This window comes from Pseudoalteromonas sp. T1lg122 (assembly GCF_002964825.1).
Lineage (GTDB): Bacteria > Pseudomonadota > Gammaproteobacteria > Enterobacterales > Alteromonadaceae > Pseudoalteromonas > Pseudoalteromonas gelatinilytica.
Genome location: NZ_PQCG01000001.1, coordinates 634,385 through 865,070 on the forward strand (window position 1 = coordinate 634,385; position 230,686 = coordinate 865,070).

General features: G+C 41.5%; 202 protein-coding genes, 5 pseudogenes and 1 riboswitch (2 of these 208 cut by a window edge). Of the genes and pseudogenes, 103 read left to right on the forward strand and 104 right to left on the reverse strand.

Translation table 11 applies throughout. The features are described 5' to 3' along the window. The 4 genes in view from icmH to C2M33_RS02895 are tightly spaced (at most 28 nt apart) and all read right to left on the reverse strand, a layout consistent with a single transcriptional unit that may run on beyond the window. Positions 1-434, reverse strand: partial view of a type IVB secretion system protein IcmH/DotU gene (gene icmH, locus C2M33_RS02880; protein WP_054554075.1) — the 5' portion only. It extends 289 nt beyond the left edge of the window; 434 of the gene's 723 nt are visible here — the first part of the coding sequence; its start codon is at positions 432-434; its stop codon lies off the left edge, out of view. An 11-nt stretch (positions 435-445) separates the two neighbouring features. Next, entirely contained in the window at positions 446-1,786 is a 1,341-nt protein-coding gene (tssK, locus tag C2M33_RS02885; protein ID WP_063704423.1) for a type VI secretion system baseplate subunit TssK, read from the reverse strand. Then, positions 1,786-2,253 carry a type VI secretion system lipoprotein TssJ gene (tssJ, locus tag C2M33_RS02890; RefSeq protein ID WP_082389302.1) on the reverse strand — a complete coding sequence of 156 codons (468 nt, stop codon included), beginning with the start codon at positions 2,251-2,253 and terminating at the stop codon, positions 1,786-1,788. Before tssJ ends, tssK begins: the two co-directional genes overlap by 1 nt. Before the next feature lie 28 nt (positions 2,254-2,281). Beyond that, a complete protein-coding gene (locus C2M33_RS02895) occupies positions 2,282-2,701 on the reverse strand; it encodes a hypothetical protein (protein ID WP_055197462.1) in 420 nt (139 codons plus the stop codon). 303 nt (positions 2,702-3,004) lie between these two features. Between C2M33_RS02895 and C2M33_RS02900 the strand changes: the two genes are divergently transcribed. The 6 genes from C2M33_RS02900 to C2M33_RS02925 all read left to right on the forward strand — a co-directional run bounded on the left by C2M33_RS02900 (position 3,005) and on the right by C2M33_RS02925 (position 10,417). Then, the gene (locus C2M33_RS02900) at positions 3,005-6,829 is read left to right on the forward strand and encodes a contractile injection system protein, VgrG/Pvc8 family (protein WP_105173653.1); all 3,825 of its coding nucleotides are present in this window, start codon (positions 3,005-3,007) and stop codon (positions 6,827-6,829) included. A gap of 99 nt (positions 6,830-6,928) precedes the next feature. Beyond that, positions 6,929-7,705 carry an immunity 49 family protein gene (locus tag C2M33_RS02905; protein ID WP_233999082.1) on the forward strand — a complete coding sequence of 259 codons (777 nt, stop codon included), beginning with the start codon at positions 6,929-6,931 and terminating at the stop codon, positions 7,703-7,705. A 175-nt stretch (positions 7,706-7,880) separates the two neighbouring features. Further along, positions 7,881-8,744, forward strand: a complete 864-nt coding sequence (locus C2M33_RS02910) for an immunity 49 family protein (RefSeq protein ID WP_105173655.1) — start codon at positions 7,881-7,883, stop codon at positions 8,742-8,744. 214 nt (positions 8,745-8,958) lie between these two features. Then, a complete protein-coding gene (locus tag C2M33_RS02915; RefSeq protein ID WP_105173656.1) occupies positions 8,959-9,486 on the forward strand; it encodes a hypothetical protein in 528 nt (175 codons plus the stop codon). A gap of 21 nt (positions 9,487-9,507) precedes the next feature. Then, positions 9,508-9,828, forward strand: a complete 321-nt coding sequence (locus tag C2M33_RS02920) for an immunity protein YezG family protein (RefSeq protein ID WP_105173657.1) — start codon at positions 9,508-9,510, stop codon at positions 9,826-9,828. 244 nt (positions 9,829-10,072) lie between these two features. Continuing rightward, the gene (locus C2M33_RS02925) at positions 10,073-10,417 is read left to right on the forward strand and encodes a PEGA domain-containing protein (RefSeq protein WP_055197357.1); all 345 of its coding nucleotides are present in this window, start codon (positions 10,073-10,075) and stop codon (positions 10,415-10,417) included. A gap of 50 nt (positions 10,418-10,467) precedes the next feature. Here the strand turns inward: C2M33_RS02925 and C2M33_RS02930 are convergent, their stop codons facing one another. Continuing rightward, entirely contained in the window at positions 10,468-10,827 is a 360-nt protein-coding gene (locus tag C2M33_RS02930) for a DUF1294 domain-containing protein (RefSeq protein WP_063704408.1), read from the reverse strand. Between the two features lie 52 nt (positions 10,828-10,879). On the opposite strand from C2M33_RS02930, the gene C2M33_RS02935 reads away from it, so the two are divergent. Continuing rightward, positions 10,880-11,404 carry a hypothetical protein gene (locus C2M33_RS02935; protein WP_063704405.1) on the forward strand — a complete coding sequence of 175 codons (525 nt, stop codon included), beginning with the start codon at positions 10,880-10,882 and terminating at the stop codon, positions 11,402-11,404. Between the two features lie 45 nt (positions 11,405-11,449). Here C2M33_RS02935 and C2M33_RS02940 read toward each other — a convergent pair whose 3' ends face one another. Continuing rightward, positions 11,450-12,967, reverse strand: coding sequence for a DUF3360 family protein (locus C2M33_RS02940; protein WP_105173658.1), 1,518 nt, complete (start codon positions 12,965-12,967; stop codon positions 11,450-11,452). A 400-nt stretch (positions 12,968-13,367) separates the two neighbouring features. On the opposite strand from C2M33_RS02940, the gene C2M33_RS02945 reads away from it, so the two are divergent. Continuing rightward, the gene (locus C2M33_RS02945) at positions 13,368-14,840 is read left to right on the forward strand and encodes a sensor domain-containing diguanylate cyclase (RefSeq protein ID WP_063704401.1); all 1,473 of its coding nucleotides are present in this window, start codon (positions 13,368-13,370) and stop codon (positions 14,838-14,840) included. 409 nt (positions 14,841-15,249) lie between these two features. Beyond that, positions 15,250-15,564, forward strand: coding sequence for a hypothetical protein (locus tag C2M33_RS02950; protein ID WP_105173659.1), 315 nt, complete (start codon positions 15,250-15,252; stop codon positions 15,562-15,564). A 340-nt stretch (positions 15,565-15,904) separates the two neighbouring features. Here C2M33_RS02950 and C2M33_RS02955 read toward each other — a convergent pair whose 3' ends face one another. Both C2M33_RS02955 and C2M33_RS02960 read right to left on the reverse strand, forming a co-directional pair. Beyond that, the gene (locus C2M33_RS02955) at positions 15,905-18,028 is read right to left on the reverse strand and encodes a methyl-accepting chemotaxis protein (protein WP_063704397.1); all 2,124 of its coding nucleotides are present in this window, start codon (positions 18,026-18,028) and stop codon (positions 15,905-15,907) included. Positions 18,029-18,145: 117 nt separating this feature from the next. Then, positions 18,146-19,150: an AraC family transcriptional regulator gene (locus C2M33_RS02960; RefSeq protein WP_105173660.1), complete on the reverse strand. Its 1,005-nt coding sequence runs from the start codon at positions 19,148-19,150 to the stop codon at positions 18,146-18,148. A gap of 116 nt (positions 19,151-19,266) precedes the next feature. Here C2M33_RS02960 and C2M33_RS02965 point away from each other — a divergent pair, with 116 nt between their 5' ends. Both C2M33_RS02965 and C2M33_RS02970 read left to right on the forward strand, forming a co-directional pair. After that, positions 19,267-20,700 (forward strand): coniferyl aldehyde dehydrogenase, encoded by a 1,434-nt coding sequence (locus C2M33_RS02965; protein WP_105173661.1) that lies wholly within the window; start codon positions 19,267-19,269, stop codon positions 20,698-20,700. A gap of 195 nt (positions 20,701-20,895) precedes the next feature. Next, positions 20,896-22,458 (forward strand): GMC family oxidoreductase, encoded by a 1,563-nt coding sequence (locus tag C2M33_RS02970; protein WP_233999083.1) that lies wholly within the window; start codon positions 20,896-20,898, stop codon positions 22,456-22,458. A gap of 27 nt (positions 22,459-22,485) precedes the next feature. Here the strand turns inward: C2M33_RS02970 and C2M33_RS02975 are convergent, their stop codons facing one another. Further along, complete coding sequence (locus tag C2M33_RS02975; protein WP_063704391.1) at positions 22,486-22,914, reverse strand: organic hydroperoxide resistance protein; 429 nt, start codon at positions 22,912-22,914, stop codon at positions 22,486-22,488. 123 nt (positions 22,915-23,037) lie between these two features. Here C2M33_RS02975 and C2M33_RS02980 point away from each other — a divergent pair, with 123 nt between their 5' ends. Both C2M33_RS02980 and C2M33_RS02985 read left to right on the forward strand, forming a co-directional pair. Continuing rightward, the gene (locus tag C2M33_RS02980) at positions 23,038-23,469 is read left to right on the forward strand and encodes a MarR family winged helix-turn-helix transcriptional regulator (RefSeq protein ID WP_105173662.1); all 432 of its coding nucleotides are present in this window, start codon (positions 23,038-23,040) and stop codon (positions 23,467-23,469) included. Positions 23,470-23,562: 93 nt separating this feature from the next. Continuing rightward, positions 23,563-24,576 (forward strand): zinc-binding alcohol dehydrogenase family protein, encoded by a 1,014-nt coding sequence (locus C2M33_RS02985; RefSeq protein WP_105173663.1) that lies wholly within the window; start codon positions 23,563-23,565, stop codon positions 24,574-24,576. Between the two features lie 204 nt (positions 24,577-24,780). On the opposite strand, the gene C2M33_RS02990 is transcribed toward C2M33_RS02985, so the two are convergent. Then, positions 24,781-25,185, reverse strand: a complete 405-nt coding sequence (locus C2M33_RS02990) for a hypothetical protein (protein ID WP_105173664.1) — start codon at positions 25,183-25,185, stop codon at positions 24,781-24,783. Between the two features lie 403 nt (positions 25,186-25,588). On the opposite strand from C2M33_RS02990, the gene C2M33_RS02995 reads away from it, so the two are divergent. From C2M33_RS02995 to C2M33_RS03010, 4 genes are all read left to right on the forward strand, one after another. After that, positions 25,589-25,819, forward strand: a complete 231-nt coding sequence (locus C2M33_RS02995) for a helix-turn-helix domain-containing protein (RefSeq protein ID WP_054562555.1) — start codon at positions 25,589-25,591, stop codon at positions 25,817-25,819. A gap of 48 nt (positions 25,820-25,867) precedes the next feature. Beyond that, positions 25,868-27,211: an N-succinylarginine dihydrolase gene (gene astB / locus C2M33_RS03000; RefSeq protein ID WP_105173665.1), complete on the forward strand. Its 1,344-nt coding sequence runs from the start codon at positions 25,868-25,870 to the stop codon at positions 27,209-27,211. 3 nt (positions 27,212-27,214) lie between these two features. Then, a complete protein-coding gene (locus tag C2M33_RS03005; RefSeq protein ID WP_063704383.1) occupies positions 27,215-27,724 on the forward strand; it encodes a GNAT family N-acetyltransferase in 510 nt (169 codons plus the stop codon). Between the two features lie 98 nt (positions 27,725-27,822). Beyond that, on the forward strand, positions 27,823-29,511 hold the full coding sequence (locus C2M33_RS03010) for a methyl-accepting chemotaxis protein (RefSeq protein WP_105173666.1): 1,689 nt from the start codon (positions 27,823-27,825) through the stop codon (positions 29,509-29,511). A gap of 37 nt (positions 29,512-29,548) precedes the next feature. On the opposite strand, the gene C2M33_RS03015 is transcribed toward C2M33_RS03010, so the two are convergent. Further along, the gene (locus tag C2M33_RS03015; protein ID WP_105173667.1) at positions 29,549-29,989 is read right to left on the reverse strand and encodes a hypothetical protein; all 441 of its coding nucleotides are present in this window, start codon (positions 29,987-29,989) and stop codon (positions 29,549-29,551) included. Positions 29,990-30,216: 227 nt separating this feature from the next. Here C2M33_RS03015 and C2M33_RS03020 point away from each other — a divergent pair, with 227 nt between their 5' ends. Next, positions 30,217-31,215 (forward strand): DUF4382 domain-containing protein, encoded by a 999-nt coding sequence (locus C2M33_RS03020; protein ID WP_063704372.1) that lies wholly within the window; start codon positions 30,217-30,219, stop codon positions 31,213-31,215. Positions 31,216-31,266: 51 nt separating this feature from the next. On the opposite strand, the gene C2M33_RS21450 is transcribed toward C2M33_RS03020, so the two are convergent. Further along, a complete protein-coding gene (locus C2M33_RS21450; protein ID WP_105173668.1) occupies positions 31,267-32,598 on the reverse strand; it encodes a methyl-accepting chemotaxis protein in 1,332 nt (443 codons plus the stop codon). Between the two features lie 179 nt (positions 32,599-32,777). On the opposite strand from C2M33_RS21450, the gene C2M33_RS03030 reads away from it, so the two are divergent. After that, a complete protein-coding gene (locus C2M33_RS03030; protein ID WP_105173669.1) occupies positions 32,778-34,370 on the forward strand; it encodes a carboxylesterase/lipase family protein in 1,593 nt (530 codons plus the stop codon). A 37-nt stretch (positions 34,371-34,407) separates the two neighbouring features. Here the strand turns inward: C2M33_RS03030 and C2M33_RS03035 are convergent, their stop codons facing one another. The 3 genes from C2M33_RS03035 to C2M33_RS03045 form a co-directional block, all read right to left on the reverse strand. After that, a complete protein-coding gene (locus C2M33_RS03035; protein ID WP_105173670.1) occupies positions 34,408-35,127 on the reverse strand; it encodes an SIR2 family NAD-dependent protein deacylase in 720 nt (239 codons plus the stop codon). After that, positions 35,124-36,146, reverse strand: a complete 1,023-nt coding sequence (locus C2M33_RS03040; protein WP_105173671.1) for a Kelch repeat-containing protein — start codon at positions 36,144-36,146, stop codon at positions 35,124-35,126. The genes C2M33_RS03035 and C2M33_RS03040 overlap by 4 nt, the downstream gene beginning before the upstream one ends. Positions 36,147-36,214: 68 nt before the next feature. Next, entirely contained in the window at positions 36,215-36,844 is a 630-nt protein-coding gene (locus tag C2M33_RS03045; RefSeq protein ID WP_105173672.1) for an NAD(P)-dependent oxidoreductase, read from the reverse strand. Positions 36,845-36,946: 102 nt separating this feature from the next. Between C2M33_RS03045 and C2M33_RS03050 the strand changes: the two genes are divergently transcribed. Together C2M33_RS03050 and C2M33_RS03055 are read left to right on the forward strand one after the other, a co-directional pair. Continuing rightward, positions 36,947-37,831 carry a LysR family transcriptional regulator gene (locus tag C2M33_RS03050; protein WP_105173673.1) on the forward strand — a complete coding sequence of 295 codons (885 nt, stop codon included), beginning with the start codon at positions 36,947-36,949 and terminating at the stop codon, positions 37,829-37,831. Positions 37,832-37,876: 45 nt separating this feature from the next. Then, the gene (locus C2M33_RS03055; RefSeq protein WP_105173674.1) at positions 37,877-38,128 is read left to right on the forward strand and encodes a TIGR03643 family protein; all 252 of its coding nucleotides are present in this window, start codon (positions 37,877-37,879) and stop codon (positions 38,126-38,128) included. 2 nt (positions 38,129-38,130) lie between these two features. Here C2M33_RS03055 and C2M33_RS03060 read toward each other — a convergent pair whose 3' ends face one another. The 9 genes and pseudogenes from C2M33_RS03060 to C2M33_RS03100 all read right to left on the reverse strand — a co-directional run bounded on the left by C2M33_RS03060 (position 38,131) and on the right by C2M33_RS03100 (position 46,898). Further along, the gene (locus tag C2M33_RS03060) at positions 38,131-39,447 is read right to left on the reverse strand and encodes a methyl-accepting chemotaxis protein (protein WP_105173675.1); all 1,317 of its coding nucleotides are present in this window, start codon (positions 39,445-39,447) and stop codon (positions 38,131-38,133) included. A 196-nt stretch (positions 39,448-39,643) separates the two neighbouring features. Continuing rightward, complete coding sequence (locus tag C2M33_RS21245; RefSeq protein ID WP_370626065.1) at positions 39,644-40,084, reverse strand: methyl-accepting chemotaxis protein; 441 nt, start codon at positions 40,082-40,084, stop codon at positions 39,644-39,646. 99 nt (positions 40,085-40,183) lie between these two features. Further along, positions 40,184-40,963: pseudogene (locus tag C2M33_RS21250) on the reverse strand (PAS domain-containing protein); the annotation flags it as partial. A gap of 108 nt (positions 40,964-41,071) precedes the next feature. Continuing rightward, complete coding sequence (locus tag C2M33_RS03070) at positions 41,072-41,326, reverse strand: YfhL family 4Fe-4S dicluster ferredoxin (RefSeq protein WP_054562570.1); 255 nt, start codon at positions 41,324-41,326, stop codon at positions 41,072-41,074. 399 nt (positions 41,327-41,725) lie between these two features. Further along, positions 41,726-42,685 carry a DUF7822 domain-containing protein gene (locus tag C2M33_RS03075; protein WP_105173676.1) on the reverse strand — a complete coding sequence of 320 codons (960 nt, stop codon included), beginning with the start codon at positions 42,683-42,685 and terminating at the stop codon, positions 41,726-41,728. A gap of 121 nt (positions 42,686-42,806) precedes the next feature. After that, positions 42,807-43,445, reverse strand: coding sequence for a hypothetical protein (locus C2M33_RS03080; protein WP_105173677.1), 639 nt, complete (start codon positions 43,443-43,445; stop codon positions 42,807-42,809). 678 nt (positions 43,446-44,123) lie between these two features. Beyond that, complete coding sequence (locus C2M33_RS03085; protein WP_063704278.1) at positions 44,124-44,438, reverse strand: DUF6572 domain-containing protein; 315 nt, start codon at positions 44,436-44,438, stop codon at positions 44,124-44,126. Positions 44,439-45,679: 1,241 nt separating this feature from the next. Beyond that, on the reverse strand, positions 45,680-46,165 hold the full coding sequence (locus C2M33_RS03095) for a DUF2938 family protein (RefSeq protein ID WP_105173679.1): 486 nt from the start codon (positions 46,163-46,165) through the stop codon (positions 45,680-45,682). A 142-nt stretch (positions 46,166-46,307) separates the two neighbouring features. Beyond that, positions 46,308-46,898, reverse strand: a complete 591-nt coding sequence (locus C2M33_RS03100; RefSeq protein ID WP_063704271.1) for a TetR/AcrR family transcriptional regulator — start codon at positions 46,896-46,898, stop codon at positions 46,308-46,310. Positions 46,899-47,010: 112 nt separating this feature from the next. Between C2M33_RS03100 and C2M33_RS03105 the strand changes: the two genes are divergently transcribed. Then, complete coding sequence (locus tag C2M33_RS03105; protein ID WP_063704269.1) at positions 47,011-48,210, forward strand: MFS transporter; 1,200 nt, start codon at positions 47,011-47,013, stop codon at positions 48,208-48,210. A gap of 13 nt (positions 48,211-48,223) precedes the next feature. After that, a complete protein-coding gene (locus C2M33_RS03110; protein ID WP_063704267.1) occupies positions 48,224-48,544 on the forward strand; it encodes a thioredoxin family protein in 321 nt (106 codons plus the stop codon). A 542-nt stretch (positions 48,545-49,086) separates the two neighbouring features. Here the strand turns inward: C2M33_RS03110 and C2M33_RS03115 are convergent. Continuing rightward, complete coding sequence (locus C2M33_RS03115) at positions 49,087-50,385, reverse strand: PAS domain-containing methyl-accepting chemotaxis protein (protein WP_105173680.1); 1,299 nt, start codon at positions 50,383-50,385, stop codon at positions 49,087-49,089. 462 nt (positions 50,386-50,847) lie between these two features. Beyond that, positions 50,848-51,399, reverse strand: coding sequence for a cytochrome b (locus C2M33_RS03120; RefSeq protein ID WP_063704263.1), 552 nt, complete (start codon positions 51,397-51,399; stop codon positions 50,848-50,850). A 467-nt stretch (positions 51,400-51,866) separates the two neighbouring features. On the opposite strand from C2M33_RS03120, the gene C2M33_RS03125 reads away from it, so the two are divergent. The 6 genes from C2M33_RS03125 (at position 51,867) to C2M33_RS03145 (ending at position 55,681) form a co-directional block, all read left to right on the forward strand. After that, positions 51,867-52,079: a DUF2061 domain-containing protein gene (locus C2M33_RS03125; protein WP_063704260.1), complete on the forward strand. Its 213-nt coding sequence runs from the start codon at positions 51,867-51,869 to the stop codon at positions 52,077-52,079. 313 nt (positions 52,080-52,392) lie between these two features. After that, complete coding sequence (locus C2M33_RS03130; protein ID WP_063704258.1) at positions 52,393-52,605, forward strand: cold-shock protein; 213 nt, start codon at positions 52,393-52,395, stop codon at positions 52,603-52,605. A 151-nt stretch (positions 52,606-52,756) separates the two neighbouring features. After that, positions 52,757-52,900, forward strand: coding sequence for a hypothetical protein (locus C2M33_RS21080; protein ID WP_158685552.1), 144 nt, complete (start codon positions 52,757-52,759; stop codon positions 52,898-52,900). Positions 52,901-52,902: 2 nt separating this feature from the next. Then, positions 52,903-53,112: a hypothetical protein gene (locus tag C2M33_RS03135; protein WP_105173681.1), complete on the forward strand. Its 210-nt coding sequence runs from the start codon at positions 52,903-52,905 to the stop codon at positions 53,110-53,112. 467 nt (positions 53,113-53,579) lie between these two features. After that, entirely contained in the window at positions 53,580-54,623 is a 1,044-nt protein-coding gene (locus C2M33_RS03140; RefSeq protein ID WP_105173682.1) for a flavin reductase family protein, read from the forward strand. Then, a complete protein-coding gene (locus tag C2M33_RS03145; RefSeq protein WP_063704252.1) occupies positions 54,620-55,681 on the forward strand; it encodes a fatty acid desaturase family protein in 1,062 nt (353 codons plus the stop codon). The genes C2M33_RS03140 and C2M33_RS03145 overlap by 4 nt, the downstream gene beginning before the upstream one ends. 44 nt (positions 55,682-55,725) lie before the next feature. Here C2M33_RS03145 and C2M33_RS03150 read toward each other — a convergent pair whose 3' ends face one another. Next, positions 55,726-56,178, reverse strand: coding sequence for a Replicative DNA helicase (locus tag C2M33_RS03150; protein WP_105173683.1), 453 nt, complete (start codon positions 56,176-56,178; stop codon positions 55,726-55,728). 331 nt (positions 56,179-56,509) lie between these two features. Between C2M33_RS03150 and dkgB the strand changes: the two are divergent. After that, positions 56,510-57,319, forward strand: a pseudogene (gene dkgB, locus C2M33_RS21255) (2,5-didehydrogluconate reductase DkgB); the annotation flags it as partial. A gap of 51 nt (positions 57,320-57,370) precedes the next feature. Next, a complete protein-coding gene (locus tag C2M33_RS03160; protein ID WP_105173803.1) occupies positions 57,371-58,264 on the forward strand; it encodes an alcohol dehydrogenase catalytic domain-containing protein in 894 nt (297 codons plus the stop codon). 38 nt (positions 58,265-58,302) lie between these two features. Here C2M33_RS03160 and C2M33_RS03165 read toward each other — a convergent pair whose 3' ends face one another. After that, a complete protein-coding gene (locus C2M33_RS03165; RefSeq protein ID WP_105173684.1) occupies positions 58,303-59,157 on the reverse strand; it encodes a DUF417 family protein in 855 nt (284 codons plus the stop codon). Positions 59,158-59,422: 265 nt separating this feature from the next. On the opposite strand from C2M33_RS03165, the gene C2M33_RS03170 reads away from it, so the two are divergent. The 10 genes and pseudogenes from C2M33_RS03170 to C2M33_RS03210 all read left to right on the forward strand — a co-directional run bounded on the left by C2M33_RS03170 (position 59,423) and on the right by C2M33_RS03210 (position 67,032). Next, the gene (locus tag C2M33_RS03170) at positions 59,423-60,253 is read left to right on the forward strand and encodes an AraC family transcriptional regulator (RefSeq protein ID WP_063704239.1); all 831 of its coding nucleotides are present in this window, start codon (positions 59,423-59,425) and stop codon (positions 60,251-60,253) included. A 26-nt stretch (positions 60,254-60,279) separates the two neighbouring features. Further along, positions 60,280-60,882 carry a LysE family translocator gene (locus C2M33_RS03175; protein ID WP_105173685.1) on the forward strand — a complete coding sequence of 201 codons (603 nt, stop codon included), beginning with the start codon at positions 60,280-60,282 and terminating at the stop codon, positions 60,880-60,882. Between the two features lie 59 nt (positions 60,883-60,941). Continuing rightward, entirely contained in the window at positions 60,942-61,652 is a 711-nt protein-coding gene (locus tag C2M33_RS03180; RefSeq protein ID WP_233999084.1) for a helix-turn-helix domain-containing protein, read from the forward strand. A gap of 98 nt (positions 61,653-61,750) precedes the next feature. Beyond that, positions 61,751-62,671 carry a DMT family transporter gene (locus C2M33_RS03185; protein WP_063704233.1) on the forward strand — a complete coding sequence of 307 codons (921 nt, stop codon included), beginning with the start codon at positions 61,751-61,753 and terminating at the stop codon, positions 62,669-62,671. Position 62,672: 1 nt separating this feature from the next. Continuing rightward, positions 62,673-63,086: an Rrf2 family transcriptional regulator gene (locus tag C2M33_RS03190; protein WP_063704231.1), complete on the forward strand. Its 414-nt coding sequence runs from the start codon at positions 62,673-62,675 to the stop codon at positions 63,084-63,086. A gap of 387 nt (positions 63,087-63,473) precedes the next feature. Further along, a complete protein-coding gene (locus tag C2M33_RS21530; protein ID WP_233999085.1) occupies positions 63,474-63,614 on the forward strand; it encodes an alpha/beta hydrolase in 141 nt (46 codons plus the stop codon). Positions 63,615-63,641: 27 nt separating this feature from the next. Beyond that, positions 63,642-64,388 (forward strand): annotated as a pseudogene (locus C2M33_RS03195) (alpha/beta hydrolase); the annotation flags it as partial. 57 nt (positions 64,389-64,445) lie between these two features. After that, complete coding sequence (locus tag C2M33_RS03200; protein ID WP_105173686.1) at positions 64,446-65,381, forward strand: alpha/beta hydrolase; 936 nt, start codon at positions 64,446-64,448, stop codon at positions 65,379-65,381. Between the two features lie 109 nt (positions 65,382-65,490). Next, positions 65,491-66,111, forward strand: coding sequence for a flavodoxin family protein (locus C2M33_RS03205; RefSeq protein WP_105173687.1), 621 nt, complete (start codon positions 65,491-65,493; stop codon positions 66,109-66,111). Between the two features lie 15 nt (positions 66,112-66,126). Next, positions 66,127-67,032, forward strand: a complete 906-nt coding sequence (locus C2M33_RS03210; RefSeq protein ID WP_105173688.1) for an AraC family transcriptional regulator — start codon at positions 66,127-66,129, stop codon at positions 67,030-67,032. Positions 67,033-67,041: 9 nt separating this feature from the next. Here C2M33_RS03210 and C2M33_RS03215 read toward each other — a convergent pair whose 3' ends face one another. The 8 genes from C2M33_RS03215 to C2M33_RS03250 form a co-directional block, all read right to left on the reverse strand. Further along, entirely contained in the window at positions 67,042-70,368 is a 3,327-nt protein-coding gene (locus tag C2M33_RS03215; protein WP_105173689.1) for a bifunctional diguanylate cyclase/phosphodiesterase, read from the reverse strand. 122 nt (positions 70,369-70,490) lie between these two features. Then, positions 70,491-71,879 (reverse strand): prephenate-dependent tRNA uridine(34) hydroxylase TrhP, encoded by a 1,389-nt coding sequence (gene trhP, locus C2M33_RS03220; protein ID WP_105173690.1) that lies wholly within the window; start codon positions 71,877-71,879, stop codon positions 70,491-70,493. Between the two features lie 196 nt (positions 71,880-72,075). Then, positions 72,076-73,623 carry a S8 family serine peptidase gene (locus C2M33_RS03225; protein WP_105173691.1) on the reverse strand — a complete coding sequence of 516 codons (1,548 nt, stop codon included), beginning with the start codon at positions 73,621-73,623 and terminating at the stop codon, positions 72,076-72,078. A 12-nt stretch (positions 73,624-73,635) separates the two neighbouring features. Next, positions 73,636-74,217, reverse strand: a complete 582-nt coding sequence (locus tag C2M33_RS03230; RefSeq protein ID WP_063704214.1) for a hypothetical protein — start codon at positions 74,215-74,217, stop codon at positions 73,636-73,638. 455 nt (positions 74,218-74,672) lie between these two features. Then, positions 74,673-75,161, reverse strand: a complete 489-nt coding sequence (locus C2M33_RS03235) for a hypothetical protein (RefSeq protein ID WP_105173692.1) — start codon at positions 75,159-75,161, stop codon at positions 74,673-74,675. An 86-nt stretch (positions 75,162-75,247) separates the two neighbouring features. Continuing rightward, positions 75,248-77,869 carry a hypothetical protein gene (locus C2M33_RS03240; protein WP_105173693.1) on the reverse strand — a complete coding sequence of 874 codons (2,622 nt, stop codon included), beginning with the start codon at positions 77,867-77,869 and terminating at the stop codon, positions 75,248-75,250. After that, the gene (locus tag C2M33_RS03245; RefSeq protein ID WP_063704208.1) at positions 77,869-78,480 is read right to left on the reverse strand and encodes a hypothetical protein; all 612 of its coding nucleotides are present in this window, start codon (positions 78,478-78,480) and stop codon (positions 77,869-77,871) included. Before C2M33_RS03245 ends, C2M33_RS03240 begins: the two co-directional genes overlap by 1 nt. 444 nt (positions 78,481-78,924) lie before the next feature. Then, positions 78,925-79,515 carry a hypothetical protein gene (locus C2M33_RS03250; protein ID WP_063704205.1) on the reverse strand — a complete coding sequence of 197 codons (591 nt, stop codon included), beginning with the start codon at positions 79,513-79,515 and terminating at the stop codon, positions 78,925-78,927. A 241-nt stretch (positions 79,516-79,756) separates the two neighbouring features. On the opposite strand from C2M33_RS03250, the gene ndk reads away from it, so the two are divergent. From ndk to C2M33_RS03300, 10 genes and pseudogenes are all read left to right on the forward strand, one after another. Then, entirely contained in the window at positions 79,757-80,188 is a 432-nt protein-coding gene (gene ndk / locus C2M33_RS03255) for a nucleoside-diphosphate kinase (RefSeq protein ID WP_036972405.1), read from the forward strand. Positions 80,189-80,358: 170 nt separating this feature from the next. Next, positions 80,359-81,489 carry a bifunctional tRNA (adenosine(37)-C2)-methyltransferase TrmG/ribosomal RNA large subunit methyltransferase RlmN gene (locus C2M33_RS03260; RefSeq protein WP_063704202.1) on the forward strand — a complete coding sequence of 377 codons (1,131 nt, stop codon included), beginning with the start codon at positions 80,359-80,361 and terminating at the stop codon, positions 81,487-81,489. Between the two features lie 114 nt (positions 81,490-81,603). Beyond that, on the forward strand, positions 81,604-83,412 hold the full coding sequence (pilW, locus tag C2M33_RS03265) for a type IV pilus biogenesis/stability protein PilW (RefSeq protein WP_105173694.1): 1,809 nt from the start codon (positions 81,604-81,606) through the stop codon (positions 83,410-83,412). After that, entirely contained in the window at positions 83,409-84,278 is an 870-nt protein-coding gene (locus C2M33_RS03270; protein ID WP_105173695.1) for a RodZ domain-containing protein, read from the forward strand. Before pilW ends, C2M33_RS03270 begins: the two co-directional genes overlap by 4 nt. A 5-nt stretch (positions 84,279-84,283) precedes the next feature. After that, complete coding sequence (gene ispG, locus C2M33_RS03275; RefSeq protein WP_054553525.1) at positions 84,284-85,402, forward strand: flavodoxin-dependent (E)-4-hydroxy-3-methylbut-2-enyl-diphosphate synthase; 1,119 nt, start codon at positions 84,284-84,286, stop codon at positions 85,400-85,402. 132 nt (positions 85,403-85,534) lie between these two features. Continuing rightward, a pseudogene (hisS, locus tag C2M33_RS03280) lies at positions 85,535-86,808 on the forward strand (histidine--tRNA ligase). A gap of 24 nt (positions 86,809-86,832) precedes the next feature. Beyond that, on the forward strand, positions 86,833-87,453 hold the full coding sequence (locus C2M33_RS03285) for a YfgM family protein (protein WP_063704192.1): 621 nt from the start codon (positions 86,833-86,835) through the stop codon (positions 87,451-87,453). Positions 87,454-87,462: 9 nt separating this feature from the next. Next, positions 87,463-88,641 (forward strand): outer membrane protein assembly factor BamB, encoded by a 1,179-nt coding sequence (bamB, locus tag C2M33_RS03290; protein WP_105173696.1) that lies wholly within the window; start codon positions 87,463-87,465, stop codon positions 88,639-88,641. A 75-nt stretch (positions 88,642-88,716) separates the two neighbouring features. After that, positions 88,717-90,186, forward strand: a complete 1,470-nt coding sequence (der, locus tag C2M33_RS03295) for a ribosome biogenesis GTPase Der (RefSeq protein ID WP_063704187.1) — start codon at positions 88,717-88,719, stop codon at positions 90,184-90,186. Positions 90,187-90,298: 112 nt separating this feature from the next. Then, complete coding sequence (locus C2M33_RS03300) at positions 90,299-90,679, forward strand: VOC family protein (RefSeq protein WP_063704185.1); 381 nt, start codon at positions 90,299-90,301, stop codon at positions 90,677-90,679. Here C2M33_RS03300 and C2M33_RS03305 read toward each other — a convergent pair. Continuing rightward, positions 90,676-91,116, reverse strand: a complete 441-nt coding sequence (locus C2M33_RS03305) for a MarR family winged helix-turn-helix transcriptional regulator (protein ID WP_105173697.1) — start codon at positions 91,114-91,116, stop codon at positions 90,676-90,678. The genes C2M33_RS03300 and C2M33_RS03305 overlap by 4 nt on opposite strands. Positions 91,117-91,297: 181 nt before the next feature. On the opposite strand from C2M33_RS03305, the gene C2M33_RS03310 reads away from it, so the two are divergent. Then, positions 91,298-92,296 (forward strand): NADP-dependent oxidoreductase, encoded by a 999-nt coding sequence (locus tag C2M33_RS03310; RefSeq protein ID WP_105173698.1) that lies wholly within the window; start codon positions 91,298-91,300, stop codon positions 92,294-92,296. Between the two features lie 57 nt (positions 92,297-92,353). Here the strand turns inward: C2M33_RS03310 and C2M33_RS03315 are convergent, their stop codons facing one another. Both C2M33_RS03315 and C2M33_RS03320 read right to left on the reverse strand, forming a co-directional pair. Beyond that, entirely contained in the window at positions 92,354-92,869 is a 516-nt protein-coding gene (locus tag C2M33_RS03315; protein ID WP_105173699.1) for a TFIIB-type zinc ribbon-containing protein, read from the reverse strand. A 20-nt stretch (positions 92,870-92,889) separates the two neighbouring features. Next, positions 92,890-93,477 (reverse strand): DUF4202 domain-containing protein, encoded by a 588-nt coding sequence (locus C2M33_RS03320; protein WP_105173700.1) that lies wholly within the window; start codon positions 93,475-93,477, stop codon positions 92,890-92,892. A gap of 255 nt (positions 93,478-93,732) precedes the next feature. On the opposite strand from C2M33_RS03320, the gene C2M33_RS03325 reads away from it, so the two are divergent. Further along, the gene (locus tag C2M33_RS03325; RefSeq protein WP_158685553.1) at positions 93,733-96,162 is read left to right on the forward strand and encodes a bifunctional diguanylate cyclase/phosphodiesterase; all 2,430 of its coding nucleotides are present in this window, start codon (positions 93,733-93,735) and stop codon (positions 96,160-96,162) included. On the opposite strand, the gene C2M33_RS03330 is transcribed toward C2M33_RS03325, so the two are convergent. Further along, entirely contained in the window at positions 96,137-96,601 is a 465-nt protein-coding gene (locus C2M33_RS03330) for a TlpA family protein disulfide reductase (RefSeq protein WP_063704164.1), read from the reverse strand. The genes C2M33_RS03325 and C2M33_RS03330 overlap by 26 nt on opposite strands. Positions 96,602-96,643: 42 nt before the next feature. After that, the gene (locus tag C2M33_RS03335) at positions 96,644-98,179 is read right to left on the reverse strand and encodes an EAL domain-containing protein (protein ID WP_105173702.1); all 1,536 of its coding nucleotides are present in this window, start codon (positions 98,177-98,179) and stop codon (positions 96,644-96,646) included. A 245-nt stretch (positions 98,180-98,424) separates the two neighbouring features. Between C2M33_RS03335 and C2M33_RS03340 the strand changes: the two genes are divergently transcribed. From C2M33_RS03340 to C2M33_RS03350, 3 genes are all read left to right on the forward strand, one after another. Continuing rightward, positions 98,425-98,991: a Tll0287-like domain-containing protein gene (locus C2M33_RS03340; RefSeq protein WP_063704160.1), complete on the forward strand. Its 567-nt coding sequence runs from the start codon at positions 98,425-98,427 to the stop codon at positions 98,989-98,991. A 75-nt stretch (positions 98,992-99,066) separates the two neighbouring features. Continuing rightward, entirely contained in the window at positions 99,067-99,402 is a 336-nt protein-coding gene (locus tag C2M33_RS03345; RefSeq protein WP_063704157.1) for a zinc ribbon domain-containing protein YjdM, read from the forward strand. Between the two features lie 400 nt (positions 99,403-99,802). Further along, positions 99,803-99,898: riboswitch (cyclic di-GMP riboswitch) on the forward strand. Positions 99,899-99,914: 16 nt separating this feature from the next. Further along, positions 99,915-100,664, forward strand: a complete 750-nt coding sequence (locus C2M33_RS03350) for a hypothetical protein (RefSeq protein WP_063704154.1) — start codon at positions 99,915-99,917, stop codon at positions 100,662-100,664. Positions 100,665-100,735: 71 nt separating this feature from the next. Here C2M33_RS03350 and C2M33_RS03355 read toward each other — a convergent pair whose 3' ends face one another. The 5 genes from C2M33_RS03355 to C2M33_RS03375 form a co-directional block, all read right to left on the reverse strand. Next, entirely contained in the window at positions 100,736-101,572 is an 837-nt protein-coding gene (locus tag C2M33_RS03355) for a mechanosensitive ion channel family protein (RefSeq protein WP_105173703.1), read from the reverse strand. Positions 101,573-101,607: 35 nt separating this feature from the next. Further along, on the reverse strand, positions 101,608-102,579 hold the full coding sequence (locus C2M33_RS03360) for a calcium/sodium antiporter (protein WP_105173704.1): 972 nt from the start codon (positions 102,577-102,579) through the stop codon (positions 101,608-101,610). A gap of 336 nt (positions 102,580-102,915) precedes the next feature. Then, positions 102,916-103,290 carry a hypothetical protein gene (locus C2M33_RS03365; RefSeq protein ID WP_158685554.1) on the reverse strand — a complete coding sequence of 125 codons (375 nt, stop codon included), beginning with the start codon at positions 103,288-103,290 and terminating at the stop codon, positions 102,916-102,918. Between the two features lie 217 nt (positions 103,291-103,507). Continuing rightward, positions 103,508-104,476 carry a hypothetical protein gene (locus C2M33_RS03370; RefSeq protein ID WP_105173706.1) on the reverse strand — a complete coding sequence of 323 codons (969 nt, stop codon included), beginning with the start codon at positions 104,474-104,476 and terminating at the stop codon, positions 103,508-103,510. A gap of 63 nt (positions 104,477-104,539) precedes the next feature. Next, entirely contained in the window at positions 104,540-105,439 is a 900-nt protein-coding gene (locus tag C2M33_RS03375; RefSeq protein WP_105173707.1) for an EamA family transporter, read from the reverse strand. A 100-nt stretch (positions 105,440-105,539) separates the two neighbouring features. Between C2M33_RS03375 and C2M33_RS03380 the strand changes: the two genes are divergently transcribed. Next, entirely contained in the window at positions 105,540-106,439 is a 900-nt protein-coding gene (locus C2M33_RS03380; protein WP_105173708.1) for a LysR substrate-binding domain-containing protein, read from the forward strand. Positions 106,440-106,584: 145 nt separating this feature from the next. Further along, positions 106,585-107,343 carry an AAA family ATPase gene (locus tag C2M33_RS03385; protein WP_063704139.1) on the forward strand — a complete coding sequence of 253 codons (759 nt, stop codon included), beginning with the start codon at positions 106,585-106,587 and terminating at the stop codon, positions 107,341-107,343. 243 nt (positions 107,344-107,586) lie between these two features. Here C2M33_RS03385 and arsJ read toward each other — a convergent pair whose 3' ends face one another. The 5 genes from arsJ to C2M33_RS03410 all read right to left on the reverse strand — a co-directional run bounded on the left by arsJ (position 107,587) and on the right by C2M33_RS03410 (position 112,879). After that, entirely contained in the window at positions 107,587-108,795 is a 1,209-nt protein-coding gene (gene arsJ, locus C2M33_RS03390; protein ID WP_105173709.1) for an organoarsenical effux MFS transporter ArsJ, read from the reverse strand. A gap of 5 nt (positions 108,796-108,800) precedes the next feature. Beyond that, a complete protein-coding gene (locus C2M33_RS03395; protein ID WP_063704134.1) occupies positions 108,801-109,811 on the reverse strand; it encodes an ArsJ-associated glyceraldehyde-3-phosphate dehydrogenase in 1,011 nt (336 codons plus the stop codon). Positions 109,812-109,887: 76 nt separating this feature from the next. Continuing rightward, positions 109,888-110,652, reverse strand: a complete 765-nt coding sequence (locus tag C2M33_RS03400) for a metalloregulator ArsR/SmtB family transcription factor (protein WP_063704131.1) — start codon at positions 110,650-110,652, stop codon at positions 109,888-109,890. A 142-nt stretch (positions 110,653-110,794) separates the two neighbouring features. Beyond that, positions 110,795-111,940: a serine hydrolase domain-containing protein gene (locus C2M33_RS03405; protein ID WP_105173710.1), complete on the reverse strand. Its 1,146-nt coding sequence runs from the start codon at positions 111,938-111,940 to the stop codon at positions 110,795-110,797. A 129-nt stretch (positions 111,941-112,069) separates the two neighbouring features. Beyond that, on the reverse strand, positions 112,070-112,879 hold the full coding sequence (locus tag C2M33_RS03410) for a sulfite exporter TauE/SafE family protein (protein ID WP_105173711.1): 810 nt from the start codon (positions 112,877-112,879) through the stop codon (positions 112,070-112,072). 380 nt (positions 112,880-113,259) lie between these two features. On the opposite strand from C2M33_RS03410, the gene C2M33_RS03420 reads away from it, so the two are divergent. From C2M33_RS03420 to C2M33_RS03430, 3 genes are all read left to right on the forward strand, one after another. Then, complete coding sequence (locus tag C2M33_RS03420) at positions 113,260-114,237, forward strand: DUF1852 domain-containing protein (protein ID WP_105173713.1); 978 nt, start codon at positions 113,260-113,262, stop codon at positions 114,235-114,237. A gap of 11 nt (positions 114,238-114,248) precedes the next feature. Further along, on the forward strand, positions 114,249-115,286 hold the full coding sequence (locus tag C2M33_RS03425) for a methionine synthase (protein ID WP_105173714.1): 1,038 nt from the start codon (positions 114,249-114,251) through the stop codon (positions 115,284-115,286). Between the two features lie 614 nt (positions 115,287-115,900). Beyond that, positions 115,901-116,236 carry a hypothetical protein gene (locus tag C2M33_RS03430; RefSeq protein WP_063704120.1) on the forward strand — a complete coding sequence of 112 codons (336 nt, stop codon included), beginning with the start codon at positions 115,901-115,903 and terminating at the stop codon, positions 116,234-116,236. 34 nt (positions 116,237-116,270) lie between these two features. On the opposite strand, the gene C2M33_RS03435 is transcribed toward C2M33_RS03430, so the two are convergent. The 3 genes from C2M33_RS03435 to C2M33_RS21270 form a co-directional block, all read right to left on the reverse strand. Continuing rightward, the gene (locus tag C2M33_RS03435) at positions 116,271-116,747 is read right to left on the reverse strand and encodes a hypothetical protein (protein ID WP_063704118.1); all 477 of its coding nucleotides are present in this window, start codon (positions 116,745-116,747) and stop codon (positions 116,271-116,273) included. A gap of 39 nt (positions 116,748-116,786) precedes the next feature. Further along, positions 116,787-117,212, reverse strand: coding sequence for a hypothetical protein (locus tag C2M33_RS21265; protein WP_233999087.1), 426 nt, complete (start codon positions 117,210-117,212; stop codon positions 116,787-116,789). A gap of 80 nt (positions 117,213-117,292) precedes the next feature. Further along, positions 117,293-117,607, reverse strand: coding sequence for a hypothetical protein (locus C2M33_RS21270; RefSeq protein WP_233999088.1), 315 nt, complete (start codon positions 117,605-117,607; stop codon positions 117,293-117,295). Positions 117,608-117,872: 265 nt separating this feature from the next. On the opposite strand from C2M33_RS21270, the gene C2M33_RS03445 reads away from it, so the two are divergent. From C2M33_RS03445 to C2M33_RS03460, 4 genes are all read left to right on the forward strand, one after another. Next, positions 117,873-118,754, forward strand: coding sequence for a tetratricopeptide repeat protein (locus tag C2M33_RS03445; protein ID WP_105173715.1), 882 nt, complete (start codon positions 117,873-117,875; stop codon positions 118,752-118,754). A 32-nt stretch (positions 118,755-118,786) separates the two neighbouring features. Then, positions 118,787-119,092: a hypothetical protein gene (locus C2M33_RS03450; RefSeq protein ID WP_105173716.1), complete on the forward strand. Its 306-nt coding sequence runs from the start codon at positions 118,787-118,789 to the stop codon at positions 119,090-119,092. Positions 119,093-119,145: 53 nt separating this feature from the next. After that, positions 119,146-119,691: a GGDEF domain-containing protein gene (locus C2M33_RS03455; RefSeq protein WP_158685555.1), complete on the forward strand. Its 546-nt coding sequence runs from the start codon at positions 119,146-119,148 to the stop codon at positions 119,689-119,691. A gap of 182 nt (positions 119,692-119,873) precedes the next feature. After that, a complete protein-coding gene (locus C2M33_RS03460; protein WP_105173718.1) occupies positions 119,874-120,350 on the forward strand; it encodes a hypothetical protein in 477 nt (158 codons plus the stop codon). Between the two features lie 3 nt (positions 120,351-120,353). Here C2M33_RS03460 and C2M33_RS03465 read toward each other — a convergent pair whose 3' ends face one another. Then, a complete protein-coding gene (locus C2M33_RS03465) occupies positions 120,354-121,559 on the reverse strand; it encodes an anhydro-N-acetylmuramic acid kinase (protein WP_105173719.1) in 1,206 nt (401 codons plus the stop codon). A gap of 259 nt (positions 121,560-121,818) precedes the next feature. Between C2M33_RS03465 and C2M33_RS03470 the strand changes: the two genes are divergently transcribed. From C2M33_RS03470 to C2M33_RS03480, 3 genes are all read left to right on the forward strand, one after another. Further along, positions 121,819-124,554, forward strand: a complete 2,736-nt coding sequence (locus C2M33_RS03470; protein ID WP_105173720.1) for a TonB-dependent receptor domain-containing protein — start codon at positions 121,819-121,821, stop codon at positions 124,552-124,554. Positions 124,555-124,779: 225 nt separating this feature from the next. Beyond that, positions 124,780-126,075, forward strand: coding sequence for a DUF1254 domain-containing protein (locus tag C2M33_RS03475; protein ID WP_105173721.1), 1,296 nt, complete (start codon positions 124,780-124,782; stop codon positions 126,073-126,075). A gap of 87 nt (positions 126,076-126,162) precedes the next feature. Further along, positions 126,163-126,396, forward strand: a complete 234-nt coding sequence (locus tag C2M33_RS03480; RefSeq protein ID WP_063704060.1) for a helix-hairpin-helix domain-containing protein — start codon at positions 126,163-126,165, stop codon at positions 126,394-126,396. On the opposite strand, the gene C2M33_RS03485 is transcribed toward C2M33_RS03480, so the two are convergent. Both C2M33_RS03485 and C2M33_RS03490 read right to left on the reverse strand, forming a co-directional pair. Further along, entirely contained in the window at positions 126,393-127,235 is an 843-nt protein-coding gene (locus C2M33_RS03485) for an SMP-30/gluconolactonase/LRE family protein (protein WP_063704058.1), read from the reverse strand. The genes C2M33_RS03480 and C2M33_RS03485 overlap by 4 nt on opposite strands. A gap of 11 nt (positions 127,236-127,246) precedes the next feature. Beyond that, complete coding sequence (locus C2M33_RS03490; protein WP_063704056.1) at positions 127,247-127,654, reverse strand: hypothetical protein; 408 nt, start codon at positions 127,652-127,654, stop codon at positions 127,247-127,249. 185 nt (positions 127,655-127,839) lie between these two features. Here C2M33_RS03490 and C2M33_RS03495 point away from each other — a divergent pair, with 185 nt between their 5' ends. The 3 genes from C2M33_RS03495 (at position 127,840) to C2M33_RS03505 (ending at position 129,628) form a co-directional block, all read left to right on the forward strand. Then, the gene (locus C2M33_RS03495; protein WP_063704054.1) at positions 127,840-128,343 is read left to right on the forward strand and encodes a GNAT family N-acetyltransferase; all 504 of its coding nucleotides are present in this window, start codon (positions 127,840-127,842) and stop codon (positions 128,341-128,343) included. Positions 128,344-128,352: 9 nt separating this feature from the next. Next, a complete protein-coding gene (locus C2M33_RS03500) occupies positions 128,353-128,769 on the forward strand; it encodes a hypothetical protein (RefSeq protein WP_105173722.1) in 417 nt (138 codons plus the stop codon). A 124-nt stretch (positions 128,770-128,893) separates the two neighbouring features. Continuing rightward, entirely contained in the window at positions 128,894-129,628 is a 735-nt protein-coding gene (locus C2M33_RS03505; RefSeq protein ID WP_105173723.1) for a class I SAM-dependent methyltransferase, read from the forward strand. Here C2M33_RS03505 and C2M33_RS03510 read toward each other — a convergent pair. The 3 genes from C2M33_RS03510 to C2M33_RS03520 form a co-directional block, all read right to left on the reverse strand. Next, positions 129,591-130,493, reverse strand: coding sequence for a diguanylate cyclase (locus C2M33_RS03510; protein ID WP_105173724.1), 903 nt, complete (start codon positions 130,491-130,493; stop codon positions 129,591-129,593). The genes C2M33_RS03505 and C2M33_RS03510 overlap by 38 nt on opposite strands. A gap of 94 nt (positions 130,494-130,587) precedes the next feature. Then, positions 130,588-131,256, reverse strand: a complete 669-nt coding sequence (locus tag C2M33_RS03515; protein WP_063704048.1) for a response regulator transcription factor — start codon at positions 131,254-131,256, stop codon at positions 130,588-130,590. Then, a complete protein-coding gene (locus C2M33_RS03520; protein WP_233999089.1) occupies positions 131,249-132,553 on the reverse strand; it encodes a DUF4118 domain-containing protein in 1,305 nt (434 codons plus the stop codon). Before C2M33_RS03520 ends, C2M33_RS03515 begins: the two co-directional genes overlap by 8 nt. A gap of 177 nt (positions 132,554-132,730) precedes the next feature. Here C2M33_RS03520 and C2M33_RS03525 point away from each other — a divergent pair, with 177 nt between their 5' ends. Further along, positions 132,731-133,390 carry a potassium channel family protein gene (locus tag C2M33_RS03525; protein ID WP_054553462.1) on the forward strand — a complete coding sequence of 220 codons (660 nt, stop codon included), beginning with the start codon at positions 132,731-132,733 and terminating at the stop codon, positions 133,388-133,390. Further along, complete coding sequence (locus C2M33_RS03530) at positions 133,387-134,754, forward strand: TrkH family potassium uptake protein (protein WP_105173725.1); 1,368 nt, start codon at positions 133,387-133,389, stop codon at positions 134,752-134,754. The genes C2M33_RS03525 and C2M33_RS03530 overlap by 4 nt, the downstream gene beginning before the upstream one ends. A gap of 51 nt (positions 134,755-134,805) precedes the next feature. Here the strand turns inward: C2M33_RS03530 and C2M33_RS03535 are convergent, their stop codons facing one another. Further along, positions 134,806-136,740, reverse strand: coding sequence for a RecQ family ATP-dependent DNA helicase (locus C2M33_RS03535; protein WP_105173726.1), 1,935 nt, complete (start codon positions 136,738-136,740; stop codon positions 134,806-134,808). Positions 136,741-136,999: 259 nt separating this feature from the next. Here C2M33_RS03535 and C2M33_RS03540 point away from each other — a divergent pair, with 259 nt between their 5' ends. From C2M33_RS03540 to C2M33_RS03550, 3 genes are all read left to right on the forward strand, one after another. Next, the gene (locus tag C2M33_RS03540) at positions 137,000-138,304 is read left to right on the forward strand and encodes an NAD(P)/FAD-dependent oxidoreductase (RefSeq protein WP_105173727.1); all 1,305 of its coding nucleotides are present in this window, start codon (positions 137,000-137,002) and stop codon (positions 138,302-138,304) included. A gap of 120 nt (positions 138,305-138,424) precedes the next feature. Beyond that, the gene (locus C2M33_RS03545; protein ID WP_105173728.1) at positions 138,425-140,554 is read left to right on the forward strand and encodes a hypothetical protein; all 2,130 of its coding nucleotides are present in this window, start codon (positions 138,425-138,427) and stop codon (positions 140,552-140,554) included. An 85-nt stretch (positions 140,555-140,639) separates the two neighbouring features. Then, the gene (locus C2M33_RS03550) at positions 140,640-141,212 is read left to right on the forward strand and encodes a manganese efflux pump MntP (protein WP_062564755.1); all 573 of its coding nucleotides are present in this window, start codon (positions 140,640-140,642) and stop codon (positions 141,210-141,212) included. Here C2M33_RS03550 and C2M33_RS03555 read toward each other — a convergent pair. After that, positions 141,209-143,656, reverse strand: coding sequence for a two-component system response regulator (locus C2M33_RS03555; protein WP_105173729.1), 2,448 nt, complete (start codon positions 143,654-143,656; stop codon positions 141,209-141,211). The two genes, C2M33_RS03550 and C2M33_RS03555, sit on opposite strands and share 4 nt — an antisense overlap. Before the next feature lie 146 nt (positions 143,657-143,802). Between C2M33_RS03555 and C2M33_RS03560 the strand changes: the two genes are divergently transcribed. From C2M33_RS03560 to C2M33_RS03570, 4 genes are all read left to right on the forward strand, one after another. Beyond that, complete coding sequence (locus C2M33_RS03560) at positions 143,803-144,753, forward strand: GGDEF domain-containing response regulator (protein ID WP_233999090.1); 951 nt, start codon at positions 143,803-143,805, stop codon at positions 144,751-144,753. A gap of 52 nt (positions 144,754-144,805) precedes the next feature. Further along, positions 144,806-148,078: an ATP-binding protein gene (locus C2M33_RS03565; RefSeq protein WP_105173731.1), complete on the forward strand. Its 3,273-nt coding sequence runs from the start codon at positions 144,806-144,808 to the stop codon at positions 148,076-148,078. A gap of 41 nt (positions 148,079-148,119) precedes the next feature. Further along, entirely contained in the window at positions 148,120-148,326 is a 207-nt protein-coding gene (locus C2M33_RS21085; protein WP_325050830.1) for a hypothetical protein, read from the forward strand. Positions 148,327-148,453: 127 nt separating this feature from the next. Next, the gene (locus tag C2M33_RS03570; protein ID WP_105173732.1) at positions 148,454-149,959 is read left to right on the forward strand and encodes a phospholipase effector Tle1 domain-containing protein; all 1,506 of its coding nucleotides are present in this window, start codon (positions 148,454-148,456) and stop codon (positions 149,957-149,959) included. A 1-nt stretch (position 149,960) separates the two neighbouring features. On the opposite strand, the gene C2M33_RS03575 is transcribed toward C2M33_RS03570, so the two are convergent. Beyond that, a complete protein-coding gene (locus C2M33_RS03575; RefSeq protein ID WP_105173733.1) occupies positions 149,961-150,713 on the reverse strand; it encodes a substrate-binding periplasmic protein in 753 nt (250 codons plus the stop codon). A gap of 663 nt (positions 150,714-151,376) precedes the next feature. Between C2M33_RS03575 and C2M33_RS03580 the strand changes: the two genes are divergently transcribed. Then, positions 151,377-151,637: a zinc ribbon domain-containing protein gene (locus C2M33_RS03580; protein ID WP_063704025.1), complete on the forward strand. Its 261-nt coding sequence runs from the start codon at positions 151,377-151,379 to the stop codon at positions 151,635-151,637. Positions 151,638-152,234: 597 nt separating this feature from the next. Here C2M33_RS03580 and C2M33_RS03590 read toward each other — a convergent pair. From C2M33_RS03590 to arfA, 4 genes are all read right to left on the reverse strand, one after another. Beyond that, complete coding sequence (locus C2M33_RS03590) at positions 152,235-154,868, reverse strand: glycosyl hydrolase family 18 protein (RefSeq protein WP_105173735.1); 2,634 nt, start codon at positions 154,866-154,868, stop codon at positions 152,235-152,237. Between the two features lie 65 nt (positions 154,869-154,933). Further along, on the reverse strand, positions 154,934-156,541 hold the full coding sequence (locus tag C2M33_RS03595) for a lytic polysaccharide monooxygenase (protein WP_105173736.1): 1,608 nt from the start codon (positions 156,539-156,541) through the stop codon (positions 154,934-154,936). A gap of 52 nt (positions 156,542-156,593) precedes the next feature. After that, the gene (locus C2M33_RS03600) at positions 156,594-159,758 is read right to left on the reverse strand and encodes a glycosyl hydrolase family 18 protein (protein ID WP_105173737.1); all 3,165 of its coding nucleotides are present in this window, start codon (positions 159,756-159,758) and stop codon (positions 156,594-156,596) included. 464 nt (positions 159,759-160,222) lie between these two features. Next, a complete protein-coding gene (gene arfA / locus C2M33_RS03605) occupies positions 160,223-160,414 on the reverse strand; it encodes an alternative ribosome rescue factor ArfA (protein WP_054563243.1) in 192 nt (63 codons plus the stop codon). Positions 160,415-160,648: 234 nt separating this feature from the next. Here arfA and C2M33_RS03610 point away from each other — a divergent pair, with 234 nt between their 5' ends. Continuing rightward, the gene (locus C2M33_RS03610) at positions 160,649-162,520 is read left to right on the forward strand and encodes a monovalent cation:proton antiporter-2 (CPA2) family protein (RefSeq protein WP_105173738.1); all 1,872 of its coding nucleotides are present in this window, start codon (positions 160,649-160,651) and stop codon (positions 162,518-162,520) included. A 690-nt stretch (positions 162,521-163,210) separates the two neighbouring features. Here the strand turns inward: C2M33_RS03610 and C2M33_RS03615 are convergent. From C2M33_RS03615 to C2M33_RS03625, 3 genes are all read right to left on the reverse strand, one after another. Next, complete coding sequence (locus tag C2M33_RS03615) at positions 163,211-165,754, reverse strand: TonB-dependent receptor plug domain-containing protein (RefSeq protein ID WP_105173739.1); 2,544 nt, start codon at positions 165,752-165,754, stop codon at positions 163,211-163,213. Between the two features lie 316 nt (positions 165,755-166,070). Further along, positions 166,071-166,721, reverse strand: coding sequence for a UPF0149 family protein (locus C2M33_RS03620; protein WP_105173740.1), 651 nt, complete (start codon positions 166,719-166,721; stop codon positions 166,071-166,073). Positions 166,722-166,804: 83 nt separating this feature from the next. Beyond that, positions 166,805-167,779 carry a sensor histidine kinase gene (locus tag C2M33_RS03625; RefSeq protein ID WP_105173741.1) on the reverse strand — a complete coding sequence of 325 codons (975 nt, stop codon included), beginning with the start codon at positions 167,777-167,779 and terminating at the stop codon, positions 166,805-166,807. A gap of 80 nt (positions 167,780-167,859) precedes the next feature. On the opposite strand from C2M33_RS03625, the gene C2M33_RS03630 reads away from it, so the two are divergent. Then, on the forward strand, positions 167,860-169,167 hold the full coding sequence (locus C2M33_RS03630; RefSeq protein ID WP_105173742.1) for an HD domain-containing phosphohydrolase: 1,308 nt from the start codon (positions 167,860-167,862) through the stop codon (positions 169,165-169,167). 78 nt (positions 169,168-169,245) lie between these two features. Further along, a complete protein-coding gene (gene hemH, locus C2M33_RS03635; protein ID WP_063704003.1) occupies positions 169,246-170,268 on the forward strand; it encodes a ferrochelatase in 1,023 nt (340 codons plus the stop codon). 44 nt (positions 170,269-170,312) lie between these two features. Here hemH and C2M33_RS03640 read toward each other — a convergent pair whose 3' ends face one another. After that, positions 170,313-171,461, reverse strand: coding sequence for a benzoate/H(+) symporter BenE family transporter (locus tag C2M33_RS03640; RefSeq protein ID WP_105173743.1), 1,149 nt, complete (start codon positions 171,459-171,461; stop codon positions 170,313-170,315). A 142-nt stretch (positions 171,462-171,603) separates the two neighbouring features. After that, the gene (locus tag C2M33_RS03645; protein WP_105173744.1) at positions 171,604-172,551 is read right to left on the reverse strand and encodes an ATP-grasp domain-containing protein; all 948 of its coding nucleotides are present in this window, start codon (positions 172,549-172,551) and stop codon (positions 171,604-171,606) included. A gap of 195 nt (positions 172,552-172,746) precedes the next feature. Here C2M33_RS03645 and C2M33_RS03650 point away from each other — a divergent pair, with 195 nt between their 5' ends. After that, positions 172,747-173,283, forward strand: coding sequence for a hypothetical protein (locus C2M33_RS03650; protein WP_105173745.1), 537 nt, complete (start codon positions 172,747-172,749; stop codon positions 173,281-173,283). Positions 173,284-173,756: 473 nt separating this feature from the next. Here the strand turns inward: C2M33_RS03650 and C2M33_RS03655 are convergent, their stop codons facing one another. Genes C2M33_RS03655 through C2M33_RS03670 form a run of 4 tightly spaced genes read right to left on the reverse strand, consistent with a single transcriptional unit; the run spans position 173,757 to position 180,476 of the window. Then, positions 173,757-174,950 carry an alkaline phosphatase family protein gene (locus C2M33_RS03655; RefSeq protein WP_105173746.1) on the reverse strand — a complete coding sequence of 398 codons (1,194 nt, stop codon included), beginning with the start codon at positions 174,948-174,950 and terminating at the stop codon, positions 173,757-173,759. 12 nt (positions 174,951-174,962) lie between these two features. Further along, complete coding sequence (locus C2M33_RS03660; protein WP_105173747.1) at positions 174,963-176,720, reverse strand: hypothetical protein; 1,758 nt, start codon at positions 176,718-176,720, stop codon at positions 174,963-174,965. A gap of 17 nt (positions 176,721-176,737) precedes the next feature. Next, positions 176,738-179,053, reverse strand: a complete 2,316-nt coding sequence (locus C2M33_RS03665) for a PEGA domain-containing protein (protein WP_105173748.1) — start codon at positions 179,051-179,053, stop codon at positions 176,738-176,740. A 10-nt stretch (positions 179,054-179,063) separates the two neighbouring features. After that, positions 179,064-180,476, reverse strand: a complete 1,413-nt coding sequence (locus C2M33_RS03670; protein ID WP_105173749.1) for a glycerophosphodiester phosphodiesterase — start codon at positions 180,474-180,476, stop codon at positions 179,064-179,066. A 219-nt stretch (positions 180,477-180,695) separates the two neighbouring features. Between C2M33_RS03670 and dgt the strand changes: the two genes are divergently transcribed. Both dgt and C2M33_RS03680 read left to right on the forward strand, forming a co-directional pair. Continuing rightward, the gene (gene dgt, locus C2M33_RS03675; RefSeq protein WP_105173750.1) at positions 180,696-182,153 is read left to right on the forward strand and encodes a dGTPase; all 1,458 of its coding nucleotides are present in this window, start codon (positions 180,696-180,698) and stop codon (positions 182,151-182,153) included. Between the two features lie 109 nt (positions 182,154-182,262). Further along, on the forward strand, positions 182,263-184,515 hold the full coding sequence (locus tag C2M33_RS03680) for a hypothetical protein (RefSeq protein ID WP_105173751.1): 2,253 nt from the start codon (positions 182,263-182,265) through the stop codon (positions 184,513-184,515). A gap of 630 nt (positions 184,516-185,145) precedes the next feature. Here C2M33_RS03680 and C2M33_RS03685 read toward each other — a convergent pair. The 3 genes from C2M33_RS03685 to C2M33_RS03695 all read right to left on the reverse strand — a co-directional run bounded on the left by C2M33_RS03685 (position 185,146) and on the right by C2M33_RS03695 (position 188,211). Next, positions 185,146-185,838 (reverse strand): hypothetical protein, encoded by a 693-nt coding sequence (locus tag C2M33_RS03685; RefSeq protein WP_138624580.1) that lies wholly within the window; start codon positions 185,836-185,838, stop codon positions 185,146-185,148. Positions 185,839-185,916: 78 nt separating this feature from the next. After that, the gene (locus C2M33_RS03690) at positions 185,917-187,227 is read right to left on the reverse strand and encodes a BamA/TamA family outer membrane protein (RefSeq protein WP_158685558.1); all 1,311 of its coding nucleotides are present in this window, start codon (positions 187,225-187,227) and stop codon (positions 185,917-185,919) included. A 75-nt stretch (positions 187,228-187,302) separates the two neighbouring features. Next, entirely contained in the window at positions 187,303-188,211 is a 909-nt protein-coding gene (locus C2M33_RS03695; RefSeq protein ID WP_105173807.1) for a LysR substrate-binding domain-containing protein, read from the reverse strand. A gap of 113 nt (positions 188,212-188,324) precedes the next feature. Between C2M33_RS03695 and C2M33_RS03700 the strand changes: the two genes are divergently transcribed. Further along, the gene (locus C2M33_RS03700) at positions 188,325-188,630 is read left to right on the forward strand and encodes a hypothetical protein (RefSeq protein ID WP_063703979.1); all 306 of its coding nucleotides are present in this window, start codon (positions 188,325-188,327) and stop codon (positions 188,628-188,630) included. A gap of 261 nt (positions 188,631-188,891) precedes the next feature. Here C2M33_RS03700 and C2M33_RS03705 read toward each other — a convergent pair whose 3' ends face one another. Next, a complete protein-coding gene (locus C2M33_RS03705) occupies positions 188,892-189,173 on the reverse strand; it encodes a putative quinol monooxygenase (RefSeq protein WP_105173753.1) in 282 nt (93 codons plus the stop codon). Next, positions 189,170-189,391, reverse strand: a complete 222-nt coding sequence (locus C2M33_RS03710) for a DUF2798 domain-containing protein (protein WP_105173754.1) — start codon at positions 189,389-189,391, stop codon at positions 189,170-189,172. The genes C2M33_RS03705 and C2M33_RS03710 overlap by 4 nt, the downstream gene beginning before the upstream one ends. A gap of 81 nt (positions 189,392-189,472) precedes the next feature. Between C2M33_RS03710 and C2M33_RS03715 the strand changes: the two genes are divergently transcribed. Beyond that, positions 189,473-190,327, forward strand: coding sequence for a LysR family transcriptional regulator (locus C2M33_RS03715; protein ID WP_105173755.1), 855 nt, complete (start codon positions 189,473-189,475; stop codon positions 190,325-190,327). 83 nt (positions 190,328-190,410) lie between these two features. Here C2M33_RS03715 and C2M33_RS03720 read toward each other — a convergent pair whose 3' ends face one another. The 3 genes from C2M33_RS03720 to C2M33_RS03730 all read right to left on the reverse strand — a co-directional run bounded on the left by C2M33_RS03720 (position 190,411) and on the right by C2M33_RS03730 (position 196,068). Continuing rightward, positions 190,411-191,136, reverse strand: coding sequence for a hypothetical protein (locus C2M33_RS03720; RefSeq protein ID WP_105173756.1), 726 nt, complete (start codon positions 191,134-191,136; stop codon positions 190,411-190,413). A 300-nt stretch (positions 191,137-191,436) separates the two neighbouring features. Beyond that, positions 191,437-194,568 (reverse strand): SIR2 family protein, encoded by a 3,132-nt coding sequence (locus tag C2M33_RS03725; protein WP_105173757.1) that lies wholly within the window; start codon positions 194,566-194,568, stop codon positions 191,437-191,439. Positions 194,569-194,979: 411 nt separating this feature from the next. Then, complete coding sequence (locus C2M33_RS03730; protein WP_199775153.1) at positions 194,980-196,068, reverse strand: HNH endonuclease signature motif containing protein; 1,089 nt, start codon at positions 196,066-196,068, stop codon at positions 194,980-194,982. Positions 196,069-196,530: 462 nt separating this feature from the next. Between C2M33_RS03730 and C2M33_RS03735 the strand changes: the two genes are divergently transcribed. After that, positions 196,531-196,791, forward strand: coding sequence for a hypothetical protein (locus tag C2M33_RS03735; RefSeq protein WP_105173759.1), 261 nt, complete (start codon positions 196,531-196,533; stop codon positions 196,789-196,791). A gap of 61 nt (positions 196,792-196,852) precedes the next feature. On the opposite strand, the gene C2M33_RS03740 is transcribed toward C2M33_RS03735, so the two are convergent. Then, positions 196,853-197,449: a class I SAM-dependent methyltransferase gene (locus tag C2M33_RS03740; RefSeq protein WP_105173760.1), complete on the reverse strand. Its 597-nt coding sequence runs from the start codon at positions 197,447-197,449 to the stop codon at positions 196,853-196,855. A 307-nt stretch (positions 197,450-197,756) separates the two neighbouring features. On the opposite strand from C2M33_RS03740, the gene C2M33_RS03745 reads away from it, so the two are divergent. The 3 genes from C2M33_RS03745 to C2M33_RS03755 all read left to right on the forward strand — a co-directional run bounded on the left by C2M33_RS03745 (position 197,757) and on the right by C2M33_RS03755 (position 200,826). Then, positions 197,757-198,527 carry an EAL domain-containing protein gene (locus tag C2M33_RS03745; protein WP_063703958.1) on the forward strand — a complete coding sequence of 257 codons (771 nt, stop codon included), beginning with the start codon at positions 197,757-197,759 and terminating at the stop codon, positions 198,525-198,527. A 733-nt stretch (positions 198,528-199,260) separates the two neighbouring features. Further along, complete coding sequence (locus C2M33_RS03750) at positions 199,261-200,406, forward strand: porin (RefSeq protein ID WP_063703955.1); 1,146 nt, start codon at positions 199,261-199,263, stop codon at positions 200,404-200,406. A 12-nt stretch (positions 200,407-200,418) separates the two neighbouring features. After that, positions 200,419-200,826, forward strand: a complete 408-nt coding sequence (locus C2M33_RS03755) for a hypothetical protein (RefSeq protein WP_063703953.1) — start codon at positions 200,419-200,421, stop codon at positions 200,824-200,826. Between the two features lie 57 nt (positions 200,827-200,883). Here the strand turns inward: C2M33_RS03755 and C2M33_RS03760 are convergent, their stop codons facing one another. After that, complete coding sequence (locus tag C2M33_RS03760) at positions 200,884-202,509, reverse strand: methyl-accepting chemotaxis protein (RefSeq protein WP_105173761.1); 1,626 nt, start codon at positions 202,507-202,509, stop codon at positions 200,884-200,886. A gap of 735 nt (positions 202,510-203,244) precedes the next feature. Between C2M33_RS03760 and C2M33_RS03765 the strand changes: the two genes are divergently transcribed. Further along, entirely contained in the window at positions 203,245-204,843 is a 1,599-nt protein-coding gene (locus C2M33_RS03765) for an ABC-F family ATPase (protein WP_082874043.1), read from the forward strand. A 136-nt stretch (positions 204,844-204,979) separates the two neighbouring features. Further along, positions 204,980-206,905: a hypothetical protein gene (locus C2M33_RS03770; RefSeq protein WP_105173762.1), complete on the forward strand. Its 1,926-nt coding sequence runs from the start codon at positions 204,980-204,982 to the stop codon at positions 206,903-206,905. A gap of 457 nt (positions 206,906-207,362) precedes the next feature. Here C2M33_RS03770 and katG read toward each other — a convergent pair whose 3' ends face one another. Next, the gene (katG, locus tag C2M33_RS03775; protein WP_105173763.1) at positions 207,363-209,540 is read right to left on the reverse strand and encodes a catalase/peroxidase HPI; all 2,178 of its coding nucleotides are present in this window, start codon (positions 209,538-209,540) and stop codon (positions 207,363-207,365) included. 264 nt (positions 209,541-209,804) lie between these two features. Here katG and C2M33_RS03780 point away from each other — a divergent pair, with 264 nt between their 5' ends. Then, entirely contained in the window at positions 209,805-210,062 is a 258-nt protein-coding gene (locus tag C2M33_RS03780) for a hypothetical protein (protein ID WP_063703943.1), read from the forward strand. A 63-nt stretch (positions 210,063-210,125) separates the two neighbouring features. On the opposite strand, the gene C2M33_RS03785 is transcribed toward C2M33_RS03780, so the two are convergent. Next, entirely contained in the window at positions 210,126-211,499 is a 1,374-nt protein-coding gene (locus tag C2M33_RS03785; RefSeq protein ID WP_063703941.1) for a GAF domain-containing sensor histidine kinase, read from the reverse strand. A 271-nt stretch (positions 211,500-211,770) separates the two neighbouring features. On the opposite strand from C2M33_RS03785, the gene C2M33_RS03790 reads away from it, so the two are divergent. The 4 genes from C2M33_RS03790 (at position 211,771) to C2M33_RS03800 (ending at position 214,581) form a co-directional block, all read left to right on the forward strand. Next, positions 211,771-212,661 (forward strand): tetratricopeptide repeat protein, encoded by an 891-nt coding sequence (locus tag C2M33_RS03790; RefSeq protein ID WP_063703939.1) that lies wholly within the window; start codon positions 211,771-211,773, stop codon positions 212,659-212,661. A 418-nt stretch (positions 212,662-213,079) separates the two neighbouring features. Further along, entirely contained in the window at positions 213,080-213,379 is a 300-nt protein-coding gene (locus tag C2M33_RS03795; protein WP_063703937.1) for a helix-turn-helix transcriptional regulator, read from the forward strand. Beyond that, positions 213,366-213,710 carry a HipA N-terminal domain-containing protein gene (locus C2M33_RS21535; protein WP_233999092.1) on the forward strand — a complete coding sequence of 115 codons (345 nt, stop codon included), beginning with the start codon at positions 213,366-213,368 and terminating at the stop codon, positions 213,708-213,710. The genes C2M33_RS03795 and C2M33_RS21535 overlap by 14 nt, the downstream gene beginning before the upstream one ends. Positions 213,711-213,753: 43 nt before the next feature. Continuing rightward, positions 213,754-214,581 (forward strand): HipA domain-containing protein, encoded by an 828-nt coding sequence (locus tag C2M33_RS03800; protein ID WP_233999093.1) that lies wholly within the window; start codon positions 213,754-213,756, stop codon positions 214,579-214,581. 444 nt (positions 214,582-215,025) lie between these two features. Here C2M33_RS03800 and C2M33_RS03805 read toward each other — a convergent pair whose 3' ends face one another. From C2M33_RS03805 to C2M33_RS03820, 4 genes and pseudogenes are all read right to left on the reverse strand, one after another. Then, complete coding sequence (locus C2M33_RS03805; RefSeq protein ID WP_105173764.1) at positions 215,026-215,835, reverse strand: nuclear transport factor 2 family protein; 810 nt, start codon at positions 215,833-215,835, stop codon at positions 215,026-215,028. A 71-nt stretch (positions 215,836-215,906) separates the two neighbouring features. Continuing rightward, on the reverse strand, positions 215,907-216,647 hold the full coding sequence (locus tag C2M33_RS03810) for a ferredoxin--NADP reductase (protein WP_105173765.1): 741 nt from the start codon (positions 216,645-216,647) through the stop codon (positions 215,907-215,909). Between the two features lie 211 nt (positions 216,648-216,858). Beyond that, positions 216,859-217,559: pseudogene (gene deoD / locus C2M33_RS03815) on the reverse strand (purine-nucleoside phosphorylase). Beyond that, complete coding sequence (locus C2M33_RS03820) at positions 217,559-218,788, reverse strand: phosphopentomutase (protein ID WP_062565403.1); 1,230 nt, start codon at positions 218,786-218,788, stop codon at positions 217,559-217,561. The pseudogene deoD and the gene C2M33_RS03820 overlap by 1 nt, the downstream one beginning before the upstream one ends. Before the next feature lie 191 nt (positions 218,789-218,979). Here C2M33_RS03820 and udk point away from each other — a divergent pair, with 191 nt between their 5' ends. The 3 genes from udk (at position 218,980) to C2M33_RS03835 (ending at position 221,740) form a co-directional block, all read left to right on the forward strand. Then, positions 218,980-219,609: a uridine kinase gene (udk, locus tag C2M33_RS03825; protein WP_054553619.1), complete on the forward strand. Its 630-nt coding sequence runs from the start codon at positions 218,980-218,982 to the stop codon at positions 219,607-219,609. Positions 219,610-219,627: 18 nt separating this feature from the next. Further along, complete coding sequence (locus C2M33_RS03830; RefSeq protein ID WP_063703924.1) at positions 219,628-220,851, forward strand: NupC/NupG family nucleoside CNT transporter; 1,224 nt, start codon at positions 219,628-219,630, stop codon at positions 220,849-220,851. A 157-nt stretch (positions 220,852-221,008) separates the two neighbouring features. After that, positions 221,009-221,740: a substrate-binding periplasmic protein gene (locus C2M33_RS03835; RefSeq protein WP_105173766.1), complete on the forward strand. Its 732-nt coding sequence runs from the start codon at positions 221,009-221,011 to the stop codon at positions 221,738-221,740. On the opposite strand, the gene C2M33_RS03840 is transcribed toward C2M33_RS03835, so the two are convergent. The 12 genes from C2M33_RS03840 to C2M33_RS03895 form a co-directional block, all read right to left on the reverse strand. After that, the gene (locus C2M33_RS03840) at positions 221,737-222,465 is read right to left on the reverse strand and encodes a substrate-binding periplasmic protein (RefSeq protein ID WP_105173767.1); all 729 of its coding nucleotides are present in this window, start codon (positions 222,463-222,465) and stop codon (positions 221,737-221,739) included. The genes C2M33_RS03835 and C2M33_RS03840 overlap by 4 nt on opposite strands. A 138-nt stretch (positions 222,466-222,603) precedes the next feature. Beyond that, entirely contained in the window at positions 222,604-222,813 is a 210-nt protein-coding gene (locus C2M33_RS03845; RefSeq protein WP_054553399.1) for a cold-shock protein, read from the reverse strand. A 200-nt stretch (positions 222,814-223,013) separates the two neighbouring features. After that, complete coding sequence (locus tag C2M33_RS03850; protein ID WP_063703917.1) at positions 223,014-223,718, reverse strand: hypothetical protein; 705 nt, start codon at positions 223,716-223,718, stop codon at positions 223,014-223,016. Next, the gene (locus C2M33_RS03855) at positions 223,706-224,455 is read right to left on the reverse strand and encodes an iron transporter (RefSeq protein ID WP_233999094.1); all 750 of its coding nucleotides are present in this window, start codon (positions 224,453-224,455) and stop codon (positions 223,706-223,708) included. Before C2M33_RS03855 ends, C2M33_RS03850 begins: the two co-directional genes overlap by 13 nt. Continuing rightward, positions 224,439-224,759, reverse strand: a complete 321-nt coding sequence (locus tag C2M33_RS03860) for a cupredoxin domain-containing protein (protein ID WP_082874063.1) — start codon at positions 224,757-224,759, stop codon at positions 224,439-224,441. Before C2M33_RS03860 ends, C2M33_RS03855 begins: the two co-directional genes overlap by 17 nt. Positions 224,760-224,778: 19 nt before the next feature. Then, positions 224,779-226,089, reverse strand: coding sequence for an ATP-binding protein (locus tag C2M33_RS03865; protein WP_063703910.1), 1,311 nt, complete (start codon positions 226,087-226,089; stop codon positions 224,779-224,781). Next, positions 226,089-226,748, reverse strand: coding sequence for a response regulator transcription factor (locus tag C2M33_RS03870; protein ID WP_063703908.1), 660 nt, complete (start codon positions 226,746-226,748; stop codon positions 226,089-226,091). Before C2M33_RS03870 ends, C2M33_RS03865 begins: the two co-directional genes overlap by 1 nt. Positions 226,749-226,751: 3 nt before the next feature. Next, positions 226,752-227,399 carry a tetratricopeptide repeat protein gene (locus C2M33_RS03875; RefSeq protein ID WP_063703906.1) on the reverse strand — a complete coding sequence of 216 codons (648 nt, stop codon included), beginning with the start codon at positions 227,397-227,399 and terminating at the stop codon, positions 226,752-226,754. Between the two features lie 20 nt (positions 227,400-227,419). Then, a complete protein-coding gene (locus tag C2M33_RS03880) occupies positions 227,420-228,196 on the reverse strand; it encodes an SDR family oxidoreductase (RefSeq protein WP_054563176.1) in 777 nt (258 codons plus the stop codon). Next, positions 228,193-228,882 carry a TenA family transcriptional regulator gene (locus C2M33_RS03885; RefSeq protein WP_105173768.1) on the reverse strand — a complete coding sequence of 230 codons (690 nt, stop codon included), beginning with the start codon at positions 228,880-228,882 and terminating at the stop codon, positions 228,193-228,195. The genes C2M33_RS03880 and C2M33_RS03885 overlap by 4 nt, the downstream gene beginning before the upstream one ends. Beyond that, a complete protein-coding gene (locus C2M33_RS03890) occupies positions 228,833-230,353 on the reverse strand; it encodes an AMP-binding protein (RefSeq protein WP_105173769.1) in 1,521 nt (506 codons plus the stop codon). The genes C2M33_RS03885 and C2M33_RS03890 overlap by 50 nt, the downstream gene beginning before the upstream one ends. Continuing rightward, positions 230,350-230,686 carry the 3' portion of a thermostable hemolysin gene (locus C2M33_RS03895; protein WP_063703902.1) on the reverse strand. It continues 305 nt past the right edge of the window, so only the last 337 of its 642 coding nucleotides appear in the window; its start codon lies beyond the right edge, outside the window — the gene reads right to left on this strand; its stop codon occupies positions 230,350-230,352. The genes C2M33_RS03890 and C2M33_RS03895 overlap by 4 nt, the downstream gene beginning before the upstream one ends.

The following is a 230,686-nucleotide window of genomic DNA, read 5'->3' on the forward strand; positions in this document are numbered from 1 at the left end:
ATTCCTTTCACTTTGTAGATACCCTCAAAGCCAAGTTGCAAACAAATGTAATACACTTCTAATGCTGCAAACTTTGGCTCACCTCCGGTACGAAGTTTTGCTAATCGCTCAAAAAACTCTTCACCCGCTCGATTATTACCAAAAAACTCAAGCTGTAAGGGTCTCGACATCCAATCCATTCGAAAATGCGCGCCAGAGCTCATTACAAATTCATCACACATTGCAGTCAGGGCAAACTTAACTTCCTGCATAACACTGGTTGTTACTTGCTGGGTATAACAATTACGTTCAAACTCATCAAAACTCGTAAGTAACTGCTCTCGAAAATCGTTTAGTTCAAGATCTGTCGATTGCTTTAACTTTAAAGGCGCAAGCGCGTTTATCACTGGCGCAATACAGGCGATTAAATCAAGTTCGTTTTTTGCTTCTTGCATTGTCTTGCGTCCTAATTTCTTGCCACTGTAACGATTTCGACTTGAGCCGCTTGTAAGCCAAATGGAATAAATAAACTAAGCGATTGCTCTTCGATAATTTGCTGCCAAATAAAACCATGAGCCTCTAAACGAAAGTATTCATAGCCACTTTTGATAGCTAGTTTATTAGGTGGTCGCTGACAATGTGTTAACTGCACGCCCGCAAGAGCCGATGCAATCATAATTTCGAGCTTTTCAGTGGCGCCAACTTTGACCTGATCACTAAACGTATCAATCCACTTGGTATCTTCAGATTCAAAGTAAACGGCCAAGTAGAAGTCGTTATTATCAAAAATGGCAGAATCAATGGTGGCAACCTGATAAATGGCGTTCGATACTTTCTCAAGTTTAAGACCTGCCATTTTCTTAGGAACAACACCCTCAAGTAATTTACTCAATAAAATATCTAAGGTGCCGAAGACATGAGTCAATTGCTTATGCTGATAAGGCGGGATTTGACTTACTAAATCACTGTGCTCGAACATCGACACAGAGCTAATTAAGTCAACAAGCTCGCAATATAATCGCTCTGGATGAACAAGTTGCAAGCTTTTTAAATGGTCTAAGCGTTTTGCTGATGGTGCCATTGCATTTAACAGCAAAAAGCTGTTCATTTCGTTAGGTCCAAAATCAGTAACTGAACCAAAGTTCTTTCTGCGACCAAGCAACACGTTCACTTTTGCATTTACCAAGTTCGCCGTTCTATTAAGCAACTCGGTTAAATAAAACGAGGCCTGTATCGTTAATAATGGCGGCACAAACTCTTTGCTGACTTTAAACGAGCCGTCTTCAGCGCGCATAATTTTGATACAAGCAAGCGTATCAAAATACGTTTTTACATCATTATCTGTCAGCAAAATATAGTTAGGTTGTGCAATTAGCACTTCACGGTTTCTTGCTGCATCGTGGTGATCACTAAACTCAATGTAATCTGCTTGATAGGCACTGAGTTGGCCACTAGTTGCATAACCTTCAATGTCGCTGACAACTTTATTTGCAGCAATCGCTAAATACACAGTGACTTCATCTGTATCGGCAGCTAATTCAAGCTTTAGTTCTTCGTGATGTTGACGATCAAACTCAAGTAAACGCCCATTTTCAAGAATCGCTTTAAAGCTGATCACCTTTAAAATACCGCGAGCGAGTGCTGATTCATCAATAGTGAGGTGGTGCAAACCAAAGGCCAATGGCGAAATCAAGCCTTGTCTAACAATCTGATTTTGCTCATGGTAGTCATCAAATAACTGAAAATGCTGCTGTGCTAGCAACACGCCTTCAGCCCATACAGGTTTCATTGGCCCTTTAATGTTCATTACTCAGCCTCGTCTTCATCTGGTAATTGAACTTCGTTGTTTGTAATCAATACATCTAACGATGTAGATAATTTAACGGGCCCGTCACCGAGCGGGTAGAACGTTTTCCATTTATCACCTTGGCGATCTCTAAAAAGGGCGACAATGGCAACAAAACGCGCATTTTCTGCTTGTTCAAATTCTATTTTTGTTTTCTCAGCGGGGTTAATTGTTTTTTCTTCTACGGTGATCAACGTATTTGACAGAACTGACTTATCTGATTTCCACAAATCTTCAAACGTAGCTGTTTTAAAGCTCTGTATATCCGAAAGTTGATACACTCTGAGTACCACAGGCAAAGCTTCATCAAATTGGTTCAAATTAAGATTATCTGTCGCAGTGATATCTAGCTCTACATTTGTACTCATACATGCTGTTAAAGACATAAACAAAGTAATTAGCACTGCCTTTTTAATTGCAAAACGCATTCAAAACCCCATTGATTTATTAGATTAATTAATTTTTACAAAGAACTTCTTCGTAAACAGGACAGATTACTCGATTAAATCGCATTGATGCGCAATCGGACCATTTATGACTATTGAATATTTTAGGAAAAATACCTGAACGTTTATTTTCTTGATTATCAACAGCCAGAGACTTAATAACCACATCATCTACAGAAGATATTATTTTTGTATTTAGTACAATCAACTCATCAATATAAGCACTAATATCTTCTTTAATTAAAATGATTTTACCTTCATTTTTAGGTGGACTATTCAGGAAAAAGAAAAACTGATCGATCACCGACGCTGAAAACACTCGATGTGCTGGAATACCGGTCTGATCAAGTAAGGAAGAGATACTTTTAGTAAGAGACCAAGCCAAAAAATAAAAGTTATCGACTTGATTTATAAATAATTTTTTATCCATAAAATCATCCTTGATTAACCAAAAAAAGTACAAAGCCATGTCATACTTTTGGTACATTAGTCCTTAAAACGGGGGCATAATACAAACATCCTTTCAAAAAAGTCAACTCAATACAGCTCAAAAATAAAACTAATTTAGAATTAATATAAAAACTAATAAAAACGTATTAATTGGAATTTAATGGCATTATGAACAAAATTATGACGCAATTATTACGATTACAATTATTCTATTGAATATTGATTAATAAGTGTGTATTTTCCCCTTTCTTGCTACAAGACTTAGTTAAAAAAGGACAAGGATGTGTCTAATTCTCGACTATTAATTGATGTAAATAACATAACCCTAAATGTCACTCAGGTAGATGGAATTGAGCAATTAAATCAAGGGTTTGAGTTTATTATCATTGGTGAATCCAGCCAGCAAATTCTTTTAGAGCATCTGCTTTTACAAAGCGCATTAATTACATTCGTTAATAAAGATAATTTTTTTCGCCACCTAGCAGGGATCATTTTTGAGTGTGACAATTTAGGTACATTCAAAGGTAAATATCGATATAAAATAGTTATTAAAGATAGATTGAGCACATTAAAAAACATTACAAATAGTAAGGTTTTTATTGGCGTTAATTTAAAAGATGTTATTTTTTATTTAGCAGGCCAAGCTGGCTACTCTCCAGGGCAAATTGATTTTCGTGTCGGCTCGTCACTACCAGCGCTTCCACAGTGTGTGCAAGCAATGGAAACAAACTGGCATTTTCTACAACGCTTACTAACCCAATTCGGTTTGTTTACTTGGTTCGAAACAAAAAATAACATTGAACTGTTAGTGATCAGTGATAGCAACTTAAACAGCCCATATTTGCAGCGCGGTGTTGTATCAGTCAAAAACTCGGCCGGTATGAATAACGATGAAAATACCGCTTATGTTGGCTTTTTTAACAGCCAAGTACATCACTCTATTTACAATGATCGCACTGACTGCGTGGCCCATGGACAATATTTAAAGGTCGCAAGTAACAGTCAATCTTACTTTGAACCATGCGCATCAACACCCAGTGCCGCCTCATTACAAGCGCAAGATTTCAGTAACGCGTTAGCCTCTCTTAATAAAACAACGCAACTAGTGGGTAATGTATGTGATTTATTTGCGGGTAGCTCAGTTGCAATTGACGATCAAACCGGCACGGGCAGTAGTGCTGATTTACTGTGTGTTAGTGTGTATCACAGCAGTGAACAACCTAATGACGAAAATAGTCACCAAGGTTTAACACGCTATAGTTGTAAAGCCCAATTTATCGAACGTGGTACGCCTTTTAAAGCCAAACCTTTGCCACATCAAGCCAAACCTATGGTATTTCCGGCTAAGGTAGAGTCTTTAACGACTTCTAGTTTCATTGATGATTTAGGTTGCTACCGTGTGCGAACTGATTTTGACACAACGGCAAGGCCAATTGCGCAATCAAGCCAAGCAATTCAGCAACTTGCTTTATACGCATGTCAAAACCAACCTCAGGCCACTGGCTGGCACTTCCCCCTTGTTGGTGGTTCTGAGGTACTTATTGGCTGTATAAATAACGACCCTAACAACACGTTTTTAATGGGTTTTGCGATGAATGAATCGCAGCCAAGTGTTGTCACCGCTGCAAATAATACGCAAAACAGGCTGGTCAGTGCGTCGCAAAACGAGCTGCAGTTTGATGATGACAAGCAAGCACCTAAAATCATTTTACAAACTTTAGCCAGTGAGCACTATCTTGAGCTCAATGCCAAAAAATCAGGCCGCCAATTTATAGAATGGATAAGCCAGCTCGGCACCATTAACTTACATGCAGGTAAAGACCTCTGCCTAACAACTGAGAACGACAACATTCAGTTTGTGATTAAAAATAATCAGTTTATTGATGTTAAAAACAATGTTTCGCTCAGCACTCAAAACCGCGATATCAACATGCAAAGTGCAGGTAGCCAAGCATGGCAAGGAAAAAACACTCTTATTGAATCTCGTCAAGCACTGTCGATGGTCAGTGGTCGCGCAGTTAAAGCCTTTGCGCAAAGCGATATTCAGCTTAAAACTAGCTCAAGTGACTTAACTATTTCGGCCCCCAATGGCTCAACATTTTTACAAACCAACCAGTCAATCGCGATTACAGGCTCAGGCCGTGGTGATTTAATTCTCCATAACGAAGGCGGCGAAATTAAACTCGACAGTCAAGGAAATGTTGAGATTATTGCCACCGATGTACTCACCCTCGATGGCACATTTATAAATTTTGATGGCCCCGTTGATTACGATATTGAAAGCCCAAGTACAGCGAGTGCACAAAGCCTTAATGTGAGTCGTGCGCCTGCTATTTCATCATTTGATTTGGCTGATAGCTCACTCGATTCTACTACACTATGCACACTAGACTTAAGCTATTGCTACCTAGATGGCAGTGCTGAAGACAATATTCGTTACTCGCTTATCGATAGCCTTGGCCATGAGCACACCGGCTCACTCAGTAATGGCAAAGCGCAACTAGCCAACGTGCCGCAAGGTCAAAGTCAGGTTCGTTTTATTGCTTCATCTGATGACGACGAACAGCGATTAGTTGCACTGCGTAATGAGTTTAAGCAGACCCTAGAAGCAATGCTAAATGAAGTTCGACAAAAAGCGGCCATTGAAGATGCCTTGTTTGAACAAGAAAGCCTATTTAACCAATACATGATAGAGCTAGGTGCAAATGCCACTGGTTTTTATCAAGGTGCAAAGTCACTTATTGAGGGCGTAGCAGACCTGATCGTACTCGGTATTGATATTAATATAAGTGTGTACTCTGCTTGCTTTAGAATTATAGAAGCCATTGCTCGCGGTGATAAAGAAGCCGTTAAATATGAGCTAGAAACAATTGTTTCTTTCTCACAAAAATCAGCCCAATCACTTACTCAAGCATGTGAGTTACTTTACATTCTACTTGATGATGAACAAACCCGCTTGGCGCTAGCGCGTTTCCCTTACGAGTATATTGATGCCCACTCACACGTAGAGCAAGAACGATTAACAGGTATTTTGGCATTTGAGGTCGTATTAGCACTGCTCACAGGTGGCGTGGGTGCGGCCGCTTCACTGGCAAGTAAATCACGGTATTTAGCAAAAGCAAATAAAGCACTGACTCAGATTGCCGAAATTGTTAAACGCAGGCAGCTAAATAAACAGTTATCACACGCTGTGACGGCTGAACATCCGACTGTTTCAGCCAAAATAACCAAACCAGATACACAGTTACAGCCAAGTAAAAACCACGCTGTGGCGACGCATGTATCAGCAAAAGACCATGCTGAATATTTATTACTCACTGAATTATCTGACGATATGCGCGGCAATTACCGCGCATATACCAACGGTGAAGGTAAAGTCATTATTAGCCGCCTTGATGGCAAAAAGCCCCCTAAATTACGTTACGAAAATGGTAATTTAGTACCCGTGTCGGACCAAATAAATGTGTTTAACAAAATAGCGCAAAAATTAAAGATAAATCATGCTAATTTAAGTGACAACGTTAAACAGCGACTCAAACAGTTTGAAGCTGCACGCAATCAAGCTGTCGCCAAGCGTGATGCCGCACTTCTTGCCGGAAACGCCACTGCATTAAAAGAAGCGCAAAGTGCCATGCGCTTAGCCAGTGAAGCGCTGGGCGAAGAAGCCGCGCGCATTTATGTGAAACAAAATTACCCAGATGCCACACCACTGGCAAGCAAACTCCCCGGCAAAGGCAAACAAGGCCAATTTGACCAAGTGTATATAACAGAAGACGGTAAAGTATTAATTATCGAAGCCAAAGGCGGTAATGCCAGTTGGGGTAGTCGTGTAGCAGGAGAAGAAAGAGCCCAGCAAGGCTCTGAAAAGTATATGAATTCGATAATTGAAAACTACACATCTAAACTTGATACATTAACAAAAGACCCACGCTACATAGCAGGCGATGAAGATTTTGTGAAAGAGGTTGAGGGCATTCAAGATATGCTGGATGAGATTGAAATAGCGACTAAAAGCCAACAAATTGAGTACGTAGGCATACAACAAAAAGCCAATGACGCCGGGCTTGTTGATGTTATTGACGTATCGATTTTTGATATAGGATTTTAAGGAATAAGTTAAATGATTGAGAGCCATTACAGCTTTGCACAAGTAAGCTACGACCGAACCATAAAGTTATATAGTAGATTAAGAGAAAATGAAATAGCAATGATACAGAAAAACCCTGGTTATCAAATGCACACTCGCTTAAAAACAAACTTAATCGACACATTCCCCATGGAAGCGATTCAAAACCCTAATAGCTACCATGCTTGGCTCTATGTTATTCGCGCTTCGCAATTAGGCCATGGCATATTTCAAAGCAATGCCCATGACGGCCAACCTTTCCCTTTCTTTTACGATGATGAATATTTAGAAGTGACTGGTAAACGCGACCCTGAACATGCTGAGCACCCTGTGTGGCTCCTTGCTTTGTACAGCAGTATTATTGCCCGTAACCATGATGCCATCGCTTACTTAACGGCTATCGATAACGATGTGTTTAAAACATCTAATTATGGTAATCAACTTAAACCCTTTGATTATGCATTAGCCAATTTACTTAAAGGGTTATTTAACCCTAGTGCCGATTTAGCCAACTTGATTGAGCAAGCATACCTAACTTGTAATCCAGATGATTATGTCGAAGATGAAGCATACCTCTATGCAAGCCGTTTGAAGTGGCCACTTATCCCGGTGATCACCGCCATATTCACTGATAACGGTGAGCAAGAATATAATCAAGCCATGGAAAAAGCCTTGCTGGCCCATAAAGAATATTACAGTGACGAAGAGCGTATAGGTAGTAGACGAGGAGGTTTAGCTATCCCCCTTATTGCCCTAGCCATCATCGCTAAAGACGTAAAAGCCTATAAGCTCACAGTTGAAAATGGCTACATTCCAGCATGGTTAATTGATGTAACACCACCAACAGAGCCAAATTAATAAACGACAGTAACCGCTCTTTAACAACATGGATGTTGGCAGCAAAGCATGAAACCCATGCTTTGCTGCCGCTAATACTAATCATATTAATTATGTATCAAAAGCCTATGACGCTGGGCTTATCGAAGTTATTGACGTATCGATTTTTGATATAGGATTTTAAGGAATAAATAAAATGATTGAGAGCCATTACAGCTTTGCACAAGTAAGCTACGACCGAACCATAAAGCTATATAATAGATTGCAAGTCGATGAAATTGAAATGATACAGAAAAACCCTGGGTATCAAATGCACTTTAGCTTTAATACAAACTTAATCAACACATTCCCCATGGAAGCGATTCAAAACCCTAATAGCTACCATGCTTGGCTCTATGTTATTCGCGCTTCGCAATTAGGACATGGTATTTTCCAAAGCAATGCCCATGACGGCCAACCTTTCCCTTTCTTTTACGATGATGAATATTTAGAAGTAACTGGTAAACGCGACCCTGAACATGCTGAGCACCCCGTGTGGCTACTTGCTTTGTACAGCAGTATTATTGCCCGTAACCATGATGCCATCGCTTACTTAACGGCCATCGACAATGATGTGTTTAAAACAGCTAATTATGGTAATCAACTGAGACCCTTTGATTATGCACTGTCTGACTTACTCAAAGGGTTATTTAACCCTAGTGCCGACTTAGCCCCTTTAATCGAGCAAGCCTATATCACCTGTAACTCAGATGATTACGTTGATGATGAAGCATACCTCTATGTAAGTCGTTTAGAATGGCCGCTCATTCCTATTATTACCGCCATTTTCACTGAAAACGGCGAGCAAGAATATAATCAAGCCATGGAAAAAGCCTTGCTGGCCCATAAAGAATATTACAGTGACGAAGAGCGTATAGGTAGTAGACGAGGAGGTTTAGCTATCCCCCTTATTGCCCTAGCCATCATCGCTAAAGACGTAAAAGCCTATAAGCTCACAGTTGAAAATGGCTACATTCCAGCATGGTTAATTGATGTAACACCACCAACAGAGCCAAATTAATAAACGACAGTAACCGCTCTTTAACAACATGGATGTTGGCAATATAACTATGACTAATACAGAGAAATTCCGTTAGTTAAACAGTTTATTCAAAGGAGCAGACTATTGTGCAGTTGAAACATTTAATTTTGAGAGAAAGCTGATCAACTTAGAACAGTTTGGTGATGCTATCACAATCACACCTGTTACCACTCCCATTAAAGGAGGCATTTAAATGACTAAACAATTTTTCCCCTCACTAAAAGAAATAAAAGACCCAGAGAATCCACCAAAAGGGATAAAACATCTAATTACAATTGAAGATTCATTAAATTATCCTGGCCGTTATCACTCCTTTTACAATCAAAACGGATACTTATCAGTTATCCTTCATTGGATGATTTCACCAAAAGGTCAAGCCCCGTTTTTAGCTACTAGGCAATTTGATGCACCACTATCAATTTTACCTTGGTTTGTTAAAAAATTTGAGTTTTTCACCAAAATGCCCAACGCAGGTGGATTACCTCATGGCACAATAAGTACTGATGACCTCGTGGAAGGTGAAGATATCGGTATTACAAGACTAATAGGGAGGCTAAATGAACGAGGCGATCAGGGATATAGCCTATCAAACTATTCACGGAAAGACCATGAGACAACAAATTATCAAATATTGAATATCTCTGATAGCTATTTCTTTCATGGTGGATTTTTTGACACATGGAAAGAGCTTGCCAATAAATACGAAAACGGCACTTTATAGCAACAACGCTAAGGACAGCACATGACAACCAACTCACAAATACCACAGCAACTAGGTCAATATCTATATCAACAAATTAACGATGACTGGTCGAAAGCGATGTTAATTTTAGATTGCCAGCACGATGAAGTCATTACATGCCAGGCCTTTTATGAAAAAGAGGCCGATGAAACTCAGCACCCTATTGCCGTTTCTGACCGCATTATTGATTTATTTAAAACACTGTTTGATTCTGCAATACAAAATCAACCAGAAAATTGGCAACGTGCGATTTTTAATCTCACTCGGCAGGGAAAATTCAGCATAGCTTTTGACAAAGAAAATAATGATAAAAACCAATAAACATTACTTTAAAATCCACAATAAAAATAATAAGTAAAAATCATTAATTAATAACATTGATGAAACTATAATTTGAACCTTATTAGGATACATACTAAAATAGCTAAAATTTATTATTGATGATAAATATGAAAGTCACGGAAGACGAATAATAGCTGCCCCCTCTATTGTTATTCCTTGATTCTTCATGATTTTTCAAACTATAAGCGGTTTCGTTTATTGTGAACTATTAAATGGAGTATTTATGAAAAAGTTAAGCGCATTATTTGCCTTATTGGTTTTAGCAGGTTGTTCATCAAGCCATGATGTTGAGCCGCAACCTGAGCCTATTGCAGAAGTAACGCCTGAAGTGGTTGTAGATGAATCGGTTATTTCATTAACGGTGGTCACAACACCTGATGATGCGCGTGTTCGTATTATGAATATTAAACCTGTTTATGAAGATGGTATCGAACTTGATGAAGGTAAGTACGACATTGAAGTAACAAAGCCAGGTTACTTAACTTACCGCAAATGGGTTGTTGTTGATAAGAAAACAATTCTAACGATTGAGCTTGATAGTATTGAATCAATTCAAGCTGCTCAATAAGTGGTTTTCACAAAAAAGGAAAGCTGTTGCTTTCCTTTTTTGATCTTCTTTTAAATTAACTGCAAATAATACAGTGACGACAGTGCACTGCCATTAACAATAATTGTTAACCAAAGTACGGCAATAAAACTGCGTTTTTTTGATTTGTGTCTTAACCATTGCTGCGCAATTAATGAACCTGGCCAGCCGCCGATTAACCCTAAAATATGCAGTGTACGCTCAGGTACTCTTATCACATGCTCGCCATGTTGCATCGCTAAACGTTTATCCCAGCCATATACCAAAAAGCTTATTAAGCTCGCTACGCTGTAAGTGCCTGCAATAAAGTAGGTAATATTAAGTTGCCACGATACCAGCCATAGCAGCGCTAGAAACAACAATGAAAATGTAATTAATGTTTTCTTAATCAAAGAATTATCACCTATACTCTGCAAAACAAATTAATTTTATCGGGACGCTATTATGGCATACCTAAAATCACTTTTACTATCAATCTGCTTATGTTCGCTTTCTGTTATGGCTGCAGATCAACAACTTGATGACAAGCTAAAAGTGTTTGAGCCTTATTTAGGCACGTGGCAGTCAGACTTTAATGTCGCAGCAGGTAAGCCTGCCGTGCAAGATGTGAGTAGCTGGCAACGCGCGCTCAATGGCACGGCGATTAAAACCATACACTCTATCAATGAAGGTGAATATGGTGGTGAGTCGATGATTTTTTGGGACAATAAAAAGCAGTCTTTGGTGTTTTATTACTTCACTACGGCAGGTTTTTATACCCAAGGCACTATGAATGTACTTAGCCCTACTCAATTTGTTGCTTATGAAAATGTAACGGGTAATAAAGAAGGGATCACTAAGGTGAAATCGACAAGCGAGTTTAAAAACAACAGCTTTGTAGTGTCGACCTCTTACCTTAAAAAAGGTCAATGGACAAAACCCGATACCCGAACTTACACCCGCAGCGAAAAAACAGTTAAGTTTAAATAAAAGCTTTAAAAAAGGGTAAGGCGTTTATCACCTTACCCTTATATATTAATGTCTAAAGTCTGCCATTAATGCTGGGATCCCTGGCAACATACCCACCATTGCCATCACGCTTGTTAAAATAACAAACATTACTAATGGAATGATCCAGCGGCTCATTGGGGTTAGTTCAGAGCTTCGTTCTTTACAACCAATTAAGCCCAAATTGTCGAGCAACATAGTTAATGACCAGCCAAATGCAGGATTCACTAAAGTCGATGAAAACACCACAATAGCAGCCGATTGCGTAGTTTTACCTTCGCGAGTCATTTCCATACCCGCTTCTAGAAGCGGGATAAACACACCAACTATTAGCGCGACGCATAACACGGGTTGCCAAATAGCTAAATCCATTGGGTAGCCCCAAATACTGGCAATAATACAAAATAATGCCGTTAACACCGCTCCGGCAGGAATTGGGCGTTTAGCGATGGCTGCTGGCACGATGTAGGTTCCCCATGACGAGGTAAAGTTAGAGCCGCCTAACAAAGAACCAAACGTTTGGCGGATTGAAGCACTGAACATGGTATCGTCAATGTTCATTTGTACTTTTTCTGTGCGTTCTGGGTAACTAATTTTTTGGAATACTTGATGCCCTAAAAAGTCAGGTGACCACATGGCAACCGCAAGCACCGCGAATGGCAATACCACAACAAAGCTCTCTAGGGTCGGTAAACCCAGCATCCAACCGGTATTTTCACCCCACCAATACATTGGGTTCATATTTGGTAAACCCGGCGCTGTTTTAAACTCAAACGGTGCACCCAGTAAAAATGCGATTAAACCACCAAGTAAGCAACTTAAAGGCACAGCTAACCAACGTTTTTTGAAGTGCTCAAGTAAGGCATATAACACGATAGTCGACAAGATCACAATGAAAGCGATATGGGTCATATCAATGCCTTCAGCCCATGCAAATAGCTTTTTAACCTGCGAAATCGTGCCAATAAAACCAAGGTAAAGCAGTAAACCGCCACACACGCCTCGGCTGGTTAACCCCGCCAGTAAACTCCCGCCTTTACTAAGCGCCAGTAATAGACCAAACGCCCCTATCAGTAAACCGAAGGCCATTGGGTGACCACCCGCAGCAACTACAATCGGGATCAAAGGAATAAGCGGGCCATGCGTACCCGCTAAGTTTGCTGTTGGTAAAAAGAAGCCTGAAAATAATAAAATGAAGATCGATACAATTAACAGCTCATAGCGCACGTTTTCTAGAATAAAGCCTTCACCTAAGCCCAATGGCGCTGCAAATGTTGCAGCAATTGCACCCACCATGACCACCTTGCCTATGGTCCCTGCCATGGCAGGGATAGAGTCTTCTAATTCAAACCGATAATCACGAAATGGTAAGTTAGGACTCCAGCGCTTAGGCTGCATAATTTGTAATTCGTGTTCAAGGTATTCGTCACGACTCGAAAATTCACTGCTGGGTTTATGAAGAGCTTGATAGCTTTGCTGGTCGGTATGAGTATCCGATCCTTGTTCAGCAGGCGTTATTGACGCTGATTGCTGCCTCGTATTCATGAGTTCTCCTACTGCCTATCTTGAAAAATTGTGTGAGTTTTTATTTTCCAGTTAGGGTAAAGCAGCCAGATACAAAACACGATTAGGCAAAAGGTCGGGTATGAATTTAAAAAATAGGTGTTTTTAATAAGTTGAGAGTATCAGAAACAAATTTAATACATTGATATTTATAACTTTACTGATTTTAAACGCTTTTAAAGTGTAAGCTAAAGATTGTTTTTTAAGCACATTAACTATTAGTCTAATAAATTGTATGAATAGCAAACAGTGTTATAAAAACTACTTTTAAATTAACTGAATTTGCCTAATTCCTAACTACTAATATACTAATTTATTAGTAGTTTGATTAATGCTAACTCGCCAGTCGGTGGCTTTCTTACATAAGCGCATAAAGGGATGTATGAACACACAGCTCAAGCCTTGGCAATTTAATATCATTGTTTGCTCTGTTTATCTGCTGTTTGGCTTGTTTACCATGCAAGTGTTAAAAACACTAGCAGTATGGCCTCCAGCAGGAGTCGCATTGGCAGGCTTGATGTTATTTGGTCGTAAAGCCTGGTTGGGCGTTGCATCAGGCACCTGTTTAGTTGTGTTTTGTTATTTTTATCTCAGCGGCTTGAATCCATTCACGTTTAAACACATAGCAATAAATGCCGCGACAACCACAGGTAATACTCTCGCTGCTTTAACAGCATTTTGGCTAATTAACCGAAAACTTAAACAACACACGCTGCTGACGAGCGTTACCAGTTTAGCCAGAGTGTTTATTGTTGCTTGCATAGCGATTGGTGTGATTTCTGCACTTTTCGGTGTGGGCATATACTCACTAGTTGGTATCGAGTGGTTTAATGGCTTGTATGTAGGCATCTTAAATTGGAGTATTAGCAATGCCTTAGCGGCAATTGTGTTCACCCCTGCCCTTTACTTTTTATGGCGAAATTGGCCGCATACAGTCACTTCTAGTGAATTTTCTAAACTTCTGTTGCTTACTCTGACGGTGGTTTTGTTGTGTTATTTTATTTTTGGCCCCGCATACACAACCATGACATTACCATTTTTACAACCTGCATTACTGCTGTTTCCGCTGCTTTATGCCGCTACGCGGTTATCACCAACTGCCACCAGTTGCATGAATATGTTGGTGTTTTTTGCAGCTTGGGTCGGAAGTAATCAAGGCTGGGGGTATTTTTATTATCATCATCCTAAAACAGCAGAAGTGACCATGCAGTTTTTCTTTTTATTTACTCTTTCAGCGATATTACTTATTCAAGCCGTGTTTATTCAGCGCAAGAAAGAGCAACAAAAACTAACCACCATGCTCGAACAAAAAGTAGAAGAGCGAACCTATGAGCTAGAACGTGCTAAGCATGAGGCATTAGCCTTATCTGTAACAGATCATTTAACACAACTTTATAATCGCCGCGGCTTCTTCGAAAAGGTTAATCAGCAGTTTGCAAAATATCATGACGTGCAATGTACCTGCTCTCTGTTACTGCTAGATTTAGACCAATTTAAAGGTATAAACGATAAATTTGGCCACGCTACTGGCGATGAGGTAATACGAACCACTGCACATAAGCTCATCCAACATAGCAGATCATCAGATATTGCGGGTCGCATTGGTGGAGAAGAATTTGTCTTATTTTTACCTATGGCAAATAACCACACGGCATTTGCTATCGCAGAAAGGATCAGAGCCGATATCGAACAGCAAGACATCATCGCCGACAACAAACACGTTAAATTCACCGTGAGTATTGGTGTTAGCACCTTACAAGCAAGCGATCAGCACATAGAATCGATGTTAAAACGCGCCGATAAAGCATTATACCAAGCCAAAAACCAAGGCCGTAATCAAGCGCAGTGTAGTTAGATTCAGTTACGAGTTACGAGTTACGAGAGTAAAGATACGAGGTACGAGAGTAAAGATACGAGATGCGAGGGGCGAGCATGTAGCAGTGATTTTACATCGCGTTTTATTCTCGTATGCCCTTACCTCACCCATGTCGCGGCATAAAGCCGCTGCTACCTGTAGGCGTCACACTTGCTTGGCGCGCGAAACAAGGTATTAGTTACGAGTTGCGAGAGTAAAGATACGAGTTACGAGAGTAAAGATACGAGTTACGAGAGTAAAGATACGAGGTACGAGCATGAGCCTAAGATTCCTTGCACTATACGACTAGAAATTAATTAACGGCTCTGTTAAAAATACACTGACTATAGAAGAAAACGAGCTATAAGCCCGTTAAGTTTAATGGAATTACTATCCTTGTGAGGTTCAAATGGAAATTGAAGTAACCAGACCAAAACAATATCATGATAAAATTAGAGATTACACTTTATGGGCCGACTCTAAAAAAATCGGCAAAATCAAACCCAACTCTTTAACCAACTACACAATACCTGATGACACTAAATTTATCTGGTTCTCCATTGATTGGTGCTCTAGCCCTAAACTTTCTGTCAAAGATATTCAATCAAATAAAGTAACTGTTTCGAACACTATGAGCAGTCACTTACTATCGGGTCTATTTTTACCCATCTATTACGTTACTTTTGGTAAAAATAAATATCTAACAATTACGAGCGATGCATAACCACCCTTAATCGATTTTCAGTTCCGATTTCTTCATCGCATAGCGATATTTTTACCCTTAGTCGCGGCATAAAGCCGCTGCTACCTTGTAGGCGTCACGCTTGCTTGGCGCGCGAAACAAGGTATTAGGTACGAGTTACGAGAGTAAAGTTACGAGAATCGAGGAACGAGTCTGTAGCAGCGATTTTACATCGCGTTTTTCTCGAACCTCGCACCTAGCACCTAGCGCCTAGCTCCTAACGCCTAGCTCCTAACGCCTAGCTCCTAGAGCCTAGAGCCTAGAGCCTAGCACCTAGCGCCTAGCGCCTAGCTCCCAGAGCCTAACGCCTAGCAACTTAAAGTTATTTCGTCTTCAACTTATTCAACTCATCATCTTGTTGTGCAACGAGTGCATTGAGGGTTTGGCTACCGTCTCCGGCTTGGGTAGATAGCTCAGCTAGTTGCGATGCGGCATCTGAAATTAACGTCAGGTTGCGGTTTATCTCTTCTGTGACTGAGCTTTGCTCTTCTGCAGCCGTTGCAATGTGAGTAATTTGCTGCGTGATTTCATCCACTTTGACGACAACTTCGTGTAATGCATCAAATGCAACGGAGGTTTCATCTACCGCGGTTTGTGCACGCACAACACCTTGCTCAATGACCTTAGAAGCGTTGCCTACTTCTAGCTGTAAGCTGTCGATTAGGCCGCTGATGTCATCGGTTGATGAACGTGTTTTTGAAGCGAGAGCCCTTACTTCATCTGCTACTACCGCAAAGCCACGGCCTTGTTCACCGGCCCTTGCCGCTTCAATTGCTGCATTCAGTGCAAGTAAGTTTGTTTGCTCTGCAATTGTTCTGATCACATCTAAAATTTGTGTAATGTCGTTACTACGTGCCGCGACTTTTTCAACCGCTTGATTGGCCTCTTTGATTTCATCCGACATGGTTTTAACTTGGGTAACCGCAGACGACAAGCTCGATTCACTACTCACCACAAGGCTGTTTATTTCATCGGCTTGTTGTGCTGACTGCTCTGAGGCTCTTGCTACTTCGAGTGCTGTCGCGCTCATTTCATTCATGGCGGTTACTACGCTCTCAATTTCTTGGAACTGAGCTTGAACGTTGTGTTTAGTATCAACAGCAACACTAGTCGCTAAGTGAGCCTGCTCTTTGGTTTGCGTTGATACATTTTTAAGCTCACCAATTAAATCGCGCAATTTAGCAAGAAATGCATTAAAGCCTGTTGCCAATGCGATTAGCTCAGCGTGAGTATCAACATGCAAGGTTTGAGTTAAATCACCTTCAGCACTGGCAAGGTTATCAACGCGCTGTTGAATTTGCTGTAGTGGTGCCACAATTGTGCGGATCACTAAGGTCATGATCACAAAGGCGGCACCAGCAATAATAATACCCGTTACCAAGATTAAACCGCCTAGTGTATTGGCATTTTCGCTCATGCTATTAGCCAGTGCATGCGGCCCTTCAAGGGCAAGCTCAGCGGGTACTTCAATCAATAAGTTCCACTGTGTTTTTGCAAGCTTTATGGTAATTGGGTAGTTAACTAAATACTCATCACCGACTTTAAATACACCACTTTGTTTTTTCGCTTTTACGTAATTGTCTAAAGTGCTTTTGGCCACCGCCTCTTTTAACGGTCTGCCTAACTTATCTTTGTAATGGCTACTACCAACCACTAAATCGAGTGAGCTTAATAAGGTGACGCGTGCTTTACCGTTGTACAGCTCTTTTGAGAGTTTTTCGGTCATGCTTTGAAACACTGGCAGGGTTAAATCAACCCCAGCAACACCAATAAATTCGTTATCACGAAGAATGGGCACGGTTAAAGAGGTCATCATTTCAGAGTAACCAGGGGTGATTTCGTATAAGTAGGGCTCCATTATACAAGGCACTTTGGTATCTTTTACACACAAGTACCACTCAGCTTCCCGCTGGCCAAATTCATTGAGCGTATCGACATACTTCTCAGCCGCATCGTCAACCACCTGTTGTTCAATGGCACCATCTCGATTGCGTGTGAAATAAATTTCGAGTGTGCCAACACCTGCTACAGAGTGGTCATAACCACTGATGAAATTTGCATCACGTCCATCAAATGCATTTGCTTCAAATTGCGAATAAATAGATGAAAGAATTGTATTTTTTTTAAGTAACGAGCGATTTACTTCAACCACAGCATCACGTGTTAGGGTCGTTGCAGCATCATGATCGCCTAAGATAGCGGCAAATGAGTAAGGTACTCGGTACGCTTCGTTAATAAACCCAGCTACTTGTTCACCATATGCGGCGGCATTTGAGGCGAGTTTGTCTTCAACTTCAGCAACAATCAACTTTTCTGATTGCGCAGCTAATTGCTGGTTACTGTTTGACAGTTGCCACCATAAAACACTTGATAAAACAAACACAGTAATAAAAATACTGCCTACCGTAAGCCATAATAGCTTTTTCGCTAATGCTAACTGCCGCATCGACATTTCCTGTTTTTATTGTAGGTTTGCTAATAGTTTAGACCATTTGCATGACTTCACAGGGACAATTAGAAAAAAAAGTATGAAGTTTTAGTGTGATTGAGCCTTTTTGTAAAGTTAGCGCAAATTTTGCTGCCATTCGGTGGGTGACACACCAAACCATAGCTTAAAGCGACGACTAAAAATCGACAGCTCCGCATAGCCTAAACGCAGTGCTAAGTCGGTCATATTGATATGCTTTTGTTGTAATAGTCGCATTGCCTCTGACTTTCTAACTTCGTCCAACAATTGCCGATAACTGGTGTTATGCTCAGTTAATATACGTTGCAGCTTTTTGGGGTGTAGCCCAACACTTTTGGCGGTATTTTCTTTATTGCACTCACCGGTTGCTAGCAACATTTTCATCGCACCTTCTATTTGCAGCATTTCATCGGGGAGTTTATTAAGGCGTTGCAGCTCAAGTTGATCCGCTATTAAGGTGTCTAAAATGGCATCATTGAGCTGGGGTTTAAAGGATAAAAATGCGCTTGAAAAATAAATCGCATCTACGTCACTGTTAAACTCAACTTCACAATTAAGCACTTTATTAAATAATGGCCGCTGTTTCACCGCCACAGATTGGCGTAAACACACTTTATCGGCGCGCCATTTCGGGCCAACTAATTCTTTTAATATTTTATTGACCAAACACACTGCCAACTGAGATTTTTGCTCAAACTCGTGTTTTTCGTCAGAGAGTCGGACAAAACGGACCTCACAACTTGTTTGCCCAAGCAGTGCAAGGTTAAGCACAATGCCTTCGGCATGCAGGTATATGTATTTTTGGGCAACATTAAGGGCATCAAGAATCGTAGGCTGGCGCGACATGTAAGCACCAATTAAGCCCACAGTACTCATACTTTGTGATGCGCCAAGCTTTAAGCCAAAACATGGCTCATCACACGCTTGGGCAGCAAGTTCAAGTAGTTCAAGGTAATGAGCGTAAACAACAAAGCTGTCTGGGTCGCGTAACTGTGCGGGTAAAATACCTGCTTTCTCCAACAAAGTAATTGGATTTACACCATATTGCCTCACTAAATTCTCAAACCCAGCTAAACTAGAAGAGCGAATTAAACTTTCCACGCAGTGTGCCTTTTGTCCTAAAGAGTCATTTCAGTGTCCTAAAAAGTCAAATCAACTGCAAGCGATTTATTTATGCTAGAACAAACTCTGACAAACAGAACATACAGAACATACAGATGAACATTGCCACTAAACCAGTAAGCATCGATAGCATTTTAATGACCGACTTAGTCGCGCAGCGCAGCCATGCCAAAGCAGCAGGTATTGAAAACTACCAGCAAAGACGTGAACACTTACTTGCGTTAAAAGCCATGATTACTGAGAACCAAGCACGTATTATCGAGGCCATTAATCAAGACTATGGGAATCGCTCTCGCCATGAAACCTTACTTGCCGAAATCATTAATGCCTGTGCAGATATCAATAGCACGTTAAAGCACCTTAAAAAGTGGATGAAAGTGCAAAAGCGACATGTTGATCACCGTATGTATTTAGGGGCAAAGAACCGAGTTATTCCCCAGCCGCTTGGTGTTGTAGGGTTAATTGTGCCGTGGAATTTCCCGATAAACTTAGCCTTTAGTCAATTAGCCGCAGCATTTGCAGCAGGTAATAAGGCGATGGTTAAAATGTCTGAAAACTCACGGCATTTAAGCGCGCTTTTAGGCGAGCTAGTGGGCAATTATTTTAAGCCCGAAAAGCTGCAATTTTACTGTGAGACTGGTGAAGTAGGCATCGCCTTTTCAAAGCTTCCCTTTGATCATTTAATGTTCACAGGCTCAGGTGAAACCGGCAAAAAAGTGATGGCTGCAGCGGCGCAAAACCTAACGCCTGTAACCCTTGAGTTAGGAGGTAAATCTCCTGCTGTGATTGCTACTGATTACCCGATGCAAAAAGCTGTTGAGCGCATCATGTATGTAAAGCAAATGAACGCTGGGCAAATTTGTACCAATGTTGATTATGTATTTGTGCATCAGTCTCAACTTGCGCTGTTTATCGATACAGCCACACGCTGGGCAAAAAAGCATGTACCAGATATTCATAGCCAAGATTACACAGCCATTATTGATGACCGCGCATTTAAACGCCTTACAACCTGTATTGAAGAAGCCAAACAACTCGGCGCTGACGTTATTACTCTCAGCGATCAAGTTGCAGATGCCAACACGCGAAAACTGCCACTGACATTAATTTTAAACAGCAATGACAGTATGAGCATTGATACCCGCGAGACATTTGGACCTATTTTAATGGTAAAAACCTATCAAGACTCGCAGCAAGTCGTTGATTATATTGCAGGGCGAGATAGGCCTTTAGCGTTTTACCCGTTTAGCTACAACAAACAGCTTATTAACTTTTATATTGAGCAGGTGATGTCGGGGGGTGTAAGCGTTAACGATGCCCTGTTTCATGTTGGTCAGCACGACTTACCTTTTGGTGGCGTAGGTGCCAGTGGTATGGGGCATTACCATGGCTATGAAGGCTTTTTAACCTTTTCAAAATTACGCCCGGTGTTTTATCAAGCCAAGTTTTCGAGCGTGAAATTTTTAATGCCGCCTTACGGCAGATTTGCCGATAAGCTTTTAGCCTTTTTAAGTAAATTAAATTCATAATAATAAACACCAACAGGTGATAATAATGCAGCAACACACATTTGATTTTGACCAAATTATTATAGGCTCTGGTTTTGGCGGCTCTGTGAGTGCGCTCGCCTAAGCGAAAAAGGCAACCGAGTTTTAGTACTCGAAAAAGGCCTACGCCGCGACGATAAAGAATTTCCAAAGACCAACCTAGATATCAAAAATTATATGTGGCAGCCAGAAATTGGCCTTAAAGGCTGCATTCAATTTTCGTTTACCAGTAAAGTCACTGTGCTGCATGGTGTGGGTGTGGGTGGTGGCTCACAAATTTATGCCAATGTGCACCTTATTCCTGATGATGAAGTGTTTCAATCTCCAGCGTGGACACGCATAAAATCAGACTGGAAAGAAAGCCTAATGCCCTACTATGGCCTTGCACAACGCATGTTAGGCAGTGCCAAAAATACCTATACCAATGTTGCCGATCACACACTAAAAGAGATTGCAGAACAGATGGGGCAAGGTGACTCGTTCAAAACCGTGAATACCGGGGTGCTTTTTGCAAAACCCGGCGAAGCCTATAACAAAGAGCTACCCGACCCATACTTTAATGGCGATGGTCCAAGACGAAATACCTGCCATTACTGTGGTAGCTGCATGATTGGTTGTCGCCATAATGCCAAAAACACCTTAATGAAAAACTATCTGTACTTTGCCGAACGCAATGGCGTAGAGATAAGACCCAGCTCTGAAGTAATCAAAATCACCCCGCTCAATGCAGATGGCAGCGCCGGATACAAAATTAAGATTAAAGATACCAGTCATCGCAATAGCCATGTTTATACGCTAACAGCACGTGGCGTTGTGCTAAGCGCAGGGGTCATGGGCACCGTGCCTTTGCTTTTAAAAATGCGCGATAAAGACAAAACATTGCCCAATATTTCAGCTTGGCTAGGTCAGCAAATTCGCACTAATTCAGAAACCCTCACCACCGCGAACAACACTACTAAAAAAGTTGATGATGGTGTTGCGATCAGCTCATTTATTTCGGTCGACAAAGACACCAATATTGAAATTTGCCGGTTTAGAGAAGGCGCCGATGGCACATGGCTATATTTACCTTACGTTCCTATGGTGACTGGAAAAGGCCTCAAGCGTATTGCTAAGTTTTTAGTGAATACACTGCGCCATCCAATAAAAACAGCCAAAGTCTTGCGGCCAAAAGGTAAAGCCCGCAGCTCAATCCTCTTTTTGGTGATGCAAAAATCAGAGGCGTTTATTCACCTTGAATGGCGACGTAAATGGTATCGATTATTTAAAAACGGCATTACTGCGGTGCAAAAAGACAATGACACGCCGCTTAGTGTTAGTTTTCCAAAAGCAGAAGAAGCAACCAAACTCTACGCCGAAAAACTCGGTGGCGTGCCGGGCTCTGCCTTATCTGAAGTGCTCTTTGGTGCCCCGATGACGGCGCATATAATGAGTGGAGTCGCCATGGGGACTGATGCTTCTAACGGCGTAGTTGATAGCTCAGGAGAAGTGTTCGGCTATCAAAACTTGCGTGTTATTGACGGCTCAATCATACCGGGTAATTTAGGGGTAAACCCATCATTAACCATTACCGCATTGTCTGAATACGCGATGAGCCAAGTACCGGTATTCGATGCAGCCCGAGCAAGCAAGATAAAGCCAATACAATTTAGTGAACCACGCGAAGGCCTAGTATCAGCGCTGACTGGTTCAGGTGATTTAGCAAAATCGATTGCTGAAAAACAAAAAAGCCGTGCATAAAGCACGGCCTATTTTGACCAATAGCGATTAGATCACTGATAATTCTACAGCAATGTTACCGCGCGTTGCGTTTGAGTATGGGCATACTTCGTGCGCTTTATTAACCAGTGCAAGAGCGGTGTCTTTATCAAGATCACCTACAGATACCGCAAGCTTAACAGCAATACCAAAACCACCTTCGATAGGTCCAATTGATACTTCAGAGTTAATATGAGTATCAGCTGGTAATTTAATTTTTGCCTGGCCAGCCACTAACTTTAATGCGCCGATAAAACAAGCCGCGTAACCTGCTGCAAATAACTGCTCAGGGTTTGTACCTTGACCATCATCACCACCTAGCCCTTTTGGTGTTGATAGTGCCACATCTAAACGACCATCATCTGATTTTGCTGTACCTTCACGGCCACCTGTTGCTGTTGCTTTTGCTGTGTATGCGATACTTTGTAGTTCTTTCATGATTACTCTCCTAATTGAGTGAAAATATATTTTGCATGCAAAATATATTAGATCAGCTTTTTCGGGATTGCAAATACTTTGCATGCAAATTAAAATACTCGTATTGAATTTTGAGGATCGTGCATGAAATACCCACAACTACAATTAGATAACCAGCTATGCCACCGCTTATATATGGCGTCGAATGGGATTGCCCGTGCGTATCGAGATTCTCTCAACCAATTAGATTTAACCTACCCGCAATACGTAGTGATGATGGCGCTGTGGGAAAAAGATCAGATCAGCATTGCTGAATTACTTGAAAAAACCGCCATTGATGGCGGTGCGATGACGCAAATTTTGAAAAAAATGAGCGATAAAGCATTGTTGTCGATCACCAAAGATAGCCAAGATAAACGCAAACGACTCGTGCAGCTCGAAGCCAAAGGCAAGGCGATGCAAGATCAAGCCGCCGATATACCGTCGCAAATTCGTTGTCGCTTCCCAAGCATTAACGAACAACAAGCACTGCAACTGATTGAGTTACTCGATTTAGTAAATAGTGATCTTAATTAACAAAAATTATTTGAAAGTGAATTTAGATTACACCGCTTTTTAATAAAACTAGATGCGCTATAGTGTTTAAAACTCATCAATACGGACACCATCATGAAAGCATTTGGATACACAACAGCAACCCCGACCTTGTCGGACTCATCATTACAAGCGATTGAATTACCTGATCCCGTTGCGACAGGTCACGACATTCTTGTCGCCGTAGAAGCAATTTCAGTAAACCCCGTTGATACTAAAATTCGCGCGAATGTGTCACCAGACACTGGCTACAAAGTTATTGGCTGGGATGCAGTGGGGACGGTTAAAGCTGTTGGCGACAAGGTTTCGTTATTTAATGTCGGTGATCGTGTGTTTTATGCTGGCGACTTAACGCGCCAAGGTAGTAATGCTGAGCTGCAACTTGTTGATGAACGCATTGTCGGTCTTGCACCAACAAGCCTGAGTAATAGTGAAGCAGCCGCCCTGCCATTAACCAGTATTACTGCGTGGGAGTTATTGTTTGACCGTTTACAAATTGAAAAATCTAAAAACAATAAGCCAGCCTCTGTATTAGTGATAGGTGCCGCAGGTGGTGTAGGCTCAATTTTAGTGCAGCTTGCCAAACAGCTTACCAATTTAACCGTAGTTGGTACCGCCGCACGAGAAGAAAGCGCCAACTGGCTTAAAGACTTAGGTGTTGATCATGTGCTTGATCATAGTAAAAACCTGAACGAGCAACGTCTTGCGGCCGACCTGAATGAATTTGATTACGTAGTGAGCTTAACGCACACCGACCAACATCTAGATAGCATTATGGAAGTGATCAAGCCACAAGGTAAACTGGCACTGATCGACGACCCTGCAAGCTTTGATATTTTAAAGTTAAAGCGTAAAAGTATTTCGCTGCATTGGGAGTTTATGTATACCCGCTCAATGTTCCAAACCGAGGATATGATTGCCCAGCATCAGCTTCTTACAGAGCTCGCGACCTTAGTTGATAGCGGCACAATCAAAACAACATTGGGTGAGCATTTAGGTAAGATAAACGTAGCAAACCTTATTAAAGCCCATGGGATTTTAGAATCTCATAAAGCTCGCGGAAAGCTTGTGCTGGAAGGGTTTGAGTGACGAGAAACGAGTTGCGAGATACGAGGGGAAAGTTAGCGAGATTAAAGCTACGAGAGGAAAGTTAGCGAGAGTAAAGTTTCGAGAGTAAAGTTAGCGAGAGTAAAGTTGCTAGTTGCTAGTTGCTAGTTGCTAGTTGCTAGTTGCTAGTTGCTAGTCAGTATTAGCCTAAAATCAAATTAGCGCTGAGAGTTTAGCGCTAATTTGCTAATTATTTTCAGGTATATTCTCGATAAGTTCTTTAATTGATAGCTCACCTACCGTTTGATTTGTGTCAAGTTGAAACGATAGTGCTGATTGGAAGAAAATGTTAATCCCTAAAATGAAAAACAAAGCTGGAATTACCATGTATAAAAATACACCAACTTTTCCGCCATCAAACTCTTCTTTTATAATTTTATTGAACAACCGAGTATTAATATAAAAAAGATATAGCGAAAGACCGTACAAGCAGGCTGAAGTAGCTCTATGAATTACATTAAAATATTCGACAGAGCTAACATAGAACAAACTTTTGGTAGCTAAGAAAAAGACTAATCCACAGAGACCAAAATTCCTGATGGTATCAAAAATATCTTTAACTTTTACCTTATCATCATCCCATCTACTCATACCAATTCCTTGTGCATACTTTAAATATAGGAGCAAAACTTCAATTACGATTATCAGTCACAAACATCATATAGTTAACATCACAAATCAACAATAACAGTTTCATGGGCAATACAAGCACGCATCATTAAAGTGCATTACAGCACTTACCTTTCACTATTTTAGTGCCTGATTTTAAGGAAGCCCTAACCATCAAACATTAACCGATTGATTTTTAATGCATTTAAATTTAATAAAGGTTTGGCACAGATCTTCCAATAGTGAGTATGAACTGGCACTAACAAGGAGACTAACGTGACTAACTTCTTTCACACTCTTTATCTACTTTGGCGATTAGACATCAGCACATGGCATATGCATGAAGCAAACGATCCGCATAATGTTGCTGATTTGGAGCGTCGCTATGTTAAATAATGACCCCGCATTTATTGAAGCGCTTAAAAAAATTTCGGTTCATCAACTGACAATCACTGAAGCGTCTGAGCAGTACGACATTCCTAAGCGTGTGTTATACAAAGCCGCACGACAGCAACAAGTTAAACAGAACAAACAAAAAGCGTATTTAATTGCCACTCAGAAGCGCCTTCAACAAAGTCTACGTAATGTAGAAATGGAGTTAGCTAGCTTCAGCTAAATAACTTCTGTATGGTTAAAATACACGCACAATAATGATGGATTAAGTATGCACGCAGTAGAAGTAAACTTTGATGGCTTAGTGGGGCCTACTCACAATTACGCGGGATTATCGTATGGCAATGTCGCTTCACTAAGTCACGCCTCTTCGCATTCGAACCCCAAAGAGGCCGTGCTACAAGGCCTTGAAAAAATGAAGGCAATGCACGAGTTAGGGCTAGAACAAGGTATTTTTGCACCCCATGCTCGCCCCGACATTAATGTGTTAAAGCGTTTAGGCTTTTCAGGCAGCGATAGTCAAATTATTGAAAAAGCATTTAAAGCCGACCCTGTTTTACTGCGAGCTTGTTACAGTGCATCGGCCATGTGGACAGCCAATGCTGGCACTATTTCGCCTTCAGTCGATACGCTTGATGGCAAAGTGCACTTTACGGCTGCTAACTTAAATAACAAATTTCACCGCTCGCTAGAGCCCGTTACAACTACGGCTTTATTAAAAGCCATGTTTAACGATGAGCGTTACTTTAGCCATCATTCGCACTTACCTGATCAAGGTTTTTTTGGTGATGAAGGCGCCGCAAATCATAATAGATTATGCGACAGCCATGCAGATGCAGGGCTTGAGATCTTTGTTTATGGTGCAAGTAGTTTTAATAGCGCCTTACCAAAACCCGTGAAATTTCCTGCAAGACAATCTCTTGAAGCTTCGCAAGCAATTGCCCGTCTACATCAGCTAAAACCAGAAAATCAGTTATTTATTCAACAAAACCCTGATGTGATAGACCAAGGTGTATTCCATAACGATGTAATCGCTGTGGCCAATGGCAATGTACTTTTATGCCACGAACAAGCGTTTTTGCATCAAGCTGATACGCTAAAACAGATTAAACAAGCTTACCTAGGCAACAAGCCGCTACATATTATTGAAGTGCCAACCAATAAAGTGAGCATTACAGATGCTGTAGGCAGCTATTTATTTAATAGCCAATTAATTACCTTAAGTGATGACAGCATGATGCTGGTTGCACCTAAAGAATGTCAGCGTAATCAAGCTGTTCACGATTACATTCAAGAAATGATTTTGGCAGATAACCCAGTTCAGCAAGTGCGCTTTTTTGACTTGCGCCAAAGCATGCAAAATGGCGGTGGCCCTGCTTGTTTGCGCTTGCGTGTTGCACTCAATACTGACGAACTAGCCGCGGTCAATCCGGGTGTACGATTCAGCGAAGAAAAATATACCCAACTAGTGAGTTGGGCGAATAAGCATTACCGTGACTCGTTAAGTAGTGACGACTTTGCCGATCCAATGCTTTTAACCGAAAGCTATCAAGCACTTGATGAGTTAACCAACTTACTTAATTTAGGCTCTGTGTATCCATTTCAACAAGAATAAATAATGAAAATTAAAGCTGTACACTCTATTAAAGGGGTGTCTAAATCTCTCAATAGTTTACTGATTGATAGCGTTGCCAGTGGCGCATCAATCGGCTTTATTGCCCCGCTATCATTACAGTCAGCACATGACTACTGGCAAGGGGTCGATGGCGATTTAGCAACGCCTTACCGTAGGCTTTATCTTGCCCTTGATGGTGATACGGTGATTGGCTCCGTGCAGCTTTCTTTGTGCGCTAAAGCCAATGGCGCTCACCGCGGCGAGGTAGAAAAGCTCATGGTACACAGCGAATATCAAGGCCAAGGAATTGCAAAACAATTGATGAATAGCCTAGAAACCGACGCCCGTATCTTAGGTATTCAATTATTGGTACTTGATACCCGCCAAGGTGACACTGCTTCATATTTGTATCGAAAACTCGATTATATTGAAGCTGGCACTATTCCTAGGTTTGCGAAAAGTTCCTCCGGTGAATTTGACGCAACGGTGTATTTTTATAAGCAAGTTGCCTAGATCTGCTTTTATAGCCAATTGATATAATCATAAAGTCGACTAATAAAAATCTTTAAACGTACTAAACTAGTACTGCGGATTTTTATTAGGAGCGATAAATGGCGCTATCAATACAGCAACGGGTACTCTTTCTAGCCCTACTTCCCCCCCTACTCATTGCAATAATGCTGACACTCTACAACTATGTGCAATCAAAACACAGTGGTGCACAAACCGTTGAAAGTTTTGCCACACAAATGGAAAACGACCGAAAGGCCGAAGTCAGTAACTATCAAAAAATTGCCATGAGTTCGATTGCTCATCTCATCGCGCAAGATGATGGCTCTAATACTGAACAGCTACAAAACCAAGCAAAAAGCATCTTACGTAATTTGCGTTTTGATGATGCTGGCGATACAGGCTATGTATTTGTTTATGATGTAAAAGGTGTCAACATTGCTCATGGCGTTAATGCCTCACTTGAGGGTAAAAACCTTTATGATTTTAAAGATCCTAATGGGGTTTATTTGATACGAGAGCTGATTGATGCTGCGAAGAAAGGCGGTGGCTATGTGCAATATTCTTGGAAAAATACCAATGGCAGTGTGAACCCTAAACTCGGTTATGCCGCTTTACTACCAAAATGGAATTGGGTGCTAGGAACCGGTTTTTGGATCAGTGGCCTTGAACAACAAGTTGCAGTAACAGAACAACGGGTTAATGAAGGTATCGATAATGCCTTTATAAACACCATTATCGCTTCAGTATTTGCAGTTGCAATTACCGCAGCAATTGCAGTGGTGGTATCACGCAGTATTACCAGCCCTCTGCACACAACCGTACTAGCAATGAACGATATATCACAAGGTGATGGCGATTTAACCCAACGTTTAATGGTGAAACGAGATGATGAACTTGGCAAGCTTGGCAGCTCGTTTAACCGCTTTGCCGATGACGTTGGTAAGATGGTTATTGATATACGCCAATCATCGCAATCGATGAATCAAGCGTCACACAAACTCAACGAGCTACTTGCTAACATGCACGCAGGTATTAATCGCCAACATGAAGAAAGTGAACAAGTTGCGACCGCAATAAACGAAATGTCGGCGGCGTCAATGGAAGTTGCTCGTAGTGCCCAAGAGGCCTCAACCGCTGCTGAACATGCCGATCATTTAGTTAAGCAAGCTAACAACCAATTACTCATTGCCATAAAGGTGATTAATGGCCTCGCCAAGCAAGTTGATGAAGGGGCGAATGCGGTCGATCAGCTTAATCAACAATCGAGTCAAATAGGCAGTGTGCTTGATGTGATCAGAAACATTGCTGAGCAAACGAATCTATTGGCATTGAACGCGGCAATTGAATCTGCCCGAGCTGGTGAAGCGGGTCGTGGTTTTGCGGTGGTAGCTGATGAAGTGCGAACGCTTGCAAAACGCACGCAAGATAGTACTCATGAAATAGAGGCTATGATTGAGCAAGTACAGCAAGGAACAACAACTGTAAATAGCATTATGCAATCAATTAAATCAGGCAGTGCAACCAGTGTTAATGAGGCGGGCGAAGTCGAAAAAGCGCTAAATGAAGTACTGCTTTCGGTTAACACCATCACATCACAAAATGCACAAATTGCCACAGCCGCTGAAGAGCAAACATCAGTGTCTGAAGCGATTAATCAAAACATGACGACCATTGTCGATATTGCTAACAAAACCGCTAATGATACCGATGTAGCCACATCGTACATGCACGAGCTGTCAGACACGGCAACGCAATTAGAACAAAATGTAAGTCGCTATAAAACCTAATATTTAGCGCGATTGTTAGGCAGGCGAATACGCCTGCTTAACAAAAATCATTGGTCTTTTGTAAATTCTTTAACCAATCGAACAAATCATTATCGTAGCGCTTTAGACGTTGTTGATGTTTGTCATTAAGGCTATAAAAAGGCGCAATACAAATATACTTCTCGCCCATAATAAGTACTAAGCGCAAACCAAAAAATGAGTAATGGTGAATAAACTGCACTTGTCTTGCATGCATATGACGGCATTGTCCAAATAAATTACGGTAATGCACACCATGACGACACACCGTTAAATTGCGCTTTGAATTAAAAACAAGTAGCGCTAATAACATCGTAACCGCACAAGCTAAAAAGCTAAAAAGTAAGCTGCTTACTTCTGATGAGCTATTAATAAATCCCACAAATAAGATTACGTTAATTGCACCTAGCAGTGCCAAACTCCTCAACTCAAAGCGCTTTTCTAAATCAATGACCTTCATTTTTGTTCCTAGATTTTTATTTTTTGCGATGGTGTCAGCAAAATGTGGAAGAAAAATGGATTTGCTTAAAAGCACGCTAAATTTGCATTTATATTTTTTGTGACTTTCAGGTTGTTACATAAAAGGTACAAAGGTGTTAATCGAAACTTATCATTAGCAATTCAAGTTACATTAAGTTTTAGTGACTAAACTATTAGGGAATTTTTAGAACACAAAGGGAAGAAATGATGAACTTTAAAACTACATTACTTAGCAGCGCCGTTTTATTTGCACTTGTTGGTTGTGGCTCAGATGACGACAAGAATGATACGGTTGATCCTCAGCCGCAAACTGCACAGTTCACATTAGGTGTGTCTGATGCACCAGTGACAGGTTTAAAAGCTGTTAATGTTGTGTTTGATTCAATCACATTGAAAACCCAAGGTGGTGAAGAGTTCACTTTTGAGACCCGTGAAGATGATGATGAAACCATGCCTGAAATGGTTAACTTATTAGACTACACAGGTGATGATGTATTTTCTTTATTAGAAGATGAAGAAGTACCTGCTGGCGAATATCAATGGATCCGTGCAGATGTGATCAATGGTGACACAAACGATTTAACCATGACTTCGCATGTTGTATACGAAGATGACAGCATTGCACCACTGGTTGTTAAACGTAAAGGCAACGATGGTATCGGTGAAATCCAACTTGATGGTTTTACCCTTAACCAAGCTGGTAACGAGTTTGTTATTGAGTTTGACCTTAAAAAGTCATTAGTTGATCCACAAAATAGTGATGAGATCTTCTTAAAACCACGCGGTGTTCGCTTAGAAAACCTTGCTGAATCTGAAGATATCGAAGGCACTGTAAGCGATGTACTTATCGCTAACTGTGAAACTGATAATATCGATATCGCACTAGAAGATGGTTCATTCGGTCATGCTGTTTACTTATATAGCAGCGATGTTGAAATGCCAATGGACAACTATGAAGTTAACGAAGATGAAACACCATTAGATGCACCTCTTGCAACGGCGGATGTTGTTTTCGATAGCGAAGATAACCAATACGAATTTGAACTTGCGTTCATTCAACCTGGTGATTATCAACTTGCTTATACCTGTGCAGCACATATCGATGACGTAGAAACGCAAGACGAAGCATTTACGCTTTATCAAGTAAAACCAATTACAGTTACATCGGGTGAAGACTTAGACGTGTCTTTCACTGTTTCTGAATAATATTGGAATCAATACCCCATTAAAAAGCCCGCATTGCGGGCTTTTTGTTGTTTATAGTGTATCGTAACGAATAATTACTTCGGATATTTGATCCACCACTTTATCTGCACCTGTTTTAATGTCTTCCATTATCATGCTGACTTCTTCAACATTTTGCTGAGACTCACCAGACAGTGTTTCTATTTCTTCGATAAGAGCCGTCATTTTTGCTGCGATCTCTTGCGTCTTTCCAATAAGGCCTGATATTTCGCTGGTCGACACAGAAGTACGTTGCGATAAATTTCTAACCTCATCGGCAACCACCGCAAAACCGCGACCATGCTCCCCGGCTCTGGCAGCTTCTATCGCTGCATTTAAGGCGAGTAAGTTTGTTTGCTCTGCGATGCTATTAATGGTTGTTACAATTTCACCTATTTGTGATGACTGCTGTGCTAACACATCTGACAGTTCACGGGTTTGATGAACCTGCTCGCTCACTTTTTTTGATGACGCAACACTGCTTAAAATTCGTTGCTGACCATTTGTCACGACTTGCGAGGTTTCTTCCGACGTGTGTCCGGCATTTTCTGCTGCATGTTTCACTTCTTCGGTGCTGTTCACTCTAGCGGTGACATCAGATGCAAACTTAATGATCTGTGTCACTTTACCCTGTTTATTAAAAATAGGGTTATAGGTTGCCTCTAAATAAAGCGGGCTGCCATCACGTTTTTTACGAGAAAATTGCCCAGAAAAAATGCGCCCGTTCGCCAGCTCTTGCCAAAAGTTGGGGTTCTTTTGATAAAAGTCGTCATAACAAAACATTTTATGATGCTGACCTTGGATTTCAGCGAGACTGTAACCCACAACATTTAAGAAATTATCATTCGCAGAAATAATATGACCATCCGGCGTAAAGCGGATCATTGCAGTGCTTTTATTAACGGCATCATAAATTGCCGACATTTCATCAAGTTTTTCGACTTCTTTGGTTATTTCTGAAGCAAACTTAATTGCACAGCGTACCTTGCCATCATCACCGCGTACCGGAAAATAGGTTGCACGCAGCCAAATGGCTTCGCCTGCCCCATTAACTCGCGAGAAAACCCCATACTTGGCTTGGCCTTTAGCGATATCTTGCCAAAACGTTTGATACTCTTTTGAACTGCTATATTCAGGCGCACAAAACTTACGATGATGCTGACCAATAATATCGCCAGCTTGCACTTTCATTGTTTTGCAAAACAAATCATTAGCTTCGAGAACAGTTCCATCTGGTGTGAATTCGATATAAGCAATATTTTCTCTGATCCCAGCTAAATATTGCTGACTTCTATCAACATCATGCTGCAACGCATCAATGAGTTGATCTTTATTTTTACTAAACCACATTGAAACACCAGTCATTAAGGTACTTAGCTAAAGTTTAGCCCAGCAGAGCGAGGAATAAAATTACAAAATAATTCTTTTTTCTTAATGATTAGCAGCTTAACCTATAGATAGCTTTTACACTAAAGCGCTTTCCTCTTAAAGAATGGCCAAATATATAATATTATAAGCCTTCCCCAAACAGCCTAGGCTTTGTTATGACATCGCGTATTCTCAAATCGATTTTTTACTCATCTTTTCTATTAGGCTCTGCTGTATTTCTGCAAGGCTGCCAAGAACAACCTCAATCAGATCAAATCGCCGTCACTGGCGGGCTTATCCAAGGGCAAAAAGAAGGGCGTTTTATTGCCTATAAAGGTATTCCGTATGCAGCAGCTCCGGTGGGAGAGTTACGCTGGCGAGCACCGCAACCTGTGCCTAAGTGGCAAGATGTAAAAGTACTTAACGATTACGCGCCTGACTGTATGCAAAAGCCGTTTGCAGCCGACGCTGCACCGCTTACAACAACCCCTTCGGAAGATTGCCTTTATTTAAATGTGTTTAAACCCACTAAACACAGCGATACTCCTTATCCCGTTGTGGTATGGATACACGGGGGTGGCTTTGTAAATGGTGGCGCATCACCCGCTGTTTACTCGGGTGAAAGCTTTGCTAAACAAGGGGTTATTTTTGTTAGCTTTAATTATCGCCTAGGCCGATTTGGCTTTTTTGCGCACCCAGCTCTTAGTCGTTTTGAGAACGATGCACTGGGCAATTACGCTTTAATGGATCAAATCGCGGCTCTAGAGTGGGTGAAACAAAATATAGCTCAATTTGGTGGTGATGCTGCAAAAGTGACACTCATGGGTGAATCTGCAGGAGGCGCATCGGTACATGCGATGATGCAAACCCCTGCTGCAAATGGCTTATTCCAGCAAGCGATTATTATGTCAGCGGGAGGACGAGAACTATTTAAGCAGTTACCACTTAATAGTGATGATGACACCGTGTTAAGCGCCGAAAAAATTGGCGAAAACTTTGCCAAACAACACACCATTTTAGGCAGTGATGAAAATGCCCTTGCTGCACTACGTGAGTTATCTGCCGAAGAGGTGGTTGATAACCTAAATTTGAGCACATTAAATCGACAAAATGATGTTGAACCTACGTACGTTGGCGGGCCAATTATTGATGGCACCATCATCAATTCGGCGACAGAAGCGCGCTTGAGTAAAGGCACGTTTAGCCATGTTGCGACCATGGTCGGTACAACAGATATGGATTTAGGCTTTGCTAATTTTGCTTCTAAAGAGGCGCTATTCGCAAGTTTTGCTCCGCACAGTACACAAGCAAAAATGACTTACGATGCAAGCGGCGAAACGCCATTGCCTTTACTCAATTACCAAGTTGGTCAAGATGCGTTAATGCAAGAGCCAGCAAAGTTCGTTGCAAAACGTGTGACAGATATGGGTAAGGAAGCCTTTTTGTATCGTTTTGGTTATGTGGCGCAAACCTTAGATAAACCCGGTGCAGAGCACGCCAGCGAAATTCCATACTTTTTTAATACTGTGGCTGCTAAATATGGACACGTTACCACTGAGCAAGATAAGCAAGCCGCTAAAATAATGCACCGTTATGTGACCAATTTTATTAAATTAGGCACACCAAATGGTCCAGGGTTACCTACTTGGCAAGCATATAAAAATGATGAATCTTTTATACTGCAAATGAATAAATCAGGGACTGCAGAGTTTTTACCGGACCCCTTACAAGCGCGGTTAAACATCACAGCAACCAAAGCTGAAAAGTAATAATTAAATAAGGCGCTTAATTAAAGCGCCTTATTTTTTACCCTTGCTGCTGAACATACTCAAGCGCTGTCATCTTGTGATATGTCACATTAGGATGAAATACGTGAGTAGGATCTGGGTCAACCACTTCAATTGGCGTGCCTTGACTGCGTGCAATATCGAGTGCCATTTGGGTAATATTGACGCTAAACGAGGTGCCGATAAAGACGATTTTATCGGCATCGATCATACGCTGTTGCGCCTCAGAGATTCGATAAAGCTCAGTGTAGTATTCATCAAATAACAACACGTAAGGCTTAAATGACTCGTTGAGCTTGGGGCTTTCGTTATTGATATTGAACACCTCAAGCAAGGAGTTGTGGAGGTTGTCTTCGTTAACCTTCTCCCACGGCGCGTTAAAAGCCATCACATCGTCACCTTGATGGTGGAACAGTGTCATTTGATCTAAGCGACCATGAATAGCAATAAAGTCGGTGTTACCTGCTTTGCCATCAAGACCATCAATATTTTGCGTAATGAGATTTTTATCACTCAACCAATGATGCACTTCATTGGGACCGTGATGGCGATAGGTTGCAAAACGATGATAATACCAAGCTAAAAATTCGCGGGGGTTGTTTTCGTACATAGCACGCGTTGCCATTTCCATCGGCGTATAATTTTTGCTGCCAATGGTCCAATAACCATCTTCGCCACGAAAGGTCGGTATACCGCTAGCGGCACTCACTCCCGCCCCTGTAATATAGAGTGTATTCATAGAGATAACTTTACCTTGTAAGCAAGTGCATCGGCTGTCACTTGTTGATTATTATCCATACCACCAAGACGATACAAACTTCCTTGGTGCTCTAATAAACCTCGATGATCCATGCTCGCGGTATCGGCTTTTGGCATCACTTGCCACGTGTTTTTATCAACATCAAAGCGCCAAACATGATCACTCGCTGGCGCTGGTTTGCCATCGTATCCCATGCCATTGTAGTTATATGGGTTATCAGAGCCGCCCATCATATAAATGTCGCCATTAAAACTGGTTGCTGCCATACGGTAATGGGCAACACCTGTAGGATGCGGTACCGTACGCCAATCTATCTTTAATGGGTTATCAGCATCAATCGTACCTTTTAAACACTGTGCAACCGCAGCGAAAGAACGGCGTTTATCAGCATTCGCCTGTGTCTTAACGCCATCACACACCAATAAAGTGTTTCCACTAATTGCCGCCGCTTGGCCAAATACCGGTTGACCTAAAAATGGCGAAGCCTGTTGCCAAGTATCTGTATGCGTATCATAAACTTGTACTAAGTTAACATTGCCATCGTTATGCCAACCACTGACTAAATAGATATAACGCTGCTGGTACGAGAGCGCCACACTGTCATCCACCGGCACAGGCATATTGGCCAGTTGCGTATATGAATTAGAGAGCACATCATAGCGATATACATCGGGTGTAGAGATTTCTTGATGATCGGCGCTAACGGTATACCCACCAAATACATAGGCATGCTGACCCACACCCACTGCTGTACTCGCTAGACGACCAGTGAGGGGCAATGTACTTGGCACGGCTTTAGCCGCTTGCCACGCGTTATCGCCCACTTTAAGGACCCACACTTTGTTGTGAACATCGGTATGTGATTTGCCTGAGCTCAAGCCCATAAAGCTTAAAAAGTAGGCTTGTTCATCAATAACAACTTTGGCTACAGCGTTGTTCGCGACGGCTTCTGGTAAGGCAGGAATAGTTGCAAGTGCAATAGAAAATAGCAGGCTCATAAATTAAATAGGTAACTTAACACATCGCTTAAGAATACCATTTTATGAGCCTGAAGAAAGGCTCGCTATTAGTAAGCAATACTAATACGTTGATTTAAATGCGCTGCCGACTGTGCTTCATCAAGCATTGCTTTAGCATAATCAGTAACTGATATTTTGCTTTCGCCTTTTGCATCAGTAAAGAAGCTGTCGCCACCGACACGGTACGGGCCTTCTGACTCACCTGGGTAAATGACCGCAGCTGGTGATACAAAAGTCCAAGCTGTATCTGCTGTTGATGCTCTAAATACATCAAGTGCTTCACCTTGAGCTATGGCTTCTGCTTTGTATTCAGCAGGAAAATCTGGGCTTGATACCAGTGTTACACCAGGTGCGATTTCTAAGCTACCTGCACCGCCCACCCATAGAATGCGTGTGTTAGTACCTGCAAGCGCGTTTAATAATTGCTTTGCTGTATTTGCCACAATTTCATGGTTCCCTAAAGCACGGCCACCAATTGCCGCAATAACAACATCATTACCTGCAGCTGCAGTTGCGATATCGTCTTTAGTTAAATCAAATTCAGTCACAGTAACGTTATCTTGGGTTACTTTACTTGCGTCTCTAACTAATGCATTTACTTGATGACCACGTGCGATTGCTTCTGAAGTAATGTGGCTGCCAATCCAACCTGTTGCGCCAATAACTGCTAATTTCATGAGGAATTCTCCATTGTTTGTTTCAATGATTGCAGTTTACTTGTTCACTAATTACTGATAAATACACTATATAGATACACATTGTTTCACTTTAAGATACCAATGGATAAACTCAATTCAATTACTAGCTTTGTCGAAGTGGCCCGTACAGGCAGTTTTACTCAGGCTGCAGAGCATTTAGGTTTAAGCCGATTACAAGTTTCTAGGCATATTCAAGATATAGAAAAGTGGCTAAATTTAAGATTGTTTCATCGTACAACACGCAAAGTAAGTTTGACCCTTCAAGGCGAAGAAGCCCTTAGCTATTGCCAGCAAATATTAAATCAAGTATCTGATTTACAAAGCCGAGCGCATAGCCATAACAACGAATTAGTGGGTACTATTCGCGTTGCCTCTCCGATTGGGCTTGGCCAACATAAACTGTTTGATGCCATTAAAGAGTTTACCAAACGCCACCCACAGACGCGATTTGAACTGTTACTTTCAGATAGTTTATCGCAGCTGGTTGATGACCGCGTTGATATCGCTTTGCGTTACATCCACCAGCCTGACGAAGGTCTTATTGCCCGTAAGCTAATGTATATCGCAACCGCAGTATGTGCCTCTAACGATTATTTAGCTGCGAACCCACCGATTTTTGAGCCGAATGACTTAACTGCACATAATTGCCTTATTCATAACAAACACACTATTTGGCAATTTCAACACGACGACAACACACAAAAAGTGACCGTGAAGGGCAACATTGTTGCCAACGATATGGGCGTACTTCTAAAAGCTGCAAAACAAGGAATGGGCATTGCTCACCTACCTTGCGATCTCGCCAATGACTATTTGGCATCAGGTGAGCTTGTTAAAGTACTGCCAGAGCATACAACTATAGGCTCTCACTTATGGGCAGTGTATTTATCACGTAACTTTCAACAAAATGTGGTCAGAGCGTTCATCGACTTTTTAGCCGAGCACTGGCAACACGATATCTTATAATCTAAATCTGCTGCAAATACGTATAGGCTATAAAAAGGAGTAGTAATGCAGCATTTAGATCATGAAGTATCACGCATCATAGAGATGGCGTGGGAAGACAGAACCCCGTTTGAAGCAATAAACCAACAATTTGGTTTAAACGAAAAAAACGTTATCGCGCTAATGCGTGAGCAATTAACACCTTCGAGTTTTAAACTTTGGCGAAAACGCGCAGCGGGTAGGCAAACCAAACACTTAAAACTACGCCATCCAGATATATCCCGTGGTTACTGTAAGACCCAATATAAACATAGATAAAATTACTTTATCTTTTGAGAAAACTGGCCAACTGCATCCACCACTTTTTGAGCGCCATGTTGAATGTCGCTCATCACATTTCCTGACTCAGAGGCGAGGTTAAAACCCAGCTCAGCTTTCGTTTTTCCTAATTCGATTACTTCAACCGTATGTTTAGTCAAAGACCTATTTTGTTTTACAACATCAACAATCTCAACTGTCGAATTAGAGGTTCTTAAAGCAAGCTGCCTGACTTCATCAGCCACCACCGCAAAACCCCGACCTTGCTCACCGGCTCGAGCCGCTTCAATTGCCGCATTGAGCGCCAGTAAGTTTGTTTGATCCGCAATACTACTAATACTTTGTACGATGGCAGCAATGTGCTGCGATTGCTTATCGAGTTCAGCCATTTCAGCTGCGGCTTGTTCCATTTGTTTCGCTAAATCGTCCATTACATGAACCATTTCATCTAAAACAGTGGCACCTTGCTTTGCTGCTTTATCAGTTTCGGTGGATGTGCCGTAAGCGATGTCAGCCGCTTGCGACACAGCCATTTCTAAATTCACTTGTTCGGTGATCACAGTTGCAAACTTAACGACTTTATAAAGCACATCTTGCTCGTTAAAAACCGGATTGTAAGTCGCCTCCAACCAAATGGGTTCACCAAATTTATTCACCCGCTTAAATCGTGACGAGATAAATTGGCCTTTTTGTAATTTCTGCCAAAACTCAGCATAGCCAGTTGAATTTGCTTCGGCTGGTTCACAAAACATCCGGTGATGTTTACCTATAATTTCGTCTTTTGTATAACCGACCCCAGCGAGAAATTGCTCATTCGCTTTTAAAACATGGCCTTCTAAATCAAACTCAATAACTGCCATAGAGCGATTAATTGCTTTCACTAAGTCTTTATTTTCTCGCGATGTTTCAATTGTTCGGGTCAGCACGCTGGCATGAAGATCAAACTTTTCAAAGCCCTGCTGTTTATTTAAAATTGGATGAAAAAATGCTCTTAACCAAACATGCTGGTCCTGCGCATTTAAAAGTTGAACAGCACCGACCCAAGCTGATTTGTCTAAAATAGCTCGTTTAAAATGAAGGTAATGCTTTGCGTCTTTGGCGCTGCTAGGCACCAAGTCAAGCAGAGGTTTTCCTATTAATTGGGCTTCTGTAAAGCCGAGTTCTGCTAATACTTGCGTATTGGCAAACGTGATACGACCTTCCCTATCAAGTTCCAGCGTAAACATTCTATTATCTAATGTATCTTTCACTTGAGATACACGAAACAATTCATCTTCTAACTGAGCTATCCTTTCTTTCAATGGCTGGGTAAAAAACATAAATCATCCCACCTTAAATACTAAAATCATCACAGAGTAGCTCGATAAGGACTACTAAATCTGTACCGTTCGATGATATTAGCGTAAAAAAGTTGGACAAATAGCCGCTTTCAAGACATTAGGAAGTTTCTTGAAGCAAAATAAGAAATAATTTAATCAAATAGCATTATAAAAGCCTAACTGAGTAGGCTTTTTGTTAGTGATTCAGTTGATTTGCAAATTGTCCAACTGCATCAACCACTTGCTGCGCACCGTGTTGTATGTCTTCCATCACCTTGCCAGACTCATTTGATAAAGACACACCTTGCTCGGCTTTCACCTTGCCTTGCTCAATAACCTTTACCGTATTTTGCGTAAGTGACTGATTGTTATTTACTACTTCAACAATTTCTTCAGTGGCTTTTGAGGTTCTTGACGCAAGCTGCCTGACTTCATCAGCCACCACCGCAAAGCCTCGGCCTTGCTCACCAGCACGAGCAGCCTCAATTGCTGCGTTTAGCGCCAGTAAGTTCGTTTGCTCCGCAATACTACTAATACTTTGCACAATGGCTGCAATTTGTTGTGACTGTTTATCGAGGGCTGAAATCTCTTGGGCTGCTTGCTCCATCTGCTGAGCTAATTCATTCATCACTGTCATGGTGTTTTGTAACACCTCAGCCCCTTGTTGAGCGAGTCTATCGGTCTCAGTTGATGTGCCATACGCAATTTCCGCCGCTTGTGAAATTGCATGCTCACGATTAACTTGCTCAGTGATCACAGTGGCGAACTTCATCACTTTGTAAAGCTCACCAAAATCATTTGAAATGGGGTTGTATGAAGCTTCAAGCCACACTTCATTGCCATGACGGTCAACACGTTTAAAGCGATCAACAACAAACTCACCACGTCTTAAGCGCTGCCAAAACTTCTCATATTCCGCAGATTCAGCAAGTGCATGATCACAAAACATACGATGGTGCTTGCCAACGATCTCATCTTTTTTATAACCCATACTCTCTAAAAACGGTTCATTTGCGTTAATAACCTTGCCCTCAAGGTCAAACTCAATAACCGCCATCGAGCGATAGATTGCATTTATAGTATCACGCTGTTCACGAGAAGTAGAAATAGCATCGGTAAGCACAGTGCCGTAAATAGCAAAGTAATTAAGCTCACCTTGCTCTGTGTGTACCGGGTGAGCAATTAATCGTAGCCACTCAAGCTTGCCGTCATAGCGAGTTATTTGTAAGTGCCCTACACCATGCTGTTGATTTTCAATGGCGTTTTTTAGGTCTTTAAACTGGTCAGTATTTCGAGATTGTTCAGTAATAATATCTTGGAAGGGCGAGTCAATTAGCTGATTGTGCGAGTAGCCTAATTCATCTAAAAAGTTCTGGTTAATATAGGCCATTGTGCCATCAGCACGCAGCCTAAGCACCAACATCTCTTCATCAATACCTGAAGTGAGATCTTTTAGCGGATAAAGCTCAGCTTTTAACGCATCAATTTCAGCCTGTAAGGATTTATTAAACCACATAAAACGCCCTGATTTTTTATTAACGTGTTGTTGTTCATAAAATTGTAGAACAATTAACGCAGGGCGCTACTTTAGGATAAGCAAAAAGAATTAAGAAAGGTGATTTAACTAAGAAGCTTGGGAGGTCAATTTAACGTATTTCTCAGCCAGCTCATCTAACGTTTCACGGTGATTTGGATCTGGCTTGATGCAATCAATAGGACACACACTAACACATGTAGGATTATCATAATGCCCAACACACTCAGTGCATTTATTTGGGTCTATTTGATATATCTTCGCGCCCATATAAATAGCCTCATTCGGGCACTCAGGATCACACATATCACAGTTAATACATTTGTTATTGATGAGTAATGCCATGACACACCTTTAAGCACGATGATGGAGTATTGCCTTTAAAAGCTAATCTAGATTTCAAAAAGCAGCGAAAATTGCAGCCGCGTAATATAGATTGCTGCGAATGAAGTTTCTTTGATCTAGATCAAGTTTAAAAGTAGTTAAGATCCTTCGAGAGCGATATTTCAGTAGTAATGCAGTGAGATTATCTATCGAACCAAGCTATGTGATGAAATAAGTGAGAGGTTTTATGGTGACTAAGTGGGATTTCGGTATGGGCAGAGTCATATGAACATAATTCGTTTATGGACAAAAGTGCGATAGAGGATTTAATCGTAATGCTCCGCGATCCTGTTGTAGGCGCGAAGTGGCTAAAATTTATAAATTTTAGCCGGGTAGTGAAAATAAGTATTTAGCGGCTTGTTATGTATTTTCTTTAAAAGAATACTCTTCTATTTCACTTACAGAGCGTAGGGTAATCTCGCCATCTTTATTTTCTAAAGATGAAGAACTTAGCCTCCATACATCATCTTTTCCAAAGCCTTTTATTAAACTAAAAACATGCATTAGATCATGTTTTGTTTTAGGCTCTATATTAAACCTAAAATTCAGCCTGTCATTTACATCTCGATTTTCATCAACTAATAAAGCTATAAACTCTCGTCTATTTCGATGTTCTACAAGATGAACTTGCTTAGAATCTCTGTTAATTTCAATACTTTTGAACCAAGCATAAGAATTAAGGTTACTTAGCTCAAACTTAACAATTTTAGAATATTCATAACTGGGTGTATCGACTTTTTCTTCAGGAGGATAAGGCGCGTAGCATAAATGATTGCTCCACTCGTTAAAGCCCAAAAGAATAAGGGATTCTTCAAATTTCCTACAATCTATCGAATTTTTCTTAAAAATTGATTTAAAGCTTTTTTTATTCTTTTTGTGATTACTCTGGATGAAATCTTCCGCAGTTTTTTTTACGTCCAACAAATGGAGTTCAGCTAAGAGGTCTCGTTGCTGTACAAGCTCAACTTCATCATTTAAAAGGTAGATTTCATAGGGTTCTAAAAATAAAAATTCACCTCGATTTTCATCTTTTAATAAAAACTTAATTGCTGACTTAATTACATCTGATTCATAAACAGATGAAACAATTTCGTTAAAATAGCAAATATTTTTTATTGCTGTTTCATAACTGATAGATAGTGCTAGAGGTTCATCTAAATTCCAGATTAAAGATTTACATTCCTCAGCTTTCCCTCCTGAAAAAAGTATTTTATATAGAAGAGGGATTTCTGAATTCCATTCAGACAAACCAGTTAATACTAGTGAGTTACTATCATTAGGTTTTATATTAGATGAAAATAGATAAGAACGATTTGCCAATTGATACTCCTAAATACATAACACCCACTTGGGGCACAAATACGCAGGCTATAATACGAAAGGGAGCGAAGGGAGCCTGCGTGTTTTTGTCCCAACGAGCACTAATGATTAACCGAGGCGGTTATTTATTAACCGCCCTCTCTGCACTATCTCTCAAGGTTTTCGGAATATAGCGAATTAATTGTTCAGAACTTTGAATAGTTAAACGCTGCTTTGGGAACTCATGTAGTTGAATATTTAAGTACTCAGTTTTTGAAACTGGTTTAGCCATACGCTTGAGAAAGCCCGGAGTATTTTCTGAAAACAAACCACTTTCTAATGTAACAGCCGAGATTTCTTGCCAGGGAATAAACAGGTTTTTATGACCAAACTTAAAGGGAAAAAGCACTCTTAAATAAAGCCCCCTGTTATTTGCTGCAACCTTTAAGATTCCGTTATGTCGTATTTTACCAATATACCCACTTCCAATTCGGAAGCTTTCTTCTAAACCCCAGTCATTATTTTTTCTGTATCTTTTAGCTAAGTTTTGCCAGCCACTTTCTTTTCCTAGTCCATAACAAACTCCAAACCAACCAACTACAAAAACAACATAAAACCAGTTTGAAGTGAGAAAAGACGATAAAACTGTCTGAGAGTAGATCACATACTCTTGAACTAAAGGAGGTATTTCACCTCCACTTCCCACGTAGATGAATAGAACAAAAAACGAAAGGAAAGAAATAGTCCAAATCAATCCAATAAACTTAAAAACAATCTTCATACTTTCCTTGTGTCCTAATCAGCTTGCGTGCGGCATAATTTTTTTGTTAAGTACGTGTTTAGTACAACCTATCAAATTTCATTACTCTGTAAAACTCACCACTACTAGAGCATTTATAGTTGCTACCATTTAACCCCCCGCCTTTGACCTTTACGAGAGTTTTGTCTTCGAAATAACACGTATTCAAAGTGGACGTGAATATAGCCTCACCTCTGAAATGATTAAAACCACCATAAATGGAAGCACCATTTTCAGTCATCTGTGATATTGCAGTTACAAACTTTAATTTTCGAGACAAGTGCAGAAATCTTCCATAAGTATCAATGCGCCGATAAGGGGCTAAAAATTGTTTGCTAAATGTTGAGGAGCCAAAACAGCAAACTGTTTTTTGTACTTGTTTATTAGATTGTTGGGGCTACTTTTACCCAAATGGTGATTTAAAGCAACCACGTTTATACTCTTGAATTGTTATATCAGCACTAAAGAGACTTTAAGGCTTAATTTAGCTTCGCTTACTAACTCTTCTGAAAGAGCCAAGAATCTGAAGCTGATATTTAGTTCAATGTCTGCGTCCATTTGGTCTGTCCATAGATGCATAAGAATTTAATAGTGCGAGTTACATATTTTTCTGCTTATTCGTAATGCGAAAAGGCTACAGCAATACGCAGCGTTAATTTGTTATGCAACTTCCAACCACAAATCAATATTGAATTCCTTTAGGTGTTTTTTAATTGCACCTATTAGATTAATAATTTCTTGTTCAGGAATTACTTGGGCTTTGATATAAATATCGCTATTACCCTGACCATACTTGGATATCCATTCATCGGAGAAGATGGTATCCGTATAGCTTTGAATCTTAGTTTTCAGAAGTTGTTCGTGATACTCACAATCCCTTAGTGCACTTGACACTATAATAACCAAATCGACACCACCACCTTTTCTTTCTCCAACGATATCGATTTTATCTAAGCCCTGAATAGGGTCATCCATGTTAGATTCCTTAAGTTACGTGATATTTAAGTCTTTGTGTGGCATGCGGTTTGTGAAGCAAGAGCAAAGCAACTGGTTTTGTCAGCGCTTTTGATTTGCCTTGTTATATGCAAGTGACACAAATTTCAATATGTCATCTAACAATATTAGTATTGCAAAGCTAATTAATAAAACAATTAAGTAGTACAAATTATAAGGTGACCAACTAACAAGTAGTGTGACTTTATCACTATCTGATAAACAAGACTCTAAGATGCCATTTAAGCAGCGTTTTTGAGCTAAAATGAACTGCTCACTGCTTCTATATGACATTCCAAACATAGTACTTGTGTAGCCTAATATGCCAAACAAGAGTCCTTTCAAAATCCTTTTATACATTTTAATAGACACTCTAAACCTTCATGTTCATTTAATTTTTTAGTGTGCTCATCGCACATATTTCTGCCAATGCCACGCTCATTTATCTATCTTATATAGTTCTAACAAAGTTTCTAAGGTATTGCTATAAAAAAGAAAACCTAACAAAATACAAGTATCGTCTTTAAGCAATGACTATCTAGCTGCTCTTCGGCTCTAGCTCATTGCAGCCCTGCTTCGAGTCAGTAGGATCTGGACTAGCGCTTTCTGCTCAAGATTGCTACCGTAAATAGTCTAAGGGCGGTTGTGAGTGAACAACGAGCATATAACATAACCGCTCGATGTCAGCATTGGTTGTTTTGAAGTCATATCTGCCAATCAAATAAAGGTGTATTATTACTCTCATAATTGATTACTAATTAGAGCGTCATGCTTAAAGTTATTTGTTTGCATATGATGGAATGGAATGGAATTGGTTATTAATAGTACATTAAGATGAATGGGTACAAAGAGAGGTTAAAAACCAGGACGTTAACTCAGAACTCCAAACTTTGTTTTAAACAATACTTTCACACCAATATCGTTCCGTTACCTATCGCCCTAGGGTGATTTACTCGCGCGTTGATACTCTCTGATGAATTGTGATTTTGATGTACTCATGAGTTTCCTAGTTAGTGTTTGACCTAACACTAACTAGGATTGCGAGTTGGTAATTATCTAAAAGAGGCTAATTGAGGACATATACTTTGAATTAGAGTAGTAGCTAAATACCTTTAAGAATTTGTATAAAACAGCTAGCAGTTCCAATCCAATTTGTAATAAAAAACCCAACACTTCGATAGTATTGGGTTTATTCATTTATAACGCTCTACTTCAAGTTTGAGTTAACGGCTAAACCAAACCGCAAAACCAAATTGAGCAATAGCAAAAATGATATGCGCAACAATAATGTAGGCATAGGTCTGAAATTTATTCGGAATTAAACGCGCAAAAAAACCACCACCTAATCCAGGCATGAGTATACCTAGACCTGCGAGAGTACTTAAAATTACACCGACTATAACAGTAGGCATTACCGTTGGGTTTTCGATAAAACCAACACCATAAATAAGCAGAATAAGAGCTGCATATGCAATACCGACTAAGTAATGAAATACCCAACCAGTCGCTTTTTCAATCAAAGATGGTGCATTTTTGTTGCTCTGGTCTAAAACAAAATTACCAGATGTGATACCGATTAACCAACGTCCAACAATGCCCCAGTCAGTCGGCGGGATCTTTGTAATCGTTTTAACTAGAACACCCCAAACATCTAAAGCAATTGTTGAACCTACACCAACAATTAAACAAAAAAGTATAATATTTTCCATACATCTCCACTTTTAGGCAAAGTTATTAATAGCGAACAAATTATGGATCGATTATTCCATAATATCTAGCATTAAAATTGAATGTTGCTCTAAAATAGAAACAGTAAAGACTCAGAAATGGTAGAAATTGTTTACATTGAAATTACTGCCAATTAGAAAGTAAGAGACCAACAGCCTCTTGAAGCTGTTTTTTCTTATAACCATCTTTCGCTTTTATTGATATTCCTTTAACAAAGCTATCAATCATTAAAGCATATGCGTCTGCATTGATATCTTCTGGCAATTCACCCTTATCTATTGCACGAATTACACAACGCAAAATAGCTTCCGTCGTTTTATTTCTTACTTGATAAGTTAACTCCTCAACATCTTTATTATCATCGCAACAGTTTAAACCAGACAAAACAGCCATACAGCCTAAAGGTGAAGTTGAGGATGTTTGGACTTCGATCAGATGATTCAACATATTTTGCATAGCCTCCCTAGGCCTTACGCTGTCATTATCTAAGTAAGAGGTCACTTCACCACATGTTTGCGTATAGAGGCTTAGGCATTCTTCAAAAAGCTCTTTTTTAGAGCCAAAGGCTGCGTAAAAACTAGCTGAAGATAGATTTAATGTATCTCTAAGATCAGCTAATGAGGTGCTTTCAAAACCCTTAGCCCAAAAGATATTCATCGCAGCTTCTAATGCGATGTCTCGGTCAAATTTTCTAGGTCGACCTGTTCTAGCCATAACTACTCCTTAAAAAAACTATTATAGATTAGTCAATCCATAAGTTGTTGACAAGCATTTTTACCTCGTTTAAATTATGGATCAACCAATCCAAAACTAAACGAGAAATAATATGCCAATCGCATTATACGCTCTCGCTGCAGCATCATTTGCCATAGGAATGGCTGAGTTTGTTGTAGTGGGAATACTTCCAGCCATAGCTAATGATATGAATGTTGATATTCCAACAGCTGGTCAATTAGTTTCTTTGTATGCCTTAGGAGTTGCTGTTTCTGCGCCGCTATTAACAGCCGCTACGGGGAAAATAGAGCGACGTACTCTATCTGTTACGCTGATGATCGCTTTTGTATTAGCTAACCTTATAGCTTGGCAGGCCAACAGTTATGCAATGCTGTTATTGTCTAGAGTACTAGCAGGCGTGGTGCAAGGAGTCTTTTACTCAATGGCGACTGTTGTAGCAGCCAATTTGGTATCAAAAGATAAATCAGGTCAAGCGATCGCTCTTGTCTTTATGGGACTAACCGTTGCTTTAGTATCAGGGGTTCCATTAGGGACTTTTATATCAGATCTTTTCGGCTGGAGAGCAACCTTTTTATTTATAAGTATTCTTGGCTTGATCTCCGCTGTTGCACAATGGCTATATTTGCCAAAAAAAGTAGAGCGCCCTAGTCCTGCTAAATTACACCAACAACTAAGTATTATTTTAATACCTAGAATCTTGCTTGTTTTACTTATTACCTTATTTAGCTATGGCGGTGCATTCGTTGCTTTTACCTACCTTTCTGAAATTTTACAAAATGTGACCAAGTTTTCTGTGAGTACAGTAAGTATGGTTTTAGTGCTTTACGGCATTGCCGTAACTATTGGCAATATTTTTTGCGCGAAATTGGCAAGTAATAAAGGGCCAATTAAAACGATGGTCTCTATGTTTGCCATTTTAAGTTGTGTTTTAGCCCTTATAGAGCCTGTAGCTGCTAACCCTTATCTAATGGTGCCATTAATAATGGTATGGGGCGCTTTAGCATTTGGCAGTATACCCGTTTTACAACTTTACATTGTTCAGCAAGCAGAAAAGTACGCCCCTCAATCTGTAGATGCTGCATCAGGACTGAATATTTCTGCATTTAACGCAGGTATCGCATTAGGCGCATGGGGAGGAGGAATCGTCGTAGCAAATTATCACTTATTAGCAACTGGTACAGTCGCAGCCGTTGTTGTAGCAATAAGCATTATGTTGGTTTTGTTAAGTGGGTATTTAGATAAAACAAAGGTGGAACTATCTAAAGAACAATCAACTGCAGATATAGCATAATATAGAGGTATACATGTCAGTCAAATCAGTAACTAAAGAGAACTTTAAATCTATCGTTTCAGAGCCTGGTGTAAAATTAATTCGGTTTTGGGCTTCATGGTGTGCGCCTTGTATGATGATGGCTCCTATTTATAAAAACGCAGCAAATAAGCTTAGTGATAAAGCTTTGCTCGGAGAAGTCGATGTCATTGCCCAACCAGACCTAGCAAATTTGCACAGAATTAGGAGTATCCCTACAACTGTATTGTATAAAGATGGCAAACATATGGGGCAATTTTCAGGTGTGCTAAATGAAAGTGAGCTACTTTCGATAGTCAATCAAGCATTAAACTAAAATATTGATCAGACTACTCTCCTGAAAGACACAACCATATTCAACATGGTTGTGTCTTTTTCGTATAACTAGTTTGGGATTTTTATTTTAAAAACTTGATTTGCCAAATCGACAGCAAAACCATCCAAGCTAGTTAAAATATCATTTCCCAAAATAATGTGAGGAGTTTGATTTGTATCCGATAAGTTAAAGCGAAAAGAAACATATCCAATGTAAAAGTATTAATTCAAATTTCCCATTTATTGACAATAGCAATACTTACCTCATTATAATGTATTTCCTAAATACGTAGTTAGATAGAGCTGATGGGTAGAAGTTATTCAACAAATGATGTGCAATCGAGTGAGAGCTTTAGATATTGACAGGGATTAGTTGAAAACACTTATTCAGCACCAACTCACAATAATAATCTAAACTTTTCTGGCTTAAAGTGAGCAACTAACTCCAGACAGTGAATTGATATTTTAAAATACTCGCTAGTTTTGACCTAACTTCAAATAAAAAGAAGTAGCACGCTACTTCCCTAATTCGATAACCCTTTACTAAAGATTCGTTTTAAATTGACTGACGGCCTCAACCACTTCTTTAGCACCTTTTTGAATATCATCGATTACACTCCCTGCGCTATTAGATAACTCTAATGCATCTTTTGCTTCTACTAGGCTAGATTCAATTTGAGTTACAGCATCTTGTGTAAGTACTTTATTTTCAGTCACGACACCTATTATCTGCTCAGTAGCGGCACTCGTTCTTGATGCAAGCTGCCTTACTTCATCAGCTACAACAGAGAACCCGCGTCCTTGTTCTCCTGCTCTTGCTGCTTCTATTGCAGCATTGAGAGCAAGTAGATTAGTTTGGTCTGCAATACCTTTAATACTATCGACCAAGTCAGCTACTTTAGCTGACTGTACATCTAATTTATTGATACCTTCACTGGCTGTTTCGAGTTTCTTAGACAGGGCGTTCATCGTTGATATTGTTTGCTTTACAACTTCTAATCCGCTTTCTGCATCGGCGTCTGTTTGCTTTGAAATATCGTAAGCAATCTCTGCAGTCTGTGAGATTGCTTGCTCTCTTCTCATTTGCTCTGTAATGACAGTAGCGAACTTAGCAACTTTATATAAAACACCATTGTCGTCATGAATTGGGTTATATGAGGCTTCAAGCCATACCTCATTCCCGTGGCTATCAATCCTTTTAAAACGGTCTGAAATAAAGCGCCCTTGCTTCAACTCAGACCAAAACTGCTGGTAAGAACTCGATTCAACTTCATGTGAGTCACAAAACATACTGTGGTGCTTTCCTAAAATTTGATTTTGAGAGTACCCCATGGCTTTCAAAAAGTTATCGTTAGCATTGAGTATTATTCCATCCAGACTAAATTCAATCACAGCAGAAGAGCGACTGAGAGCAGTAAGCATATCTTCTTTCTCTCTTGATTGAGATATAGTTCTTGTCAGTTCAGCTGAGTACACGGCAAGTTCGCCATTTATTGGTTGTAAAATGCTTCTAAGCCACAGTTCACGACCTGTATTAGTTTGTAATTGTAAGGCACCGTGCCAATGGTTTAACTTATTTATTGCCGAGAGTAATTTTTGTGTGTGGGGTTTATTAATTGATTTTTTTAGGAGCAAATCATTTAGGTTTTTACCAACTAGATCATTCGCTTGAAGGTCTAGCGCTGCTGCAAATCGCTCATTTACTTCAATGATGGTGCTATTTTTATTCAGCAAAAAATACAACATCTCTTCTTTGAGCTCATGCTTTATATTTTCGTATTCAGCAGCCTGCTCTTTTAAATAAATATTTTCGGATAACAGTTTGCGATTAGTAAACCACATTAGAAATATTCCTTTGAATTATGAACTCAAGATTTGAGAGGTTCTTATCATCATACAAATATAATTAGTTATTAATAGTACATTAAGATGAATGGGTACAAAGAGAAGTTAGAAACCATGTAAGTTAACTCTAAGCTCCAAACGTAGTTTTAAACAATACTTTCACACCAAGATCGTTCCGTTACTTATTGCACTAACGTGGTTTGCTCACGCGTTGATACTCTCTGATGAACTTATATTTGGATGTACTCATGCGTTTCCAAGTTAGTGTTTGACCTAACACTAACTTGGCTTACGTGATGGTAACAAATGGTAAGTAACACGATAAGTTTCATTGCTGTGTTACGAAATACTTAAAGTGAAAATTGAGAAAGAAATGAGTAGCCTCGTTGCGTCATGAGCAAGCCCTGATAAATCCTAGTATGGGATTTCAAGGCTTATTTAAGATGACCTAACTAAACTTTACTTTTTTAAAGGCAACATACGTTTTAAGGTATTATCAGCCAAAATGTAATGATGGAATAATGCAGCTGCGGCATGCAAGCCTATTAAGTAATAACCTACTTCACCCACAGTCTCGTGTATTTCTTTGATAGTTTTAGCAAGATCTTTATTTTCACTTGCTAGAGGAGGTAGCTCTAAGCCAAAAAATGGCACTGGTTTACCAGCCATACTCAATATCAGCCAACCTGCTATTGGCATTGCAATCATGAAGACATAGAGCGCTAGGTGCACTAGTTTGGCCAATGTATTTTGCCACATTGCAGGCTCAGGTTTTATTGCAGGCGTTGAGCCTGCCAGCACACGCACCACTAACCTGATACCTACTAGAGCTAAAACAGATAAACCCAACATAAAATGCCACATTTTAAAAGCGTCGCGGGTTTCAGTGCCTTTATCAAATAACTCGCGTAATTCAATACTGCCAAACACTGTCACGATTAAAATAAACATAAGCCAGTGCAATACAATCGAGAACGAACTGTAATGAGTCGTTGTATTTTTAATCTTCATAATGCCCCTTTCGTAAAACACGTTCAGATAACTGCTAAATTTATGGATAACAGGTAGTTAGAATTAACCTATCTTGTGATCTTTCTTGTTGTAATGATCTAAGACAAAGAACAGGTATCTATAAAGGATAAATTACTTGTTCATGGGGTTACTGTATTAATTTAAACTTAAAATAAACTTAAGTTATTTGATTAAATAAGCTTTCTACTCCTTAATTGCCCTAAAGCCTCGCCATGCATTATCGATGGCAATACGCAGTTTATTGCCCTAACTGAAATGCATATTTACGAAACTCTCACCATCTACTTCTATTTGAGTTCGTAGACTTTGAAATAAAACTTTCTGAACATTACCGTGAGAATAACAATCCACTTTTCCGATTGCTACAATCTTTTTATTCCATTTTAAAGATGGGCAATAATGAGCAATACTAAACGCATCAAATTATGAGAGTTAGGGTATTCAAAATGATTAAGACAGTTACTTTTGCAATGATGCACTTCGCAATCGCTTTCACAGTAACCTACTTTTTAACAGGTAGTTTTTTAATTGGTGGCTTGGTTGCTATTGTTGAGCCAGCTGTGAACACTGTTGCGTTTTACTTCCACGAAAAAGTATGGCGTAGTCTAGAGGGTAAGGATAGCTTAAAACAAAACCCAGATGGAATAATGTTTGCCTAACGACTAACAAAAGATAAACCTAGCATTCAACGAATTACGTACTTATTCATTGGAATTCATAGCTATGGTTGTAAAACAACCTTATTCACTGTTTTCGTTAAAAAAATAAAAAATAAAATATATTCATATCTATTATTAAAATATAGTGTATAGTTTCTGCAGCTCAAATAGCGAGCTATTAATGAAAATATTTAGTACAAGTTCATCTCAGTTTCTTTTCGAATCTATTCGTCATATATGCCCTGCGACTCTTCTTCCTTCATTTCCGATTTAGTAGCTAGAAATTAAAATTTATAAATATATCGAGGTATATATGTCTAACAAGACAACTGGTTCAGTAAAGTTCTTTAACGAAACTAAAGGCTTTGGCTTTATCTCTCCAGACAATGGCAGTCAAGATGTCTTTGTTCATTTCAAATCAATTGAAGTTGATGGGTTCAAAACTTTGCGCGAAGGCCAAAAAGTAGCTTTCAATATAGAGAAAGGGACTAAAGGTCCACAAGCAAACAACGTCACACTAGGCTAAGCAGCAACTAAAGAGGTATAACTAAAATGTACCTCTTTTTTAATCACGACTATTCATTTAGTTTCTTTTCTTAATTGACAAAATCCAAAATCTCTATTTTAAATCAATAGTTACTTAAGATAGAAAAAACACGAAGAGTACCGGGAGTATAATGAAAAAGAAAATAAAAAAACCCAAACGCGCTGGTGACATTATCAACCATGATGGCATTAAGTATAAAGACATTCACTCTGTTAGACGAAAAATTGAAGACATCCTAATTGAACGTGAACGTTTAAAATTACTGGAATTATAAAAATGAAAAAATCAAGAAAACCACAGAAAAGTACAAAAAAAATAAAAAAAAGTAATTTCGAAGAAAAACTAGAACAACTTGTCAACGAATATCGAAATGAAAAAGAGTATTTAGATAATTTAGTAGAAGGCAGCATTGAGTTTAATCAGCAAAAGATAAAGTGCGACTCTCTATACGCAAAAGCAGAGAGATTTATTAATAAACAAAGTTAATCCCTATAGTTAGTACAACCTCCTACCAAAATTAAAACCCTATTAAATCAACAACAATTTAAAATATTCATAAAGTTCATTAATGCATCAAAAAAAATATGGCTCTGTTATTGAAGCCTTCCCCCCTATTCAATCAATTTCAACAAACAAACTCTGTGTAGTATTTAGAGATAGAAGCAACCTAAAACGCGTTAATTTCAAAAACTCATTAGAAAAACACGCATTTATTTCTTGGTTACTACAAATGTAACCAAGCAGTATGTAAAAAGCGAGCATATCCATATTCCCAATAAAAACACTCATAGGCTTACCTATACTGAGTTCTGTCTAGGCTAAGTTTAGTTAGTCAAACACTAGATGATGGCCACCTTTCATTAGAGCTAATACTCAAATTAGGCTTGCAATTATCAGCTTTCAGCTTACACTTGTGCGCAAAGTGAGCGACACTTGTAAGCTAAAGGCGAAAAATGAGAGCGTTATTAAATTCATTATCAAAACATTTATTGCATCATCAGTCATGGGTAGGATACTGGGAGCCGGTGGTTCAGTGCTTTAAACCCGGTTGGCGCGAAGGCTATTTTCGTGCACAAGTAAAACATGTACAGTTGTTTGCTGAACAATGCGTTGAGTTGATTATTGAGCCAGAAAAATCATGGCCAGTTCATCAAGCAGGCCAGCACATTGCGTTAACAATCCAAACAAATGGACGATTGCTTACGCGCGTGTTTACCATCGCAAGCGAACCACAATTGGCAAGGCAGCAGCGACAAATTCGTTTATTGATCCGCAGCCAAGAGTTCGGCGCATTTACATCAAAGCTAATAAATTTGAGGCCAGGGCAATGGCTTAATATTTCTGAGCCTAAAGGCCAGTTTGTTATACCAAATACTGCGCGCTCTTTAATCATGCTTGCCGGTGGCTCAGGCATTACGCCATTTATTGCCATGCTTAAATCTTTACCTGCAGATAGCAAACACACTATAACCCTGCTTTACTATGCAAAGCCGAACAGCCACTGGCTTAAAGATGAGCTTGAGCAACTAAAGCAATCACTGAGCAATTTTGATTATCACTTACTTGAGCGCAACAAAGACGGCGATGCGACGACATGGCTGACAACAAATGCACATAAACACTGGTTAGTGTGCGGCCCAGCGGCTTTGTATAAGCAAGCAGCCGCTTTAGCTAAGCAATTAGATACGCCTATCGACAGTGAGCATTTCAGTGCAGTCCCTGCTGTTTTAGCAACCTCTGATAAGCACGAATTAACACTCACTCATCAGGGCAAAACATTCACTATTGATAACCAACAAACCTTACTGACCCACTTACAAGCGAATAAGCAACCGGTGACAGTTGGCTGTGGTATGGGAATTTGCCATCAATGCCAATGCGTTAAAAAGCAAGGCATCGTACGTGATATTCGCACCGGTGAGCTCTCTGATAGCTCAGAGCAGTTAATTCAACTTTGTATATCGCAACCAGTCAGTGACGTGGAGTTATCAGCATGAAGACAACAAAAACAGTCAATTTTGAAAAATTAGCAGCTCAACTCGATAGCGTTAAAGCAGATGTAAAATCAAAACTCGGTGAGCAAGACGCAAAATACATTCGCCGCGTTATTGTTTGCCAGCGAGTGTTTGAATGGAGTGGCCGAATTCTATTAATGCTAGGCTTTATTCAGCCTGTTTTATGGCTCGTGGGTGTGCTTAGTTTAGCCACAGCAAAAATCCTCGATAACATGGAAATTGGCCACAATGTGATGCATGGCCAATACGACTGGATGAATGATAAATACATAAATTCAAAGTCTTACGAGTGGGATATAGCGTGCGATGGGGCTAGTTGGAACCGCGTTCACAACTACGAGCACCACACCTATACCAATATTATTGGTAAAGATCGCGACTTCGGTTATGGATTACTGCGCTTATCGAATGACTTTCGTTGGCGAGTAAAAAACCTATGGCAATTTGTCACTTACCTATTACTCAGTGTGCTGTTCCAATGGGGTGTGTCGTACCATGAAATGGCAGCCGAGCGAGTATTTTTTGGCAAGAAAAAAGATGACCGCGATTACAAAGTACCGCACAGCGAACTGAAAAAGCGCTTTTTTAGTAAAGGAGCACGCCAGTTAGTGAAAGACTACCTGCTCTTTCCACTCCTTGCTGGGCCTCTATTTTTGTGGGTTTTGGCGGGCAACCTAGCGGCTAATTTATTACGTAACCTGTGGACCTCAACCATTATCTTTTGCGGGCATTTTACCGGTGAAGTTGAAACATTTAACCAGCAAGACTGCGAAAATGAATCACAAGGCCAGTGGTATTACCGCCAAGCGTTGGGGTCATCAAATATCAAAGGGGGTAACCTGTTTCATGTAATGACTGGGCACTTGAGCTATCAAATAGAGCATCACTTATTCCCAGATTTACCCGCAAAACGTTACCGCGAAATTGCCCCTAAGGTGCAAGCTATCTTTAGAGAGCACGGTATTCACTACAATACCGGCGGCTTCTTTCGCCAGTACTTTTCTGTAGTAAAACGAATTGTACGCTACTCTTTTCCGTAAATAATACACGCCAGTGCATAGCGCTGGCTTTTTTATTAATAATTTTATGGCAAGGAATTAGCTTCGAGAATCAGTTCGTTAATTTCTAACTGTAATTCATCATCTGCAGCTTGTTCCGCGAAAGTTAAAGCCGTATTGGCAAAGTTTAGCGCTTGGGCCTTATTAGCTTTCTCTAGGTAGTTCTCTGCAATCGCAAAATTAATCGACGCTAAATAATCCTCTAGTTCGAGTAACATTGCTAGCTTTAGCGCTTTGAAATAATAGCTAAGTGCAACTTCTGGCTTTTGATGGGTAAAGTCAGCGAGCGCTTCCCATTGAAACGGATGATCAAGCGGTGTGCCTGCAAACTTGTCGCAGATGTCTTTTATTTTATTGTACGCCGCCCACTCTTGTTGTTTATTTGGAGCATTAACAATATCAAGCGCAAGTTGATGAATCGCCTCATAATGAGGTGGCTTTTTAATTGATTCAACCTCTCCAAATTGTGCCTTATGCATTCCCTGCCCTAAATTTAGTAAAAGTCTGGAATTTATACTATCAAAAATAATGTAGTGAAAGATCTTGTTTTATCTTTGCAAAAACGACAAAGGTGTTTTGTTATCCCTGCTGTTTTTCGCAAAAACTTTCCTCGCCATAATACCGTTATTCAATCATCCCTTTTCAGGGGTTGAAACAAGCGTTAACGGACTCATGTCTGTACTAAAGGCAATGAGAAATGCCGGTGTGAATCACATTGGCCTGCACTTTAGACGTAACGAATTCCCCATCGAATGGGCATTAAAGCACATCGGCGAACATGTTTTGCCCAAGTTCCATAATTAAGGAGTTATGATGTCACAATCAATTATGCCAAAACTGGGTTTTGGTACATTTAGATTACAAGACGAAGTTGCATATCAAAGTGTCCTAACAGCTATTGAAGAGGGCTTTAGACACATCGACACCGCGCAAATATACGGTAACGAAGAAGCTGTTGGCCGAGCGATTAAAGACAGTGGTATTGCACGTGGTGAGTTATTTATCACCACCAAAGTATGGAATGATAAGTTAAATAAAACGGACTTTATTAACAGCGTCAAAGAAAGCCTGACTAAACTCCAACTAGATTACATCGACTTATTACTTATTCATTGGCCAAGCCCTGCCAATGGCGAAAGCATGCATGAGTATTTAACCGAGTTACAATCAGCAAAAGAGCTTGGTTTAACGAAAGAAATAGGTGTTTCAAACTTTACCATTGCGCAAATGGAAGAAACCTTGCGTATTTTGCCAAAAGGCGCGTTATTTACCAATCAAGTTGAAGTTCATCCATACCTAACCAATCAAAAGGTACGTGATTTTTGTGCGCAAAACGACATTCTCGTTACTGGCTATATGCCATTTGCGGTAGGTAAAGTACTTAACGATCCAACCATCAAAGCGATTGCAGACAAACACCAAGTAAGCACTGCTGAAGTGGTCATTGCTTGGGAATTAGCGCATGACATGGTGACGATACCGTCATCGACCAAACGCGAAAATATGGCTACCAACTTAAAAGCCCTTTCGCTTAGCTTAAGCCAAGACGAGATTGATCAAATTGATGCCCTTAGCTGCGGCGACAGGCAAGCAAACCCGGATTTTGCTCCTGACTGGGATCATGATGAAGTAAAAACAACTCATGCTTGGCAATTTCAAGGGGCTGATAAAGTGCTCGCTTTGGGATTAAAAGCTGTACCAGCACTTAAAGCAGGACAAATTTTAGTTCGTAACCTTGCGATTGGTATCAATCCAGTTGATTGGAAGTTTATTCAAGCTGATCCTATTAATTGGCCAGATACACACACACCTGGCGTAGACGGTGCTGGGGTTGTTGAGCAGGTAGGCGATGGCGTAGATACCAAACTAATTGGTAAAACAGTCGCTTATCATCATAGCTTAAGTGAAAACGGCAGCTTTGCTAAGCACTCAGTTCTTTATGCTGAACGTGTTATGCAGTTACCAAAAGAGTTAGCTGCTAATGTTGCTGCTGCATTGCCTTGCCCACTGCTTACTGCGTGGCAAGCCTTTAGCAAAATACCATTACGCAAAGACGAAAAAGTATTAGTTACCGGCATGGGAGCAGTTAATAAACTACTGACGCAAATGCTGAACCACAGTGGCTTTGAAGTTCATGCATTATCAAAAAGCTTAACGGCAGAGCAAGCAGAAAAGCTTGGCGTTAAGTTAGTATTACGCGACGCACCATCTGAAGGTGGCTACTTTGCACTCTTTGATGCTAATGGCCCTGAAGAAGCTAAAAAGTTAGTGCCACTCCTACAAGCAAATGGTCATGTGATCAGTATTTTAGGGCGTATTGAAACCCCAGTCGATGAGCCATTCACACGCACTATTTCTTATCATGAAATTGCCCTTGGCGCATTACACGATTATGGTGATACACAGCAATGGCAACGTCTTGTAAGTGATGGCGAAAAGCTCCTTAATGACATTGCGTCGGGTACTTTAAATGTTGAAGAACCTACAGACTTTGAATTTAACAATCTCAACGATGCGCTTGAGTTTTCTAAAGTTCAAAAGCAAAAAGCCGTTGTAGTTGTTTAGTTATCATTTAAAAGGCCTCTTCTGAGGCCTTTTTTATTTTATGCAACTGTTTCGTTGGCTGTATTATTGATTACAGCGAGGTGATAAATAATCACTAAGTTTGCAATAAACCACAGATCTTTAATCACAAATTGACCAAGTCCTGCTAAAACCGTCGAACTGCTAAGCGCATTCGGTGCGGTAATTAAAAATGTTTGCGTCATGATAAAAACAGCGCAACAGGCAAGCCCTGCCAATACTATTAATTTGTTGTTTTTAATCAACAAGCCAACACAAAGCAACAGCACACTGACAATATCAAACACACCAATTACATTCGATGCACCCTGCACACTAAAAACCTGATATAACCACGACATAAACGGCGATGTTTCGATAAGTGTTACAATCCCCTTCGCTTCAAAAGCAAAAAACTTCATGGCGCCAATCCAAACCAACACTAATGCCACCGATGCATAATTTAAAGCAATATGCGCTTTATCACTTAAAGCCTCTTTGTAAAACACAAATAAAAACAGTGGAATAACAGCAAAATACTTAATGAACCCCTGCCCTGAACCAATCACAGGAAAGCCTCCTTCACTTGCAAGCCAACGATTAGCGCCAAACAGCGTAATCAAACAGAGCAGTGATATAGCAAATGCAGTAATGGTAGGAAGCGCTCTATTGATAAACCCCAAATGTGAATGAAGGCTGGTAATGCCAACAAAGCAAAAAGCAAAGCCTGCGATCATACTCATGATGTGAGCTGGCACCTGAGCGTCTAATTTATAGAACGAAAAAATACTGCCAATGGCATTGGGGTTTGCTCCCAAGATAAAAGACAAACCCAATAACGAAAAACTGATGGTGATAAGTGCAATCACTAAATTATTTGATGTACGTAAATTCATTTAAACCCCTCTCTACTGCTTGTTTAAAAGACCTCAGTTAGGGATAAAAACATTCACACTGAATTAAAATATAAGAAAAGTCTGATAGTCATTTTTTATAAACCATTGAAAAATTATGAAAAGAATCGACACTGCTTGATTTTATTTAGGCAAAAAATAAACCTCTTTTTTTCAATATCAGCAATTTTGTTCAAGTTTTTAGGTTGCCTGCTTCGCTATATTGGCGTAGGAATAATAACGAAGCGCACAACCTTCAGGAGCATCTGTGAGCAAAGACAATCACTTTAAGTACATCAACAACGAACAGCATCAGAGCATCTCGATGTTGACTGCGACTATGAGTGATTTTACCTATGCAAAGCATGCTCACGAAGAGTATTCAATTGGCATTACTCTACAGGGGCGGCAAGATTTCTTTTGTCGTAATGCGTTTTATAAAAGCGTACCTGGCAATGTTATTTTGTTTAACCCTGAAGATATTCACGATGGTCACTCTGGCACTGAGCAAAACCTAGAGTATCTAATGCTGTATATTCATCCCGATGAATTTCAGCCTTTGTTCAAAGCGCTAGGATATCAGCAAGATTGTACATTACGTATGGCAAACACCTTGTATGCTGATCCATTACTGCGTAATCAAGTGATTCACTTATCAAGGCTTTTACAAACCAATAGCACCAGCAAAATAGAGCGAGAAGCTGCAGTATTGCAAATGGCGCAATCTTTAGTAAGGCTAAACGGTAGCCTTGATTTACCGGCTTTAAGCACCCGAGTTGATAGCTTACTTCTGCGCGCAAAAGACTACATTTTGGCAAATATCGACAATGACATTTCTATTGATGACATTGCCCATGCTGCCACTATGTCGAAGTATCATTTTATCCGCCGCTTTCGCGAGCACTTCGGTATTACTCCACATCAATATGTTTTGAACTGTCGTATTAATTATGCCCGTAGAGCGTTACAAGTTGGCCGCGATGCCACCAGCGTAGCGGTTGAATCTGGCTTTGCAGATGCCAGTCACCTCAATCGTAACTTCAAACGAGTATTCGGTATGACACCAAAACAATTTCAACTGCAATGGGCTCGTAGATAGAGCTAAATTACTGATTTGGAGCTGTTATGGCAGATATTTTTGTATATGCTATTGGCATTATGTACACCCCTGGGCCAATCAATTTACTCGGCTTAAGTAGTGGCTTAAATAAACAAACTCGTTCACACCTTGGATTTTTTATTGGCGTGGGTAGCGCGATGTTTATCTTATTTGTTCTGCTTGGCTACCTTGGCTTACAAGTGATCAACCCGCAGTTTTTGCCTTATGTAAGCTTAATTGGTTGCGGCTATATTTTGTATATTGCTTGGAAGGTTGCAAAAGCAAAAGTACAGGTGAATGATACCTCAGCGGATGCCTCACTCAGCTTTTTCGATGGCCTGTTTATGCAGCTATTAAATCCAAAAGCCTTGGTGGCCACTTTGCCAATTGCTACGATTCAGTTCCCAAGCGCAGATATTACCGGCGCTGCAATCGTATTTTGGTCTCTTATTTTAGCCATTCTTGCCTTTGGAGCTCCTACAAGTTACTCGTTAGCGGGCTTAATGCTTGGCAAGCAAGTATCACGGCCGGGTGTTTTTAATGTGTTTAATAAGCTGATGGCTATTTTGTTGGTTTATGTCGCACTAATGATTGCCTACGAGCATGTGCTAACCCCGTTAATGGCCTAAAATTGATCATCCCTCGCAAACAGGCATAATAGCGTTATTCAGCAAACGGTTATCACAAAATGATGCAAGGCAATCTATCTATTCGTTCTTACAGTACTAAGCCTGTTAGTCATAGCCATGACTATCATCAACTTGTACTGCCCTTAAAAGGTGTGATTGCTATTAGCGTGGGTGATTTTCAAGGTAAAGTCGCCCCCGGTGAATGCGTGGTTGTCAAAGCCTCGCAAACACACCTGTTTACCGCAATGCCAGAAGCCCGATTTGTGGTGGCCGATATGCCAAAGCTACCAGATAACCTGGCCACGGCTGAGCGCTGCGTGTTTGCTATTAATCAATCACTTTGGGCATTTTTGCAGTTTGTGGCAAAGCAACTTGAGCAAGCAGTTAATCGTGAATTAGAACTTGCCATGTTTAACACCTTCAATTTGCTGTTAGCTGAGCAAATTATGCAGCCTAAGGTCGACAGCCGTATTAGCGAGGCACTGCTTTATATCGACAGTCACTTAGGTACTTCTCTTCAAATCAAACACCTTGCCAGCATTGCCTGTTTAAGCCCAACGCAATTTAAGCTGCTGTTTAAGCAACAAACAGGATTGACTGTCATGAACTATGTAACCAAACAGCGAATGGAAAAAGCCCAAGCCTTACTCAGTCATACCGACTACCCGTTGCAGCGCATTAGTGAGTTAGTTGGTTTCAATGAGCTTTCATCTTTTAGCCGCAGTTTTTCAAAGTACTTTGGCTTATCACCGAGTAAATTCAAAAAGTAACTTTAGTTTTTAACGCCAACAAAACCGTCCTTTTTGTCAAAAACTGCACATCAATTTTGATTATGCTTTTGATATCTTAAATTTAAAGCGAATCATCAATGAACCATACCATCGCAACCATTGCCGTTTTAGTTGCCAGTGTGTTTTGGGGCACAACAGGCACAGCCGCAAGCTTTGCACCAGACATTAGCCCTTTTGCAATAGGTGCGTTTGCGATGGGATTTGGCGGCGTATTACTTTGCCTAACATCACTAACTCAGCTAATAAACAATGCAAGTACACTGCGAAAGCATTACTCCCTAACCCTACTAGGTTCAGTCTGTGTTGCTATTTATCCGCTGGCATTTTATACCTCGATGAATAGCGCAGGTGTGGCAATTGGCACCGTTGTTTCGATTGCCAGTGCCCCTTTATTTACCGTCTTATTGGAATACTTAATCGAGAAAAAGCCCATTGCAACTCGCTGGCTAGTGAGCTTTTGCTTTGGTGCTATTGGCATTGGCTTAATCGCGTTAGGTAAAGAACATAACCTTGCTGCTAAGGGGCTGTTTAGCCAAAACATCGGCATTTTACTTGGCTTAATTGCAGGACTTACCTATGCGGGTTATTCATGGGTTGCCAAACGTTTAATTAGCAACGGCGTTCATTCAAGAGCGACCATGGCAAGCCTATTTGGCGGCGCAGCATGTATACTCTTGCCTTCGTTATTAATTACTGGAGATGCGCTTTTTGCCACAGCTACCAATACCAGCGTGGCGCTTTACATGGCCATAGTACCGATGTTTTTCGGTTATTGGCTATTTAGTATTGGTTTAAAAACCATAGCGGCTAGCCAAGCTGTGCTCATTACGTTACTTGAGCCTATCATCGCCACCATACTGGCTATTGTGATTTTAAATGAGCAATTTCAGCGAATTGGCTGGCTTGGCATTGGCTTAGTGAGCATTAGCTTGGTAATTCAAACGGTCAATATTAAGCAGTTCGTGATACACTGCAAAAAACGCATATTGACGATTTAAGATGAGAAAAGACAGCCGACTATCACGGGTTTTACATGTGCTGATCCATTTAGACAGCTACAACCACCCTGTTACATCAGAGACATTAGCAAACATGTTAATGACCAACCCAGTGGTCGTGCGCCGTACTATGGCGTTACTGCGTCAAGCAGGTTATGTATCGGCAATCAAAGGTCACAATGGCGGCTGGCTACTGGCCACTCCCTTAACAGACATCACCTTATTTGATATTCACCAAGCGCTTGGCGAAAAGAACCTGTTTGTCATTGGTCTAACCGATGAGCACAGCAACTGCCCTATCGAACATGCAGTGAACAGCGCCCTGCAAAATGCGATGGATGACGCAGAAGCCCTGTTATTAAAACGTTTTGCTGAAGTGTCGCTTGCAGAGCTTGCCAGTCAATTTAAAAAATAAGCGTCGTTACACTGCCTATTAATTGGCTTACAGCAATAAAAATAGGCAATAATAGCTTCATAGCGAGCCTTATACTTATAAAGCAAGCGGCATTTCGATTTTAGAAATAAAATCTCATCATTATCATCATGTAGAACAAGTACTCTAAACACCCTGCAAACCCCACCATTTCAAGCGATTAAGTAAATTCTTAATCTATTCTGGTCATTTTTCGATTGCCTGCCATAGGGCTTTTTCGGCATTTTAGACAAACACCCTGTCATTTTAGGCAAACATTCGTTTCAGCCGACTTCTATACTTAATCTCAATCAAGGACGCAAAGCAAACAGCTCTGCAATCGAGAATAGTCTCTGTCCTTACTTATTAACCCAAAGAGGATTTACGCTCATGAACAAAGTTACTTTTCCAAACACTAACGGTTTAGATATTACTATCGCTGGCTTATTAAATTTACCTGCTGATTTTGATGAAACAAAAACCTACCCAGCCGTTGTCGTATCGCACCCAGGTGGTGGTGTTAAAGAGTAAACAGCAGGGACTTACGCACGTAAACTAGCTGAGCAAGGTTTTGTCGCTATTGCGTACGATGCATCTTACCAAGGTGAAAGCACTGGCGAGCCACGCCAACTTGAAAACCCACATGTTCGTACCGAGGATGTGAGTGCAGTAATCGATTACTTAACGACCTTACCTTATGTAGATAATGATCGCATTGGCGCAATGGGTATCTGTGCAGGGGCAGGTTACACCGCAAATGCTGCAATTAACGACCGCCGTATTAAAGCCGTTGGCACAGTAAGCATGGTAAATATTGGCCAAATGTTCCGTAATGGCTGGGATAACAATGTAAAAGACAGCGACGCTATCCCATATATCCAAGCTGGCTCTGATTCTCGCACATCGGATGCAAGTGGTAACGACATTGCGACTATTCCAATGGCACCGCTGAAAGAAGAAGATGCACCAAACGAAGAGCTTCGCCAAGCGTGGGAATACTACCACACAGACCGCGCAGCTTATTGCACTGCACCGGGTTTTGCGACTGCACGCAGCTTAAATCAAATCATCACTTATGATGCTTTCTTTAAAGCTGAGGCATTTTTAACACAACCATTACTGACCGTCGTCGGCAGCAATGCAGGCAGCAAGTGGATGAGCGATGACCTAATGGCGCGCGCAGCATCAAGCAGCAAAAACATGTACATCGTTGAAGGTGCAAACCACATGGATTTATACGATGGCGAAAGTGAAATCACTGAAGCCATCAGCGTATTAGCCCCTTTCTTTACAAGCAACCTGTAATTATTAATCCGTATGAGCCCGAACAGGGCTCATTACTAAAAGCATTTAGGAGCAAACATGAACATTCAAACAGTTAGTATTCAAAACCACGATATGGCGTGGGCTATCTCAGCACTTGTCTTAACACCTGCTAATTTTGATGAGTCAAAAACCTACCCAACCATGATCAGTGTTCACCCATTTGGTAGCTGTAAAGAACAAACCTCAAGTAGTGTATATGGTAAAGCACTTGCTGAAGCGGGTTATGTGGTTATTGCCTTCGATGCCAGCTATCAAGGTCAATCTGGCGGTACACCTCGCTTTATTGAAAACCCATCACAACGTGTTGAAGATATTAGCCATGTTATTGATTATGCGGTTACACTCCCTTATGTCGATAACGAGCGCATTGGCAGCATTGGGGTATGTGGTGGGGGGGCTTATGTACTTAACTCAGCACTGACTGAAAAACGCGTAAAAGCCGTAGTCGGCATTACGCCAGTTAATTTAGGTCGTCTATTTAGAGAAGCATTCACCGAGTTTAACCCAGTCGGCGCACTTGAAGCGATGGCAGCACAACGTACTGCTGAAGCACTTGGTGGTGACTTACAAGTAAACGAATTACTCCCACCAAGCATTGAGTTTGCCCGCGACAATGGCCTGACTGAACGTGATGTTTTCGAAGCGACTGATTACTACAAAACACCGCGTGGTCAAAGCGAAGGTGGCGCAACACGTATGTTATTTTCTCATGCACAAAAAACCCTCACTTGGGATGCTTTCGCGTTTGCCGAAACATTAATGACTCAACCTATGATGGCTGTAATTGGTCAAAAAGTAGGGGCATTTGGTGCATACCGTGACGGTAAAGAAATTTACGGAAAATCATTTGCATCAAAAGACAGACAACTCGTTGAACTAGAAGGTTGGTCGCACTATGACCTGTACGATAAGCCTGAACCAGTTGCGTTAGCGATGCAGCAAATACTGCCTTTTTTAACCAAGCATTTATAAAAAGGCACTTGTAAGCTGAGCATGCATAAAACAAATAAGTTAGGCCCCAAGACTTGGCCTAACTTACTTTAGTTGTTGATTTGAATTTGTGATTTTAGGAGTTAACACAATGATTAAATGGCTATTTATAATACTCGCAGTTGTAATATTAGGGCTTTTATCTCTTGCCATTTGGGTCACACAAACTGAGAAATCACAGCATGCTAAAAACAGCTTACGTCTACACAATGCGGAGCCGAGAATCACGCTTGATGCCAAAACAGCCGTCGTGGTTTTTTCTCGCTCTGGGAATACTGGGGTTTTAGCAGATCACATAGCGCAAAAGCATAACGCGGAGCTGTTTGAGATAACGGCTACCGATTACGAACTAGGTATTCCTGGTTGGATAGCTGCTCTCAATGATGCCAGAAGCAACGTAGCAACAATTACCCCGAGCAATATAAACCTTGAAAAGTATCACACCATTTATTTAGGCTCGCCTATTTGGCTTTATAGCCCTGCCCCACCGATTTGGCAGTTTGCAAAAAATAATGACTTTTCAGGTAAAAATGTGATTTTATTTAATACCTTTAATAGTAAGTTCGAACAGCATTTTATTGATGATTTTGAAAAGCTGGTTCGGGCAAATGGCGCAAAAACGTTTTCTCACAGGTACGTGAATCGTGGCCGTATGGGCTCTCAAATTGGTAGCCAAGATATGCTTGATAAATTTGACAGCCAAGATAACTAACCGTGAGTATAAAACATGATAGACACCAACCATCAAGAGATTGCTAAGCCACTCGCGCAAAAGATTATGTTATTCGCTAATAAAGCGGGTGATATTACCTCTCATACACCAGAGCTCACATTGCACATTCGTAATGCACCAACCGACCCCTTGCATTGTATTTACACATTAAGCCTTGCAGTGGTGCTACAAGGTGCAAAAATGCTTTCAGTTGAAAACAGTGTACTGCCCTGCTCTGGTGGGCAAACCATGTTAACCACTTTCGACTTACCTGTGGTATCCCATGTGACCGAAGCGACACGCCACCAGCCATTTGTTGCCATGGTGCTAAAGCTTGATTACAACCTAATTTTGCAAACAGCCGCAGAGCTTAAACTGCCAAAGCAATCACGCAACGAAACGTTTGAGCCGATTTCTATTCATAATATCGATGCAGGCCTAACAGATGCACTCACTCGGTTATTTGAGCTTGAATATAACCCTGCACTTCGCGACGGCTTACAGCCATTACTCATGAAAGAAATTGTTATTCGCCTTTTACAGGGATCTCATGGGCCTCACCTTAGAAAACTGGCATCAGAGGGGTCACCAAGTAGTCATATCGTTAGAGTTGTGAGCTGGCTTATAACCAACTTTATGCGTCCAGTACAAATTGACGAGTTAGCAAAACAAGCGCATATGAGCTCATCAACATTTCGCCAGCACTTCAAAACCATTACTGGCACCAGCCCATTGCAATATTTAAAAACTTTACGCTTACAAGAGGCTCGCGATCAAATGCTGATCAATGGTCTTGATGCTGGTCAAGCAAGTGGTGTGGTCGGTTACGAAAGCCCTTCGCAATTTAGTCGCGAGTACAGCCGTTTATTTGGCCTGCCTCCGCAAAAAGATATGCAAAGGTTAAGACAACAACAGATTTAAATAAGCGTGTTATAACTTGCTAATTGAAGCCAAATTAGATTGTTTACCGGTCACAAATTCGTACAGCACTTTAATTGGCAGGGGTTTACTGAAGTAATAGCCTTGTACTTGAGAACACTCAAGCTCTTTAAGTATGTTCAGCTGCTGCTCGCTTTCAACGCCTTCAGCAATTGACTCCATATTTAACGCACTGGCTAAATCAATCATGGCTTTAACAATTGCTTTGTCAGCATCGCTGGGGTTTTCTAAATCATCAATAAACGATTTGTCGATTTTAAGCTTATCGAGAGCAAAGTCTTTTAAGTAATTCATTGACGAATAACCTGTGCCAAAATCATCAATCGACATTTTAAACCCCGCTTCACGTAGTTTTGTAATCGTGTTTAATGCAAATTTAGGATTACCAATGGCAATGGTTTCCGTTAACTCAAGTTCAATACATTCAGGCTCAATAGAATAAGTTTGCAACACCGAAATTAAATCACCAAGCAGCTGTTTTTTAACAAACTTCGTTGCCGATAGATTTATTGCAAAAGTAATTGCTGGCATGTTGTCGTCTTGCCACTGGCGAATTGTTTTCACGGTATTTTCGAATACCCAGTCATCAATTTCGCTAATGCGGCCACTGCTTTCAGCAATAGGTATAAATTCAGCAGGTGATACATTGCCTAGAGTTTCGCTGTGCCAGCGTAATAATACTTCAACAGCCACCACAGCGCCTGAGGCTATATCTATTTGTGGTTGAAAAACTAAATAAAGCTCATTATTTTCAAGGGCAAAATTAAGAGCATTGATGATTTGTAATTGCCTAAGGCCAGATTTATTCATTTCTTCGGCGTAAAATAACGCATTGTTTCTACCCTGCCGTTTAACCTCAAACATCGCTGATTCTGCTTTTTGCAGTAGCGGCTCAAATTCTTTCCCATCCATCGGATACAGAGCAACCCCCACGGATGCCGTAACAACAATGAGTTCATCATTTATCGTAAGTGGCTCACTGATCACCCTTAATAGATCGTGGCTGCTCTTATTTATAGCGCCGGTGGAGGTATAAGGCGTAATAAATGCAAAGCGGTCGCCTTGCAGCCGTGCAACCATAATATCCTCACCCATGAAATTACAAATTCGCGCACTCAAGGTTTGTAGCACAAGGTTGCAACTCGCCATTCCCAATGCTTTATTGAGAATCTTAAAGTTATCCAACCCAATTAAAATAAAGGCTGCTTTTGTATCTGCTTGAAGCTTAATGGTTTGTTCAAATTCCATCTGCAACTTGTCTTGGTTTGCAAGCCCTGTTAGCTGATCAAAATAAGAAAGTTGATGTATGAGGGTTTCACTTTCGACTTCTTTAGTCACATCATGCTGAAACGAAATGTAGTTACTGACTTTCCCTTGTTTATCCATTATTGGGTAAATGGTCGTTTGCTCAACAATCACTTTACCGTGCTTAGTCATGTTAACCAAAGCACCCACCCAGGCTTTGTGATTATTTAGATGCTCCCACATAGCTTGATAAACAGCAGGTTCAGTTTGCCCGGCACTGATTTTATGCGGGCTCTGGCCTATTAGTTCATCATACTCGTACTGACACATATCAAGATATGCGCGATTCATATATTCAATTTTTGCATCAGTATTGGTAAACATAATGGGGTGTGGATTTTGCTCAACCGCTTGAGACAGTATGTGCATGCGTTTGTTTAAATTAATTTTATGAAACCATTGCCACACTGACTCAGCCCAAACCGTTAGCATGTTTTTATCTTGTACACTAAACACCTTGGTTTGATGCTGCAAAATAATGGCCATATGACATTGACTATGGCGTATCACTGGCACCACTAACAATGAGTTAGAGTCACTTGGTAACCCGAATTCTTTTGCATGTTTACGATTAACAATGACAGCTTCTCCTGCTGCTATTTTGGCTTGTAATTTTTCAGTGCATACTTCAAACGTATTGCCTTGCTCAGCACTGTAGGCATGCTGTTTTAGCTCGTTGCAAATAAACAAAGCCGCACCATCACAATTGGTAATTTCGAGGGCTTGGTTTACAGCATAATTTAACAACACATCTTGATCGTCTTGAAACGATATTTCGGTTAAGTGTAATAAACCCCGATTAAACTTACTTTGCTGGGCAAGTGCCGCCATACGCCCTACTTTCTCTGACACATCGCGGGCGTTCACCAAATACGTTGGGCCATCATTATCGTGCTCGAACAAAGTCACCGAAAATTCAAAATGAATCACCCAACCATTTACGCTAATGGGTAAGGTATTGACCAAACAGACACCTGATTTTTTTGCCTCCATTAGCGTTCGCATAAAATCTTGCGTATCTGATTTCGCAAACATATTACTAATATTTTGCCCAACCATCGCTTTAGTAAACACATGGCTATCGGAGTTATCACTGAATACTTCACGAAAGGTACCGTCTTTTTCTAGCTCAAAAACCGAGTCTGGCAGTGCGGTGAGCGTTGCTTTTAACTGATTAGAGGAGTTATCTAGTGCCGCATACGGTTTAGTGACGGTTTCAACAAAGAGGATTTTATACAGCAAAAAGTAGGTGAGCCCTTTATAAACATGCCCAAAAAAGTTAAAGGTGTTGGTGGTGTGTGATGCATCATTAAACATCACAAAACAAGCCTCACTTAAAATAGCTAATAGACATACTAATGTTTTACCTGCAATGTTTAAGTTTGCTCTAGGTTTACGAAGCTGTGTCGCGAACATGACGACGGCGGCACCGTAAAGCCCCAAAACAAGTAGCTCAATTAAAAACTTAATATGACTCCCGCCTACTCCTTCAATATATATTTCTGGCAGTAAATCAGGAAAGTAAAAGAATGTGCTTGCGATGGTCAAACAACAAAGCAACAAAGAGGTAAGCAAAGCACGCGCGTTTAACGGTTTATAATTAACCCAAATTCCTGCCGCAATAATTAAAAATGCAGCCCCATTAAACAACCGAGCAATAAGCCAAAAACTCAATACCAGATTCATATCAGCATGGCCGTCATGCATGCTATCAAAGGCTAAAAAATGTAATGAATCAAAAATAGCAACGCACAACATTGTGCAAGACAGTAGTAATAGTTTGTAGTTATTCGTAAAGTGCCAAGTGTTCCAACCAATCGCAAATATTAAAAACGAGATCACAACTGAAAATAATTCGACGCTCGTATGCATTGCTACATAAAAAGGAATAGCAGCAATAAGACCCAATCGCTCAAGTAGCAAAACAACAGCCAGCAGCAATACCCCTAACGCAATATAAGGTACAGTGTGTAAAAGCTCTTTTTGATGTGATGGATGAACAACGTATTTCACTATAGTTTTTGACTATATTTAATTAATACCCTTAGAAAAAAGGATAGTAAAAATAACCAATAACGACAGTGAAATACCAAAAAAGATGAGGTAAATGCGCTAAGTATGACTTAGCGCATCTTCTATTTAGCTTTATTGAATGGATTGCGGGTGTCTTGGTCGGCATCGAGATTACGCATCAAAATTGCGTGATCTAAATCGATATCTTCTGGCAGAGGAATTTTAACAATATGGCCAGAACCTTTTGCATCGCTAATGGCTTCGCCTTTTTTGTTTTCCATAAAATCCAACTTAAAGTTGATGTTGCCTTTTGGTGTCATAAGCTCAAGTGAATGACCAGTACAGAACTTATTTTTCACATCAATTTCAACTAAGCCATTATCGTTGCGACCTAATACTTCACCCACAAACTGCTGTTTATCTGACACCGAATGACCATACTCATAGTTTTGATAGTCTTGATGTGCGTGGCGTTTTAAAAACCCTTCTGTATAACCACGATGCGCTAAGTTCTCAAGAGTTTTAAATAAGTTTGCGTCAAATGGACGACCAGCAACGGCATCATCAATGGCTTTACGATACACTTGTGCAGTACGAGCAACATAGTAGAAAGACTTGGTACGGCCTTCAATTTTTAAACTATGCACGCCCATTTTCGTTAGTTGATCAACATATTGAACTGCACGTAAATCTTTTGAGTTCATTATGTAAGTGCCATGCTCGTCTTCAAAAGCAGGCATGTATTCACCAGGGCGGCCCTGCTCTTCAAGCATGAATACTTCGGTACTTGGCGCACCATCACCTAGGGTTGGGATCACCGCTTTAGGGTCGATTTTATGCACCATTTCGCCGGTTTCATTTTCGGTGCCTGGTTTCACATCGTAGTTCCAACGACATGCATTAGTGCACGTTCCTTGGTTTGGATCGCGTTTATTAATATAACCCGATAACAAACAACGGCCAGAGTACGCCATGCAAAGTGCACCGTGAACAAACACTTCAAGTTCTGTATTTGGGCATAGCTCACGAATTTCAGCGATTTCTTCAAGCGATAATTCGCGCGATAAAATGACTCGCTCAATGCCCTGCTGAGCCCAAAAGTTCACAGTGGCATAGTTCACCGCATTGGCCTGCACAGATAAGTGAATCGGCATATCTGGCCATTTCTCACGCACTAGCATGATAAGCCCAGGATCTGACATGATCAGCGCATCTGGCTGCATCTCAATGACAGGCTCAATATCGCGTAAGTACGATTTTACCTTGGCATTATGAGGAGCAATGTTCGACACTACATATAATTTTTTATTTTGCGCATGCGCTTCGTTGATACCGGTTTGCAGGTTATCTAAGTCAAACTCATTGTTACGAACACGAAGGCTATAACGAGGTTGGCCAGCGTAAACGGCATCTGCACCATAAGCAAAGGCATAACGCATATTCTTTAAACTACCCGCAGGTGATAACAACTCAGGCGTAAAAGGGCGAGGGGTCAAAATAGGTGACGACATGAAAGCTCCACACATCGAACCGAGTACAAATCGGTTGCATGAATTAATACAATAATGAAGCGCGGCAGTATAATAACCTGCCCAGTAATTTTATTGATCTAGATCATGATTGATTCATAGAGCTTATTGTTGAGTAGGTGACAAACGAAAAAAGCGCCATAAGCGCTTTGGTCATAACAACAATATAGGGGAGTAGTTAGTGGGCTGAGCCATCTCCGCCACGTAATACGTTATTAGATGCTTTACATCCATTTTCAGCGATATAATCAACAGCCGCTTTTGCTTGCACTATGCCCCAGCCGTAAGCATGATCATAACCCATATCTCCCTGATCATCGGCAGATGCCCTCAGTGCTAACCGAATGCCATTCGCAGAACACTCAGGATAATTACTCCATACCAATGCAGCTACGCCGGAAACATGGGGAGTTGCCATCGAAGTACCTGATTTAAAGTCATGATCTGAAAACTCAGCGACTGTTATTGTGGTTTTCTTACCGAGGTTGTCCATTAAATTAAGACCCTCATTTCTTGTCACAGAGCCAGCAATCATAGAAGTAGGGTTAATAGTGCCGATTAGCTGGCTTTGGTTATTATTTCGAATGATAACTCCCACACCGCCATCCGCTTCACACTGCTCTACTTTTTTATAAAACGGAATTTCCCCTCGTTCGATTAGACAGATTTTTCCTGTTACATCTCCACAGCTTTGAGTACCTAAACCACAATCAACTAGCTCCCCTGTCACAGTACCAAAACGCGAACCATCCATACCATAATATTGGAAATTAACAGTATCTTGCGTGACATTAAATTTTGAAAAGCGCGCGCGGTCAACAGGCACAGTTGAGAAAACATTAACGCCTGGCGCTGCTAGTTCAATTTGACTGCTTCGCTGAGAAAAGCTTGCATGATTTTTAGTGCTATCAACCGCTGCAACTGAAATCACACTGTCATAAGATGCAGGATAGCTATGTGAAGCTTCACCAGCATTTCCTGCTGCCGCAACCATTAATATATTCGCACGAGCAACTTTATCTAACGCTTTTTCTTCAATCGGGCTTGAATATTTTCCACCAAGGCTCATCGAAATAACCGTTGAACCAGCTTGTTGACACTCATCAATCGCACCAGCTAAATCTGAAGCGTAAGCCCAGCTACCATTACCAGAAAAAACACGCACAATGTGCATATCAAGAGAGTGATCATCGACAATCCCTGTCGTACCAAACTCATTGTCGATTGCAGCAATCGTGCCCGCAACATGAGTGCCATGACCAAATGGATCTTGATACCACACTCCAGCACCGCCATCGTCTGAGCCTGTAACACCAGCACTCGGCAAATCTGGGTGTTCTAAGGCATAACCGCTATCGATTACACACACTTTTTGTCCGCCTTGGTATTGAACTTGATCAGCTTGAACCATCGCTAAACCATACGGAATATATTGCGAAGCGCCTTCAGACATTAACTTTCTTGGTACGTCAGGGTAAAAAGTCTTTACGTTTGTAAGCCCTGTAACATTGGCTAACTGAGTTTTATCAATCGAAATTGCAAAACTTTCTAGTGAACTAAGCTCTTTTTCTATTTTAATATTATTTGATAACAACTCCGATTTAAGCGCAGAGACTTTATTACTATTTGCTTCTAGAACAATTCGCATAGATTGATCAGCTAAAGAAGGAAAACTATAAGCAAGAGCAATGCTTGCCGCTAAAACTGTTTTTTTATTTATCATCATTAAACTCCTTCTCTACTCTGCGTTGTCGTCATTTTTGCTACTTGGGCAATCTTTCACTTGTACATTGCCACTTATGGTTCCGGCATTGTTATAGCCTTGGTATGGACCAGACTCGAGTAACATCACATTCAATAACCCATTTGCACCAAATCCAGATTTAATACCTTCAGAAATATCCATCATGCATGCAAAGCCAACCCCCTCTCCAGGCAGGCTAGGATTGGTTGAGTTATAATTAAACTCAACTTGATACATCCCCTCAGTGCAAATATCTTGTTTGCAGAATAATCGCTCATCACCAGACTCTGCCCCATCAGGCGACACTGGATCTTCACTACATAAGCCTGCACCATAAACCTGTGCGTTAAATGATACTCCTCCAGATTGTTGCCAATCTAACGCAGTTACATCTTTGTAATTTACTTTTCCGCTTACTTCTCCATCACAACGAGCTGCATGTGCTGTAAACACAGCTTTTCCAGCCCCTCCCTTTGAATTAAGAGTGCCGCCAGCGTTAACTTGAGCGTCTAACTTTGCACATCCACCCATAATAGCGAATGATGTGATTAACAAACCTAACTGCGTTTTTTTCATATTAATTCCTTGTTGTTTGTTTTTATTAAAAACAGCTAAAACCACTCAATAATAAAATATATTTAATTTATACAATTAGTTATGAGTGACAAAATAAGTAATAGAGGAAGTGAAATGAGAATTCAACACACTAAAAAGGGTAAAAACCATGGCAAAAAAAACGATTAAATTAATTGTAAAAAAACGCCTTAATTAACATACCGTTAAATATTTATTTACAAAAAATAAAAGTGTATCAATCTGTACCAAAGTGTAATCAAGCACTTAAATATTAAAAACCCAGATGTGACCTAGCACTTTAACATTATAAAAATTAGACTAAGTAAGGACTTATACAGAAAAGAAAAAGGTGACCAATCCTATGGCCACCTTTTTAGATCAAACTCAATTAACTATCCAGGGTAATTGGTTTGGATTTGCTAATGTTAACAGCAAAGCCCTTAACATTGATATTTTTATACGCCAGTTAAGCGTTCTCGGCGTTTTTTCCACAATAAAAACTGATAACCAAGTAGGCCATCGGCCTGTATATTGATCCGCCCACCTGCGGCTTTTATCACTTGCAATTGCTTTGGCTTATCGTCGAATTCAAATTTGAACATATATAACGTCAGTGTTTGCTTAATCAAACTAATGGCAAGCTCGTGCTCTTTTGCAGCCTCAATATTGACCATTTCATTCTGATTAAAGCGATATTTAATTTGTTTATTTGTTGCGATTAATTTCGGCATCAAATTAGCGATATGTGCATTCCAGTGCGCAGACTTTTTTGCATATTCCATTGAAGCCGCTTCATCTAGCTCCCATGTGGTCAATAGCTCTTCAGGAACATTAAACCCTTTGTTGCTTGAGCTTGCAGCTTGATGGGTTTGCGCACATGCTTGATCAGGAATAAAGCTTAGAAGACACAACCACATTATTGTTATTAATGAACTTTTATACATTAGCAGGCCTTTGTTACAAAGATATTGAAATAAAATAAAGGCCCAGCCAACTAGCCGGACCTTTAAGCGCTTAACACAACATAGTATTAGTCATTAATATGCGCACAGCGGCCAAATTCAGCACCTGCTGACACCGCATCAACCACTTGCTTAGGGAAGCTAAGTTCACGGTCGCGGCCGTTATCACATACAAATGCCTTATTCGCGTCAATTTCTATTGATAACACTGCGCCAGCAATGCCAGCCATGATCTCAGAACCATCAGCACTTAGACCAAACATGTTATCGGTAAGCAAGCCTTTCGCTTCGGTAACACCTTGCTTAGCAAAGAACTCTGCTGATGACATCCAGCCAATACCTTTTAAATAAATGGCGCCAACAAAACCACCAGATAGAGGGCTACCAGCGCGTCCGGTGATCATCGATAGGTCCTCATTTGCATCAAGAACCATCACTGAAGGTAAGCCAAATCCTAGTTCAACTAATTCTTCATGGCTGTAGCCTAGGTCGCAATAGTTGGTCCAGAAATTAATCGCAGGAATGTTGTCACACCAACGTAAGCTACCAATTTTTTGAGTTGTATTGGTTACTGTATCCCATACTTTTACGCCAGCAGGGCGACGGTTTTCGATGGCGCCAAAAGCGACATAACGACCATTTTCAGACATCACTGAATTGTCGATTGCACCAAACTCCGTGTAGGTATCTACAAGCTCGCCATTCACCCAAGCAATTTGCGTAAAGCCATTGGTTGAACCTGTAATGGTTTTGCCATTACCAGAGATACGATCTGCTCGCGCCCATGCCGTACGACGAATTTCCTCATCGCCATTCATAATAGCGATTTCTTTACCGCTGCCATAAGAACGGTCAACCATTTGGGTGCCAGGTAAAACGCTTGCTTTACCAGTGTTTGCATCCCAAACAGTAGGCATACCAACTGAACGTGCTGCTTCGCCTTCAGCACAGCGATTTGAACCATCGTATGGGAAGCGTGTTGTACCAACAATCAGCTTACCATCATCATCCATATCCCAGATGCTATGTGAGCTTTGCCCCTGCTGACTTGAAAGCGAGCAACTATTCCCCGTTAAATCTTCAAGCATTGATACTTTGCCAGAGTTTATATCCCAGACACCGCCTTGCATCACGCCATTATCATTAAAGTGTGCGGTAATGGCAGCTTTAGTGGCTGTTTTGTTCATTGCTGTGCTTGTAGAACTCAATAAAGCGTAGCCATCAGGGCTTACTAAAGTATCAAACGAATTAGTCGCACTGTCGTATAAGAAAGGAATACCCGAAGAGGTTGTTCCAAGTGCTTTTTTACCGTTTTTAGCGTGATCCATTACAAACGCTGAAATCAGTGGCGTATATTGAATACCATCTTGATAACCGTTGAAGTACATCTCAAGCTGTTTAGTTTCACCTGCTGAAACAACTATCTCTGTCATCGCACAGGCATTATCTATCCCCGGGTTTGCACTTTCGTTGTCGTTCCAATATTCAGCTTCAGATAGAATATTCGTTTGCTGAGTTGGGTAGCCACCTGCATTGATCTCTTGAGTATAAAGAGCATAACGAGCACCTGGCGTTAAGCCATTAATAGTGAATGAGCCATCTGGGCCGATACGGCCTTGTGTCATGTTACCTGACTGTTGGCTGATCACATCTTCGTAAGGGTTATCAAGGTTACGCGCTATTAAATTCACCCCTGAGTACTCTACTCCCTCTTTTGTTAAGAGCTTACCTTGAATAGAGCCAAACTGTGATTTGTACTGCGCAGAAGGATAAAGATCTGAGATATTAACGATGTCATCTTTCACATTAATGGTGTGTTGATTTGCACCAGCACTGCCGCGCACATTAATAAACGGGAACATCGTCTCAATAGCAGAATAATCTAACATACTAGAGCTGGTAAATTTAGTGACACCTTCACAACCTGGTACACCGTCGTATTGCGGACTATAGCTTGCCGACATATACACTAAATGGCCATTTGCTTGTGAGTGAGACATATTGATCGCATGGCCAAACTCATGGGTGAATACCCCACCAACTTGCGTGCCATCGGTATCACTAATATCAACAAACCAGCCATTCATTAAAGCTGTCGCTTCGATAATTTCGCCAGTTTCTTCGTCGGCCCATTCAGGGAATGCAATACCTAAAACAGCGCTTCTCGGCACACCAAAATAGTTTTCTAAAATGCCACCATCAGTGTCGTAATTGACCCAAAAGCCATAACCATTCTCAACACCATAAATTTGATCAACATTTTCTGCAGTCACATCCGCAATGCCTGTTTTCTCAAAAATCGTGCCCTGTACTGACATCTCGAAAGTTGACGTTTCTACATCAGACCACTCTTTCACAGCATTCGCCGTTACTTTGTTGGCTTGCTCAATCGTTAAAAAGGTATAATCTCGGTCCAGTTCAGTGTATGCAGGGATCACTGTGCCATCAGGTAAAGCAACATCAACGTTAAAAACAGTGCCTTTTTCAAGTACAGTGAAGGTTTCGACATCGTTACCGTCTTTATCTTTGATAAGTTGGCCGCCATCTGTCCACACTGGAATACTGCCTTTTGAGGTGTCCCATTTATATGGCTGCATTGTCGGTTCATGAATATAGAGTGGGCCACCGGCTAACGCACCTGTCGAAATAGTTGCAAGGGTTAATGCTGCTGCGATTTTAGAAAATTTCATTATTGTTGTACTCCAGACAGTTTACCTACTAAATCCATAAAAACTCCCACATCGACTGCACCTGGTGTGGTTAAAAGATTTTGTTGCTCTGCTGATAAGCTGCTGGTATCTAACCCTTCAAAAACACCTTTGTTAGCAAAAATGTTCTCTACTTTGCCGTTGCGCACTACAAATTTACCTTGAGCAAGGCCTACGGTCGTTTGAAACCCTGTGATTGATGCTGGCTTATACATAAAGGCAATCACTTGTTCGCCTTCTTGCCATTTAGAAAAACCTTCAGGCGTTGCGCCTAAATACACTTTGCCATTGCCCATAGAACGGGGTTTTATCAGGCCAAACTGACGAAAAGTATAATTTGAATCGTCTTTTAACTTGCCTTTTGCATCTGACGAAACCTGAATAGTCACTTCGGTATAGGGACGATTGTTATCAAAACCATCTGTTACGCTTACCACCTGGCCAGCAATAATGCTCTGTGACTCAACAGCCATCTCTTGTAAGTTTTGTTGTTTTAGTTTCATTGCATTGGCTGCGGGGCTCAAAGTCAGCATGGTGCCAAGTGCAAAAGCTGACGCGCATGACAACTTAGAAAGTGCACTGCGTAGTTTCATTATTCTCTCCTTTGATTATTCAAATTAAAATAAAAGTGATATTTTTTGTTTAGAAAAAATCAACTCACTAATATTTTATGATTGAATAAGTTCAGGAATTCACGAAAAACCATGTAGCGTTTTGTACACTTAAATTTAACATTTCGATTACAATTTTATTATTGCTATTTTTCTCTGAAAAGATAGATTAAATTCACACGCGAAAGTAAAAATCAATTATTTTCAACAGTTTAAGATAGCGCCACTTTATCATGGGTAATTAGCTTACCCATGACAAAGTGAACAAAAGGTTAACAGCAAAGTGGTGTTTTTACATTTTTTAAATGTGTAATGGAGCAGGTAAATTTATACCAATTAGCTTAGCTGGATGAGCAAATTGTAAGCGAGTAGAGATTGGGTATGTCAGCAGAGAAGCCCCGCTGACAATAGCTGATTAATAGCAATTTAAAAAAGCTGCACTTCTTCAGTTTCAAGCGCAAAGGTTTTGCCATTTGCAAAACTTATATCGATATAAAAAATATGACTACTCTCAACTTCTGGAGCTTGGTTAGGTTTTAGTTCAATAAATATAGGTGCAGTCGTGGGGAATACGCTTGCGAAGTCTTCAACACTGGCATAGTTGCCATCACTGTAATAATCAAAATCACTATTATACATTTCTTTGATATCAAACAGGCTATTTAAACTCGTACCCGCGGTGAGCTCACTGTTGTAATCAGCGCTTGAGTAAATATTAATAGCTGTAATGGTATTCGCGCTCCCTAATACCACTGCTGGGATAGGACAGTCTGCATATTCTTTATTAGGGTCAGGCTCATCTCCTTCACTATAAACGCCTTCGCCAGCACCGCCTAATTTTATGATATAGGCATCATAAGCGAGTGCTGTGTTAGCCTCGTTTTGCCCTGGGGTGACAACATAATTATCAATATCGATTGCCAGGGGAAAAGGGTGGCATGTTAGCTCATCATTTGAGTCTGAATTACAACCCGCTAAACAACTTGCGAGTAAACTGACCAGTAAAAGTTTTTTCATAATTGTCCTTATTAGTTTTGTCATTTCCTAAGATAATAATTACTTATTAAACTGCTCATAACAAGTGCTTAGCGGTGCAAGCACGCTCATTTTTTATACTCAATTTGCTATACGTAGTGAGGGTTCATGAAAATGCCATCAAATGACTATTTAATAAAATTAGGAATTTTCACGTAAAGCGCGTATAATTCGCGCCCGTTAATATTTAACCTTTAAATTTAAAAATTATTGGAGCATAAAGATGGCTTTAGAGCGTACTTTTTCAATCGTAAAACCTGATGCAGTTGCTAAAAACCACATCGGTGCTATCTACAACCGTTTCGAAACTGCGGGTCTTAAAATCGTTGCAGCTAAAATGGTTCACCTTTCAAAAGAAAAAGCTGAAGGTTTCTACGCTGAGCACAGCGAGCGTCCTTTCTTCGGTGCTTTAGTTGAGTTCATGACATCTGGTCCAGTAATGGTTACTGTTCTTGAAGGTGAGAACGCAGTACTTAAAAACCGTGAAATCATGGGTGCTACTAACCCTGCTGAAGCACTAGCTGGTACTTTACGTGCTGACTACGCAGACAGCATCGACGAAAATGCTGTTCACGGTTCTGACGCTGTTGAATCAGCTGCACGTGAAATCGCATACTTCTTCGCTGACGAAGAAATCTGCCCACGTACTCGTTAATTTCGAGTTCACAGCTAAGTCTGTGATGCAGAAGAAAAAGGGCTTTCGGGCCCTTTTTTAGTCATTAGCTAAGCCTATTGTAAATCTGTTTAGCTAATGACTAAGTCGATTAAATAATGTACAATCGCGCACCCAAACTACTTACCACCGTCACTGATTGAGGTTGTTTCATGACCACTGAAAAAAAGATTAATTTATTAGATTTAAACCGAGATGCAATGCGTGAGCTTTTTGTATCATTCGGTGAAAAGCCATTCCGTGGTGATCAGGTGATGAAATGGATTTATCATTTTGGCGTCGACAATTTTGACGACATGACAAACGTCAACAAAAAGCTGAAAGAAAAACTAAAAGCTGAATGTGAAATTGTTGCTCCTGAGATCTCAGTTAAGCAAGTAGCAAGTGATGGCACCATCAAATACGCACTTTTACTTAAAGGTGGCCAAGAAGTAGAAGCTGTTTGGATCCCAGAAAAAGACCGTGCAACTTTATGTGTATCTTCACAAGTAGGTTGTGCCCTTGAATGTACGTTCTGCTCTACAGCACAACAAGGCTTTAACCGTAACCTAGCGGTGTCTGAGATCATTGGTCAAGTTTGGCGTGTAGCGAAAGACATTGGTTTAGACGGCGACAGTACTAAGCGCCCTGTGACTAACGTGGTAATGATGGGTATGGGTGAGCCACTACTCAACCTTAAAAACGTCGTACCCGCAATGGAACTTATGATGGACGACTGGGGTTTTGGTTTATCAAAACGTCGCGTTACATTAAGCACCTCAGGTGTGGTGCCTGCTCTTGATTTATTAAAAGAGAAAATTGACGTAGCGCTGGCTATTTCACTTCACGCGCCAAACAATGAGCTGCGTGATGTACTGGTACCAATTAATAAAAAGTACCCGATTGAAGAGTTTTTAGCAGCGTGTCGTCGTTATATCGACGGCTCTAAAGCAAACAAAGATGTGACTATCGAATACGTTATGCTACAGGGTGTGAACGACAGCACAGATCAAGCACACGAATTGGTTAAAACATTAAAAGGAACACCTTCAAAAGTGAACCTGATCCCGTTTAACCCATTCCCAGGTAACGAATATGGCCGTTCAAGCAACAGCCGAATTGACCGTTTCTCTAAAGTACTACAAGCTGCGGGTATCACCTGTATTGTTCGCCGTACTCGTGGTGATGATATTGATGCTGCCTGTGGTCAATTAGTGGGTGACGTTGTTGACCGTACAAAACGTTTAGCGAAAAAGAAAATGCGCGAAGATAACGCAATTGCGGTAAATGTTCACCAAGCATAAGCGACATATTTAAAGACAAGCCTTTGTGACAAACTCGTTATTTTTAAAATAATAGATGCAACACAAAGGCTTTTCGGTAAGATAGGCATACGGAATCAAAGAAGAGATTAGGTAATGCGTTCTATACTTGCCATTACTGTTAGTGCATTCGCATTAACAGGGTGTGTTACAGAAAACAGCTACGACGGAAGCGACAGACCCGTTGTAGAAAAAAAGATTAATAATACTGGTGCTGCTCGTACTCGTATCGCCCTTGCGTTACAGTACTTAAAAACGGGCAACAACTCGCAAGCAAAATATAATCTAGAACGTGCCGCAGAATTTGCACCTGACCTTCCTGAAGTCCACTACTCTTTAGCCTATTACTATCAACAGGTTGATGAACCTGATCTCGCTGATAAAGCCTATCAACGCGCTTTAAAAATCGCCCCGAATGATCCAAACACCTTAAACAATTATGGTGTCTTTTTATGTGGCATTGGCAAATACGACCGTGCAGCAGAAGAGCTTCTTAAGGCAATTGCCGTTCCTAGCTATATCCGTGTAGCTGAAAGTTACGAAAACTTAGCCTTATGCGCGATTGAATTTGATGACTTTGAAAACGCAGAAAAATACCTAAAATCAGCGCTAAACCACAGCTCGCAGCGCCCTTCTTCAATGATTAGCCTTGCCGGTTTGTATTACGCGAAAAGCGACCTTCATAAAGCTGAAGACGTGATTGAAAAATACGAATCTACCGGTCGCGTGACCCCTCGCGCACTTATGCTTAGCTACCTTATTCAGCAACGTATGGGCCATATCGAAAAAGCCGAAACAACCGCAGGTATTATTTTACAAACCTACCCAGGTTCAGTAGAAGCAAGGGCTATTTCATCAGGGCAAACTAAACGCTCAGAATTTGAAGTTCTGCGTGAAAAATATCGTCAAGCGCAGCTTGAAGAGTTGAAAATATCAAGTGATAACAGCACGGTTAGCAAAGATCAGCCAAAAATTCGTATCGTGAAAAGAAAGGCACCTGCTAAACAAACCGTTGTTGCTGAGGCGTCAGTGGCTACTGCACAGCAGAGCCCTGTACAGACAACACAGGTTCAACCTTCACAAGTAGAGCCAACACTCACTCAAGCAGAGCAAGAACCAGAAATCGTAGCGCAAAGCAATAAGCAGGTGACAGCTGAGGTAAACTCAGACAGCGAAGAGAAACCAGCAACAGAGTCACTCGCCTCTGTGCAACCACGCGAAACAACGCCTAACACGCTCACTGAGCAAACAACTGACGAAGGTTTCCAAACGGTTAGCTCTCGTAAAGTTGAACAGGCCGCTGTTATTGCAAAGCAGCAAACAGACGCGCAAACACCAGCGCAAAGTAATGATGAAGTGACCATAGTGTCATTTGGTGCACCGCAAACGCCAAGCGTTCAACAACAAACGCCAGCAAACTCGCAAAATACCAAAAATGATGCCAGCACTGTGGTGTTTTACGAAGCAGAAAAAGACGAAAACGTATTTAATGGCAGTCAAACAACGGCGTCAACCGCAAATAGCACTGACTTTAGCGTGACAAACGAGCCGCTTAACTTACCCATGCTGAACGCAAATGTACCGGCGCTGAATATCCCGTATCATATTATTGAAAATGGTGAAAACCTCTTTAGCATTTCGGTGCGATACAATGTTAAACTACAGAAGATTTTGCTGTGGAATGGCTTAAAAGAATCGGATCGTGTACAAAACGGTACTCGCATTTATTTGAACGATCCGAACATTTATCACGACATCAATGATGGCGACACACTTTATAGCATAGCCACACAGCATAGCGTATTGATCGATCAGTTAATGCGCTGGAACAAATTGAGCCCAGATGTCGCCCTAGAACCTGGGCATAGACTCTTATTGGTAGATCCAGACTCATACGCATTATGAATGAAGAAAACAATTTAGAACAACCACAAGAAACGCTCGGCCAAGCGCTAAAAAAGCGCCGCGAAGACGCTGGAAAGAGCCTTGAGCAACTTGCTGGTGCATTAAAATTATCCGTTTTACAGTTACAACGATTAGAAAACGACGAGCACGAATTACTTGGCCCTACGACCTTTGTAAAAGGTTATATCAGAAGCTATTGCCGTGAGCTGAAAATCGATAGCCAAGCCATACTTGCATTATTGCCAGAGCACGTTGAGCCTGCAAAAAAATCTAAAATGCAGAGCTTTTCTCGCCGTACAGAAAAAGAAGCACATGACAGCCGTTTAATGCTGTTTAGCTACTTCATTTTAGCGGTGATCATTGGCTCGTCAGTATTTTGGTGGTGGCAAAATAGCAACCAGAATATCGAACAGCCCGTAACGACTGCGATGCCAAATCAGCTTGAAAGCAGTGAGATTTCACCTGATTTAGCTTTAGAAGCGCCTGCTGAAGAAACCATTCAACCACTCGCTGACGACGAGCAAGAAATCGTTCAGCCAGAAGCTGATGTGCCAACAAGCAACAACGAAGCACAAAACCAAGTTGCTGCTCAGCCAGAAACTGAAAAGGCTGATCCTGAGCACAGCGAAGTGGTGATGCACTTCAATGAAGATAGCTGGGTAGAAATTCACGATGGCAACGGCGATCGCATCGCATTCGGTGTTAAAAAAGCAGGTTACGTTATGACAGTAACCGGCCCACAGCCTTTTAGTGTAGTACTTGGAAAACACCAAGTGGTTGATATTACTTTTCAAGGTCAAGCCGTCGATACTTCACATCTTGCCAAAAATCGTTTAGCTAAATTTACTTTACCGTTATCAGAGTAACCGCAATGTTTTCAGAATCTCCTATTAAACGTAGAAAATCGACCCGTATTAACGTAGGTAATGTGCCAATTGGTGATGGTGCACCGATTGCCGTCCAGTCGATGACCAATACCAACACCCTAGATATCGATGCAACGGTTGCACAAATTCAAGCTATTCAAGATGCTGGCGCCGACATTGTGCGTGTATCAGTACCCACCATGGAAGCTGCTGAAGCATTTAAAAGCATTAAAGAACAGGTCACTATCCCGTTGGTAACGGATATTCACTTTGATTACCGTATTGCATTAAAAGTGGCTCAGTATGGTGCGGATTGTTTGCGTATTAACCCTGGTAACATCGGCAGCGAAGAGCGTATTCGTGCCGTTGTAGACTCAGCACGCGAGCACAATATTCCTATTCGTATTGGTGTTAATGGCGGTTCATTAGAGCGTGATTTACAAGAAAAATACGGTGAGCCAACGCCAGAAGCTTTACTTGAATCAGCTATGCGTCACGTTGAGATCTTACAACGTTTAGACTTTGATCAATTTAAAGTCTCTGTTAAAGCGTCAGATGTATTTTTAGCGGTCGGTGCGTATCGTTTACTTGCGAAAGAAATCGACCAGCCACTGCATTTAGGTATTACCGAAGCAGGCGGTATGCGCTCAGGTTCAGTTAAATCAGCTGTTGGCTTAGGTATGCTACTTGCCGAAGGCATTGGTGACACACTGCGCGTATCACTTGCAGCCGATCCGGTACAAGAGATCAAAGTGGGTTTTGATATTTTAAAATCATTACGCATTCGCTCACGCGGCATTAACTTTATTGCCTGCCCGAGCTGCTCACGCCAAGAGTTTGATGTGGTAAGCACCATGAACCAACTTGAAGAGCGCCTTGAAGACGTGGTTGAACCTATGTCAGTGTCGGTAATTGGTTGTGTGGTAAATGGTCCGGGCGAAGCACTTGTAAGTGATATTGGCCTTGCTGGTGCGAACCGTCGCTCAGGCTTATACATCAATGGCGAGCGCCAAAAAGCACGTATCGATAACGATAACATTGTCGACCAACTTGAAGGCTATGTGCGTGACTTTATCGCTAAGAAAGAGAAAGAAACGCCAATCGACATCAAAATCGTTGAATAATTCGCATATACTCGGCAAACCCTCAGGTTTGCCGTTTACCTTTAGAACCCAAACGGTATAATAGCGGGTCAATTTTTAGTTTTTCTTGAGGCGCGATTTTTTCAGCGCACGTACAGTATTTAGGATTTATCAGTGGCAAAACAAATTCAGGCAGTTCGTGGTATGAACGATTGTCTGCCAGGCGATACGCAAATTTGGCAGAAAGTAGAAGACATTTTACGTGAAACAGTTTCATCGTTTGGTTATCAAGAAATTCGTTTTCCAATTGTTGAATCAACCGACCTATTCAAGCGCTCTATCGGTGAAGTAACCGATATCGTAGAAAAAGAGATGTACACCTTTGCTGACCGTAATGGCGATAACTTAACACTTCGCCCTGAAGGTACGGCAGTCTGTGTGCGTGCAGGTAATGAAAACGGTTTACTGTATAACCAAGAACAACGTTTATGGTACATGGGCCCGATGTTCCGTCACGAGCGTCCGCAAAAAGGCCGTTACCGTCAATTCCACCAATTTGGTTTAGAAACATTCGGCATTGCCACTGCTGATATTGATGCAGAAGTTATTTTGCTGACAGCCCAATTATGGAAAGAGTTTGGTATCAGTGAGCACGTTCGTCTGGAGCTTAATTCATTGGGTTCAAATGAAGCGCGTGCAGACTATCGTGATGCACTTGTTGCTTACTTAGAGCAACACGTCGATGTACTTGATGAAGACTCTAAGCGTCGTATGCACACCAATCCTTTACGTGTGTTAGATAGCAAAAACCCTGATGTACAAGCCATTTTAACTGATGCGCCTAAACTATCTGAGCACTTAGACGCTGAATCAAAAGAACATTTTGAAAATTTATGTGAACGTTTAGACGCTGCTGGCGTCGAATACACGGTAAATGAAAAGCTTGTACGTGGCTTGACTATTACAACCGCACCGTTTTTGAGTGGGTTACTGATAGCCTAGGCGCACAAGGAACCGTTTGCGCCGGTGGTCGTTACGATGGTCTAGTTGAACAACTAGGCGGTAAAGCAACACCAGCGGTTGGTTTTGCAATGGGTCTTGAGCGTTTAGTGTTATTACTTCAAGCACTCGAATGTGTAGGTGACATCCGCCGTAGTGCTGATGTATATTTGGCAGCCATGGGCGATAAAGCCAGCATTCAAGCGCCTATCATTGCCGCTCAATTACGTAAAGATGTTGCCGGTCTTCGTGTTATGGTGCACGCAGGCGGTGGCAACTTTAAAAAGCAATTAAAACGCGCAGATAAAAGCGATGCTCTTGTAGCGGTTATTATCGGCGAAGATGAATTAGAACAAGGCGTTGTGACAATTAAGTATTTACGTGAGCGTAAAGAACAAGTCACCTTAAAACTAGAAGAAGCGAAAACGCTACTAGCTGAGCTTATTTAAGCCCAGCTAGCAACAGAGGTAAGCATGGAAATTTATTCAACAGAAGAACAACAAGAAGAAGCGATCAAACGCTTTTTCCGTGAAAATGGTTTAGCACTTGCAATTGGTATTGTTGCAGGTTTAGGTGGTTTATATGGTTGGAAAGCTTATAACCAAAACCAAATCACCACAGCTGAGAAAGCATCTGACTCTTTCACACAACTTGTTGAAAGCGGTGCCGTGCTAGAAAAAGCGGATACGTTTATCAAAGATAATAGCGAGTCAAGCTACAGCACGCTAACAGCATTTGTAGCGGCAAAAGAAGCCGTTGAAAAGAATGACCTTGATGCAGCAAGCGAAAAGCTTAACTGGATCATCACCAACGAGCAAAACCCTGAGCTTAAAGCAACGGCAACAACGCGCCTTGCTCGTGTTCACCTTGCGCAAAAGCAATATGAGCAAGCGCTAACAACGCTAAATGCCCAGCTTCCAGCATCATTTGCTGCTGCAGTCGCTGAATTAAAAGGCGATGTTTATGCTGCACAAGGCGACAAAGACCAAGCACGCAGCCAATACCAAGCTGCGGCTGATAATGGCGGCCTTGAAAACAACCCGTTATTACAAATTAAACTTGATGACTTAGCACAAACTAGCCCAGCGGCGTAAGGGGTTAAGATGAAGAAGTTAACAGCGGCAACACTTGCTCTGTGTATCGCAACCCTGACTGGGTGTTCGTCAAGTGATGACGAAGATGAACTGGTACTGCCTGAAATTGTTAATCAATTTGAGACAGAAGTAGTTTGGCAAGAATCAATTGGTGATGGTGTTCAGCATTATTTCTCGCGCTTAACACCGGCTATTCATAACGATGTTGTGTATGTAGCAAACCGCGAAGGTGAAGTTGAAGCCCTATCGCTTGAAAATGGCGATACTCTGTGGGAAACCGATGTTCGTGAAAACCCAGCCTTTTGGCCTTGGGAAACCACAGAAAGTGCCAAGTTATCGGGTGGTATTTTACAAGCTTACGGCAAGATTTTTGTTGGTTCTGAGCATGGTTATTTAACTGCACTAGACCGTGAAACAGGTGAGATTGTTTGGCGCAAAACTATGCCAGGCGAAGTGCTTGCTAAACCTGCTGCAGGCGACGGCTTAATTTTTGTAAACCTAGGCTCAGGTAAATTATTAGCTTTACACCCAGATACAGGTGAAGAGCGTTGGAGCTTTGAACAAGAAGTGCCACCACTGACGTTACGTGGTCAAAGTTCACCAACCGTAGCAAATGGTGGTGTATTACTAGGCCTTGAAACAGGCAAACTAAGCGTATTAATTTCAGAAAATGGTTACTCTGCGTGGAGTGCTGAAATTGCTTCTCCAAAAGGTGCCTCTGAGTTTGAACGTTTAGTAGATGTGGATACACAAGCATTAATTAGTGGTCCATATGCGTATGCAATCGCCTATAATGGTAACTTAGCAGCCGTTGATATTCGTTCAGGTAATGTTGTTTGGAAACGTGAGTACAGCAGCTACCGTGATTTATCGATGGATAGCCAGTCTATCTATGTTGTTGATAGCGATGGTGTTATTTACGGTCTAGATAAAACATCAGGCATTGAGCGTTGGAGCCAACCGGCACTACGCGGCTGGTACTTAACAGGCCCAACTGTGGCTGGTAAATATTTAGCACTGGGTGACCAAGAAGGTAACCTACACTGGTTAGACAAAGAAACGGGCGAGCTTGTATCGCGCGAAGACTTTGACAGCTCAGGTTTCTTTATTGAGCCTGTTGTTGCCGGTGACAAATTAATTTTATACACCCGAGATGGTGAAGTTAGCGCGGTTAAAATTCCAAACTAACTTACTAATAGTAAACGTTATTTTTCTAAGGCTTCGCTTGGCGAAGCCTTTTGTTGTTTTTTTAAGAGGTAGTTTATGCTTCCCGTGATCGCTCTTGTTGGGCGACCCAATGTGGGCAAATCCACATTATTTAACCGTTTAACACGTACTCGTGACGCCCTCGTAGCCGACTTTCCTGGCTTAACACGAGATAGAAAATATGGCCAAGCAGATTACGAAGGCTATGAATTTATCGTGGTAGACACGGGTGGTATTGACGGTTCTGAGCAAGGTATCGAAACCGAAATGGCTGAGCAATCGCTACTCGCGATTGAAGAAGCCGATATCGTATTATTTTTAGTTGATGCCCGCGCAGGTATGACTGCCGCTGACCAAGCAATTGCTAACCACCTTCGTAAACAACAGAAGAAATGCTTTGTTGTAGCAAACAAAGTGGATGGTATTGATGCAGACTCATACTGCGCAGAATTCTTCCAGTTAAGCTTAGGTGACGTGCATCACATTGCTGCGGCGCATGGCCGTGGTATCACGCAATTACTTGAAACAACCTTACAGCCAGTTATTGCTGAACTTGCCGGTGAAAGTGAAGAGCTTGAAGAAAGTGATGACGAACTGGTTGATCTTTACAGTGAAGATGAAGAAGGTGAAGACAGCGAACAAGCCTTTGCAGATAAGCCTGTAAAACTTGCTATTATCGGTCGCCCTAACGTTGGTAAGTCAACACTTACAAACCGCATCTTAGGTGAAGAACGTGTAATCGTTTACGATATGCCGGGTACAACCCGTGACTCTATCTATATCCCGATGACACGCAACGACAAAGAATACATTCTTATTGATACTGCGGGTGTTCGTAAGCGTAAGAAAGTAAGCGATGTTGTTGAGAAGTTCTCAGTTATTAAAACATTACAAGCCATTGAAGATGCCAACGTGGTACTTTTAGTGGTTGATGCACGCGAAGGTATTTCTGATCAAGACTTAAGCCTATTAGGTTTTGCTTTAAATGCGGGTCGTTCATTGGTTGTTGCTGTTAACAAGTGGGATGGCCTTGATGATTACGTTAAAGAACGTATTAAGTCAGAGCTTGACCGTCGTTTAGGTTTCATCGATTTCGCACGTTTACACTTTATCTCTGCTTTACACGGCACAGGTGTGGGTCATTTATTTGAATCAGTAGACGAAGCGTACGAATCAGCAACTAAACGTATTAGCACAGCGATGCTACGTCGTATCATGGATATGGCACAAGCCGATCACCAACCGCCACTTGTTCGCGGTCGTCGTGTAAAACTTAAATATGCTCACGCAGGTGGCTATAACCCACCACGTATCGTGATCCACGGTAACCAAGTTCATGACTTACCTGATAGCTATAAACGCTACTTAATGAACTATTATCGTAAAGCATTAAATATCATGGGTACGCCGATCAAAATTGAATTTAGAGAAGGCGATAATCCATACGCAGGCCGCTCAAACAAGGTGACCTTATCGCAAAAACGTAAAATCCGTGCGTTTGCGAAAGAAAACCGCAACAAGTCGTAGTTGCCACGTAAGCATTAAGTATTAAAAAACCTTGTAAGTATGACTTACAAGGTTTTTTTATTGCTAAAACTATGCTTTATTTAATAAACGAACAATAAATAGAGCTGCATAAATGGCATTTTTAAGTCAGGTTATTTACGTCGATAACGTAGAAGAAGTACTCGACTTTTACTATCAAGCATTTGGTTTTAATACCAATCATATCAGTGACGATGCCGAATACGGTGAACTTGTTACAGGTTCCGTTAAACTTGCTTTTGCAACCCACCCGCATGCGCAATCATATTTTAAGCAGGGGTATATTCGTGCCCACCCTAAGCAACCAGCACTTGGTTTTGAGCTAAGATTCAGTTGCCACAATTTAGTCGAAAGTTACGATAAAGCAGTGCTTGCTGGTGCTGAGCCATTGTGCCCGCCAACTAAAAAAGATTCTCAACATTATGCGTATGTTCGCGCTATTGAAGGCACTTTAGTGTGTTTAGTAGAAGATTAGCCTTTTGTAAGGTCCGTTTTTGTTAGGTCAGTATGCAGCTCAAGGGTTAATTCACGTAGTAACTCGATTCGCTCTAAACTCATGTTTGAGCGCGCCATTAACTTGGCAGTTAATTGTTCAGCATCAATTTTAAGCTGCATGCCCTGCTCGGTTAACGAGATTACTTTTTTACGCTCATCTTCATTTGATACCTGACGCGTCAATAAACCTTTTGATTCAAGGCGTTTAACTATCGGTGTTAAGGTGCCTGAATCGAGGTGCGTGTCATGAGAAAGCGCTTTTAAACTCACTTGGTTATTATACCAAAGCGAATGCATCACAATATATTGCGGATAGGTTAAGTCATAAGCTTCGAGGATTGGTCGAAACGCTCTGATCAACGCATTGGTTGCACTATATAAAGTGAAACACACATTGTCTGATAAGTTGTTGCTCATGTAATTACCCTAAACTGAAATACAGCCGTATTATTGCCTCAATTTAGTTTGCGCGCAAATTATTTTCCTACAGTCTATTGCCTTTTACTGTAAAGATCATTAAATTGATCGCAAATAGTTTGCGCGCAAATATTTTGCACAATTCATTAATTGATTCTGATCTAGTTCATTCGAGGTTTATATGGCGACAAGTCAACAAATTCATTTAGTTTCACGCCCAACAGGTATACCAACACAAGCCAATTTTGCGCAGGTAGACGTAACACTTCCAGATTTGAACGACGGCGAAGTGTTAATTAAAAATACCTGGATGTCAGTTGACCCTTATATGCGCCCGCGCATGATTGATCGTAAATCGTATATCGCGCCATTTAACTTAAACGAAGTAATGGAAGCCGGTGCTATCGGCGAAGTGATTGAATCGCGCAATGACGACTTTCCTGTAGGAAGCAAAGTAAGTCATATTAGCGGTTGGCGTACCATGCACATTAGCAATGGCAGCGACTTAACATTACTGCCAAACGTGCCACTACCAGACCAACTATTTTTAAGTACCATGGGTATGACCGGGTTAACCGCATGGGCAGGTCTAACAAAGGTAATTAACCTAAAAGAAACTGACACTGTGTTTGTATCAGCAGCGTCAGGCGCGGTAGGTAGCATTGTTTGCCAAATTGCCAAGCTAAAAGGTTGTAAAGTGATTGCATCGGTTGGCTCTGACGAAAAAGCACAGATGGTTAAAGCGTTAGGTGCTGATGCGGTAATTAACTATAAAACGGTCGCAAACCTAACAGAAGCCCTTGAACAAGCGGCACCACAAGGCATTGATGTTTACTTTGAAAACGTAGGTGGCGATCACCTTGAAGCCGCACTCAATGTAATGAACGATTACGGCCGTATTCCTGTATGTGGCATGATCTCAGGTTACAATAACGACACAGCACAGCCAGGGCCAAGCAACCTGTTTTATATCAACTCGAAAAAGCTCACCATGCAAGGGTTTATCGTGATTGATTATTTTGATCAGTTTCCTGAGTTTATTGAGCAAATGGGTGCGTGGATCAGCGAAGGTAAAATTAAATCTGAAGAAACGGTATACCATGGCATCGAAAATACCGTTGATGCATTTCTTGGTCTGTTCGAAGGTAAAAATAAAGGAAAAATGCTAGTTAAGCTTTAACGCTTAATTACAAATAAAGCCTGTATCTTAGTTGGTACAGGCTTCTTATTATCATTATCAGTCATTCAAAATCGATAAATACGCAAGTTCTGCTAGTTTCTCTAATGATGACGTTGCATTAGACTCAGGCTTTTCAGCATGAACTGAGTAGCGCCTTTTTGGGATTTTAACTTGAATAAAACCATGATTATTGGCCATATCAATACGCAGCATTTCACGTTCTTTTGGCGTTAAATGATTTTCATGGATCTTTTCAAGCTCACCATGATCAAGCCAAATAGCAGCACAATTTGGACATTCGTCTATTTCAACCACTTTTAGTGGGGTGAAAAAGCGTCGCATCATCACCACGTCAGGGCAATTCGGACAATTAATTCGCTTTTCTAAATCAACACATTCTGTTGGCAGGGTTTGTAAATGAGCCAGCAGCACTTGCGCGGGTTTTAAATTCGGATCGCTAAAGTGGAATATTTGTCGGTTATCAAAAAATACGCCTCCACTTTTTGATAAATACACCTTAACGTCGCCAATGCTTACTGCTTCTAGGGCTGTTTTAGTACGCGGGCAAAACATAATACATCCTTGTTTTACAATTAATGTAGCGCTTTTGTTATTAACGGTTTAAGTGGCTCTGGTAAGCTGATGTTACCAGCTAGCACAAAGTCATGTGCTTCGTTTGACATCTTTTGCCAGGTTTTACGAATAATACCCAACCATTTTTGCTCATCGTAATCAGGCTTACTACTTGCAAAATCAAGCATGTAATGCTCAATAAACACAAGGCTTGCGATGTCTTCAATCAATTGGCTATCAGGGTTTCGCTTTATATTCTTTTTTGCCACTGCTGCGTATACACGCTCACACTCTTCTGATGCGTAACCAGCCGTTTTCATAAGGGCTGTTACACGCTCTGCATGGAAATCATATAAAGCCGTGCGCCATTGATAATAACCTTGCTTACCCATAGGGAAATCACTGCGAGGAGAGCGCCAGCGCTCAATATGTTGACCTCGTGCGGCAATGTGCATCAACTCATCAGCTTGTGGATTGAAACGGTTTAGCATATCGGTCATACGCATTGCGTATAATGATTCTTTTGCAAACTCTTGATCATCTTGTTTCACACGATTTGGATCGACAGCATTCGCTGCATCTATGGCTTTTATCACGGCTTGGTACATAGCGTTTAATCTTACTTAAGTTTGTAATCTATTGTATTTAGGTACAAATAATTCTTTAACATGCTAAAAATTCAACTAAAATCCTAGCTCTTAGCTAGACAATCAGGTAGCCCTAAACTAGTATTTTTAAAAGCAAACTTAGTACTTAAATACATACCTCATTCAGGGATGCCTTTGCGTAATATTACATATTTTTCGTTGTTATTTACTTCTTTTTTTCTCAGTTTCTGTTTATTTTCGGCTATCGCGCTAAAAGTGTTTTACGATAGACAAGAAATGCATGAAATTGAGCAAAATGCAGCACTTAACAGTTACAGCAGTAATCTTGAAAAAGCACTTGATAGCGCACTCCTTGGCCCCTACCTTGTTCGCGCCGCAATGCGTGACTTTGCATATACACAAACTGAATTCGAAACCCTTGCCACAGAGATTTTAACTCACAGTGATGGTAGCCAAACTATTCAACTCGCACCAAAGGGGGTAATAAAATACAGCTACCCGTTAACCAGTCACGAGAGCGTGATTGGTATCGACTTATTCAAGATGCAAAGCATTCAAGCGTCATTACAAACAGCGATTGATACGCAAAAAATGCAAATCGATGGACCTAAAGAGTTGGCTCAAGGTGGTCAAGGCTTAGTCGCTCGATTACCGATTTTTAATCAGAATGAGTTTTGGGGTTTTGCAATCGCGGTGCTGCGTTTTCCTGAGTTTATAGCAAATTTGAGCCCTGAGACTACTTCACACCCTCACCTCTATGAGGTTTGGCAAAAAACAGCGAATAGCTACGCGCCGCTTTTAAATAACCACAGTTTTGAGCAAAGCCACTGGTCAACTTACAACCTCGATGTTGAAAATCAACATTGGGTTGTGGGTATTAAAGATGAGTTTGCTTATCGGGCGCATGTTGAATTTTTAGTGCTGTTACTGATTGTCCTGCTATTTTCATCGGTTAGCTGCTATTTGATTACGATTACATGCCGATTACGGGAACACGAGCAAAACCTCGAAAAGCTCGTACAAAAGCAAACCTTGGAGCTGTCTGAGCAGGCACTTGAATTAAAACAAGCTCAGTTACTCAGTGGCGTGGGTAGTTGGCATTTGTCGCCTGATAAAAGCATTCGGCAATTATCGGCTCAAGCAAAAGCACTATTTAAAGAACAAAGCAAAGTGCAATCAATTACGGATGTCTGTAAAAAAATCGATAGCTTTTATAAAAATACGTTTTTAAATTTTATACATACTAAGCCTAGTAGCCCAATCGAAATTGAATACACAATCAAACTCAATGGAGAAAAACGCTGGTTTCACGAGCACGCAGAATGGAACCCTAAAACCAATACCTTGGTAGGTACGATTGAAGACATCAGTGCAGAAAAACAGCGCCAACATGAGCTTTATCAGCAAGCCCACTTTGACTCAGTCACCGGCCTTGCCAATCGCCATTACAGTGAAAAGTATATCGCCAGTTTATGCCCTGAAGACCAATACAGTAGCGGCCTGACTTTATTGTGCGCCGAGATCAAAGGCTATCGACAATTAGAAGATATTTACGGTCAAGATTACTTAAATGAACTACAAACGACCATTGCTAACCGGCTAATTGAGTTTTCTGACTTACATCAAGCGTTTTGCGCGCATATCAAACAGGGCTGCTTTTTAATGTTACTAAAAGAAGCTATTTTTGATGAAAAGCTCGCCGCCCTATTAGACAAATTTCAGCATCAGGTCGGCGGCATAATTGAAACCGCTGGTAGCGCTCATTTTTACCACTTATACATTGGCGTAGGCTATCCGCATTTACAAAACATCGATGCTGCTGAACAAATCAATACAGCTCTCATTGCGATGAATGAATGCCCCCGCACGCAAAAACCCTTTACCGTTTATAGCCAATCTCTGAAAGAGAAGCTCATTGCACAAAGTAACCTCGAAAGTGACTTACGCCATGCGCTTTCGACTAACGAGCAGCTAAGTATGGTGTATCAGCCAATCGTTAACACTCTAGATGGTACACTGATTGGCTGTGAAGCATTGGTTCGCTGGCAACACCCTGTTCGAGGCTTTGTGTCACCTGTGGAGTTTATAGCCATCGCTGAACAATCTGAGCTCATTAATTTATTGTCTCGTTGGATTGTTGCTAAAGTTGCTGAAGATTGCCATCGCATGGTTGATAACAACATTCATATTAAAGTGTCGATCAACCTCTCACGTAAGCAGTTCTCTGATGTGCATTTAGTGAAACGACTGAGTAAAGAAAAAGCCAAGCTATTCCCAGCTAATCAAAAAATTAATCTTGAGATCACCGAATCTGCCCTATTTCAAAATACCCAGTACGCTATAAACCTAATGCATGAACTTAAATTAGCGGGTTTTAACTTATCACTCGATGACTTTGGAACAGGTTATTCATCACTGTCGTCAATTCAGCAGTTTCCGCTAGATAACGTTAAGATTGATCGTGCTTTTATCTGTAACTGCGTGGATAACCCACGAGATGGTTTATTTTTACAAACGATGAGTGATTTAGCCCATCAACTTGATTTAACGATTACCGCAGAAGGGGTCGAAAGCTCAGAGCAGTGGCAATTGGTGAGTGATAAAGGCATTGATTATATTCAAGGTTACTTAATCTCAATGCCCTTATCTATTGATGATTTTATAGCGTTTGACCCGGTTGCGTAAGATCCACTGCCAAGCTTTGTTTTGGCTTTTCGATCATACGGGTAAGCTCTTTTTCTCCATCAAGGACAATAATGGTTGGCGTATACAGTAAGTCGTGCTGTTTTGCTAACCCTGCAGGGTCAAGTTTATCGTAGCCAACAGCCACTAATTTAAGTGAGCCTAACTGTACTTTCGCTGTATCGAGAAGTTTTAAAAATCGAGGTACTTCTCGTTTTGAGTCATGACACCAAGTGCCTAAAAACACCAAAACTTGCTTACCTTGTAGTGTTTTTATCGTGGTTAACTCTTCTTCACTCGGTGTGTATTCATTGTACTGTTCACTAAATGCAGCGTAGTCTTTAAGTAAATCATCTCGACTTATCTCTCCACTGTATGGAGCGGTGTCTGCAAATGTTAGGGCAGAAAATAACAAAGCGGCGATATAAATTAGTTTTTTCATTGAGTCTCCTTTTTCACCACTATAACTAAGTGAAAAATAAAGTCACAGTTTTTTGCTTATTAGCTGTTCGATGCCTTGCGCTTTATGATACAGCCAACCTTGATGGAAATAGACTTCTTTTGCCAACAAGTAATCAGCCTGAGCTTGGGTTTCCACCCCTTCAGCAACAATATCAATCTCAAGTTTTTTAGCCAGTTCGATTAACGCATCAAGTAAAATAGCCAGCTGTGAATTAGTGCCAATGGCTGCGGTGTAACTTTGATCGATTTTTAAAATATCAAAAGGCAATGATTTTAAATATTGCAGGCCAGCATAACCCGTTCCAAAGTCATCAATAGCCACTCTGACCCCCTGCTCTCTAAATAGCGTAATGGTCTCTATCACTTCAGTATCGTCAGATTCAATCAGTTCGTTTTCGGTTATTTCGAGTACCAAATGTGGGATCTGGGTGTTCAACTCAAGAGCAAGCTGCTTAAATTTGTCATCTTTGAGGTGTTCACCGGTAATGTTGATATTCACCTTTAATGTTGGATGCCACTGGGTGAGCTTTACTAAATCTTCGGTGATATTTTCAATCACAGCATAGGTCAGTGCTAAGTTAAGGTTATTGCTTTCAATATCCGGTAAAAAGCGATTCGGCGTTAAGACTCCCTCTAGTGGATGATTTAACCTTACTAACACTTCAACCCCTGCAAACTGTTTTGTGTTTGCATTCCAAATAAGCTGATAAAAGTTAATAAAATCACCAGAGTTTAAATGGTTAATCAGCTCATTTTTACGGCTTCGGTAATTTTGATGGTACGCTTTAGAAAAGAAGAACAATAAAACAAATACAAACACATACAATGAAATACTTGCCAAAGGCGGGGTATAAACACCTCTGTATAAGGTATCAACATTGACAGCGACGACCAAAGCAAGACTCGGGATATCTTTGACAGGCTCAGCTAGTAAATAGTGCTGATGTGTATCGTCAAACCGATGATCATTAAGCTCAGTCGTTTTCGTTAAAGGAAACAAATCATAGTCAAGTGGCAAGGTATAACCACCCACAATCGTGATAGGTACACCCAATTTTGCATCGACTAAAGCAACAAAATCATAGGGTCTATCAAGCTCATTTATTTTTCGGCTCAATAATGGCTGCGGCAATAAAGCATTAATCTCAAAGCCATCACTGCGGGTTTTAGCTATAACCAAAGCAGCTTCACCAATGTAATTGGTATGAATTGGCCCAAAATAACGCAGCTGTTGGCTTTTAACAGGCTTAGGGCCTATGGTCTTTATTGGCTCAGGTGGAGCCCCCCAACTGGTACAGGTTAAATAGCCATCTGGGTTTACAACACCAAATTCGGCAACATTCGAGATATGAAAATGGGCTTGGCGAAGCGCTAGCAACGTCGTGCTTGAGCAGCTCGGATCAAGCGTATCTGACTGAATAAAAAAATCTTTTAATTGCTTAGTTTGCTTATCAAGATCTGATTTAAGCCATTGGTAGTCTGCCCGTATTTGCTCTCGCGCAACCTGCTTTTTTGCCGCGACTTCCATTGGGTAATCGATAGCAAAAACAAGCATCATTCCAATACTCGCAAGCGTTATGGCTTTAATTTTGTATCTGCGTTTAGGCAAAGTGCAAACTCAATATGTTATCTGATAATAAGCATTGCACATTCTAACTTAAATGCCATAAAAAAGGTGTACCTAAAAATACAAATAACGCTCTTTTTTAGCATTGTCATAGAACTGAAAAACTCAACAATTATATTCGCTAAATTGGTAAAAACGAACTACTATATTAGATATATCTAATATAAGGTTTTACTATGCTTTCCTTAAGAAATATTGTGCTATGTACTGCATTACTTTCTCCTAGTCTGTATGCCGCAACAAACTCAGCGACTCTAGAAACCGAAGCAGCTGAGCGAGCAACTGAATTTGCCACGACGCTCAAATCAGCATTGGCAGCTGCAATCAAACAAGGCGGTTTAGTTGAAGGAATTAACGTGTGCAAAATGCAAGCCCCAGCCATTGCTGAAAGCTTATCAACCGATGGTTGGACTGTAGCGCGTAAAAGCACTAAAAACCGTAATCCAAATAATAAACCTGATGACTGGGAAGCTGAAAAAATCGCTCAGTTGCTCGATATGATCAGAAACACAGAAAGCATCGATAATGTGACTTTTTCAACCAGCAAAGATGGTCAATTTCGCTTTGCTAAAGCGATAAAAGTCGCGCCAGTGTGCCTCAATTGTCATGGTCAAACGATTGCGCCAGAAGTAAAGCAAGCGCTTAGCGAGCATTACCCAAATGATTTAGCGACAGGTTATCAGCTTGGTGATTTAAGAGGAATATTCTCTATTACCAAAGAACTCGACACGTCTGAGCCATAAAATATATGCCTTGTACTCGCATAGTTTGCTCTTAGCAATTAAAATACCCTTTTAAAATCAACCAAGGTGCCATTTATGTCTTTACCTCCTTGCCCACAATGTAACTCTGAATACGTGTATGAAGATCAAAACAACTTAGTATGCCCAGAGTGCGCTCATGAGTGGGATCCAAATGCTGTTAATAACGTTGATGTAATCGATGTAAGAGATGCTAACGGTACCTTATTGGTCGATGGCGATAAAGTGACCGTTGCTAAAGATTTAAAAATTAAAGGCAGCTCACAAGTAATTAAAATTGGCACCAAAGCCGTTATCCGCCGAGTGTTAGATAAAAAAGACCACGAATTAGACTGTAAAGTTGATGGCGTCGGTGAAATGATGGTAACTGCTAAGTTTGTTAAAAAAGCTTAATAAACATATTGAGCAGTGCCCAATATAAAAACACTGCTCAATTAGTATACTTTAAAGAAACAAAAAAACATTTCAAATAGAATAGCATTTTAATTCAAAGATATAGAACTTCACTGAAAATATATTCCATTTAAAATCAAAATAATAAGAACATACCCAAAAACAATACACTGATCCCAAAACAGATCCAGAACACTTGCTTTAAGGTAAAGGAATAATAAATTTATACTAATTATTTTGCATTAAATAATTATTCTCCTACACTTCTTTTCAATCATTATTTCTTGAATACGGAATATGATTTAAACCACGTTTAAAAAGCAGGTATTTTGAACACTATTTAGGAACTATAAATAGGTGTTCATGCAGTCATACAAATATGTTTTTAACAAAACTAATGTATTAATACTGCCAAACCTACTGTGAGGTAGGGACGGAAAGCCACGGGTCTTCTCTGAAAGAAGTAAGGAAATGGGAAGATAGCCGGGTTGTGGAATTTGGAATCCAGAACAATGAAACATCACATCTTTAGCACAGCATTACTTGCTGTCGCTTTCACATCAACAGCTTACGCAGTAGACGATCCGAATTTTGGTGCACAGTCATTGCGAGGCGAAATCGGCACGAAAGGAGTTTTCTTGACCATTCCTTACGATGAAGTTCGTTATGGTAATGGTGATAACAAAGCATATATAAAACCTGAAGAATACAAAATGATGTATTCGGATAGCATTGGCGGCAAAGTAACCTGCCCTGCTATTAAAGGGCCAGGTCTAAAAGGATTGAATTACCATCAATTCAAAAACGGCATTGAATGCTCATGGAAATCTCGCCCCGGTAGTAATGCCGAAATTATAACTTTTACTTTGATGCCAGGTGGAGACACAGGTAAGTCGCCAAAACACTATCGAGGAAAAAATAAAGTTGTAACATGGACAGGCATTATTAACGATGCTAATGGCCAAGGTGCTGTAACGAAAAGCTATAAAACAACCCTAAGTTTGGATATGTTCGATTACCGTAATGGTAACTCTCATAAAGCTTTTGTTTTCAAAAAGAATCATAAAGTGAAGCTTGGGGATTTTACGTCGACTAAAGGTTCAATCCGTGACTTTATTTGTGACTTCAATGGTCAAAAAATAAATGTACTCAAAGATCATGCACCTGTTGGTCAATTTGGTAAAAAAGGCGTCAAGTGCACTTACATGCTTAAACAAAATGGTAAAGAGCCTCATTACTATGGTGAAGTCGTGTTTAAATAATAATTTAGAAAAATCACAATAACTAGCTTTCCTTTTCATTCAAAGCCTAGCCTGCGCTAGGCTTTTTTATTTTACTTTTTTGTCACCACGCCTTCAGGTATATGTAAAGTACGTTGTGGGAAAGGAATTGTCAGGCCTGCATTCTCGATTGACTCTTTAACTCGTTTGTTTAAATCCCAATAGGTTTGCCAATAGTCTTCATTTTTAGCCCATGCTCTTAGCTGAATATTCACCGAGCTCTCAGCCATGGCTGTCACCATCACTTGCGCCGCTGGCTCACTCAGTAAACGGCTTTCGTTCGCGGCAATATCTTTTAGCACCGCAAAGCCATCATCGATTGAATCGGCATATGAAATACCCACAACAATATCCATTCGGCGTTTGCCATTTCGCGTGAAGTTTTTAATATTGTTACCCCACACTATGCCATTAGGTGATGCGATATAAAGACCATCAATCGTTTGAAAAACACTGGTGAATAGGTTTACCTCAGAGACAGTACCTTGCATCGAGCCTATCTCAACAAAATCACCGACTTTAAACGGCCTTAATATAAGTAACATCATGCCTGCTGCAATATTACTTAAGGTGTCTTTAAGGGCTAACCCTATCGCTAAACCAGCAGCACCCATTAGAGCAATAAGGCTTGCTGTATTCACGCCAAAGATATCTAAAATAAACACCCCGCCAATAATATACACGGCATAACCTGCCACAGACGACAAAATAGGCAGCAAGGTATTATCAAGTTTTTTAAGGGTAGCATTGGAGTTTTTGATAGCCTTTTTCACTGACTTAGCAAGTACTGCACTGGCAATTAAAATAGCAATTGCGAGTATCACTTTATAGCCTAGCGCTATAATTGTTTCTGAGTTATTGAGCCAAAACTCATTGATAGTTTGCTTCATAAAGGTCCTTGATTTTTTTAAATTCTAAATTGCATTTATTTATAAATTGAAAGTAAAAGCCATGCGTTATAGGCAATAAAAATCAGCAATAAACCAACGCCTTCAGCGCGATTTACCCTGCCAACACCACGGTGCCCATAGGCAAAAATTAATAAAAATATTGAAAGACAGATCATCGCCAGCCAGTCTCGCGATAATAGATCCGGTGAAAGGTTAACAGCAGGCGCTATCATCCCTGCAATACCTGTGACAGCTAAAATATTAAACATGTTTGAGCCAATCACATTACCAATCGCAATGTCGTGTTCACCTTTTCTGGCTGCGGCAATTGAAGCTGCAAGCTCAGGGAGGGAGGTGCCAAGTGCCACGATTGTGAGACCTATAATGAGGTCGCTAATGCCCATGAGTTCGGCAATATTGACTGCCCACCATACCAATAATCTTGAACTTGCAATGAGGACCACAAGCCCAACAATAAGCCAGGTAATAGCCGCTTTAAGTGACATTGTTTGCACGTTAAGTTCGTGCTCAACATCTTTTGCTAAGCTGTCATTTTTGCTTTTAAGGCCAGAATAAATACTCCAACCAATAAAACTGCAAAAACCAAATAACAAGATACCCGCATCGAAACGTGATAAGTCGCCATCAACAATCAGTAATGCAAATAGCGCACTTACTGCAAGCAGTAGCGGGATCTCTTTTTTGACAATCAAAGAGTGAACAGTAATCGGGGCTATTAACGCGGTTATCCCTAATATAAGCCCAATGTTGACAATGTTTGACCCCACAGCATTGCCTAAAGCAAGCTCAGGACTGCCATCAGCAGCAGCCATAGCCGATACCAACATCTCAGGAGCCGACGTACCAAAGCCAACCACTATCATTCCAATGAGCAAACTTGGCATACCTGCATATTTTGCGCTTACAGCGGCGCCATCAACAAAACGATCTGCACTCCAAATCAGCAATGCAAAGCCAACGATAATGGCAAGAATAAACAAGATCATCGTGCTCTCCCGCAAAAGGGTGGCAAAGCGAAATGTGGTAAATAAAGCGATTTAAGAGAACTGAAATAACCATAAAAATGGTTTTGAAATGTAACAAGCACGAGACGATTCCTTAGGGCGAAGAACAATAAGGCATACATCGTGGTCGCCCATTGAACCCGATACATGCCTTAAGTCTTGTCAATCCGGCTTGCGGACATGAACGCCACGAACATTGGTTCGGAGACTGTTGACGTTCATCTTAATCTAAGAGACTACTCCCCTAAGGTTAGGTACAGACTATATAGCTAAAAGTCATACAATTAAAGCTCTATTTGTTCCTTTTTTATTTATTCTTTAGAAACTCAAATGTTCTACAACAATCCCTGTAACTTGACAATTTTCACAGCTCAACTGCCAGCCAGCAGCCCAAGTTGTTGCGCTTAGCTTTGCTGCGCAAAGCGGGCAGACTTCGCCAGCAAACGTACTGGGGGTAATATCTTTAGCTTGCTTAGAAAACGGCCTTAACAACCAGAGAATATTATCATCAATACTCAGTGTCAGATCATGACGGAGCGTCTCGCAATAAGCATCAAACACAGCTTGTTTGTACTGCTTTTCGTGCTCAGCAGATTGACTGGCATAAACACTCAACGCTTTTTCGATGTCTTTTATACCAATTCGCTTAATTAAGTGGTCTATTTTGAGGCAATAAAACCTCGTTGATAGCAAGGCAAAAATCTCGTTATTTAGTTGTTCTAAATCAGAAATTTTTAACGCAGATAGCGACAGGTTTAATCCCTCAAAATGATTAAGTATTATTGCGGATTGGTATTATCCGTTCGGGCCATGCTTGTGCGTCTATATTCGCTTTGCAATCTAACAACTCTTCAAGAGTGTAACTTGCATAATTTGGTTCAAACATCATTGCCATCCTTGCTTTGGGTTATTAAATCTTTGGGTATAGCGTACCATTTTGCTTTATTTGCAAAAGCCATTGTTCAAAAAAATTGTTCGCGATACTTAGCTCTTCATCTGAAAGTGTCGGGTATTGTCTTTGCTCAAACCACGCGTAACGATTATACACATCGTTATTTTGCGTGATTTCCATAATGAGTCGATTCATAGCGTAGGCTTTTGCTGCACTATGCTCACCAACTTGTTCGCTGTAATACATGCTCGCTAAACTCATCAGCGCTTGTTCACTGCCCTGCTTTGCTGCTTGCTCTAAAAATACGGTTTTACGCTCTTTAAAACTATCGCGATTTTTGATGAACTCGGCACGTGACAACTTCTCAGGAAATTGCGACTTCATGTAAAATTCGGGAGTTAGCCCAGCAAACGTTTGCTGTGCAAAGGCAGAGCCCTTTTCTGCTGCCATTACCAGATAACGGTAAAAAGACCGCCGCGTTGCTAAATCAACCCCTTGGCAATACTCGTATTTTTCTAAAACACGGTTTTGCGTATCGCCAGCATCGCTAAACTCATAGCTTTCGGTTAATGTTGCTTCAAGCGCCTCAGCATCTAAAGGAGCATTAAAACAGTACTTAAGATTTTGTGCGATAAGATAGTTAGCCTCAGCATCACCTTGCTCAGCGCGTTGCTTTAGCTCAGTTAAGTGGTCAATTAACACACCATCAAAACGCCATTTCGGTGCATTTTTGATAATAAGTTCATGGCTATCATTAACTTCACTCCCTTGCTCAGCTGATTCCTCAGCTAACAAGCTCGCAGCAGGCTTTGTGGCTGGTATGCTTACTTGTGCCTCAATGTGTTGCGTAGCTTTTGTATCATTTGATGACTCTGAATTGGTTACAAAGATTGCAGCTTCTCGTGAAAAATATATATAAATAACGAACAACAATACCACAATTAAAAATGGCTTTATTCCTTGCCTAACAAAAGCATGCCCAGACATAACAACCTACTTATCATTTTTGTTGCTAAGTAAGTTACAAGAAAACAGTGATGAAAGCGAAACTTAACTGCGGTTTCGCTTCGTTTGCATTAAGCAAGCAATAACAATAAAACTAATCCCTAACAACTGTTGCCCATTTACTGAGCTATCTAGAATGGTTAACTGAAGAAGGTATGAGAATACCACTGATGTATAAATCAGCGGCGCCAGCTCTGAGCCGGTGGCAACTAGTTTATATGCTGAGCTTCTAAAGTATTGCGTAGCACTACTAAATACCGCTAATAGCACTAATAAACCTAACATTAACCACGCATTATCAACCACCCAGCTACCTGCTGCGAACTCAGCATTTAGCCCACCAACGAACAGCGGCAGAATGAAAAATAGCGTACTGAATAGTGCTGCAATTAAAAAGCAAAAACCATTGGCAACCAGAACCGGGGTTTTCTCTTTACTAATTTGAAATAAACACAGTTGCGAACAAGCATTAAAAAAGCCAGCCGCCAGACCAATTAATAGCTCCCAACGTAACGTAATCCCTTGGTCGGTCAAACTTTGAATGATCAGCCCTATCATCATTAACAACAAAGTCGGCACGACAAATAAGTCGATTTCTCGCTTATACACCACACTTTCAAGCAATGGGATAAACAAAGGCCCGGTGCTAAACAACACAACTGCCTCAATTAACGTAAGTTTGTAAAGCGCTAAAATAAAAAATCCTTGGCACAAGGTGATAAAAACAGCCCGTAGCATCACATTTTTTAATGCAGAAAAACTAACATAATGCCAAAACCGTGCTCGTGCTGTTGCTAACATTAAACAACCAGGTAAGAGCAACCTTAAAAATAACAGTAAAATTATTGGCAGCATGGGGGTTAACAACTGGGTAACCAGTCCATTCAGTGCTAGAGTGAGGGTAGATAGCAGCATTAAGGCACTAGAGCGGTGACTAATATTCATTTACATTGTTTATAAAGCGAGTAGATGACGCTCACGATACGCTCTGCTGAAATTATAAAAAGCGAATAAAACCGCATTAATATGTAAGAAAAACTAACATATGAAACACAATATCCCGCTCAAATCCTTATACAGTTTCATTGCCGTTGCAGAGACTGGCAGCATGGTTAAAGCCGCAGGTTCAATTCACGTTAGTCACTCGGCTATCAGCCAAGCTATCAAGTCTCTTGAGCAACAGCTTGAGGTAAAACTGTTCGATAGGGTTGGCAGACAAGTGTATTTAAATGATGCTGGAAAACTATATTATCAGCGCGTTTCGCCCGCCGTTCAGGCCATTATTTCGGCAAGCGAAGAAGTTAAAAATAAAGACAAAGATCATCATTCTATTTCACTCAACATGGTGAACTCTTTGGCATTACATTGGTGGATACCAAGGGTTGATAAGCTACAAAATAGTTATGCTGAATTAGATATTCGCTTATCAAACTTTGTTGGTGATGTTGACCTCGAAAGACGCAACATCGACATGGCTATTTTTCAGGGCGATCCGCAAAACTGGCAAAAGTACCACTGTGAGAAATTAGCAGATGATGAACTTGTTTTAGTTTGCAGCCCGTCATTATTAAAGTCAGAAACTACAAACAACATCAATGAACTATTAAACCGCTTTCCAGCCATTCAGGTACTCAATGCCCGCAGAAACAATAACTGGCAGATTTGGGCAGAGCATAACCATATTGCCTGCCCTAAAGCACAAAAAAACCGTTCTTTTGAAACCACAGCTCAAGCATTGCAAGCTGTAACAAGAGAACTAGGCCTACTGGTTACCCATAAGCAATTTGTTTTAGAAAAGCTCGAATATGGCGAATTAGTGCAGCTAGGCAGTGCAGTAATCCACCCGCAGCAGTCATTTTTCTATGCCTGCAAAGCTGACAAATTAAAGCATACCAGCATTCAACAATTGATCGCATGGCTAAAAAATGAATTTGTAGCGAGTTAGTAAAGTCTACTAATATTGCTTTTAAAGTTTGGTTTTCTTAGAGTTTTGATTGTATTTACCTAACTCCTTTAAGTTAGGTTTTAAAATAAGCAGAGCATTTCTGTCAGTTTTTTACTAATTTTGGTCTTTAATAGGAATATTTTGTATGGAAGCATTACCGTATCTACAAAAGGTGACTCTCAAACGAGAGCACGTTTTCTCTTTCGATACATATCCATTCTCTATTCCTGCGGTTAATCAGCTCTTTGAAATAGACTTTTCAAAACATGTCACAATATTTGTGGGTGAAAATGGTTCTGGGAAATCGACTCTTTTAGAAGCAATTGCTATCGGCTTAGGTTTTAACGCCGAAGGTGGCTCTAAAAACTTTAACTTTCAAACTCAACACTCGCATTCAGAGCTTCATAAGTACTTGCTACTCTCAAAATCGTTTAAGAGATACAAAGATGGTTTTTTCTTACGAGCTGAAAGTTTCTATAACGTTGCATCAAATATTGATGACTTAGATTTGGGATTTTCTGGGGAGCCTAAACTGATAGATGCCTATGGAGGTACATCCCTTCATCACCAATCACATGGCGAATCTTTTTTAGCGCTTATGGTAAACCGCTTCATTGGCAATGGGCTTTACATTTTAGATGAGCCTGAGGCCGCACTTTCTCCTTCAAGGCAGTTGGCTGTTTTAAGTCGCATGTTTCAACTAATTGAACAGAACTCTCAGTTCATTATTGCCACACACTCACCGATTTTAATGGCATACCCGGGTGCGAGGATCTTCCAAGTGGGAGCACAAGGTATTGAACAAATAAATTATGAGGATACTGAGCATTACCAAATTACAAAGGCGTTTCTAAACAACCCACAGCCAATGCTCGAAGAGCTTTTCAAGCCTGAAGGTGACTGATACCAATCAGCAATAATACTTAATCATTTTGAGGGATTAAACCTGTCGCTACCTGCGTTAAAAATTTCTTAGTTAGAACAACTAAATAACGAAATTTTTGCCTTGCTATCAACGAGGTTTTATTGCCTCAAAATAGACTACTTAATTAAGCGAATTGGTATGATTTTATTATTTCTGATGCTATGCATGAATAAAGGTAAGCAAGAAAGCATGCTTACCTTTGTAGGGCGTGTTTAGATTTAACTAAATTTGTTTTGGTAATTTAGTCGAAATAACGGCGGTAATAACAATAAATAACAGTGATATAGCCAAACAGGCTGCTAAGCCATAAAGCTGAAACACTAAGCCTGACAACACAGTACCAATTAAGCGTCCCATGGCATTAGCCATATAGTAAAACCCGACATCGAGTGATACGCCATCGGCATCCGCCATGCTAACAATTAAGTAGCTGTGCAAAGATGAGTTAATCGCGAAGACCACGCCGAACAACATCAGTCCGCCTATCAGCATTGGTTTTACTGCCCAGTCAAAACCAATGGCAAGAGCAATGGCTAAGGTGACTACCGCAAGCAAGGATGCCCACTTAACTGTTTCTGCGCTTGGTGATGTTTGCTTATTAAGCTTAATGATTTTAGGTGCAAAAGATTGCACTATTCCATAACCAATGATCCACGCAGCTATAAAAGCCCCCACGGTCCAATGATCCCAGCCAAAGGCTTGTGATAAAAACACCGGAAGTGCAACTACAAACCAAACATCACGCGCACCAAACAAGAACAATCTTGCTGCTGACAAAATGTTGATTGAACTGCTTTTTGAAAATATCTCGTTAAACTTAGGTTTGTTTTTGGCTTTGCCTAAATCATTTTTAAGTGCATAAAGACTAAAACACCACACCACCAGCAAAGTAGCAGCCATGGTTAGCATTGCGCCTTTAAACGACATTAATGTGAGAAGTAAACCACCTAAAAAGAAGCCCACACCTTTTAATGCGTTTTTAGAGCCTGTTAGTATCGCCACCCATTTAAATAAAGTGCCTTCTTGGCCACTGGCAACCAGCATTTTAATTGAGCTTTTAGCACTCATTTTATTGAGATCTTTGGCAATACCCGACAGCGCCTGCGCTAACATCACATAGGCAACACTCAGCCATTCAGGGGGGACTGCCAACATGAACAAGGCCACAACCTGTATGGCAAGACCAATGTTCATGGTCTTGTTTAAACCAAGCCTTGCGCCTAAATAGCCGCCCACTAAGTTAGTGACAACACCAAAAATCTCATAAAACAAAAACAGCATGGCAATACTCAAAGGCGAGTAGCCAAGCGCATGAAAATGCAGTACCACCAACATTCTCAATGCGCCATCTGTAAGCGTAAATGCCCAGTAATTCCCGGTAACGATTAAGTACTGCTTTATATCAGCGGGAAGATTAGCCAAACGCGTCATTGCTTTTAACCTTGTAGTGATCGCGCAACTTTACGGGCAAGTTCGGCGGTGCGGTTTGCATAACCCCATTCGTTATCGTACCAAACATACAGCTTAACTTGTGTCTCGTTGACAACCATGGTTGATAGCGCATCAACAATGCTTGAGCGTGGATCAGTTTTGTAATCGATAGAAACAAGTGGCTTTTCTTCATAGCCCAAAATACCTTTTAGCTGGCCCTCTGCGGCTTCTTGCATCCACTGGTTAATTTGCTCAGCAGTAGTGGGCTTTTCAACTTCAAACACACAGTCTGTGATTGATGCATTGGCTAACGGCACACGAACCGCGTGGCCATTTAATTTACCTTTAAGTTCAGGGAAAATATGTGTAATCGCTGTTGCAGAGCCGGTTGTAGTTGGAATTAAGCTCATGCCACATGCGCGAGCACGTCGTAAGTCTTTATGCGGCGCATCTAAGATAGTTTGCGTATTAGTAATATCGTGAATAGTGGTCATTGAACCATGTTTGATACCAATTTTTTCTTGCAATACTTTAACCACAGGCGCTAAACAGTTGGTAGTGCACGATGCGGCAGTCACAATATCGTGTTGGTTTACGTCGTATAAATCGTCGTTTACACCCATCACTATATTCAGCACACCGTCTTCTTTTACAGGGGCAGTGACAACGACTTTCTTCACACCTTGGTCAAGATATGCCTGAAGTAGTGACTTTTCTTTCATCACACCAGAGGCTTCAATAACGATATCGCAACCAGACCAATCAGTGTCTGCAATCGCTTTATTTTGTGTAACGTTAATCATCTGACCATCGATGATCACAGCGTTGTCGTTACTTTCAACCTCATGAGGCCAAATACCGTGCACCGAATCATACTTTAGTAAGTGAGCCAATGTAGCTGCGTCACCCGCTGGGTCATTAATTTGCACAAACTCAACGTCGTCCCATGTAAACGCTGCTCTTAGCGATAAACGACCCATACGGCCAAAACCATTAATGCCTACTTTAATTGCCATTGTTAAGCTCCTACTTTTTAAAATTGTCTAACTTGTTTTACTGGGTTTGCCGACAGTTAACAGCAAACCGTTTTGTTTAATTGCAACAGCGCGTCACACGAGTTGGGCGATCATCGCCCATCGCATTTAGCCTTGCTAACTCGTTTTCTATAAAATTAGGTTCGTTTACCACGGTCGAGGTAATTGTTTGTTTCATCCACATTGGTAAGGTCGGGTTTAAAGAGTAAAACACCCACTGCTGGTGCTTTCTATCCGACAAAATGCCCTGTTTTTTAAGTTGCGCTAAATGCCTTGAAACCTTTGGCTGGCTCTGCTCATTAAGTGCCGTCATTAGTTCGCATACGCAAACCTCTTGCTCAACGGCGATTAGTAATAAGCTTTTTAAACGAATATCATCTGCAAGCGCTTTATAAAATGTGGTTGGCGAAATCGATGCTGGTTTTTCTTTGTTATGGGATTGCACAAACTGTTTGATTCGCTCATTGAGCTCTTGCAAGGTTTTTTCAAAGGCGTGGGGTTCAGGACGCGTTTTAGGATCGATAAAATCCCATGCAAGGCAATGGCTGCCATCGACGCGATTGGCGCATTCTTTGGCAGCGTCATCACATAAAGTTATGACGTAATCCAAATGGAGGTTAGTTACATCGTTTAAGTGCTTTGAGTGTAAGTCATCGGTTTTTAAACCAAAATGCTCAATCGCCGCAAGCGTACGAGGGTCTACCGCATTAGGTTCAGTACCCGCACTAAACACCTCAAACTCACCTTTACCGTGATGTTTAAGCAACGCCTCAGCCATAATTGAACGGGCTGAATTTTCTGTACATAAAAAGAGAACTTTCACGACTCACTCCATAACAATTTGGTTATATAATATTTTTGTTATATGAAGTGCGCAAGTCATTTCTCTTCCATAATGACTTAGCTTGAATTGAACTAAAGAAAGGATCTGGCGCATATGTGCGCCAGTTTAGATTTTGGCGTGTTTAGAGTGCTGATTTTGCTTGTAAAATTAAATAGCCACTCATTACTTTTTCAAGCTGGGCGTAGTCTTCTTGCTGAGTAACAGCCCCTGCTACCACCACCTGCGTTGTTGGTTCATACATCACCAAAGTGCCCCAAAAGCCACCATGTTGATAAACCAAGGTGCCGTTATAGTCTTTGGCAAATACACCTAAACGATAAGGGCTATCTGCAGGTAAGCCTGTATCCGAGAGCATGAGTGTAAGTGTTTCTGGGTGTTTAAGGACCTTACCTGAAAATAAAGCCTGATAAAATTTAGCCATACCGATTGGGCTGGCAACAAGCCCACCGCCACCATATAAATCGACTGTTGGGCTCCAATTAAACGTGTCGGTGCCATGCAAGTATTGATGTACGCGTCGAGACTCATCCACAGCAACCGTATCACCCCGTTCCCAGATCACATTTTCAATCTGGTTTTTATCGAAACTTAAATATTGGCGAACCGCTTCAGGTAGCGGTAAATCTGTCACTCTTTCAATAATGTGGCCGAGTAACACATACCCGGTATCTGAATATGAAAAACGCTCACCAGGTTTACCAACTGGGTCGCCCCACTCTACACACCCTTTAATTTGCTCGCGCATCGTAATTTCTTGCTGCGGATTTGCCATTATGCCAGCTAAATACTGATCGCTTTGGGCGTGATCGTATAACCCTGCCGTGTGACTCAGCACTTGCTTAAGCGTCATTTTATCAAGGGCATAACCATCGCTTTCAAGAAGCGCATAAAAGTCATCAGAAATTAACTTATCGAGCGTTGTATCAAGGCTTAGTTTTCCTTCCTCGTGCAAACGTAGCGCCGTTGCCGCAGTGAAAGTTTTGGTCACACTGGCAATTCTAAATAAACTATTTGGGTTAATAACTTGCGGCGCATTTTCTTTACTTTGCTTTGCCGTTGAAAAAGCATGTCCATCATCAACAATCACATGAAGTGCAAAACCTTTAAGGGGAGCTTGTTGGTTTGCATTGAGAACTTGGCCCATTAAAGCATGGTGAGTTTCGAGTGGCTTTGTAGGCTCAGCAGTCACTGGCAAAGCCATTAGCGATAGAGCAACAAATAAAGAGCTTAGTGTTTTTTTACTCGCTTGAAAGCACCAGCGTTCCATAACATTTTCCTTAAAAAATAGTCCTTAATTAGCGCCTACAGCTTTCGAAAAAAGGCAGTTGAGCAGCCTAAATACTGCTTAACTGACATTAACAAACAGCTTTCGTGTTGTCTAATTAATACGTTAACACTATTTAGTAAGCATATTCACAGCCATAATTACCAAAAGCCCAGCAAAGATTTTCTTGATGGTAGACACAGGCAAATGATGCGTTGCTTTTGCACCTAATGGCGCGGTAAACCACGAAGTACACACAATGCCAAACAAGGCTGGTAAATAAACAAAACCGGCAAAGCCCTCTTTTAATGTAAAGTACTGACTACCCGAACTGATGTAACCCACTGAGCCAAATAGCGCAATGACAATACCGCAGGCCGAGGCACAGCCAATAGCTTTTTTCATATCGACCGAGAAAAACGTCAGTAACGGCACAAGAACCGCACCACCGCCAATACCTATCATGGCAGAAAGCCCCCCTGTGATGCTTGTATAAAGTGTCAAAAGGCCTTTATTAGGTAGCGAGCGTAATGTTTGGCTATCGTTTTTACTGCTGAAAATCATTTTTAATGCAATAAGCACTACACTCACAGCAAACACTATTCGCACCACATTTGCCGGTAATAGCGAAGCCAAAAAACCACTGATAAGTGCACCTAGTGCAACCCCAGTCATTACCCACGGAGCCAATTGCCAAGGCACATTACCATTTTTATGGTGAGCGATAGCTGATGACGTAGATGTAAATAGAATTGAGGCAAGCGATGTAGCAATCGCCACCAGCACAACTTGCTCAGCAGGTAACACCTGAAAATGCAGCAAGATCATGCTTAAAATAGGCACAATTACTAGGCCTCCACCAATTCCTAATAGCCCAGCTAAAAAGCCCACTCCGCTACCAAGTATGGCGCAAGCAATAATAAGCACGATTAATTCATTCATTGTATTTGTCTGTGTTGTTGGTTTAGGGAGACGAGTATAACAACAATAAAGTACGGGGTTGCTCTCAAAAGTCCTGTTAAGTATTGAATATTACTCACGTTTTATATGAAATTACTGCAACTCTAACAAACCAATTTAGAAATCCAGACGTCCAGAGTGACGTTAGAGCATTTTTTCACTATCCCTTCCTAAATGTTTTACTAAAACAGCAAATATTCATGAATCTGCCTCATGTTTTACCTGAAATAAAAACGTTTTTCTTCATGATAGTAAGAACGTATAAATTTATTAGCGCTGCAGAGCAACCTAAGGTTAATGACCTAGCGATTTAAGGAAGGTGAGCAGCAATCATTTATCTCAGGACTTTTGGATACATTGCCATGAACAACGATTTCAGATTTACAATTAAAAGTATTTGCCTCGACGAGAATTATCATCCGTCAAATAGCACACGACTTACCACAAACTTTGCAAACCTAGCTCGCGGTGAAAGTCGCCAGCAGAATTTGCGTAATGCATTAAAAATGATTGATAGCCGCTTTAATGCGCTAGCAAACTGGGATAACCCGCAAGGTGACCGCTACTCTGTAGAACTTGAGATCATCTCTGTTGATTTAGAAATTGCACAAAGCACAGAGGCATTCCCGTCAATTGAAGTACTAAAAACTAATATCATTGATCACCAAACTAATGAACGTATCGAAGGTATTGTTGGTAATAACTTTTCATCTTACGTGCGCGATTATGATTTTAGCGTACTGCTGCTTGATCATAACAAAGCGAAAAACGAATTTAGCATTCCCGAAAACTTTGGTGACTTACACGGTAAACTCTTTAAATACTTTATTGACTCAGAGACTTACAAACAGCACTTTAAAAAACCACCGGTTATTTGTTTAAGCGTGTCTGATAACAAAACGTACCATCGCACAGAAAACCAACACCCAATTTTAGGTGCTGAGTACCAACCAAATGAGTCGTCATTAACCGAGCAATACTTTAAAAAAATGGGCTTGCAGGTGCGCTATTTTATGCCACCAAACACAGTTGCTCCGCTGGCGTTTTATTTCTTTGGTGACTTGCTGAACGATTACACCAACTTAGAGTTGATCAGCACGATTAGCACCATGGAAACATTCCAGAAAATCTATCGTCCAGAAATTTATAATGCCAATGCCGTGGCGGGTAGTTGCTATCAACCAAATTTAAGAAACGCCGATCACTCGATCACGCAGATTGTCTACGACCGTGAAGAGCGCAGCCAACTTGCGATTGCACAAGGTAAATTTACTGAGCAGCACTTTATTAAGCCTTATCAATCAGTGCTTGAGAAATGGTCTGCCAACTACGCGATTTAAAGAGAGTAAAAATGAGAAAGTTATTACCCACATCGACAGCTGGCAGCTTACCAAAACCTGCTTGGCTTGCTGAGCCTGAAACCTTATGGTCGCCTTGGAAGTTGCAAGGCGCAGAGCTTATCGACGGCAAACAAGACGCGCTACGTGTTGCCTTACAAGAGCAACAACAAGCTGGCGTTGATATCGTGAGCGACGGCGAGCAAACTCGCCAACACTTTGTAACGACCTTTATCGAACACTTAAATGGCGTTGATTTTGAAAACCGTAAAACAGTGACCATTCGTAATCGCTACGAAGCCAGTGTACCAAGTGTAATTGGCCCGGTATCACGCAGCAAACCGGTGTTTGTTGAAGATGCTAAGTTTTTACGTTCGCAGACCAAGCAACCTATAAAATGGGCGCTGCCAGGCCCTATGACGATGATTGACACCTTGTATGACGCCCACTATCAAAGCCGTGAACAACTGGCGTGGGAATTTGCCAAAATCCTCAATCAAGAAGCGAAAGAGCTCGAAGCTGCGGGTGTTGATATTATTCAATTTGATGAGCCCGCGTTTAATGTGTTCTTCGATGATGTTAATGACTGGGGCATTAAGTGCCTAGAAAGAGCAATCGAAGGCTTAAAGTGCGAAACCGCCGTGCACATTTGCTACGGCTATGGCATTAAAGCAAACACTGATTGGAAACAAACACTAGGCAATGAATGGCGTCAATACGAAGAAGTATTCCCAAAACTTCAAAAGTCGAATATCGATATTATTTCACTTGAGTGCCACAACTCTCGCGTGCCCATTGAGCTATTAGCACTCATTCGCGGCAAAAAAGTGATGGTTGGTGCCATTGATGTAGCGAGCAATGAAATTGAAACCCCTGATGAGGTAGCACAGACATTACGAGAAGCCCTGAAATATGTTGATGCCGACAAGCTTTACCCATGTACAAACTGCGGTATGGCTCCCCTCCCTCGCAACATAGCAAGCGCCAAGCTTAGTGCGCTAAGTAAAGGCGCAGAGATTGTGAGGGGTGAGGTTTTAGGGGCTAGGATTTAGGCTCTGGGCTCTAGGCTCTAGGCTTTAGGCTTTAGGAGTAGTTAGCGAGTTATTAGGGGAAAGGGGAAAGTTGCGAGGATCGAGATTCGAGGTTCGAGTTACGAGGTTCGAGATGCGAGGGTCGAGATGCGAGGATCGAGGTGCGCGTCTACCTCACCCCTAGTCGCCATAAATGACGACCTTGTAGGTCAGGCTTTAGTCCGTCAGATTTTATATTTGGTATGGACCTGATTGTGTAGCAGCGATTTTACATCGCGTTTTATCTCGCCTCTCGTATTTCGTTTCTCGTATTTCGTTTCTCGTATTTCGTTTCTCGTTTCTCGCTTCTCGCTTCTCGTTTCTCGCTTCTCATTTCTCGTTTCTCGTTTCTCGTAATATTTATCAATGCCACAGTATAAAGCCGCTGCTACAACGTAGGCGTGAAACTTGTTTCGCTCATCATATCCTCTAACGTCTATCCTCTATCAACTAACTCCTACGTCCCCCTAATGCTTTTAAACCAACCCGTTCAGAAAGAGTTAATCCAAAAGCTGCAAAATTGAATTGGCTAGATTAATTATTTTTTGCTAGATTTCAGTTGTACCCAATGGATGGGCAAAAATTGAGGGATTAATATGAACGAATTTGATATTTTCATCAGAAATATTGTCTTGGATTGTATTCGTGAGCAAGGCACCTGTAGCGACATTTGCGAAGAAGACGAGCAATTAACTTTCTATGTCGACATTGAAAACCACGACAATGTGATATCGCATAAACAGTTTAAAGTAACCTACCCAATTAGTTATTCGATTCAGTCAGCACTTAAACATGAAATTGATTTACTGAGATATTTAGACTCTGGTGAAATAAGAACGCCTTTTACAACGGATATTGTCGAAGTTCTTAAATCTGAGTTACAAGCCTTTATGTTCAGCAACAAACCCCGTGGCGAATACCATATTTGCTAATTCTTGATTTATAGCCTGATGCAAAACAATCAGGCTATAACTTAACTAACTCACCATTATAAATACGGTAGCGTAAAGTGATTTTCTTGCTAGGGCAGCAACGAGGATCACTTTCATCATATGTACGTAATTGTATGGCAAGCTCTTCGCCAATCTTTTTCGTACTATCTACTACGCCGTTAAAAGAAATAGACGACAACTCGCTATAACCATCACCCCGAACCTTAATTAGAGTCAACTTCTCTAACCAAACATTGCCTGTTTGATAAATCCAAAATATAGAGACTCTGCCATCACTATGCTCATAAAAACGCTTTAATTGGCCAATTTCATTATCAGAGACTAACTCTAGGACGTGGTCTTTATATTGGCTCTGAATAAACGCATCAACTTGCTGCTGTATTTGCTGTTCGGCAGCATTTCCTGTCAGAGATATAAAAAGTGTTATTAATCCAAAACTTTTCAACACAAAACTATGGGTCTTTGATTTGTTATTTTCAGACAACCCCATTGTTTACTCCATTGATAAATGTTTGTTGAAAAACTTGGTTTAATTAGTTTGATAATAAAAACTTGTCTTGGAGAGCGGTTTGATTATGTCGTACTCTAGGCCAAAAGCATTTCTATCACCGCTTTTAGGTATAGTGTATTTCTCTAAAAGGACTACTCCCCAATGATTATCGCTAAGGCCACCAAAGATCACATTGACGCTGTCATACTCATCTTTTGTAATAGCTGCAACCTTATACTCAACCATTAAATCTCTGAGTTCTTGTGTATCAGCTGATAGCTCCATCAAGTTTGGCTCTGCATCAGGGCTTAAAATTTTATAATCGGCAGAGGGTACAAACCCAGCATATTTTGATGGTGTATAGCTTATTAATTGGGTGGGAGAATAAAAAGTATTGTTAACACGGTACACGTGCGGCGCAGATTGCTGTACAAGTTTTAAAGTTTGGCTATTTTTAAATGCCAAAACCTTAGCCTCCGATACATCTAAAAATGACCGAATTAACTTAAGTCTTTGTTCAGTACACTTTTCTTTTTTACAAATAACTAAATTTGGAAGTTTGTTCCAACTTGCTCTTCAACATTTAAAAACTGGCTACCAAGCACACCTAAGTTAAAGTTAGTGAACGCTTGCTTATCTTTGTCATTTGTAAATTTAGTTGCATGAATATCAAAGATGCTAAATGGATAAAAAGAGGGTAAGTAGGCAAGCTCTAAATCGGTTTGCGGCATCATTTCATCCATGTGCTTTAATACCGCGCGATACTCTTTATCTATTTCATCATTAAAATAGTCTGGTCTTTCAGCCAGTGCTGTAACAGAAAATAAAAAAGCACTACAAAGTAATATTTTGTTTAACATGAAAAATACATCCTTTTAATTAAAACTATTTAAAGTAACTATACCATTTTAGGTACACAATTCTATTACTTTGTGTTGAGCTACTTTCAAATCCCAAAAGCAACCAAGCATAGCTTAAAGCATTAAATTATTTATATTTTTTCAACGTAAAATCTTATAAACAATAATTTCATTATGCTAAGCTAGCTGCAATTATAAGAAAATATCATTGATTGGTATCAGAGTAGCTTTATGGAGTAATGCTCAAATGATAAGGATATTGTGCTTGTTGCTATTTTTTGCAACCAATGTGGCTGCAAAGGATGTTCAGAGTGAAATCAGCCGCGCTCTTCACGGTTATACAACATATTCTGAATCTGTCGAAATTTTAGCTAGATTAGAAAAGCAAATGCCTTATGAAAATGCGCTAGATAATGCGCAAGTGATGGCGTTTAAATGTTGGTTTTCTAATGTATCAACCCCAAACGTGATTAGCGAATATAAACAGTTTCTAGAAACAGCCAAACCAATCATTCAACAAGTAAACAATTTAAACTTAATACAGGAACTTGCTGTCTGTGAAGCAAATCAAGAGTATACGCAAGGTAACTACCAGAAAGCTCTCGAACACTTAAAACCAATAATTAACATACCGTCATTAGACGAAATAACCTCTTCAAAAAAATTGTCAATCATTGCTCTTGCCCACATAGTACTTAACCGTATTCAGTTAGCTAAAGGCAACTATCAAGAAGCATTCGACTCTGCTAAAACGGCTTATCAGTTATTTGAAAAAGTAGGTAATGACTACGAAAAAGCCCTGGCATTAAAAGAAATTGCCGATATTCACATAGCGCTGTACAACTATGAACTTGCAATTGAGCAACTGCAGCGAGCCAAATTAGCGTTAACAAAATTCAATGAGCAAGAGCAGTACAAAGTAACGGATCAACTCGCGTATGCCTATGAAGAAAAAGGCGACTTAATAAAGGCTATTGAGCTATACGAGTCGATTAAAAAAGATGTTCGCCGTTTCGAAAGCGACAACGGATATGCTTACATATTAATTAAACTTACAGAACTCAATATAAAACTTAATAGTTTATCTCAGGCTGAGTCATACCTAAATGAGTTGAACACGCTCTCTGTTACTGACACTGGATTTTGACTCTTTACAACTTCACTAAATCAGAATGGTACTTGGCTACAGCTCAGTTGCAAGCTGCCCTTTCATCTCATGAGAAGATAACCGCCGGGCAACAACAATCTTGGCCCAAGAGCTTAAAGGAGCGTTATTTAAATTTAACCTCTCAGCTTGCAGCTGCAACAGGAGATACTTCCTTACAAATAGCATCTCAACAACAATTAATCGCTTTAATTAAAGATAAACAACAAGCTATCGCAAATAACACTCTTATTTCTGCCAGATTAAACTTTAATTATGAACAGCAGATCCTTGAGATTTCTCGTTTAGAGCATGAATCAAACTACAACAAAAACTTTTAGCTGTAGCCGAAGATAAGTCTTTTTGGCAAGGCTTAACTGTGATGATAACTTGCGTGTGTTTACTCTTATTCGCCGTTTATACATTCAAACAAGTTCGCCAGAAAAAGTACTTTGAAATACTCGCTTTAAAAGATGAACTAACAGGCATAGCGAATCGAAGAGCTATATTAAATTTAAAACGAAGCGTCATGCTGCAAAACAAACTAAATCAACAAGTCAGCTCATTAATTTCTATCGATATCGATCATTTTAAAGCGGTCAATGATCAATATGGTCACGATATTGGTGATGAATTAATCATTTCCATAACCAATACGATTGTGCAAACAGTCCGTTGTTCTGATCGGGTAGGTCGTGTCGGCGGCGAAGAGTTTTTAATTGTGCTTGAGAATCAATCTTTAGAGCATGCAAAAGATATTGCCGAGCGTATTAGGCTTTCTGTTGCCGAAAAGGAACACACATCATTGTCTATAAGCGCAACGATAAGTTTAGGTGTTATAGAAATTGCACCAAATGAAACATCTGAACAGGCAGCCAAAAGAGTCGACTTACACCTTTATGAAGCAAAAAGAGGAGGGCGAAATGCTGTTTATTCTTAGTTTTAAGAAGGAGTTCAACAACAATCAAAAAAGACAGACTAATATCCGACCAAACGAATCAAACATTCAACTTTTCTCTGTTTCTGAAATAAATAATCCGCAATATGACAATAGTCATAATTCTGTCATCTAACCGATCAATAATTGACGCTAATTTAATCAGCTAACGTAATGAAGAAGTAATGGACAGTGCCTTGGTGCAACTTTCGTTTGCACTCCCCTCTAGTGAAGATCCTTTATGTGCTGCACTTGCACATACTATGGAATATGAACAATTGCATTTTGCGGCTAATGAGCAAAAGCGTGTTGTATTTTGTTGTGTGCTGCCAGATGATGCCCATGAAGGTGATGTGATCTCTATCAGTGCAACGCGCCCTGATGCACGTGAGTCTGCGTATTTTACTGCACACACTTTAACGCAACACGATCTAGAGCAGCACGTTATTATGCTTACCTTAGAAAACGTTACTCACAGTGGTGAATTTGTATTGCAATTAATGCTACACGGCATGCATGCAACACTTAAAGACAGCGCCCAGTTTGATGTCAGCATTGCAGCAAGCACATCACCAGAGCTAATACCTTCTGAGCAAGCTAAAAACAATGGCTTACGCCATTACATCAGTAATATTGGCGCAAGCTTTTTAGCCTTTTTCTAGGGCCTAGTCAGCAAAGCTAATTTTACCCATGGTAATATCGGGGATCCCTTGCTCGGTATTACCAAAGCGTTGTTGCCCACCCGACAAGCATTCGTTCGCTAAAATAGCAAATAACACGGCTTCTTTTGCATCTGGATTTATCCCCAACGAATCGGTGTTATTTATCTCAGAAAGCGCTGGGCAATTAGCCAAAATAATGTCCATTAATAATGGGTTATGAACTCCACCACCACTGGCGTATACAGCCACATCGGTCAAGCCTTCGCTGCATTGGTTAATTGCTTTAGCAATCATTACCCCTGAAAACTGCACTAAAGTTGCCATCACATCAAAGTGCGATAAGTTCTGCGTATTCGAGCGTGCTTGTGCTGCGGCTAAATAGTCTAGATTAAACACTTCTGGCCCGGTGGTTTTTGGAAAACCTAAAGCAAAAAACGCATCATCACATAGCGCTGCGAGTAAATCTTCACTTACCGTGCCTTTTGCTGCAATAGTGGCATCTTTATCATAATGAAGTGGAGCAAAATAACGCTGTATATAGGCATCCATAATGGTATTACCTGGGCCTATATCAGAGCTAAAAACCGCTCGTGCATCTGCAGATTTAGGTAAGTAGGTTAAGTTTGCAATGCCGCCCATATTTAGCAATATACGGTTTTCGCTGGTACTTGTGAAATACAAGTAGTCACCATATACCGCAAGCGGTGCACCTTCGCCACCCGCTGCAATGTGCTTTTGTCTAAAATCAGCGATGGTCGTAATACCTGCAGTCACCGCTAAATGATCGCTGTCACCAATTTGTAGTGTTGCATTGCCATATTCTGCACGCTTGTGTTGGTTTTTAGGGCAGTGATAAATAGTTTGTCCGTGGCTGGCAATCAAATCAACAAGTTCTTTTGCTACTCCCCAGCTGGCTAACGTTTTGGCAACCATTTCACCATGTAATTGACCAATCCAAGGATTGAGTAAAGTGACTTCTTCAAGATCACATTCGCGTTTGGCGAACACTCGTTTCACACGCATTTTATAATCATCGTCGTAGTCTACCGTCGTAAACTTTAATACTTCTACATGAGTATCCATGCCCTGCCCTGATACTTCGCATAGCGCGATATCAAGACCATCTAATGAGGTGCCACTCATTAGACCAATTATTAATTTTCTTTCTTTTTTTGCGCTTAAATACAGTTTTTCAATATGTTGATGCATAAATAAATCACTTAAAATCAGCTTATTAGATGTAAATAAGCGGGTTGACGACTTGGAATAGTTTATATTTTAAAATAATAGATTTAAAGAATAATTATTGCAAAGACTTTTAAATTGCTTTAAAACTGTACCGGTGAGCTCCCCAAAAGGAGAACACACAAGCATCATAACAAAAAGTATGACTCATTAAATTAACTAAATGGTCTAGGTCAGACACCAACCTGCGTTGATTTAAATGATAAAACGCAAGGGAATCATCATGAAAGCAAATACATCAACAGGGCACCGCTCGCTATTGCTGCTATCACCTCTAGCTCTCGCTGTAAGTTCAGTAATTAGTTATGCTCACGCAGAAGAAACTACTGAAGTAAAAAAAACTGAAGTGATCACCGTAACGGGTTCACGTATTCAACGTACCGAGCTGGTCTCAAGTAGTCCAGTGGTGAGCGTTGATGAAGCACAAATTCACCTAGACCGTGCAGTGAACGTTGAAGATATTACCGCAAAACTGCCACAAGCTGCGGCGGGTGCAAACAGCACAGGTGCCACAGTCGGTGACTCATTTGGCTCATCAACGATTGATTTACGCGGCCTAGGTCAAAACCGTACGTTGGTACTTATTGACGGCACTCGCGCGGTACCATTTAGTTTTCGTAACTCGGTTGACGTGAATACTATTCCTGCCGGGTTAATTAAACGCGTTGATGTATTAACAGGTGGTGCAGCAGCGGTTTACGGCGCCGATGCGGTAGCCGGTGTTGTTAACTTTGTTTTAGACGATGATTTTACTGGCGCTGAATTCTCAACCAGTTACGAAAGTGCCGACGGTGGTAACGAAAAGCTTAACTTTGAAGCAATTTTTGGTGGTGACATCGCAGATGGTCGCGGCCATGTAACAGGCTATATTGGTTACACCGAACGAAAAGAGCTGTTAGCTGGCGAGCGTGACTATGCGCTTGAAAACTCAACGGCAATGATCAACAGCGGTGGTTATTATACTGACGTTGCCTCTGGCAACAGCATCGGTATTGCTGATTCAGGTGCTGTAACAAGTGAGCGTCAAACAACTGATTTCACAGCTGACCGTTATTTAACTCAACCGATGGACCGTTTTTCTGCGGGCTTATTATTTGACGTTGATGTGAGCGACAGTGCCATTGCCTATGGCCGCGCAATGTATTCTAAAGTGACCGTAAATGGTGCGGGTGCCAGTGGCCAAACACCGATTTTTGTTAACGAACAAGTGACCCTCACGCAAGACAACGCCTATATTCCTGATGAACTACGTGACCAACTCACGTTTGATAGCGAAGGCAATGCCCTTGTTAATGTTGAACGTAACCTGGGTTTAGGTGTGCAACACACCGAAGCGGTGCGTGATTCAATGCAATTTCAACTGGGTTTAAAAGGTGATATTACTGACTACTTACGTTATGACGTATATGGCCAGTACGGCAAAACGGATGAAGTGGCCACCATTTACAACAACGCATACCGCAATGATAACAGCGGTAATAGTCGCTTTGCTGCCCTTGCAAATTCAGTGGATATTTTTGATCCCAACCTTGATTTCAGCGACTTTAGCGATCCGCTGCTTTATACCACTCGCGACCGTACTCAAAGTGTGATCTCAGCAACGCTATCGGGTGATTCTGGGTTCTTATTTGAATTACCAGCCGGTGCTATCGATTTTGCAATCGGTTATGAATACCGTAAAGAAACCGGTAAACAAACACCGGGCGATGCATTTAGAAACGGCACCAGCTTTGCGTCTATCAGCGCATTTGATATGGACGCAAGCTTTAGCTCTGAAGAGTTCTACGCTGAAATTTTAGTGCCTATCTTAGTTGATAAACCTTTTGCTGAAGAGCTTAGCTTTGAAGGTGCCTACCGTATTTCTGATTACTCAAATACCGAAGCAGAAGACACTTACAAACTAGGTATCAACTGGGCAATAAACAGCGACATTCGTATTCGCGCCAACCGCTTAACCGCGTTTAGAGCACCTAACTTAGGTGAGTTTGCCAGCCCAATCACAGCGCTATCGTTATCGTTATTTGACCAAAATAGCGACCAGTTTGTGCCACGACTAGCAGGGCGTTATAACGGCGATCCATGTTTACTGGGCACCGGTGATGCGACTCAATGTGCTGCGTTTGGTGCGCCACCTGTTGGCACCGAGTTTGATTCAAGTACCGCAGAGTACACCTATGGTGGTAACCCGAATATTAAACCTGAGCAAGCTGAATCAGATACATTAGGCATTGTTTATACACCTAGCTATTTAGAAGGCTTTGATTTATCACTCGATTACTACAGTATTCGTGTAACAGATGCGGTAAGCCAAATTCAACCAGGTGCTGCACTGCAAAGCTGTTATGTTGATGACCCGAATCCGAATAACCCATTGTGTGGTGCGGTACTTCGTGATCCAAACACCGGTTTCATTAGCACCGCCATCGTTAATGACTTTAACTTAGCCGCAATTGAGCAAGAAGGTATCGACGTTGCAGCAAATTATGTCATTGATGCACCTGAGCAAATGGGTGGTCGTTTTAGATTCTCGTACCAAGGTAACTTTGTTACTAAACAAACCCGTCAAAACAACAGTACGGTGGCTGAAATTGACTGTAAAGGAACTTATGGCAGCGCCTGTTCGGGTGACTTTGCGAGTATCCTACAAGCTGATTACAAACACCGCGCAAGCATTGATTGGCAGTTAGATAACATGAACTTCCAACTTGGCTGGCGCAGAATCGGTGAAGTAGAGTATGCTGTCGACCGTTCAGAAACAATCTCAGCACAAAATTACTTAGATTTTGCCGCTGCATGGCAAGTTAATGAGGAACTTGCTGTTAACTTTGGTGTCGATAACTTATTAGACCGTGAACCACCAACACCTGAAGTAGGCGCAAACCACTTTAACACCGTGAGTGATTATAGTGTGATTGGCCGCTCAGTCGGTGTTTCACTGAGATATGCCCCAAGCTTCTAATTAATCCTACTGTTTTAGCTACACAGGATTGATCCCCTCAAGCGCACCCTGCCCGGTGCGCTTTTTTATTGCCGGAATAATTTGAGCTGAATCAATATGGCGATAATTCATACAATTTTTGTATGAAAATCGTTCCCAAAACCTTACGTTTACGCTACTTTATTCTTTGTGAAATCGTGTTTTTTATTCACTTTTCCTCACCGAAGCATATAAAAGGAGTTAATAATGAAAAAAGCGTTACTCTGTTTAACTGTGTTAGCTGCGTCTCAAACCGCCCTAGCAAATGCAATACCAGACAAACTCGCCGAGGATGCATTCATCTATGCATACTCAATTGATGAAGCATATAAGTTTTTTTATGAAACCGCTGTTGAAACAGACACCCCACTTAATCGCTTTCAAAATATTCGCCATATAGCAGATGATACTTATACCGCACACGTAACTATCAATAACGATACCTTACATCTAATGGGATGGTTAGATGTAGCCGCAGAACCTGTGATTGTAAGTATTCCAGATATGGATAAAGGACGTTACTGGATTTTACACACAATGGACATGGGCCATTACACCACGTCAATGATCGGCTCACGATTACGTGGTAATGAAGGTGGCAGTTTTATGTTTGCTTCTCGATCTTGGCAAGGTGATGTTCCAGCAAGTGTTGATGAAGTTATTCGTGTTGATTCAAATCTTTTAAAACTAATGGGCCGTATCATGGCCGTTGGCAAAGAAGATGAGAAAACCGCATTAAATTACATGGATGAGTGGAATATTCGCACGCTTTCAGCATATTTAGGTGTAGCAGGGCCAAAAGCGAAAGAGCGCAGCTATCCAAACCCTGAAAACACCAATTGGGTGCAACGAGTTAACTACGTGTTATGTGACGGAGACATGGCAACCGCTGACAAAAAATGGCTAGATAAATATAAAGTTATCGGTCTTGAAGCTTGTAAAGATGACTTTAGTAAAGCCCAACTAGCCGCCGCTAAAAAAGGCAAAGAGCTAGGCATGGCTCACCTTGTTAAACTCGCCCCTGAAATGACCAATGCAGGAAAACTACTTGGTACTCGTGAGCAACTTAGCGATGGAGAGCGTGATTTATTCGCGGAAGGCACCTACTTAGGTCAATGGGGTTTACCACCTGATGAGTCAGTATACTTAAAAGCTGAAACAGGTAGCGACGGTAAAAACATCAATGGCGCTAACGGCAAAGAATACATTATGCGTTTTAAAGCACCTGATGTAAGTCAATTTTGGTCGTTTACAGTTTATGGTTCTGATAACCGTTTAATGGCTCACAATGAGATTAATCGTCATAGCCGTGGAGATCGCACACTTACACCTGATGCTGACGGCATGTACACGATAAAGCTGAGTGCAAAAGGTAAGGAAAGTGACTCAAACTGGTTACCGATCCCTGAAAAAGATGCTTATATCATTATGCGCTTATACGGGCCTAGCAAAGAGGTTCAAGAAGGTAGTTATGACTTCCCAACATTAAAGGTCACTAACTAGATAGTTATTTTGCTGGCCTTGTAATATTGTAATCAAGGTCAGCACCTTCAATTTTAGTGATCAATTACAGAGTTTAGGACAGATAACATGCCATTTAACGAGCAAGAGCGCAGTGCGCTTTTAGCACTCAAAGGTGTCGGACCAACGGTGATAAAACGGTTTGAAGAAATTGGTATTGAATCGTTTGAGGAGTTAGCCGGGTTTGATGCCAACACCATTGCTGAGCGAGTCGCGTCGATGTTGCATTCAAGTTGTTGGCAAAATAGTCCGCAAGCAAAAGCGGCTATCACCGCCGCGATTGCGCGAGCAAAACAAGGCTAAAGCTCAATGACTTCTATTGCACCGCGCTTTTGCATGGTGACATACACTTTGTTTTGCGTTTCGTTGAAAGCCAAATTCGTTGGATGCTGGCCTTTTAATTGATAGCTATTTAAGAGCTTGCCGTTAGGCGATACTTCAAGCACTTTCCCTGCGCCGTAACGTGTAATAAACACATGCCCTTGATTATTAACGCGCATGCCATCTAAGCCATGATCTGTAAACTTAATAAAAGCTTTCTTATTACTAATGTTTAAGTTCTCATCTAAGTCATATTGCCAAACAACTCGCTGCACACTCTCGTTCACATAGAGCTTGGTGTTGTCGTTATTAACCGCCACTCCATTGGTAGTCCCCATGTTTTTTTCGAGTAAATGGGTGCTGCCATCTGCATTGATACGCCATAGCTGACCCGTTTCGTTCGCCCAGTTAGGATCACTTGCAAACAGCGCCCCACTCTTGGTGATAGCAATGTCATTGGGCTGATTCATTTTACTATTATGGGCGAACACTTCTGCTTTATTGCTGCCAGCAGGTACTTTTAAAATATTGTGGTTAACATAATCGGCAATAAACAAATTACCTTGTGAGTCAAACTGTAGGCCATTGCCAACGCTGTCATCGGGTAAGCGCACAAATAACGATGTTTTGCCCATGTTATCAACGCGGCCAATGGTTCCTTGCTGGGCATAGTTCACCGCGTATAAGGCACCGTTATACATGGTTGGCCCTTCAACGCCTTGAGTGAAAACGTTATCTTTAACAAAGTCTTGGCTATCAACTGCAAAGCTTAACGGTGAGCTTAAAAGTAGTGTTATTGCCAGTGGCTTAAGTTGTTTCATCGGTCTTCCTTTTACTCATTTAAACTCGTGTATACCGCTAAAATCGGGTATTCGTTTTCACCAAAAGATAAGGTCAAAGAACGCTTTTCGCCATCATCTAACTTAATACCTTCGTCAAAGCTCTGAGGATGCACACGACGCCCATCGGCAAATAGCGCCATAATATGGTCAGCCTGAAGAATTCGCGATCCCGATGCTTTGTTTTCAATCGTCACAACCGCTAAACGCCGACCGCTTTCACTGCTCATTAATACACTATGGACAATGCTAAATTGACTTTGCTTAGGGTAGCGCTTGGCATCATTCTCAAATGAAAAAGCACTGCCAGAGAGCATGACCGGATCCACTGATAATACATCAGTATTAGCTTGCAAAGAGGTTACAAAAACCGCTGCAATCAATAGAAAAACACGCTTCATATCAATCCTTTTGATAAGCTTAAACTAGATTTAGCATACACCGTTCCTAAACGACTGCCAATAAAGCGAAGCGGCATAAATCGTTATTAAAGGTGATTAAAAGTAACATTTGCTAGTATCCATTCTCATTCTTTGCTATCAATAACAAAACCATAAAAACAACCATTTTAGGTACAGATGCAATTGTGATTTCACTTCGCGACTTTCAACAACAAGATGCTGAACAATTAATTTCAATTTTAAACGACACAAACGTCACTCAGTTTCTTTCAAATAAAATCCCGAGTCCATATACCGCAAGCGACGCAAACTGGTGGATCACTGAAGGCAGTAGGAGCGAGCTTATAAAAGCAATCACGTTGGATGATCAATTGATTGGGTGCGTGAGCGTGCTCCCAGGTGAATTTGAATTTAATCGCTCAGCCGAGTTAGGTTACTGGTTGGCAAAAGAGTATTGGCAACAAGGGATCACCGCAAAGGCAGCGACTATGCTACTCGAAACGGTATTTACTAAAACGAATATCGTCAGAGTGTTTGCGTATGTGTGTGAGGATAACCCCGCCTCAATAAAGTTATTACAAAAGCTAGGTTTCAAGCAAGATGCCATTTTAAAAAACGCGATGTTCAAGCAACAGCAATTCTTTAATGCACATCTTTTTTCATTGATAAAACCTCACAATAGAAACTAAAGGACGAGTATGAGTAAAGCGTTAAAAATACTTTGGCATAGCGGTGCTGCTATTTTTTGGGGGTTTAGCACCCTAGCGTTACTTATTTGGGGTATTTCAGCTATCACACCAAATTGGTGTGGTGATGAGCAATATGAAGTGTTCTTATCACCAGATAAAGACAAACAAGCCGTGGTTTCAGTCATAAACTGTGGTGCCACAACAAACTTTGAAACACTGATATCTATCAGTCACGTAGCGCAACCAAACGAGAAAACTATCTTGCTATCACTAGACGGACACCCAAGTAACACCAGCTACAAAGTTACCTGGACATCGAATAACGACATTGAGCTTACTGATTTTGAATTTGCAAAGTTATTATCGTTTCATAGCCGAAACACTGTTGGCGATATAGCTCGGTCTCACATTCACCCTAAAAATTAAGCAAATTAATATGCTTAAATCAACCTAACAAATGAATGCTCCATTAAGTAACTTTTAAAGTTATCTAAAATAAAGTAAGCTAACCAATTCTGTAACACTTAAAGTTACCTATTGGGTTTTTATTATGCAACAACACGAAGTCACCGCCTTATTTGATCAACAAGCAGCTAATTACGATTCACAATGGCAAAACATGGCGCCTATTAGCCAAGCCTTATATTTTATGATGTCGCCTTTATTCAGCAAACTGCCAAGCAATGCGCATATTCTCTGCGTTGGAGCGGGTACCGGAAATGAAATTTTGCATTTAGCACAGGCATTTCCCGCATTTCGCTTCACCGCTGTTGAACCCTCGACTGAAATGATCAAAGTATGCAAACACAATTTAACGCAAGCAGGGGTTGCACATCGCTGCCAGTTTCATAATGGCTATGTAGATTCACTCAAAAACTTGATGCCCTTTGATGCAGCGACAGCCGTGTTAGTGTCGCAGTTTATTGTGGATGAACCTAAACGAGTGGCATTTTTTGCAGATATTCACAAACGTTTAAAACCAGGCGGGTTACTTGTCAGCGCAGACTTAAGTGCCAATCAAAGTGCCAGCACTTACCCAGAGCAGCTTAGTCACTGGTTAAGTGTGATGTCATCAGCCGCAGTCAGCCCTGAACAAATTGAAAGAGTAAAACTAGCTTATGAAAATGACGTTGCTTTAAAAGAGACTCACGTCATTGAAAACATCATTACCGAGTCAGGTTTTACGGGCGTTTACCCTTTTTATCAAGCAGGCCTAATAAAAGCATTCACCGGTGTTAAAGCGTTGTTTAAGCCACAGACACTCGATTGCGGCCTGACTTTTTAGCTTGATACATAGCTTGGTCGGCCCTCTCGATCGCTGCTTCGATATCATCATCGGCATTTATTAGCGTAACACCAAAAGAGCCAGTTACATTAATGTGTTTACCTTTGCCTATTTCAATTTTTAAAGCTTCAACGCCTGCTCTTAATCGCTCAGAAAATGATTTGGCGCCTTCTAGCTCTGTTTGCGGTAAGCAAACTAAAAACTCTTCGCCGCCATAGCGATACAATTGATCGTACTCTCTTAGATGAGATTTAATGAATTTAACAAGTGCGATTAACACCTTATCGCCCACTGCATGGCCAAACTCATCATTCACTTGCTTAAAGTGATCAAGGTCGATCATTATCAGTGCGCAGCTGAGCGATTTACGTTTGCAAAGCTCATGCTCTTTTTGCAGGTTTTCTACTAAATTTGTTCGGTTTGATGCACCGGTTAAAGGGTCTCGGGTGTGCAGCAGTTCAGAGAACTCATCAATAAGGGTGTCAAATAACTCACGTAACCTATCTAAATCGGCATGAAACTGATCCAATAGATTGACCGAAATAGCAGACTTAGTTTCTTTTAACGATAACAGGACCGTGGCACCTTGATGCATTTTTTGATGTGCACAAGCGATCTCTGAAAAATAAGGATGAAGGTTTAGGGTCTGCTCGGGAAGCTTATTAAACCATTGCCCAAAGCGACAGAGGTTATGAGCATTATCTGCTAAGTCTTGTTCATTTACGGGAGTATCTGCAATTAAGCATCTTAACAAATTTTTATACCATGACTGATGCCACTCTATAGCTTGCTCAATTTCTGCAATCACGTCTTCAAGCTGGGTATTCGACAGTGAACTAATGCCTTGCCCAGTGTTTTGATGCATAGCCAATGAAAGATTTCCGCTTTATTATTTTATTTCCCAAAACAGTACCTAAGGTCTGTGACAAACACAACTTAAAGCGTTGTTAAGCGATAGTTTATTCAACTAAGCGGTAACCTACGGCAGGCTCGGTTAAGATATGTTTAGGACTCGCCGCATTTTGTTCAAGCTTTTGTCTTAACTGACCAATATGTACACGAACATATTCAGGGCGATTAATATACTGCTCTCCCCACACCTCAGATAAAATGGCGTTATGCGTTAACACCTTGTCTTTTTGCTGAAATAACAACAGCAAAATAGCGTACTCTTTTTTAGTTAGTTTAACTTCTTCAGCGCCTTTACGGACCACATGTTTATGCGGGTCGATGTGAATATCGCCACATTGCAACGTTAGGCTTGGTGTTGTTTGTGTGCGCAGAAGCACCCGAATACGCGCTAATAATTCGTTTGCGCTGAATGGTTTAGTTAGGTAATCGTTGGCGCCGTTATCAAGGGCGGTGACTTTTTCTGTTTCGCCATCGCGTGCAGAAAGTACTAATACCGGGAGCAGACTCCACTGCCTAAACTCCACCAGCCAATCTTGCCCATCCATATCGAGTAAGCCTAAATCAAGCAGCACTAAATCAAACTGCTGCTGGCTCAAAAGTGCAAACGCATCAAGCCCTTTGGCGCACACACTGACTTCATGTTCACTGGCTTTTAATAGTGTTTTTAAAAAACTTTGCAGAGGCGGTGAGTCCTCTAAAACCAAAATATTAGCCACGACTGTTACTCCAAATTAATTTAGCTGTTGCCTGCTTTGTCTGCTCATTGAGGGTTAATTCAAAGCGCCCTTTATGACATTTAGCAACCACATCGCAGATCACACTCCCTAAGCCAACGCCTTCATCTTGACTTGTCTCATGCTTATTCGCAAAAGGGTTAGTTAACACAATTTGGTATTCGTCTTGTGTTTCAATAAATTGCATGTTCGCCGAACCATTTCCGTAACGAGCTGCGTTTTCGAGCATATTGGCAAAGGCAATTTCCAGTAGGGTTTCATCGCCAAAACAGATGCTTTGTTGCTGAGCTTCGATATGCAGTTTAAAGTTTTGTAGTTGTTGCTGACGGCGTGATTTAGCTTCGCTGATTAAGGTCAAAATGGGTAGTTTTTGCCATTTAATATTCTCAGCTAACTTATTCACTTTACTGAGCTCCATGACTTTATCAAAGTGCTGGTTAAGAATTTTACTTTGCTCATAAATATTAGCAGCTTGCTCTTTGATAACCTCAGAGCTTAGTTGAATATCATCATCAGCCAACATGCTTGATGCGCCCATAATGGTCGCTAATGGCGTGCGTAAGTCATGGGATAAACTCCGTAATAAGGTGTTTTTTGACCTCTCAAGCTCCGCCTGTACTTTTATCGCCGCAGATTGCTCGCGTAGTAAAGTTTTTTCTTGAACCTGATACAGTAAAGAGCACGCTGTATTCGCCAAAGCCTGTTGCTCTGCATTAAGTGATTTGGCAAACGCGATGCCGCCAAATTCCGCTTGTTGTTCATTTAAATAAATAAACTGCTTAGACGCTGTTAGCTGCCAGTCACATGCAACCTTTAAATGCGCGGCCATGGTTGTTAAAAACAGCTGCTTTTGCTCCTCAAGGCTATCGAGATCATTAAGCTTTTTTGCTAACTCATACAATAAGCGACTATTACTTGCATGGGCTTGCACATCGCGAACCTTGGTATTGAGCTCTCCGGCAAGGTGGCTTATCACTAAACCTACAATCAACATCACCAAAAAGGTGACCACATATTCAATATTTTCGATGTGAAAAGTAAAGTAAGGCACCACATAAAACCAGTCCATGCAGGCAACACTCACCAAGGTGGTAAGCGCTGCAACACGACGATTACTGCGCACCGCAACCCATGTCACCCACAGTAGCTGTAGCATCACAATATCGGTGGTTGTAAACAGTTCTCGAAACGGAAATATCGCAAGCACCACCACAAGTGGCATCAACACACTTAAAAATGCGGCTTTTAAATACTGTATTTTGAATACTGACTGCATCATCTTTTCACTTATTGTTTGTCCCTATTAGATTAAAGGGTTTTCAATTTTGTCACTATAAAGTTTTTATAAAGTTTTTTTATCTCGGCATAAAATCTTTATAAAGCTTTCAACCTCTCTAAAGACTTCTGTTTTTTTGCCATTAGCATTTAGCGCGTACCCACAACAGCGAGAAAGACAATGGCTCAGTTTGCAGTAATCGGATTAGGACGTTTTGGCGTAACCGCCTGTTTAGAACTTTCAAAACAAGGTCATACAGTGTGTGCTGCCGATATTAGCGAAAGCACCGTTAATCACTATGCCGACCAACTCAGTTTTACCGTGGTGGTTGATGCCAGTGATGAAACACAATTAGCACGGCTCGATTTACCTAGTTGCCAAGCCGTATTGGTGGCCATTGGCGAGAATATTGAAGCCAGTATTTTATGTGTATTGCATTTAAAAAACTTAGGCGTAAAGCAAATTTGGGTAAAGGCCTGTACCAAAAGCCATCATCAGATACTAAGTAAACTCGGCGTTGACCGCATCATTCACCCTGAAGAAGAAATGGGCGTAAGGGTTGCACAAGCGCTTAACTACCCAATGGTTAATCAATATTTCCCGCTTAACCAATCCACGTTTATTGTTGAACTAGGCATTGATCTGCAGCTTTCAGGTCGCAAAATTGGCTGGCTCCTCAAAGAGCGTAATAGCGATATTAAACCACTCACTCTGCGACGTGATGATTACTTCAATACAGAACTGACTAACGACACCGAACTGCGTCACGGCGATAGTCTGGTGCTACTGGGCTCTAAAACTTACTTAACTAAATTAGCAAAACGGTTTCGTGCATTATGATTAACTGGCAAGCCAATGTTTACCCTAAACAATTTAGCGGTGTAAAGTGCCGTAAGCGGCAAAAAATAAACCCACCTTTAGTGCTCACTATCGGCTTTATTGTGTTAATTATGCTCGGCACGGGCTTGCTTATGCTACCAATGGCAAGCACCCAACCGATCAGCTTGCTCGATGCATTATTTACGGCAACCTCTGCGGTTACAGTAACAGGGCTGGTGGTCATCGACACCGGTACTGATCTGACTGTATTTGGTCAAAGCGTGGTCATGCTGCTGATTCAAATAGGTGGCATTGGCTTTATGACCGTGGCGGTGATTTCAATTTTAAGTTTAGGAAAAACATTAGGCTTACAGCAACGCTTACTCGCCAGCCGCGCTTTTGACACCAACGATTTAACCTCGGTGATCAAGGTCGCTAAGTATGTTTTAGTGTATTCATTAGTGATTGAGTCGGTGGCATTTTGCTTACTCTTTATTAGTTGGTTCGATGACTACGGCGCACTAAAAAGCGCCTATCACAGTCTGTTTTATACGATTTCGGCGTTCAATAATGCGGGCTTTGCGTTAAGTGGCGATAGCTTATCGGCATTCAAGGGCGATATAACCGTAAACGTAGTGATCACCGCTTTGTTTATCATCGGCGGTTTAGGGTTTACCGTACTGATTGATATCTACAAACAAAAGCGCTGGTCATTACTATCAACCAATACCCGCCTGGTGTTAATTGCCACCTTAGTGCTCAACTGCATCGCATTTATATTGATTTTTTTCTTTGAACACGCCAATCCTGCAACATTAGCGCCGCTATCAACGTCTGAGCAAATATTAACGGCTTGGTTTCAAGCGGTGACTCCTCGTACCGCAGGATTTAATACCCTACCGATTGATGGTTTGAGTCAAGATTCAACGCTTTTGACTATGCTGCTGATGGTAATTGGCGGTGGTTCAGTCAGTACGGCGAGCGGCATAAAACTAGGCACCTTTGTGATCCTAATTTTAGCCATGCGCAGCTATTTAAAACAGCAAACCACGGTCACCGTGTTTAACCGTCAACTGAGCGACAAGTTAGTGATAAAAGCATTAAGCGTCATGATACTGTACTTATTTATCGCTTTTACCAGCATTATGATCATCACTAAGCTTGAACAAGGGTCGTTACTAGATATCACCTTTGAGGCAATTTCGGCACTTAGTACCGTAGGCCTTTCGCGAGGTATAACTGGGGATTTAAGTGCGCCTAGTCAGCTCATCATCATACTATTGATGTTGATAGGTCGGGTTGGGCCATTAACCTTTGCTTATTGTTTTGCTCGCCAGCACAGCCAACCTTTGACCTACCCGACTACCAGTATTCAAATTGGTTAAGTATACAGTTTTGACACTTTTTAGTGTTAAAACTGTACACCTAAAACCCTGCTACAACTGCTGTAGCAGGGCTTTAATGTCACTGTAGCGCTGCTGTTCGCAAAGGCCAAAACCTGAAAGCTGCCTGACTTTATTACGGGTAAATAAAGGCACGCTCATGCCTGCTAAAAAGCGGCACTGAGTATCGATGCTGACTTCACTCACCCCTTTAGCGGCTAAGTGCTGTTTTAGCTCAGTAACTTTGCTGGCAATCACATTTTGCTCAGGCATTTGATGCACTAATGAATAGCTAAGCTTTACTTGCTGGCCTCTACACACTGAACAATGGCCACATTGCTGGGGTGCATTCTGGTCATCAAAATAGCGAGCTAAGTTATAACTTGAGCAGCTATCAAGTTCAAAAAAGCGTACTAAAGTGGCGATACGTTTAATTTCAGCCTGCTCTTTCTCGATAAAATATTGGTGCAGTTGCGGTGCTAAATCAGCATGGCTTATTACCGTGTTATTCACCTCATACACTTGCGTAATACGTTTAGTTTCAAGGGCAATATGACCTTTTTCGGCCAAATAATCGAGCGCTGCAACCACACGTTTTCTATCAACTTGAGTGGCACGGGTTAACGCATCAAAATTAAGTGTGCCCCAAATTTTCTTAAATTCGGTGTGTTTGAATACCTGTTGTAAAAACGCTTGTCGGTCAGCATCAAACAGGCTAAGTAGCTCGTTTTGCTCCGTTAAAAACTTATATTTAAAATCGGCGTAATAGGCATATAAAGGTGTAATAGCCCCTTGCATTTCTAACTGCACCAGTAAGGTTTTTAACGCTAAAGCACGAATATTACTTTCGCTCGATAAGCTGTACTCTTGCATTTCCCACTGGTTGTTCGTTTGCTCGTTACGAATGTTATAGATGACATAGTCAATCCCACTTTGCTCGGGAGTGTCGGCATAAACAAAGTTCTCCACGGTATTTAAGCCATCAAGGTTTGCTAGGGTAAAACAGTTTGATGGCGCACCATCTCGCCCTGCGCGGCCAATTTCTTGGCTATAATTTTCAATCGATTTTGGCAAATCATAGTGGATCACAAAGCGAATATCAGACTTATCAACGCCCATCCCAAAAGCAATGGTTGCCACAACGATATTGATTTTACCCGCCATAAAATCATCTTGAATTTGCCAGCGTTTATCATCCTCAAGGCCTGCATGATAAGCCACCGCATTATAGCCCGCTCTTGCCAAGCCTTCGGCTACTTGCTCGGCGGTATGTTGTAAGGTGACATAAACAATCCCAGCCCCTTGTTGGCTGGCTATGATACTTGCTAATTGCTGAGGTTTTTCTTGGCTTGCAACACTAAGCACTGATAAATCGAGGTTGCTGCGGTAAAAGCCCGTCTGTACTACACATTCTGGGGCAATAGCAAAACGCTCGCACATATCGCGCTTTACTTTTTTAGTGGCGGTGGCGGTAAGTAGCAATACCAATGGAATATTAAGCTCTTCACGATAGCGCGGCAGTTTTAAGTAGTCAGGCCTAAAATTGTGACCCCATTCAGATATACAGTGTGCTTCATCAACCACCAGCATCGAAATAGGCACTTGTTTAATAAATTCACGAAAGCGCTCATTCTTAAAGCGCTCAACTGAGACCATTAAAATTTTCACCTTCCCTGATCGCACATCACTCATTACCGTATGGCTTTGCTCACTGGTTTGGCTTGAATCAAGGCTTGCCGCGTAAATACCTTTGCTATTTAAAAAGCTGATTTGATCTTTCATCAGCGCCAATAATGGCGATACCACTAAGGTCAAGTTGGGTAAGTGCAATGCGGTTAATTGATAACACAACGATTTACCCGAGCCAGTTGGAAAAATTGCCAACGACGATTGCTGATTTAATAACTGCTCAATAGTTTGTTGCTGACCTTGGCGGAACTCATTAAAGCCAAAGTATTGATTCAACGAAGTGTGTAGTGGTGTAGTCATCCTGATCCCTCACTGTCATTTCCCTTTTCAGGTAATGATAGGTCTCTTACTGCGAATTAGCCATGTTAACCCGTTTAACTCAATCTCCCAAGACCGTTAATATAACTTAGCGCACTATATAGTTCTTAACTGGTACTGACAAAATCATCAAAAAGGCGCACAATGAGCACGTTGCCATGGGGTATTGAAGGATGGACTTGCAATACCTAAGCGCTTTTTCGCAAGAGTGTTTAGGTATTATACTTTTGAGGGCAACGTAATGATTAACCAACCTCCTAAAATCGTGATAGTCGGTGGTGGCGCTGGTGGCTTAGAACTGGCAACACAATTAGGACACAAACTCGGGAAAAAACGCCAAGCAGAGATACTTTTAATCGATAAAAACCGCAGCCATATTTGGAAGCCGTTACTTCATGAAGTAGCGACGGGGTCGATTGATGCCGATTTAGACGGCGTTGTATACTCGGCTCATGCAGCAAAACATCATTATAATTTTCAACTCGGCAGCTTTTGCCACTTAGATCAAACCAACAAAACCATTACTTTAAGCGAGTTAAAAGACGAACTTGGCCACCGCATTTTACCTGAGCGCCAAGTCAGTTATGACTACCTTGTACTTGCCATTGGCAGTGTTAGTAACGACTTTAATACCCCAGGTGTTAACAAGCACTGTTTTTACCTTGATTCAAACCAACAAGCTGAGCGCTTTCAGCATGCTCTACTCGATAACTTCACCCGCTTACATCAAGATGACGACCCACAACATTCTTTAACCATTGCCATAGTGGGGGGGGGTGCAACCGGGGTTGAGCTGTCGGCAGAGCTTTATCATGTGTCAGACATGCTAAAAATGTATGGCCTTAATAAAATGACCGCTAAACGCTTACACATTGATTTAATTGAAGCAGGGCCGCGAATTTTACCTGCTTTACCCGAGCGCATTGCAAACTCGGCTAAACGAGAGCTAGTTAAGTTAGGAGTAACAGTACGCGAAGGCACACAAGTAAAAGAAGCCACAGAAAACAGCTTTATCACCAAAAACGATGAACATATCAAAGCCGATATCATGGTTTGGGCTGCGGGTGTAAAAGCCCCTGATTTCATTAAAGATATTGGTGTCTTTGAGCTTACCCGCAATAACCAAATTAGGGTGAACCAATATCTGCAAAGTAGCGTAAACGACGATATCTTTGTGATTGGTGATTGCTGTGCATTTACTCAAGAAGATGGCACACAAGTGCCACCCAGAGCGCAATCGGCCCATCAAATGGCGCAATGTGTTGAAAAAAACCTAATAGCCACACTCAAAAACCAGCCACTCAGTGCCTTTACCTACAGTGATCATGGCTCTTTAGTTAACTTGTCACGCTACAGTACGGTAGGTAGTTTAATGGGCAACCTAACCAGCAATAGCTTTTTTATTGAGGGGAAAATAGCGCGATTTATGTATATTTCGCTCTATCGTATGCATCAACGTGCCATCCATGGCAGCGCAAAAACCTTTGCACTGTGGATCAGCGAAAAAGTACTACGCGTTGTTAGGCCAAAAATGAAACTGCATTAAGCTACAGCATAAAGCCGGCAAATTAGTTGTTTGTCGGCTATTTGTGCACTTCGTCCCCAAGTCATTGACATCAAAATATAAAGCCATACACTTCAGGCAAAATAAATCCATGGATTGAATATGAAAAAAGGTATTTCACTAACCGTTTTTGCAGGGCTTTGTGCCTGTGGGACCTACCTGATATTAGATAAACCCACTCCCATCGAAGCGATAAGCAACAAAGTCTCGACATCTTCTGCTAATATCGCTGAACAAAAGAAAGCTACGAGTTTCTTTGAACCATCAAGCCAGCCAAATAGTAAAGCATCAGAGCTGGCTAAGCTCAAGCTAGCCAAACACCAGTGTAAGCAACAAAGTTTAAAAGCCACTCAAGCTGCAGCTGATCACAGTCAAATAGAGGCAGCGATTAAACAAGCATTAAAAGACGGCGACTCTCTTGAAGATATTTTAAGTTATTCAGAGCTTGTGAAAATATCTTACCGTTCATTTAATACCTTAGTTATTAACGCAATCAAAGAGAATGCAGAACAGCAATTTCAATATGCCTCATCTTTTAGCATACTAAAAAGCTGGCAAGGGCTTGAGGTCATTGATTATTTTGATGCAGATACAATCAATCAACTAACGGCAATTAATGGACCCCTTAGCCAAAATACAGGTTCAATGATGTTTAATGTTCCATTACCTGAGCAAGTAAACAAAACAGCATTGTACAAACTATTAGATAACAACGATGATTTTAATACCTATTTAAAAACACCATTTAAAATCGGTCCATCACGGCTCATTTCACCATCTATTTTGTTTCTTGCTAATGCTCATACGCTTAGTTTGACTGAGTTTGAAAACGCAATATCCAGCAAAGAGTTTACTGTTAACGATATCGCTGTGGCTTTAAAAAGCAACTTACCTAATGATTATTTAACAGCACTGATCTCTCAAACAGCACAGCTAGGCGGCTCGCCTACAGCAATGAGTGATGACTTTATAGATGAACAACTGTATTTTAACCTTGCTGATGTGGCTGTGAGTGAATTTAACGTAGCAATTTTAAAGTTGTTAAGTGAACGAGGTATTGAGCCCACTAATCAGCCAAATGTATTTACAGCGATGGATATAGCCATTGTAAACCTAAAGGGCAGCTCAAATAGCGAAGTACAGCCACTAGAGAGCAAACACTTAGAAACACTAAGTTATCTAAAAAATAAAGGTTATCGAGCTCACGGCGAGCTTGTGCGCGACACACAGAACGATAGGCTACTGATGCTTAAATCTTCATTTTTACCGAGTAGCCTTTTATTTGTTGGCGACCAAGTTGCTAATGATGCTTTTTCTCAGTTCAAAGATTTAAAGCTAATCCCAAATAACCAAGCATTTAAGCGTAAAGAAAAAGATAACTCTGCAATATCAAAAGCACTCAGTGCCTATGAGAGAAAAAAACAGCAAGCCAAAAAAATAACTCCTGAGTGTGAAACGATAGATCAGCGGATCAATTCACTAGAAGCGATAAAAACACGCTCTCAAGCACTCGAAGAATTAGAAGCGCTCGAAGCGCAACAAGGCTTACTAACTCCCGATACGCTTCAAGCAATCGACCCTGTGCAGGTTCATAATTGGCAATTCTTGCATTTAAATGATTATAAATATCAAGCCTCAACGCAGTATCAAACCTACAAAGAAGTACTTGTCGAAAAAGACTTTAATACTGTTGCAACGATTACCCAAACAGCAAAGCTCAGTACCCACCAGACAAATATGTTGCTTGCAGCAACAATAGAAAACGCTCAACAATTGACGTCTATTTGGCAAAACAGAGTCGCTCCAACTGCACCTGAAAATCTTTTTGTATTTACTAAGTTACCATTAGCACAATGGCAAACATTAGCCGATAGTGGCTTTGATTTTTCATTAAAAGACATGCAAAACAACGATATGTATTTTTATGCAAGCATGCATTCAAAAGAAGCAGTTAAGTTTTTAATGAGCCTTGCAGTTGCACATGATTTTTCTAAACCTGGGCTTGATATTCTCGACCAAGCACTGGAGCAAAGCTATAACACACAAACTCTTGCAGACTATATGCCAAGCGCATTAAAACTTGTTGACCAATATGAGCCTAACCACTTTCGTCGTGCCCAGCGTCTAAAAGTTTTTGTCCCTGATGTTTATGAAGAGCTTATTAAACTTGAGCCAAAACTTGCACCCAAAGATGGCACTGTAATGAATAACTATCAGTACAGCGCTTATTAAGCTCCTTAGCTATTTGAGCCGTAAATTAACCTACCTGTTTACAGCTCATCCGCGTATAATGCCCACTTTTTGTGGGGCGCAAAAATTGAATATTATTACTCTAAGCGTTTTATCGCTTGCAATGTCGACTGATGCTTTTGCAGCTTCAATCACCAAAGGCAGTACGCTTAAAAATCCTCGCGTTCTGAGTGCAATCAAGCTTGGTTTATTGTTTGGCTGTATCGAAGCTATCGCACCGATTGTTGGCTGGCTAATTGGCAGTGCCGGTGCAGATTACGTTGAAGCCTTTGATCACTGGATTGCCTTTGTGTTGTTAGTGGGTTTGGGTGTTCATATGCTGCTTGAGAGTCGTAAAGAAGATGACGACGATGAAGAGGAACTTGCACCGAATACCAAGCGCTCTTTCATTGCCACATTACTAACCGCTGTTGGCACCAGTATCGATGCCATGACAGTCGGTATTAGCCTTGCTTTCATGAAAGTAAACATTTACTTAGCAGCCGCTATGATAGGCCTAGCAACCACAATTATGGTTACCATCGGCGCACTACTTGGTAACGTAATGAGTGGCTGGGTTGGCAAAAAGGCCGAAGCAATCGGCGGTGTTGCACTTATCTTTATCGGCTGTGGCATCCTATACAGCCACACCATGGCTTAACCTAATAGCTTATCAAACTCTTCTTTGGGCATGGGCTTATGAAAATAGTACCCTTGCCCAAGCTCGCAGCCTAAATCGATTAAACTATTTAAGTGCTGCTTTTCTTCAATACCTTCAGCCACTATTTGTAAATTCAAGGTATGCGCTAAACTGGTGATGGTTCTAACAATGTCCATACTTTGCGTATCAGTGAGCATATCTCTCACAAAAGATTGATCTATTTTGAGTACATCGACGGGGAAGAGTTTTAAATACGACAAACTTGAATAGCCCGTACCAAAGTCGTCTATGGCAATGGTTAACCCCAAGTCAGAGAGCTTATTAAGCATCATTTTTATTTCTTCAAAATCATGCATCAACGCACTTTCAGTTACTTCCAGCTCTAACAGTTCACTGGCAAGCCCCGCTTGTTCAATGGTATCAGCAACGAGATTACAAAAATTACCATCGGTAAACTGTTTTGCAGCAATATTTACGGCAACTTTTATATTATGGCCTTTATCAGCCCACTCTTTAGCAGCGATACAGCTTTGCTTAAGCACTGACTTACCTAGCGCATGAATCAAGCCTGTTTCTTCAGCAAGGGGTATAAAATCCAGTGGTGAAATAAGTTTATTGTCGTTATCTCTTAGTCGCACTAAGGCTTCTACACCAATGATTTTCCGGGTTGCGAGCGCTAGTTTCGGCTGATAAAACACCTCAATCTTATCTTGCTCAATAGCATGTCTTAAGAGCTTTTCAACGCTTTGACGCTGCTTAAATTGATACTCTAAGTCATCGGAGTAATAGCAAAAACGGTTACGTCCCTGCTCTTTCGCACGGTACATGGCTGCATCGGCATGAGTCATCATCTCTTCTGCTTGAGTAGAGTCCGCAGGGTTAACACTCACCCCCACACTGACTGATAAAATATACTCTTGGCTATCAATACGAAACGGCTCATTCATGGTGTTAATAATATCGCTGGCAATGGCATCGACCACAGTAGTACTCTGCACGTCAGGTAATAAAATCACAAATTCATCACCGCCAATTCGAGCTAACGTGGTATTCAAATCGATGAGTGATTCAAGCCGTTTAGCCACATGCTTAATAATTAAATCGCCTTGATGATGACCTAGGGTGTCGTTTAAATATTTAAAGTGGTCGATATCAATCAGCATTAAGGCCACTTTTTTCTTCATACTGCGAGCAACTTTACATGCATGGGTGACCCTGTCATGCAATAACACCCGATTAGGCAAATCCGTTAGTAAATCATGATTTGCTAAATGACTCATTTTCACGGCCATCGCGATTGATTCACTGACATCATGAAACACGATAATACCGCCGATGATGTTTCCTTCAATATCCCGTATTGGCGCAGCTGAATCTTCGACTCTATAAACTCGTCCATCAAGCCCGGTTAATTGACTATTTAACGCCATCGCCACAATGCGCTGCTCTTTTAAAGCAACAGAAATTGGATTGATAATTTTTTTGTTTGATGTGGCATCAGTGAGTTGCATTACCTCTTCAATATGGCGTCCTTTTGCTTCTTCAGCGTGCCAACCCGTTAATCGCTCAGCAATAGGGTTCATAAAGTTAATAATTGCATTATTATCTGTAGCTATTACGGCATCACCAATAGAATTAAGCATAACCCGTAAACGTTCTGACTCATTCGATAACAGTTTTTTTGTATGGGTAATTGAGGTGATGTCCGAAAGAGTAAGAATGACACCAACAACCTCTTGCTCTTTTATTCTTAAATTTATTTGCGCTCGAACATATTCAATTCTATTGCGAGGGCTAGGCAGCTGAATATTTAAAACTTCTTGCTCTATGCCCTCAGTTAAGCAGCGGTGAAAAGCCTCATACAATTCATCTGGTAATACATCTTTAGCGGAACAACCAAGCATTTGCTCGCTGGTTTTTGAAAACCAATGGCAGGTTTCATCATTACTAAAGAGGTTTTCCTCAGTATTTGACCAGTAAGATATATACACAGGTACTTGCGCAACGAGTGTCGAAATATCATTTTTTGCAGCCAGTATTTGCGCCTCTTGGTGTTTAAGCTTTAACTGGTTTTGTACTCTTAGGCGACAAATGTTCAAATCAACGGGTTTATGAATAAGATCAATTCCGCCGCTTGCAAAACTCTGATATTCAAAAATTTGCTCATTATGCGAGGTGACAAAAATCACATGACTTTGTGCGGTTCTTGGGTTGTTTTTAAGCTTTTGACATACTTCAAAGCCATTCATACCAGGCATTTCAATGTCGAGCAAAATCACATCGGGCTGAAAGAAAGCAGCTTTCTCAATTGCTTGTGTGCCATTATCGCAACAAACAATCTCACCAAGGTCACTTAATGACTCGGCCATTATCATCAAACTAGTCGGCTCATCATCAACAACAAGCACTTTGCTGTGTGAATGATCATGATGAGAAAAAAGCATACCCATCGCCTCTGTAAATAGTACTTAAAAAAACTCTAGTCCTATCTCAGCAGACACGCCAACATAAAAAATAATTTTTTAATTCTTAAGTTGTAGAAAATCCCAAAATCCGGTCTATGCTTTATTCATCGCGTGGAGGGAATAGTTTGCAGCCGGTAGCTAGTAGCACAGATTTAAAGCTTAATGATTCTGTTATTTTGATTGTTGATGATGAACCAATTAATACAACCGTAATAGAAAGTTTGCTCGCGCCCTTCTATAAAACTCACACCACAGATTGCGGTGAAAACGTGCTGCACCTGTGCGAAACCCTTAAGCCAGATTTAATACTGCTTGATGTGATGCTTGGCTCTATGAGCGGCCTAGATGTTTGCAAGCTATTAAAAAAACACACCCAGTACAACGATATACCGGTGATTTTTATTACCGCTATTATGGATCAAGATGACCAAAATAGGTGCTGGCAAGCAGGCGCCGTCGATTTTGTCTCAAAACCGGTTTATGGCGTCACATTACTTAATCGCGTAAAAGCACATTTGACCTTAAAAAAACAAGCCGATTTACTCAAAAGTCTTTGTGAGCACGACAGCCTAACAGGTTTAAACAACCGACGATTTTTACAAAACACCCTTGATCAAAACATTCGTTTAGCCGTCAGAAACGATAAAGCCCTTTCGGTATTAATGCTCGATATTGATTACTTTAAACAGTACAACGACTCTCTTGGTCATCAACAAGGTGACGAATGCCTAAAACGTGTTGCTGATGAAATCAAAAAAAGTGTTAACCGCCCAACCGATACTACTATTCGTTATGGCGGTGAAGAATTTTTATGTGTATTGCCAGACACCGATATTCAAGGGGCACAATTTATTGCCCATAAGCTTTTGGCAAACATTCGTGAACTAAACATTGAACACCCACATGCAACCTCTGGAGTACTCTCTATTAGTATTGGTAGCGCAACATTTTCTGGGCATGAAGCCATCGACACTGACGAGCTAATTCGCTGTGCCGACAAAGCGCTCTATCAAGCCAAGCATCAAGGGAGAAACCGCTGTGTTTGCATACTTGCTGAACCCAGTTTTAGTTTTTAAGCTTAGTCAAACCTTACTACCGACTCACGTTTTCGGTATGGAGGGCTAAACCATGGATTACGAAGTATTACACCAGAAAAAAGCGACAACCTCTGAAGGACGCTTTTTAGTGCCATTAGCGATTGCTTTTATCGGCGCCATTATGTGCTCAGCAATCTTCTTTTTCGAGCTACAACTTCATAAAAATATTAATAACAATGTTGCTGAACGACTGAGAGAATCAAGCGCTACCGTAAATGTGCAGATACATGAGAGTATTAACAAATACAAAAACGATTTACAGTTTTTATACTCCACCCCACCCATAGCAGGGCTTGCAAGAGCCGCTGCGAACGATGGCAATGATCCGCTAGATAGCACCACCTCAAAGCAATGGAAAAAACGTTTAGAAACGATATTCGTTGCATTTTTACAATCCAACGCTGAGTTCGAGCAATTACGTATCATCAGTACGCAACAAGCAGGACAAGAACTGATCAGAGTAGACAGAGCTGCCGGTGGCATAGTTGTAAAAGCCGATAGTCAGTTACAGGATAAAAGTGGCCGTGACTATTATCAGCAAAGTTCGCAATTACCACAGGGTGATATGTATTTATCTGCAATAACACTCAACCGAGAATATGGAAAGCTCGACTATCCTTATAAACCTATGCTACGTATTGCCTTACCCATTTTTGATGAAAATATGCAACGCTATGGGCTGATTATTGCAAACATTAACACCTCTCACCTATTTGCATCTCTTAATGCGATGGTACAAGCACCAAACTCATTGATCCTAACAGACAGCGAAGGCTACTTTTTAGTACACCCAAATGAAGACTTTCGCTTTAGTCGCGACTTAGCGCCAAACAAACGTTGGGACTCAGTGTATAAATCTGAACCCGCCTATCTAGAAAATATACTCAGCATTAGCTCTAACCTTGCAAGCGGGCAACAATACGAAGCATTAAGTAAACGCATTCCATTTACTGGAGATTTAGAAACCGGGTTTATAGATGCCCACATTATGCTACCTCACTCTGAAATTAATGCGATGGAGCGCGAGCAAAGGATCAGCACCTATGTTTTTTTGCTGGGTGTTTCTGCTTTTTTAGTGTTTGTGCTTGGATTTTTGCATCGAAATTTAAAGCGTAACCGCGAGCTTGCCGAGGCAAGAGCGGTGTCTTCAGCCATTATTAGCGGTTCAAAAGATGCCATTATTGCGGTCAGTGATATTGGTCTTGTGTCTAGTTGGAATAAAGCGGCCACTGAATTGTTTGGTTTTCAGAGGGAGCAAGTATTAGGGGCAGATATAAACAAGTTGAATCTATTTTCAAATATTAATATCAAAGAAATCTGCAGCTCCCTTAAAACCAATAGAAAACAACATGAAATTGAAGTCGACTATCAGTTAACCAATCAACAAACGACCCATTTAGCACTCGCTTTTTCAGCTATTTTTAATGATCATCATCAGCACAACGGCACAGCCATCCTCATTCGCGACACGACCGTAGAAAAAATTGCTAATGACAAAATTAAGCAAATTAATAACGAGCTCGAAATTAAAGTTGCACAAAGAACTGCCCAGCTAGAAAAAGCCAGCCAAGTTAAGAGCGCTTTTATATCCAATATCAGCCATGAAATGCGTACTCCCTTAAACGGCATTATCGGCACACTCAATTTAATTAAACGAGAGTCATTAAGTAACCAACAGCAACATTATTTAGAAATGACCGAGGTAAGCGTTAATAGCTTAAATGTACTCATTAATGACATTCTTGATTTATCAAAAATTGAGGCTGGCAAACTCGACTTAGACCAAAAAGCCTTTAACCCCATCAAGTTTTTTGAGAGTTTAAGTGGCAGTATGGCTGTTAAAGCCCAAGAGAAAAACCTTGAATTTATTTTAGATATTGCCGATGTTGAGTACAGCTCGATTGTTACTGACCCTCATCGCTACTCACAAGTGCTTACCAATTTAATAAATAACGCGATCAAATTTACTAAAACGGGCTTTATAAAATTTACCGCCGCGAGTAAGCGACTTAGCGATGATAACGTTGAGCTATGCTGCACAATTCAAGATACCGGCATTGGTATTGCGCCTGAAAACCAAAATAAATTGTTTAGTGCTTTTACCCAAGCCGATAACAGTGTGGCCGCACAATATGGGGGCACTGGGCTTGGTTTATCGATATGTAAGCAACTAGCTAGTTTACTGAATGGACACATATCCTTTGAATCAACCGAAGGTAAAGGCAGTACCTTCACATTTACCATTCAATTAGACAGCCAAAATGTAGAAAAACGCCAACCAAGCAGTCGCTTAAAAGACAGCGTGTTTGCAGTGTCAGTCAAACAACCAGAACTTGAACGAAGCCTAACAAAACTCATCTCTCACTGCGGTGGACAGCTCACGAATGTTGACCTAGAAAGCTTTGAAATTAACGATAACATGCCCTTTGATACGCTGATTTTAGAGCCAGGCAACCCGTTACTCGCAAAACTTGATAGCTATAGTGAAAACACTTACGACCATAATCTGCCCTTTAAATTAGTAGTGCTTATAAACCCAACTGAGCCACCACCACAGGCTAAATACTGTGCCTTTACGCGGTTATCTAAACCTGTGCTTATCTCTGAGTTTTTACTTAAACTGGCTGATGAAAGACTCATCCAAGAGCAGCAAGCTCAAGACACAACACCACTTCGTCGCGAGACTGATACACAAATTCACATAGATGTTGATATTGCAGGCGCAAAAGTGCTCATTGTTGATGATAATGATATTAATGCCGCAGTCGCCAAAGGCACGTTAATGAGCTTGGCACTGCGCTTTGAAATGGCATCGAATGGTAAGCAAGCCATTGAAATATTAGCAAATGCAGCAGATGACGACCCATTCAATTGTGTTTTGATGGATTGCCAAATGCCAATTTTAAATGGCTATGATGCTGCGGCACAAATACGTCAAGGGGCTGGTGGAGAGCACCATAGCGACATTCCTATTATCGCCATGACAGCCAATGCTATGCTTGGCGAGCGTAAAAAGTGCTTAAATGCAGGTATGAGCGATTACATCACAAAACCAATCAGTGCCGATAAGCTCATCACCACTACAGCGAAATGGGTTGCATCAACGTACCCTAAACATCATACCGTACCAAAAACGATTGCTGTGCCTGAGGTAAATCAGTCGCCGACTATAAATCAAGAAGAATTAATCGATGAAGAAAAACAGCATTGGAATCGCGAAGCAGCCCTTGGCCGCTTAATGAATAACGAAGTGCTATTAAATAAAGTAAGTAAGATGTTTTTAGAAAGTCACATAAAAAAATAACGCTACTAACACAAGCAATCAAAGACAAAGACTACCATGCGATTGCAACCACCAGCCATGCACTCAAAGGGACCTGTGGCGATGTGGGCGCAGCCAAATTGCACCAGCACTTTACTGAGCTAGAGGTGCTGGCCGCAAGCAAAGGTAATACGCTAAAAGATATTCAACTTAAGCTGCTCGAAATCGAAAAAGACTACGAGATTTTGTTAGAAATTTTACAAAAGCATACCGTAGCCAGGGTCGGCTAATTTTATTAAGAGCAAATAAATGGGCTTTGAAAATCAAAGCCCATTTTTCATTAAAGCGCCGCATATTTGTCTTCTAATTTTCATAAAGTGGGAGTATGTTTATACAAACCACTAAAGGAATGACGCTATGACCGCTAAAACGCTGATTTTCAACTTTGATGGCACAGGCAGCGAACCTCGTGATGCTGAACAATTCAGCGCTGCACACTTCAAAGAAGACGCCAGTATTTCTAATATTCTTAAACTTCATTTACTTTTTGGTGGCGCACTCAATAGCGAACCCGAAACACCATTTCCAACCCAACTTAGCTTTTATTATCAGGGTATAGGCACCCAAGGTAGCCGCTTTCGACGTTTATTCAATCAAGCCCTTGCACCAAGAGGCGATGATGTTGCCAGCATTTTAAATCGTGCTATGAGCGACTTTAAAAGCTACTACACTGTAGGTGATAAAATACTTCTGACTGGTTTTAGCCGAGGTGCTGCTCTTGCTAGGCGCTTTGCCAAATGTTTAGAGCCACTTATTAGTGATGATGTTTACTTATGTGTATTTGATACCGTTGCATCAATTGGTTTTTCAAAAGTAACAAAAGCAACCCGCGGTGCTGAGCACGTTATTTTTGAAAACTACACACTTGCAAGCAATATAAAAGCAGCCCTTCATTGCGTAGCACTTGATGAAAAGCGCCGTGCATTTGAACCCACACTTATTAATAGTGCACCGCATGTACAAGAGATCTGGTTTGCGGGCGCTCATTCAGATGTGGGTGGTGGCTATTATCGTGATGGTTTAGCCGACATTTGCCTGCGCTATGCGATTGAGTGGCTGATAGAACAAACCGTTGCATTAAACTTACTTACCAGCGCGGATATCAATTACAACACCCTGCTCCCAGCAGAGCATCGTAACCTCATTGCCCAAGATGATGTAACCGTTACCCCAGATCCGCTGGCACTGAGTCATCAGCAAAACTATTTTTGGTTTAACCCGTTGTTTAAACTGGTAGATCGCGAATGCTGTGTACTGGTTGATAACGAACAAAGCACGCTCGCGCCAACCATTCATTACACAGTCGCAGAGCGCATTAATCGCTTAACAAGCTATCGCCCTGAGTCGTTGAAGAGCCTTCATTACGACGTACTGTATAATGACGAAACTCGCTTAAGCTTTAAGGGCTTAAGCCCGCATATTGCGCTTGATAAGCAAAATATGACGGTGCTGAGCATAGACGAAAGTAAAGATGTGTTTGTGTATGGCGCCGAAAAGTACAACCACACCGGCTTAATGTTAGAGCAAGGTGGTACTTACCGATTTACGCCTTATCCTGAGCAAACTTGGTATGACGACGGCATTAGTTGCGGCCCTGCCGGATGGCACCGAGACAATATTCAACTAGGGGTGAAAGAAATCCCGATGGCCGTGCTTGAACCGTTTAGACGTTTACCCCACGCACAATGGTTTGCGTTGATTGGCGCTATCGATAACAACGACGAGCATTTGTTTGAAATTGCTGAGGGTGCTGATATTCGTATTGCTAAATCAGGTGAGTTTTGCCCGTTTGCCAACGACCTAAACCGCTTTTATGGGGCGAATGCGGGGCGCATTAAACTGCGCGTGACTCGTTTAGGATGATTTAATGTTTAACATAGCGAGCGATGATCTCCGTTATCGCTTGCTGGTTGTTTAAAATTGCTGAGTTAATAGCGGCTCTGTCTTCTGCTAAAAGGGTTGTTTCACTGAGCATAAAGTAAACGCTGTCATTATTGACAATATACGGATGCAGCTCGATACCCTGCTGATTATTTTTTTGAATTAAATATAAACCAGCTAGTTCATCATCAACAAAAAAATCGACCCGCCTTGCAACTAGCATAGCGAGGCGCTGACGCAAAGATGACACAGTAACAAGCTGATCTTTATATTTAGCGTCTTCTTTCAAATGGGTAAAATCAGAGCCAAAGTAACTACCGCTGTTAGTTAAAATAACTTGCTGGTGTTCGAGCAATCCTTGTAAGTCTAAAGACTCTAAGCGGCCATGCGGGTACCAAAACAAGCGCATTACTTCATTACGGTATGGCTCTGAAAAGAAACTAAAAGAGTCACGCTCGGTGCTATAGCTTGCCGCGGGTAGTAAATCGACTTTACCGTGCTTAAGCTCTGCAAAGCCCCGTTTAGATGAAGGCATAACAACGTATTTAGCGCAAAACCCTGCCTCTTTTAGCACTAAATTAACCACATCAATATCAATGCCGGTGAGCTTACCATTTTGCGTAAAAGCATAAGGTGCCCACTGCTGACTAATCCCCACTTTTAAGGTTTTATCGCAGCTAAAAGCCGAGTTACTCAATACAGCAACAACAAGTAAAAACAGCGCTTTTAACCCCATTAACCCACCTTAGTTTAAATACTTACAAACCATATTATTCAAGTATGGTTGATAATACCTGAAAGACCAATGTGTGAAATGAGAAACAGAAAGTTAGCGAGCCTCAAGGGGAAAGAGTAAAGTTAAGAGATACGAGATTCGAGGTGCGAGATACGAGGTAGCAGCGATTTTACATCGCGCCCTAGAACCCAAAACCTAGCGCCTAATGTTTCTCCCGTAGGACTGGCTTTAGCCGGGAAATGTTTTAAGTTAGCGAGCCTCAAGGGGAAAGAGTAAAGTTAAGAGATACGAGGTAGCAGCGATTTTACATCGCGTCCTAGAACCCAAAACCTAGCGCCTATGTTTTCCCCCGTAGGCGTGAAACTTGTTTCGCGCGTCTGAAAGCTGACCGCTCTCATTTATGTTTGATTCGGCACAAAAGTACCTCCTACAAGGCTTAAATCGCTGAGAAGAACACTCGACCTAACCAACCCCACAGCTCGACAGAAATCTAACATCTGACGTCTAACAATTAAAAGCCAGCTATTTTACATCGCGGTATGGCTACTTGTTTCGATTAGCTACAAACACAATTGTATGATAAAAAGGTACACCCAAAAAAGGACCATTCTCTTTTTCTTTTATGGGTTGTCTTAAATTTCTCAATTAATAAATAGGTTACAGATGTCATTTATTTCAAAGCTAGGCAAAGGCCTTAAAGGTGCTGTGAATGCAGTAAAATCAGACGAATACCAAGTAAACAACGTAAAAGCAAAATGCATTCATTGTGGGCATCATCACTTCGAGCTAGGTCAGGCGCAATTAAATACCGCAGGCATGACGTTTTTGAATTTAGATTGGGCGAATGACAGCGCATCCTTGTTATCGTGCAAAAAGTGCGGCTTCATCATGTGGTTCGCTGTTGAGCCAAAGAAAACAGTTTAATAGTTGGCGAGTTACAAGCATGTCGCAGCGATTTTACATCGCGTCCTAGAGCCTAAATCCCAGCGCCTATGTTTTCCCTCGTAGGACTGGCTTTAGCCGGGAAATGTCTTAAGTTAGCGAGTTTCAAGTGGAAAGAGTAAAGTTGCGAGGTACGAGGTACGAGATACGAGGTACGAGATATGAGGTACGAGATTAAGGTGTGAGTCTATAGCAGTGATTTTACATCGCGTTTGATTGATTGGTTTATCTTTTAAATTAAAAGGTTTACATGGATTATGTTGGGTATCGCTCCGCTCGACCCAACCTACCCTAAAAATGTGCAGTTCAAATGCTGAGAAGAACACTCGACCTGACCAACCCCACAGATCGACTGACCGCTGAAAGCTGACAGCTTCTTTCCCCTTTCTAACTTTCCCCTTTCTAACTTTCCCCTTTCTAACTTTCCCCTTTCTAACTTTCCCCTTTCTAACTTTCCCCTTTCCCCTTTCCCCTCGCTAACTTTACTCTTTCTAACTTCCCCCCACAAAAAAGCAGCCATAAGGCTGCTTTGAAGGGAAATCACATTTTAATGATGGGCATTAAATGTGGTTATTACACTTAAAGTGCTTTCCATACATCCGCGACACCTGGCTCGTCTCCTTGAGTCCACCATTTCGCTTCGTATTTATTACCTTGGTGAGTGACTTGGTCGCCACCGTTATAGATACCCGCAGCTTGCCATACAACATCACCATTACCGTCGGTTGGTTGTGAACTTGCTTCCCATGGGCCGCCTAAATCAGGGCGCTCACCTTGTGTCCACCACTTAGCAGTGTATTCTACGCCATTATAAATCACCGTATCACCACCAACATAAGTCGCCGCTGCATCCCATGTGGTTTCACCATCTGGCGGAGTTGTTGTACCAGAATCTGTCACGGTGACATTAAAGCTCACTGCTGTAGCAGTTTGACCATCGCTTACCGAAACCGACACAACATAACTTGTATCTGCATCAACGCTGCCCGCTTGTAAACTCACATCAGCACCAGAGCCTACTAACGTTAAGCCTGCTGGCACTGTCCAGCTGTATGAAAGCGTATCGCCATCAGCATCAGATGCCGAAACAGCCACGTCCACACTCGCGTCTTCTGCCACTGTTTTATCAGTAATTGCCGCAACAACTGGTGCTTGGTTCTCGCCTGTCGTTGGTGCTACTACATTCACTGTAACGTTACGGCTTACACTTGCCTCGCCATCGCTCACACTGACAGTAACCGTGTATTGCGTATCAGCAGTCACTGATGGCGCTGTGATTACAAGGGTATTTGAATTTTCACCGCTTACTGTTAATGCGCTGTCAGCTGTCCAGTTAAAGCTTAGTGGATCGTTATCTGCGTCAGTTGCCGATGCAGTCACAGATACACTTTCGCCAGAGTTAACAGATACAGTGCTTGATACAGATAGCACGGGCGCTCTATTGCTAGGCTCAGTGACTGTGCCGCCAAGTGCCTCGTGCATGGCATTAAGAATATCGCCATTATCAGCATCAATTTCCCATGCAAATAGGCCACCTAGGTTATATTGATTAACATAAGCACCTTTTGCCAAAACTGAACGACGGTTATCGTATGTAATTAATTTACCGTTGCTACGATTCCATACATAAGCAGCTTCGGCTTGTTCGTCATAACCTGTTTCAAACCCATTGATGCCATTTTCAGCAGCGCCCAACATGTAAGTTTTGATGCCTTTATAATCAATAACACCGTCTTCCCATACGCCTTGCGCTGTAGTGCCTTTAAGTTTGCCATTACCAGGGGCTGTCATTGGGTTATCAGCGATAGTCGCGTTTTCTGGATAAACCCCTTCCCAGCCACGGCCATACATAGCAGTACCCACCACGATTTTCTTCGATGGTACGTTTTGCGCGAGTAGAGTTTGCACTGCATTATCAGTTGTATAAGCAGGGCCTTTATATGGAACGCCTTCTTCATCAACACCTGTGCCATCACACTGACCAACACGGAAATGCGATGAACAATAAAGCGCAGCCTGATGGCCCGTTACATTGCTCCATGCACCATAATAGTCGTAGCTCATTAAGAAAATGTAATCCATATATTGCTGAGCTTGTGAGTAGTCGACATCTTCAATTTTGTCGTAACCTGCACCAATCGCTGATGTTAACTCATACTCACGACCGGTCTCTGCTTCAAGCTTATCAAGCATCGCGCGCAGCTCTTGCATTAACGCAACGTATGCTGGGCCGTCAGCAACTGGGTCGCCTAAGTTTGGATTAGCACCCTGACCACCGGGGTATTCCCAGTCAATATCAACACCGTCGTAGAACTTCCACGTTCTTAAAAACTCTTCCATTGATGCCACAAACGTGTCGCGGTTTGCTTTATCGGTAAAGTAAGCAAATGGGTCTGATAAAGTCCAACCACCCACTGATGGTAAGATTTTCAGATCAGGAAAACGCTGCTTTAACGCCATTAACTGCGAATACGTACCACGAATTGGGTCGTTACTATCAACACCTGGTAGCGCTTTTTGAATCGCTGCCCATGGGTCGTGGATCACAACTTCAAAGTCTTGCGAGCCTGCACACGCCGTATTTAGCGCGTTTTTAGGACCGCCTGTTAATGAGTCATTAGGTCCACAAATTGGAATAAACCCATACAAGATATGACTTAGGTTTTGCGCTGGTATATTGGTTACGTCGAAATCGCGACCATAAATACCCCATTCAACAAAGTAGGCACCGGTTACAAGGCCATCTTTAGTGCCAATATCTTGGTTGTTTGGATCATAATCCATCGGCAATGGCGCTAAGTGACCGCCATCTGTATCGGCAATAACAATTGGCTTACCTTCACTGCGCGCACAGGTGATACCGCCTTCACATAGTTCTACATATAATGTGTGACGACCGGCTTTATCATACGGGAAGCTAATAACACCACTTTTAGTGCCTGCTGCCAGCGAGCCTTCATTAACCAACATATCATCGAAGTACACTTTATAGCTGTCGCCGCCATCACCACTCCATGCGTTCCATTCAATGCTGATAGTGACTTCATCAACGCGGTTCACCAAGCTCTTGTATGAGCCTGTACCTTCAAGATCAACCTCAACAAATGAGTACTCTTGTGGCTCCCAAATAATGGTTGGTGTTGAAGGTGCTGCATTCGCTGCACTTGCAAAGAGTGCAACACCAATGGCTGCGCTTAATTGTTTTATATTCATGATTCTCTCTTATCTGTTTTTATATAGCGTTACGCTGTTATTGATAAAGTTTGAACTACAAAACTTTAGATTTCTGTCCATACTTGGCTGGCACCCGGTACATCTCCTTGGGTCCACCACTGCGCTCGATAGCGCTGTCCTTGATAGGTTACTTCGTCGCCGCCTTGATAGGCTTTGCCGCTGTTCCACTCGATTGATGCACTGCCAGATTCAAGCTGCCATGCATCAGTACTGTCTGGTTGTGCGCCTTGGTTCCACCATTTCGCGCTGTAAACGCCGCCGTTGAAACTCACTTTATCGCCCGTGTTGTATTGGCTTGTGCTATTCCAAGCAGGCACGCTCGGATCAACTGGATCAGGGTCGACCACAGTGCTATTAAGCACAGTCACGGTAAAACTTACTTGGCTTGTGAGCTCGCCATCTGACACCGATACACTTACGGTGTAGCTTGTATCAGCATCGACAGCGGGGGCGTTTAGCGTGATGTTGGCATCATTACCCGTAAAGCTCAGTGGTGCCGGTACATCCCAGCTATAAGTTAAGGTGCTTTGCTGATCATCAAAGGCGTGCAGGTGTATCGCGGTGCTGCTCTCTTCTTCAACTTGAAGGTCATCTGGTTGATGAATTATCGGCGCGGTATTGTCAGGAGCCGCTTGTATGCTTAGTGCAAAGCTGTAGTTTGCATTCGTTGTAAAGACCTGATTAATCAATAAATCAGACGCATCAAAGGCAATATCTCCGGTGCTATTTTGCACGCCAATATTAACTAAGTGCGCGTAATTAAGGTTTAACAGCGCCGCAAATTCAGCCTGCCAATTAGCTTGATTATCTGCTGTGATCTGCATTTGTTGAGTAAGTAACTCTTGGCCATTTTCATCAAATAACCGAGCTGACACACTACCACCAACCTCAGCGTCTTGTCCTTGACGAACAAAGTAGCTGATTGCTGTCCAATCGGTTGGCTCTGTTGGGGTCGCATCGCTAACGATATTGATATCGCTACAGTTGTAGAAGCCTTCGCCACCGGCATCATCTCGTTGCCAACGCGTATATAATATGGCATCGCCACTGCGCCCTTGTGGAATAGACACGCTCATTTCATAGTAACGGTCGTTGTTAGCATCAATGCTAAAATCAAGATTGCCGTACTCTTCAACAAGCTCTAGGTCATCCCAAGTAAGCACTTGAGTCGCACTATCAAAGCCCGGTTTTGTTAAGTAAAACTGCCAAAAACTCGGGTTATGCGGCGTACTTGCTAAAAAGCGCACTAAAATATCGCCATTTGCATTAGGAATAACCTCACTGCGTTGCCAATGCGCTGAAGGTAGATCCATACCGCGTTTTTCTGGGTCGCCTGCGGCACATAATCGGCCATCAGGTACACTTTGTTTTACTGCTTCAAGGTCAGTGTAGTTAACCGTATTTGCCGAGTATTCAATGTCTTGCACAAACTGCACATGTCCTGCTTCAACAAACGCTGCGCGACAAGCAAGATTAGGGATCCCTGTGCCATCAGCAGGCCACCAGTACCCGCCATCAGCATTACAAAATGCTTGGCGTGCCTTCGGGCTTTCTAAGAATCCGTGGGCATTCACATGGCTTGATGCACAGGCAAGCAGCATGCTGGTTGCCACTGCCGATAAAGACAATGCCTTTGATTTCATTACTTTCATTGTTGTTCTCGCTGTAGAAATGCGGAGCAAAGTCCTTGCTCCGCTTAGTTGGTTAAAGCGTGCAACTCACCGTCCAGTCAGCAGATGTGCCTGGCTCTGTGCTCGTCCACCACTTTGCTTCGTAAATCACGTTGTTGTGATTCATTAGGTCGCCGCCAACAGCATGGCTTGGATTACCAGCCCAATCAGTTTGCGGCCAATTTGGATACACAGGGATGCTTGCTACATCAACACCATTACAGCTTCCCTCGCCACCCGTATCACCACCGGTGTCACCGCCAGTATCACCACTGCCAGCAGTGCCATCTGGTAGCATTGGGTATTCGTATTTGAAGGCGTAGGTTTTGCCATTTTTCTCAATCGTGAAGTTAGTTGGCCCCGTAATTGGCATGTAGTACATAACTTGTGCCTCAACGGTTTCACCTGTGTTAAATGACTTTTCGATACCGCCCCACTCATTCACTAAGGTGATTGAAAAACGATGGAACTCATTTTCAAAGCCGCCGATATTATCGCCAGCTGCATTCGAGCCATTCGCTTCAACAGCCATGCCGAGCTTTTCTTGTGCATTCCAATTTGATTTGAAAATTGCAGAGGTAGAAACAGGCACATCAAAGCTGATTTTCGCGCCGCTTAAGTCGATATCTGAGTTATTCGTGAATGCGAATGTAGGTGAAATTGGGTAGTTATCATCACCAATTGGGAAGTCTTTCACCGTAAAGCTTACGTCAACCGCTTCGCTTGGAATGGTAAAATCAACATTACCTTGATGAGTGTTATAAGCCACACCACTTTGGTTAAATTTATCGTAAGCAAGTGTGGTTAAGCTTGAGCCCATGAAGTACTCACCTTTCGCTGAGTCATAATCATAGTCACCGGCAAGCTCCCAGAACATGATGCCGCCAAGGCCATTGTTGATAACATAATCAACTTTGGTTGCCATTGATTGCTCATCTTCAATTGATAAGAAAACCTTTTTCTCTGCATTCCAAAGCCATGGAGCAACCGCTACATCATCATAGAAACGTGTGTAAGTACCTGTTAATACATCGTCTGCATCGGTTTCTGGCGTTAGACCATAGATTTCAAGGTAAGATGGATTAATACCATTTTCGAGGTTTTTCGCATGCCATAGCGGGTTTGAACCAGCTGGCATTTCTTCACCCACATCGTTCTTATCGTGCCATAGGTTATCTATGCCAAGTGCACCATTACCGCATTGGTTTTTCTCACCAACGCCAGTCCCTTTCGCACATTTTGATTGATCGGGTAGCGCTGCTTGGCCCCATAAACCATTAGTACCACCCGACACATCTTTAAAGCCACGGGTGTAATATGGAATACCAATATTGATTCGACCCGCAGAAACCGCGCCGCGGAAATAACGCACGGCCCAATCCGTATTTAAGTAACCAATTCCTTCAAACTCAGCGGTGGTATAAACGCCCCATTGCGCTAATTCAGAATCAAGACCGGTATCAAACAAGGCTGCGTTGTGGCCTACATGTGAATTCCATGCACCATGTAAGTCATAAGACATAATGTTAACGTAATCGAGATACTTCACGCTTTGGAATGTTTCCATACCACGTAATAAGTAACCTGAAGAGGGTGAAGCAATCGTTAACAAATAATGCTTACCTGCCTTTTCACCTGCAATATCAAGTTCTTCACGTAGTTTTTGCATAAATACACGATACGAGGCGTTAAGGCCTGCGCGACGCGCATTAGAAATAGGAAAATCATCAGGGTGGCCTGAGTCATTCATTGACGATGGGTATTCGTAATCAATATCGACACCATCAAAACCGTAGGTTTCAATAAACTCAACGGCACTTTTCGCAAAGGCATCAATTCCCGCTTGGTTCACAGAGCCATCGGCATTGGTTGTCATCGTGTAGAAACCACCGCTGTTTACGCGAGTACCGTCTTCACCAAAATAACCACCGGTTTCAGCCCAGCCACCTACAGAGATTAAGGTTTTTACATCTGGGTGTTGTTTTTTGAATTTATTGAGTAAGTTAAAGTGACCTGTGTAACTAAAGCTTGGATCCATTTCAGCGCCTGTTACGCCCGGCCAAGTCATGTTTGTCGCTGGGTTGCCAGCAGCATTTGGATCACCAATCGAGACCTTGTTATTGCCATCAACATGCGCAAAGGCATAGTTGATATGGGTGATCTTGTCCCAAGGAATATCGTTAACTAAGTAGCTTGGCTGACCATTGGCACCATTTCGCCAACTCGTAAAATAACCAATAACTCGGCGTGGATGATCGGCGCCCATTTTCTCGCGGCCATTTGTATCATACACACTACAGTATGGGGTATTCACACCCGGTGTTTGGTATAAGCCTTGCGGTTTACAATCGCTACCAGGTTCTGTTGCTTCAACAACATTAACAACTTTGCTTTGTGTATCCGTCGCGCCTTCGTTATCGGTCACCGTTAAGGTAAATGAAAATTGCCCAAGTGCTGGAGCCTGCCACGTATAACTTGAAGAAGCGGCACTTGCTTGATGAACTTCAGTGCTGTTTTCAGTTAGCGATAACGCAGTTACTTGGCCATCGCTATCAGTGCCAGAAAGCGCAAATACCACACTGTCACCCACCGTTACTTGTGATGGCAGCGAGCTAAATTCAATGCTTGCCACTGGCGCTTGGTTAACCGGCTCAACGTCATCAGACACACTCACTGAATGTGCAACCGCTGTAGAGGTTAGCCCTAAATCATCCGTTGCGACCGCGCTTATCACATGGCTGCCTTGCGTTGCTTGCCAGCTCGCTGAATAAGGTGCGCTTGTCACTACACTCAGCGATGTACCATCAACAAAAAACTCAACACTTGCCACGCTGCCATCAGGGTCAGCGGCGACAGCGCTTATGACAACGCTGTCACTAGTGGTAAATAAAGAACCCTCTGCGGGTGTTAAGCTGCTAATTTGAGGTGCTTGATTCTCATTGACAACGCTGTCACAAACACCCAATAAACGCCACTCTTGATCGACACCAGAAGTCTCCACAGGGTTGGTTTGCGTCCACCACTTCGCTTCATAAGCGCTACCTTGTGCCTGAACCTGATCACCACCAACATGAGTTTGCCCTTGTTGCCACACTTCTAAGTTGCTGCAATCAATCGCAGCCTGTGCTGTAAAGCCGTATAAACCTAGTGACAGCGCACTCAGTTTAAAGGCATTTTTTATTAATTTATGCGAGCTCATTCGCTCCCTCCGCCCAAAGTTTTAATAACATTTATTTTACAAATCCAACTTTAAAGTAACACAAAGCGCTATTACGTCAAGCTTGCATTTACCTATAAAGGGTAAAATAAACACACTTTTTGATGTTTGTTTCACTCAAAAACACTAAAAAAGAATTAATTATTTTTATCAAAAAGCAAAAACGAGAGTGATTCTACCGAGTAAAAATGAACATAAAATTAACAATATTTTAACCACGCAAAGCGCGGCGCTTCTGGTCTGTATAAAAAACAAGCAGCAATTGTATGAGGGTAGACGATAATAATTGTCGTATCGATTATGGGTATATAACGAATAAATTAGTTTTCAGGTAAAAATTTCTATAAAAATTGAGTGAAAATTATTCTTAACACGAATTTTAGTCATAAAAAAAGCAAACACTCAGTGTTTGCTTTTCACAAAAATCCTATTTGATCACAACTTAATTAAGCAGCGATTAAATAGGACTCTCGTCCTGCATGTTTTGCCTTACGTTGATATGCACCTTTACCTTTTTTAGGCTTCTCTACTTTTGCTGTGAACAGCTTAGATGTCACCATTGCGGCGTACACATTATCGTTAATTACACCGCGACCAGTATCAACTTGGCCTTGTGTACGTTGTTTCTTTTTGCTCATTTTTTGCTCCTATTAAATGTGTTGCGAGTATATACCTAGCCTAGCGCTACGCAAGTATTTTTAAGGAAAAAACGATGATTTTTTACCCCTTATTTTGTCTTACTCGTTTTGACTAAACACCATGCCTTGTTGTCATTTTACTGACTAAATTCGTATTTTGATTGCATTCACTACCTAACTGCTGGCAAAACTAGCGAAAACAACCATAGTTAATTAAAAACAAACAGGATTACGATGACTGACTTTCTCTTAATCGCCTATATATTCCTCATTGCAGGCATTATCGCCGTGCCTATTGCCAGCAAATTTGGACTTGGCTCTGTGCTTGGCTACTTACTCGCAGGTATTGTTATTGGGCCGACACTGACATTTTTAAATGTTGATGTGATTGCCATCCAGCATTTTGCTGAGTTTGGTGTGGTAATGATGCTGTTTATTGTTGGCTTAGAACTTGAACCCAAAGCGCTTTGGTCAATGCGAAAACAGCTTATTGGCCTTGGTGGCGGACAGGTGATTTTATCAGCTGCCGCGTTTACTGGGATTGGTTTAGCATTTGGTCATGCTTGGCAATCCGCACTCACAATAGGCTTAATTTTATCGCTTTCATCGACTGCGATTGTACTGCAAACGCTTTCAGAGCGCGGGCTATTAAAATCAGATGGCGGCCAAGCCTCATTTAGCGTACTACTCACTCAAGACATAGCCGTTATTCCTATGCTTGCGTTTATTCCCTTGCTTGCTTTACCTGAATTAGCACCCGCCATTGCAGATACAGCCCATGCAAGCGAAGACGGTCATGGTGGTTTGAGTTTGGTAGCAAACCTTGAGAGCTGGCAAGCAGCGCTGGTTACTTTAGGTATGATTGCGCTCGTCGTTTTTGGCGGTAACTACTTAACCGCCCCCATTTTTAGATTTGTCGCACAAGCACGGCTTCGTGAGCTCTTCACCGCAACTGCTTTATTCTTCGTGATTGGCATCGCTCTAATGATGTCATTAGTTGGCTTATCACCCGCGCTTGGCACCTTTTTAGCGGGTGTTGTGCTTGCAAATTCACCATACAAACATGAGCTCGAAAGTAATATCGATCCCTTCAAAGGACTATTACTTGGATTATTCTTTATCACCGTTGGCGCAAGTATCAATTTTCAATTACTCGCAGATAACCTTGCTACCATCGTGCTATTAACCGGCGCACTGATTGTAACTAAAACAGTTGTGTTATTAATTTTAGGTCGTATTTTTGGCCTTAGAGGCGCCTCACTCTGGTTGCTAGCACTGGGGCTGGCACAAGCTGGTGAGTTTGGTTTTGTACTACTTGCTTACAGTGTGTCTAATAATGTTTTAGCCGCTGCCGTTGCCGACCAACTATTACTGGTTGTGACCTTATCAATGCTGCTTTCGCCGGGGCTATTTATTCTCTATCAACGTGTGATAGCACCACGTTTTATTTGTGAGCAAGCCAAACGAGATGAAGAAGAGTTCCCTGATGATAGCCATGTGATCATCGCAGGCTCAGGCAGAATGGGTGGACTTGTTGACCGTATTTTACAAGCTGGCGGCTATAAAACCACCGTGATTGATTACAACTACAAGCAACTAGAAGCCCTTGAGCGTGTTGGTATTCGTAACTTTTTTGGTGATGCCACTCGACCAGATCTACTCAGTGCTGCAGGCATTGAAGATGCAAAATTGCTGGTTGTTGCGCTTGATGATGCCGAACAAATCACTAAATTAGTTCGTTATGCGATGCAAAATTACCCGCATTTACATGTGGTTGCCCGCGCTGTAGACCGCCATCATGTATACGATTTATGGGCTTACGGATGTCGAGATATTATTCGCGAAACTTACGACAGCACCATGCGTATGGGCCGTTCAGCCTTTGAAGCACTTGGTATTGAGCGAGAAAAAGCCCAAGAGATGGTCGATATTTTCAGTGAGTTTGATAAAGAAATGCTACGAGAAGCTGCCGATGTCTACGAAATCGGCGTGCCATTCGAAGAAAACCATGCCTATATCGAACGTATCACCAAATTATTCGATGAAAAAGAACCCGTAATAAAACAACAAATGCGCGAGATATGCGAGCGAGTTAAAAGTAACTAGTGCTAGGTTCTAGGTGCTAGGTGCTAGGTGCTAGGTGCTAGGTGCTAGGTGCTAGGTGCTAGGTTCTAGGTGCTAGGTTCTAGGCTCTAGGTTCTAGGTTCTAGGTTCTAGGTTCTAGGTTCTAGAATAACGCGATATAAAATCGCTGCTACAAATTTGATGTCGTTTGTAGGAATGGCTTTAGCCATGAACTCTCAAATACTACACAAATGTAAAACGATTAGACGTAGGCGTGAAACTTGTTTCGCGCGCATGCAAACATAACGCCTACGTAGCTAGGTTCGAGAGAAACGCGATATAAAATCGCTGCTACAAATTTGATGCGTTCGTAGGAATGGCTTTAGCCATGAACTCTCAAACACTACACAAATGTGAAACGATTTAGACGTAGGCGTGAAACTTGTTTCGCGCGCATGCAAGGATAACGCCTACGTAGCAAGGTTCGAGTGAAACGCGATATAAAATCGCTGCTACAGACTCGCATCTCATGTCTCGTATCTCGCACCTCGAAACTCGCTAACTTTCCCCTTTACTCTCGCTAACTTTCCCCTTTACTCTTGCAAACTTTCCCCTTTCAACTCTCTAATTAAAGACAGCTGTCATTAATTAGAGCGACAAATGTCGGATACTACAATTAAGCAAAAAAATAGCGCCGTTAGGCGCTATTTAAGTTTCATATCAACTTAGGAATTAAAAACTAAAACTTAGTTTTGCGTAGTAGGTCATACCATCAAAACCATAAGGTAGCGCACGAACAGGGTATTTGAATGCTTTATTCGTAATAAAATCAAGCGCTTCATCTTCGCCTAGCTCGTCTGGCGTTACATCAAAGATATTATCAATACCCGCCGATAGCATGAGTTCATCGGTTAGCTGATAGCCCACGTTAACATCCACTAATACCGCAGACTCTACCGTGCTTGTGTCTTTAAACTCACCGGTAGGTGATAACTCATCAGGCAAGCCAATGTGGTCATTACCAAAGTACTTAACGTCTGTTTCACCATAGTAGTTAAAGCGTAGCATGCTGTTGAAATCGCCACGATCGTATTCAAACGTTAGTGTTGCACGCTCACCTGGTTGACCGTCTGTTAAGAAACTACGCTGTAAATCATCAAGGGCGATTGACTCAGGAACACCTTCTGGCGCATTCACATCATCAATTTCAGTTTCGTTAATGTTACCCGCAAAGGTTGCTGAGAAATTACCGTCGTACAAATCAGTGCGGTACGAAGCAATAATATCAACCCCTTTGGTGGTTGAATCAACTGAGTTTGAGAAGTAGTTAGCTTGCTGTGCCCCTGTTGCATTAAGCGCAGCCACGGCCTCAGCACTAAATGCCACATCGTCCGCCGACATTAAGCTGCCAAGGGTAATTCTGTCTTTGATAGCAACATGATAAAAATCAACGGTTAGCGATAAATCGCTGGTTACGTTGTAAACAAAACCTGCACTTAAGTTTTCTGAGCTTTCAAGGCCAAGGCTATCAACGCCAAGTGCTGACGGAAAATCAGAGCCCGCTGTTGCTGTGAATGATTGCAATAACACGCCACCAGCACCTAAGTTGGTGGTGTAAGCTGTATAGGCACTTTGTTGCAAAGATGGTGCTCTAAAGCCAGAAGAAATCGCACCACGCACGGCAAAGTCATCGGTAATTTCATAGCGCGTTGCGAGCTTACCAATGATGTCATCACCGGCATCAGAGAAGTCTTCATAACGAAGCGCTGTGCTTACTTGCCATGCGTCCGTGATCAGCGTTTCGGCATTTACATAAAATGCATAACTGTGGCGACTCTCTTTGTTTGACGCTTCAGGGCGTAAACCGTTATAAGCTTGGAAACCACACTCAGCAAATACGCTGCTGTCGTTTACTGCAGGGTATGAGCTATCTGAATTAGCTAAACCACACGCATAAGAGGCTTCTTCGCCCGGCACGATTTCATAATTTTCTTTACGGTATTCAGCCCCCACAGATACGTATAATGGCTCACTGCGACCAATATCAACAATACCATTAAGGTCTGCATTAACGGTTGTTTGATCAAATCTAAAGCCACCTGAGTATCCGCCTGTAGGGCCTGCATTGGCAGCAATATCAGCATCGCTTGCATCTGGGTTGTTCGCTACATATTCAGCAGCATACGATGCATTTAGGGTGTTTTTTGACGTAAAGTCATAGCTATTTTCACCATATACGGCAGATACGTCATAGCTCCAATCTGGAGTTAACTCTCCGCGAAAACCAAGTGAAAACGAAATATCTTCGGCTTCGTTATCGATACGAGGTAAAAAGCCATCGCCATACACTTGCACCACGTTCTTCGCTGCTTGGTCAAAGTTACGGTAAAAACCATTACCAAGCGCAGTACGGTTTGAGTATCCGCCAAATGAGTAAAGTTCGGTCTCACCAAATGGTAACGCCATGTTATAGAACACAGAGGTAAATTCGCTATCAGCATTACCCTGTCCCCAACGAACTTCGTCAGACAGCGTACCGGCTGGTACATCAACTGAGCCACCAGTATCACGCTCTGCGCGGTTGGTGCCATCAGCATCACGATATTCTAAAGAAAAGTTAATGAAGCCGCCTTCATCACCTAAATCAAAGCCACGGTTTAAACCCATTGAAATAGTGTCACCATCGCCTTCACCTGTGCTACCTGCTTGCACATAGCCCGTTGTAACACCCGTTGAATCGTTTAACGATAAGTTGATAACACCGGCTATCGCATCAGAACCATATTGCGCAGCAGCACCATCACGAAGTACTTCAACGCCTTTTAAAGCGGTAAGCGGAATCGCGTTCATATCGGTACCTGCAGCACCAGCACCAACAGTACCATTTAAGCCAAAAATAGATTGGTTATGACGGCGTTTACCATTGATAAGCACTAATGTTTGGTCTGGCTGTAAACCACGAAGAGTCGCAGGTCTAAATAAGTCAGAGCCATCTGACACTTGCGTACGAGAAAAGTTAAATGAAGGAGCCGTCGCTTGCAGACTTTGGCCCAGTTCAGTGAAACCACCTTTGTTTAAGTCGTCAGCATCAATCAAATCAACCGGCGATGTTGATTCGGTAGCCGTACGATTGGCAACTCGTGAGCCTAATACTGAGATTTGTTCGATGTTTTTATCTGCTTTCGCAGCAGATGCTTGCTCTGCTGCCTGCACTGAAGTCGCAGAAACAGCCACACTAACCGCAACGGCCAGCATACTTAAAGAATGTGTTGTCATGTGTATCCTGTTGATATTCAGGCTTTCCTTAAAACAAAAAGACGCCCCTTTTGGAGAAATTAAGAAAAGCACTAAGCACGTGTTGTTGATTTTAGAAATCACGATTTTTGAAAGTTAACTCAAGCCTGCGAGTTAACTCTTGCAAAACATCCTATCAACAAATACACAAAATGAAAGAAAAATCAGGTACGACTTAGGTATAAATTTTTCCATTTGTAGTATTAATGGAATTTTTACGGTTGGAATTATTCGTTTTTCAGTAGAAACAAGCAAAATAATGCAACTATCAGCTTGTCTCTACTGAGGAGGAAAATGTTTACTGATCTTGCTCAAGCATCGCCAGCTTTTCATCTTCAAGCATTAACGCCATAGTGGCAATCTCAGATAAGCTCTCGTCTAGCGCTTTAAAGAAGGTGACAAACCCTTCGCCTAGTTTTTCTGGTTCAGGATGATTTGCCAGCGCCTGATCCCACATTGCAAACGTGGTTAGTAAATCGAGTGTTGCTTCAAAATTATCAATAAACAACTGACCATCTTCGCTTTCGTTTTCTTGCTGATCATCAGCCTTGAGTAAAAATTGTAAATCGCTGTGCCAAATATCTTGGTTCACGATATACGCCGCAATGTAACCGCTACAAAAGTCTTGCAATGCTTGACTTGGCTCATTGCTGTTAACTTCATTTGGGTATAATTCGGCTAAGATTTTCTTTTGTTCAACTTGTGCTTCGGTTACGTTATCGAGCAGTTCAATCATTGCATCGCGCGGCTCTGATTCAGTCATTAAGGTGTTGAATACCGCTTCATCATTATCGGCTATATAATTTGCTAACTCTGACTCACCAAAAAACTCTGAGCAGGCTAACAAACCAGACATATAGCCAATCACTTGATCTAAACTAACTTGATTAGTTTCGCTTTGACTAGCGAGGTAATTTTTAAATACATCCGAACTTTGTTGGTTAAGCATATTGAGCCTTTACATGTTGTTTTGGTAAGGGTGTATTTCCTACACTAGCGAATTCACAAATTTTTGCAACAACTGAAATGCTGTCAGCTAGTTACAGTTTTTCTGACCTGACTTTGTACCGGGAACACGCAGCTAATTCGTGTGCCCATTCCTTCTGTACTTTGAATATCAATCCGACCTTGGTGCTCATGCACTATGGCATACACCATGGTCATGCCCATACCGGTGCCTTCTCCCACGGGTTTAGTGGTGTAAAAGGGATCGTATATTTTTGCAATGGTTTCTTCTGACATACCGGCGCCATTGTCTTCAACATCGATATAAATATGCTGTTCAAGCTCATACACAGCAACAGATATTTCAGCTTTTGCGCTTAAATTATCACAAGCTTGTTTGGCATTAATTAAGATATTAACGATTACTTGGCTTATGGCGGGTAAGTTACACCAACTTTGTGATATCGGGCTGTATTGGGTATGTAAATGGCAATTACGAAGTTGATTGGCAAGTAGTTTAACGGCGCTTTTTACTGCCTCGGTCATATCGGCAAATTGCTTGTCGTGACTTTTAGGCCGCGAAAAATCCAGTAAATTAGCCACAATTTTGCTTATCCTTTGCAGCCCTTGCGACGTGTCGCTTATTAATTCAGGTAAATCATCAGCCACAAAGCGAAACGAGTGCACTTTATTAAGCTCTGTTAACTGCCTACAAAACGCAGCCTTATCAGTATCACTACAGGCAAATTCATCACATACAGCAAGTAATTCGCTAAAGTAATTACAGTAGGTTTTTAAACAATCCACATTACTGATGCTATAAGCAAGCGGGTTATTTATTTCATGGGCAACCCCAGCGCAAAGTGTGCCTAACGTGGCCATTTTTTCGGCTTGAATGAACATAGCTTGATGATGCTCTAAGTCAGCAATTTTTTGTTCAAGCTCACTGTTTAATGCCACTAGAATACGGCTTTTATCAGCGAGCAATTGTTCAGCTTCTTCTCTGGCCGCTTTTTCTAACAAATAGGCTTGCTTAAAGTCATCCATTTTCGTCTCAAACATTGTTTGTCTCTTTTAAAACCTAGCACAAGGCTTGATTTAAGGCTATGTTATTGATTAACTATGATTCACTCTAAAACGGTATGGTAGAACAAGTTAGCAAACAACATATTCAGGTTTTATGCATCGATGATGACGAAATCGTGCTGCGCACATTGTTACGTTTATTAGCAGCAAGCAACATCACGGCAAAAGCCTGCTCAGATCCACTCGAAGGGCTAAAAGTTTTGGCCACTTATAGCTTCGATGTGATCATTTGCGACATGCGAATGCCAAACATGGATGGCGCCGACTTCTTTGCGCAAGCACTTAATATTGACCCAGAACCACACCGAATTTTGCTAACCGGTTACTCAGATATCGACAACACCATTGCTGCGGTCAATAAAGGTAAAATTCATGCTTATATTCAAAAGCCTTGGCAGAACGAGTTGCTGCTGCGCAACATTAGTGATGGCATAGAAAAAACCTCATTAAAGCGCCAAAACAAGCAGTTAGAGAAAAAAATAAAAGCGCAAAACAGCCAGTTAAAAGAGCTAAACAACAACCTTGAGCAAATGGTAGAAAAGCGCACTCTACAAATTCGAAAAGTGCTCAAACAACTCGAAGAAGTCAACGAGCGTGAAAAACACGAACACCGTGCCACGTTCGAAATTTTATATAACTTTATTAATGCCAACCCTTACCTGGATGGTATGCAAGCGCAAAACATCGCCGCTACCAGCAAGCAGATTGCAGAACAACTTGGCTTAGACAAACAACATATCGATATGGCTGAAATGGCAGGTTACCTTGCACAAATTGGCTTGCTCGCCATGGAGCCTGAGCTGTATAAAAAACCAACCAGGGAACTCACAGAAAATCAAAAAAAGATTTTTTACACCCACCCAAGTACCGCTCAGCTGATGCTCATGCCAGCGACCCATTTACATGATGTCTCTGAGGCTATTTATTACCAATTTGAACACTACAATGGCTCAGGCACGCCGAAGGGCTTAAAGGGCAAAGAAATACCAATTACGGCGATGATTTTAGCGGTAGCCCGCGATTTCTGGCAGGCAATTGCGCACATCACAGTGCAAGATAACAGCCGTTACGAAAGCGCACTTGATCAGCTACGGCTATACAGCGGCACTCACTATCACCCAAAAATTTTAGAAGTATTAGATAGCATTAAAATAAGCTGTGCTAGCGATCAAAAAGTCGGCACCATGAAAATTATCTCGGCTCAAGATCTTAAAAACGGCATGGTACTTGGACATGCACTAAGAAGCTACGACGGTATTTTGTTATTACCTAAAGGACATGTATTTGGCGCAAAATCAATTGCAAAACTGCAGCAGCTTGAAGCAAGAAAACCGAATCCTTTCAGGATCATGATCAAAAATTAGCGAATAAAGTGATCACATAATCAGCTTACTTCGTTACAATGTGATTTATATTACGATTACTTCATATAGGAGCACTCAGTGTCGCGATTTTCCGCCATTACCGATAAGCCGCATGACGGCCGATTCAACAAAAAAACGGGCATTTTACTGACTAACTTAGGGAGCCCAGACGCCCCTACTACCGCGGCACTTAGAACTTATTTACGCGAGTTTTTATCAGACCCTCGAATTGTCGAGATCCCACGTTTTATTTGGATGATCATCCTTTATTGCTTTGTACTTACGTTACGCCCAAAACGCTCAGCAGCACTTTATAAAAGCATCTGGACTGAAAACGGCTCTCCACTTACGCATATTACCCGAGAGCAAAGCAAAAAATTGGCAGCCCTTTTAAAAGACAAAGGACACCATGACACTGAAGTGGTTATGGCCATGCGCTACGGTAATCCTTCGATTGAAGCAGGCCTTGAAGAGCTGCGCGAAAAAGGCATCACTCGCGTGATTGTGCTGCCAATGTACCCGCAATATTCAAGCACCACGATTGGTTCAACGTTCGATGCGGTATCGAATGTTCTTCGTAAGTGGCGCTGGGTGCCAGAGCTGCACTTTATTAATGGCTATCACGACAACCCGACATACATTGATGCCCTAGCTGCTAGCATTAGCGAAGATCTAAATGCCCATGGCATGCCGCAAAAGTTGGTGTTTTCGTACCATGGTACACCCAAATTGTTTTTAGATAACGGCGATCCATACTATTGTTTTTGTATGCAAACCACCCGTTTAGTGGCAGAGAAACTTGGCTTTGAGAAAGACTTTGCTGTAACAACCTTCCAAAGCCGTTTTGGTAAAGCTGAGTGGTTGAAGCCATACACAGATGCGACCCTTGAAAGCTACCCTGCTGAAGGAATTAAAGACGTTGCAATTCTAAGCCCTGCATTTAGTGCCGACTGTTTAGAAACGTTAGAAGAACTCGAAGGCGAAAACCGCGAAAACTTTGAACATGCTGGCGGTGAAAAGTACCGTTACATTCCTGCATTGAATACCCGCGATGACCATATCAATGCGATGTTTGAAGTGATAAAACCATTACTTAAATAACGAAAGGCCCTAGTTAGGGCCTTTTTTAATATTGAAGCGTGTCATTAATCCTTACGTGTCATAACCAAAGTCACCGTGCCAGCAACAATCCCCCAAAACGCAGAACCGACCGAGAATAAGGTTAGGTTAGAGGCTGTGACCAAAAAGGTCACGATCGCAGCTTCGGTATAATACGCCTCAGTTAATGCTTGTTGTAAGCTGCTCGCAATGGTGGCGAAGAGTGCAATGCCTGCCAACGCCAAAATCAATGCCTGTGGCAAACTTGCAACCAAGCCAACTAGCGTTGCCGCGAGGAGTGCCATAATAATGTAAAACACGCCACCAGCAATGCTTGCCCAATAACGTTTGTTTGGATCTTTATCAGCCTCAGGGCTCATACAAATGGCAGCGGTGATAGCCGCTAGGTTAATGGCATAGCCACCAAAAGGCGCAATAAACACATTTAGTAGCCCGGTTACATTTAGCGCTGCAGACACCGGAGCTTTGTAGTGATGCGCTTTTAAAACAGCAATACCCGGTAAGTTTTGCGACGTCATGGTCACAATAAACAGCGGCAAACCAACACTTATCATGGCGTTTAAGTCAAACTCAGGCGCAATGTAAGCAAACTCGCTCATTTTCCACTGCCAGCTAGAGGTATCAATCTGCCCAGTCACACCAGCCATTAAAAAGCCCGCAACAACCACTGCAAGCATAGCAAAGCGAGGAAAATAGCGCTTTCCACATAAATAAACAGCCACCATTAAACCAATGACTAAAGGCAGCTCATTCATAAAGTTGAACACATCAATGCCAAAATTCACCAGCACGCCTGCAAGCATGGCACAAGCCAATTGGCTTGGGATCTTGTTCATCATTTTTTCGAACACGCCGGTAATACCAGACAAAAACACCAGCGCCGCCGAGAACATAAACGCGCCAACAGCTTGGTTTAAGCTATACCCTTGGGCACTTGAAATAAGGAGTGCCGCTCCAGTTGTTGACCACGCGATAAGAATGGGCACTTTGTAATAATAAGACAACGCAATTGAGCTAACGCCCATCGCAAGACCAAGCATTAACACCCAGCTGGCAACTAAATCAGGTGTGCCACCTAACACCATAACAACCTGATAAATAAGCGCTATTGAACTGGTAAAGCCAATAATAACGGCCACTAACCCCGCAGTTGCTCGACTGATGAGCTGACTCATGTAAACACACTCCTTGGCAATTAAAAATCTACCATATCCTATGATTTGCCAGATGGCACTGTACACTTTTGTAGTATTTTAAGATTTATTTACTATACAGATGGCACAAAAAAGGCGTGTTATAAACACGCCTTTGTAAAGTTTAAACGGCCTCTAAACAAGGCTCCTCGACCACTTCTGGCTTATCAAAAATGCCTAAACGAATGCGAATGAAGTGTAAAATTTCTTTAGCGACATCAATACCCAACGCACCTTCTAAGCCTTCAAAGCCTGGGCTTGAGTTTGCTTCACAAATTTTAAAGTGCTGCTCATCAAACAATAAATCAATGCCAGCCACATCAAGGTTAAGTACGTTTGCAGTTTGGGTTGCAAGCCATTCGATTTCTGGCGTGATAGGAAATGACTTACCTGTGCCACCTGCACTGACGTTGGCTTTAAAGTTTTTACCCTGCGAGTTACGTTCCATACACGCGACAGCACGGCCACCGATAGTAAGTACTCGCAAATCACGACCATGACTCGACTTAACAAACTGCTGTAAAATGATGTTTGCTTGTGGGTTTGCAGCCTCAATCAGCTGCATTAAGTCATCAAACTCTTCTTTTGATTTTGATAAGAATACGCCACTGCCCTGCGAGCCCGATAACGTTTTAATAACCACAGGAAAGCCAATTTGCTTTTCAACCAAATCAATATTCACCGGAAACTTAACCAACATGGTATTCGGCGTTGGTAAATTACATTCAGCAAGAATTTGCTGTGCAAACAGTTTGTCTTTTACTGTTTCGATTGATTGCGAGCTATTGACACAGTAAACGCCTAAACGCTCAAGGTGGCGAATAATCGCCAGCGCAAAATAGGTTGTACTTGCACCCATGCGAGGAATAACAAAGTCTGGTAGCTCAACAGATTGGCCATCAATTAAAATACTTTTACCGTCTTCACGGGTAATAGTCAGATCAAATTGATCAGGCGAATAAACTTGTAAATCTATGCCTTCTTCTTTGGCTGCAGCAAGTAAGCGCTCAACTTCATAGGTTTCTTGCTTTAACAAGCCTTGGCTATCTTTATAAATGATCCACCCGCGCATAGTCGGTACCTCTAGTCTTGGAGTTTCGGTGACAAAAAAACGCGGATTATGCTCAGCATTCATAGCTGAGTAAAACAAATTAATTTTATCGTGACGATGATAAAAACCACTACTTAGTGATTAACTATTGACCGAGTTGTTAACTTGAGGTAAAAACTAACAATGAATTAACATAAAACCCCGTAAGAGAAACATGTGAACAGGACGCTTGCATTAATCTTCATTCTGCCACTTACAGCATTTGCACTGAATGAATGGCACATTCAAAGTGATGGTTTTAAAACAAAACCCAGCACACAGCAGTTTGTTGCCTCTTACAAAGCAGAAGCCGACCAAATAGCCCCACAGCCCATTGTGAACTTAACTGCGCCGCTTAATCAGTTATCTAACCGCGCCCACGATTATCTATATAAACAAGGTCGATTGCCTGACCAATTAGCAAACACCGCATTCAGCGAATTTGATTTAGACACCCTAAAAACCCTACAACCCGGCGATCACTTTATTTTAGTAATTGATGAATATCTCAGTTACACCGTCGAAATTAGTAACATTATCGAAGCCAGTAATGGCGATAGAAGTGTATTTGGCAAGGTCAATGATCAAACTAAAACAGGCCATCAAGCCGTGATGACCCTCACAGAAAACACCCTACAAGGCCAATTTGACGCCGGTAAGCAAAGCTACAAGTTTCAAAGCCATGGTGAGTACGGGTGGGTAACGAAGTTGTAGGTAACGAGGTACGAGTTGCTAGCTACGAGTTGCTAGTTTCAAGGGGAAAGGGGAAAGTTAGCGAGTTTCGAGATACGAGGAACGAGATACGAGATACGAGGAACGAGTTTCGAGTCTGTAGCAGCGATTTTACATCGCGTCCTAGAGTCTGAATCCTAGCACCTAATGTTTCCCCGTAGGCGTGAAACTTGTTTCACGCGTCTGAAAGCTGAAGGCTGACCGCTCTGATTTATATTTGATTCGGCACTAAAGTACCTCCTACAATTGAAATCAAACTCGTAGTCCTAGCGCCTGAATCCTAGCACCCATTGTTTCCCCTGTAGGACTGGCTTTAGCCGGGAATGGTTTGAGTAAGTGACGAGGAACGAGTTCGAGTCTATAGCAGCGATTTTACATCGCGTCCTAGCACCTAGAACCTAGTGCCTAGCGCCTTTCCCCTTTCTAACTTTCCCCTTCCCCTCACTAACTCACACCTACTCCTCAATCGCCGGCCATAAACTTGCGCCGTCGCTGTCGATTGGGCTTAAAATCTCAAGGCCTAGAATTTTGGCGATCAGCGGGTACACATCTAAATTACTTACTTCGTCTAAACGTATGCCTTGTTTAAAGGCGGGGCCGGTGGCGATAAAGGTTGCGGCCATATCTTCGCTATAAGCGTAACCATGAGTGCCTAAATAACCGGCCATTTTACTGTCGGTAAACACCCGAGGCGCGTCGGTTTGTAAAATAATATCGCCAACGCGCGGACCTTTATCGTAGTGATAATCACGCTTTTGCTGCTCACTTAACACGATATAACGACCATCTGCAGCTTTAGCGAGTTTTTTACTGAATCCGCTGATGTCTGCTTTGCTATCTGGTTTTGCATAATATAAAACCCGAGGACCGGTGTTTTGCACCATGAAGTTTTCATCTTGCGGCAAGCTATCAATTTTAATGCTAAGGCTTGGATCAACAGACGCCATACCGTGATCAGACACAATCACTAAGTTAATGTTTTCATCAAGCGCTTTTAAACGGCTCGATAATTCAGCCATTAAACTATCGAGCTTTTGCACTGCGTCATACGTCTCTTTGGCATCAGGGCCAAACTCGTGCCCCATGCTATCAACCAGCGAAAAGTAGCTAACCACTAAACGCGGGCGCTGCGCTTTTGGTAAGCTCAACCACTGAATAATTTGATCAACACGCTTTTGGTAGTCGCTGTGTTTTGAATAATGATAAAAGTAATCAGGCAGCATGCCATTAAAGCGCGCATCTGATTCAGGCCAAAAATAAGTGGCGGCTTTTAAGCCTTGCATTTGTGCAAGGTTCCAAAGCGGAATGCCATTCACCCAAGTGCTATCGTCTTTCCCTTTACCCATTTTGTAACAGTCGTTGCGCTCAGTATCGCAAAAGCGGTTCTCGACAATGCCATGATTAACTGGCAATAACCCGGTAATAATCGACAAATGATTCGGGAAGGTTTTGGTCGGATAAACAGGGCGCATTTTACTTGCTCTCACGCCCTGTTCACTGATTGCTTTTAAGTGTTTTGCATGGTGTTTTTCAATGTAATCCCAACGAAAGCCATCTATCGAAATAAGCACGACCGATTGCTCTTGCTCCGCTTTTACAAGAGAGCTGAATGCTAATAAACCCGCTAAAACTAATTGCCAAATACGCATGCGAAACCCTTTTTAGTTCAATTTGTTAATTTGCTCAGAAACTTTATCAAACTGTTTTGAAAATTTTGTGATCATGCTTTCTAGCTTTTTCACACTACGTTTTAAACGTGAGCCGTTTATTTGGCTATAAATAAAGCCCCAAACGCCCGTAACCACACTTAACACAATAAACACAGCAACGGGTAGGCCATCTAAGTGCTCAACCACTTGCGGGTAATTATTGAGTAAATCAATGCCAGCATCTGGCACAAGTGTATTTACTAATGGGTAAAAATCTTGAGCATCAAAGTACCACGCTAGCCCTACTGACGTTAGGCCAAGCAATACCATACGGTTAAAACCATGCACCATACCAAAGTTTCTGACAGAAGAGTTGTTGTACTTAATGTCTTTACTCACATTAACCGCATACTCACGGTAATACTCAGAATAGCGCTTTGTATCGACACTGCTGAAGGCGTAATACACCCAATCACCAATATCGACAGAGCCTAGTAAATCTTCACCCGCTTTAAAAATAAACGGCTCACCCGATGCGGTTTCGAGCATGATTTCACCTTTTAAAGTGGTGCTACGATTACGATAAACCTCAACGCGCTCTTTTACATCGCTACCAACATACATGCCACCTCGATAGGTGGTTGTGGTTTCTGTGGTGGTCACGGTTTGGCGGGTTTCATTAGCATGTGCGCTTTGCTCTTTTTCTAATACTTTGCCAAGCACTGCACGGTGATGAATAGTGCCTTTTTCGTTACGTGCCCAAACATTTTTATGCACATAATCGTTTTCATAAGCAAGGCTATACTCATCCATAATGGCATGCTCAAGCTGAGCAATACTGGTTGGTTTTGTTATGCTTGGCTCTAACGCTTTTTGAATGCTAATGGCTTGCTCATCATCTTTTGCAAGTGATTGTTCTTTTTCAGCAATCGCTTCAACGTGTTGCTTAGCGCCACAGCAATAACAATGCGCAGCATCTTGGCTAATACGCTGCTGGCAAGAGATACAAATAACATCTGACTTACTCGGCGTTCTTGCCAGCATGTTATAACCCAATTGATTTAGGGTGGTCGATAGCATCACATCTGTTGCTGCTAAAATCGCATCATACTTTGCTTCTTGTTTGGCTTTAGCTTTTTTATGGTAGTTGTGCTCTGCCATAAATACCCCTATTGCCACAGGCAATGACGCAAGTAGCGCAGGCAAAAACTCAAGCTTTGCAGCAAACAACATGATTAAGAATGTAATAACACTTAGCACCAGCCACAGTATGGTTCCGCCAGTGTAGTTTCGGCTAATGGTTTTGTCCCAGCTGCGATATTGTTGGTCAGCAAAATGCACAATCACAACTGGCATAAAGCGGTCATTTTTAACTACCCGCCTAGCATTGCCATCAGCAATGCGATAATTAAGCGTTAACGGTGTTTCTTGAAATGCGGTGATCACATTACCCTTTTGTAGGTTCGCAATCACATCTTTTTCTGCATCAACACTAAATTCATGAATAATGCCGTCTTTGTCTTCAACTTCTAACCACCAATAACCATATAGCATGTTGTCGTTATTGGTTTTATAGCGGCGCTTATAGTAATACATTGATTTCACAACGCCTGTGATCGTACTCGCTTGTGGCGCATAGTTTTTTACATCAACCAGCAAGTCAGGGCTGAGTTCTTCAACCGTGTGCATTTGTCTTTTTTGCTCAAGAGCTTCTCCACAATCACAACAGTGAAGATCGGTGGCATACACCGTAGTTTGGCAATGTTGCATTTTCATTCCTTGCTTAATTAATTGCTTAAATCAATGGTTAATGTTTGTTCGCCAGCATCTACTTGGTGCCAACGTCGATACGTTTTATACCCAGGCGCCGACACTTGAATATCATAAGCGCCAGTTTTTAATGTCATGCCGGGGCGATATTTAGGGCCGATATTCATAATGCGAATAGTGGCGTTCGCCGGGTTTGTAGTAATGGTAAGTTTAGTTTTTTGCTCAACCAGATATTGTCTACGCTGTTGCTGCTCAGCACTTAAACTGGCATCGCCGTGGCGCAAAATATCAACCTTAGCTAAAGCATGGCTCATAGGGCTAAAGTTCTCGTAAATATGCAGTTTCTCTTCAAACTTTAAACCAAGAGGATGCAGTAAAGGCTGGGCATGCAAAGTCCAACGAATCGCATAACTAAACACCGGATTGCTCGACTCATCGACCTTGTCTAAAAAGTAGTTAACAGGGCTTTGGTCGTTTTCGGTAAAGGTGTTATGCACAAACATTACTGGCACTATCAAAATCAGCGCTGGCATAATCAGCTTTTGCAAAACAGATACAGCAGTGGTTGGTTGCTTTTCTTGCTTAGGTTTAATCAATTGCCATAGTTTTAACGGCAGCTTGCTAAAGGTTAAGCAAATCAAAAACAGTGACAACGACATCGAAATAGGCGGAATAATCACCGAACGCAATGCTTGTTTACCGTATTCGGCATACTCGCCACCATCAGCAAATTTACCTTCTGAGCTATTGAGCATGGCAAGGTATTTGTCGGTGCGTTTTGCAATGTTTGGATCAAGCACCTTGTCCTTAAAGTTCTTTTTGTTCCAATCGGCGCGTATGTTTTTTACGTATAAGTCGCCCATTCTATCGGCAATTTTTGCTTGAATTTGCGGGTGTAACTGAAACGCAACCCAGCTTAAATTTGGCTCTAAATTCATGCCACGTTTGCGCATTTCGCTTTGCCATTGCGCATTTGCTTCGTTGGTTACTTTTGTAGCTACAGCATTGGCAAATGCTTGGCGTTGATCCACATTCCAGTTGCTATCAAGCTCTAATCCTTTGCTAGCAAAATGTGCTCTAAGCTTCTTTTGCGTTGTTTCGTGAGCACGAAACGCCATTAAGTTTTCAATTGTAAATGGGTAACCCGTTTCACTCACAAACATCTTATGAAAGTTTGGATGTTGTAAAAAACGCAGCTGGTAATGATCAGGATCATCTGTGTATTTGTAGCGCTTATCTTTAAAGCCGCCATCGCCACCGGTTGCTAAACTAGCAGCCTGTAGTGCGGTATAAACACCACCAGTGAGCACCCCCATTAAAATCGTGCCAGCAGCATTTTCAGCAACCGAAACATCTTCTTCAATAAGCCAATAATCAGGCTCAATGTAGCCTATACCCGCTTTTAAAATAGTGCTTCGGTAGTCTGCTGCTTCGCGTTCATAACAACGATTGCGACGGTCTTTTTCACTGCTTTTGTCATAACGCTCACGGCATTTGGCAATGCTGTGGTGGTAATCATAAATCTTCGGGCCATACTTTTGTGCGCGCGCTGACGCTTTTGCAATATGGGCTTTTTGCGCTTGTTGGTATTTGCTCCAGCCACTATTGATCTCTTGTTCAACTTGCTGCCAATAACCTTGCTCGCGCTCACCGATACTTGCCAAAGTGCTGTTGTACTTTTTACTGCCATCAGCATAAGCTTTGTATTTAACCACCAGCTCATCATATAACTGGCTGTAGTTTTTATAATGTTTATCAAAATCTTGATACGCTTTTTTCTGTACAAACGCAGCAATAATCTTTCGCTTATCTTGCTCTAGGTTGTCTGAAAGGGCGGCATCGCTATACAGTAAACCACCAAACAGCGCCAAAAAGGTCAGGTTTTCTGAGCTATGTAATTGCTCAGGGTTGTAATCAAGATCATTCACTTTAATTGAGTTAATCGCCAGTGCATCTCTAAGTGCTGCACTGTAGGTAGCAAACTGGCGCTGCTCTGCGGTTGAAGGCTCAATTAAAGTTTTTTCAATGGCATACTTTTGACCAAAAAACACCACCGGCCAAACTAAGCACAATAAAGCGATAAACGAGATAATGCCACGGCCTACTTTGGCAACCATGGCTTTAGGTAAAAAGTCAGCTAACAGCAGTGCAACACCTACTCCAGATACAGCTCGGCCATAAATTTCGAGGTGTTCAAGGTCTTCAGCAGAAGGCGTTCCTAAACCGACTAAAGAGACTAACTGGGCATTAAAAATTGCCTCGGGTATTAAATATAAAGTAGCTAAAACAAGTAGCAAACAGCGCCACCAAAACGGCTTTATTAAATCAGTCATAGTCTTGTTCTTATTGTTTTTTACGCAGTTCTAGTTCAACAGCAGGATCTGTTTCTAGGCTAAAATCTTCATCGGCTTGGCGAGTCCCTATTTCTAAATTAGGTGCTGAAGGAGCCGATGTTACTTTGGGAATATAAGTCTGTGCTTGGGTTGACTTAAGTGTGCCGCCCACCGCTGGATAAAGCTGGTTCCCTTTATAAGCATACAGCTCATCTAGGCGTTCTAAATCAAGGTCTGCGGGCATGCTGGCAATTAACTTAGCGTCTGCTTCATCGCTAAAAAACGGCTGCATTTTTGGTAATTCGAATACAGAACAAAAGCCATAAACGGTGTCATCCATGATCACAGAATCAGGGCGAAGTGAACGCGACTGCGCTAATAAGCTGCGCTCGTGGTAGTCGTGGCCGTTAATAGAATAAGTGGCAATCATAATACCGCGCGCTTTAGCAACTGGTTTTAAGCGTGCTGCACTTTGCTTGTAATGACGAATATCAAGCACATAACCAAAATTACGTTTGAGCTGCTTGGCTAATTTATCGAGCTTGACCGGGCTGTCGTAACGTTTTTCACGATGATGGCGATTACCTAGTGCTTGTAGGCTCTCAAGTTCTTCTTTGTTACGCTCGTAAATGGGGTCACTACCCGCACCACGCTTAAGATCGCTTGCTAACTTATTCATCGAGGCTTTTGCCGGTGATTGAATAAATGCCAAGTAAATATCCGGATTAATGTCACGCATACGGGTCAGATTGCGCATTTCTAAACTGCTAAAAAAGTAGTTACCGCCGCCAACAAATTCATATGCTAAGTAATCAAGCATTTTTAAATCATTTACTGAGGCATTTGATTTTATTTCTATATTCAATTTTTGATGGGGTTTGCGATAGCGCGCAAACGTGGCAGCAAGCTCTCTGAATGAAGGTGGCATATCATCGGTAAGTAACCCGGTATCTTGGTTACGATGACGTAAATAACCCCACTCTTTTTTATAGCTCATCGACTCAATTTTGCGGCGCTGGTTATCAACGGTGCCAGTTTCTCGACCAGTACGGGCATCATGATGCACAACCCACACATCGTCACGGGTAATTCGCACATCAATTTCAACAACATCAAAGTTGTTGTCGATGGCATCTATCACCGCGTTAAGTGAGTTTTCGGCATAGCGAATTGAGCCGCGGTGGCTTTGCAAATTAAAGTTACTGCATTGCCTTGTCGAAAGGTAATTAATATTGCCGAGTTGGCTTTCATAAAAACCTCTTGCACGCAGTGCATCCTGTTTGGCCTTAATGGCATTTTTTTCGGCCATCGTTAAGGTGTTTTCAGCGCTTGGCTCAGGGGTACTTTTACAAGCAGTTAAACCAATACAACACAGAAGAATACTGGCTAGTAGCCGTGGTTTTTGAGACAAAATTTGCATCATTGCTATACAGCCAAAAGGCTTTCCTTTCTAATTCAAGATAATGAAGAAGTGCGTAAAACTGAATAATATATGAATAAAGGTCTCGATTTAAAGTAATAACTTTAATAAAAATGAATATTTTAATTTAAGATACAAGCTGTTAGATTAAATTTAATAACTAGCAATGTTTTGCTAACAACATGCAAAAGCCCGATTTTTACCGCTTTGTGGGAATGAAAAATGATCGATTTTGGTAAAAAAATTACGCCAGCGCGCGAAATGCGCTCTACCAATAACTTACACACTGCGCTTGAAAGTGATCGGGGCCGCATTATTAACAGTGCTGCAATTCGCCGTTTGCAACAAAAAACCCAAGTTTTTCCGCTTGAACGCAATGCTGCAGTGCGCTCAAGGCTTACCCATTCGCTTGAAGTACAACAAGTGGGCCGGTTTATTGTGCAAACCATTTTTAATAAGCTCAGTGATGCAAAGCAAAAAGAATATGGCTTGGCAGGGCTTGAGCGACCGCTAGAGAGCCTAGTAGAAATGGCGTGCCTAATGCACGATATCGGCAACCCTCCATTTGGTCATTTTGGCGAGGCAGCCATCAACCAATGGTTTGAAAAACACTTAGACGCACTAACCCCTGAGCGCTGTAAAGGCATTGGTATTAGTGTGATCTTTAAACACCTTGCCCAAGATATAAAAAGCTTTGAAGGTAATGCCCAAGGTATTCGCATAATTCATTCATTATTATCACTAAACTTAACCTACAGCCAAAGTGCCGGAATTTTAAAATATACGCGCCCAGCCAGCATGGCGAAAAAAGACAGCCCGCAAGATAAAAACTACTTAATGAAAAAAGTGGGCTACTACTTCAGCGAAAAACCCTTTGTAGAAGCACTGCAAACTGAACTCGAAATTGAACAATACTGCCGCCACCCAGCAAGCTACATAATGGAAGCCGCTGATGATATTTCGTATTGTTTGGCCGATATAGAAGATGCGGTAGAAAAAGGCATAATTAGTGTTGAGTCACTATGTGAAAAGCTAAAAGAGCAATACACCCGCACACTCACAAACCTAACCATTGACGATACAAAACACAGCGACTTTGCCGAAAAAGCTATTGATTATGCGTTAAGTAAGGCTCAAGAGCAGCCTTACAATTTTAACAGCGAATTTTTTATCTACCTACGCGTGACCTTGCTACACCCGTTAGTAAGCTACGCAGCAGAGCGCTTTATCAGCAATATAGAAGCCATTTACCACGGTGATTTTAATCAGGCTTTATTAGAAGATCGAAGTCACCTGCACGCCGTTACGCTCACCTTAAAACAAGTGGCGTTAAAGCATGTATTTTGCCACAAAGAAGTAGAGCGTTTAGAGCTACAAGGTTATCGAATTATTAGTGGTTTACTTGATTGCTACAAGCCTTTGCTTGCCCTTGATGCTGATGCATTTAAACGCGTTTTAAAAGGCGATCAAAACTACTTAATTGAAACTCGTCTTGTTAAAAAACTTTCGAATAAACATTTGAATAGCTATCAAAAAGCCATTGATGCCCTAAAAGCCGAACCGGATCATTTTGCCGCCTACGAGTTCTATTATCGCTGCCGATTAATTCAAGATTACATAAGCGGAATGACCGACCAATTTGCTTACGACGAGTACCGCGCACTGATGGTAATAGACTAACCGCGATGAATACGCTTAATTTGTTAACCAAATGTGGATAAATTACCCGTCTCAGCTTAGAATTAATTAACTGTTGGGTCATCGATTAAACCTTACTGGTCTGGAACATATGCCAATTATAAAAACAACTTTTCTCTTATTACTCCTAAGCTTAAGCTTTACGAGTAAAGCGCAGTACAACGAAGCCATGTGTATTTTGTTAAAACAGCAAATGCACGAGTATCGCTTTAACACCAGCAATAAAAATTATCGCTCAGCTGCCAGAAACTATGAGAAAAACTGCAAAAATCCAACGCCGGTAAATAATGCCGCTGCTTTTGAAAAACTAGAACAACAAACACAAGAAACAGCCCCAGTAAATTCTGCCACTGCGGCTAATCCTGCTGTGCACTCTGGCGCAATTCCAGCAGAGCCAGAAGAGGTTATTGCACCTGTTGCTGAGCAAACGTCTGAACTTATCGAACAACCAATGCCGCAAATGGAGCCGGAAGTTCAGCAGCCAGAGCAAACTGAGATGCCTGCGAAAGTTGACAGAATTACGATTTCAGATGCACCAAAACCTCAGGCTGAACCGGCTTCAAGCCCTGCAGTTCAAGAGCAAGTTGTTGAGGTTGAAACCCAAAGTGCTGACGCTGAAATAGCTGTGGCTGAAAAACCAGCAGACCCAGCACCACAAGCAGAACCAGCACCGAAATCTTTGCCAACACCAGCACCTATTCCAGATCCTATACCAGAACCTATTCCGGCAAACAATGATGGCTCTTCAAGTTCATTACTCATGCCAAGCTTAATTGTGTTGTTGGTATTACTTGTTGCAGGCTTAGTGATTGTGCGTATTCGCCAAAGCAAAAAAGCTGACGCAAATTCAGAACTTGAACAAAGTTTATTACAAGCAAAAGCCCTTAAAGCTGCAGCAGAAGCGCAAGCTGCCGCAGAAAAAGAAGCTGATGAACTCAAAGCAGCAACAGCAGCAGTGCTTGCCGAAGAACAAGAGCACCCACATGAAGACAGCAACCCACTCGCCGATGAGACATTTACTGCAACCGAAACAGATAATAATGACGAGCTTTCTGAGCTTATGCATTTTAGTGCTCAGCGTGACAAAGAAGAGCAAGAATCTGAGAGTTCATCTGAACAAGCAGATGAAGAATTTGCTAACGCCCATCAATTTAACGATCTAGAACTTGGCTACGACGAGAAAAATGCAATTGACGCTGATGACGACTTCTTAGATGAGCAACGCGGCCTTGAGCAAGAGCTCAAACTAGCAAGCCTTGCTTCATCCTATAGCATCAACGAAGACGCGGAGCCACAAGCCGAAGAGGTTGAGCTAGACGAACCTGAATTAGAAGAACCGAGTTATACCGCTTCTTCATCGTTTGGTTTTGATGAATACACAACGAAAGAGCTCGTTGCTGACGATGAGCCACCAATGACAGAGCCTGAGCCATTTGAGGCTGCTGAAATCGATGAGCTGGAGCAGCCAGAAATTGAAGAGCCAAGCTTTACGAGTTCATCATCATTCGGCTTTGATGAATACGCAACAAAAGAGCCAATCGCTGACGATGAGCCAGTGTTAGCTGAAATCGAAGAACTTGAAAAGCCGGAAATTGATGAGCTGGAGCAGCCAGAAATTGAAGAACCAAGCTTTATGAGTTCGTCATCATTCGGCTTTAATGAATACGCAACTAAAGAGCCTATTGCTGACGATGAGCCTGTTTTAGCTGAAATCGAAGAACTTGAAAAGCCTGAAATCGATGAGCTTGATAAACCTGACATAGATAAACTTGAGAAGCCTGAAATTGAAGAGCTAAGCTTCACGAGTTCGTCATCATTCGGCTTTGATGAATACACAACAAAAGAGCCTATTACTGAGGATGAACCGTATAAAGATGAAGTGCCTGAATATGACTTATCGTCATTGATGAGTGATGATTTATCGTTTGCTGATCATTTCGCTGAAGATAAACAAACAGTCACTGCTCCAAACCCAGCAGAAGAACACGACGACATTAACGATGATGATTTAGCTAAAGCCTTACAAGCACTAGAACAAGAACTACAAGATGAACCAGCTTCCATTAATGTAGAAGAGCCGTCACAGCCAGCGGTAGAAACTGTTGATTTGTCTGACGAACTGAGAAACGACGATAAGCTTGAAGAGATTGATAGCGACGCTGATAAAGAGTCTGAGCAACAAGATGATAAGCCGCATAATCCATTTGCGAACTTATCGCTTGATCCAAGCTGGGATCCAAACTCTGACGAAAAGCCTGTGATAGAAAGCAAAACCAAACAGCCAAAATCACAAGCCTTGATTGACGCAGAAGAGCGCGCCAAACAGTTTAAAACGGATGAGTGATTAAGTTACGAGGTACGAGTTTCGAGGGGAAAGGTTCGAGGTGCGAGCCTGTAGCAGCGATTTTACATCGCGTTTGTTACCTAAATCCCAGCGCCTATGCTTCCCCGCGTAGGATTGGCTTTAGCCGGGAATGGTTTGAGTAAGGTACGAGAAACGAGTTTCGAGGTGCGAGTCTGTAGCAGCGATTTTACATCGCGTCCTAACGCCTAGCGCCCAAAACCTAGAGCCTAGCCCCTAATGTCTTCACCGTAGGCGTGAAACTTGTTTCGCGCGTCTAAATGAAAAGGTTTACATGGATTATGTTGGGTATCGCTCCGCTCGACCCAACCTACCCTAAACATGAGCAGTTCAAATGCAGAGAAGAACGCACGATCTAACCAACCCCACAGTTCGACTGATATCTAACATCTGACCTCTAACGACTAAAGCAGCGATTTTACATCGCGCCCTAGCGCCTAGAGCCTAGCGCCTAATACCCAGCACCTAGCTCCTTTCTAACTTCCCCCTCGCATCTCGTACCTCGAAACTCGCTAACTTTACTCTTTCCCCTTTCCCCTCGCTAACTTTCCCCTCGCTAACTTTACTCTCGCTAACTTTACTCTTTCCCCTTTCCCCTCGCTAACTAAACACTCACTTCACCACTGACCGTGGGCGCATTAACCAATGGAAAATAAATATCAAACCAAAAAACACCGACACGGCTAAAACACACAACACAATAATGTTGGTTGGTAAAAACGAATCGGTGCTGTAGCTATAGCGTTTTAGCTCTTGCTCAGCGCTTAACTTAGCTCGTTCGGCTTTGCTAGGTAAAACAAACTCATGAAACGAATCTGTTGGTTTTGCTTCAGTTCGGGCAAGTTGCGCACTTTTTTGCTGCCATAACATATCAAATTGCTGAAACTGAACTTGCTTATTTTCAAGGCACGATTCAAGGTTTTGCAGCTGCAATGAACGAGCTGTACAACGTGGCGGCATCACATAAAAGCGGTCCCATGCAGCTTGTTTGCTGATGTAGGCTTGCTCTGTTAATGGCTTTGCCAAGCTGTTTTCGAGCTCTGCAATGTCAGGGTTATACAACGACGATTTAAGCTCAGCAATTTGCTCTTCACTAAAACAGGTTTCGGATATACGCGCCGATAAGCTTTGAATGCGCTGTTTATAGGCTTCAATTTTGTCGAGAAGATTGGTTTTACGCAGGGCTATTTGTAGCTCTATACGTTCGGCTTGCATGCTTTGACATGCTTCTGAAGGAGCACTTTGCTGCGCCCAAGCAAAAGCGGGCAACAACAAGGCTGTTGTCATTAAAATCCGTTTAATCATTAATTTACGTCACTGTAAAAGTTAGGGGTACAGATTAGCAGTTTCTAGTAAAACTGCAACAAATCTGCGCCAAATTCACTAAAAAGGCTGATCTATCATTACCCAAAAATTTGCCCCTTCTTTTGAATTAGCAAGCTCTGTTCGAACGACTAATCCCGACATCATAGCTCTTAACGAAACACCATAGTCATAATGGTAGTCTTGCCATAATGTATCCAAGGTTAAATGAGGCGACACACGACCCGCTTCTACAAAGCCAACTAACTGAAACCAATCCAGCTTCAAAAACTTTAACCAATTTACATCTGCTATTGGGTTATATTTAAGGGTATAGCGATATTCGAATGCCCCATAAATAGCGGCTTTGTCATGAAACCGATAAAAGTCATAACCCCGTAAACGCTTAAATCCTCCTAATGTAGCGCCTTCGTTATACGGTGCAGCATCAGAGATATACTTAGTGCCATCAAGAGTGTGATTAACTTGCCAGCTAGGTGAATAAGCAGCCCAAAAATTAAATGCTAAAATACGCTGATGAGCAAACTCACTTGCCCCTAAAGAAATAAACTTACTGCCATTAAACTGCCACAAATCCCAATCATAAATATCGTCACTCCCTGGCATTGATTGGCTATAGGCAAGATACTGCCTGCTTCCGTAACTTGGGTTAGTTGCAAAATCGGTGTTGTCATAGAGCAGGCCAAATTCCATTGCTGAAATACTGCCATCTTGTGTACCCTCATTAAATTCAAAGCTTTGCGAGCGCCTAAAATAGCGTGCAGTTGCAACCATTACACCCGATTCCAACGGGTTCCACTGTGCCCCGCCCGATGGCTCAGAAACCAACAAGCCGTTTTTTAGTTGGTAACGCACCATACCTGTTTGCGATGTTGCGCCAAACGGTAAAGCGTATTCGATGCGGGCATCAAACCAATTCGAGCTACCATCGGCTTCTAAATACACCTCGTTTGAAGAGTCATTACTACCGGGGAACACGACGTTGTCAGCAATGGGCACTTTATGGCCTCCGGTATAAGCGCGCTGATCAGGAAAATACGCAGCCATGCCACTGGCACTAAAATACCAGCGCTCTGAATCTAACACCTTATAGTTAAACAGACCTGCCCACGCACCTTCGCTCACATCACCTTTAAATGCAGTAGCGCCAACGGTCATTTGTGGTTGATGGTAACCTTTGATCATGCCACCCACACCAAAGTTTAGCCCCATGGTATCGGTGCTAAATAAGTAGGGAAGCAGTAAAGACTCGTGCTTTTTATTCGTGCTCTCAACACGCTCAATACTTGCTTTTACACGGGAAATATCGGCATTGGCCGTTATGCTTGCAGCCACACAAACGCCACAAAAAATAACTTTAACATTAAGCATTACTAGCTCCTTTAGTAAGCGACTTAAATAAGCATAGCTGGTGCTTAAAAACTTTAAAATGATTTAACGCAAATGTTACTGATGAAGTTGATAAAACTGCTGATCATCTAAAGCAAACTGAGCAAGCAACCAATCTTTAAACAGCTGCACTTTTTGCCATTTAAAATGTTCGGGCGGCGCAGCAAGGTAGTACTTATATTGGCAGTGATACTCATAGTTTGGATAAATATCTAGCTGACCAAGTTGCAGTTGAGTTTCGATTAACCGTCGCCTTACCATTGCAATACCTTGCCCTGCTAACGTGGCTTGAATAACCAATGCAGCGTTATCAATTTCAAGTGCGGGGAGCGCATCTGGGCTTACAGCTAATTGCTGAGCCAAAGTTAACCAACCGCGCTCTGCGTCTGGGCACACATCTTTAATTAGTTTTTGTGCCAGAATCTGCGGTTTAAGGGGTTTATTAACATCAATGGCACCGGGTTTATAAGCCAAAAATAGGCTGTCGTCGCTGATGAGCTCACTGTGCAAACCTGGATAATTTCCTTGACCAAATCGAATGCCTAAATCAACCTGCCCCGCTGAAAAGTCGGCAAGTTGGTCGCTTGGTTCAATACGCACTTTGATATTGGGGTATTTGTTTTGAAAATCACTAATACGGCCCAGTAACCAACCACTGGCGAACGAAGGCAGCACGGTTAAGTTTAACGTATTTGGGTGGTTATCTTGGCTAACAGCCTGCACACCTGCCTGTAAATGACTAAACCCTTTAAGTACATGGGGTAACAGCTGTTCGCCTTGGCGAGTCAGCTCAACATAACGGGTATAACGAGTAAACAAGCTGCAATCAAGCTGTTGTTCTAACAAGCGAATTTGTTGGCTAACCGCAGCTTGGCTAACAAACAACTGCTCTGCCGCAAGCTTAAAACTACCTAACTCTGCCGCGTGCTTAAAATACCAAAGGCTTTTTAATGGAGGTAACTGCATACGCATTTATGATTAATAAAAACTTAAGCATAGGCAATTTTTAATCGTTTGTCAGTAGTGGTAACACGAGTAATACTCATATTGCCAACCGCGACAAGACAAGGACAACCACCATGAAATACTTACTTATTTTATTACTTATAGTTGCCACAAGCTTTAGTTATGCCAATCAACCCGTAATTACTCAGCTTGATACCGATGAAGGCTACCCTTATAAAAACTTAATTAAAAAAGTAGAGCGAGTAGAAATTCGCTATGTAGAAAACAGCCATTCGGTGACCTGTAAAGTCAATGTGCAAACACTGCATAACCAATACATGGGCAAAGAACAAACAGTTTCAGCCAAGCTATTTGCAAAACGCCCAATGGCCGCGTGTTTAACCCGCGAAAAAGCCAAACAAATCCTGCATATGCTGTAACCATTTCAACCTTGTTAAACTAGGCTACGAATAGCTGTACTTCCCCAGTAGCCTAGTTTTTTTTGCCTGTCGGCGTGACCTGTTTTGTCTGACGGCTGATCGCTCTTTTATGTTTTATTCGGCACTCAAGTACCTCCTACAATACCCCTACAAGATTGTTATTGCACAGAAGAACGTTCGACCTTAACAACCCAACAGTTCGACTGACACCTAGTGCCTAGAGCCTAGCTCCTTTCCCCTCGTATCTCGCAAACTTTTCTCTCAACACACCTCCACCTTCTCTACCTCAACCGGCTCTGCCAAGGCATTTTCATAAAACGCGAATACCGCTTTGGTATAAGGCTGAGCATAATGCTCATCAAGGGCGGCTTGCGATGCGAACTGCTCAACTAAAAACAAACAACGCTGCTCTTTACTCGCAAACAACTCAAAACGATTACAACCAGGCTCTGCACGAGTGACTGCTAATATGCTCTGTAAATGCCTTTTACAGTCGTCAAATAATGCAGCCTTTGGGGTAATTTTTGCCACGATATTAATCATACTGAATCCTTACTAAATAACTTTAAAACCAATGCCCGAATAGGCGGGGCAACCGTAAAAGCCACAACAAACGCAGCAGGCCACGCATTAGCAAACGCCTTCATCCAACTTAGAAAAAATGTATCGCTCAGCCCTAAGTTGACATAAGTGACCCATGCCGAAAGTAAAAACGACATTAAAAACGAAAATGCCGCAGTAAAAGTAAAATGAATTTTCATATGTCCTCCTTGGCGTTACTATATTTGCACAGGCTAAGTGGCAACAGTCACGAAAATGCAAACTAAGATTGAGGGAGTCGTATGCTGGATGATCTGCATTTATTTATTGAAATAGCGCGCCGTAAAAGCATGAGCCAAACAGCAAAAGATTTAGGACTGAATCTATCGACCCTATCAAGGCGCATTCAGGCGTTAGAAGAAAAACTCGCTGAGCCATTACTGCAACGCACAGCCCGAGGCATTGTGTTAACCGCCAAAGGCGAATCACTGTATAACGAGTTAGGCGAACAAGTGCTTGCTCTTAACAGCCAGCTTGAGCAATTAAATGACTCGCCCGCTGCAAAAGAGTTTTACCTGTTGTGCCCACAAAACATCATTGCGGGCCCACTGATGAGTGCAGTTAATCAGTTTGCGATGGCAAACCCTACGCTAAACCTCCACATTTACCCAAGTAATGCCAACAGCCAACTAAGCCAAAAACGTTTTGACTTAGCTATTCGCATCGGCGAACAACAAGACTCAAGTTATTTTCAAAAGCGCCTAGGCATGATCGCAATAAAGCTGATTAAAAAGAAAGATGCTCCAACATCAAGGTTGATACTGCCCTATTCAGAGTCACAACTCCCCAGCGGTTTGCTAAACAAATTAAAAACCGAGTATGAACACATAAGTTTTTGTTTTGATATTACAATCGCCAGAAAAATGGTTGAAGCAGGCTATGGCATTGGCTTACTACCCATGAGCGAAATTTGCTGCATAGAAGACACCAGCAACTTTAGTTATATCGACTCCCCCCACAGTATTCCCGCAAGGCCAATTTACGCCCTCTGGCCACATTCACGCACACCATCAGCGAATGCCCAGTTGTTGATAGAACAACTCCAAACCAGTATTGCAGACTCACCAAGCTTGCAAGGAGAAATATTAGGGCTTTAGTTGCGAGATGCGAGTTGCGAGTTGCGAGTTGCGAGTTGCGAGTTGCGAGGCATTGTAGGTCGGGCTTTAGCCCGTCAAATAACTCAATCTTTAAACCAACGATAAAGACCAAACACAAACAGCATGGCCGCTATGCCAGCCAAGGCTAATTGCCAAATTTTAAGGTCATTCAACTTTGTTAATTGCGGACCAACACTCTCATTTAAAGGAGTTGAAGCTTGTTTAATGGGTGCTTCGATTATCGGGCTATTTATTGCAACTTGGCTTGTGACTTTGTTTGTATTTATTTCTGTAATGGTTGGCTTTACTGTTATAACAATATCTTTATAGTCTGCTTTAGCTTTACCACTCCAAGCAGATTCAAATAGCGCCTTTTGCTCTGCTTTATTTTCGCTACACCATACAAAATCAGCTTGCTCCATATCTTTCGCTCTACAACGATCAGGTAATTGATAAAATTGCCCCCAAGCATGGCGCTTTTTATCGTCATTATATGAATTTGAATACACCGTAGAGTTATGTACTTTGGTGTTTAAAAGTGCGGTAGGGTTCGAGCGATACGTATAATTACCGCCATTACCAGTACTTCTTTTTGGGTGTTTGCAGTGTCTCGCCAGCAGCGTAAAAAGCTCATCTAAACGTTGATTCCAATGTTCACCTTGCCTAGCCGTGTAGCTGCGATTCATTCTTTTACGAATGCTCTCGCGCTCAGCTTCAATACTATCGCAGCGACTTTTTGAATATTGCTCTTCAGCAACCGTGTTGAAACTCGCTAGCAAAGTAGCGAGAAATAAAATCCATTTATTCATAACATTACATCTGTGTAATTTTGTAGGCGACATTGTACCAAATTTAGGGTAAGGAAAAAGTGGCCTTTTAACTATTTATTTAGTTATATCGCGTTGGTGATGGCAACCAAAGAGATGAGATTTATGCAGCAGATTGGTGTAAGCCGTTTGTCAGTATAATAAATTAAAACGGCTTAACTATGATGAGCTTATAAATGGCAGCCAACCAATAAACATAACTGAGAATTAATAAGCTCTATGCTAATCTAAATTTGGCATAGAAGTTATTTGGCGCTAGCTTATTTTAATAAATTCATCTTTCTAAACAGAGTTACAAGCCTTCAAAGCTTTTAATCTTATTCTTGTATAAGGATCTAATTTAGAAAAATTAATGCCATTATTTAAAAGCTCTAGCAATAATGCATATTTTCTCTCCGACTCTTCATCATCATATATTCTCCAGTAAATAGAGCTTTGTCTAAACAGAACATTTAACTTTTCCAAGTCATTCTTTGAGTAAAAGTGAAGCCATATAGCCTCATGTGCTTCTTTGAACATCACTTTCATTCTCTGACCGAAGCTATAAGAGTAAGCTTCAGATAACAAAATACCTTCAGACGACTTAAAGTCAATGGCCCCTTCTAAAAGAATAACTTTCTTAACAATTGCACGATATATATTATATCGATCTTTACTGCATCCATGCGAACTTATGACTCGATTTAGATACTTTAACTTCATTTTACTATCTTTAGTTTTGTAATAGATATCTAAGGCAACATTATTAGATACACCGATATTACCAGCATCTCTATTTTTCATTTCTGCTTTTTTTAAATCCGAAACCTTTGAACTACTTGATTCAATAATGAGTTGTGCCTGCTCATATTTGGGTTGCCCCTTAGAAGACAAATATTGGACTTCCCTCGCAAATTTTTCAGCCTCAACAATTTTTCTCTTTTTATTATAAATAAAAGCAATATTTAAATATAATGACAACCTATCAACTCTTTTAAGAACCGAGACTTTATCTTTTATAGAAGAATATATTAGTAATGCTTCATCAGGCCTAGATAACATTCTCAATGCCACAATCTCATTTTTAAAAAGGGTAATCATTTCTACACTGGAAACATTTCCATAATCATTAGTTATATTTTTTATTTCTCTAAAAAATGACAAATACTGTTTAAATCTATCCTCCTTCATCAATAAAGCACCAAAGGATAGGCAAAGTTTTAAACTTTCATTTAATAAACTTGAGTTATTAGAATTAGCAGAAATTCTTAGTAATGAAACTGCAACATACTTAAGACTAAGTGCAAACTTACTAGATAAACCTAACAACTTTTTGTTTTGTGGGGATAACGATATGGATCCAAACTTCCAGTCAGAACCAAAATGAGAATCAGCTATGATCTTTAAAAATTTCTCGATCTCACGCTCTGTCATTTTCGTGAATAAATATTCCCGAACTAACTCTTTAACTTCGTGAATTTTATCTTCACTGGCACTTTTACTTTTTATCTCTATACTTGTGCCAATAGCACTTTTTTTAATCAACCCGAGTTTATCTAGTTCTTTTAGATGTGAAATTTTAAAGTTATAACCTTGACCCATTTTCTTTAAGTTTGAATAAACATCACCATATTTTAGTAAGCAAAGATTTTTAAGTAATGTATAGGCTCTTTGGCTATGTGAATCTTTTAAAGCCGCTAAACCTTCAACTCTTCTAATTATTTCTTTTGGTATATTATCTTCACTACACTCTATTATTTCAGCTGGTTTTGAATTATTCCTTATAACCTCTTCTATATTTCCATAATCTAAATCTTCAATTAGTTTTTTTAAGTATTGTGGAACACCTAAAGATAATTCCACTAATGAATCCTGTTCATCTTCTGAAATTGAATCACCTAAAAAGAAGTTAATATATTTAATGCAATCAAACTCTTCTAACCGACCAAGTTTAAAAAATTTAATAAAATTTTCGCCGATTACTACATCGCTACATACTATAATATTTGTAAACGGATTGTAGTCCATCATGGCTTGGGTTATGTCAATTACTTTCTTTATAACATAATCATTTTTCGATGAAAAATTATCTAATACAACAACATTTTTCCCTTTTGGAAGTTTTGTAATAAACTGTTGAACTTCAACACCAAAATTATCTTTGAATGTATCTAGGAAATCATCTACAGAATCCACACTTGATAGGTCTACTTTATAAAAGTTTATATCGTGTTCATTTTCTTTATTAAATGATGAAAATATAAACTCATCCTTTGAAACCCCCCAATCAGAAACTAAATTAATAATCCTATTTTTATCAATATATTCTTTTAGAAGCTCTCTTTCTGTAGTTCTTATTACATAATTTACAGGATCAACATTAACATACCACTTACTTAAACCATTATTAATGTTATCTTTAATAATTTCTACTTCATGATTTTCTATCTCGTTGTCAACTTCTAACCCATTCTTGCTTTCTAAAGTTTCGTTTAGTTTTGAGTTAAACTTTTTTAAGAAAGTATGACCATCTATTCCGCTGTATGCCCGAAACCTTCCTCTTGTGATAACAGGATTTATAATTTCTATCAATTTTTTATATTTCGAATTTATTGTAGTTTGGCAGTTTTCAAAGAATGCCCATATTATATTTAGATCTACATCGTCGTCTTCTGCGACTTCTTTTAAAGCATTAATAAAAACATCTTCCCAGCCCCCATAGCCAATAACGAAGAGAGTTTTATTTCTTAATATTTTTTTTAATGAGTTTATTAATTGTACTCTTTTAAAGTTCAACTGATTATATGTATGCAATGTATCTGACTCAAGCCAATGCCCATGAATATGGACTATTTTGAGTCTATCATCTATTTGCTTTTCAAGAGAACCATCATTATGAAAAACCAACAATGATGGCTCTTCATTAATTCTACCAAGTGCTACTCTTAATAATGGATCAAAATTAGTAGTTATTACTGGACCTGAAAACTTACTATTTAATTTTAAAATACTTGCTAAACTTTCAATAGCTGGAGGTATTTCCCAATTTAAAAAATCTTTCTCACATTCCCTTAGTATAGATTTACTTTTATAATCAGAAACTTCACCTTTGTACGCATTCAAAACGGCCTGTTTAATTATCTCATTCGGAATAACAGGATCTGTATATTGATGCAAAAACTCAAATGAACTTTGATATTTTTCTATATCATTAAAACCTTCAATTAAACATGTCTCTTTATATTTATCAAACAAATCAGGGTATTCTTTTTTTACAAAACTTTCTATTAAAGAAACTATCCCACTAACATTTTCCACCCCAACCGTTCCACTAGAACATTTATACGTAGATAAAGGAGAGCCATAAAGAACTGCCACATCCTTCTTTGAATATAATAAAGCCTCAGCCAACCCATCATCATATATGCTTAACATAAACCACCATGCTATTTCCAATATCTTATTTTAAGTATTTTAGCCTTACCTTAATAAAGCAATTTAAATGTTTCTCAAAAAACATAGCGAAATATTAAAAAAACCTATCCGTATAATCCTATTCCCCGTGATCACACCTGAAACTAAGTTAATGATGAGTAATTTACAGCATGGATGCTGTACAAAGCGTAGCTTGGCCATGGATGGCCTATCTACGCTGGTTACGTTCACATCATTAACGTAAGTTGAAGATCAAGTGTGATCCTCGGGTGCGCCGAGAGAGTCCAGAGAGAGGTCGGCGGCAGCCTCTCTTTGTTGCCATCGCCAACGCGATAAAACCTCAAATAGAGGTTTTTAATCCCTTAAAAATCCTGCACGCAAACTCTAGGTCTGTACGTTAAACTTCACTATCTACACGTTATAACTTGGCTTACTTTCCGCCACTAAACCAAGCTCATTATTTTGCTGTTGATAAACAGCACTTTCTGCAAACTCAAAACTATTGATGCCTACCCACAATTTGGCGCTGTTTGCCTGTGCAACCTGATATGCCCAGTCGCTCACTGAGCGAGACTTTTCAGCATCACAATTAAAATAATCGCTTAACTCATTTGTTATATGCTGATTATGAACAACTAGGTTTTGCTCTTGCCAACGCTCGCGGTGCTCTTGCGCGGCTAAAAAGTCACGTTTACTGTTATTGCATTTACTATGAGCTGCCACAAAGTTGTGGCCGAGATCATTGGCGTAACGCGTAAACGGAATAAAGTGATCAACCTCAGTTTTGCTGTTTAATGCCTTTTGACAATAAAAACAGTGACCACGTTGTAGTTCTATTAATACAGGTTTTGCTTTATTGAGTGCATTGCGATCAAAGCCAAATAAAAAGTCATGAAGTTGGCTCTGTGGGCCGATTAGCGCTTGGTTGTATTTAATGCTTTGAATTTTTTGTAGCCATGCATTTTTAGCTAAATAGACAACTAAATCGTAAAAGCGCCTAAAGCAACTAGCAATACCTGCATTTAAGGTGATGTATTGCAGCCCTTTAACATGAGGGTATAAGAAGCACTCTTCCTTGCCATTTAGCTTTTGTAATAACCATAGCGGTCCATCTTTAATGGTTTGTAACGTTGTTCTGCGTATGTTTTTCCAATCACTGCACTTTTTTAATTGGCTAACTGAATTAATGTTATTTAATTTTGCATCGTGCAGTGTGGTGATTATTTTGGCTTGTTTTTTGGAGTTGGTATTTTGTAAAAGTAGCTGGTCTCTATTATTACCAATGGCACCAAATGGAGATGCTTGATGCCAATACAACGTAATAAACTTTTCGACTAATTCGTCAAAAGTTATTTGTAATTGCGAATTCGGATCTAATTGCTGTTTCTCAATACTTATATCAGCTAACGCATGCAACAGGGCAAACTTATAAGTGGCACTGAAGTCCCCATCCACCAACATGCGTTGAATATATGCGATAAAGTCGAGCTGTAGTTGCATAGCCATATCCAAACTATACCTTTACTACAGACTTTGATAAAACGCTGAGGGCTTCTTTTAAGCGCATAAACTAAATCCTATTACTGCGGCTTAAAATGAATAAACCGCTCCATGGTTATTTCTTGATACTAAATGACGAGCCGTTAAGCCAGCATTAAGTTTAGGAACAATCTAGCATGAATAACCATGAAAAATATAGGTTTTTTCGATGATTGAAATAATAACTCTAATTTATCGAAGAGGATTTTAATGCAGAAATGCACTGCAACGGGTTACAATCAATTTTCAAGTTTTGTTTTATAAGACTAAAGAACTATCTAAAACTTTAACTCTTTTTATGATAACCAAGTGTTATTGAGCTTTTAAGGATATCAAGCTCTATGCAAATACCTAATATTGAATTTCATCTCCCGATTAGGCGGTTACTGGAAGCAGTAGCCACTTCCAACGTGGAGATAAAATATGAAAAAATCGCGCTCACTAAGGCGTCATCATTACGCTAGATTAAAAAATAAAGTTGTAAACCAAACTTACTTTGGTCATAGCAAAAACGATTGGCGTTGTGCACTTAAAAACAAAATTGGTTTTTATGCTAACACTGCAAAGTGCATTTCTTCGGCACTTAGCTCAAACCCAAGAAACAATAAATGGAATTCAAAAAAACATCAATTAACGCTGCAAGAACGCAGAAGTGAACTTGATACAAAAGAGTTTAATTACTAAAGCTAAAAGGTCGGCAATTGCCGACCTTTTTTGTTATTTGCGCTAGAGTTAAGCAGCCAAGCTACTTCATCGTTCTTCTGTGCAAAATGGCGTTTAGCCATGTTTCTGTGGCGCGCTCAGGGCGTTGGTCGGCGCTTTGCCATGACTTGAGGATAAATAGGTCGGTGCCTTTGATAATGCTTTCAAGGGCTTGTTCGTTTAGGTCGGTAAATTCGCGACCGTTGTGTTCGCGCTCGCCGTCGCCGTATTTAAACGATACATACACGATGCCTTGTGGCTTTAATGCGCGGGCAAGGTTATTGAGTGCGTCGGTTAAGTCGTTTTTTGCTACGTGAATAAGGCTTGCGCAGCACCAAATGCCGTCGTATTTGGCAACGTCGTTTAGCTCTAGAAAGTTGCTTAATGCTACGTCTTGGTTTAAGTATTCTGACGCCAGCTTTGCCATAACTGGGCTGATATCGAATGCATCTACGCTATAACCACGCTCTTTAAAGATGAAAGCGTCGCGGCCAGAGCCACAACCGGCATCGAGTAAAGCGCCTTTTTTTGGGATCAGCGGTAAGAATTCGTCGTAAAGTTCATTGAGGTCTACATCGAGTGTGGCATCTACAAATGCTTGCGCATTTTGGTTGTAGTATTCGACGGTTTTGGATGCCATTTTACTTCCTTTATAGGGGCAAGATTGCTTGGCGCTAAAATACCATTAAAGCTAGGTAACGCAAAGGATGAAATGTGATTTTAGATGCTAAGAATCAACGATTTTAGAATGGATATTAGAAGTTAGTTGGAGGGGGATTGGAGGGAGTAGTTACGAGGGACGAAGTGCGAGGTGCGAGGGACGAAGTGCGAGGGACGAAGTGCGAGGGACGAAGTGCGAAATTTTATACCTTTAACTTAACAACATTGCACAATTGGCAATTTGCTAGCACTATTATGTATTAAGAAGACTTAAGTCTGAGGTAAGCATGAACGACAAGCAAACTCATTGCCAGCCAACAGGTTGCAAACAGTGTGAAGACCATTTGGCACTAGGTTTTGATTTTACAATGGCTTTTCAGCCAATCATTGATTGCACCGATAAACACATTTTTGGCTATGAGGCTTTGGTTAGAGGGCCTAATAACGAGTCGGCTTATTCTGTTATCTCACAAGTTAACGATGAGAACCGCTATACCTTCGACCAGCTTTGTCGTATTAAAGCTATTTCGCTTGCCGCTGAGCTGAAGCTTGATTCTGTGCTTAGTATCAATTTTTTACCTAATGCAATTTACAAGCCTGAGCGCTGTATTAAAACAACCCTTGAAGCTGCAAAGCAATATGGTTTTCCGGTAGAGCAGATTATGTTTGAGTTTACCGAGGTAGAACAGGTTGAAGACAGTACGCACATCAAACGTGTGATCGAATATTACCAATCACTCGGATTTATTACCGCAACCGACGACTTTGGCTCTGGGTATTCGGGATTAAATTTATTGGCTGATTTTCAGAGCAATATAATCAAGCTCGATATGGAGCTGATACGCGATATTCATTTAAATAAAGCCCGCCAAATCATAGTGAATCATTGCATTGCTATGTTTGAAGAGCTCAACATCACCGCCCTTGCCGAAGGCATTGAAACAGTTGAAGAGTATCAATGGTTACGCCAAGCCGGCGTAAGTTTAATGCAAGGGTATTTCTTCGCCCGCCCAGGGTTTGAGAGCCTGCCAGAAGTTGATTTTAGTAAGTTGGGGTAAGTGGTTGTAACGAGAATCGAGTTGCGATAAAACAAGAGCTTTTAGCCGTAAGCCCTCAGACGCATGAAGACATCAGGTGCTAGGCTCTAGGTTCTAGGACGCGATGTAAAATCGCTGCTACCTCGAATCTCGTAACTCGCATCTCGTTCCTTTCCCCTTTACTCTTTCCCCTTGTAACTCGCTAACTTAAGACACTTCCTTGCTAAAGCCAGTCCTACACGGGAAACATTAGGTGCTAGGTTCTGGGTTCTAGGACGCGATGTAAAATCGCTGCTACTTGTTCGGCGTTAAAACGCCCCCTACATCTCGCATCTCGCATCTCGCATCTCGTATCTCGCATCTCGTTCCTTTCCCCTTTACTCTTTCCCCTTGTAACTCGCTAACTTAAGACACTTCCCGGCTAAAGCCAGTCCTACGGGAGAAACATTTGGCTCTGGGTGCTAGGCTCTAGGACGCGATGTAAAATCGCTGCTACTTGTTCGTCGTTAAAACGCCCCCTACATCTCGCATCTCGTATCTCGCATCTCGCATCTCGCATCTCGTAACTTTACTCTTTCCCCTTGAAACTAATAACTCTCACTTCCCCCACTTTTAGTACCGTTTTTGTGAAAAATAACAACTTATTCGTTGATGTAGTTACAATTTATCTGTAACTTGTGTCGCCCATTTCGCTACGCACGACTATAATATTAAGCGAAATCAACATTTTCATACTAAATACTAGGGATACACAATGAAAAAACTTCCTATTGCATTGGCTCTATGTGCTGCTTTTGTGTCTGCAAACACAATGGCAGAGGTTCGCATAAATGGCTTTGCTTCTATTGTTGGCGGTAAAGCCCTTGACGACGACGCAACCCTTTACGGTTACGATGACGATATTTCGTTTAAAAACGAAAGTATGTTCGCATTACAGCTTTCTGCAGATTTACAAGAAAAGCTAAGCGCTACGGCACAAATTGTGGCGCGTGGTAGTGATGATTTTGATGCTGAGTTTGAATGGGCTTATTTAACTTATGAGTTCAGTGATGAGCTACAAGTGAGTGCTGGTAAAATGCGCGTGCCTTTTTACCGTTATTCAGACTTCTTAGACGTTGGTTACACTTACCGTTGGGTTCGTCCACCGCAATCTGTTTATAACCTCCCATTTTCAACGTATGAAGGCCTAAGCCTGTTACATAACACGCAATTAGGTGATTGGGATTCAACCGTTCAAGTTATTTACGGTAGCTTCGATGGCAACATTGCTGTGGTATCGGTTAATGGCGATACAGAGCTTAATGATATTGCTGGTATCAACTGGACGATGAGCTATGACTGGTTCAGCGCTCGTGCTGCGTACTTTGTAGCTGATACAACAATTGCAATTGAAAACGACACCGATGCAGGTGTTGCACTTAATGGTCTTGAGCAAACTCTTCGCGCTGCGGGCTTTGTTGATCAAGCAGATGATATTGCTGTAAACGAAGATGACGGTTCTTTCTTCGCAGTGGGCTTTTCAATTGATTACAACGACATTCTATTTGATGCTGAATACACTGAGTTCGAAGTAGAAAACAGTGCTCTTGCTAAACAAACTCAATACTACACGTCTGTTGGTTACCGTATGGATGAGTGGATTGTGCACTTAACTTACGAAAATAACGACGACAAACACGATAGCAACCGCTACAACGCGCTACCTGCAGTACCAGCTTTAAACGCAGGTATTAATCAGGTGCTTGAAGGCGTTAGAGCAAAGAGCAACGTGTATACCATTGGTACGCGTTATGACTTCCACCCATCAGCTGCATTGAAAGTAGATTTCAGCCGCTTTAAAGATGACATTTCAGATACAGAAACCGACGTTGTTGCTGTTGCTGTTGATTTAGTTTTTTAATTGGAGTTCATAATGAAAAAATTATTAATCGCTACAGCAATGACTCTTTGCTCGCACGCTGCATTTGCTGATGTTGCTGTTATTGTGAACCCTGCAAATGGCAATGCTATTGATGAAGGGACAATAAAAAAGATTTACCTTGGCAAGGCCAAGTCATTTGATGATGGCACAAAAGTAAACCCGGTAAACCAAGACGGCAACAGCGTAAGCGATGAGTTTAACGATAAGGTTGTTGGTAAGTCGAGCAGCCAGCTTAACGCTTATTGGTCGAAACTGGTATTTACTGGTAAAGGTACTCCGCCTGAGAAACTAGCAAACGATCAAGCTGTTATTGATTTTGTTGCAGCCAACGGCGACGCCATTGGTTATATCGATGCAGCAAAAGTAACTGATAAAGTTAAAGTAGTAGGTACTTTTTAAGTCATTACTACGGCTAATAAAAAACCAGGCAATGCCTGGTTTTTTTATGCGCTTAAATTACTCGACTTTAAATTTAGCTGTGGCGTCGAGTAACGAATCAGACAGGTAATGAAGGTTCTTCGCGACATCACGTACCGCCGACAATGAGTCCATTGTTTCTTCAAACGACATATGCATATTCGACACGTTATCAACCACCATACTGGCAACTGATGTTTGCTCTTCGGTAGCCGCGGCGATTTGCGAATTCATACCGTTAATTTCTAAAATCTGCTCAGAGATTTTATCAATCGACTGCCCTGTATTTTCTGCTGCTTCGGCATTGTTTGTGGCCATATCTCGGGCTGAGTTCATTGCATTTACCGCATGGCTTGCTGCGGTTGTCAACGTTGAAAGCAGCTCTCTGATTTCGTTGGTTGAGTGCGATGTTCTTGATGCAAGCTCACGTACTTCATCTGCTACAACCGCAAAGCCACGGCCTTGTTCACCTGCACGCGCAGCCTCAATAGCCGCGTTTAATGCCAGCAAATTGGTTTGCTCTGCAATCGAGGTAATGACGTTTAAGATCTGAGTCACATTTTTAGTGTCATTTGCCAGCTGGTTAATTGTTGAAGCCGCTTGGTTTATTTCTTCACTTAATGTTTTTGACTCAGTAACAGAGCGCTGTATTTGCGTTCTGCTTTGCTCAACTTCGCGCTCGGCTGTTTGCGCAGCTTGCGATGCGTTTGCCGCTGAATGTGAAATATCAGCAACACTTTGACGCATTTCTTCCATCGACTGCTTAACGATTTCGGCATCGGATGTTTGTTTCGTTGTGGCACGCTCAGCACGTTCCATACCTTGCACAAGTCGCGTTGAGTTCTCCATTAATGGTTCACACACAGCTATTACCTCAAGTACCGAGCCTTTTAATAGCTGAATAAACGCATTGAAGTTAATTGATACCTGACCAATTTCGTCTTTAGCGTGTACTTCAAGTTGTGTGCTTAGTGAGCCTTTACCGTCGGCTAATAGACGTAAGTTATCTGCCGCAGCGCTAGCTGATGAGCCAATTCCACGGGCAATCCAAATTGAGGTAACCACCAATAAAATAAGTGATACAACAGACACAATAAGCATTAAGTTTAGTGCGTTGTCTGAACGCGCTTTGGTTGCTTGTACAAGTTCAAAAAAGCGGTCGTCTGCGCGGGTTTGTGCACGTTTAAATCCCGCTAAAACAGCCTCGTATTGCTGTGTTTTTTGCTGTGCTTGCTGTTGAATTTTACTAAAGTCAGCGGTGCCGTCGATCATTGAGGTTGCAATACTCGACGAGGTTTGTGCATAAAGCTCTAATTGTTTTTTGGTATCGGCATGCACATAGCTGTCGTTGATACTGATGATATTTTGTAGATTTTCGTTAATCGTTTTATACGTTTGCGCAGCACTATCCACTAAGTCTGACTCACCAAATGTTACCGCTTGAGTATATAACTCATCTAGTTTTTCGAGTAGCGCAACGTTTGCTGAAGTGAGTTTAACGACTTGATATGACGACTTTTCTAGCTCGTCGAGCGAGATCTTGTTGTCATTCATGGCTATAAAATTGGTTACTACTATGATCACGAATGCCGTTATGGCAATGCATGTTATGGCGTGTATTTTTTTTGTGATGCTCAAGTTATTGAATGAAATACTTGCAGACATTGAATCCACCTTTGCTGTCATATTACTTAGTATTATCGCCCGATTTCCCTAAAGTATTAACTATATTTATATATTTTCAGGTTTTTTTCTTATTTTGTGCCGTTTGTGGGAGGTCTTGTAGGAGGTACTTTAGTTCCGAATAGAATAAAACATAAATAAGAGCTTTCAGCTTTCAGCTCTTAGACGCGCGAAACAAGTTTCACGCCTACGAATGAAACATAGGCGCTAGGACCTGGGTTCTGGGTTCTAGGCCCTAGGACGCGATGTAAAATCGCTGCTACAGACTCGCATCTCGCACCTTTCCCCTCGTAACTTGAAACTCGCTAACTTAAGACACTTCCCGGCTAAAGCCAGTCCTACGCGGGAAACATAGGCGCTAGGATCTAGGCGCTAGGACGCGATGTTAAATCGCTGCTACAGACTCGCATCTCGCACCTTTCCCCTCGTAACTTGAAACTCGCTAATTTAATACATTTCCCGGCTAAAGCCAGTCCTACGCGGGAAACATCAGGCGCTAGGTTCTGGGCGCTAGGACGCGATGTAAAATCGCTTACTCGCACCTTTCCCCTTTACTCTTTCTAACTCGCTAACTTTCCCCTTGAATCTTTCTCTTTTTTAATAGCGTTCTTTGGGGCTGATCTGTATAATCCGCGGCCTATTATTTACCCTATTGCTTGTTTATTTTCGCAGTTGCTGCGCCCATAACCCTGTCAGTATTTTTCTAGGAATAATTCGTTGATTTCAACCGCTAATATCACCATGCAGTTTGGTGCAGAGCCTCTGTTTGAGAACATTTCAGCTAAGTTTGGTAACGGTAACCGCTATGGTTTAATTGGCGCGAATGGCTGCGGCAAATCGACCTTTATGAAAATTCTAAGTGGTGCGCTTGTGCCAACGTCTGGCAATGTGTCGATTGCGCCGGGTTTAAAGCTAGGTACGCTAAGCCAAGATCAGTTTGCGTTTGAGCAATACACTGTGGTTGATGCGGTGATCATGGGTGATGCAGAACTTTGGAAAGTTAAACAAGAGCGCGACCGTATCTACTCACTACCAGAAATGAGTGAAGAAGACGGCATGAAAGTCGCTGAGCTTGAAAGCATTTTTGCCGAAATGGATGGCTACACAGCAGAAAGCCGTGCGGAAGAAATTTTGATCCAAGCGGGTATTGAGCAAGAGTTTCATTACGGCTTAATGGCAAACGTTGCGCCGGGCTGGAAACTACGTGTGCTTTTAGCACAAGCGCTGTTTGCAAACCCTGATATTTTGCTTCTTGATGAGCCAACCAATAACCTTGATATTCACACCATTACTTGGCTAGCTAACGAGCTTAACCAGCGTAAGTGTACGATGATTATTATCTCGCACGACCGTCACTTCTTAAACTCGGTATGTACACACATGGCCGATATCGATTACGGTGAGCTACGAATTTACCCTGGTAACTACGAAAAGTGGATTGAAGCTTCAAGCTTGCAACGCGAACAACTGCTTGCTGAAAACGCTAAGAAGAGCGCTGAAATTGACGAGCTACAAGAGTTCGTAAACCGCTTTGGTGCTAACGCATCAAAAGCAAAACTAGCGAGCTCTCGTGCTAAGCGCATGGATAAAATTAAACTTGATGAAGTAAAAGCATCAAGCCGTATTAGCCCATCACTTCGTTTTGACGAAGGCAAAAAGATGTATCGCCAAGCATTAGAGCTTACCAAGCTAGGTCATGGCTTTGAGGGTGAAACCCTGTTTAGCGGTGGTGACTTATTACTAGAAGCGGGTGCTAAGCTTGCGGTTATTGGTGAAAACGGTGTTGGTAAAACCACCCTCTTACGCTGCCTAGTGAATGAATTACAAAGCAACGAAGGTGTGGTTAAGTGGTCTGAAAATGCCAGTATTGGTTATTGCCCGCAAGACAGCAGCAAAGAGTTTGATAACGACTTAACTCTATTTGATTGGATGTCGCAGTGGCGCACCGCTAAGCACAACGATTTAATGGTTCGTGCTATGTTAGGCCGTTTATTATTCACCGCAGATGACGCTAACAAAAAAGCACGTAACTGCTCGGGTGGTGAAAAGAACCGCCTATTGTTTGGTAAGCTAATGATGCAAGACATCAACGTGCTTATTATGGACGAGCCAACCAACCACATGGATATGGAAGCCATTGAAGCACTCAATAATGCATTAAAAGATTACCAAGGCACACTGATTTTTGTGAGCCACGACCGTGAGTTTGTATCGTCATTGGCGACTCGTATCATCGATATTAAAGATCAACAGCTTATCGATTTTCAGGGCACGTTTGACGAATATATGGACCATGTTGCGCAACAAGCGCAGTAACCCCTTCTTCGAAAAGGTGAGCACGTTAGCTCACCTTTTTTGTTTACGTTCAGTTACATAATACCTTTGACTGACTTACCCAATTTAGGTAATTTGCATCTCTTTTACAAAGAAAAATAAACTTTAAAGGATGTAAATGAAAAAGCTTCTTAGCGTATCGGCATTAACACTGGCATTAACAGCGTGTGGTGGCGGTTCATCAACAGACAAAAAACCAGATGTAAAAGTTGAGCAAAATACTGCGCCTACCCTCTCAGGCTCACTGGCCCTTTCTATTAAAGCGCTTGAATCAGCTAATTTAGTTGTTGATTTAAAAGATGAGCAAAACGACAGTGTGACAACAACGATTATTGATAAGCCAGAATGGCTGACTGTAACCACCAGCAGTAATCAAGTAACTTTTAGTGCTGAGCCAAGCCTATTCGACGTTGCTAACCACGCTTTTACTGTGGAAGTCTCTGATGGTAAAGCAAGTAACCAATATACCCTAACCGTTAATGTCGCTGAAAACCGTGCCGCATGGCAACCAATTGAGCTTAGCAACAGCGAAGTGATGGGGAATTGGCAGTCAAGCGATGGCAGCGTGCAGCTTTCGTTTGCCTCTGAAGACACCGGTGTGATTGCTCAAAACGGTGAGTTAAGCCGTTTTAGATGGTCAAATCCTGATGTTATTGCGTTAAATACCCAAGCAATTGATTGTTTGCATGAGTGTAATCAACAAGCCCTTCTTGAAATGGAAGTGTTAGCTAAGCGCGATGACGCTATTCGTGTTGAGCTTTTTAATGTATCAACCGATAAAGGCGAAGTAGTTACCCTTTATAAATCAAATACAGAGCTTAGCTCTGCGTATTATGTTGATATGGATGACAATACTTTTCACATGGTGAATCATGTAAACACCGAAGGTGAAGAAAGCTATTTTGAAGTATCGATAGCAAGCTATATTCCAACAGCTTCAGGCAGTACCACATCATTCCCTTATGCAGAGTTTTCGGCGACCTTAGAAGGTAAATCGTTAGCGATTAATGGCGACAAATTTATTACGAACAGCTATGCAAATCAGCTAAATAAAGAAGGCTACGAGGTGAATGTAGAGTTTGACCTTAACCTCGTTAATGCCGAAGTAGTTGCGCAGTTCGATGATTTTGCGGTTCTAAAACTGCAACATATTCTTAGCTATCATGATGAAGCTGACGCTGCGAATATTGTTGAGTCAGAAGAGCTAACTGAAGCTATGAAAGTGCAAACATCGGTTGTTGCATTACAAAAACTGACACCGATTGCGGTTCCTGAGCTTAAAGTGGGTAAAACGTATACTGGCCGCTTAAATAATAAAAATTCAGATACAGGCGAAGGATTAACGCTTCGCTATTTACCATCATTTTTCACTATCACTGCCGCCGACACTGCAACGGTAACATTCAATACGCCAATAAGTACCGACTCGTTCAAGTGGCATTACAACTTAGACAATAATGGCGACACCGTTAAGGTAACCGGCAATGGCCTAGATACCAGCTTACAATTTTTCACTCAACCTGATGGTAAAACTCTCATGGTGCGCGAGCGAAATAAAGAAGAGCGTCAGGCTCGCTTAGGGTATGAATTTTTGGAAGTGATTGATGATTCAACCATCACTCTTGATGACTATAAGCATCTATTTAGCTACTTACGTCAAGACTACACCAGCGGCAACCTGAAAACATACTGGTTTATAAATGATGATGGTAAAGGCAGCTTCTATTATGCTGATCAATATGGCCTTGAAAACAGAGCTAACTTTACGCCAAATACCTATTGGCAATTTGAAGCTGATAATAGTGTTAGTTTTGCAATGATGTCTCAGTGCCCAGGCGCAGTTGATTATGCTAGCTGTAAGGATGAAGTGTTAGGCGATGATGAAATTTTATATGCCTCTTTAATTAATTTTAAAATTATTCATAAAGAAGCAGATAAATTCATTTTCGACCGCCTGTTTTGGCAGCGTATCTATAACTACAGCGATAAAGAAGTTGAAGAAAACATATACCAAAACAGTTATTGGTTAGGGATTGAAAAGTAAGGGAGCTTGCAGCGGTCAGCCGCGCGAAACAAGTTTCACACCTACATGTAGCAGCGGGTTTATCCCGCGTCCTTGGCGAGGTTCTTGGCGCTGGGATTTAGGTTCTAGGCTCTAGGCTCTAGGCTCTAGGCTCTAGGATTTAGGCTCTAGGATTTAGGTTCTAGGCGCTAGGTCCTAGGCTCTGGGCTCTGGGACGCGATGTAAAATCGCTGCTACCTCGCATCTCGTATCTCGTATTTCGCATCTCGTATTTCGCATCTCGTATCTCGTATCTCGTATCTCGTATTTCGCATCTCGCATCTCGTAACTTTACTCTTTCCCCTCGTAACTTTCCCCTCGTAACTTTCCCCTCGTAACTTTCCCCTTTCCCCTTTCCCCTTGAAACTCGCTAACTTCTTTAAATAAAAAAGGCCACACAGTTTAACTGTGTGGCCTTTGTACTTAACGGAATTTTAAGTTAAATATCGAAACGGTCGGCGTTCATTACTTTCACCCATGCGTCGACAAAGTCTTTTACAAAACGTTCGTTGTTGTCGTCTTGTGCGTAAAACTCTGCGTACGAGCGTAGGATTGAGTTTGAACCAAACACTAAATCAACGCGTGTTGCTGTCCATTTAGTTGCACCTGTGTTGCGCTCAACAATATCGTAAAGACCATTACCTGTTGGCTTCCATGTGTAAGCCATGTCAGTTAGGTTTACAAAAAAGTCTGTGCTAAGTGTGCCTAAATTATCTGTAAACACGCCATGCTTAGAGCCGCCATGATTAGTGCCTAGTACACGCATACCACCAACAAGAGCGGTCATTTCTGGTGCTGTTAAGCCCATTAATTGCGTACGCTCTAACATTAGCTCTTCTGCTGAAACCGCATAGTCTTTCTTCAACCAGTTACGGAATCCATCGTGAATTGGCTCAAGTACGTCGAACGAGTCTGCATCTGTCATCTCGTCTGTGGCATCACCACGACCAGGCGCAAATGGCACGGTTATATCAACACCCGCCGCTTTTGCTGCTTGCTCAACCGCAGCTGAACCACCCAGAACAATTAAATCAGCGAGACTTACTGGTTTACTTAAACCCGCTTGTACAGATTCAAGTGCGCTTAATACTTTAGCTAAACGCTCAGGCTCGTTACCTTGCCAATCTTTTTGCGGTGCTAGGCGAATACGTGCACCATTTGCACCACCGCGATGATCTGAACCACGGTAAGTGCGGGCGCTATCCCATGCTGTTGCGATTAAGTCTGCTTGGCTTACACCACAGTTAAGTAGCTTGGTTTTAAGTTCGCTAATTTCGCTGTCTGATAAGGTGTAATCAACCGCTGGGATCGGATCTTGCCAGATCAGATCTTCGCTTGGTACATCGGCACCTAAATAACGTGATTTAGGACCTAAGTCACGGTGCGTTAGTTTGAACCATGCACGTGCAAACACATCACTAAAGTATTCAAAATCATCGTTAAAACGCTCGATAATCTTACGATAGGTTGGGTCCATCTTCATCGCCATATCGGCGTCGGTCATAATAGGATTTAAACGAATTGATGGATCTTCTACATCAACTGGTTTGTCTTCTTCTTTAATATCGATTGGTTCCCACTGCCACGCACCTGCCGGGCTCTTCTTAAGTTCCCACTCGTAGTTAAGCAGTAAGTAGCAATAACCGTTATCCCATTTAGTTGGGTGAGTGGTCCACGCGCCTTCGATGCCTGATGTCATGGTATCGCGGCCAATACCGCGTGAGTTATGGTTGTTCCAGCCAAGGCCTTGCTCAAACACATCAGCCGCTTCTGGCTCAGGGCCAACGTTCTCTTCGCTACCATTACCATGGGTTTTACCCACAGTGTGGCCACCGACTGTAAGCGCTGCAGTTTCTTCGTCATCCATTGCCATACGGGCAAAGGTTTCGCGAACTTGTTCAGCCGTTTTAAGTGGATCAGGATTACCATTCACCCCTTCTGGGTTCACATAAATTAAGCCCATTTGTACCGCTGCTAATGGGTTTTCCATGGTGTCTGGTTTAGCTACATTTGTATAACGCTCATCACTAGGTGCTAACCACTCTTTTTCAGCGCCCCAGTAAACGTCTTTTTCTGGATGCCAAATATCTTCGCGGCCACCTGCAAAACCAAAAGTTTTTAAACCCATTGATTCGTATGCCATATTACCGGCTAAGATCATTAAATCAGCCCAAGAAAGTTTGTTACCGTATTTCTTTTTAATTGGCCAAAGTAAACGGCGTGCTTTATCTAAGTTAGCGTTATCTGGCCATGAGTTTAATGGCGCAAAGCGTTGATTACCCGTACCACCGCCACCGCGGCCATCTTCTAAACGGTATGAACCTGCTGAGTGCCACGCCATACGGATCATTAAACCACCGTAATGGCCCCAGTCAGCTGGCCACCATTCTTGGCTTTCGGTCATTAAGTTTTTTAAATCGGTTTTAACGGCTTCAAGGTCAAGAGATTTGAATGCTTCTGCATAATTAAAGTCTTTGCCGTAAGGATTCGTTTTGCTGTCGTGTTGATGAAGAATGTCGAAATTGAGTGCGTTTGGCCACCAGTCGGTATTTGATTGAGCGGTGACAGTGTTACTACCATGCATTACCGGGCACTGGCCCGTTTTTCCATTACTCATTATATGCTCCTCATAAGCTAAAAATATGACGAAACGCTAAAAAGTCGCTTTTATCCCTTTCGTCATAAAGAGAGATTTTCTAATAGTTATGAATAACTAATAGCAAATAAGTTCCTGTTGTTTAAAACTATAGGAGTTGTATATAAATAAAGCTAGATCTAGATCATGGTTTTAAATCGATTGCACCGATAGAAAAATCTGATTTGATTCATTTTGTAAAACCGTCCATTTTATAAGGGTATTTTTTAACAGCGAGTAGCCCTTATGAAAACTATTAATCCTGATGTTGCTAGACAACTAAGCATTAACTTTTTTATCGCCAATTTACCTATTTTGATGTTAACGGGGCTGGTAGTTGCTTCGCTTGTCGGGCTAACCTTTAGAAGCTCAGTATTGTTTTGGCTGGCGTTGTTAATCACACCTTTAAGCATTAATTATTTATATTCTAAAAAACGCATAAAACAGTTTTGCAAAGACAACAAATGCTCAGATATTTCTTGTCTTGCCAAGCAAACTGATTAATTTTTAATTTTATTACCCAGTCACCAGATTATTTAGCCTGCAACTTGTTTAAAAATTAATTAGTTATGCGAGTTTCATAGGTAGTTTGAAGGTGACAGTAACACCGTTATCGGGTTTACTATCGATGCTCACTTCACCTTGCAGCGCTTGCGTTGCAAGGTTATAAACGATCGACATACCCAACCCACTGCCGCCACTCCCTCGTTTGGTGGTAAAAAATGGCTCAAACACCTTGTACATCACATCTTCAGTCATGCCATGGCCATTATCTTTGTAGGTGACAGTGTAGCTGTGATTGTCATTATCTATGCTCACAGCAATATCTATGCGGTTTTGCTCTCGGCCAATAAAGCCATGCACGCAGCTGTTATTAACTAAGTTTAGAATTATTTGGCTAAGCGCCCCTGGTACGGTGATCAACGAAAAGTCTTCGACGCAGTCGATGTTTACTTCGACACTATGGCTTCGCGTTAGCGGCATAAGACTGTGCAATATATTTTCAAGATAATCTTTAATATTGGTATCTAGTAAATTAAGCGATGACTGATCAACTGCGGTTTGCTTAAAGTCGCTAATCAGTTTTGCAGCCCGCTCAAGGTTGGTAAATGATATTTTGATGCACTCGTTTAAGTGATTCATACCTTCGAGTAAGGCCGTTTTTGTTAAGGTATTTGCCTCTATATGTTTGTTAAGGGCACTGAGTTTATCTTTTGCCGAACTATTCGCGGTTACTGCAATGCCAATAGGCGTGTTGACTTCATGTGCAATGCCCGCAACAAGATTACCCAGTGAAGCCATTTTCTCGGCTTCTATGAGTTTTTCTTGCATTGCGGTGAGTTCTGATAAGGTTTTTTCAAGTGTACGCGTACGTTCAGCTACACGTTGCTCTAGATGCTGATTGGCGCGCTCAAGTTCTGCATTGATACGTTCATTCTCTTGTGCAGACAGGGCTCTGCCATAAAGATCTGCCAATGCACCAATAAATGAACATTCATCTTCTGTCCAATGCCGCTTGCCACCAATATGCTCACAGCAAAAAATCCCGATCATTTTTCCTTTATAGCGAATTGGTGCATCAAGCATTGCACCGATATTAAGAGGGGTTAAATAACTTTCGCTAAATTCATAGGTGGCAGGGTCGGTATGAGCATCTACTGCGGTAATCGTACGTTGGGTGTCGAGCGCTTTGAAGTAGGCTGGGTATGCATCACGAGGGAGCACTAACATTTGAATTTCTTTGCCGTTTTCTCTATCAAGTAACAAACGACACTCAATCGCCGTGTTTTCGGCATTTAAAAGCCAAATCCCAGCTCGGCCAATTTCAAGGCCATCAAGAACAGCATTTAGAATTAAGCGTTCAGCTAATTCAACATTGCCACTATCAAGATCGGAAGAAATTGATACTCCATACAGCAGTTGGACTAGTTGTTGGCGCATACTCTCACCTTTTAGTTTTACGACTCCTTAAGTCTAGACGAACATTATGATTCTGACAGAACGAATATAAGTTTTTAAAAACTCATTTAGTATTAAGTAGTTGTTCAGATAAACAGGGGTATATTGTACCTAACTCCTGTTGATACCCCTTACGACTTTATGTTGTTTAAGCAGTTTGGCCAGCTCTCCCCCGAGCTGGTTTTTTTTTGCCTAGTCCACAGTGCTCACGCATGTTACAGTTACTCTAGAACTCACTAAAAATGAAAAGATCATGCGTTATACCTTAATTTTAATTACTTTTTTAATGAGCTTTAGCACGTTTGCAGCAGCTCAAAATGAACCTGAAAACCGCCCTGCACTGAATGAAGCAGAACAACAACAAGCACTCGATAAACTTCAAGAACCTATGTATAAGCCATTGTTAGAGCGTTATATTCTTGATGAATTAAAAGCAGTGCGCCAAGACCAACAGAAACTGCGTGAAGATGTGACCAAACAAGTTGCTCACACACAACTTGATACTGCCGACCGCGCATTAACTTATACAACCGACACCATTAATAATGTCTTTTTTATTATTACCATTACCGCTTCAATTTTAGTTCTAGTTGGCTGGAATTCGCTGCGTGATGTTAAAAACAAAGTAGAAGACATTGTTAATACACGCGTGAGTGCAATCACCAAAGAATACGAAGAGCGATTAAAAGTACTAGAAGAAAAACTACGTGAGCGATCTGAAGAGATCTTAACGAATCAGAAAAAGATCTCAATTACGAATGAGGTTCACTCTTTATGGATGCGTGCCAATTTAGAAAGCGATGTTGCCAATAAGATTGAAATTTTTGATGAGATCTTAAAACGTAAGCCAGAAGATGTAGAAGCGATTGCCTATAAAGCCGATGCATTACTTGAAAAGAATCAAACCACAGAAGCTATTGCACTTTGTAATCAAGCATTAGAAATCGATAGCGATTACGGCTATGCATACTGGCAACGTGCTTGTGCGTATGCATTACTGCACAAACACGCCGATGCTATGGCTGATATTCGCATGGCCCTTGAGTATTCTCCTAACTTGCGTAACGAGCTATTACACGAGAGCGCGTTTGCCAGCCTGCACGACAACGACAGCTTTAATTCGTTGTTAAACGAAACGGTTTAAACCCATGTAGCAGCGGGTTTATCCCGCGTCATAGGCGTTAGGATTTAGGTCCTAGGCTCTAGGATTTAGGCTCTAGGATTTAGGCTCTAGGATTTAGGCTCTAGGATTTAGGCTCTAGGATTTAGGCTCTAGGATTTAGGCTCTAGGTTTTAGGCTCTAGGTCCTAGAGCCTAGGACGCGATGTGAAATCGCTGCTACTTGTTCGGCGTTAAAACGCCTCCTACATCTCGCAACTTTCCCCTCACCTCATATCTCGCACCTCATATCTCGCACCTTATATCTCGCATCTCGTATCTCGCATCTTTCCCCTTGTAACTTGCTAACTTTACTCTTGCTAACTTAATCCCCCTCTATTGCAAAAACACCAAATACCGCTAAACTAATCATTAAATACCTAATGATTATAAAAGTAATCAATATGCGTTCTGAACAGGCAGCAAAAATGGCACAAAAGCTGGGCGATTTGATACGCCAGCACCGAACACTTCATTATACGCAAAGTACATTTGCGAAAATGATTGGGGTATCACGTTCAACTGTACAAAAGTTGGAGCAAGGTGATGTTGTGAAAAGTGACATTCTTTTTGAAGCGCTGGTTGTACTTAACTTACAAGGAGCACTGCTTGACGAAATAAATGAATTAGCTGCAGACGTAGGTGGCTACAATGCGCGCCAACGCAAACGAAATTCACCACAGGAAATTAATGATGACTTCTGAGTGCTATGTCTTTATAGATGGTTTAGAAGAAAAACCCGTTATTTGTGGTTACTTTAAATTAGATAATCAATCAGGTCGCGGTGAGTTCAACTATGGTAAGAGCTATTTAGCCCGAAGCGATGCCTTTGCTCTAGATCCAGTACATCTGCCATTAAAATCGGGGATTTTCAGTTACAGCGCAAACAGAGGTCTATTTGGCGTATTGAGTGATGCAGGAGCTGACTCGTGGGGGCGCAAGTTAATTCTTTCGCTTCATACTACAAAACCCAAAAACGAGTTAGAATTTTTATTAGCTTGGGTCTGGGTATGGCGTAGGAGCTCTTGTTTTTAGTCTCTCGCGAAGTGCCTCAAAGCATAAAACTAACAAAAACACCTTGTCTGATTTAGCCTTGCTAGACCAAGCTAAAGATGACTTGCTGGCGAATAAAACAATTTCTGATGAAGCTAAGAAAGCATTTGAGTTTGGCCAAAGCATGGGGGGAGCTAGACCGAAGACCTCTATACAAATTGACAACAAACTCTACTTAGCAAAATTCAATCGCCAAGATGATTTATTCAATCTAGTCAGAGCTGAACATGCTGCAATGAAAATGGCGGATCAGCTTGGTATTCGAACGGCTCCTACCTTAATTCATAAAACACATACCGGTGATGTGCTACTTGTTGAGCGGTTTGATGTTAGCAATGGGTTACCAACACACCACTTTTTAAGTGCGAATAGCTTACTTCAAAAACCTAAAGTTGCTATGAGTGATCTTTCAAGTGACTACTCATATGGTCAATTAGCTGAATTTATAAGGCATCAAACAATGCAAAATGCAGGTGATGCTGAAGAGTTGTTTAAGCGAATGGTGTTCAATGCGTATATTGGTAATACAGATGATCACACTCGCAATCATGCATTCCTATATTCATTTTCACAAAAAAATTGGCGATTAAGTCCAGCTTATGACATCACTCCAATCAACAACTCAAAACAACATGGTCTTGGCTTTGGCGATGATGGTCGTTATGCAAGTAAAAGCAATTTTTTATCTCAGGCTAAGCGATTTGGATTAGCAAATTCTGCAGCAAAAAACATCATCAAAGAGATTGAAGAATATTGCAAAGATTGGCCGACTCACTTTAAACATTTTGCCGACGTTAGTGATGAAGATATCACTCGCTTAAAAGGTGTAATTCCTGAAATAAATGAAGAGTAATAGCGCGAAACAAGTTTCACGCCTACGTTTTATCCCGCGTCATAGGCGCTAGGGTTTAGGTTCTAGGCTCTAAGACGCGATGTAAAATCCCTGGCTTTTAGCCGTTAGAGGTCAGATATTAGATATCAGCCGAACTGCGGGGTTGTTTAGGTCGAGTGTTTATCTCTGCAATGAAAGCCTTGTTCGAGGCATTGTAGGAGGTACTTTAGTACCGAATTGAACGTAGAAAAGCGCGGTCAGTAAGACGCGCGAAACAAGTTTCACGCCTACGTGTAGCAGCGGGTTTATCCCGCGTTATAGGCGCTAGGATTTAGGTTCTAGAACGCGATGTAAAATCGCTGCTACCTCGCACCTTTCCCCTTGTAACTCGCTAACTTTACTCTTGCTAACTTGAACCCACTAACTTTCACCCATAAAAAAAGAGCAGCTAAGCTGCTCTTTTTTCTATCGGAAGAATAACACTTTGGTTATTTTGCCATTCTCTATTTTGTAGCTGGTGACGAACTCTGAGCGCTTGTCGACGACTTTTGGGTCTTGTGTACAAGTTTCAGAGAGTTCATGATCAATCACGATGTTGCCAAGTACGATGCGTTTAATTGGCGATGACTTAATGCACTTTAACTTTTTGAACATGATACCGTATCGTGCAATAAGCTTTTCTTTACCAGTGAACATAAGCTCATTCGGGAATGTATAAAACTCAACGTTTTCATCATACATCTTAATAAAAGCATCAATGTTGCGAGCGTTGTACGCAGCGATAACTTGTTCAATCACTGCCATTGATTCACGTGACTGGCGCGCTTTTTCTTGCTGCTTAGCTGTTAGTGCTTCTTTAGCTTGGTTGACGGCTTTTTCTGCTTCTGCGACTGCTTGCTGTTTTTCGGCAACTGTTTTTGGTTGCTCAGCAGGTGCTGGGGTTTGTGTACCGAGTACTTTACTGTCATCGACTTCTGCAACCGCTTTTAACGCTTCGGCAGTGGCTTTTTGTTCATCACTGCTTGTTGTGGTATCAGTCGTTGTTTTAGCTGCTTCTTCAGCTTTCGCTTTTTCTTCTGCTGTGGTTTTTTCAGCTTCCGCCGCTGATTTTTGCTCTGTTGCTGGCTTTTCTTCAATAAACTCTAAACTTGGTACGTCCTTCTTTTCAGCTTTTTGTTCATTGCTCGTTTGAGGCTCGGTTTGTTCGGTGGTTTCGTCACTTGCAATTGACTGCCAAGAGAATAATAAACTGATTGCAAAAAATAACGGTTTCATACTTTTCCTAAATGCATCATTCCTGATTTGAGGCGCTAAGGTAGCAAATTCTAGCTGTTTGGCATAGTTTTTTACCAATATTGCTCTACTGTGATCTGCCCAGGTTCGCGGCGTCTGTTGCGGCTAAAACCAAGCTCTAACAAAATAGCCGTGGTATCTTTTACCATTTGTGGGTTACCGCAAATCATAAATTGTGCGGTATCAGGTACAGTCGGGCGCCCAATTACATCAAATAAACGATGGTCTTTAATTACGTCTGTGATCCGGCCATTAAAACCGATTGTGGCTGACTCTCGGCTGACTACAGGCGAATAGTAAAGATTTGGGTACTGCTGCTGTAGCGCTTTAATGCGCTCCTGATAACTTAAGTCCTCATTAAGACGAACTCCATGCACTAAATGAACATGCTCAAACTTTTGCCACACTTCGCCCTGCTCTAATATTGATATAAAAGGCCCAAGCGCAGTTCCTGTACTCAGCATATAGAGCTGCTCACTGCTTGGCACTTCATCAAGGGTAAAAAAGCCAGTCGCGCGGCGCTCTATAGTCACTGAGTCACCCGGCTTTAATTGCGCAAGTTGTTGAGAAAGTTGCCCGTCTTTCACATTGATAAGATAAAACTCGAGATCGGGATTATTCGGCGCATTCACATAAGAATATGCACGTGCGACACGTTTATCACCCACTTGCATTGCAAGCTTTGTAAACTGTCCAGCCGTGAATGGTTCGACATCAGCATTAACGATTAAGCTAAATAATGACTCAGTCCACCATTTAATGTCTTTAACCTTAGCTTCAACCCAATTAGACATACACATCCTCAATTGTTGTTCCTCTATTAAAGGTGGCAACAATTGCTTGAATTTTCAAGTTTTAAGGGTCGGATGCGAGATGCGGGCAGGATTTTACGCGTGGTAAACTTGCAGTTATAAAAAAAGCCGCATAAATGCGGCTTTGAGGTTAGTCTCACTTCACTTTGGGCGTGTTTCCAAATTTCAGTGAATACGTTACCAAGGAACTTATTTAAATTGATTCTAAAGCAATTTTAACCATTTCGTTAAAAGTGCTTTGACGCTCTTCACTTGGTGTTGCTTCACCAGTGATTACGTGGTCACTCACAGTAAATAGTGCCATCGCTTTTGCGCCGTATTCAGCGGCTACGCCGTACATGCCAGCTGTTTCCATATCAACAGCAAGTACGCCTAGCTTGTCTAATTCTTGATAGAATGTGTTATCTGCTTGGTAGAATGTATCTGTTGTAAATACATTACCTACTTTCGCTTCAATGCCTAATTCTTTTGCTGCGTTTACGCCGTTAAGTAGTAAACCAAAATCAGCAATTGCGGCAAAGTCGTAACCACGTACGCGCGCACGGTTTACGTTTGAATCTGTGCTTGCACCTTGTGCAAAGATTACGTCACGGATTTTGATATCGCTACCAATACCGCCACAGGTACCAATACGAATTAGATTTTTAACGCCGTAACTAACGATCAATTCACGGGCATAAATTGAATTGATGGAATACCCATCCCAGAACCCATAATACTAACTGGCTTACCTTTGTAGGTACCGGTAAAACCATACATATTACGAACGCCTGTTACTTGTTTTGCGTCATCTAAAAAGTTTTCAGCAATGTATTGAGCGCGAAGCGGATCACCCGGCATTAATACCGTTTCTGCAAATTCGCCTACATTGGCGCTGATATGAGGAGTACTCATTATTGGTTTCCTTTTTTGTTCGCTAATAGCTTGTCGTTAAAGCTATCACCGTATTCAAGTGCAGGAAGATTAAACCACTGGGCAAGGGTTTGACCTATGTCTGCAAAACTAGCTCGTTCTCCAAGCGGGGTGTTTGTCATTCCCGGTTGGTATGCAAGTACTGGCACGTATTCACGTGTATGGTCAGTGCCTGCTGCTGTTGGATCACATCCGTGATCGGCCGTGATAATTAATACATCATCACTATTTAGCTGATTTAAGATGGTCGGCAGGTAATCATCAAACTCTTTTAATGCTTTAGCATAGCCAACTGCATTACGGCGATGACCGTACTTTTCATCAAAATCAACTAAGTTTGTAAAAATCAAACTATGGTCAGGTGCGCTTGCAATCACTTCTGAGGTTTTCTCAAGCAAGTTCATTAGCCCTGGCGCTTTGTGTTTTTGGGTGATGCCTTGGTGCGCATAGATATCGGCAATTTTACCAATACTGATCACTTCACCGCCGTCTTGCGATAATTTATCAAGCAAGGTTGGCGACGGTGGCAGCACCGAATAGTCACGACGATTGCCTGTACGGGCAAAATCGTCACGGCTCGAACCCAAAAATGGCCGCGCAATCACTCTTCCTATGTTCATTTCATCAAGCAGCGCCCGTGCGATTTCGCAAACCTGATAAAGTTTCTCCAGTCCAAATGATTCTTCGTGCGCGGCTATTTGAAACACGCTATCAACTGAGGTGTAGCAAATCGGCATGCCGGTTTGCATATGTTCTTCACCTAGCTGTTCTAAAATAGTAGTTCCTGAGGCATAACAGTTACCTAAAATGCCAGGAATCTCAGCGCGAGCAATTAGCTCATCAACAAATTCTTGTGGAAAACACGGTTGTGTATTTGGGAAGTAACCCCAATCAAACAACACAGGTACACCGGCCATTTCCCAGTGCCCTGAAGGCGTGTCTTTACCACTTGATAACTCTTTAGCGTAACCCCATGCGCCAATAGGTGCTTGGCGGTCACTGACTAAACAAGGTTCTTTACCTGCGGCTTCGCATGCATCAGCTAAACCTAAACGGGTAAGATTAGGTAGCGATAAGTGCTCACCTGTTTCTTCTGCATAGGCTTTAAGTAAATGAGCAAAGGTATTTGCGCCTACATCACCAAACTTCTCTGCGTCAGGTGCTGCGCCAATTCCTAGGCTATCTGCCATTAAGATGAGTGCTCTTGCCATGGGTACCTCGTTATCAATATGTGAATACTTTATATGCTCTTCGAATTTTTGGTACAGGACATAAGTCCTGTTTCATAAAACAGAAACATTATAAATTTGCATCTCTAAGCGAAGCAAAAGAGATTAATCGTGTCTTTTTTGCTATTGTGATCTACCTAACAATGTTTCCTTCTGTGTGGGCGAGAACTTTAGTGACACGAACAATTATAGCTATTGCTGGCGCATCTGCGTCGGGCAAGTCTCTTTTTAGCAAGACGATTTATAACGAATTAGTCAATGAGCTTGAACCGGGCGCGATCGCAGTGATCGAAGAAGATGCTTATTACAAAGACCAGTCGCATTTGCCGTTTGACCATCGAACGCAAACCAATTACGACCATCCTGATGCTTTCGAGCATGAGCTTTTGCATGAGCACTTACTTCAATTGCGCGCTGGAAAATCAGTAGACGTACCAACTTATGACTATGCAATGCATACCCGTAGCGATGAAACGCGTCGAGTGGCACCTGCAAAAGTACTTATCGTTGAAGGTATTTTGCTATTGAGTGATCCGGCACTTCGAAAAGAATTTGATATTAAGGTGTTCATTGATACACCGTTAGATATCTGCCTTATGCGCCGTATGCAACGAGATATGGAGCAGCGTGGCAGAACATTACAGTCCGTTGTTGATCAATATCAAGCGACAGTGCGACCTATGTTTTATCAGTTTATTGAGCCATCAAAGCACAAAGCTGATCTCGTAGTCACACGCGGCGGTATGAATCGCGTTGCCATTGATATAATTAAAAGTAAAATAAAATATTTACTGCAACAATAACAACGGGAAATAGTCAGTATGACAACATTTATGAGCTTAGTAGGCATTGTTGTGCTACTAGGCATTGCTTTTGCGGCTTCAACGAACCGTAAAGCAATTAATTTAAGAACTGTGGGCATCGCCTTTTTACTTCAAGTGTTAATTGGTGGCTTTGTCTTGTTCTTCGAAGTGGGCAAAAACGTACTGGCAAGTATGTCTCGAGGCGTCTCATCAGTTATTGGTTATGCCAATGACGGGATTAGCTTCTTATTTGGCTCACTGGCATCGCAAGATACTTTAGGGTTTATTTTTGCGATTCAAGTATTGCCCGTTATCGTGTTCTTCTCAGCACTCGTTGCTGTGTTGTATCACATCGGGGTGATGGATTGGATAATCAAGATTCTAGGCGGTGGCTTACAAAAGCTATTGAAAACCTCTCGCCCTGAATCGCTTTCTGCAACCGCCAATATTTTCGTTGGCCAAACAGAAGCACCATTGATTGTTAAACCATTTATCGCCAGCATGACTAAGTCAGAGCTATTTGCGGTAATGGTAGGTGGCCTTGCTACCGTAGCGGGTTCTGTTATGGCAGGTTACGTAACAATTGGTGTAGAGCTTAAATACTTAATTGCAGCCAGCTTTATGGCGGCACCAGGTGGTTTCTTAATGGCAAAAATGATTGTGCCAGAGACCGAAACACCAAAAGAAGATTTAGCTGATTTAGACGTACAAGAAGAAAAACCGGTTAACGTAATTGATGCAGCCGCATCAGGTGCCGCAAACGGTATGCAACTGGCACTGAACGTAGGTGCGATGTTACTGGCTTTCGTAGCACTTATTGCACTTCTAAATGGGTTATTAGGCGGTATTGGTGGTTGGTTTGATCACCCAACATTAACGCTACAAGAAATTTTAGGTTATGTATTCGCACCGGTTGCATGGTTGTTAGGTGTACCGTGGAGCGAGGCAGTAATCGCAGGCAGTTTTATAGGTCAGAAGGTGGTAGTTAACGAATTTGTTGCTTACCTCGACTTTATTAATTATCGCGATACGTTAAGTGCGCACACACAAGCGATTGTCACATTCGCGTTATGTGGGTTTGCTAACTTATCATCGATAGCAATTTTACTAGGTGGATTAGGCGGTATGGCGCCTAGTCGGCGAAAGGATATCGCACGCTTAGGGCTCAGAGCAGTGTTAGCAGGATCTATGGCTAACCTCATGAGTGCAGCAATTGCAGGTTTTTTCCTCTCGCTAGCTTAGAAACTTAATGAGATGAGCCGTAGTTGCAAAACAATAGGATAGGACTTTAAGGGGTTAAAGGTCTATCTGACTTGAACGATACTTCACCAAGGGCCGCAAGGCCCTTTTATCGTTTTATGTGCTAAGATTTAATTACTAAGTCCTTTTAAGTACATAAATGAACTATTTACGACTTTATTTACTAATCATTTTCTTTAGTTGGCCAGCACTGTGCACGCCGACTCTAACCGTTGTGACTGAACTGTCGCCACCCAATCAGACCTTAATCAATAACCAAGTTGCCGGTGAGAGCACCGAATTAGTAAAAGCGATTTTTGCCAAAGCTAATTTGAACGCGAATATAGAGCTCTACCCTTGGGCCCGTGCCTACAATATGGCACTGAAGAAACCGAACATTTTCATTTACAGTATGGCGAAAACCGCTGAGCGCGAGCAGCACTTTCATTGGATTGGTGAAGTGGCAACCTATCAAATGGGCTTTGTAAAATTAGCCACTCGCAGCGATATAAACATCACTACAAACGAGCAAGCTAAGCAATATAAGATTGCGGTTCAGCGTCATGACCTAGCGGCACAACGCTTAACTGAGCGTGGTTATACGCTGGTTTATACCTCTGATATCAATAAGTCGTATCAGTTGTTGATGTCGGGCAAGGTTGATTTAATTATTGATGATAAAAATTATATAGCGGCGATGGCTGAGCAGTTAGCACTGGATGAAGCTCGTTTCAGCTTTGCTCATGCAATCGACTTTTTAACCATGAAAGGCTATCTTGCCGCAAATATTAATACCGACCAACGTTACGTCGATGCTTTAAAAGCAGCGTTTAATGAGGTAGTCATGACACCAAGATACAATGCGGTGATGATGCTCGCACAGCGACCTTAATTCGCTTTGTATTGCTCAATATAAGTCTCTAATAACCCTTGCTTACTGAGCTTGTCATAACTTGCCTGTAATCGGCTTACAAGCTCTTCGGGTAAAGCCTTATTTAAGGCTAGAAAGTTACCTATCGTGCCATTTAGTGGCAACTCAACCAACTTAACCACTTCTCGCCCTTGGTGACCGTACTGCATTAATTGGTAATTAAACGACAGCTCCGAGCCAATAATGAGCTCTATTTTATTTTTGAAAAATAAATTAATGCACTCGTAATAGTGACTCACTTTGAGAAGATTTTTTTCACTGCGAAAACCAATACTCTCAACAAATTTTTCGTAAATACTGTCTCTTACCACGCACAGACTATGATCTTTCACTTGCGATAAATCGATGGGATTAATACGGTCATTTGATTGTAAGCGATAAAAGAAGTTACTTGATGAAGCCAGTGGACCAACCCAGTTAAACAGCGCTTCACGATCGGGTATACGAGCCGTAGAAACAAGACCTGATTGCGGCTTTTGCTGGGCTAAGTGATATGCCCGAGACCAAGGCAAGAGCTCGAATTGACATTCAATGTCTGCATCAACACACATCGCTTTGACAAACTCGAGGTTTATGCCCTCTAAGTGCCCTTTGTTCGAAAAATTATATGGCGGGAATTGCTCGGTGTAGATGATGACACTGTCTTTTGCCAGTACTACAGGTGCAAAGCTTAGGCACGCTAACAACAAATATTTTAAAATAATTAATACACTCTAATGACACAGCTGCATTAAATATAGAAATATTCATTAACTCAGTCAATTTTTAGGCATAAAAAAAGCAAGCCGTAGCTTGCTTCTTCTCAACTTTACTTTTCAGTAAAATTATAGCGGCTTGATGTTGTCCGCTTGAGGGCCTTTTTGACCTTGTGAAAGAGTGAACTCTACACGTTGGCCTTCAGCTAAAGTTTTGAAACCTTCAGATTGGATAGCGCTGAAGTGAGCGAAAACGTCTGGACCATTTTCTTGCTCGATGAAACCAAAACCTTTAGATTCGTTAAACCACTTAACTGTACCTGATACGATGTTAGACATAGTATTATTCCTGATATAAAAAATTAAACATGCCCTAGTGGGCGGGTGTAGCAAAAAATGAGATGGTACTTAAAAACTTCAGGACGGTACTACAAGTATTACTTATACAACAACGAAATAAAGATTTATTAATTACACGCTTTCTTTCTAGCTGGTGCCCACTATATAGAGTTAGTTTGATAAGTCAAACACTATCGACATTAAAATTCAAACTCTAAAGCCAAGCGAAAGCTATGATCTTTGCCTGATTGGCTAAGCTCACTAATAAAACCTGCTTCCCATTTTAACTGGCGTTTAGGGCTAAATCTGTGTAGCCCAATAAAGCCTGGACCAACCCCAAAAAAGTCCTCTCCCGCATAGATTTCTATCGATGGTTGAAAGGCCGAACGATAGCGATAACGGTATTGTAAGCGAAACTCGCTCTCCCACTCGTTTGCAATATCAGCGCCCCATTCATACACTAAAAATGCGTTCATAGTCAGGCTTGTACGGCCAAACTCTTTTTCCCATAAAAACCCAGTTGTTGCTTCGTATGCATCGATATTATGCTGTTTTTCAAGCTCAAATAACGCTCCCCAATCGGCCCATAAACGGCCTTGCTCAACTAGCTGCCAACGTAACTCAAGCTCATACGAAGATAAGCCAAAATCACCGTTATCATCTCGTTCGCCAACTAAGTAGCCCTCAAGACTCATGGTGTCGTTAATTGCGCCACCAAAGCCTCCTCGCTGCGCCAGTACATTACCGTTATCGGTTTGCCGAGACACTAAACGCCACTCAACCTCACGTTCAAACGGCATCACATAAGGGTGATATACTTTATCAACCACCATGCCATCTGCCTGCGCGACTTGGCTGACACTTGCTAACAACAAGCAACTTAAGCTAATTATTAAGAACCGCATACTGGCTCCTCTGTCTTTTTAATTTTTAAAACGCGCGCTAAGGCAATAAATACTACAGCAGCAATAACATACACCCAGAGCGCTGTTTTACTCGGCGTGGCTTCGTAGCCCACTAAGGCTTTTAATACGCGCCCAAGCTCTGAGTTTTCAACTAAAAACCCACGCCAATCTAAATAATTTGAGGTCACGTCAAGTAAGTCGACCTGGCTTGCTAAATCAAGAAATATCAATAACTTTGCTGTTGCATTAAAGGCAAGCAGCACGACTAAAGGCTGCACACCTGCACGTCTGACAATACTTTCCAGTAAAAAGAACAATAACACACCAAAACTAATACATATGCCCACACCTAAACATGTACCGAGTATCAATGGCTCAGCGGTATCTTTACTGTGCCAAAAGCTGACCAAATAGATCATGTAATGGCTTAAATACAAGGTCATGGTTGCAATCAAGGCCAGTGCAGCCGCCATTTTTCGTTGCTGACAACTCATCAGTGCAGCGACAAAAATCATTATACACAGCAGCATTTGTATGAACTCTAAGCCTCGGTGATCAAATAACTGACTCACCCAAGCAGCGGCTTGTACAAATACTAAGCTCATCAGGGTACCAATAACGGCATAAATACTCAGCTGGCGCTGACTTAAAGGCACGATCAAACTCAAAAGCACAGCTAAAATAACCACAGGTAAAAGCTGATTAATGCTCATTAATAAACTAGTTATCAGCATCATTCACCTCCGTAGCCACGACAGTACCTCGCGCCGTATTAGGCGAAAATTCTCCAAAAAAATCATAACGTCCAGGGCTGAGCGGTCCGATATAAATGACACTCGTACGACCTGGGTAGAGCACTTTTTCACGGTTTAAGTCAAAGCTATCGAACTCTTCTGGGGTGTCATCTTGGTTTTCGATAACTAATCGCAACTTTTTATTGGCAGGTACTGTTATTTCAGCGGGGTAAAACAAATGATCTTTTAAAATCAGCTTGTACTCTTTGGCATAGGCAAGCCAAGACGACATACATAGTAGCAGCATAGAAAGCGCTAAAATCCATTTATTCACTGACATCTCCTTGCATAAAAGAGACACTCACTCGCAAGCCACCAAGGTGACTATCTGCTAAAGCAATATCAGCGTTATAAATCGAGACTATGTGTTCAACAATGGCCATACCAAGCCCGGCTCCTTGTTCACCTGATGGATGTTTATCACCACCCACACGGTAAAAACGGTTAAAAATGCGCTGTTTTTGAGCTTCATCAATACCTGGGCCCGAGTCATCTATTTGCCAAATAAAACGATTATTTTCGGTTTTCAGCGTAATACAAATTTCTCCCACAGCTGGGGTATATTTTATGGCGTTACTCAGTAAATTGCCAAACAAAGTAACTAAGGTGAATTCGTCACCGGCAATGATAAAATCATCGCCATCAATGCTAATGGTATGCTCTTTTTCGTCAATACGATCATAAAGTTGTGCAACAACTTGTTGGCTAATTTCTAACACCGACACGGGGCTAAATTGCGCTTGCCATTGCTCTGGATAAGTACGCCCCAAAATCAGCATTTGCTCAACGATATTGCTCAGTTTATCAACGCCTTTTTCCATCGCATCAAGCTCAACACTCTCAACACCTTGAGCCACTAAATTATGCACATTGATCTTTAAACTACTGAGCGGGGTACGCAGTTCGTGGGCCGCATCAGAGGCAAAAAAGCGCTCTCGTAAATAGGCACTTTCAACCCGTTTGAATAGATCGTTTAAGCGGCTAATTACGGGTTTTATTTCTTGCTCTGGGGTTTGCCAAGGGATTGCAGTAAAGTCATTTGCTTGACGGTGTTTAAGTTGATTTGATAACCGAGTTAGTGGCGCAAGCCCTTGTTTTACAAACACACTAATAAGGAGAGCAAGGATAGGCACACTCCATAACAGCGGCGTCATGGCCGATAGAATCACGGTTTCGGTTAGCGCCACACGTTTACTCAAAGGCTCAGCAATAAGCACGCGCTTATTACCTTCGCTTAAGCGATACACTTTGACGCGTTGCCCAGCCAAATTCTCAACACTAAACCCGCTTTGCCACTGACTTTGATTGCTAGAGTTATGCTGCAATGATTTTGAGCTTGAGGCCAAGCTGTCATCAACCCAAACTTGAAATAATAACTGCGGTAGATCACTCGTATAGGCCGGAGCTTCTTTATTGAGTGGCTGCTCGAGTAACACATGCGCCAGCGTTACCAGCTCGTTATCAAGCAGTGCTTCAGCCTGATTCATACTTTCACGGTAACCTTTAGTAAATGCCAAAAAGCAGGTTAAGATCACCATAGACAAAATAAGTAGAGTCAGCCTTTTACGAATTGACACTAGCGCTTACCCACCACATAACCAATGCCGCGTAAGGTTTTAATAAACTCTTTTGGGAATTTTTTACGCAAGTGATGAATGTGCACTTCGATGGTATTTGACCCCACCTCTTCGCCCCATTCATAGAGTTTATTCTCTAACTGCTGCTTTGATTGCACGCGGCCTTGGTTTTCTAGCAAGGCTTTAAGGAGCATAAACTCTTTACGTGGCAAGTTTACTGGCTCACCTTGAAAACTCACGGTAAAAGCGGCGGTGTCCATTTCAACATCACCGACTTTTAAAGTGCTGGTCTGAGCTTGGGTCACACGCCTGCTGGCAACCCGAAGACGGGCAAATAACTCTGCGGGATCAAAAGGCTTTGCAAGGTAATCATCAGCACCTAAATCTAGCCCCATGACTTTATCATCAATACTGCCCCGAGCCGTTAAAATCACCACGGGCAGGTTTTTACGATGCTTTTTGATGTGTTTTAAAATGTCGATGCCATCACCGTCTGGTAGTCCTAAATCAAGGACTACCAGCTCAATTTCATCATTTTGCAGCCATTGCATCGCTGACTTAACGGTCGAACTATGTTCAACACTGTATCCTTGTTGACGTAAAGAACGACACAGGCCTTCTGCCACTAAATGGTCGTCTTCAACGAGCAATAAATGCATAGTTTATCTCTTTATTTTTTTCTCTACCTTAGCCAATAGTTTAGTAATTTCTTGTTGGCGGTAAAGATCTGCTTTTGGTCTATCAGGGCGCGCTGGCGCTTGCTGTGCAACCAATAAAAACTCTCTAGCTGATTTATACTTGCGCTCGTCATACAGGAATGACGCATATAAATAGTTGCTATCGATACCACGCGGGTTTAGCTCAAGCGCTTGCTTAAACAATTTTTTCGCTTCATCGTCATCACCAAAACCAATTGGCCAACCAGGTACTTTACCGTATAAGGTTGCAAGGCTGGTGTATGCTGAGCCATCAAGCGCTTTTGGATCTAGGCTTAGCGCTTTTTCAAATTGTGCTTTCGCATCTTTTGCAAGGCCTAGCGCACCTAAGCCGCCTTTTGCACCTGCATAGCTCGATAACACAATACCGTACCAAATATGGCTAGCTGCTTGCTGGTCGTTGGCTTTGGTAAACTCTGCGGTTTCGCTCGCTAACTTTTCGAATGCATCTAACTGCGCATCTTCAACTAATTCGTAATTCACCACTGCCCACTGTTTTTGCACCGAACTTAAATCGCTATTAAAGTCGGCTTTTGCAGGCGCAGCCATGATAACACCTAACATCATTAGGGCTTTAAAATTTAGTTTAGTCATAATCATTCACCTTAATCAATTTAGTTGGCAAAAAAACTTTTAATTTTAGGAAGTTGTTTTGCTATTGCGTTATCAACGAGTGATGGAAATGCACCGTTAATACGGGCAAATAATGTTTCTGGAAAACCAATAAAACGACGACGTTTTTTTGATTTAATTAAATCTATTAATGCATCAGCCACTTTTTCTGGCGGATCCATGGTGTTACCTAGTTCTTTGTTCATCGCGCGTACTTGCGGCGAATTAATCGCGGTATCGGTGGCACGAGGCGCTAAATACAATACTTTGACATCGCTGTGGCTGAGCTCTCTGGCAAGAGCTTCGGTCATCCCTCTTAGGCCAAACTTGCTTGCGCAGTACAAGGTTTGATACGGATAACCAATGCTGCCAAACGATGAACCAATATTGACAATCGTGCCTTTATTGCGGGTCACTTGAGGTAAAAACAGCTGACACAATTTAATAGGCACATGCAGATTAATATTTAACAGGTGATCAATTTGCTGTTCGCTAATTTCACTAAACCCCTGCATTACATTAACGCCTGCGTTATTGATTAGTAACGTTGCCCCGCCAATTTGCTGAGCAAACTTAGCAAGATCGTCGCGAGATTCGCTGTTACTTAGGTCAGCCTGAAAATACTCAGCATCATTGCCACATTCCAATTGCAGTGCAGCAAGTTGCTTCACATTTCGACCAACAAGTAATAAACGCCAACCTTCTTTTGCAAGGCGAAGGGCAATAGCACGGCCAATCCCCCCTGTTGCACCGGTTAGCACACAAACTGGGCTACTCATGCGCTTTGCTCCAAGTCAGCCTCGCTAAAGAAAGGTTCTGAATCGAGGTCACGGAAAATATTGCCGTACAGTTTATAAAAACATTTTGCGGCGTGAATGATGGCTTGCTGGTCGTCCTCGTTATCAATTTTGTTCATAAGATTTTCGAAAAACTTCACATGTTCAATATCAAGTGCACCGTGCGAAGTAAGGTAGGTAAACGCCTTTTTAGGTAAACCTACAACCTCACGGATTTGCCCTGCTGCATTATCGGCTAATGCAATCGAAGTGCCTTCAAGCACATGAACCATGCCAAAGAATGCTAATGGGTTACCGCGATTAATTGCATCGTAGGCGTACGACACCATTAATTCGGTCGAAAACTGTGGACGAGAATGACGTACTAGCTCTTTATCAAAACCGCATGCTGCAATATCGTTTAGCACCCATTCTTGGTGGCCTAACTCTTCTTCGATATATTCTGCAACAGCTTCGCGCAGCCACTCTTGTTTATCGCTCAGCTTTGCACCGACTGCCATCAGCAGTGGTACTGTATGCTTAACATGGTGATAAGCTTGCGTTAAGAACGATGCATATTCACTTAGGCTTACTTCACCTTTAAAAACGCGGCCGATAATCGGCGCAGCTAAAAGGTAGTCACGTTCTTTCTGTGTTTCGGCTTGTAATGTATTGAAAAATTGACTCATGCTCGTCGCCTCTTGATAAAGTGCTGAAATCTCTGTAGCAAAAAAATTGATTAATAACATCGCGTTTAGGGCGATTATTGCTGGTTAATAAACCTTGCGTGTGGCTCATAGGCTCTGCCATTCGATGCCATTTTCTGATCTGTGCGTATTCGGGTAGTTGCGCGTTTTGTGCCGTAATATGGGCAGCAAGTTCAGCGTCACTCATCGCTTGGTTTGCATAGATAAGCGCGGCTAAAAATGCCTGGCCTTCGCCAATCACCACAGCTTGTTGTACTTGGCTGTGGCTAAGCAATAACGATTCTGGCCACTCGGCACTGATATTGCGCCCAAAGCTGGTGATAAGCTGATTTTTCAAGCGGCCTTGTATAATCAAGCGACCTGCTTGCTCAGTAACGAGATCGCCGGTTGCATACCAATCGTCAGCATTTTGCGCTGCTTGACCTAAGTACCCCAAAAACAATGAGCCTTTGATATAAAGCTGGCCATTTTCAATTTTGTATTGAATGTGCTTTAGCACTCGCCCTGCGGTGTCAATGTCATCATCAGTCTGTGTATTTAGGCTCACCACCGATGAAGATTCAGATAAACCATAGCCTTGATAAACGGGTAAACCGAGCTCACGAGCTTGCTTAATAAGCGCTTGGCTTACAACCGCGCCACCTACAGCAATAAACTTTAAGCTTGTAGGTACTTGCCAGCCTTGCTTTGCAAAAGCCACTAAACAAGTCAGTAACTCAGGCACTAAAATAAGGGTATTTGGCTCAGTGCGTTCAATTGCTGCTATCAATTTGCGTGGTTCAAGTAACTGTGCACCAGAAAAGCCAAGTTCCGCTAAAGGCACTAAGTTAACTGTGCCACCTGCTAATAGCGGCGCATAAACACCCGCTAAATTCTCAAGTAAAACCGGTAGCGGCAGTAAACATAAATGGTTTGGTTTTTCTAAACCAATGCTTTGATAAAGTGATGTCGCTACCTGCATTTGACTCTCAAGCGATAAACACACCCCTTTAGGTGTGCCCGTTGAGCCCGACGTAAAGGTAATCTTTTGCGTGTTTGCAAAATAAGGTACAGACTGTGTATTACTCAATTGATAAACATATAAAGGGTAATGCTTACATACATCCACTAGCGCCACTAATTTTGCATGCTCACCTTCATAAGCGCGGTCACATACAAATAACCCTGCCCCACTGTTTTGCAAACCAAACGCAATTTGCTGGGCAGTAAAAAACGTTGGTAGTGGAATCGCCACTCTTTGAAGCTCGCTAAGCGCAGCTTCTAATACACACCAAGCGGGTGTGTTATCTAATTGGTAAGCAACACCTTGGGCATCAAATTCAGCCAAGGTAGGAAGCAAACGAGCCACTTGTTCTGTAAATTCTTGTTTAGTTAGTGAGCGCACACCTTCACTTTGATGGCAAACCATCAAGGTGTCGCTATCCTTATGCGGTAACTGTGTTAACCAGCTCATAACGCCTCCAAATAGACAGCCAATTCAAGGGATGACTGTAAACACTGCTGTTTGATATTGAATAAAACGGGGGTATTTAATACACGTTGATGTGCTTCGTTTAGGTCAACCACACAAATGGTTGGTTGATTATCGTAATAGCTCCCCCAGCTTGCTGGATCTTGTAGTGCTTGTGCATTGGCAACACCGATTTCTTTGCAATTTACACCCAGCATTTTTAATAGCGCTCTCACTTTACGGGTTGCACAAAACACTAAATATTTTGCCCCTGCTTGATAGAGTGCTTCGTTCATTAAAACAAAATGTGCCAAGGTGGCTTTTCGATGCGTTGAG

What these genes read in the sequence shown, in the direction of transcription:
- C2M33_RS03305 (WP_105173697.1), bottom strand. Translation starts at nt 91,116, where the DNA reads ATGAGCAACAACTTATCAGACAATGTGTGTTTCACTTTATATAGTGCA.
- C2M33_RS03045 (WP_105173672.1), bottom strand. Translation starts at nt 36,844, where the DNA reads ATGAAATTAGCAGTTATTGGCGCAACAGGTTGGATTGGCAGCCACATT.
- C2M33_RS03615 (WP_105173739.1), bottom strand. Translation starts at nt 165,754, where the DNA reads ATGACAACACATTCTTTAAGTATGCTGGCCGTTGCGGTTAGTGTGGCT.
- C2M33_RS03110 (WP_063704267.1), top strand. Translation starts at nt 48,224, where the DNA reads ATGTCAGTCAAATCAGTAACTAAAGAGAACTTTAAATCTATCGTTTCA.
- C2M33_RS03460 (WP_105173718.1), top strand. Translation starts at nt 119,874, where the DNA reads ATGGACAGTGCCTTGGTGCAACTTTCGTTTGCACTCCCCTCTAGTGAA.
- C2M33_RS03890 (WP_105173769.1), bottom strand. Translation starts at nt 230,353, where the DNA reads ATGAGCTGGTTAACACAGTTACCGCATAAGGATAGCGACACCTTGATG.
- C2M33_RS03760 (WP_105173761.1), bottom strand. Translation starts at nt 202,509, where the DNA reads ATGTCTGCAAGTATTTCATTCAATAACTTGAGCATCACAAAAAAAATA.
- C2M33_RS03735 (WP_105173759.1), top strand. Translation starts at nt 196,531, where the DNA reads ATGAAAAAATCGCGCTCACTAAGGCGTCATCATTACGCTAGATTAAAA.
- C2M33_RS03820 (WP_062565403.1), bottom strand. Translation starts at nt 218,788, where the DNA reads ATGGCAAGAGCACTCATCTTAATGGCAGATAGCCTAGGAATTGGCGCA.
- C2M33_RS03640 (WP_105173743.1), bottom strand. Translation starts at nt 171,461, where the DNA reads ATGAGTCAGCTCATCAGTCGAGCAACTGCGGGGTTAGTGGCCGTTATT.
- C2M33_RS03145 (WP_063704252.1), top strand. Translation starts at nt 54,620, where the DNA reads ATGAAGACAACAAAAACAGTCAATTTTGAAAAATTAGCAGCTCAACTC.
- C2M33_RS03670 (WP_105173749.1), bottom strand. Translation starts at nt 180,476, where the DNA reads ATGATGCAAATTTTGTCTCAAAAACCACGGCTACTAGCCAGTATTCTT.
- pilW (WP_105173694.1), top strand. Translation starts at nt 81,604, where the DNA reads ATGCGTTCTATACTTGCCATTACTGTTAGTGCATTCGCATTAACAGGG.
- C2M33_RS02905 (WP_233999082.1), top strand. Translation starts at nt 6,929, where the DNA reads ATGATACAGAAAAACCCTGGTTATCAAATGCACACTCGCTTAAAAACA.
- C2M33_RS03370 (WP_105173706.1), bottom strand. Translation starts at nt 104,476, where the DNA reads ATGTCTGGGCATGCTTTTGTTAGGCAAGGAATAAAGCCATTTTTAATT.
- C2M33_RS02970 (WP_233999083.1), top strand. Translation starts at nt 20,896, where the DNA reads ATGTGGCAGCCAGAAATTGGCCTTAAAGGCTGCATTCAATTTTCGTTT.
- C2M33_RS03740 (WP_105173760.1), bottom strand. Translation starts at nt 197,449, where the DNA reads ATGGCATCCAAAACCGTCGAATACTACAACCAAAATGCGCAAGCATTT.
- C2M33_RS03715 (WP_105173755.1), top strand. Translation starts at nt 189,473, where the DNA reads ATGCTGGATGATCTGCATTTATTTATTGAAATAGCGCGCCGTAAAAGC.
- C2M33_RS21450 (WP_105173668.1), bottom strand. Translation starts at nt 32,598, where the DNA reads ATGACTGGTGTTTCAATGTGGTTTAGTAAAAATAAAGATCAACTCATT.
- C2M33_RS03620 (WP_105173740.1), bottom strand. Translation starts at nt 166,721, where the DNA reads ATGCTTAACCAACAAAGTTCGGATGTATTTAAAAATTACCTCGCTAGT.
- C2M33_RS03315 (WP_105173699.1), bottom strand. Translation starts at nt 92,869, where the DNA reads ATGTTTTGCCCGCGTACTAAAACAGCCCTAGAAGCAGTAAGCATTGGC.
- C2M33_RS03345 (WP_063704157.1), top strand. Translation starts at nt 99,067, where the DNA reads ATGTCTTTACCTCCTTGCCCACAATGTAACTCTGAATACGTGTATGAA.
- C2M33_RS03020 (WP_063704372.1), top strand. Translation starts at nt 30,217, where the DNA reads ATGAACTTTAAAACTACATTACTTAGCAGCGCCGTTTTATTTGCACTT.
- C2M33_RS03755 (WP_063703953.1), top strand. Translation starts at nt 200,419, where the DNA reads ATGAAAAAATTATTAATCGCTACAGCAATGACTCTTTGCTCGCACGCT.
- C2M33_RS03430 (WP_063704120.1), top strand. Translation starts at nt 115,901, where the DNA reads ATGAACGAATTTGATATTTTCATCAGAAATATTGTCTTGGATTGTATT.
- C2M33_RS02950 (WP_105173659.1), top strand. Translation starts at nt 15,250, where the DNA reads ATGGAAATTGAAGTAACCAGACCAAAACAATATCATGATAAAATTAGA.
- C2M33_RS03480 (WP_063704060.1), top strand. Translation starts at nt 126,163, where the DNA reads ATGCCATTTAACGAGCAAGAGCGCAGTGCGCTTTTAGCACTCAAAGGT.
- C2M33_RS03030 (WP_105173669.1), top strand. Translation starts at nt 32,778, where the DNA reads ATGACATCGCGTATTCTCAAATCGATTTTTTACTCATCTTTTCTATTA.
- C2M33_RS03540 (WP_105173727.1), top strand. Translation starts at nt 137,000, where the DNA reads ATGATTAACCAACCTCCTAAAATCGTGATAGTCGGTGGTGGCGCTGGT.
- C2M33_RS03175 (WP_105173685.1), top strand. Translation starts at nt 60,280, where the DNA reads ATGGCAGATATTTTTGTATATGCTATTGGCATTATGTACACCCCTGGG.
- C2M33_RS03105 (WP_063704269.1), top strand. Translation starts at nt 47,011, where the DNA reads ATGCCAATCGCATTATACGCTCTCGCTGCAGCATCATTTGCCATAGGA.
- C2M33_RS02955 (WP_063704397.1), bottom strand. Translation starts at nt 18,028, where the DNA reads ATGCGGCAGTTAGCATTAGCGAAAAAGCTATTATGGCTTACGGTAGGC.
- C2M33_RS03545 (WP_105173728.1), top strand. Translation starts at nt 138,425, where the DNA reads ATGAAAAAAGGTATTTCACTAACCGTTTTTGCAGGGCTTTGTGCCTGT.
- C2M33_RS02940 (WP_105173658.1), bottom strand. Translation starts at nt 12,967, where the DNA reads ATGAATACGAGGCAGCAATCAGCGTCAATAACGCCTGCTGAACAAGGA.
- C2M33_RS03095 (WP_105173679.1), bottom strand. Translation starts at nt 46,165, where the DNA reads ATGGAAAATATTATACTTTTTTGTTTAATTGTTGGTGTAGGTTCAACA.
- C2M33_RS03645 (WP_105173744.1), bottom strand. Translation starts at nt 172,551, where the DNA reads ATGCGCGGGTGGATCATTTATAAAGATAGCCAAGGCTTGTTAAAGCAA.
- arfA (WP_054563243.1), bottom strand. Translation starts at nt 160,414, where the DNA reads ATGAGCAAAAAGAAACAACGTACACAAGGCCAAGTTGATACTGGTCGC.
- C2M33_RS03310 (WP_105173698.1), top strand. Translation starts at nt 91,298, where the DNA reads ATGGCGACAAGTCAACAAATTCATTTAGTTTCACGCCCAACAGGTATA.
- C2M33_RS03830 (WP_063703924.1), top strand. Translation starts at nt 219,628, where the DNA reads ATGACAACATTTATGAGCTTAGTAGGCATTGTTGTGCTACTAGGCATT.
- C2M33_RS03730 (WP_199775153.1), bottom strand. Translation starts at nt 196,068, where the DNA reads ATGCAACTACAGCTCGACTTTATCGCATATATTCAACGCATGTTGGTG.
- C2M33_RS02965 (WP_105173661.1), top strand. Translation starts at nt 19,267, where the DNA reads ATGAACATTGCCACTAAACCAGTAAGCATCGATAGCATTTTAATGACC.
- C2M33_RS03700 (WP_063703979.1), top strand. Translation starts at nt 188,325, where the DNA reads ATGAAATACTTACTTATTTTATTACTTATAGTTGCCACAAGCTTTAGT.
- C2M33_RS03790 (WP_063703939.1), top strand. Translation starts at nt 211,771, where the DNA reads ATGCGTTATACCTTAATTTTAATTACTTTTTTAATGAGCTTTAGCACG.
- C2M33_RS03470 (WP_105173720.1), top strand. Translation starts at nt 121,819, where the DNA reads ATGAAAGCAAATACATCAACAGGGCACCGCTCGCTATTGCTGCTATCA.
- C2M33_RS03485 (WP_063704058.1), bottom strand. Translation starts at nt 127,235, where the DNA reads ATGAAACAACTTAAGCCACTGGCAATAACACTACTTTTAAGCTCACCG.
- C2M33_RS02910 (WP_105173655.1), top strand. Translation starts at nt 7,881, where the DNA reads ATGATTGAGAGCCATTACAGCTTTGCACAAGTAAGCTACGACCGAACC.
- C2M33_RS02935 (WP_063704405.1), top strand. Translation starts at nt 10,880, where the DNA reads ATGGCATACCTAAAATCACTTTTACTATCAATCTGCTTATGTTCGCTT.
- C2M33_RS03710 (WP_105173754.1), bottom strand. Translation starts at nt 189,391, where the DNA reads ATGAAAATTCATTTTACTTTTACTGCGGCATTTTCGTTTTTAATGTCG.
- ndk (WP_036972405.1), top strand. Translation starts at nt 79,757, where the DNA reads ATGGCTTTAGAGCGTACTTTTTCAATCGTAAAACCTGATGCAGTTGCT.
- C2M33_RS03125 (WP_063704260.1), top strand. Translation starts at nt 51,867, where the DNA reads ATGATTAAGACAGTTACTTTTGCAATGATGCACTTCGCAATCGCTTTC.
- C2M33_RS03225 (WP_105173691.1), bottom strand. Translation starts at nt 73,623, where the DNA reads ATGATGATAAATAAAAAAACAGTTTTAGCGGCAAGCATTGCTCTTGCT.
- C2M33_RS03425 (WP_105173714.1), top strand. Translation starts at nt 114,249, where the DNA reads ATGAGAAAGTTATTACCCACATCGACAGCTGGCAGCTTACCAAAACCT.
- ispG (WP_054553525.1), top strand. Translation starts at nt 84,284, where the DNA reads ATGTTTTCAGAATCTCCTATTAAACGTAGAAAATCGACCCGTATTAAC.
- tssK (WP_063704423.1), bottom strand. Translation starts at nt 1,786, where the DNA reads ATGAACATTAAAGGGCCAATGAAACCTGTATGGGCTGAAGGCGTGTTG.
- C2M33_RS03660 (WP_105173747.1), bottom strand. Translation starts at nt 176,720, where the DNA reads ATGCAACATTGCCAAACTACGGTGTATGCCACCGATCTTCACTGTTGT.
- trhP (WP_105173690.1), bottom strand. Translation starts at nt 71,879, where the DNA reads ATGTCGTCACCTATTTTGACCCCTCGCCCTTTTACGCCTGAGTTGTTA.
- C2M33_RS03845 (WP_054553399.1), bottom strand. Translation starts at nt 222,813, where the DNA reads ATGTCTAACATCGTATCAGGTACAGTTAAGTGGTTTAACGAATCTAAA.
- C2M33_RS03705 (WP_105173753.1), bottom strand. Translation starts at nt 189,173, where the DNA reads ATGATTAATATCGTGGCAAAAATTACCCCAAAGGCTGCATTATTTGAC.
- C2M33_RS03250 (WP_063704205.1), bottom strand. Translation starts at nt 79,515, where the DNA reads ATGAAAAAACTTTTACTGGTCAGTTTACTCGCAAGTTGTTTAGCGGGT.
- C2M33_RS02920 (WP_105173657.1), top strand. Translation starts at nt 9,508, where the DNA reads ATGACAACCAACTCACAAATACCACAGCAACTAGGTCAATATCTATAT.
- C2M33_RS03665 (WP_105173748.1), bottom strand. Translation starts at nt 179,053, where the DNA reads ATGACTGATTTAATAAAGCCGTTTTGGTGGCGCTGTTTGCTACTTGTT.
- C2M33_RS03575 (WP_105173733.1), bottom strand. Translation starts at nt 150,713, where the DNA reads ATGGGGTTAAAAGCGCTGTTTTTACTTGTTGTTGCTGTATTGAGTAAC.
- C2M33_RS03770 (WP_105173762.1), top strand. Translation starts at nt 204,980, where the DNA reads ATGAAAAAGCTTCTTAGCGTATCGGCATTAACACTGGCATTAACAGCG.
- C2M33_RS03535 (WP_105173726.1), bottom strand. Translation starts at nt 136,740, where the DNA reads ATGACTACACCACTACACACTTCGTTGAATCAATACTTTGGCTTTAAT.
- C2M33_RS03055 (WP_105173674.1), top strand. Translation starts at nt 37,877, where the DNA reads ATGCAGCATTTAGATCATGAAGTATCACGCATCATAGAGATGGCGTGG.
- C2M33_RS03180 (WP_233999084.1), top strand. Translation starts at nt 60,942, where the DNA reads ATGATGCAAGGCAATCTATCTATTCGTTCTTACAGTACTAAGCCTGTT.
- C2M33_RS03245 (WP_063704208.1), bottom strand. Translation starts at nt 78,480, where the DNA reads ATGAAACTACGCAGTGCACTTTCTAAGTTGTCATGCGCGTCAGCTTTT.
- C2M33_RS03510 (WP_105173724.1), bottom strand. Translation starts at nt 130,493, where the DNA reads ATGCATCAAAACACTGGGCAAGGCATTAGTTCACTGTCGAATACCCAG.
- C2M33_RS03580 (WP_063704025.1), top strand. Translation starts at nt 151,377, where the DNA reads ATGTCATTTATTTCAAAGCTAGGCAAAGGCCTTAAAGGTGCTGTGAAT.
- C2M33_RS03360 (WP_105173704.1), bottom strand. Translation starts at nt 102,579, where the DNA reads ATGATCTTGTTTATTCTTGCCATTATCGTTGGCTTTGCATTGCTGATT.
- C2M33_RS03120 (WP_063704263.1), bottom strand. Translation starts at nt 51,399, where the DNA reads ATGAAGATTAAAAATACAACGACTCATTACAGTTCGTTCTCGATTGTA.
- C2M33_RS03530 (WP_105173725.1), top strand. Translation starts at nt 133,387, where the DNA reads ATGATTAACTGGCAAGCCAATGTTTACCCTAAACAATTTAGCGGTGTA.
- C2M33_RS03205 (WP_105173687.1), top strand. Translation starts at nt 65,491, where the DNA reads ATGATTAAATGGCTATTTATAATACTCGCAGTTGTAATATTAGGGCTT.
- C2M33_RS03350 (WP_063704154.1), top strand. Translation starts at nt 99,915, where the DNA reads ATGAAACATCACATCTTTAGCACAGCATTACTTGCTGTCGCTTTCACA.
- C2M33_RS03230 (WP_063704214.1), bottom strand. Translation starts at nt 74,217, where the DNA reads ATGAAAAAAACGCAGTTAGGTTTGTTAATCACATCATTCGCTATTATG.
- C2M33_RS03320 (WP_105173700.1), bottom strand. Translation starts at nt 93,477, where the DNA reads ATGTACCAAGCCGTGATAAAAGCCATAGATGCAGCGAATGCTGTCGAT.
- C2M33_RS03050 (WP_105173673.1), top strand. Translation starts at nt 36,947, where the DNA reads ATGGATAAACTCAATTCAATTACTAGCTTTGTCGAAGTGGCCCGTACA.
- C2M33_RS02915 (WP_105173656.1), top strand. Translation starts at nt 8,959, where the DNA reads ATGACTAAACAATTTTTCCCCTCACTAAAAGAAATAAAAGACCCAGAG.
- C2M33_RS02980 (WP_105173662.1), top strand. Translation starts at nt 23,038, where the DNA reads ATGAAATACCCACAACTACAATTAGATAACCAGCTATGCCACCGCTTA.
- C2M33_RS03810 (WP_105173765.1), bottom strand. Translation starts at nt 216,647, where the DNA reads ATGTCTAATTGGGTTGAAGCTAAGGTTAAAGACATTAAATGGTGGACT.
- C2M33_RS03685 (WP_138624580.1), bottom strand. Translation starts at nt 185,838, where the DNA reads ATGATTAAACGGATTTTAATGACAACAGCCTTGTTGTTGCCCGCTTTT.
- C2M33_RS03010 (WP_105173666.1), top strand. Translation starts at nt 27,823, where the DNA reads ATGGCGCTATCAATACAGCAACGGGTACTCTTTCTAGCCCTACTTCCC.
- C2M33_RS03505 (WP_105173723.1), top strand. Translation starts at nt 128,894, where the DNA reads ATGCAACAACACGAAGTCACCGCCTTATTTGATCAACAAGCAGCTAAT.
- C2M33_RS03005 (WP_063704383.1), top strand. Translation starts at nt 27,215, where the DNA reads ATGAAAATTAAAGCTGTACACTCTATTAAAGGGGTGTCTAAATCTCTC.
- C2M33_RS03100 (WP_063704271.1), bottom strand. Translation starts at nt 46,898, where the DNA reads ATGGCTAGAACAGGTCGACCTAGAAAATTTGACCGAGACATCGCATTA.
- C2M33_RS02895 (WP_055197462.1), bottom strand. Translation starts at nt 2,701, where the DNA reads ATGGATAAAAAATTATTTATAAATCAAGTCGATAACTTTTATTTTTTG.
- C2M33_RS03270 (WP_105173695.1), top strand. Translation starts at nt 83,409, where the DNA reads ATGAATGAAGAAAACAATTTAGAACAACCACAAGAAACGCTCGGCCAA.
- C2M33_RS03850 (WP_063703917.1), bottom strand. Translation starts at nt 223,718, where the DNA reads ATGCGGTTCTTAATAATTAGCTTAAGTTGCTTGTTGTTAGCAAGTGTC.
- C2M33_RS03595 (WP_105173736.1), bottom strand. Translation starts at nt 156,541, where the DNA reads ATGAAAGTAATGAAATCAAAGGCATTGTCTTTATCGGCAGTGGCAACC.
- C2M33_RS03855 (WP_233999094.1), bottom strand. Translation starts at nt 224,455, where the DNA reads ATGATGCTGATAACTAGTTTATTAATGAGCATTAATCAGCTTTTACCT.
- C2M33_RS21535 (WP_233999092.1), top strand. Translation starts at nt 213,366, where the DNA reads ATGATGACTTCTGAGTGCTATGTCTTTATAGATGGTTTAGAAGAAAAA.
- C2M33_RS03490 (WP_063704056.1), bottom strand. Translation starts at nt 127,654, where the DNA reads ATGAAGCGTGTTTTTCTATTGATTGCAGCGGTTTTTGTAACCTCTTTG.
- C2M33_RS03085 (WP_063704278.1), bottom strand. Translation starts at nt 44,438, where the DNA reads ATGGATGACCCTATTCAGGGCTTAGATAAAATCGATATCGTTGGAGAA.
- C2M33_RS03725 (WP_105173757.1), bottom strand. Translation starts at nt 194,568, where the DNA reads ATGTTAAGCATATATGATGATGGGTTGGCTGAGGCTTTATTATATTCA.
- C2M33_RS03750 (WP_063703955.1), top strand. Translation starts at nt 199,261, where the DNA reads ATGAAAAAACTTCCTATTGCATTGGCTCTATGTGCTGCTTTTGTGTCT.
- C2M33_RS03135 (WP_105173681.1), top strand. Translation starts at nt 52,903, where the DNA reads ATGAAAAAATCAAGAAAACCACAGAAAAGTACAAAAAAAATAAAAAAA.
- C2M33_RS03555 (WP_105173729.1), bottom strand. Translation starts at nt 143,656, where the DNA reads ATGCTTTTTTCTCATCATGATCATTCACACAGCAAAGTGCTTGTTGTT.
- C2M33_RS03380 (WP_105173708.1), top strand. Translation starts at nt 105,540, where the DNA reads ATGAAACACAATATCCCGCTCAAATCCTTATACAGTTTCATTGCCGTT.
- C2M33_RS03410 (WP_105173711.1), bottom strand. Translation starts at nt 112,879, where the DNA reads ATGAATGAATTAATCGTGCTTATTATTGCTTGCGCCATACTTGGTAGC.
- C2M33_RS21080 (WP_158685552.1), top strand. Translation starts at nt 52,757, where the DNA reads ATGAAAAAGAAAATAAAAAAACCCAAACGCGCTGGTGACATTATCAAC.
- C2M33_RS03690 (WP_158685558.1), bottom strand. Translation starts at nt 187,227, where the DNA reads ATGCTTAATGTTAAAGTTATTTTTTGTGGCGTTTGTGTGGCTGCAAGC.
- C2M33_RS02925 (WP_055197357.1), top strand. Translation starts at nt 10,073, where the DNA reads ATGAAAAAGTTAAGCGCATTATTTGCCTTATTGGTTTTAGCAGGTTGT.
- tssJ (WP_082389302.1), bottom strand. Translation starts at nt 2,253, where the DNA reads ATGCGTTTTGCAATTAAAAAGGCAGTGCTAATTACTTTGTTTATGTCT.
- C2M33_RS03610 (WP_105173738.1), top strand. Translation starts at nt 160,649, where the DNA reads ATGACTGACTTTCTCTTAATCGCCTATATATTCCTCATTGCAGGCATT.
- C2M33_RS03500 (WP_105173722.1), top strand. Translation starts at nt 128,353, where the DNA reads ATGAGTAAAGCGTTAAAAATACTTTGGCATAGCGGTGCTGCTATTTTT.
- C2M33_RS03190 (WP_063704231.1), top strand. Translation starts at nt 62,673, where the DNA reads ATGAGAAAAGACAGCCGACTATCACGGGTTTTACATGTGCTGATCCAT.
- C2M33_RS03525 (WP_054553462.1), top strand. Translation starts at nt 132,731, where the DNA reads ATGGCTCAGTTTGCAGTAATCGGATTAGGACGTTTTGGCGTAACCGCC.
- C2M33_RS03210 (WP_105173688.1), top strand. Translation starts at nt 66,127, where the DNA reads ATGATAGACACCAACCATCAAGAGATTGCTAAGCCACTCGCGCAAAAG.
- C2M33_RS03875 (WP_063703906.1), bottom strand. Translation starts at nt 227,399, where the DNA reads ATGACTAAACTAAATTTTAAAGCCCTAATGATGTTAGGTGTTATCATG.
- C2M33_RS03115 (WP_105173680.1), bottom strand. Translation starts at nt 50,385, where the DNA reads ATGTGGTTTACTAATCGCAAACTGTTATCCGAAAATATTTATTTAAAA.
- C2M33_RS03060 (WP_105173675.1), bottom strand. Translation starts at nt 39,447, where the DNA reads ATGTTTTTTACCCAGCCATTGAAAGAAAGGATAGCTCAGTTAGAAGAT.
- C2M33_RS03475 (WP_105173721.1), top strand. Translation starts at nt 124,780, where the DNA reads ATGAAAAAAGCGTTACTCTGTTTAACTGTGTTAGCTGCGTCTCAAACC.
- C2M33_RS03040 (WP_105173671.1), bottom strand. Translation starts at nt 36,146, where the DNA reads ATGAGCCTGCTATTTTCTATTGCACTTGCAACTATTCCTGCCTTACCA.
- C2M33_RS21245 (WP_370626065.1), bottom strand. Translation starts at nt 40,084, where the DNA reads ATGACAGTGATGAATGAATTAGCTCAGCAGATGGAGCAAGCAGCCCAA.
- C2M33_RS03880 (WP_054563176.1), bottom strand. Translation starts at nt 228,196, where the DNA reads ATGAGTAGCCCAGTTTGTGTGCTAACCGGTGCAACAGGGGGGATTGGC.
- dgt (WP_105173750.1), top strand. Translation starts at nt 180,696, where the DNA reads ATGATCGATTTTGGTAAAAAAATTACGCCAGCGCGCGAAATGCGCTCT.
- C2M33_RS03565 (WP_105173731.1), top strand. Translation starts at nt 144,806, where the DNA reads ATGGATTACGAAGTATTACACCAGAAAAAAGCGACAACCTCTGAAGGA.
- C2M33_RS03140 (WP_105173682.1), top strand. Translation starts at nt 53,580, where the DNA reads ATGAGAGCGTTATTAAATTCATTATCAAAACATTTATTGCATCATCAG.
- katG (WP_105173763.1), bottom strand. Translation starts at nt 209,540, where the DNA reads ATGAGTAATGGAAAAACGGGCCAGTGCCCGGTAATGCATGGTAGTAAC.
- C2M33_RS02990 (WP_105173664.1), bottom strand. Translation starts at nt 25,185, where the DNA reads ATGAGTAGATGGGATGATGATAAGGTAAAAGTTAAAGATATTTTTGAT.
- C2M33_RS03870 (WP_063703908.1), bottom strand. Translation starts at nt 226,748, where the DNA reads ATGCATTTATTGCTCGTTGAAGACGACCATTTAGTGGCAGAAGGCCTG.
- C2M33_RS03375 (WP_105173707.1), bottom strand. Translation starts at nt 105,439, where the DNA reads ATGAATATTAGTCACCGCTCTAGTGCCTTAATGCTGCTATCTACCCTC.
- der (WP_063704187.1), top strand. Translation starts at nt 88,717, where the DNA reads ATGCTTCCCGTGATCGCTCTTGTTGGGCGACCCAATGTGGGCAAATCC.
- C2M33_RS03695 (WP_105173807.1), bottom strand. Translation starts at nt 188,211, where the DNA reads ATGCAGTTACCTCCATTAAAAAGCCTTTGGTATTTTAAGCACGCGGCA.
- C2M33_RS03785 (WP_063703941.1), bottom strand. Translation starts at nt 211,499, where the DNA reads ATGCGCCAACAACTAGTCCAACTGCTGTATGGAGTATCAATTTCTTCC.
- C2M33_RS03745 (WP_063703958.1), top strand. Translation starts at nt 197,757, where the DNA reads ATGAACGACAAGCAAACTCATTGCCAGCCAACAGGTTGCAAACAGTGT.
- C2M33_RS03260 (WP_063704202.1), top strand. Translation starts at nt 80,359, where the DNA reads ATGACCACTGAAAAAAAGATTAATTTATTAGATTTAAACCGAGATGCA.
- C2M33_RS03780 (WP_063703943.1), top strand. Translation starts at nt 209,805, where the DNA reads ATGAAAACTATTAATCCTGATGTTGCTAGACAACTAAGCATTAACTTT.
- C2M33_RS03335 (WP_105173702.1), bottom strand. Translation starts at nt 98,179, where the DNA reads ATGATGCTTGTTTTTGCTATCGATTACCCAATGGAAGTCGCGGCAAAA.
- C2M33_RS03035 (WP_105173670.1), bottom strand. Translation starts at nt 35,127, where the DNA reads ATGAATACACTCTATATTACAGGGGCGGGAGTGAGTGCCGCTAGCGGT.
- C2M33_RS03340 (WP_063704160.1), top strand. Translation starts at nt 98,425, where the DNA reads ATGCTTTCCTTAAGAAATATTGTGCTATGTACTGCATTACTTTCTCCT.
- C2M33_RS03385 (WP_063704139.1), top strand. Translation starts at nt 106,585, where the DNA reads ATGGAAGCATTACCGTATCTACAAAAGGTGACTCTCAAACGAGAGCAC.
- C2M33_RS03405 (WP_105173710.1), bottom strand. Translation starts at nt 111,940, where the DNA reads ATGGAACGCTGGTGCTTTCAAGCGAGTAAAAAAACACTAAGCTCTTTA.
- C2M33_RS03835 (WP_105173766.1), top strand. Translation starts at nt 221,009, where the DNA reads ATGAACTATTTACGACTTTATTTACTAATCATTTTCTTTAGTTGGCCA.
- C2M33_RS03625 (WP_105173741.1), bottom strand. Translation starts at nt 167,779, where the DNA reads ATGTTTGAGACGAAAATGGATGACTTTAAGCAAGCCTATTTGTTAGAA.
- C2M33_RS03520 (WP_233999089.1), bottom strand. Translation starts at nt 132,553, where the DNA reads ATGATGCAGTCAGTATTCAAAATACAGTATTTAAAAGCCGCATTTTTA.
- C2M33_RS03185 (WP_063704233.1), top strand. Translation starts at nt 61,751, where the DNA reads ATGAACCATACCATCGCAACCATTGCCGTTTTAGTTGCCAGTGTGTTT.
- C2M33_RS03570 (WP_105173732.1), top strand. Translation starts at nt 148,454, where the DNA reads ATGACCGCTAAAACGCTGATTTTCAACTTTGATGGCACAGGCAGCGAA.
- C2M33_RS03590 (WP_105173735.1), bottom strand. Translation starts at nt 154,868, where the DNA reads ATGAATATAAAACAATTAAGCGCAGCCATTGGTGTTGCACTCTTTGCA.
- C2M33_RS03300 (WP_063704185.1), top strand. Translation starts at nt 90,299, where the DNA reads ATGGCATTTTTAAGTCAGGTTATTTACGTCGATAACGTAGAAGAAGTA.
- C2M33_RS03680 (WP_105173751.1), top strand. Translation starts at nt 182,263, where the DNA reads ATGCCAATTATAAAAACAACTTTTCTCTTATTACTCCTAAGCTTAAGC.
- C2M33_RS02985 (WP_105173663.1), top strand. Translation starts at nt 23,563, where the DNA reads ATGAAAGCATTTGGATACACAACAGCAACCCCGACCTTGTCGGACTCA.
- C2M33_RS03600 (WP_105173737.1), bottom strand. Translation starts at nt 159,758, where the DNA reads ATGAGCTCGCATAAATTAATAAAAAATGCCTTTAAACTGAGTGCGCTG.
- C2M33_RS02995 (WP_054562555.1), top strand. Translation starts at nt 25,589, where the DNA reads ATGTTAAATAATGACCCCGCATTTATTGAAGCGCTTAAAAAAATTTCG.
- C2M33_RS21530 (WP_233999085.1), top strand. Translation starts at nt 63,474, where the DNA reads ATGAACAAAGTTACTTTTCCAAACACTAACGGTTTAGATATTACTATC.
- C2M33_RS03655 (WP_105173746.1), bottom strand. Translation starts at nt 174,950, where the DNA reads ATGCGTATTTGGCAATTAGTTTTAGCGGGTTTATTAGCATTCAGCTCT.
- C2M33_RS03165 (WP_105173684.1), bottom strand. Translation starts at nt 59,157, where the DNA reads ATGAATTTACGTACATCAAATAATTTAGTGATTGCACTTATCACCATC.
- bamB (WP_105173696.1), top strand. Translation starts at nt 87,463, where the DNA reads ATGAAGAAGTTAACAGCGGCAACACTTGCTCTGTGTATCGCAACCCTG.
- C2M33_RS03150 (WP_105173683.1), bottom strand. Translation starts at nt 56,178, where the DNA reads ATGCATAAGGCACAATTTGGAGAGGTTGAATCAATTAAAAAGCCACCT.
- arsJ (WP_105173709.1), bottom strand. Translation starts at nt 108,795, where the DNA reads ATGACGCGTTTGGCTAATCTTCCCGCTGATATAAAGCAGTACTTAATC.
- C2M33_RS03435 (WP_063704118.1), bottom strand. Translation starts at nt 116,747, where the DNA reads ATGGGGTTGTCTGAAAATAACAAATCAAAGACCCATAGTTTTGTGTTG.
- astB (WP_105173665.1), top strand. Translation starts at nt 25,868, where the DNA reads ATGCACGCAGTAGAAGTAAACTTTGATGGCTTAGTGGGGCCTACTCAC.
- C2M33_RS03200 (WP_105173686.1), top strand. Translation starts at nt 64,446, where the DNA reads ATGAACATTCAAACAGTTAGTATTCAAAACCACGATATGGCGTGGGCT.
- C2M33_RS03805 (WP_105173764.1), bottom strand. Translation starts at nt 215,835, where the DNA reads ATGAAACCGTTATTTTTTGCAATCAGTTTATTATTCTCTTGGCAGTCA.
- C2M33_RS21270 (WP_233999088.1), bottom strand. Translation starts at nt 117,607, where the DNA reads ATGTTAAACAAAATATTACTTTGTAGTGCTTTTTTATTTTCTGTTACA.
- C2M33_RS03885 (WP_105173768.1), bottom strand. Translation starts at nt 228,882, where the DNA reads ATGAGTCAATTTTTCAATACATTACAAGCCGAAACACAGAAAGAACGT.
- C2M33_RS03630 (WP_105173742.1), top strand. Translation starts at nt 167,860, where the DNA reads ATGGTAGAACAAGTTAGCAAACAACATATTCAGGTTTTATGCATCGAT.
- C2M33_RS03465 (WP_105173719.1), bottom strand. Translation starts at nt 121,559, where the DNA reads ATGCATCAACATATTGAAAAACTGTATTTAAGCGCAAAAAAAGAAAGA.
- C2M33_RS03720 (WP_105173756.1), bottom strand. Translation starts at nt 191,136, where the DNA reads ATGAATAAATGGATTTTATTTCTCGCTACTTTGCTAGCGAGTTTCAAC.
- C2M33_RS02975 (WP_063704391.1), bottom strand. Translation starts at nt 22,914, where the DNA reads ATGAAAGAACTACAAAGTATCGCATACACAGCAAAAGCAACAGCAACA.
- C2M33_RS03795 (WP_063703937.1), top strand. Translation starts at nt 213,080, where the DNA reads ATGCGTTCTGAACAGGCAGCAAAAATGGCACAAAAGCTGGGCGATTTG.
- C2M33_RS03355 (WP_105173703.1), bottom strand. Translation starts at nt 101,572, where the DNA reads ATGAAGCAAACTATCAATGAGTTTTGGCTCAATAACTCAGAAACAATT.
- C2M33_RS03240 (WP_105173693.1), bottom strand. Translation starts at nt 77,869, where the DNA reads ATGAAATTTTCTAAAATCGCAGCAGCATTAACCCTTGCAACTATTTCG.
- C2M33_RS02945 (WP_063704401.1), top strand. Translation starts at nt 13,368, where the DNA reads ATGAACACACAGCTCAAGCCTTGGCAATTTAATATCATTGTTTGCTCT.
- C2M33_RS03395 (WP_063704134.1), bottom strand. Translation starts at nt 109,811, where the DNA reads ATGGCAATTAAAGTAGGCATTAATGGTTTTGGCCGTATGGGTCGTTTA.
- C2M33_RS03130 (WP_063704258.1), top strand. Translation starts at nt 52,393, where the DNA reads ATGTCTAACAAGACAACTGGTTCAGTAAAGTTCTTTAACGAAACTAAA.
- C2M33_RS03860 (WP_082874063.1), bottom strand. Translation starts at nt 224,759, where the DNA reads ATGCTGCTACTATGTATGTCGTCTTGGCTTGCCTATGCCAAAGAGTAC.
- C2M33_RS03070 (WP_054562570.1), bottom strand. Translation starts at nt 41,326, where the DNA reads ATGGCATTACTCATCAATAACAAATGTATTAACTGTGATATGTGTGAT.
- C2M33_RS03015 (WP_105173667.1), bottom strand. Translation starts at nt 29,989, where the DNA reads ATGAAGGTCATTGATTTAGAAAAGCGCTTTGAGTTGAGGAGTTTGGCA.
- C2M33_RS03080 (WP_105173677.1), bottom strand. Translation starts at nt 43,445, where the DNA reads ATGAAGATTGTTTTTAAGTTTATTGGATTGATTTGGACTATTTCTTTC.
- C2M33_RS03285 (WP_063704192.1), top strand. Translation starts at nt 86,833, where the DNA reads ATGGAAATTTATTCAACAGAAGAACAACAAGAAGAAGCGATCAAACGC.
- C2M33_RS03420 (WP_105173713.1), top strand. Translation starts at nt 113,260, where the DNA reads ATGAACAACGATTTCAGATTTACAATTAAAAGTATTTGCCTCGACGAG.
- C2M33_RS03235 (WP_105173692.1), bottom strand. Translation starts at nt 75,161, where the DNA reads ATGTATAAAAGTTCATTAATAACAATAATGTGGTTGTGTCTTCTAAGC.
- C2M33_RS03330 (WP_063704164.1), bottom strand. Translation starts at nt 96,601, where the DNA reads ATGAAAAAACTAATTTATATCGCCGCTTTGTTATTTTCTGCCCTAACA.